This window comes from Mycobacterium sp. NGS26, assembly GCF_059813025.1.
Genome location: NZ_JCALDU010000004.1, coordinates 113563 through 339072 on the forward strand (window position 1 = coordinate 113563; position 225510 = coordinate 339072).

Sequence of the window (225510 nt, forward strand, 5' to 3'; positions counted from 1 at the left end):
ATCGAGTCGGCAAGGCCGGTGGCGAAGGTCAGCAACAGCAAGGCCGCAACGGTGAGCCGCTCCGACACCGGTGAAGTAACGGCCATGGGCTACGGGTGCGGCGTCAGATCCAGTGAGGTGATGGTCGTCATCCTGGTGACCAGCCAGCGCCCGTTGATCCGCTTCATGAACAAGCGGTAGGAGTAGTACTTCATCGACGGGATGTTCTTGGTCAGCGGGCTGGTCGACGTGGTGTTGGTGTACACGATGACGACGGCGTTGGGGTCATCCAGCGACTCGACCGCCGCGCCGGTGACCTGGGTGTTGCTGGTGACCTTGGCCTGCCTGGTGGGCGCGACGATCGAGTCCGCGAATTTGCGGTACTGGGCCTGGAAGTCGCCGCTGAGATAGGCCGCCGCGCGATCGGCCAGGCGATCCATGTTCTCCGGCGTGTAGGTCCACAGCGCCGTGATTGCGTTGGCCGCGGTCCGCGCCACGTTGAGTTTGGTTGCGTCGGCGGCGCGGTCGGTCAGGTAGGGCTGCAGGGTTGCACCCGCGAACGCCGCGGAGCCGACGAAGAGCACCGCCGCGATCGAGATCGCGATGGCCCTGCCCTTTCCGGCGAGCCACCCGATGCGGATGCGCCTCGCCCTGGCCGGCTTCTCGATCTCGGCCGTCTCCTCGGACTCACTCGCCTCTTCTGACGCCTCCTCGGAGGCCGCTTCCGTTGCCGCGGGGGCGGTTTCGTCCTGCGCCGCTTCGTCGGTCAGATCACCTGCAGCAGGTTGCTGATCTTCCACTGCTTCCCTTCCTGCGTTGCGGTTACCGTCCAGCGATTCGTGTTCTCGATGACCTGTTTCTCGTCGGGCGACTTGGAGGTGACCGCGGTTGCCACCATGACGGTGACGCTGCCGTCGTCGTTCCACCGTTCGACGCCGGTGCCGAGCACGGTGCCCGTCGCCGGTTCGGCGCGGGCCACCTGCAGCAGGATCTCGTTCGCCTTGGCCGTGTACTGCTTGGCGAATTCACCGGTGGCCTGGGCCAATACCCGGTCGATGTAGTTGTTGGCGTGAAACGGGTCGATGGAGGTGAACTCCGTCATGAAGCCCGTCACGTAGCTGAGCACCTGGCGGTCCCTCGAGGCCTGGCGCTCCCTGGACTGGTGAGAGATCAGCATCAAGGCGGACACCGTGATCGCCGCCACCATCAGCAGCGCGGCAAAGGTGAGCGCGAGCGGGTATGCCCACGACCGGGATCGCGGGGGCGGCGGATGGGCGACGAGCAGCGCCTCCTCGCCGGGCCGAAACTTGCGGCGGGGACTCATTTTCCGTTCCCCGGCGGCTTCGGTTTGGTCAACACGGTGAGGTCGTCAACGAGCCAATGGTCGTTCCCGGATTTGGCGAAACTGACCCGAACGGTCGCGCTGATGTACCGTTCGCCGGGTGCCGCGCCGCGCCGGCCCTGCATGAACAGCAGCATCGTCGCCCGGTCCGGCGTCGCCGATTCGACGGCGCCGTCGGTCACCCAGTACTCGTTGATGACCGGCTTGCCCTTCTCCACGACGTCCTGCTGTTCGGCCAGCTTGTGCCGATACTTGTGGGTGGCGAGCGATTGGGCGCGGGCGAAGTCGTCGTGCAACGATTTGGGGTCGTACGTCAGCATCTGCGCGACGATCTTCGGTCCCTGCGTCTCGATCTGGGCCCGGGTGTGTTCGGTCGCCCGATCGCGGGAGTACACCACGGCATAGCTGACGTGGGCGCCGTCCAGGCACAGCAGCGCCGCGATCAGCGCCGTCACCGCGGTCCAGTCCCGTATGTTGCGCGGCCGCCCGTCGGTCTCGACGCGCCGCACCTCGGTGCGCAGCAGCATGTCGGCGAACGTGCGGCGGCCCGAATCCCACAGGGGCCACAGCCATCCCACCACCGATGCGGTGTCGAGGAGGTGGGCCAGGTCCCGGAGTAGCAGCCCCCACGCCCCGACGGTCTCGCCGTCGCGGCGCACCACCGCGATCCCGCACAGCGCGCGTCCCAGGCTCCAGCCGGTGACGGTCGGCAGCACCAACCGGTTGACCAACGTCAGCAGGATGGCCAGCCCGCCGACCGAGGCGCACACCCACAACCACACGCTGTCCACCGGCACCGTGAACGACACCAACGCCATCGTCGTCGCCACGGCGGCGCCGGGCAGCACGTCGACGGCGAACGCTCCCACCCGAACATGCCAGGGCGCCAACGCATTCGGCGGTGCCTCCGAAACGGCCGCCGTGGTCTGGATCTGGGTCGTAGTCTCCTCGACCACCACCGTCACTTCGTCACCTGGTCGAGCTTGGAGATCTTCCACTGGCCCTCGGCGGTCGCCATCTTCACCCGCAGCCGGTAGCCGGTCTCGTTGTCCGCCTTGTCGCTGACCACCTTGACGCGCATCGCGACGAGCACATCGACGGAACCGTCTTTGTTGTTGCGCTCGACGGCGGCGCGCACATCGGACACCTGCACGTGGATGTTGGACGCCTGATACGCCTGGACCAGCATGCTCGTATAGAGCAGCGCCTGGGAGCGGAAAGCGTCCGTGCCGCAGTCGATGATCTTCTGCTCGCTGGCGATCATCGCGTTGGTGTCGGGCGCCTGGGTCGCCGAAACGCACTCGACCGCCGCCTTGAGCGCCGCGGCGTTGCTGCGCGCCGTCACTTGGCTTTCGTGGTGGTAACGCAGCGCGAAGTAGCCACCGGCCCCGATGCCGCCGGCGGCCAGGACCAGCACCGCCGCGATGGCGGCCAGCCACCCGCGGCCCATCCGCGACGGCCGCCGTTCCACACCGGTGTCTCCCGCGTCGGCCGCAACCTCGGCCGCAGCCTCGGCTTCACCCGGCTCCTCGGGCTCCGGCGCGGCCTCGGCCGTCGCCTCGGTGCTGGTTTCCTCGGCGCCGGGTTCCACCAACTTCTCGGGCTCCGGCGCGGCCTCGGCGGTCACCTCGGTGGCCACCTCGGTTTCGTCGGCTCCCACGTCGGAGTCCTGGCGGTTCTTCCGCCCTGACCTTCTGGAGAGGCTGCGCAGACGACGAGCAAGCGGCATTCGTGGGGGGTTCAGCCGGCCGGTGCCAGCATCTCCTTCCATCCGTCGTCTCCTGTTTTGGTCGAGTTTTCGACGGACCATTTGACTCCGTCGGGCCCTACCAGTTGACCGCTCTGCGGACTGTATACCGCCGAGGGGGGCCCGCTCGGAGTGTAGACACACGGGTTGGGCTGTTGTCCGTTGCACTGCACGCTACCGCTTCCCGGCCGCGACAGCGGGTCGCTGACCGGTGGGGGTGTCCCCGCCACCCGGTCCGCCGGCGCCGGGTTCATCCCGTTGTTGACCGACGGCGCCGGGATCACCATGCCGGGCCGCACCGACTGGTCGCAGCGCGCCGCAGGCGCGGGGCAGGTCAGGATCTGATTCGGGTCCCCGTACCAGGGGTTGGTTCCCGCCGGAACGTACGGCTTGGGGTCGCGGCACTCGCGCGGCGTGGCTGCCCGCTTGCCGGGGATGTCGATGCACGGGATGTTGCGCGATCCGCGCACCCCGTTGGCCGGCGTTTCCATCGGGATCTTGCAGTAGGTGCCCGACGGCAGCGGCTGCACGCTCGTGTCGGCCGGGGACCGCCACTCCGAGGCCGGGACGAAGCCCGTCAGGCACGGCGGCGGCCAGTTGATCGACAGGGCCAGGTCGAGCGCCGCCTGGTTGGGGAACGGCGCGGCCACCGTCTGCGCGATCGACGCGCCCTGCGGCAGGAACACCAGCACCTGCTCCAGCCCGGTGTGGTAGCGCTTCAGCAGGTCGAACACCACCTCGAGGTTCGCCAGCGTCTGCGGCAGCGAATCCCGGACGTCGTTGAACACGTCGTTGACCTGATCGGCGGTCGGCGCCGCTTGGGACAGAATGCTTTTCACGTGCGAGTCGTTGGCCGCCGACTGCGCGGCCAGCGTGTTCAGGTTGCGCGCCCAACGCTCGATCGCCGCATTCGAGTTGACCTGGCTGTCCAGGATCGGCCCGGAGTTCTGGATGATGTCGTTGACGTTGGTGATGTTGGTCCGGAAGTCACCGACGATCGCCTGGGTGGAGTCCACCAGCCGCTGCAGCGCCGGTCCCAGGCCGCCGACGGATTCCGCCGTCTCGTCGAGCAGCTGGCCGATCTTGTCCTTGGGCAACACCGCGAGCCCTCGGTTCGCGGTGTCCAGCGCCGGCCCGATCTCGGAGGGCACCGTGCCCAACTTGGGCATCGTTTGGCCCGGCGACAGGGACCTGCCGGGGTTCCCGCTCGGCACCAGGTCCAGATACTGCTCACCGACCGCGGACACCGAATGGACGTTCGGCACCGCGTCGACGGGGATGCGGTAGCGACTGTCGATGCTCATCGTCGCTTCGGCGCCCTGCTCGGTGGGCTGCACGTCGGTGACCTTGCCGATGGTGATGCCGCGGTAGGTCACGTTGGCCGTGGGGTACAGCCCGCCCGACGCGGGCAGCTCGGCCTTGAGGGTGTACCGGCCGACCCCCATCAGGCTCGGGATCTGCAGGTAATAGATGCCCAGCACACCAAGCGAGATCACCGTCAGGATCCCGAACAGCACCAGCTGGCGCCGGACGAAGGGAGTCAGCATTGGCTTCTGTCCGCCCTTTCCACCAGCGGTCCGCCGGGCGCGTCATTCGGGTTCGGCGTGTAGCGGACGTCGGGAATCATCGTCTCGGGATCACGCCCGAACGACTGCTCGAGCGCGCGCAACGCGCCCGACAACCCGGTGCCGGTGAGGAATGCGTTGTCGATGGCGCTGTAGGTCAGGTCGAGCGTCAGCGACACGTTCATGTAGTCACCGCGGACCACCTTCGGCACGCTGTCGATGTCGAACGGCTGGGTGAGGATCAGCTTCAGCGCCCCGATCAGCATCGGCGAGGCGCGGCCGAGTTCCCGCAGCGGGCATTGCAGCGATTCCAAATCCTGATGCAGGGGCCCGCGCGCCTCGGACAGGTACTTGTCCGCGGCCTGGCTGAGCCGTCCCACCGAGTCGACGGCGTTGATGAGCAGCTGCTTGGTGTCCGCGAAATGCTTGATCAGCGGGGGGATGTCGGTCAGCACCCGGTCCAGGACGTCCGCGCGGCCACCCACGTAGACCAGCAGCCGGTTGGTGGAGTCGATGGCATGGGTGATGTCGTCGCGCTGCTGGTTGAGCTGGTCGGTGAAGGTGTCCAGCTTGCCGAGGAAAGCCCGGATCTGCTCCCCGCGCCCGTGGAAGATGTTGTAGACCTCGTTCTGCAGCACCTCGAGGTTCGGGATGCCGCCACCGCGCAGGATCAACGCAAAACTGGCCAGCGTCTCCTCTGTCGAGGGGTACGCCGACGAATTCTTCAGCGGAATGGTGTCGCCGTCCTTGAGCAGCTGCGGCGACGGGTTCGGCGGTGCGGCCAGCTCCACGTGCTGCGAACCCAGCAGGGAGGTCTGGCCGATCTTGGCGGTGGCGTTCTTGGGCAGCTTGACGCTCTTGTCCAGACCCAGCGCAAGGGTGGCCACCCAGTTCTTCAGCTTGATCTCTTTGATCGAGCCGACGAGGACGTCGGCCACCATGACCTTGCTGTTGTTGTTGATCGCCAACGTGTCCGGCATCTGCACGTAGACGGTGTAGGACCCCGCCCCGGTTCCGGGACCGCCCGGGATCGCGACGTTGGAGATGCCGCGCCAGCCGCACGAGCTCAGCACCACCGCGGCCACCGCCAGCACCAGCCCCTGCCACGCCCGGTGGCGGATCAGGTGCGCGATCCGTCGCGCGCTCACGCCGCGCATTACTGGCCACCTCCTTCAGCGGGTACCGGCGGGCCGCCGGCGTTGGGTGCCGGCGCCGACACCGGTGCCGGCGTCGGGGCGATCGGGCCGGGGGCTACCCCCGGTCCGGGCGGCGGCGGCGAGATCGGCACCGGCGCCTGCACCCCGATCGGCGGCACTATCGGGTTCTCGTCGTAGGAGTTCGGCGGCCCCGGCGGCGTCTGCAGATTCGATTGAACGGGTTCGATGTTCGGCCCGCCCATGAGCTCGGCCAGCGACTCCGGCGTCATCAGGCCCGCGGTGATCGGCCCCACCTGCTGACCCTGCATGCCCGGGGCGACGATCCAGCCGGTCTGGGTGTTGCGGTGCGACGTGGGTGTGTCCGGCACCCAGATACCGGGGACGGTGGTGTCCTTGTACCCGGGGGGAGGCTGCAGCCGCGGCTCGGAGTAGGCGATCTCCTTGGGCAGCGTCTCCGCGGTGCTGAACAGGTTGATGCCGAACGGCGGGTAGTTGAACTTGATCGCGTCCAGGATCGGCGCCAGATACTGCGCGCACAGCTCGGCGGACTCCTGGTAGCCGAGCCGGCTGCCGGCCTGAATCGAGCTGCAGATGAACTGCATCGGGTTGGCGAAGTTGGTGATCGCGGGAATGGCGACCACCGCGCCGTGCGACGGGTGGTAGATCTGGTTGATGTTGGCCGCGGCCGTCGGAAGGACGTGCAGGGAGGTTTCGATCCCGTTCAGCGAATCCGGTTGCAGCAGCGTGTTCGTCGCGGTGGCCAGGTTGTTGACGTCGGTGGTCAGCACCTCGCGGTTCTTGTCGAGGAACGGCCGCAGGGTGGAGAGCAGGCTGTCGAACTGCTGAGTCGCATTGGCAAGGTCGCTGTCGTTGTGCGCGAGCCGGGTGGTGAGATCCGCCAGGTTCTGGTTCAGCGCCACGAACTGCTGATCGTCCTGATGCAACGCGTTGACGAAGAGCGCGAGGCTGCGCACCACCGCGAAGAAGTCGCCGCGGCCCTCGTTGAGCGCGTTGAGCGCCTGCGACAGGTTGTTCAGCGTCGTGTTGATCTGCTTGCTCTTGCCGGCCAGCCCGTTGGCGAAGGACGTGATGACCTCACCGAACGGCCCCGTCGGCTGCTCCTTGGTCGGGCCGAGCTTGGTGATGATGTTGGTGATGCTGTTGCGCAACTGGTCCCACTCCACCGGGACCTGGGTGCGCTCCTCCGGGATCACCGCGTTGTCGGCGAGCACCGGGCCGCCCTTGTAGACCGGCTCGAGCTGGATGGCCCGCGACGCCACCAGGGTGGGGTTGAGGATCACCGCCGAGGCGTTGGCCGGAACCTTGTACTGGTTCTGGTAGTGGAAGGTCACCTTCATCTTGTCGCCGGTCGGCTCGATCTTGTCGATCGCGCCCACCGGCAGACCCATGATCTGAACCTTGTCGCCCGGGTACAGCGCGTTCGCCGCCGGGAAGTAGGCGACCACGGTGTTGTTGGTCAGCTTCTCGTAAAGCCGGTAGCCGACATAGCCGACGACGAGCGCCAGCACCACCACGAGCGACCCGATGATGACCGTCGTGCGCGACAGCTTGGGTAGCCGCAGGTTGCGGATGTCAAAGACGGTGCTCAATTCTGAGTACCTCCCATGACGCCGCTACCTCCTGCTCCACCGGGGTTGATGAACGGAGCCGGCAGCTGGTCCCCCGGCCCGGGTGGCGCCGGCGGGCCCGGCGGCAGGCCCGGCGCGAACGTCGACGGTGGTGGCGCCGGCCCGGCCGGTGCCAGGTTCTCGGTCCGCGCGCCCGGCGGCGCCTGCGGCGGCAACGGCACCGGGGTGCCCGGAACGTTCGGCGGCGGGTCGCCCGGGCGCCCGGCGATCGGCATGCCCGGCGTCGGCGGCAGCCCGTTGGGGTTCGGCGGGGACGTCTCGACATCGATGGGCGCGGGGAAGCCGACGCCGCCGAACGGGCCGATTGCCGTGCCCGCGCAGGGCAGCGGATTCCACGGCCGCGGCAGGCCCTCGTCCCCGACGGTGATGTTGCCGCCGGGATTCGCCGGGCTGTACGAGCACGGTGACCCGGGCGGGACGGCCGGTCCCGGATGGTCCGGGGTGCCCTCCAGCACCGGCGGGGCCGGCGGCGGTGCGCCGTTGGGGAACCGGGTGCCGTTGGGGTCGGGCCACCGGAAGGACGGCAACGCCGCGCTGCGCCAGAAGTTCTCCGGGTCGAGGCCGCGCTTCTTGAAGGCCGCGTCGACCCACGGCTGAACGATCTGATACAGGGCCAGGTTGTGCAGCACCACCTTGAAGAACGGGCCCGACGCGATGGCCTCGTTCAGCGAGGGCAGGAACATGCCCACCTCGGTGAGGCCCGCGGCCAGGTCGTCCTTGCGCTCGACCAGGATCTGGCTGACCGTGCGCAACTGCTCGAGCACGTGATTGAGGTTCGGGTTGTCGTTGATGAAGCCCTTGACCTGCTCCGAGAACGCGGCGACGTTGGCCAGCAACGCGTTGATGGCCTGGCCGCGCTCGTTGAATGCGGCCAGCAGCGTCTTGGCGTTGACCAGCGCACGGTCGATCTGCTCGCTGCGGTCACCGAGGACGCTGGCCACCTGGTTGGCCTGGGCGAGCAGGTGCTTGACCTCCTCGTCGCGCTTGCCGATCGTGTCGGAGAACTTCGCCACACCTTCCAGCGCGGGGCTCAGGTGCGGGTAGGTCTGGTCAATGGTCTGCGACAGCACATGCAGCGATTCCTTGACGGTGTCGATGTTCCAGCCCTGGGCGGCCTTGGTGACGTCGAAGAACGCGTCGTAGATCTGGTACGGGGTGGTGCTCTGCCCGGCCGGGAGGGTGGCCCCGGGCCGCAATTGCTGGTTGCCGCGCGGCTCGATCTCCATCACCTTGCGGCCGAGGATGGTGTCGGTGCGGATCGCCAGCCGGCTCTCGGTGCCGATCTTGTTGGTGCCGATCGAGAACTTCATCAAGATGTGGTCGCCATCGATCTTGAGGCTCTCGACCTTGCCGACGTCCATGCCGGCGATGCGCACCCGGTCGCCCGTGCTGATGCCGCCGGAGTCGGTGAACTGCCCGTAGTAGGTGGGCCGGGCCATCAGCATCGGGATGTTGGTGAAGCTCTGACCCACGCCGACGACGAGCACCGTGACGATGATGCCCATGAGCCCGATGCGCAGGCGGTTCGGGGGTTCCAGCGTTCTCATTGCGGCGTGCACCTACCCGTCGGCTGCTGGAAGAGCCGGACCGTGCGGATGGGCCCGCCGGGCTGCAGCCCGTTGATCTTCAGCGTGATGTCGCAGGCGTAGAAGTTCACGAAGTCCCCGTAGGACCCGATGGCGCGCCCGATCATGTTCAACCCGTTCGGCACCTTCTTGAGGTAGTCCTGCAGCTGATCCTGCTGGTCGATGAGGGGCTGCTGAACGGCGTCCAGGTAGTTCAGCGTCTTGTGCAGCAGGCCGCGGTCCTCGGCCAGCAGGTCGGCGACGGTGCCGGCGGCGTTGCTGATGTGCGCGGTGCCGGCGGCCAGCGGATCGGCGTGGTTCTTCAGCCCGGTGATCAGCACCTCGAGGTTGTTGATGGTCTGGTCGAATTGCTGGCGATGGCGGACCGTGGTGTCCAGCACGATGTTCAGGTTCTTGATCACCTCGCCGATCGCCTGGTCGCGCTGCCCGAGCTGGTTGGTCAGCTGCGCGGTGTTGTCCAGGATGTCGTTGATGGTGCCGCCCTGGCCCTGGAACACGGTGATCAGCGCCGACGCGATCGTGTTGACCTTCTCCGGGTCCAGCGCCCGGAACAGCGGCTTGAACCCACCGATCAGCGCGTCCAGGTCCAGCGCAGGCGACGTGCGCGACACCGGGATGAATCCGCCCGGCGGCAGGATCCGGTCGGAGCCCTCGCCCTCGCCGCGCTTGAGCTCCAGGTAGCGGTCACCGATCAGGTTGAGGTACCGGATCTGCGCGGTCGTCGACTGGTACAGCGGCACCGAGCGGTCGACGTTGAACTTCACCCGGACCCGCTTGCCGCCGTCGACCAGCTCCACCGAGTCGACCTTGCCGATCTCCACCCCGGAGGCGCGGACGAACTGGCCCTGCCGCAGCCCGCTGATGTTGCTGAACTCCGCCGAGTACGCGCTGGTGCGGTCGAACCGCATCTGACCGAACACCACGATGATCATCGCGGTGAACAGCAGCAGCACCAGCGAGAAGATGCCGAGTCGGACGATGGTACCGGTGATTTTCATGGGTTGATCGTGTTATCCCCTACCTGACGGCCCCACACGAACTCCATCGCATAGGGCGAACCGGTGTCGATGTGGTTGTACGGCGCGATGCTGTTGCCGGTGTCCATCACCAACTCGGGTGCGGGCCAGAGGTCATGGGTGATGTGCTGCCAGCAGCCCGGCGCGCCGCCCGGCCCACCGCGGGCGTTCACCCGCGGCAGGTTTTCCGGCCAGGTGTACGGGTTCGGCGCGCCGCCGACCAGGCCGGCCAGCCCGCCGACCAGGGAGGCGATCAGGACCGTCGCCGACAGTGGGTTCAGCAGTGCGCTCAGCCCCGACAGCGCCTCGGTCTCGGTGTTCAGCGAGTAGCCGTTGCCGCCCAGGAACGTCCGGACCGTGGGTTCGACGTCGTGGTAGTTGCGGATGGTGCAGAACAGCTCGGGGCTGTAGGTGTCCAGCAGCTGGGCGGTGGGCACCAGGTCTTCGGCGCCGCGGGCCAGGTACGGCCCACCCCGCTCGAAGATGTCCGCGCCGGTGTTGCCGAACCCGGCCGCCGACAACAGCGCCTGGTCCAGGTCCTTCTGCTGGGCGTTGATCGAGCGCGACGTGACCACCGCGTTGTTGAGGAAGTCGAACAGGTCCGGCGCGGCGTTGGCATAGGTGTCACCCAGGCCGGCCAGCTGCTGGATGTCGTGGCGGGCCTGCGGCATCTGCGGGTTGACGTCGTCGAGGATCGCGTTGGCGTTGACGATCGACTGCCCGAACCGATCGCCCAACCCGGCCAGCGACTGCGCGGCCGCGCTCAGCGTCAGATTCAGCTTGACCGGATCCACCTTCTGCGCGATGTCGGTGATTGTCTGGAACAGCGTGTTGATCTCCGTGGTCACCGACCGCGCATCGATCACCGTGTGCGACGTGATCCGTTGCGGCGACGGGTTTTTCGGCGTGGTGAACGACACGTACTTCTGGCCGAACACCGTGGTGGCCACGATCTTCGCGTCCACGTTGGCCGGAATCAGCCTCAGATACTTGGGATCGATGTCCAGGACGAACCTGGCCGCGGGCCTGCCGTCCTGCTGCACCTCGGAAATGGTTGCCACTCGGCCGATCTGCACCCCGTTGAGGGTGACCTTCGCCCCCGGGTCCATCACCAAGCCCGCCCGCGAGGACAGCATCGTCACCGGAGTTTTCGCCGTGAAATCCCCCCGGAACTGCTGGTAAACCAACCACAGCACCAGCGCGGCGATCAGGAACACCGCGACACCGACCAACCTGTAGGGCCGGGTCGGCGGCTTGTTCACCTTCACTCGCGGAGTCGTCATGGCGTATCCCGTTGCCTCACACCGTAAAAGCGAAGTTCGGGTTGACGCCGTAAAGCGCCATTTCGGCCAACAGGACGACGACATTCACCGAGACGAGCGAGAAGCGCATCGAGCGGCCGACGGCCTCACCGACGCCGACCGGGCCGCCGCTCGCGTTGTACCCGTAGTAGCAATGGGTGAGCATCACGACCGCCGCCATGATGATGACCTCCCCGAACGACCAGAACACGTCGTTGGGGCGCAGGAATGTGCGGAAGTAGTGATCGTAGGTGCCGGTGGCCTGTCCATACAGCACCGTGGTGACGACCGCCGGAGACAGGAACGACATGATCAGTCCCAGCGAGTACAGCGGGATGATCACCACCAGCCCGGCCAGCATCCGGGTGGACACCAGGTAGGCCACCGAGTCGATGCCCATGACCTCCAGCGCGTCGATCTCCTCGCTGATCCGCATGGCGCCCAGTTCGGCGGTGGCGCCGGCGCCGACAGTGGCCGCCAGCACGACGCCGGAGACGACGGGCGCGACGAGACGCACGTTGATCAGTGCGGCGACGAACCCGAGGAGCGCCTGGATACCGATCTGGCTCAGCGACGCGAAACCCTGGAGGGCGACCAGCGAGCCGGCGGACAGCGTCACGAACGAGATGATCACCGCGGTGCCGCCGACGACCGCCATGGCGCCGGTGCCCATGCCGACCTGGGCGATCAGCCGCAGGATTTCGGTGCGGTAGCGGGTCAGCGCCCACCCCATGCCGCGAGTGCTGGTGACCGTGAACCAGCCCAGCTTCCCGGCTTCTTCGAGCGATCCGGTCGCGGCGCCACCGACTCGACTGATATCGGCGGCCAACCGTGGGAAGCGGGAGCGGAATACTGCGGCTGATGTCATTTCACTGCGCTCGTTCCGAATTTCACACCGATGGTGGTCAGCACCACGTTGACCGCGTACAGCGCGACCACGGCCATCACCACCGTCTCGTTGACCGCGGTGCCCAAACCCTTGGCGCCGCCGCGCACGGTCAGTCCCCGGTAGCAGCCGATCAGGCCGGCGATCAACCCGAACGTCGCCGCCTTGACCGTCGAGATGATCACCTCGGGCAGTCCGGTGATCAGGGTCAGCGTGGCGAGGTAGGCGCCGCCGGACACGTTCTGCAGGTAGACGCCGAAGAGGAACCCGCCGACCAGGCCGACCATGCTCACCAGGCCGTTGAGCATCATCGCGACGGTCGCGCAGGCCAGGACCCGGGGCACCACCAGCCGGTGGATCGGGTCGATGCCCAGCACCTCCATCGCGTCGATCTCCTCGCGGATGGTGCGGGCACCCAGGTCGGCGCAGATGGCCGTGGACGCCGCGCCGGCGACCACCAGCACGGTCACGATCGGGCCGATCTGGGTGACCACGGCGACGCCCGCGCCCGCCCCCGAGATGTCGGCGGCTCCGACCTGGAGCAACAGGATGTTGAAGGTGAAGATGAAGAGCACCGTCACCGGCACCGAGACGGCCATGGTCGGCAGCAGCGCGACCCGCATGATGAACCAGCACTGCAGGACGAACTCGCGCCACTGGAACGGCCACCGGAATACCGCCCTGCCGGTCAGCACGCACATCCGGAAAAAGCCGCCGACGAGCGTCAGGAACGGCGCCACCCGGTCGCGGGCGTAATCGGCCAGCCGTGGTTCGGTCGCCGTCGTCGTCACCGCTGCCCCCTCCCACAGGCACCGCGCGCCTCCCGGCGCCGCGGCGAATCGTGTCGCACGCCTTCTCCTTGCCCAGAACCTCCGTGTGTGACCATCGGCTCCCTACTCGCAAGTAGTAACGGAGACCACAGGAATGTACCCGATGGTCGTGCACGTGTGAACCGACATCTGCACAATTAACCCTTCGTCAATAACGGGCGAACGTTACGGTTTTCCTCGGCCCTCCTCGCCGGTCGTTGAATCGCTTGACGCGGAACGGCTTTCAGCCGCGTTCACGGAGCCGTAGCGCACCCGCAGCTCGGTCTTGAGCACCTTCCCGGCCGGGTTGCGCGGCAGCGCATCGACGATCTCGAGCGCCTTGGGGTGCTTGTAGCGCGCGAGCCGCTCGTTCAGGAACCCGTCCAAGTCGTCCAGCCGGAGCCCGTCGTCGGTGACGGCCGCGACCGCGATCGGCACCTCGCCCCACTTCTCGTGGGCGCGGCCGATGACGGCGACCTCGACGATGCTCGGGTGGGCGGCCAGCGCGTTTTCCACCTCCGCGCAGTAGATGTTCTCGCCGCCGGAGATGATCATGTCCTTCTTGCGGTCCACCACCCAGACGTAGCCCTCGTCGTCCATCCGGACGAGGTCACCGGAGTGGAACCAGCCGCCCGCGAACGCCTCCGCCGTGGCCGCCGGGTTGTTCCAGTAGCCGCTCATCAATGTCGGTGCGCGGTAGACGATTTCGCCCACCTCGCCGACGGGCACATCGTTCATGTTCTCGTCGACGACGCGGGCGGCGACGGTGGGGATCACCTTTCCGACCGACCCGCGCTTACGGATCGCGTCGTCGCCGAGCAGCATGCAGGTGACCGGCGACATCTCGGTCTGGCCGAAGGCGGCCAATATCTGGGTGCCGGGGAACGTCGCCGACATCTCGCGCAGCAGCGCGTCCGGCGCCGGGGCGGCCCCCCACGACATCACCCGCAGCCGCAGATCGCGCGGCCGCGCCTGCTGCTCGGCGCACACCGCCTGCCACTGCGCGGGCACCAGAAAGATGCCGGTGACCTTCTCGGCCTCCAGCACGTCGAGCAGCTGGCCCGGGTCGAACGCGCCGAGCGGGTAGATCACCGTGGGGATGCCGAGCAACATCGACGTCAGCATGTTGCCGATCCCGGCGATGTGGAAAAACGGGACGCCGATGAAACCGACGTCGTTGTTGATGTCGGCGCCGTTGGTGTACAGACCGGTCATCGTCTGGCCGGTCAGGTTCGCGTGGGTCAGCACGGCGCCCTTGGGGCGGCCGGTGGTGCCCGACGTGTACATGATCAGGGCCGGGGAGTCGTTCGGGATGTCCACGGGCTCGTGCGGATCGCCGGTCTCGTTGATCAGGTCCTCGTAGCCGACGACACCGTCGTCGGTCGCGCCGGCGGCGACGACGATCGTGTCCAGCAGCGGCTGGATGTCACGGACCCCGGTGGCCACCGGCGCGAGCACGGGCTCGGTGATCATCACGCGGGCTTCGCAGTCCTCGACCAGGAAGGCGATCTCGGCCGGGGTGAGCCGGAAGTTCAGCGGGACCGCGATGGCCCCGAGCATGTTGGCGGCCAGCACCGACTCCATGAATTCGGTGCGGTTGAGCATCAGGATCATGACCCGGTCGCCGAAGCGGACCCCGCGCCGGCTCAGCCCGTCGGCCAGCGCCGAGACCCGGCGCTGCAGCTCGCCCCACGTCACCGTGTTGCCCAGGAATCGCAGCGCCGTGGCGTTCGGCTGCATCATCGCGTGGCGCTCGAGCTGGTTCACCCAGTTCTGCCGCCGGGCGCGGTACGGCTGCTGCGTGACTTGGGAAGTCTGCGCGAGGTGGCCGGCCAATTGAGCGGTCAACTACTACCTCCCCTTACACTCGCGCACCGCTTGCGCCAGGTTGATATTTGATAAAACATGGTGTTGTGTGGGTCACACTATGGCTTTGACGCCCCCCTGACAAGCCCCTTTTCCAGCCCCTATCGAGTCCCGCCGAACCCCTGAAAGCCCTGACAGCCGCCGTGAACGCACCGATTTCCACGAAGCCGCGGAGCCGGCGGCCACTGCGCAGGGCACAGCTGTCCGACGAAGTCGCGGGTCACTTGCGTGCGGCGATCATGTCCGGCAGGTTGCGCCCGGGAACCTTCATACGCCTGGACGAGACGGCGGCCGAACTCGGGGTCAGCATCACGCCGGTGCGCGAGGCGCTGCTGAAACTGCGCGGCGAGGGCATGGTGCAGCTGGAGCCGCACCGCGGTCACGTCGTATTGCCGCTGACCCGCCAGGACATCCAGGACATCTTCTGGCTGCAGGCCACGATCGCCAGGGAGCTGGCCGCCGCGGCCACCGACCACATCACCGACGGCGAGATCGCCGAGCTCGACCGCATCAACAACGCGCTCGAGGCGGCCGTCGGGTCGAGCGACGCCGAGACCATCGCGGGCATCGAGTTCGCGTTTCACCGGGTCTTCAATCAGGCCAGCGGCCGGATCAAGTTGGCCTGGTTCCTGCTCAACGCCGCGCGCTACATGCCGGTGCTGGTGTACGCGGCCGACCCGCACTGGGGTGTGGCAGCCGTCGACAACCACCGGCAGCTGATCGCGGCGCTGCGCCGGCACGACGCGGCTGCCGTGATCGAGCACACCGTCTGGCAGTTCACCGACGCGGCGCACCGGCTGACCGAGATGCTGGACGGAGCGGGAATCTTCGAGCGGCCGACGGGCTAGTTCTTCCTAGTTCGCCGACAGCTGCTCGGCGCGCTGCTTGAGGTTGTCGGCGAGGTGGTCGAGCACGTTGTTGAGCATGGACTTGACCATCGGCGCGGGCACCGGCATCGACGGCTCGACGTCGATGTCCACCGTCAGCAGGCTCGACGCGCCGATCTCCACCACACTGAACAGCTGCTCCTGCTTGGCGAACAGGTCGCCCTGCTGCATGACGGTCTGAATCTGGTTGTCGCCCGGGTAGTACACGGCCTGGATATAGGTGCCCGCCACGCCCTGCACCTCGGTGTCGAGCCGCAGCTGGCTGGGGCGCCCGTCGTCGTAGCGGGCGAGCACCCACAGGCCCTTGATCTCGTCGTTCCATTCGGGATACGCCTCGAAATCGGCGACGATGGCCATGATCGACGCGGCGTCGGCACCGACCTCGACGGTCTTGCTCAAGACGGGCATGGCCGAAGCATATTGCTTCTATTTACGGGGCTCTGCCGGTGCCACGCGGGCCGTCGACAGCAGCGCGCGGATGGCGTCGGGGATCGGCACCGGCTTGCGGCTCGCCCGGTCGACGTAGACGTGCACCCAGTGCCCCAGGGCGGTGACGGCCTGCGCCTCGTCGGCGGCCAGCTCCTCGGCGGCCCGGAACACGCCGAGCCGATACGTCACGCTGCTGCGGCCGAGGCGGGTGACCGCCAACCCGATGACGAGCCGTTCCGGGAAATGCAGTTCGGAGAAGTAGCGGCAGCCCGACTCGGCGACAATGCCCAGCGACGGGATGGCCAGCGGGTCGACGCCGGCGCTGGTGTTGATCCAGCCGTTGATCGCCGTGTCGAACAGCTGGTAGTACACCGCGTTGTTGAGGTGGCCGAACATGTCGTTGTCGGCCCACCGGGTCAGCACGGGCCACAGCACCGGGAAGTCGTGGCTGGTGAGCCCGTCCGGCGCGGGCGGAACCACTGGGACCGAAGCCATGCTGTCCTGACTACCAGTACCGCATGGCTTGCCGAAACAGGTCCGCCAGAACCGGTTTGTCCATCTCCCGCGGGGCGTTCTGCAACAGCCGCTGCTGCGGGTAGGCGCCCGCGGTCAGGGCCGCGACGTCGTCGTCGGTGTAGCCCACGGCGCCGAGCCCGTTCGGCATGCGCACCGCGCGCATGATGCGGATGAGCTCGCCGGCCAGCGCCTCGCCCGCGTCCTTCGCGTCGGCGCCCCGGGTGTCAGCGCCGAGCAGCCGCGCACCCTGAAGGTGCCGCTCCGGGCTCGCCTCCGCCGTGAAACGGAACGACGACGGCGCGTTGAGGATGACCGCCATGCCGTGCGGCACGAGCGGCTCGTCGGCCGGGTAGCCCGGGGGGCGGTAGTCGCGCACCAGCCCCGCGACCGCGTAGGCCATGCCGTGCGGCACGTGCACGCCGGCGTTGCCGAACGCGATGCCGGCAAGCGTTGCCGCCCACATCATCTGCTCGCGGGCCTCGCCGTCGGAGGCGTCGTCGACGGCGCGCTCCAGGAACCGCCCCAGCAGGCGCAACGCCTCGCGGCAGCCCAGGTCGCTCCACGGGTTGGCGCCCTGACTCATGGGCCGCAGGCTGGGCCGTTCGGGTGCACGCCGTTTGGTGTGGGGCCGCGCGGTGTAGGACTCCAAGGCGTGCGACAGCACGTCGAGCCCCGCCGCGGCGACGACCTCGGCGGGCAGGGTCGCGGTGCAGTCGGGGTCGACGAGTGCCTCCGTGGGACGCAACGCGTGCGAGGCGATCCCCGTCTTGGCCTTCAGCGAGATGAGGTCGAAGATCGCGATGCCGGTGACCTCGCTGCCGGTGCCCGCCGTGGTGGGGCACGCGATGTGCGGCCGCAGCGGGCCGGGCACGGGCTTGCTCTCGCCGATGGGCGCGTTGACGTAGGTCAGCAGGTCGGCGGGATGGGTGGCGTACAGGTTGGCGGCCTTGCACGTGTCGATGACCGAGCCGCCGCCCAGCGACACGTACCCGTCGGGGTCGCACTCGCGGGCGAAGCGGGCCGCGTCCAGAAACGACGCGTCGGTGGGCTCGACATGCACTGCGGTGTAAGCGATTACGTCCAGCCCGGCCGCTGCCAGCGAGTCGCGCGTCTTGGCGAAGATGGGCAGCCCGGCCACGACGGCGTCGGAGAACAACGCCACCCGCCGCAGCCCCAGCGCCCTGGCCCGGTCCCCCGCCTCCGCCAGGCAACCGCGCCCGAACGTCACCCGGGACGCGTCGACGGTGAAGGCTCCGTCGCAGTCCTCGGCGGCGATTGGGACATCGCAGGACGCCATGCTCGCTATCCTGTCAGACGGCGCTCACGACAGGGCGCCCACCAGCGCGTCGCCCTGCAGCTCGAACAGCCGCTGCGAGGCCGACCAGTCCGGCAGCAGCGAATCGAACCCGTGGCAGGCCCGCGGGAACACATGCAGCTCGGCGGACACCCCGGCGCGCAGCAGCGCCATCGCGTAGTCGACCGCCTCGTCGCGGAACGGATCGATCTCCGCGCAGGTGATCAAAGCCGGTGGCAGGCCACGCAATTGGGCCCGGCGTGCGGGCACGGCGGATCCGGCCCCGCCCCGATCGGGGCCCAGGTAGTGGCGCCACATCAGCTCCGCCGCCTCGCCGTCGAAGGCCGGGCTGGTGCGAAACTCCGCCTTCGACGCGGTGGCCCGGTCGTCGAGCACGGGCTGATGCAGCAACTGGAACACGACCGGCGGCCCGCCGGCGACGCCGTGCGCGAGGCACGCGGCCAGGGTGGCGCCGGCGCTGCTGCCCCCGACGGCCACGCGCGCGGGGTCGACGCCGAGTTCCGTCGCATGGGCCGCCACCCAGCGCAGCGCGGCGATCGCGTCGTCGAGCGCGGCCGGGTACGGATGCTCGGGGGCCAACCGGTAGTCGACCGACACCACGGTGCAGCGGCCGCGGCGCGCCAGCTCCACGCACTGCCGGTGATCGGTGTCCAGGTTCCCCAGCGCGAACCCGCCGGCGTGGCAGTAGACCAGCGCCGGCGCCGGATTCGCGTCCGCGCCGCGATAGATGCGCACCGCGACACCGCCCGCGGTGTCGTCGACGATCCGCACGCCTTGGGTGTCGGTGTTATGCGCGGCCTCGCGGCGGCGCTGGTTGAGCTGTTCGCGCGTCAGCTCAATCGAGTCGAGAGCGAAGTCCGTCCGCGCGGCGATCGCGCGCAGCGCGGGATCGAGTCGCTCGAAGCCGTCCATCATCGGCTGTGCCCGTCCAGGGCGGTGACCGCGTCGCCGGGCGCGGCGGTCCCGGCCGGGGGCGCGAAGCTGAAGTCGGCGGGCCGAAACCTGCGCGTCATGGCCCAGAAGCTGCGGGCGCTTCGCGGCCACTGCGTCACCACGCGCCCGTTGGGCGCGCGAAAGTAGTTGCTGCACTGGGTTGTCCACACGGTGCCGGCCATCCAGCGGTCGACCTTGGCGACGAACTCGGCCATCGCGGAGGGCCGCACCGCGATGTAACTCTTTCGCTTGCGCCGCAGGTATTTCAGGGCGCGGACGATGTAGCGGGCCTGGGCCTCCAGCATGAAGATCACGCTGTTGGAGCCGACGTTGGTGTTCGGCCCGTAGAGCATGAAGAAGTTCGGGAACCCGGGCACCGCCATGCCGAGGTATGCGTGCGCCCCGTCGCTCCAGGCCTCCCGCAGCGTCGTCCCGTTCTCCCCGGACACGTCCAGCTGGCCCAGGTAGTCGGCCGCGGCGTAACCGGTGGCGCACACCACGACGTCCACCTCGAGCTCGGTGCCGTCCTCGGTGATCAGGGAGCGCGCCCGCAGGTAGCGCGCCGGGCTGTTCACCACCTCGACGTTGGGCCGGGTCAAGGCGGGCAGGTAGTCCGACGAGAACACCAGCCGCTTGCAGCCCATGGGGTGGTCCGGGGTCAGCTTGCGCCGCAATTCCTCGTCGTCGATGGTCTTTTCGAGCATGCGCAGGGCGAGTTGGGTGAATTCTTCGGTCTTTTCGCTGCCGTGCTCGATCACCGAGATGTTGGATTCGCTGCGCAGCCACAGCCGGGCCCGGTACAGCTTCTTGGCGAACGGCACGTGCTCGAAGGTCCAGCGCTCCCGGCGCGTGTAATCCCGGTCCGGCTTGGGCAATATCCAGGTCGGCGATCGCTGCACCGAATACACCTTGCCGGCGACCCTGGCCAGCTCGGGCACCAGTTGCGAGGCCGTCGACCCCGTCCCAAGCACCGCGACCCGCTTGCCTTCGAGCGGGACCGAGTGGTCCCATCGCGACGAGTGCATCAGCGTCCCGGTGAACGGCTCCTGTTCGACGAGCGCCGGGAGCAGCGGCCGGGTGAACAAGCCGACGGCGGAGACCACGACGTCGAAGTGATGCCGCGCGCCGTCCGCGGCCGTCAGGCACCATCGCCGCGTCTCGTCATCCCAGCTCGCGGAACGAATTTCGGTGCGCAGCCGCAGATGCGGCCGCAGGCCGTACTCGTCGGCGCAGCGCTGGAAGTATGCCAGGATCTCGGGCTGCGGCGACCACAGCCGCGACCAGTGCGGGTTCAGGTCGAACGAGTAGGAGTAGAGGTGCGACTTGACGTCACAGGCCAGGCCGGGATAGGTGTTGATCCGCCAGGTTCCCCCGACGTCGTCCTCGCGGTCGAAGATGGTGAAGTCGTGAAACCCGTTTCGCCGCAACAAGATTCCCAGCGCTATCCCGCCGGGGCCGGCGCCGATGATGCCCACCGAGAGGCCGTCGCTCATCGGATCTGCAGGCATTGCCCACCGTCGACGACCAACTCCGAGCCGGTGATGAACGACGCCTGCTCGGAGACCAGGAACGCGACGGCGTCGGCGATCTCGGCCGGCTGGCCGATCCGGCCGAACGCCGACGACGCGGCCAGCCGCAACTGGGTCGCGTCGTCGAGCATCGGCGTCGCGATGGGCCCGGGGAACACGGCATTGACCCGGATGCCGAGCGGTGCGAGCTCGGCGGCGGCGTTCTGGGTCAGGCCGCGAAGCGCCCACTTCGCGGAGCCATACGCGGCGTGCCGCGGGAAGGGGCGGATCGCGCCGGTGCTGCAGATGTTGACGACGGCCGCGTGCCCGGCCGCGCGCAGCTGCGCCAGCGTCGCCTGAATGCCCAGGAACGCACCCAAACAATTGACGCGCCAGGACTTTTCGAAGCCCTCGACCGTCTCGTCGGCCAGCGATGCCCGGTGCAGAACACCGGCGTTGTTGACCAGTGCGCTCAGCGACCCGAACCGGTCGACGGCGCGTTCGACGGCCGCGTCCCATTGCTCGGGTGAGGTGACGTCGAGCCGGATTGCGATCACCCCGTCGTCGCCCAGCTCGTCGACCGCGCTCGTCAATTCGTCGGACCTGAGATCGCAGGCGGCCACCGAATACCCGTCCGCGCGAAGGCGCTTGGTGACGGCCCAGCCCTGGCCGCCGGCGGCGCCGGTGACCAGGGCGACGCGCTGCGCGGTCATGCCGACGGGACCTCGGGGCTGTCGGCCAGTCCGGCGCTGGTGACGAATCGGCACCGCCGCCGCCGGAACAGCCAGCGCCCGTCCACGCGGACCAGCTCGTCGTCGTAGAGGGCGGGGCGCAGCTGCAGGCTGCCGGCCCGGACGAACAGCACCTGCGAGCGGGCCGACGCGGTGTCGTCGTGGACGTCGACGTGTGAGACGCCGGTCAGGTGCAGCCCGCGCGGCGCGTCCCGAAACATCTTGGCGATGCCGTCGTGCCCGGCGAAAGACCTTCCGTAGACCAGGAATTCGGCGTCGTCGGTGAACAGCCGCACGCACCCGTCAACGTCCCCCGCGTCGAGGGCCAGCGCGTAGCCGGCGATCAGTTCGCGAATGACCCGGTCGTCGGTCACTGTCCGGTCGCCTCGCGTAGGTGCTCCGCCGCGCCGCGCCGCAGCGCCTGCGATTCGGCGGCCAGGGTGATCATCCGGAATCCCAGCTGCGCCATGGCGCGACCCGCCTTGCCCGTGCCGGCATGGATCCCGGTGACCAGCCCGGCGTCGGTCGCGACGCGATGGATTCGCACGATCGCGTCGAGCACGTCGGGATGCCTGGTCGCCCCGACGACGTCGACACCGAGCGAGATCGCCAGATCGGCCGGCCCGACGTAGATTCCGGTCAGGCCCTCGACGGCGCAGATCTCGCTGAGGCCGGACAGCGCGGCGGCGGTCTCGATCATCGCGAACACGCTCACCCGGGATTCGTGCGCGGCCGGGTCGAGGCCCAGCCCGGCGCGCAGCGGGCCGAAGCTGCGGACGCCCGCCGGCGGGTAGCGGGTGGCGGCCACGGCCGCGGCGGCCTGGTCGGCCGACTCGATCATGGCGATGACGACGGCGTCGGCGCCGGCGTCCAGCACCCGCCCGATGGGTGCGGCGTCGGCGTTGGGCAGGCGCACCACGGTGGCAATCGGCACGTGCTCGATGCGCCGCAGGACGCCGGCGATGTCGGCGTCGTCCAGGTACCCGTGCTGGGCATCGAATCCCAGGTAGTCGTAGCCGGCGCCGGCGAATTCCTCCGGCCCGATCAGCGATGGGCCGGTGATCCAGCCGCCCCAGGCCGGGGTTTGGCGGTTGGGGTCGAAGACGCTCATTCGGCGATCGCGATCTTGATGCGCCGCGGATCGGGCCGGCAGGCCAGCTCGAACGCGCCCTGGACGTCTTGGACGTCCTGGACACCGAAGGTGTGGGTGAGGTAGGAGCCGAGCAGCCCGGGGTGGTCCGCGGCGAACTTGCCGGCGAGTTCCAGCACCCGCCGCCGGTCAAGTGTCACACCGGATTTCAGCGTCAGGTTGTTGCGCAGCATGAGTCGCATGCTAATCGGGTAGGCGTCGTCGTCGGCAACGCCGAAGTAGAAGACGGTGCCGCCGGGCGCGGCGGCCTCGATGGCGTGCCCGAGGGTGGCCACCTGGTGACCGACAGCCTCGATGACGACGTCGGCCCGGTCCGCGGGCGCCAGCCGGCCGACCCAGCGGTCGCTGGTGGCGCGCACCGGGTCGTCGACGCCGAATGTCGTTGCGACACTTGCCCGGTCGACGGGGTCGACGCCGGTGACGCGGCGGGCGCCGGCCGCCTTGGCGACATAGGAGAACAGCAGGCCGATCGAGCCCTGACCGATGATCGCGACGTGCCGGCCGGCCAGGTCGGGTATCTGCTCGCAGGCATACAGCACGCACGCCAGCGGTTGCAGGCCGACCGCCTCGGCCGGGGTCAGCGCCGGGTCATACGGCGCCAGCCCGTCGCCGTCGGTGACCACGCGCTCCATCAGGCCGTCGAACCCGGAGGCCCAGCCCACCACCCGGTCGCCGGGGCGATGCTCGGGATGCCGGCTGGCGATCACCTCGCCGGCGACCTCGTGGATCGGGAACCCGTCCTTCTCCGCGGCGCTGGGGCCGTCGTCCCCGGGCAGCCGGCCGCGGGCGCCGCGAAAGGCGGGCAGATCGCTGCCGCACACGCCCGCGGCCAGGAACCGCAGCAGCACCTGGCCGTCGGCCAGGCCGTCGGGGGTCTTGTCGGCGATCGACGTCCGCTCGAACAGGTAGGGAGCGACGATCCGGTAGGACCACACGTCAGACCTCCACCGGGATCTTGTTCCAGCCCCATTGGAAGCTGGACGGCAACCGGGTCGCTGCGTGGGCCTGGATCGCGTAGTCCGGCACCCGGCGGAGCCATTCTTGCAGCAGCACATCGATTTCCAGCCGGGCCAGGTGGTAACCGATGCAGAAGTGCTGGCCGCGACCGAACGCCAGCGAGCGGCGGATGGGCCGGTTCCAGACGAACTCGTCGGGCTGTTCGTACTCCCGCTCGTCGCGGTTGGCCGACGCCAGCAGGGTGATGACCCGCTGGCCGGGCCGGATCGTCTCGCCGTGAATGGTGAAGGGTTTCCGCGCCGTTCGGGCGAACCATTGCGCGGGCGCGCAGAACCGGATCATCTCCTCCCGCGCGATCGGCACGTTGGCGCGTGCGTCGGCGCGCACCGCGGCGAGCTGGTCGGGCCGCCGGGACAGTTCCCACAGCCCGTGCGCGACGATCTTCGGCACGGTCTCGGTCCCACCGATGAAGATGCACAGCATCTGCGTCGCGGCCTCGACGTCGGACAGCGCGCTGCCGTCGGGCAGTCGGTAGCCGAGCAGGCCGTCGACGACGGGCAGCGCGTCGCCGGACGGGTCGCTGCGGCGACGCTGCACGGACGGCACGAGGTATTCCAGATAGTTCGGCCGGGCCTCGGCGACCTCGACCCCGACGCCGGGCTCGGCGAGGCTGCCGGCGTTGACCGTGGCCAGCACCTGCGGCGCGAGATCGGTTGGGATGCCGAGCAGTTCGCACACGATCGAGGCGACCACGACGCCGCCGTAGTCCTGGGTCAGGTCGAACGAACCCCGCGGCAGCAGCAGGTCGAGCCGTTCGTTGGCCAGCGCGCGGATCCGGTCCCGCAGCCCGGCGACGGCCCGGGGCCGCAGCGGCTGGGTGTGGGCGCGACGGATCTCGCCGTACAGGCCGGCGTCGAACACCGCGTGGAACGGCAGCGGATGCAGCGGCGGGTCGGCGACCGGCCCGTCGTTGTGCTCGGCCAACACCGATGCCGCGGGCAGCGTCCCCTCGGAGGCGACGAACGTGCCGTCGTTCACCTCCAGCACCCGCCAGATGTCGTCGAAGCGGGACAGCGCGTAGGTGTCCCACTGCGGCATGTAGTACAGCGGGTGCTCGTCGCGCAGGATTCGGTAGTACGGCAACGGGTTTGCCATCACTTCCGCATCGAACGGATCGTACGAAAAGCTCACTGCAGCGGCGAGGGCGGTAGGGCCTGCAGGATCGAGTCCTCCCAGCCGTCGCGCAGCGCGGGCGCGACGCTCATCCAGGTGACGATCTCGGCGGGCGGGCTGTCCTTCCACGAGGGGTAGTGGTTGGCGAAGCATTCCCAGCCGCCGTCGAGCGCCCAGTAGTGGATGACCTCGTTGTAGCGGAATGTCGTGGTGAACGAGCCCAGCCAGCGCTTGCCCGTGCGCTCCGACCACGGCACGTAGAGCCGCTCCAGCTCGCGGATGTAGTCGTCCTGGCGTCCGGGCTTGGTCTGCATGATCTCCTGAATCACCAGCGGCGCAGCGAAATTGGCCTCGCGCAGCTGGGCCAGCGTCTTGTTGCTGGGTCCGGGGTACATGATCCGCCCCTCCCCCGAGGCGCCGATGTCGGCCAGGAACGCCGACCACTTTCCGGCCGCGGCCTCGTGACTGCCGCCGCGTGCCTGCGCCGCCCCGATCCTGGCGTAGTCGGCGAAGGCGTCGATCTCCCAGATGATCGTCACCTGCGGCCAGTGGCCGTTGTAGGGGGTGGATTCCCAGATCGCGAACAGCCGGGCGCCGAGGTCGGCCATCATCGGCTGGTAGGTGTCGGTGAAGACTTCGGTGAATCGATCGCTGCGTCCGGAGCCGAGCGAGATCGTCTCGTGCAGATACAGCAGCGTATGGCCGTAGTACTTCTTCATGGTCTAGTCGAGCCGCGAACGGGTGTTGCACAGCAGCGGCTCGGTGGGATCGACCGGCGCGCACGGGATCCCGGCCGCCGCGAGGGCGTGGCCCTTGAACGTGCGCGCCGCCGCGCTCAGCACGTGCTGCGCCCTGGTCATCGCGCGATTGACTCCCAGCGGCCACCCGTCGCCCCACAACGCGACTTCGGTCAAGCCGTTGTCCAGCGACTCGAGCACCCGCTCGCGCACCCGTTCATCCGCGGCGAACGCCTCGGCGCCGACGGCCAGGCCCTGGCTCGTCGGGCCCGCCAACTGCGCCCCCAGCTCCGCCGTCGCCACCCCGAGGATCCGCAGCGGCCGCGGGTCGCAGCCGCGCGGCAGCGCCGCGGTCACCTCCCACCCGGCCATCACCCGGTCGTAAAGCCAGCCCCCGGCCGATTGCACGACGTCGGCCCCGCCGGCCGCCACGACGTCCAATCGATAGCGGAGGCACTCGCCGTCCGCTCGGCCCGCCCGCGCGGCGCCGATCCGGCTGCTCTCGCCGATGTATGCAGTGACCATCAATCCGTTCCTCGCCGACTCAACGGACAGCCTTACACTTCGACGTAAATTTGTAAAGGTTCGGTGCCGGCTCAGGGCCGGCGGCGCGCCTCGAGTTCGGCCAGGATCTCGTCGGTGTGCTGGCCGAGTTCCGGTGCCGCGGAACGCGGTGCCCACGGCGTGCCATGGAAATCCGCCGGCGTCGCCACCATCGGCACGCCGGATTGGTCGCCCGGGACGTCGACGATCGCGCCGGCGGCGTGGAACTGCTCGTCGGCGACGACGTCCTCGATGCTGTTGACGGGCGACCAGAAGAAGTCGGGTTCCTTCGCGAAGATCTCGGCCCATTCGTCGAGCGATTTGGTCGCGAAGATCGCGTCCAACTCCGCGATGAGCGCCACCCCGTTGACGGCGCGGGCGCGGGCATCGCCGAATCGGGGATCGTCGAGCCACTCGGGGTGGCCGACGGCGCGGCACAGCGGGGGCCAGTGCCGGTCGCCCTCGAGGCCGACGATCCAGAACCGGCGGCCGTCGCCGGCGGTGTAGTTGTTCATGCACGGGTTGCCCATGGTTTCGCGTTGCCCGATCGCGATCGGCTGGCCGGTCATCAGGTAGGTGTTGATGTCGAAGCTGACGGTGTAGGCGCCCTGGCGGTACAGCGACGTGGTCACCAGCTGGCCGGTTCCGGTGCGTTCGCGGGCGAGCAGCGCCGCGCAGATGGCGGCGGCCAGGGTCATGCCGGCCGAATGGTCCCCCATGCCGCCCCGCTGGAACGGCGGGGTGTCGCCCGGCCGGGTGAGCAGGTGCGCGACGCCGGCGCGCGACCAGAACGCCGCGACGTCGTAGGCGGCGCGCTCGGCGTCGGGCCCGGTTTCGCCGTACCCGGTGATCAGGCCGTACACCAGGCGGGGGTTGTGGGCGGAGACCGGCTCGAAGTCGAGGCCCAGCCGTCGCAGCGCGCCCGGGCGTACGTTGGTCACGAAAACGTCTGCGCCCGCGAGCAATTCGAACGCGGTGTGGTGTCCCGCTTCGGTGGCGAGGTCCAACACGATGCTGCGCTTGGAGCGGTTGTCCATCTCGAACGGCGGGTTGACCCCGAGATCGCAGCCCAGCATCCGGCCGAACATGCGCCCCGGATCACCGCTCGGCGACTCGATCTTGACGACGTCGGCGCCCCAGTCCGCCAGGATGCCGCCGGCGGCCGGCCCGGCCACCCAGACTCCGAGCTCGACGACCTTGATGCCTTCCACCGGTCCCGCCATGGGTTACTTCTTACTCCGTGCCGCCGGAGCCCCTCACAGCGTCCAATTGATTGTGAAATCATGGCGCAGCACCAAGTCGACGAGTATGTCGGTCCGATCCGCGAGCACCCACGACTCTGTCGTCAATGCTTCATGGGAGAAGAACGCGTAATTGGTTGAGGTTTGGGGCGTGGTTCGTGAGCGGTACACGATTGCATCGAGGTCGGGCCACCAGCGTCGAGCGGCGTCGGCCAGCTGCTGACACCTCTTCCAAACCTGGTTCTTCTGCCCGGTGCTGATCTGATCGTCGACGTCAAGGGCGTCAAGGTTTCGCTGGGTCCTGAGGTCCAGGACCCGCAACGGTCGCGCAGCCACGAGCCTGATCAGGTAATGCGACGCGTGATCGGCGGGGACGGTCCGGCCGCTGTCTCGATAGCGTTCGCGGAAGGCGCCCGCACAGGCGGTGGCGGCATAGCGGGTACGAAAACCGCCTGACGCTGGATCGAACCTATAGCGAGGCTCGGCAAATCCGCCCCAATTCCAGTCGGCGGGTTCAGCGCCGTCAACCCGCCAAATTTCGGCGCCCGCGCGAACAATTCGACTGGCAAGGCCGACGGGGCGGTCGAACGGGAGCGAGCCCCGATATCCAGCCGGAAGGCTAGGCACCGACGGCGATCAGCAGCTGCCGCGCAGTCCTTGCGGTCTTCTTGCGACGCAGCGCCTGCGAGATCGACGCACCCGCCAAGTCGTCACGCTTGATGCGCATGATTCGATCGCCCACAACGGGATCGGACGTGAACCGTCCGAGCAGCTCGAGGATTTCGGGTAAATCTGAACGCAATCGATCGGACTCGAACTGCCAGGCCGGGAACCACGTGTTGTTGCCGACGGTCAAGCCAAGGAGTTGGCCGCGCCGGCGAAGCTGGTGGATCGCCTGAGGTGAGTCGTATCCCAGGCGGGATTGGGCGTCTCGCGTCGAGATCGCGCCCTCGAGGAAATCGCTCATCAGACCGCTGCGGCGCTCGTCGTTGAGCTTGCGGGCGGCGACTCGTTCCAGCTGTTCTCTCGGCGCCGTCGGCGCGTCGAGTAGGTCCTCGAGGAGCTCGGCGAAATCGGGATCGCGTCGAGCTCTTTCCTCGACTTGGCTGACAAGCAGGGCGACTGGAGGCATACAGCCATCGTACGTCGGTGCTTACAATTGAAACAATTGTAACAAGCCGCCGGGTTGTGCCGAGCAAGTACGATTGGGGCGATCGCGCGGGAACCTTAGGAGGATCGCCATGAGTCTGGTAGCCGGACGTGGTCCGCTCAGCGGCGATCCCGCCGGGCGGTTCATTCCGCCGCTGCCCGCCGACGTGGTGTACATCGAGCCACATCCGCGGCGCGTGCAGGCCCTACGCAACGGGCGCCCGGTGATCGACACCGAGCGGGCGCTGCTGGTGCACCGGCGCGGTCATCCGCTCAGCTACGTCTTCCCGGTCGACGAGGTCGGCGACCTGGCAGGCGAACCCGAGCCGGAGGCGCCGGGCTTCGTCCACGTGCCGTGGGGCGCCGTGGACACCTGGGTCGAGGAGGGCCGCAAACTCGTTCACTACCCGCCGAATCCGTACCACCGCGTCGACTGCCGACCGACGAAGCGTCGCCTGCGCGTCGCGGTTGCCGGCACCACGCTGGTGGACACGGACGACACGGTGATCCTCTTCGAGACCGCGCTGCCGCCGCGGCTCTACGTCGACCCCGGGCACGTGCGCACCGACCTGCTGCGACGGTCGGAGACCTCGAGCTACTGCAACTACAAGGGCTTTGCGACGTATTGGTCCGTCGGCGCCATCGAAGACGTCGCCTGGAGCTACGAGGATCCGCCCCCGGAAAGCCTTCCCATCAAAGGGTTTTTCAGCTTCGACGACGCCCGCGCCGACGTCGTCGCCGAGCTGCCACCCACCTAGCCCCGCGAAACTGTATTCCACTACGCATCGCCCGAGTAGCGGCGTCGGTAGTTACAGTCTCGCGGAAAGCCTGACAACGTCAGGAGTAGCTCGGGCGCCCGAGCTTGAGCGCGTGCTGGGCGATCATGTTGCGGAACACCTCGAGGGTGCCGCCGTAGATCCCGAGCGGCAGCGCCAGCCGGTAAAGGTGTTCCGCGGCGCCGTCGGAGGCGGAGCCGGGGGCGTCGGCGGGCAGCGCCGACGCCGTTCCCAGGATGTCCATCAAATCGGGGGAGATGTCGCGCATCGTCTGCGCGATCGCGACGCGCCCGAACATCCCGGGCGTGGACAGCGCCGCCTCCATCCGCGCGACGGCCCGCCCGAGCCGATACTTCACCGACTCGTCGTCCACCTGGGCGACGAGCGCCGCGACGGTGTCGACCACCTCGGCCATCAGGTCGCCGTGAGCCGCCATCGCCGCAACGTATTGCAGCCCATGGTCTTCGGGGTCGACCATGCCGTGCTCGGAGTCCAGCGCCGCGCGCATCACCGTCCAGCCGCCGTTGACCTCGCCGATGCGGTAGAGGTCGTCGACGCGAACGTCGCTGTAGTAGACGATGTTGGTGCGGTCGCCGTCCAGGGTGCGGATGGGTTGGATCTCGATGCCCGGCGAGTCGAGCGGCACCAGGAACATGGTCAGGTTCTTGTGTTTGGGGCCCTGCGGGTCGGTGTTGGTGAGCAGGAAGACGTACCGGGCGTTCTGCGCGTTCGACGTGAACATCTTGGAGCCATTGATGATCCAGCTCGATCCCTCGCGCACGGCCCGGGTCTTGCAGGTGGCCACGTCCGAGCCGCCCTCGGGTTCGGTGTAGCCCAGGCACAGCCGGATGTCGCCGGACAGCACGCCGGGCACGACCCTGTCGGCGAGCTCGGGCGCGCCGAATTGCTGCACCAGCCGCGCGACGACCGAGGTGGTGCCCCAGTGGTACCAGGGCGTGTGGGCGCGGGCGATCTCGAGCGCAAAGATGCGCCGGCGCACCGGGCTGAACCCGCCCTCGGACTCCGACTTCCAATCCGCGGCCAGGTATCCGGCTTCGCCCAGCGCCAGATGCACTCGCTCGTCGAAGTTTTCGCCGAGTTCGCGCTGGCGGCGCAGCACGTCGTCGGTGACGTGCTTGGCGATGAATGCCCGGGTCTCGTCGAGGAACGCCTGGTCCTCGGGGCTGAGTTCGACGTGTGAGAAGTCCATCTAGAGCGCGTCGATCACGAGGGTTCGGAAACGCTCGAGGGTGTCGAGCGCGTGCGCCATGCTGTCGCCGGGCAGGCCGACGCTGACCCAGGTCACCCCGATTTTGGCGAGCCTTTCCAGGCCGTCGAGGTAAGCGTCGGCGTTGAATTCGTCGCCGGCCGGGCTGCCGCCATCGAAGTTGGTGAAGGTGATGTCGATCGCGGACCAGTCCCGGCCGGCCGCGTCGCAGCGGCGCCGCAGGTCCTCGATGCCGTCGGTGAGGCGCTGCACCGAATCGATGACGGCGGTGCCGGCCGTCTGCGCCAGCTGTGGCGGGGCCGGGAACGGGCACCACCCGTCGCCGTACTGCGCGACCCGCTGCCGGGACGCCGTGGTGTTACCGCCGATCCAGATCGGCGGGCTGCTGACCGGCCGGGGATGCGCGGTGATGCCGCGCGCGCTGAAATGCCTTCCCTCAAACGAGATGTCGTCGGTGGTCCAGATCGCCCGGATCACCTGCAGCGCCTCCTCGAACAGCTCCGCGCGCTCGTCGTAGCTGACACCCAGCGCCGCGAACTCGCGCTTGAGGTAACCCACGCCGACCGCGAGCGTGAACCGGCCACCGGAGAGCAGATCGAGCGTGGCGCCGGACTTGGCCACCACGAACGGGTTTCGGTAGGGCAGCACCACGATGTTGGGGATCAGCCGCAGCGTCGTCGTCGTCGCCGCCGCGAAACCCAGTGCGACAAAAGGATCCAGCGCGTCGTGCCCACCGGCCTCCAGCCATCGCTGCGACGGCGCCGGATGGTCGGTGAACCCGAAGCCGTGAATCCCCGCCGCCTCGGTGGCCGCCGCCACCTTCCCGATGCCGTCCCCGCTCGCCAGCTCCGGGTTGTACGGATGGCTGTGCATCGGGTGCGTGATGGTGAAGCGCATGGCGGTCAGAATCGCGCGCGCGAGTCGATCGCCGTGTCGCTGGTGCGCAGCGGGCGGATCAGCGCCTCCTGCGCGAACGAGCACAGCAGCTCGCCCTCCTCCGAATGCACGGTGCCGCGCACGTACGACATTCCCGCGCCGACCTGGGTGCTCTCGTGCGTGTACAGCAGCCACCCGTCCCAACGCACCGGCTCGTGGAACGCGACCGAGATGCTCATCGGCGCGGTGGACACCGTCAGGTGCGCCTGGGCGGTGCCGATGCCCGGGTGCGCCCGCATGGTGGTCGAAATGCCAAGGTGCCCGGTGAAATACGCGAGGAGCGCCTTGGCCAGGTCGTCGCGCGTCGGGATCGGGTCGTAGCGCAGCCACGCGTAGAGCTCCGGCGGGCCGACCTCGTCGGGGCTGTTGACGTCGACCACGTCGACCAGGCGCAGTTCGCGGCCGACCATCGGCATCTCGGACACGTTTGCGTCGGCGGGCGCGGCGACGTCGGGCCGCGGCAGGTGGTGACGGATGACGTCGGCGGTCGGGACGTCGGCCAGCACCGTGATGCTCAGGCAGCGCCGGCCGTTCTGATGCACCGCGACCACCGCGGTGGCGGTGGACCGGCCCTCGGCGACGACGTCGAGGACGAGCTCGATGGGCGGGCCGACGGCGACGGCGCGGGAGAACACCGCGTGCGCCGAGCGCACCGACTTGTCCGGAAATCGCTTGGCCACCGCGACGATCGCCTGGGCGAGCACCTGGGTGCCCTCGACCACCTGCCGCTCGTCGCCGACGGCGATGCCGGTGTCGCCGGTGAACCGGTCCTGCCCGTCGGCCCGCACGTCGAACAGGTCCAGCAGGCCCTGCACCGTCCACTCGGTCTGCTGAGATTCCTCGGAAACCTTGCTCAAAGCGCACTCCACCTCTCGCTAGCAGCTCACGGCTCAGCGTGACACTTTGAGTAGGATTTGTAAAGGTGGGCTAACAATGCGCGGGCGCGGCAAATTGACACCGGTACCCGCGGTGCGTGACACTTTTGCGGTGTTTTGTAAAGGCATGGGCGGATGATCCCCGAGCCGGTCGCCAACGGCTTCTGCTTCGGCGAGGGCCCGCGCTGGTTCGAGGGCCTGCTGTGGTTCTCCGACATGCTGGGCGAGGCCGTGCACACGTCGACCATGGGCGGCTCGTTGACCACGCTGCCGCTGCCCGGTCACTCGCCGTCCGGGCTGGGCTTCCGGCCCGACGGGTCGCTGCTGATCGCCTCGACCGAAGACCGCCGGGTGCTGTGCTACGACGGCGAGACCGTCGTGACCATCGCCGATCTGAGCGACATCACCCCGGCCAACCTCGGTGACATGGTCGTCGACGATGCCGGGCGCGCCTACATCGGGTCGCAGGCCTTCTCCGGCGGGGTGATCGTCCGCCTCGACCCCGACGGCGGCGCCGCCGTCGTCGCCAAGGACCTCGACTTCCCCAACGGGATGGTCATCACGCCGGACCGCAAGACGCTGATCGTCGCCGAGTCGGTCGGCCGGCGGTTGACCGCGTTCACCATCGGCGAGGACGGCGCGCTGCACGACCGCCGGACCTTCGCCGACGGCCTCGACGGCCCACCCGACGGCATCGCGCTGGACGCCGACGGCGCGGTGTGGACGTCGATGACGCTGGCCCACCAGTTCGAGCGGGTCACCGAGGGCGGCGCGGTGACCGACCGCATCGACATGGGCGAGCGTGTCGCCATCGCCTGCGCGCTCGGCGGCCCTGAGCGCCGCACGCTGTTCCTGCTGTCGAGCATCGACGCGTATCCCCAGCGCCTGGCCGGCACCCGGCTCTCCCGGCTGGACGCCGTCACGGTGACCACCCCCGGCGCCGGCCTGCCCTGACACCCGAAAGGTGGACGATGACCGACTCCTACTACGAGCTCATCGACCCGGCCGGCGCGCTGGGCGAGAAGTTCGGTGCCACCGACCTGGCGCGCGGCACCTGGTCGGCCGCGATACAGCACGGCGGGCCGGTGTCGGCGCTGCTGGTCCGGGCGCTGGAGCGGTGTGAGCGGCGCGACGACACCCGGCTGTCGCGGGTCGTCATCGACCTGCTGGGCGGGGTGCCGGCGGAGGGCGACCTGTGGGTCACCTCGCGGGTGCTGCGCGGCGGCAAGCAGATCGAGCTGGTCGGCGCCGAGCTGCTGGCCCCCGGCCCCGATGGCGAGCCGCGGCCGGTGGCGCGCGCCAGCGGCTGGCGGTTGCAGCACCACGACACCGAGGCGGTGGCGCATTCCCCGGCGCCCCTGCCCCGGCCCCGGACCGAGGCCCGCAGCCGCGACATGAAGCCGCTGGATTGGGACCGCAACTACGTGCACAGCCTGGACTGGCTGTGGCTCACCGAGCCGTTGTGCGAAGGCCCCGGCGAATCCTGGATCAAGCCGACCGTGGACCTCGTCAAGGGTGAGACCATGACGCCGCTGGAGCGACTGTTCGCGGTGGCCGACTGTGCCAACGGCATCGGCAGCAAGTTGGACATCAGCAAGTGGACGTTCGTCAACACCGACCTGGCCGTGCACGTGTTCCGCGTTCCCGACGGCGACTGGATCGGCATTCGCGCGGAGACCAGCTACGGGCCCGACGGCGTCGGCACGACGGTCGGCACGCTCTTCGACGAGCGGGGCGCGGTCGGCGCCATCCAGCAGGCGGTGCTGGTGCGCCGGCGGCCCAAGCGGTCCTGACCCGGAGCAGAAATCGTGACACCTCGGCAATACTTCGTAAAGTTTGAGATATGACCGTTCCGGCTGCGGCGACCGACGCCGACACCTCGACGCGCCAGCGGATCCTGCTGGCGACCGCCGAGGTGCTCGGCCGCAACGGCAAGACGAAGCTCAGCCTGTCCGAGGTCGCCGCGCAGGCCGGCGTGTCGCGCCCCACGCTGTACCGCTGGTTCGCCTCCAAAGAGGAGCTGCTGTCCGCGTTCTCGCAATACGAGCGGCAGCTGTTCGAAAGCGGTTTGGTCAAGGCCACCGCGGGCCTCAAGGGCGTCGACAAGCTCGACGCCGTGCTGCGCTTCATCGTGGAGTACCAGCATTCGTACTCCGGGGTGCGCATGGTCGACGTCGAACCCGAGCACACCATCGCCCAGTTCTCCCGCGTCATCCCGCAGATGCGCGACGGCCTGCAGCGGCACCTTCCCGGCCCCAACGCCGCCGTCAAGGCGGCGACGGTGATCCGGATCGCCATCTCGCACTACATCGTGCGCAGCGACGACGCCGAGCAATTCCTGGCCCAGCTGCGTCACGCCGTCGGCATCAAGGGCAGCTAGTCCGTTTGCCGCGAGCGTGCGGGTTTGCACACGACACGCCGTGCGTATGCGTACAACTGCGCACGCTCGCGGCGAAGACGGATCAGTCGAAGAGCACCGCGGCGTTGAGGTAGCCGGTCGGGTCCAACGCCGCCTTGACCGTCCGCATCGCGGCGATGTCGGCTGCCTCCCTTGACATTCCGAGGTACGCGCGCTTGCGGCTGCCGACGCCGTGCTCGGAGCTGACGTTGCCGCCGCACTGCGCGATGAGTTCCATCATCGGCCCGTACAGCGCCGCCTCCCGCTCGGCCGGGCAGCGCAGCACATTGAGGTGCAGGTTGCCCTCGCCGATGTGGCCGAACAGCACCGGCAGCGCCTCGCGATCGGTCGCCGCGATCAGCGCGACCGACTCCCGGGCGAAGCCACCAATTGCCGCCAAGGGCAACGAAACGTCGAACTTCAGCGGCGGCCCGTACACGCCGAGCACCTCGGCGAGCGACTCGCGGACCCGCCACAACCGTTGCTGCGCGGCCACATCCACGCCCACCGCCGGCTCGCCGCACATCCGCACGCCGTCGAGCAGGCCGGCGAGCCGATCGGTCTGATCGTGGTCGGCGGCCAGCTCCACCAACAGCAGCCAGTCGCCGTCCACCGGCGCGCCGACCCCGAGGCGCTCGCCGGTCAGCGCGGCGGCGCGGCCGTCGATCAGCTCCAGCGCGGCGATCCCGTCCACGTCCCGAAACGCCCGGCCGGCCTCGACGAGCGGCTCGAGGTCGTCGAACCCGCACACCGCCGTCACCCGGTGCGACGGGGTGGGGTGCAGCTGAAGGTCCAGCGCGGTGATGACGCCGAGGGTGCCCTCGGCGCCGACGAACAGCGCCGGCAGGTCGTAGCCGGTGTTGTCGCGCCGCACCGCGCTGCGCCGGCGCAGCAGCGAGCCGTCGGGCAGCGCCACCTCCAGGCCGACGACCTGCTCGCCCATGTTGCCGTACCGGACCGTGCGCAGCCCGCCGGCGTTCGTCGAGGCCATGCCCCCGACGGTCGCGGTGTCCCGGGCCGCCAGGTCCACGCCAAACACCAAACCCGCTGCGGCAGAGGCGCTTTGGAGCGCGGCCAGGGTGGCGCCGGCGCCGACCGAGACGCGGCGCTCGACCGTGTCGACCTCGCCGACAGCACTCAGCCGCTCGGTGGACAGCAGCACGTCGTCGTGCTCGGGAACGGTTCCGGCCACCAGCGAGGTCCGGCCGCCCTGCACCGTGACGTGCGCCCCGGCGTCGCGGCACACCCGCAGCACCTCGGCGACCTGCTCGGCCGAGCCCGGCCGCACCAGCGCGCTGGCCCGGCCCCGGTAGCGCCCGGTGTGGTCGACGCTGCGGCCGGCCAGGACGTCGGGATCGGTGACGACGTGACTCGATCCGACCGCATCCGCCAGGCCGCGCAGCATGCTCGCGGTTATAGCACCGCCCTACAACTCCTTGTGCGGCACGTCGGTCACCAACCCGCCGTCCATCACGAACTCGCTGCCGGTCGTGTACGACGACTCGTCGCTGGCGAGGAACAGCACGAACGTGGACACCTCCCGCGCCTCGCCGGGGCGGCCCAGCGGCACGGTGACCATGTCCTCGGGCAGCTTCTCGGTCATCGGGGTGCGGATGAAGCCGGGGTGTATCGAGTTGACCCGAATGTTGAACGGCGCCAGCTCCAGCGCCGCCGACTTGGCCAGGCCGCGCACCGCCCATTTCGACGCGACGTAGGGGTGCACGGCCGGCGCGCCGCGCAGCCCCTCGATCGACGACACGTTGATGATCGAGCCGCCCCCGGCCGCGGTCATCGGGTCGACGGCCACCCGCATGCCCAGGAAAGTCCCGGTCAGGTTGACGTCGATGACCTTCTGCCACTTGCCCAGATCGAAATTCCGCAGCTGACCGAGCGCGACGATGCCAGCGTTGTTCACCAGCACGTCGAGCTTGCCGAATTCGCCGGTGGCCGTTGCGACCGCGGCGTCCCACTGGTCGGGCTGGGTGACGTCGAGGTGGACGTAGCGCGCCGACTCGCCGATTTCGTCGGCCAGCGCCTTGCCCTCGTCGTCGAGGATGTCGCCGATCACCACCTTGGCGCCCTCCTCCGCGAGCAGGCGGGCGTGCGACGCGCCCATCCCGCGGGCACCACCACTGATCAGTGCGACTTTGCCGTCTACCCGTCCCACGCGGGTCTCCTTTCGATTCGGTCCAATTTAGGTGGCCACCAAGGTGTTTGGCGCGTACAGGCCCCTGCCGGTCACCAGCGGCAGGTCGAGGGTGGTGCGGATCCCGGGCGGCGCGGCGACCACCGCCGGGATGGCGTTGACGATGCGGCCCGCGGCGCCGGCGATCGCGGCGTGGTTGTGGTCGCCCTTGCGGCTGCTCGGAACGACGTCCACGGCGTACGACGGCTCCCCGGTGATCTCGATGCGATACGAGCCGCCGCCCGAAGCCGGTTGCCGCCACTCGGGTTTCAGGTCGGGGCGCAGCCGGGTGACGTGCTCGATCACGATGGCGGGATGCCCGCCGACCATGCCGCGGATCTCGAACTGCAGCGCGGCCTGCGTGCCCTTGGCGACGTGTCCCACCGCGATGTCGAAGTCTTCCGGCGCCGGCGCGCGCTGATACGACTCGGTGATCTCGTCGACCTCGACGCCGAGGCCGGCCGCCAGCTGACGGATCGCCGCTCCCCAGGCGATGCCCAGCACGCCCGGTTGCAGGAGCATCGGCACCTCGTCCAGGGGCCGGGCGAACCCCATGTAGTGCATGACTTCCCGGCCGTTGTAACCCGCGTAGTCGTGGATCTCCAGGCACCGCACTTGCTCGACGCGCTGACAGGTCCCGAAGAGCGCGAACGGGAGCAGGTCGTTGATGAAACCGGGGTCGACTCCGTTGATGAACAGGCTCGAATTGCCTTGCCGCGCAGCGGCTTCCACAGGCTCGATGTATTTCGCCGGCAGCACGCCCCACGGGTACTGCAGCAGGCCGGGCGAAGACCCGACGAGGTTGACGCCGGCGGCCAGGATGCGCATCACATCCGTCATCGCGTCCGGCATCCGGGTGTCGCCCATGGCGCAGTACACGACGCAGTCGGGGTCGGTCGCCAGGATCTCGTCGAGGCTTCCGACGGCCGCGACGCCCGTGCTGACGCCCCCGTCCAGGCCGACGCCGCACAGTTCTCCGGCGTCCCTGCCCACCTTTTCGGGTGTGGACACGCACACGCCCGTCAGTTCGAACTGAGGATTGGTGATGAGTTCGGCCAACGCCAGGCCCCCGACATTCCCGGTGCCGACGTGCGCGACGCGGATCGCCATCAGAGTCTCCATCCATCAAACCGGTAAGAAGCTGGAAAACCTTTCCAGACACTAGTCCACAGTTCGCGGCGGCATTCGGGCAGGCAGAATGGGCGCCATGACACAGCGCGAGGATGTCCGGTTCGCGTCCGGCGCCGACCGGATCAGCGCGTGGCTCTACCGGCCGGCCGCGGCCCACCCCACGCCGCTGCTGGTGATGGCGCACGGGCTGGGCGCGGTGCGCACCATGCGGCTGGACGCCTACGCCGAGCGGTTCAGCGCGGCCGGCTACGCCTGCCTGGTGTTCGACTACCGCAACTTCGGCGACAGCGGGGGCCGGCCGCGTCAGCTGCTCGACATCGGCATGCAGCTGGCCGACTGGGCCGCGGCCGTGGACTACGCCCGCACCCTGCCCGGCATAGACCCCAACCGAATCGGCCTGTGGGGCACGTCTTTTGGAGGTGGACACGTCATCGCCACGGCGGCCCGGCTGCCGCGCATCGCCGCCGCCGTGGCCCAGTGCCCGTACACCGACGGCATCGCCTCCCTGCGCGCGATCAGCCCGGTGACCGTCGCACGCATCACCGCGCGGGCGATTCGCGACGCCGTCGGGGCCATCGCCGGAAGGCCGCCGGTGATGATCCCCACGGCCGGCAGGCCTGGCGAGGTCGCGTTGATGACCGCACCCGACGCGTACCCGGGCTACCTGCGGCTGATCCCCGAGGGCCAAACCGTGGCCAACGAGGTCGCCGCCCGCATCGGGCTCAAGGTCGCCACCTACCGCCCGGGCCGCCTCGCCGCGAAGGTCCGCTGCCCAATCCTGTTCTGCGTGTGCGAAACCGACTCGGTGGCCCCCGCCGGCGCCACGCTGCGCCATGCCGCGCGGGCCCCGCGCGGTGAGGTCAGGACGTACCCCGAGGGCCACTTCGAGATATACGTCGGCGACGCCTTCGAGCGGGTGGTCGCCGACCAGATCGCCTTCCTCGACAAGCACCTGACTCCCGCAGCACCGACTTAGCCGAAACGGGGGACGCCCCGCGGGGGCCGTCCTATGCTCAGTCTCGAGTCCAGGGGAATGGGGAGATGGCGAGAAGGACGGGGCGATGTCGTACGTAGTCACCACCCCGGAAACGCTGGCGGCCGCGGCCGCGGATGTGGAGAACATCGGTTCGGCAATCAGCACCGCCAGCTCTACCGCGGCTGGGCCGACCACCGGCTTGGTTCCGGCGGCCGAGGACGAGGTGTCGGCGGCCATCGCCAAATTGTTCGGCGCCTACGGCCAGGAGTACCAGGCGGTCGTGTCGCAGGCCACGGCGTTCCACAACGAGTTCACCGAGGCGCTGGCGTCCGCGGGAAATGCCTACCTGGACGCCGAGGCCGCCAACTCGTCCCTGATGATCGGGCCGCCGAACGCGCTGACGGCGGCGGCCGGCACCGGCGGACCCGGCGGGCTCAGCGCGATGATGCCCATGTCGTCGCTGTCATCGATGACGTCGATGTCGAACGCGACGTCGGCGGACCCGCTGATCGCGTTGATCATGGGCGGCACCGGTAACCCGACGCCGAATCCCGGCTACGTGGCAAGCATCTTCAACTCGTTCATCCAGCCGAACCCTGCCTTCGCCGGGGCGATTCCGCAGGGCCTGTTCACCCCCGAGCAGTTCTGGCCGATCACCCCCAATCTCGGCAACCTGACGTTCGGGCAATCGGTCTCGCAGGGCGTGAACCTGCTCAACACCGCGCTCGTCGGCCCCACCGGGGTGCTCACCCAGGGAAACAGCGCCCTGGTCGTCGGCTACTCGCAGAGCGCCACCGTCGCCACCAACGAGATCAGCGCGCTGATGGCGGCGGGCTCGCCGTATCAGGGCGACCTGTCCTTCATGCTGCTCGCGGATCCCAACAACCCCGTCGGCGGCATCCTGGAGCGCTTCCCGGGGTTTTACCTGCCGTTCCTGGACGTGCCGTTCAACGGCGCGACGCCGCCGCTTTCCCCCTACGCGACGAGCATTTTCACGGTCCAGTACGACGGCATCGCCAACGCGCCGCAATACCCGCTGAATTTCGTGTCGGACGCCAATGCCTTCGCGGGCGCCCTGACCTTGCACCACACCTATCCCACGCTGACGGCCGCCCAGCTCGCCAACGCGGTGCAGTTGCCGACGTCGCCGGGTTACACCGGCAGCACCCAGTACTACGAGTTGCTGACGCAGAACCTGCCGCTGCTGCAGCCGCTTCGCGACATCCCGTTCGCCGGCAATCCCCTCGCCGACGTGGTCCAGCCCGATCTGCGGGTGCTCGTCGACCTGGGTTACGGCTCCTACGGGCCCGGCCTGAACTACGCGAACGTACCCACCCCGGCCGGTCTGTTCGAGGTGGTCAACCCGTTCACCACCGGCCCCGACCTGCTCCTCGGGTCCGTGCAGGGGCCCCAGTCGGCGCTGGTGGATCTCGGGCTGCTGCCGCAGTCCGCGCTGCCGACCGCCTACCCGTATCTCCCGTCCATCGATCCGAACCTGAACTTCTTCCTGGGCCAGCCGAGCGTGACGGGGCTGTCGGTGCTCAGCGGCGTCACCGGGGACCTGCTGCACCTGATTCCGCCCATCCACTGACGGCCGGCGGCTCGGTTAGGGCCCGAGCGGAGAGGTGTTGCGGATCGTTTCGTCGCGGATCAGGCCGCGGAGCAGCGCGGTGCTGAATTCGGCGGCGATCTCCTTGGCGCTGCGCCGCCCATGTGGTCGCAGCCAGCGGTAGCTGCCCAGCGTCATCCCGATGTAGCCGAGCGCCACCACGTGCGAGTCGCACTCGAAGAACTCGCCGCTGGCGATCCCGCGGTCGATGAGGCCGTGCACGTGCTCGTAGACCTGCGCCTCCTTCTCGCGGACCTCGGCGACCTGCTCGCTGGTGAACCACTCGGTGATGTAGGGCTGTTCCTGGAAGTACACGGCGGCCCGCTCGGGATTGCTCGCGATGCCGGTGAGCAGCCGGATGGTGTATTGGTAGAGCGCCTCGCGGGCCGTCCAGGACGGGTCATCGTGCACGGCGGCCAGCGTGCCCTCGGCGGCCTGACGGTAGATGTCGAACAGGATCAGCGACTTGCTGGCGTAGTAGTGGTAGACGGTCGCCTTGTTCAGGCCGATCACGTCGGCGACGTCGTCCATCCGGGTGCCGTGGTAGCCGCGGGCGGCGAACAGCTTGGTGGCGACGGCCAGCAACTCCTCGCGGCGGGTCAACCCGTTCTCGGATGGCATCTGTGCTCACTATCGTCATTGCCGGCGGGGCTGGTCGGATGCCGGGCAAGGCTAATTATCAATCAACTGGTTGGACAGTTTAGGCAAATCCCGGGTGTCAGATGGACAGGGATGGGACTAGACTTCAATTTTCGAAGCTGAAGTCGCGACTGGAGGGGTGGCCGATGGATCCGAACCCGGACTACGACATGAGCGACGAGATCGAATTCTTCTTCAGGTACGTCCCATGGGGTCTGCGGGGAGTCGTCGACGGCAACGGATACCCGCCGCCCGCATATCCGCCGGTCTAGAACGGCTAAAGCGCCTTTAACTCCTCGGCGACCTCGGTCACCGACTTCTTCGCGTCGCCGAACAACATCGTCGTCCCCTCGGCATAGAACAGCGGGTTGTCGATGCCCGCGAACCCGGAATTCATCGACCGCTTCAGCACGATCACCGACTTGGCCTTGTCCACGTTGAGGATGGGCATGCCGTAGATCGGGCTGGAGGCCTCGTTGCGGGCCGCCGGGTTGGTGACGTCGTTGGCGCCGATGACGATCGCGACGTCGGTGCGGGCGAACTCGTCGTTGATGTCGTCCATGTCCTTCATCGCGTCGTAGTCGACCTCGGCCTCGGCCAGCAGCACGTTCATGTGCCCGGGCATGCGGCCGGCCACCGGGTGGATCGCGTACTTCACCGGCACGCCCTTCTCCTCCAGCAGCGACGCCATGTCCTTGACGGCGTGCTGGGCCTGCGCGACGGCCAGGCCGTAACCCGGGACCACGATCACCTGGTTGGCGTAGGCCATCTGAATCGCCGCGTCGGACGCCGACGTGGACTTGACGTGCTTGTCGCCGCCGCCGTCGCCGGTGGGAGCCACGCCGCCGCCGCCGAAGCCGCCGGCGACGATCGCGGGGATGGAACGGTTCATCGCCTTGGCCATCAGGTTGGTCAGGATCGAACCCGAGGCGCCGACGATCATGCCCGCCACGATCATCGCGGTGTTGTTCAGCGCCAACCCCGCCGCGGCGGCCGACAGCCCGGTCATCGCGTTGAGCAGCGAGATGACCACCGGCATGTCCGCGCCGCCGATGGGCAACACCACCATCAGGCCCAGCACCCCGGCCGCGGCGAGCAGGCCGATCATCCACCACAGCGACGCCCCGCCGGTGCCGGGATGCGCGTGCACGCCGATCACCACGGCGGCCGCGACGGCCCCGGCCAACAGCAGCACGTTGACCGGTTGCTGGGCCCTGCCGAAGCCGATCGGCGATCCGGAGATGATCTCCTGCAGCTTGCCGAACGCGATGATCGATCCCCAGAACGAGATCGACCCGATAATCGCGGCGAACAGCGACGCCACCACGATGTGCACGGTCGGCGACTCGTGGTGCTGGAAGGCCGAAAAGCCCGATGTCTCAATGAATTCCGACAGCGCGATGAGCGCGACGGTGCCGCCGCCGACACCGTTGAAGAACGCCACCAGCTGCGGCATGGCGGTCATCTTGGTGTAGCGGGCCGGCGGCACGCCCAGCACGACGCCGACCACGAGGCCGGTGACGATCAGCACCCATTGGTCGGTGTGCCGGATCTTGATCAGCGTCGCCGCCACCGCGATGGCCATGCCGACCGCGGCGATGAGGTTGCCGCGCACCGCGGTCTTGGGCCCGGTCAGGCCCATCAGGCCGTAGATGAACAGCGCGAACGAGACGATGTAGAGGCCGATCACCAGGTAGTTCATTTGGCCGCCGGCTCCTCGACCTTTGCCGGGGTCCGCTTCTTGCCCTTGAACATGCCCAGCATCCGGTCGGTGACGATGAAACCGCCGATGACGTTCAGCGTGCCGAACACCACCGCCACGAACAGGATGATCTGCACCGCCAGCGACGGGTGCTCCACCTCGCCGAACACCACCAGCGCGCCCAGCACCACGATCCCGTGGATCGCGTTGGTCCCCGACATCAGCGGCGTGTGCAACGTGTTGGGCACCTTGGAGATCACCGCGAATCCGACGAACCCGGACAGCACCAGGATCGCCACGTTGGCCAATAACTCGTCGTACATCTAGTCGTCCCCTCGGGTCACGCAGGCCGCCGCGACGACCTCGTCGTCGAAGTCCGGTGCCAACTTGCCGTCGGTGATCAGCAGGTCCAGCAGCGCGGTGATGTTCTTGCTGTAGAGCTCGCTGGCGTGCTCGGGCATCGTCGACGGCAGGTTCAGCGGCGAGGCGATGGTGACGTCGTGCTTGACCACCGTCCGTCCCGGTTCGGTGAGCTCGCAGTTGCCGCCGGCCTCCCCGGCGAGGTCCACCACGACGCTGCCGGGCTTCATCGCCTCCACCGCCGCGGCGGTCACCAGGCGCGGCGCGGGCTTGCCGGGGACCAGCGCCGTGGTGATGACGACGTCGAACCCGCTGATCGCCTTCTCCAACGCCTCCTGCTGCTGGGCGCGCTCCTCCTCGGTGAGCTCGCGGGCGTAGCCGCCCTCGCCCGATGCGTCGATCCCCACATCCAGCCATTGCGCGCCCACCGACCGCACCTGGTCGGCCACCTCCGGGCGCACGTCGTAGCCCGACGTGCGCGCCCCCAACCGCTTCGCCGTCGCCAGCGCCTGCAGCCCGGCCACGCCGACGCCGAGCACCAGCACGGTCGCCGGCTTCACCGTCCCCGCGGCCGTCGTCAGCATCGGAAAGAACCGCGTCGACTCCGAGGCCGCCAGCAGCACCGCCTTGTACCCCGCCACGTTGGCCTGCGACGACAGCGCGTCCATCGCCTGGGCCCGCGAGATCCGGGGGATGGCCTCGAGCGCGAACGCCTGCACCCCGGCGCGCTTCAGCGCCCCGATCGAGTTCTCGGCGTTGCGCGGCGCCAGGAAGCCGATCAGGGTCTGCCCGCTGCGCAGCCTGGCGACCTCGTCGGCGCTCGGCGGGGCGACCTTGACCACGACGTCGGCGGCCCACGCGTCGCCGATGCTGGCGCCGGCCTCGGTGTAGAGCTGGTCGGGCAGCAGCGCCCCCTCGCCGGCGCCGGACTCGACCACCACCGCCACGCCGCTGCTCACCAGCGAGGCGACCGCCTTCGGCACCAGCGCGACGCGCCGCTCATCGGGCCCGGACTCGGCCACCACCCCGACCCTGACGGCGTCGGCCTGCGGATCTGTCATGGCACGTACATCTGCTTTCCTTACGTCTTCGGCTTGCCGCAGACACCCTATCGGCCGTCACCACAGCGGGATGTCTTGGCCATGTTCCGACGCCGGCCGGGGCCCGAAGTAGCGCCGCTCGGCCTCGGCGATCGGCACGTCGTTGATGCTGGCCTCCCGGCGCGCCATCAGCCCCGACGGGGCGAACTCCCACAGCTCGTTGCCATAGCTTCGGTACCACTGACCGCCCTCGTCGCGGCACTCGTACTGGAACCGCACCGCGATGCGGTTGTCGTGGAAGTCCCACAGGCACTTGCGCAGCGAGTAGTCGCGCTCACGCCGCCACTTGCGGGTAAGGAACGCCACGATCTCGTCCCGCCCGACGATGTGCTCGCCCCGGTTTCGCCATTCCGAGTCGGGCGTGTAGGCCCGGCTGACCTGCTCGGGGTCGCGGGTGTTCCAGGCGTCCTCGGCGGCCTGGACCTTCTGCCGCGCCGTCTCGCGGGTGAACGGGGGAAGCGGAGGGCGGGATTCGTCTGTCATGGCCCGAAACTTAAACCTCTGCGACGTCCCGCGGCGTGTCGTCGCAGAGGTTTATGTGTCGCGACGGGTCGGACGCCATAACAGGCCCCAAGACGCGTGGCTTATCGTGGCGGACATGGACTTCGCGATGTCGGCCAAAGCGAGCGACTACCACAAGCGGCTGTCCGACTTCATGACCGAGTATGTCTTTCCGGCCGAGGCCGATTACGACAAATACCGCCACGAGGCCGGCCCCGACGACCACACGGTCCCGCCCATCATCGAGGAGCTGAAAATCAAAGCCAAGGCGGCCGGCCTGTGGAACCTGTTCCTGCCGGCCGAGTCGGGCCTGACCAACCTGGACTACGCGCCGCTGGCCGAGCTGACCGGCTGGAGCCTCGAGATCGCGCCCGAGGCGCTCAACTGCGCGGCACCCGACACCGGCAACATGGAGACCCTGCACCTGTTCGCCACCCCCGAGCAGCGCAAGCAGTGGCTGGAGCCGCTGCTGGCCGGCGAGATCCGCAGCGGCTTTTCGATGACCGAGCCGGCGGTCGCCAGCAGCGACGCCCGCAACATCGAGACCTCCATCGTGCGCGACGGCGGCGACTACGTGATCAACGGGCGCAAGTGGTGGACCTCGGGCGCGTCCGACCCGCGCTGCAAGATCCTCATCGTGATGGGCCGGACCAACCCCGACGCCGCCAGCCACCAGCAGCAGTCGATGGTTCTGGTGCCCATCGACACGCCGGGTGTGACGGTGGTCCGCTCCACGACGGTGTTCGGCTACCAGGACCAGCCCGGGCACTGCGAGATCGTCTACGACAACGTGCGGGTGCCGGTCACCAACCTGCTCGGCGAGGAGGGCGGCGGCTTCGCGATCGCCCAGGCGCGGCTGGGGCCGGGCCGCATCCACCACTGCATGCGCGCGCTCGGCGGGGCCGAGCGCGCCCTGGCGCTGATGGTGGACCGCGCGCGCAACCGCATCGCGTTCGGCCGCCCGCTGGCCGACCAGGGGCTCGTCCAGCAGGCAATTGCCAAGTCGCGCAACGAGATCGACCAGGCCAGGCTGCTGTGCGAGAAGGCGGCGTGGACCATCGACCAGCACGGCAACAAGGCCGCCCACCTGCTGGTGTCCCAGATCAAGGCGGTGGCGCCGCAGGTGGCGTGCGACGTGATCGACCGCGCCATCCAGGTGCACGGGGCCGCCGGCGTCAGCGAGGACACGGCGCTGGCCCGGATGTACGCCTGGCACCGGGCGATGCGCATCTTCGACGGCCCCGACGAGGTGCACATGCGGTCCATCGCGCGCGCCGAGCTCGGCCGGGAACAGTCCGCGCTGGCTGCGGCGGTCACGCCCCATGGCTGAGGCCGCGGTGCGAGAACTGCCGGGCGCCTGGAACTTCCGCGACGTCGCCGACTCCACGCCCGCGCTGCGGCCCGGGCGGCTGTTCCGGTCCAGCGAGCTGAGCCGCCTCGACGACGAGGGCCGGGCGACGCTGCGCCGGCTCGGGATCACCGACGTCGCCGACCTGCGCGCGTCCCGTGAGGTCGCCCGGCGCGGGCCGGGGCTGGTTCCCGACGGCGTCGAGGTCCACCTGCTGCCCTTCCCGGACCTGGGCGAGGACGAGGCCGACATCGACGGGCAGGCCCCGCACGAACACGCGTTCCAGCGACTGCTGACCGGCGAGGGCGGCGACGGCCTGTCGGTGGACGAGGCCGCCGCCCGCTACATGACCGACGAATACCGCCAATTCCCAACGCGCAACGGCGCGCAGCGCGCGCTGCACCGCGTCATCACGCTGCTGGCCGCCGGCCGCCCGGTGCTCACGCACTGCTTCGCCGGAAAGGACCGCACCGGCTTCGTGGTCGCCACGGTGCTGGAGGCGATCGGCGTCGACCGCGACACCATCGTGGCCGACTTCCTGCGCAGCAACGACGCGGCACCGCAGCTGCGGGAACGGATCTCCGAGATGATCGCCCAGCGCCAGGACACCGAACTCACCCCGGAGGTGGTGACGTTTACCGAGGCGCGGCTGTCCGACGGGGTCCTCGGCGTGCGCGAGGAGTACCTGGCCGCCGCCCGCCAGGCGATCGACGAGAAGTTCGGATCGCTGGGCGGCTACCTGCGCGACGCGGGCATCTCCGCGGCCGACGTGGACCGGCTGCGCGGCGCGCTGCTCGCCTGAATCGGCCGGCGCCGCAAGGCGTTACAGCTTGAAGCCGGCCTTCTTCGCCGCGGACAGGTCGGTGATCTCGGCCCAGTGCGCGGCGACGTCCTGAACCGACGGCGGCTTGTCGAAGTTGACGCCGTCGTTCTGGAACAGCGCGGCGCGCTGCACCTTGCCGCCACCGACGATGAAAACCGATGCGCTGTCGGCACATTCCTCGGTGCACAGGTAGGCCACCACGGGCGCGACGAAGTCCGGGGTGAGCTTCTCCAGCACCTCGGGCGGCATGATGTCCTGGGTCATCCTGGTGGCCGCGATCGGCGCGACCGCGTTGGCGTTGATGTTGTACTTGGCGCCCTCCAGAGCCAGCGTGTTGATCAGGCCGACCAGGCCGAGCTTGGCCGCGCCGTAGTTGGTCTGGCCGAAGTTGCCGAACAACCCGCTGGTGGACGTCGCGACGACCACCCGGCCGTAGCTCTGCTCACGGAAGTGCGGCCACGCGGCGCGGATCACGTTGTACCCGCCGTACAGGTGCACCTTGAGCACCGCGTCCCAGTTCTCGAACGACATCTTGTGGAAGGTGCCGTCGCGCAGGATCCCGGCGTTGCTCACGACGCCGTCGATCTTGCCGAACTCGTCGAGCGCGGTCTTGATGATGTTCTCGGCGCCCTCGGGCTCGGCGACGCTGTCGTAGTTGGCCGCCGCCCGGCCGCCCGCGTCCTTGATCTCCTGGACCACCTGGTCGGCCATGTTGTGGCCGGCGCCGGTGCCGTCGCGGGCCCCGCCGAGGTCGTTGACGACGACGCTGGCGCCCTCTCGGGCGAGGGTCAGGGCGTATTCGCGGCCCAACCCCCCGCCGGCTCCGGTGACGACGATGACGCGATCCTGCACTCCGGGCATCGGATTCCTCTCAGCTGTGAAAGATGGGGTTTAGCAAGTGATTTGGTGCGACGGGGGTGTCAGAACATCCTGCGGGCCATCTTGAAGGCCCGCTCGGTGTACGGCGGGTAGATGAAGCTGGACAGGTCGGGCCGCGTCGGCTTAGTCAGCACCGACTTGCGGTGGCTGAACTCCTCGAAGCCGTAGCGGCCGTGGTAGGCGCCCATGCCCGACGCGCCGACCCCGCCGAAGGGCAGCTTGGCCGTGGACACCTGGAAGGCGAGGTGGTTGACCAGCATGCCCCCGGCCGGCACCTCCTTGATCACCCGCTCGCGGGTAGCGCGCGTCTTGGTGAACAGGTAGGCCGACAGCGGCTTGGGCCGCGAATTGACGAAACGTATTGCGTCGTCCAGGGATTGGACGGTGATCACCGGCAGCACCGGCCCGAAGATCTCGTTGCGCATCAGCGGCCCGTCCGGATCGGGATCGACCACGACGGTGGGCTGGATGCGCAGGGTCGACGCGTCACAGCCTCCGCCGACGGCGACCTTGCCGTCCCCGCCGGACAGGTAGCCGCTGATCCGGTCGAACTGGCGCTGGTTGACGATCTTCACCCCGTTCGGCTTGTCGGAGGTGAACTTCGTGATGGCGGCGGCGATCTTGTCGACGAGCTCGTCGCGGATCTTCGCGTCGGCCAGGACGTAGTCGGGCGCGACGCACGTCTGCCCGGCGTTGAGCAGTTTCATCCACGCGATCCGCTTGGCCGCGACCTCGATGTCGGCGTCGGCCGCCACGATCACCGGGCTCTTGCCGCCGAGCTCCAGCGTGCACGGGGTCAGGTGCGGCGCCGCGCCCTCGTACACCTTGCGCCCGATCTCGGTGCCGCCGGTGAACAGCACCCGGTCCAGGCCCTGCGCGATGAGCGCCTGGCTGACGGAGCCGTCGCCCTCGATCACGGCGATCGCGTCGGTGTCGAGGTAGCGCGGCACCAGCTCGGCCATCAGGTGCGCCGACGCCGGCGCGATCTCCGAGGGCTTGAGGATGACGGCGTTGCCCGCGGCGATCGCGCCGACCGCCGGGCCGAGCGTCAGGTAGAACGGGTAGTTCCAGGCGCCGATGATCAGCACGGTGCCGTAGGGCTCGTACTCGATCCAGCCGCGGCCGGGCAGCTGCGGCATCTCGAGCAGCTGGTAGCGGCGCCGCGTCCACCTGCGCACCTTCTTGGCCGCATACTTCGCCTCGCCCGCGGTGGTCGCGACGTCGGCGATGAACGCCTCGAACGGGTTGCGGTCCAGGTCGTCGGCGAGCGCGGCGGCGATGGCGGCCTCGTTTTCCTCCATCAGCTTGGCCAGCTGCAGCAGCTGGCGCTTGCGCCACTCGATGTCGCGGGTGCGGCCGGTGGCGAAGGTCTTGCGAAGCCGGTCCACCGTCGCGGCGATCTCGCCGCCTTGAGCTGCCGGGGCCCCGTTGGACTCAGACGTCTTCGGTGTAACCGATTCGGTGGTCATCAGTGTCTTCCTTCCCGGAGGGTGCCCACTGCTCGTCGCGCGAGCGCTCATGGGTGATACCCGCGATCCTAACCATCCGGTTGGGCGGGAAGTAAGGCGCGGCCGTCAGGGCCTGACGGCCGTCACGAAGCTGTTCACGAACGGCCGCGCGGCATTACGACCGCTCGGCGATCACGAAGTCGGAGAACGCGTCCTTGTCGTCGGCCAGCGGGACGTTCTCGATCCAGCGGCCCAGCCGGCGCATCTCGTCGGTCGAGTGCTGCGCGCGGGCGCGCCAGCCGTGTTCGTTCAGCCACTCGGTGACGTCCGCGCGGTGGTCGTCGCGGTACATCAGCTCCCCGACGTCGACGGTCTCCTCGAAGCCGATCTCGTCGGCGACCCTCCGGAACCGCTCGCGCATCTGCTGGCGCCGCTCGTCGGCGTGGTTGGGCGCGGTTTCGGCCGAGACCCGGCTGCCCGGCGCGCTCAGCTCGCCGATCTGGGTGAACAACCGGTCCTGCGCCTCGGCCGGCAGGTACATCAGCAGGCCCTCGGCCAGCCACGCCGTGCGCTGCTTCGGGTCGAAGCCGGCGGCGCGCAGCGCGGCGGGCCAGTCCTGCCGCAGGTCGATGGCCACCTCGCGGCGGTCGGCGGACGGCGCGACGCCGTTTTCGGCCAGGGTCGTCGACTTGTAGTGCAGGACCTGGGGCTGGTCGATCTCGTACACCGTGGTGCCGGCCGGCCAGTCCAGGCGGTAGGCGCGGGAGTCCAGCCCCGACGCCAGGATCACGACCTGTCGGATGCCGTCGGCGACGGCTTGCTTGAAGAAGGTGTCGAAGAAGTTCGTGCGCACCGCCTGGTAGCCGCGCATGTGGTGGAGGTGGGCGGCGGATTCGGCGTCGAGGTTTTCGATCCTGGCCGCGACCTCCGGGTCGAGCATGGCCTCCCACAACACCCCGGCGCCGGAGTTGGTCACCAGGAGCTTGGCGTACGGGTCGCGGATCAGCGCGTCGGGCTGCTCGGTTTCGACGGCCCGGGCGGCGGCCACCATCACGGCGGTGGTGCCGACGCTGGTCTTGATGTCCCAGCTGTCGTCGTGGGTGCGCAGTGAGCTCATCGGGTTGCTCCTTGGTCGGGTCAGGCGGTCGGGTCGCCGAGGCGCGCGCGCAGCAGCGTGCTGCGGACGGCCTCGTCGGCGAGGTCTTCGGGAACCGGGCGGCCCAGGCGGGCCATCTCGTCGTGGTTGTTCACGCTGTGCACCCGCCAGCCGTGGTCGGCCAGCCACGCCGCGGCGTCGGTGCGGTCCGGCTCGTGATAGGTCAGCGCCTGGACGTTGACGTCCAGGCCGAGCCGCTCGCGCATGCGCAGCCACCGCTGCGAGTTGCTGCGCGAATTCATGCCGAACACCTCGACGGCGACCCGGCTGCCCGGCGCGCTGAGCGCGGTGAACATCTCGAACAGCCGGTCCTGGGCGTCGCTGGGCAGATAGGGCAGCAGGCCCTCGGCCAGCCAGGCGGTCGGTTGGGACGGGTCGAATCCGGCGGCGGTCAGGGCCGCCGGCCAGTCGTCGCGCAGGTCCACCGGGACGGGGCGCCGGCTCGCGGTCGGGACCGCGCCGTGCTCCTCGAGGATCCGGGTCTTGTACTCCAGCACCCGGGGCTGGTCGATCTCGTAGACGGCGGTGCCCGCCGGCCAATCCAGCCGGTAGGCGCGCGAGTCCAGCCCGGCGGCCAGGATCACCGCCTGCCGGATCCCGGCGCGTGCGGCGTCGGCGAAGTACTCGTCGAAGAAGTGCGTGCGCACGGCCTGGTAGTCGATGCCGAGCCGGTGGGCGCGCCGCCCGTGCGGATCGTCGTCGAGCCAGGCCAGTTCGGGGTCGGCCAGCCGGGTCCACGCGGGGCCGGCCGAGCACACCAGGACGCGCGCGAAGTCGTCGCGAATCAGCGGGTCGGGTCCGGCCGTCTCCACGGCGCGCGAGGCGGCGACGCCCAGCGCGGTGGCGCCGACCAGTTCGGTGATGGACCAGCTGTCCCCGGTGGTCCGCAACGACGGCGGAAGGGCGGCGTCGACATCAGTCATGGCCACACCATGCTACCGAATAAGTTAGTTAGCCTATACGCTTTGTGCGGGATCTCACTGCCGCTGCGGCCGGGTGCCGGTCAGGTTTGGGGACGCCACAGCGCGCCCTCCAGCAGCTGCCGCAGCACCCCGGTGACGGCCAGCATCTCCCGGTAGCTGCGGACGTAGCCGGAATAGAAGCCGACGCCGCAGAGCACCACGAGCAGGGTCTCGACGACCGCGGGGGCATCGATGTCGGCCGCGAGCTCGCGATGCGCGATCGCGTCGTTGACCACCCGCGTCAGAAACTCGCGGGTCATCCGCACCGCGTCGTTTTCGGTGGTGTTCAGATCCGGATGCCGCTGCGACTCCAGCACGGTGGTGACCAAAAATGCTGACGCGGAAGGGTTTTCGGAGTTCGCTTGCATCGCCGCCGAGATGAACGCGGTCAGCCGCCCCAGCAAGGTGGTCTCGCACTCGGCGCGCCGGATCCCGGCCGCGACGACGAGTTCGTTGGTTTGGTTCACCACTTCCCGATACAGCGCCCGCTTGCTGGAGAAGTAGTGGTTGATGGCCGGCCTGGTCAGATCGGCGCGGACGGCGACGGCCTGAAACGTCGCCCCGTCGTATCCGCGTTCACTGAAGACCAGGCGAGCGGCGTCCACGATTCGCTTGCGGGTTTCGTCAGCCTTTGCTGCGGGCGGACGGCCCGGCCGGCGACTAGCCGTTGGCGCCATTACTGCAGTGTGCCACCACCTCGATGCGGCATTAACGCGTTGGGTGGAATATGGCCGAACTTCCCGGCCTGGTAATCCTGCAGCGCCTCGACCAGCTCCGCGCGCGAGCTCATCACGAACGGGCCGTAGTGGAACACCGGCTCCCGGATGGGCCGCCCGCCCAGGAGCAGCACGTCGAGCGCCGTTGTGCGCGACGACTCCTGGACCGACCGGGCGCGCACGGTGATGCGGTCGCCGGGCCCGAGCACGGCCAGCTGGCCCGAGCGGATCGGGTGGGCGACGGGGCCGACGTATCCGCTGCCGGACAGCACGTAGACCAGCGCGTTGAAATCGCGCCGCCACGGGATGTCGAGCCGGGCTCCCCCTTGAATCGTCGCGTGCGCCAACGTGATCGGGGTGTGGGTGGCGCCCGGTCCGCGGTGGCCGTCGATCTCGCCGGCGATGATGCGCACCAGCGCCCCGCCGTCGCCGGAGGCCAGCAGCGCGGCGTCGCCGCCCTCGATGGCCTGATACCGCGGCGGCGCGAACTTGTCCTTTCTCGGCAGGTTCACCCACAGCTGGACGCCGTGGAACACGCCGCCGCTTTCCACCAGCTCGGCGGGCGGGGTCTCGATGTGCAGGATGCCGGAACCGGCGGTCATCCACTGCGTGGCGCCGTCGGTGATCAGGCCGCCGCCCCCGTGGGAGTCCTGGTGCGCGAACTTCCCGTCGATCATGTAGGTGACCGTTTCGAAGCCGCGGTGCGGGTGCCAGTCGGTGCCCCGGGGCTCCCCGGGCTGGTACTCCACCTCGCCCAGCTGGTCCATGTGCACGAACGGGTCCAGCGCGGCGGCGCTCACCCCGACGAACGCGCGGACGACCGGGAAGCCCTCCCCCTCGTAGCCGCGCGGGCCGGTGGTGATCGATCGGACCGGGCGCTCGGTGTCGACGGGAGCGGGCGCGCCGATCCGGGGCAATGTCAGGGTGTCTGCGGTGACGGCGGGCATGGGTACCTCCTCAATGAGAACTACCCATATAACCGGACCGTGGTCCGGATATTCCGTCCAGCTGGATGGGTTGGCCAGTGTGTTTGCTAGGACTTGGCCCGGGCGGTGCGCGCGGCGTCCCGTTCGGTGGCCGTGCCCTCGTGGGTCAGCTTGCCGCCCGCGCTTTCCAGATGCGCCCGGACGAACCACTGGAACTTCTCCAGGTTTTGCGCCTGGTCGATCAGCAGGTCCTGGGTGACCCGGTCGATATCGTCCGTGTCGTCGATGGCCTGGCGAATGTCCTCGATCACGCCGGTGTAGACCAGGTCCAGTGCGGCCAAATGCGCCTGGACGGTGTCCCTGCCGACGGAATAGTCGTCCCACGAGCGGTCCCGGATGATGGCGGCCGGGGTCCCCTGCGGCGAAGCGCCAAGGGCCGCAATGCGTTCGGCGACGTCGTCGGCGAAACCGCGTACCGCTTCGACCTGCGGGTCGATCATCTCGTGCACGCCGATGAAGTTCGGCCCCACCACGTTCCAGTGAATGTGCTTGAGCGTCAGATGAAGATCGTTGTAGGTGCTCAGCTGCTTCTGCAGCAGTTCGGTGAGCCGAGCCGCCTGTTTGTCGGTCAATCCCGGAATGGTGAACTGAGTCATAGTTTTTTCGGGCTCCCTTCCTTCGGGTTCGCACACGGTACTTGCGCTGAGGGATACCCGACGACCGGGTGGGAAAACACCGGCAGGTCAGAGGGAATGTATTTGCTGCACCGGCAGCCGGGCGCCGCGCCGCGGCTCGTACGCCAGGCCGCTGGCTTCGAGCAGGCGGACCACCCGATGGCGGTGCGGCCGCATCGGCTCCAGCAACTCGAGCATCGCCGCGTCGTCGACCGGGCGGCCCAGCAGCGTCCAGCCGACCATCTTCGGGATGTGATAGTCGCCCACCGAGACGGCATCGGCGTCGCCGAACGCCCGTTGCGCGGTCTCGGAGGCGGTCCACTCGCCGACCCCGGGCAGCGACGTCAGCGCCTGGCGCGCCTGCGCCGGCGGCCGCGAAGGCAGCCGTTCCAGCGCGGCCGCCCGTCGCGCACAGCCCACCACGGTCTGAGCCCGTCGCGGGTCGACGTTGGCGCGGTGAAACTCCCACGACGGCACGTTGCGCCACGCCTCGGCCGACGGCGGCACCCGCATGCCGGGCGGCGCCGGTCCCGGCGCCGGCGTCCCGTACCGCGACACCAGCACCCGCCACGACCGAAACGCGTCGGCACCGGGCACCCGCTGCTCGATGATCGCCGGGACCAGCGCCTCCAACACCCGCCCGGTGCGGCCCAGCCGCAGGTGCGGGACCCGTCGGTGCGCGGCGGCGACCGTCGGGTCGCGCGGCACGAAGTCCGAGGCGTCGTCCTCGGCACCCAGCAGCGCGGGCAGCGCGTCGAGGAACTCCTCGGCGCCGCCGCCCCACGCCTCGCAGCGGACGGCGTTGGCCGCGGCGCGGCTGATCCGCGCCACGACGGGCCCGCTGGGCAGCAGGCTGGTTTGCCAGATCGCGCCGTCGTCGGCGATCCGGAAACACGGATCCAGCGGGCCGCGGCGAAGCGGCGCCAGCGTGTGCCCGAAGCTGACGGTCCCGGCAAACGTCACCGTACGGGCACCGTTCACGCGGACTCCGAACCCGATTGACCGGCCACTATTTTCCAAGACAGTATTGCGATGTGATGACGCCGTTCGACAACCCGCATGCCGAACTGGCCTGGATGTTCCTGCAGAGCGTAAGCGAGGGCGGCGACACGGAGGAGGGTTTCGCGCTGCTGAGCGACGACTTCACCTACTGGAGCATCATCACCCGCGCGTGTTTCGACAAGGAGACGTTCCGGCGGGCCAACGAGCGGCGCAGGCAAATCGTCGAGATCAACATCGACCTGCGGCGCTGCGTCACCGAGGGCGACACGGTGGTCGTCGAGGCGCAGGCCTCGGGAACGTCGAAGGACGGCGTCGAATACGACACCCCGTTCGTCTGCATCTTCGAGACCCGCGACGGGCAGATCGTGTCGATGCGCGAATACAGCGACACCAAGTCGGCCGCCGTGTTCACCGGTTGAGCCCGATTGGGCCCTACCGATCCAAGACGCTGATCTCGGCCTTGTCGGGGTAGAAGGCGACGTGTCCGGCGATCGCCGCGACCGCCGGGTAGGGCTGCTCGTAGGTCCAGATCGCGTCCTGCACGGTGTCGCCGGCCGAGGTGGTCACGCTGTAGTAGCTGGCGTCGCCCTTGAACGGGCAGTGGGTGCTGGTGTCGGTGCGGGTAAGCCGGTCCCGCACCACGTCGCCCAGCGGAATGTATTGCACCGCAGGCAAAGTCGCCTCGCGCAATTCCAGTGCCGCGGTCGTGTCGGCGATCAGCTCGCCGTTGACGCGAACCTGCACCCGGCCCGGAGTCGGCTCGATGGTGATCGGGTGCCCGGCGCTGGGTTCTTTGATTTCCGGGTGGCTCATGCTCGGTCCCTCCTCAAGACGCGGATACGGGTTTCAACACCGGGCCGTGCTCAACGCTTCCCAATCAGGCCGGCCCGAACGCGTAGCGATGGTATTGCGCCATGTTGGCTACCGCGGGGACCAGCGACATGACCCTGCCCATCGCGCGGTATGCGCGCGGCAACCGCAAGAAATTGTCCGATTCGAACCACCGCACCCAGGACAGCAACCGGATCCCGGGGACCGCCTCGAGGATGTCGCCGGGGCCCTCGATGCCCCAGCGCAGCGTCGATCCGGACCGGCGCACCACCGAGTTCATCCACTGCGACCTGATGCCCAGCCGGTTGAAGGCGTCGAACTGCAGCTCGCCGGACCCGAAGCCGTCGACGACCCGCCGCAGCAACGCCACGCCCTCGCGCTCGCTCAGGTACATGGTCAGGCCCTCGCCGATCATCAGCGCGGGCCGGTCGTGGGGAATCTGGGCAAGCCAGGCCGGATCGGTCACCGACGCGGCGACGACGTGGTGGTGCTCCGCGGCGGGGAAAAGCCGGCGGCACAGCGCGGCGACCTCGGGGTGGTCGACGTCGTACCAGTCCACCTGCGGACCCGGTTGAAGCCGGAAATAGCGGGTGTCCAGCCCGCAGCCCAGGTGCAGGACGACGGCACTGGGATGCGCGTCGAGGAATTGGCGCGCCCACGTGTCGAAGTGCGCCGTGCGGGTCGTCACCGACGGTGAATTGCGCGCGGTGATAGCGGTTTTCGCCCAGTCATAGTCGATCCGCTCGACGATCCCCTTGGCGTAGCGATCGCCCAGAATCGGGTTGGGCGCGTCGGCGTCGAGCGCCTTGGCGTACAGCGTCGCCAGCATCGTCTGCGGCGGTCCGTTGAGGTCGACACGAACTCGGTCCACCGGGCCGAGACTATTCAAGATCAATTGGGTTTGAAAAGATCGCGCGCCGCCGCCGGATCGCGCATCGCGGCCCAGAAGCGGGCGGCCTCGCGGATCGATTCCTCGACCGGGCGTGGCTCCCAGCCCAATTCGCGCATCGCCTTGCTGGCGTCGACGTCGGCCTCGGCGCGCATCATCCGCACCGACGTGAGGCTGAGTTCGGAGTCCTTGCCGGTGAGCCGGGCCCGCAGGCTGCCCAGCGCGCCCAGGGCGTAGAGCACCGGAACCGAGATCGAGCGTCGCGGCGGGGCGACGCCGGCCTCGTCGGCGGCGATGCGGATCACCTCCTTCAGCGGGATCATCTTTTCCGAGACGAGGTACCGCTCGCCGATCCGCCCGTATTCGGCGGCCAGGATCATCGCCCTGGCGGCGTCGTCGACTCCGACGACCTCCAGCTGGATGCCGTCCATCGAGAAGGGCAGCTTGCCGAAGACGGCGCCGGCGATGAACGCGCCGTGCGGGGTCCGGCCCCAGTCCCCGCTGCCGTAGGTCGTCGACACGCACATGGCGACGGCGGGCAGGCCGGTCTCGGCCACGTACCGCATCACCAGGTCTTCGGCCTGAACCCGGGACTGCACATACGGCGTCAGCCGACGGGGGTCGACAACGTCGTCCTCGGTCGCCACGTGGCCGTGGCGGCGGCCCACCGTCGCGTAGGTGCTGGTGAAGATGAACCGGCGCAGGCCGCGCTCCTTGGCCGCGACGTCGAGGACGTTGCGCAGCCCTTCGACGTTGGTGCGAAACAGCGGTGCCGGGTCGCGCAGCCACGCGCGGGTGTCGACGACGCAGTAGTACACGTCGTCGGCACCGTCCATCGCCTCGCGCAGCGTTTCAGAGTCGAACACGTCGCCGTGAAAGCGGGTCAGCTCGAGGTCGTCGATGGCGCGAGTGTTGGCGGTCGGGCGCACCATCGCCCGCACCTCGGCGCCCTCGGCGACGAGCTGGCGGGTGACATGCGACCCGAGAAAGCCGTTGGCGCCGATGACCAGCTTGGGCTTGGTACTCGCTTTCGGGCTCATTTGAGCTCCTCGGCTCCTCCGTATTGCTGCATCCACCGCGCCGCGTCCTCGTCGAGCGTGCCGAGGGCCTGCGCCTTGCGGCACCACTTCAACCCGGCCCGCAGGAAGCGCAGCGGGTTGTAGATGTCCTCCTCGCGGCTCCACAGGCCGTCGCCGGCGTAGGTGATGATCGTGATGTTGGTCGCGCCGATGACGCTGCCGTCGCCGGGGTCGCGCATCGGGTTGTCCAGCTCGAGGATCACCCGCCCGGTTGGGTCGTCGATGACCGACCACAGCGTCGGGAACGCGACCATGTGGCTGCCCGGGAACGTCGTCATCGTCCGCTTGATCCACTCGCGCACTTGATCGCGTCCGTGCATGGTGCCCGCCGCGTGTTCGATGTACTCGACGTCCGGCGTGTACTGCTCGGCCCACGCGTCCCAGTCCCGGGTTTCGGCGGCCCGGGCCACGGTCTCCTCGAATTTCCCGAAGGCGGCGGCCAGTTCGTCGCGGGAGAACGTGCTCACGCGGGCCTCTTCGCAGCGTTGCGGCTCATCGGCGGAGTGTAGCCTGGGCTTCGTTGTGGGCGGCTAAGGAGTACAGGCAATGACGAGCACTCGAAGGGCGATCCTGGCCGGCGGCTGCTTCTGGGGAATGCAGGACCTGATCCGCAAGCAGCCCGGTGTGATCTCGACCCGGGTCGGCTACAGCGGCGGCGACACCCCCAACGCGACCTATCGCAATCACGGCACGCACGCCGAGGCGGTCGAGATCATCTACGACCCCGCGGTCACCGATTACCGCGCGCTGCTGGAGTTCTTCTTCCAAATCCACGATCCGACAACGAAAGACAGGCAGGGCAACGACCGGGGGTCCAGCTACCGGTCGGCGATCTTCTACACCGACGAGGAGCAGAAGAGGGTCGCGCTGGATACCATCGCCGACGTCGAGGCGTCCGGCCTGTGGCCCGGCAAGGTGGTGACGGAGGTGAGCCCGGCCGGGGACTTCTGGGAGGCCGAGCCCGAGCACCAGGACTACCTGCAGCGCTACCCCAACGGGTACACCTGTCACTACGTGCGCCCGGGCTGGAAGTTGCCGCGCCGCGCCACCGCCGACCAATAGGCCGATCAATAGGCCGACCGCTCAGCGCCGGCGCACCACGATCCGTCCCCCGTCCTTGGGGGTGTAGGCAACCCCGCGGCAGTGCCACCGCTCGCCCGGTGCCGACGTCGTCTCGATGGTGAAGTGGCGCAACACCGTTCGAAGCACCACGTCCATCTCCATGTTGGCGAACGCGGCGCCCACACAGCGCCTGGCGCCGCCGCCGAACGGAATCCACGCGAACGTCGGCGGCTTGGTTCCGATGTAGCGGTGCGGGTCGAAGCGCTCCGGGTCGGGGAAGACGTCGGGGTCGTCGTGTATCTGCGCGATGCTGACGATCAGCGAATAGCCCCGCGGAATGGTCCATTCGCCGAGCTGGAAAACCGGCGGATAGACCCGGCGGGCGGCGAAGTCGATCACCGTCCTGGCCCGCTGCACCTCCAGGATCGTCGCCTGGCGAAGCTCGTTGCCGCCGCTGTCGGCCTCCTCCACCAGCGCGGCCAGCAGATCCGGGTGCCGGGTGATCCGCTCGAACGCCCAGCCGAGCGTGGCCGCGGTGGTTTCGTGCCCGGCCGCCAGCAGCGTGAGCAGCTCGTCGCCAATGTCCTTGCGCGACATGATCGAACCGTCGTCGTAGGTGCTGCGCAGCATCAGGGCGAGCACGTCGGTCCGGTTCTCGAAGTCCGGGTCCGCCCGTTCGAGGTCGATCAGCTTGTCGATGACGATGTCGTATTGCCGCCGCCATTGCGCCAGCCGACCCCACGGCGTGAACCGGCCATAGGTCCGCGCCGGCTTCGGCAGCGCCGCCATGCGCGAGCCCAGCGTGACCCACGGCGGGATGAGCCGGCGCAGCTCGTCGAGTTCGGCCCCGTCGGCCCCGAACACCGCACGCAGGATGGCGTTCAGCGTGATGCGCATCGTCGACGGCATCGTCGGGAATGGCCGGCCCTCCGGCCAGTCGGCCGTCTCGCGCAGCGTCTCCTCTTCGATGATGGCCTCGTAGTTCTTCATGCTCTTGCCGTGGAACGGCGGCGCGAGCAGCCGTCGCCGGCGGCGGTGATCGTCGCGGTCGAGCGCGAACACCGAGCCGCTGCCGAACAGCCGGCTCAGGTTGGGCTGGATGTTGCCGAGCTCGTCGGGGCTGGTGGTGAAGATCTGCTTGGCCAGCTCGGGCTCGCCGACGATCACGACGCGGCCGAACATCGGCAGGTGGACCGCGAAGACGTTGCCGTAGCGGCGCGCGAGGCGCTTGATCATCCCCCGCCGCGAGGTGGCGAAGAACAGGCCGCTGATGGCCTTCGGGACCGGTACCGACGGGGGCAGCCTGATCGCTGACGGTGGGGCGGTGACCAGTTCACTCAATGATTGCTCCCAACATCTGCCCCGAAACCGGGCTGGTACCACGGTGTACCACGGGTCTTTACGGGTACGGTACTCTCGAGTACCAAGCCTGACAAGGGTCTACAAGGGTCACCGAAAGGGGCGTCGGCGGTGATATCAGCGGTGACAGCCGATGTACTCGGCGACGCTCCGGCCGCGCCGGACCCGTTCCGGCTGCGCCTGCTCGAAGGCCTGGCCGCCTCGATCGACGAGCGCGGCTATCGCGCCAGCACGGTCGCCGACATCGTGCGCAACGCGCGGACCTCCAAGCGCACGTTCTACGACCACTTCGCCGGCAAGGAACAGTGCTTCCTGGAGCTGCTGAGCACCGACATCGAGAAGCTCGGCGAAAGCATTGCGGCCGCGGTCGATCCGGAGGCCGACTGGCACCACCAGATTCGCCAGGCCGTCGAGGCCTACGTCGGATACATCGAGGCGCGCCCGGCCATCACGCTGAGCTGGATTCGCGAGCTCCCGTCGCTGGGCGCCGTCGCCCGCCCCGTGCAGCGCCGCGGGCTGCAGTTGCTGTCCAGCCTGCTGATCGACCTCAGCGCCAGCCCGGGATTCCGGCGGGCCGACCTGCCGCCGTTGACCGCACCGCTGGCCGTAATCCTGCTGGGCGGGCTGCGCGAGTTGACCGCGCTCGCGGTCGAAGACGGCAGGGCCGTCCGGGAGATCGTCGAACCGGCCGTCGACGCGTCCATAGCCCTGCTGGGTCCGCGACACTAGGCTCAAGCGATGCGGCTATCAACTCGAAACCAGCTCAAAGGCACCATCACCGAGGTCGATCTCGGCAACGTGATGGCGATCGTGAAAGTCAAGCTCGACGGCGGCGACCAGATCGTCACGTCCTCGGTCACCAAGGACGCCGCGACGAGCCTCGGCCTGGCGGTGGGCCAGCCGGCGACGGTGTTCATCAAGTCGACGGAGGTCACGATCGGCGTCGAGTGACGCGGGGCGCCACCCCCGGATAGCGCGACACTTAAATCACGCACACGACACGCCGAAAAGTGGTGCCGTAGTTTAAGTTTCGAGGCGAAGGAACGCCCGGATCCGGTCGAGGACCAGCTCGGGTCGCTGCTCGACGATCCAGTGGCCGGCGTCGTCGACCAGCTCGACCTCGAAATCGCTTATGCGCTCGGCATATCCGTCGGTCAGGTCGGCGGTGATCACCGGGTCCCTGGTGCCGGTCAGCCAGCGGACGGGGACGTTCACGCGCGCGTCGTTGTATTCGCCACGCATCCAGCTCCGCATCTCCTTGGTCTGGAACGAGCGATACCAGCGCGAGCCCGCCTCCGCGTGGCCGGGCTGTTGCATGCACTCGAGGTACATGCGGACGTCGTCCTCGGGGAGTGTGAAACCGCCGCCGACCCAGGAGCCCAGGACCCGGAAGAACCGGGAGTCCGGACGACTGATGATCCGCGGGCCGACGACCGGCAACGAGATCGGGATCTGATACCAGAACCGCCAGATGTTGCGGACCGACGACAGGTCGCGCTTCACCCAGGGTGCCACGGTGTTAACGCCGAAAAAGCCCGTCACCCTTTCCGGGTGGCGCAGCATCAAGATGAACGCGACCGGCCCGCCCCAGTCGTGGGCGACGAGCTTGACCGTCGCGACGCCCAACCGGTCCAGGACGCCCACCAGATCGCCGGCCATCTCGCTCTTCAGGTAGGTGCTGCGCGGCGCGGAACTCCAGCCCGCGCCACGCAGGTCGGGGCACAGCACCCGGTAGCCGTCGGCGGCCAGCGGCCCGATCATCTCGTGCCACTCCCACCAGTTCTGTGGGAAGCCGTGGACCAGCATGACTACCGGCCCGTCGGCCGGACCGGCATCCGCGACGTGGATCGTGACACCATCGCCGACGTCGACGTACCTGTGTTCCAACGCGACAGAGCCGTCCAGTTCGGGCATGGTGACCATGCTCAGAAGGTAGCGGACGCGGCTACGCCAGGAAACGCTCGACGTAGGGCGCGAAGCGCGCGGCCAGGTCCTTCTGCGTCAGGCCGAACATCTCGCACGAGGTTTCGATGTTGCCCAGCCGGCCGCGCCGGTGGCCGGAGAGGTAACCCGCGATCGCCGTTCGCGCCTCCTCGCCGAACGGTTCCCCGGCCAGGTCGTAGACCCGCTCGGCGACGCCGAGTTCGTCGGCCATGAAGTCGTCGAAACGGATGTCGATCGAGCGGTCGGGACCGATGGTGTCGCGATCGCGGACGAGCGCGGACAGCATCCGCTCGAGGCGGTCGATCCAGAACCCAGCGATCCGCCGCACCGGCACCGGGGAGCGGTGCATGCGCGCGGAGTAGGTGATCATCGCGATCATCGACAGCGCCACCGGCACCGGGTCGCGGTGCGTGAACACGACGATGCTGTCGGGGAAGACACGATTGAGCACCGGCACCTGCTCGAGGTGCTGGGGCGACTTGAGCAGCCACCGCCGCCCGCCGCGCAGGAACTGCATCGCCTTGAGTTGCCGCGCCAGGTATTCGTAGTGCGGCGTCTGGTCGTGGGCCTGGTAATAGTCCCGCCACCGGGGCACGTCGGCGAGCGTCTCGAAGAGCATCGTGGAGAAGTCGTTGGCCAGCAACTGGATCTCCTCGTGGACGTGGTCGGTGGTCATCTCGTGCATGAGCGCGAAATGCGGCATCACCGTGTTGATCACGCCGACCGCGACGTCCATCCGCGCCCGCCGCGGGTCCGGCTCTTCGCCGTCTTCGGCCGGCAGCGGGAACGGCTCGTTGCTCTCCCAGTAGGGCATGGTGCGGAAGGTGGGCGCCGCGGCCAGCATGTTGTGCAGGTGGGTGGTGCCGGTGCGGGGCAGCCCGGCGATCACCACCGGCGCCCGCAGCTCGATGTCGTCGATCTCGGGATGCCGCTTGAGCAGATCGGTGAACAGCAGCCGGTTCTTGAGCAGCTGCAGCAGCTGGCCGTAGAAGTTGACGACGCCGGCGCCGTGCAGGCCGTCGATGTCGCGCAGCGCGGCGAGGTAGACGTCGAGGCGTTCCCGATAGTCCTGCGGCCCGAAATCGTCCAGGCCGGTGTCGGCGCGGGCCTGCGCGTGCAGCGCGGCGGCGTCCAACGGGCAATTCGGGGCCATCGCGGCCATCATGTCGAGGATCTGCTGGGCCTCCGCGGAGAACCGGGGCTGGGCCAGGTCGTCGAGGCGAACGAGAGCGGCTTCGGTCACGGCGACTTATGTTACTCTGAGTTTCGTAATGGTAGTAGACTTCGGCCGGCCCCGTGACCCGCGCATCGACGGCGCGGTGCTGGCCGCGACGGCCGAGCTGCTCGCCGAGACCGGCTACCCCGGGCTGTTGGTGTCCGCCATCGCCGAGCGGGCCGGCACCAGCAAGCCGGCGATCTACCGGCGCTGGCCGAGCAAGGCGCACCTGGTGCACGAGGCCGTGTTCCCGATCGGCGCCGCGACCGAGATCCCCGACACCGGTTCGCTGCCGGACGACCTGCGCGAAATGGTGCGCCGTGCAATGACTTTCCTGACGACGCCGGCCGCCCGCGCCGCGCTGCCCGGGCTGGTCGGGGAGATGGCGGCCGACCCCACCCTGCATTCGGCGCTGTTGGAGCGGTTCGCCGGCGTCATCGGCGGCGGCCTGGCAGAGCGGCTCGAGGCCGCCGCGGCCGCCGGCGAGGTCCGGGCCGACGTGCCGGCCGCCGAATTGGCCTCCCAACTGACCGAGGCCATCGCCGGCATCACGCTCATGGGCCTGCTCACCCGCGCCACCGAGCTCGACGACAACTGGGTCGACCGCACCACCACGTTGCTCCTGAAAGGAATCAGCGCATGACCGAACACGAGTCGACCGCCGCGTGGCGGGAGCTGCTGGCCACCGTCGACGGGCTTGACCGCTCCTTCCTGGAGGGAGACCGTGCCGTCACCGACGACCGGCACATCGCCGACGGCTACCGCATGCTCGCCACCACGCTCGGGGTGGCGTTCGACACCTACCTGTTCCCCGAGCCCGGTCGCCCGCAGTTCGTGGCGGTCAACACGCCGTTTCGCCGCGACCGCCGGTGGGGCGGCGACAACACCGACGCCTACTACTTCATCTGCCCGGTCGATCCGAACCGGCGTTACCGCATCAGCGGCAACAAGGGTGACAGCGTGTACTTCTCGGTGACCGCCTACAACGAGCCGTCGCCGGGCGCCTGGTCGGACCGGGTGGTGGCCATCGTGCGCGACACCGATCTCGACGTCGACGCGCACGGCAACTTCGCCTTCGAGTTCCCTCCGACGCCCGACGCGGCCGTGCTGATGACCCGCGACTACCAGGCGGATCCGCTGACCGGCCGCCCGGTCACGTGGCAGATCGAGGCGCTCGACGAGCCGGACCCGATACGGCACGGCGACGCGGAGACCGCCGCCCGGCTGCGGGCGGCGGCGGCCTGGTTGCGCACGATGTTCGCCATCGTGCCGCTGCCCGTCGGGTCACGGGCCGGCGACGAGCACGCGCTCGGGCACGAGACCGCCCATGCCGCAAACGAATTCGCCGATCCCTACCAGGTGCCCGACGCCAACTTCGGCTGGTCGGCCCGCGATGCCTGCTATTCCTACGGCAGCTTCGTGCTCGACGAGGACGAGGCCCTGGTCATCACGCACCGGCCGCCGTCGTGCCGGTTCTGGAACCTGGTGGTGTGGAATCAGTTCATGGCCACCTACGGCGCCTCCGACGCGCGTTGCTCCATCAACGGCCACAGCGCGGTGCCCAACGCCGACGGTTCGGTGACGGTCGTCTTGTCCCGCGGTATGACGTCGCATCCGAATTCGCTGACCGCGCTGGGCTATCCGCGCGGCAACCTCGCCTTCCGCTGGTTCCTCGCCGACGGCGTGCCGGCCCGGCCCGAGGTGAAGCTGGTGAAGGCGTCCGAGGCGCCGGCCGCCGCAACCTAACCCGCCGAGCGTGAACCTGTGGCGAAATTTTTGCGAAAAAGCCTCCACCAGTTCACGTTCGGCGAAGGTCGCCCGGGAAGGCCAGCTTGACGATCTTGCGGACGACGGTGCCGAACTGCCGCAGCAGCGGGCCCTTGTTGTACGGGATGCCGTAGCGTTCGCAGATCTCTTGCACCTCGGGCGCGATCTCGGCGTACCGGCGGGCCGGCATGTCCGGGAACAGGTGGTGCTCGATCTGGTGCGACAGGTTGCCGGACATCAGGTGGAACAGCTTGCCCCCGGTCAGGTTCGCAGAGCCCAGCACCTGACGGAAGTACCACATGCCGCGCGACTCGTCCTTGGTCTCCTCGACGGTGAATTCCTGCGTGCCGTCCGGGAAGTGGCCGCAGAAGATGATCATGTACGACCACACGTTGCGCATCAGGTTGGCCGTCAGGTTGCCGGCGAACACGAACGGCGCGAACGGGCCGGCCAGCAGCGGGAAGGCGACGTAGTCCTTCAGCGTCTGCCGGCGCGTCTTCGCCCAGATCTCCCGCAGCACCTCGCGCTTGTCGGCCAGCCGGATCTCGCCGGAGCGGATGCGCTCGGTTTCCAGCTCGTGCAGCGCGACGCCGTACTGGAACAACACCATCAGCAGGAACGCGTACACCGGGTTGCCCAGGAAGTACGGTGTCCAGCGCTGGTCCTCGCTCATGCGCAGGATGCCGTAGCCGATGTCGCGGTCCATCCCCACGATGTTGGTGTGGGTGTGGTGCATGTAGTTGTGCGAGTGCCGCCACTGGTCGGCCGGGCAGGCGGTGTCCCATTCGAACGAGCGCCCGGAGATCGTCGGGTCACGCATCCAGTCGTACTGGCCGTGCATGATGTTGTGCCCGATCTCCATGTTGTCCAGGATCTTCGCGATGCCGAGCATCCCGGTCCCCAGCAGCCAGGCCGGGGGCAGGAACAACAGCACGCGTCCACCCACTTCGAGCGCGCGCTGCGCCTTGATGACCCGGCGGATGTAGTCGGCGTCCTGCTCGCCGAGGTCGGTCATCACGCGTTCCTTGATGGCGTCGAGCTCGCGGCCGAAGGCGTCGGCCTGCTCGGGGGTCAGGGTGATCGTGTTGTGAGTCATGGTTTCCTCCTAGAGGGATAGGTCGACGTCGCCGACGGGGACGGACACGCAGATCTGCACGTCCTCGTCCGGGGCGGTGGAGACGGCGCCCGTGACCAGGTTCCGCACGGTGCCGGCGGTCTTGCGTCGGGTGCAGGTGTGGCAGATGCCCATGCGGCAGCCGTTCTCGGGCGTCAGGCCCGCCGACTCGGCCTGTTCCAGCAGCGAGCGGCCGTCGTCGACGACGTCGATCCCGCTGTCCGCGAACGTGACTCGGCCGCCCGACGGGTTCGCCGGGGCCTCGAACGACGGCGGCACGAAGCTCTCGTGGTGCACGTTGTCGCAGTGTTGCCGCACCTCGTCGAGCAAAGCCGTTGGCCCGCAGGCGAATACGGCGTCCGGCGCGGGCATGGCCGCGGCCAGGTGCTCCGGCCCGAAGCGGCCGGCCAGATCGCCGTCCCGCGATCGGGTGTAGCCGTGCAGCACCCGCACGCCCGGCAGATCATTATGGGCGGCCAGCTCGTCGCGGTAGCACGCCTCGGCGGGATTGCGGGCGTAGTGGATGAACGCGATCTCGCCGCCGCGGGTCTGCGGGTGCCGCTCGGCGACCAGCGTGCGCAGCATCGCCATGACGGGCGTGATGCCGCTGCCGCCGGAGACGAACAGGATGCGTCGCGGTCGTTGCGCCGGCAACACGAAGTCGCCGCCGACGCCGTCCAGGCCGACCACGATGCCGCGACGGGCGCGCTCGTACAGATGCGTCGAGACCAGCCCGCCGTCGTGGTGACCGATCGTCAGCTCGAGGTGCGAGCCGCCCTCGGCGTTGGCGGGTGAATAGCAGCGGGTGTGCCGGCGGCCGTCGATGTCGACGGTCAGGTTGACGTACTGCCCCGCCCTGATGGTGTGCGCGGCCGTGAAGGCCTCGTTCGGGGCGAGGGTGAGGGTGACGCTGCGCGGGGTGGTCCTGCGGACGTCGACGACTTTGGCGCGGGCCTGTCCCAGCGTCCACGTCGGCGCCACCAGCTCGGTGTAGCGGTCGACGCCGTGCGGGCCGGTGAGCAGGTCGACCAGGTCGGAACCCAGGACCCGCTTCTGGAAAGCTTTGACAAAGCCGCGACCGGAGGTCTGAGCGGTTTGAGTGAACATATGTACACCGTGCTGCCGTCGGCCGCAGCTAGTCAAGGGTTTCTAGGCTTCTGTGGTAGGGTTCACAACAGTGAACAGTCGTACTCCTGGCTCACGGTCGCACCGGTCCGGCCGTGAGCGCTCACGCGAAAGCCCCTCGCGCGGAGAGCGCAAGGAGGCGACCCGGCGCGCCATCATCGCGGCCGCACTCAAGCTGCTGCAGGACCGCAGCTTTTCCAGCCTGAGCCTGCGTGAGGTGACCCGCGAGGTCGGCATCGTGCCCGCCGCGTTCTACCGCCATTTCGAGTCGATGGAGGCGCTCGGGCTGGTGCTGATCGACGAGTCGTTTCGCATCCTGCGCGACACGCTGCGCGAGGCGCGGGCGGGCAAGCTCGACCCGAACCGGGTGATCGAATCGTCGGTCGAGATCCTGGTCGCCAGCGTCGCCGAGCGACGCGAGCACTGGCGGTTCATCGGCCGGGAACGCAACAGCGGCCTGTCGGTGCTGCGCTACGCCATCCGCACCGAGATCCGGCTGATCACCTCCGAGCTGGCTACCGACCTGGCGCGCTTCCCCCGGCTGCACGAATGGAGCACCGAGGACCTCAACGTGCTGGCGACGCTGTTCGTCAACGCGATGATCGTCGTCGCCGAGGCGATCGAGGACGCTCAGAGCGCCGAGGCGCTCGAAGACATCCGCCGGCTCGCGGTCAAACAGCTGCGGATGATCGCCGTCGGTATCGCCGGCTGGCGCAGCGGCCCGTGATCGGCGGCCGCTACCGCGGCGCCCGCCACATCGCCCACATCGTCGGGCCGCCGTCGGGCAGCACGATCTCGCCGGTCACCGTGAACCCGAAACGCTCGTAATACGGCACGTTTTCGAGTTTCGTCGACTCGAGATACGCCGGGCAGTGCTCGGCGTCGCAGCGGTCCAGCCGCGACCGCATCAGGACCTGCCCGAAGCCCCGGCCGCGGACCGTCGGGTCGCTTCCGATCACGGCCAGATACCAGTGCGGCTCTTCGGGGTGGACGCGTTTCATCAGTTCCTGGACCGCGCGTCCGCGCATGGAACGCAGCCCGAACACCCGCAGGAACGTCGGTGTCATCGCCAGCTTCCCCCGGCGCGTCTCCAGCCAGTGGTTCGGCGGGTCCCACAGTGCCGCCGCGCCGATCCCCGGGCCGTCGCAGGCCACCTCCACGCCGCCGAGCGCCAGGTGGTGATGGCGGGTCATCGTCGTGAACAACCGGCGCAGGTGCGCGATCCGCGGCTTCTCGTCGGGGAGGAGCCAGACCATCACCGGGTCGTCGTAGAACGCCCGGGCCAGGGTGCGGGACAGCTCGCCGACGTCGGCTCTGCGCGCCGGGCGCGGCTGCGGGCTCACCCCGGCAGACTACGAAACGACGCCGGCCGTCCCGAAACCGGTGTGTCGGGCGGCGCGACGGGTATCCGGAGCCGATGGCTGACATGTCGCGGCGGGCGTTCGGGCGGGTGGCCGCCGGGGCGGGCATGCTCGGAACCACCGGGCTGTCCGGCGGCTGTGGCAAACGGGGCGCCGATCACGGCCAGCCCGCCGCCGGGCCGCCGGCGGGCAAGGGCGTGGGGTTGGTGCTCTCACACGAGCAATTCCGCACCGATCAGCTGGTGGCGCAGGCCCGGGCGGCCGAGGAGGCCGGTTTTCAGTACGTGTGGGCCAGCGACCACATCCAGCCCTGGCAGGACAACGAGGGCCATTCGATGTTCCCCTGGCTGACGCTGGCGTTGGTGGGCGCCAACACCGGCCGCGTCTCCTTCGGCACCGGGGTGACCTGCCCCAGCTACCGCTATCACCCGGCGACTGTGGCGCAAGCCTTCGCCTCGCTGGCGATCCTCTATCCGGGCAGGGTGTTCCTGGGCCTGGGCACCGGCGAGCGGCTCAACGAGCAGGCCGCCACCAACGCGTTCGGCAACTACGCCGAGCGCCACGACCGGCTGGTCGAGGCCATCGGGGTGATCCGCCAGTTGTGGAGCGGTTCACGAATTTCGTTCGCCGGCCGCTACTTTCAGACGAACGCCCTCAAACTCTACGACGTGCCGGCGGCGCCGCCACCGATTTTCGTCGCGGCCGGCGGGCCCAGGAGCGCGAAGCTGGCCGGTCGGTACGGCGACGGCTGGATCACTCAGGCCCGCGACGTCACCAACCCGAAACTGCTCGCCGCGTTCGGCGCCGGCGCGCATGCCGCGGGGCGCGATCCCGGCGGGATGGGTAAGCGCGCCGAGATGTTCGCCGTCGTCGGCGACAGCGCCGCGGCCGGGCGCGCCGCGATGCTGTGGCGGTTCACCGCCGGGGCCGTCGACCAACCCAATCCCGTCGAGATCCAGCGCGCCGCCGAGTCGAACCCGATCGACAAGGTACTGGCGAATTGGACGGTGGGCACCGACCCCGCCACGCACATCAAGGCCGTGCAGGCGGTGCTCGCCACCGGCGCCGTGCCATTCCTGCATTTCGCGCAGGACGACCCGATCAGCGCGATCCAGTTCTACCGCGCCAACGTCCTGCCCAAGCTGCGCTGAGCACGAAAAGTGTTGGCGTGGTTCATATCTGATAGTCAGGAGATGTAGCGGACGATGCTTTCGGCCACACACGCCGGCTTCGGCGACCCGTCGATCTCGACGGTGGTCGACACGATCGCCTGCACGGCGCCGTTGCCGAGGTCGTCGACGCTGACCAGTGAGCTCTGCGCGCGCACCCGGGACCCGACCGGCACCGGTGCGGGGAAGCGAACCTTGTTGAGGCCGTAGTTGATCGCGAGCTTGATGCCGTTGACCGTGTAGGTCTGGTGCTGCAGGCGCGGCAGCAGCGACAACGTCATGAAGCCGTGCGCGATGGTGCCGCCGAACGGGCCCTTGGCCGCCCTCTCCGGGTCGACGTGGATCCATTGGTGGTCGCCCGTCGCATCCGCGAACAGGTTGACGTCCTTCTGAGTGATGGTCACCCAGTCGCTCTGCCCGAGGCTCTCGCCCGCCGCGGCGGCGAGGTCGGCGACTGACTCGAAGGTGCGCATTCGGTGTTCTCCTTCGTCGTGGTACCAAGCAGACTATCCGGCCAGCCGACGCCGCTGAGGGTTTGACCGCGAATCCTTGGCTTTCGGTGTGAATCGTGGGCGGGGAAATCGCCGAAATCCCGCCATGGGTGCACACCGAAAGCCCTGGGCTCACGCTCGATGGCCGGGCGATCACGCCAGGCTCAGGAACAGTTTTTCCAGCTCGTCGGCCGACACGGCCGGCCGGTCCGCCGGCCTGAACTTCGGTCGCCATCATGCCCTTCCTGGCATACCCCACTGGGTATAAGCCAAACCGTAGCAGATACCCCACCGGGTATGGTATTACTGGTTTGGCGGTGTGTGCCTGCCGGCCCACGAAGTGCAGGCCAAATGGCCCTATTGGCGAGAGCGGCGGCGGCTGAAACTCCGTACAGAGACCACGAGCGAAAGGAAACGTCAGTGTCCACGTTTCTGAAGCGGGCTTGGGTGCCGCTCGTCGTCGTGGCGGCGGTCGCGCTGGGCGGTGTGGCCGTCGACCGGCTCCGCGGTGTCTTCGGCTCCGACGCGATCTTCACCGCGACGGGCAGCGGCGCGGCACCGCTCGAGCCCTCGCACATCAAGCGGGTGACCTACGAGGTGTACGGGCCCAGTGGCACGACGGGAAGCGTGAGCTACCTGGACAAGAACGCACAGGCGGAACAGGTGAACTTCACCACCCTGCCGTGGACCGTCACCGTCACGACGACGGCGCCTGCCGTCATCGCGAGCGTGGTGGCCCAGGGCAACAGCGACGGCATCGGGTGCCGCATCAGCGTCAACGGTGAGGTCAAGGATGAGCGGTCCTCGGCCGGGCGCCACGCCCAAACTTCCTGTCTGGTGAAAGCCGGATGAACACCGACGACGACGCCCGTCCGAAATTCATGCGATTCGTCCGCAGGTTCGCGTGGCCGATCATCATCGGATGGCTACTGCTGACCGTGGCCTTGAACGTGCTTGTGCCGCCGATCGAGTCCGTCGCGCGAAACCACGCGGTGACGATGTCGCCCCAAGATGCGCCGGCGATGATCGCCGCCAAACGCATCGGCGCAACCTTCCACGAGTCGGACTCCGACAGCACCGCGATGATCGTCCTGGAGGGCGACGGGCAACTCGGTGACGAGGCGCACCGCTACTACGACGGCCTGGTGCAGATGCTGCGGGCGGACCCCAAGCACGTCCAGCACGTCCAGAACGTGTGGGGCGATCCGCTCACCGCCGCCGGTGTCCAGAGCCGCGACGGGAAGGCCGCCTACGTCCAGCTCAACCTGGCCGGTAACCAGGGCAGCACCCTGGGCAACCAGTCCGTCGACGCGGTGCGCAAGATCGTCGAGAAGTCCGAGCCCCCGCGCGGGCTCAAGGTCTACGTCACCGGCCCGGCCCCCCTGACGACGGACATGAACGAGGCCGCCGACAAGAGCATGTTCAAGATGATGGGCGTCACGGGTGTGGTCATCATGATCATGCTGTTCATCGCCTATCGATCCGTCAGCACCGTGCTTCTGGTCCTCGTCATGGTCGGTTTCGAAATGGGCACGGCGAGAGGGCTTGTCGCGCTGCTCGGAAGCCACCAGCTCCTGGGCTTCTCGACGTTCGTCGTTGCGATGTTGTCCTCGTTGGCGATCGCTGCGGGAACCGATTACGCGATCTTCCTCATCGGCCGCTACCAGGAGGCGCGGCAGGCCGGTCAGGACCGAGAAACGGCCTACTACACCATGTTCCGGGGGACGTCGCACATCATATTGGGCTCGGGGCTGACCATTGCGGGGGCCACGTTCTGCCTCCACTTGGCGCGCCTGTCCTACTTCAAGGCGCTCGGCATTCCGTCCGCCCTGGGCCTGCTCGTCGTCGTCGCGGGAGCCATGACCGCCGCGCCGGCCGTGGTGGCGGTGGCCAGCCGGTTCGGCCTGCTCGACCCGAGACGGATGATCAAGACGCGCGGGTGGCGCCGCGTCGGCACGGCCACCGTGCGCTGGCCGGGCCCGGTTTGCGCGGCCTCGCTGGTGATCGCGATCGTCGGCATCCTGATCATGCCGAGCATGAAGGTCAGCTACAACGACCGCTATTACATACCCGGTGGCCTGCCGTCGAACGTCGGATATGCGGCCGCGGAGCGCCACTTCAGCGCCGCCACAATGAATCCCGACATCCTCATGCTCGAAAGCGACCACGACATGCGGAACAGCGGCGACATGATCATCCTGGACAGGGTTGCCAAGGAGGTCTTCGCCTCGCCCGGAATCGCGATGGTGCAGAGCATCACCCGGCCGCTGGGCGGCCCGATCGAGCACACGTCCATACCGTTCCAGATCAGCGCCCAGTCGATTCCCATCCGGCAGAACCTTCAGTTCATGAGGGACCGCACGGACGACATGCTCAAGATGAGCGACGACCTCGGCGCCATGATCGCCTCGATGCAGCGGATGCAGGGCTTGATCGGCCAGATGAGCGGTGCGACCCATCACATGGTCGGCGATATGCACGAGATGCAAGCCACGCTGGACGAGATGCGCGACCACCTCGCCGACTTTGACGATTTCGCACGGCCGCTCCGCAGCTATCTGTATTGGGAACAACACTGTTTCAACATCCCCGTGTGCTGGGCCACGCGGTCGGTCTTCGAGGCGATCGACGGCGTGGACAAGTTCAGCGAGGACATGAGCACGCTGATCAAGGACGTCGGCAGCGTCGACGCGATACTGCCGCAGCTGCTCGCCGAGTTCCCCCCGATCATCGCCATCGCAAAATCGATGCAGGGCACCCTGCTCACGATGCACAGCAGCTTCTCCGGTCTGGTCACGCAAATGTCGCAGATGACCGACACCGCGAGCGCGATGGGTCAGGCGTTCGACGCCTCCCGCAGTGGCGACTACTTCTATCTGCCCCCGGAAGCGTTCCAGAACCCCGACTTTCAGCGTGGCCTGAAGCTTTTCCTGTCGCCGGACGGTAAGGCCGCGCGCTTCATCATCACCCACGAGGCGGATCCGGCAACCCCGGCGGGCATCTCGGCGGTGATGGGGGAACTGTCCGCCGCGCATCATGCGGTGAAGGGGACGAACCTGACCGCCGCCAAGTTCTACCTCGCCGGGACGGCGGCGATCTATCGCGACATCCAGGCCGGCTCCCATTACGACCTGCTGATCGTGGGACTCGCCGCGATCACGCTGATCTTCGTCGTCATGGTGATCATCACGCGGGCGCTGGTCGCGTCGCTGGTGATCGTCGGCACGGTGCTGCTGTCGCTGGGGGCCGCCTTCGGGCTCTCGGTGTTGGTGTGGCAACACCTGTTCGGTCTGGAATTGAACTGGATCGCACCGGTTTTCGGGTTGATCATCCTGCTGGCCGTCGGATCCGACTACAACCTGTTGCTGGTGTCGCGGTTCCAGGAGGAGGTCGGCGCGGGGCTGCGAACCGGCATCATCCGCTCTATGGGAGAAACCGGCGGCGTCGTCACGGCGGCGGGCCTGGTCTTCGCGTTCACCATGATGTCGATGGTCGCCAGCGACCTGCGCTCGATCGGCCAGGCCGGCAGCACGATCGGTCTCGGCCTGCTGTTCGACACGTTGATCGTGCGCTCGCTGATGACGCCGTCGATCGCGGCGCTGCTCGGGCGGTGGTTCTGGTGGCCGCTGCGGGTGCGGCCGCGGCCGGCGAGCTCCATGCTGCGGCCCTTCGGCCCGCGCCGCCTCGTTCGTTCCCTGCTTCTCGGTGAGGACGGGGATGCGCCGACGCCGACCACCGAACCCCGGAAAGTCATGGCCTCGACGGTGGGTGAGACCGCGGGCGCAAGATGACGGTGTGAGGCTGCTGCTGATCGCCGACACCCACGTCCCGCGGCGCGCCCGCGACCTGCCCGCAAGGGTGTGGGACGAGGTGGCCGGCGCCGACGTCGTCGTGCACGCCGGGGACTGGGTGGCGCCGGAATTGCTCGACGAGCTGGAGACGCGGGCCGTCCGGCTGGTGGCCTGCTGGGGAAACAACGACGGGCCCGCGTTGCGCCGGCGGCTGCCCGAGCGCACCGACGCGGTGCTGGACGGGCTGCGCCTCACCGTGATCCACGAGACGGGCGCCGCGGCGGGCCGGGAGGCGCGCATGTCGCGGCTCTACCCGGACACCGACGTGCTGGTGTTCGGCCACAGCCACATCCCTTGGGACACAACGACACCCACAGGGTTGCGGCTGCTCAATCCCGGCTCCCCCACCGACCGGCGCCGGCAACCGTACTGCAGCTACATGACCGCGCGCGTCGACAACGGCGTGCTCACCGGCGTCACCCTGCATCGCCTGGACAAGTAACGCGATTGCAACGATTTCGGGCCGACATCGAATCGTTAGCCAACCGCGACTTCGAACTGCGGCCGTGACAGCCGGATTGCCCGCCCGCCCTGTGTTTGACTCCCCGAGAACGGATTCGACCGCGCCTTGCGGCAGATGAAAGTTGAGATGGGGTAGGAGCTATGTCGTTCTTCGAGCAAGTGCGGAAGTTGCGTGGCGCAGCGGCGGCCATGCCGCGCCGACTGTCCATCGCGGCTGTGGGGGCCGCCCTGCTGGCCGGTCTGGTCGGTTTCGTCGGCGGCTCGGCGACCGCGGGGGCATTCTCCAAGCCGGGTCTGCCAGTGGAATATCTGGAGGTGCCATCGCCGTCGATGGGCCGCAACATCAAGGTTCAATTCCAGGGCGGCGGCCCGCACGCGGTCTACCTGCTCGACGGCCTGCGCGCCCAGGACGACTACAACGGCTGGGACATCAACACCCCGGCGTTCGAGGAGTACTACCAGTCCGGCCTGTCGGTGATCATGCCCGTCGGCGGCCAGTCCAGTTTCTACAGCAACTGGTACCAGCCGTCGCAGGGCAACGGCCAGAACTACACCTACAAGTGGGAGACGTTCCTGACCCAGGAGATGCCCACCTGGTTGCAGGCGAACAAGCAGGTTTCGCCGTTCAACAACGCGGTGGTGGGCCTGTCGATGTCGGGCGGCTCCGCATTGATCCTGGCCGCGTACTACCCGCAGCAGTTCCCCTACGCGGCGTCGCTGTCGGGCTTCGTCAACCCGTCCGAGGGCTGGTGGCCGACGCTGATCGGGCTGGCGATGACCGACTCGGGCGGCTACAACGCCAACAGCATGTGGGGTCCGTCCACCGACCCGGCGTGGAAGCGCAACGACCCGATGGTGCAGATTCCGCGGCTGGTCGCCAACAACACCCGGATCTGGGTGTACTGCGGCAACGGCACGCCCAGCGACCTCGGTGGCGACAACATGCCGGCGAAGTTCCTGGAGGGCCTCACGCTGCGCACCAACGAAACCTTCCAGAACAACTACGTGGCCGCGGGTGGACGCAACGGCGTGTTCAACTTCCCGGCCAACGGGACGCACTCGTGGCCCTACTGGAATGCCCAGCTGGTCGCGATGAAGCCCGACATCCTGCAGGTGCTCAACGCCGGCAACAACTCGGCCTGACGGCGACCGAACACCCCGAGTCGGCATCGGCAGCAGCGCCCCGGTCAGCGCTGCTGCCGATGCTTTTCATGCGCGGCTAATCCAGCAGGGCCCGCCGATCCTGGTGGAAGTAGGTGTATCCGGTGGTCAACGCGCACACCACCGAGGCGACCACCAACATCAGGGTGCCGTTGACGATCAGGCTGATGGCACCGCCCACGGTCGCGCCCGCGACGAAGCTGGCGAAGAGCAGGAAGTAGCCCAGCCAGTCCGATGCCTTTCCACCGGCGAGGTGGCGTTCGATTCCCTGGCCCATCTTGACCAGCGTGCCGGTCACATAACTCAGCGGAACCGACACCTCGCCGTCCTTGACGAACGACGTGTTCAACGCGCCAATACCGAAGACCACCAACATGATTGGCGCGAAATCGAGAGGGTTGTCCTTCCATCCCTCGTCGATGATGTCGACCACCGTGGCGGCGACCAGGCTGCAGGTCGTCAGCACGGTCGGGCCGTGCGGATGCGCCACCCAGAAATGCCGCCGGCATACCGATGCGACCACCACGCCCGCCACGAAGCACAGCATCAACACGCCGGCGGTGATCGACAGCACCACGTCGCCGCGGAAGTAGCCCAGCACCGCGCGCTGGGCGTTGCCGGTCATGAATGTCACGAAGTAGCCGGCGGAGTGGGTGAACGCGGTCGCGCCGAGCACCCCGGCCAGCCCCGCCAGCACCCACGACAACCGCGCCTCGCTGTCGAAAACCTCGCTCGCCACACCGACATGCTCGCAGAGCGCGCCGGTGCACGCAGCGAGGACGAGGTCAGGCGGTGGTGAGCCGCGCGATGGACCGCAGCGGGATCGGCAGCCACCCGGGCCGGTGCCGCGCCTCGTAGCCGGCCTCGTAGACCGCCTTGTCGAGCTCGTAGGCCGCCAGCAGCAACGCCGAATCCCGCGGGTCCGTGCCCGACCCGGCGGCGTAGCCGTCGCAGAAGGCGGTCCGGTTGCGCTCCACCCATTCGCGGGCGCGGGCGGCCAGCTGCTTGTCCGTGTTTTGAGAGCCCTGGTCCACCAGCTGCCCGTAGGCGGCGTACTCGAACGAACGCAACACCCCGGCCACGTCGCGCAGCGGCGAGTCCGGCGCCCGGCGCTCGTCCAGCGGCTGACCCGGCTCGCCCTCGAAGTCGATCAGCAGCCAGCTCTCCGGGGTGCGCAGCACCTGGCCCAGGTGCAGGTCGCCGTGTATCCGCTGCACGGTGATCGTCTCGCCGGCGAGCTTGGCGAACCGCTCCTCGATCGTGGGCGCGTACTCCTGCAGCTCCGGAACCAGCGCCACGGTCGACGACAGCCGCGCCAGCACGTTGTCCAGCGGGAAGGTCACCTGCGCGGTCCCGAGGCACTCGGCCAGGGTGGCGTGCACGGATGCGACGGCCTCGCCGAGCCGGTTCGACTCGCCGGCGAAGTCGCCGCCGACCTCGTGGGCGTACAGGTCGCCCTCGGCGAACAGGTCCCGGACGCTGGCGGTGGCCATCGCCCAGCCCTCGGCCGCGTTGGACGCGAACTCGGTGACCATGCCCAACGGGCACGTCTGGTCGCCGAACACGTCGGGCGCGTCGATCTCATAGGTGCCCAGCAGCCGGGCCACGTGCGGGTTGCCGGCGCGACCCAGCGCCCGGTTCAGTTCGATGTCGGGGTTGATGCCGCTGCTGACGCGGCGGAACACCTTGAAGATCGCGTCCCGGTCGAAGATCACGCTGGTGTTGCTCTGCTCGGCGTCCGAGACGTGCGGCATGGCCTCGAGCGGCAGTTCGACGCCGGGCTCCTTGACGAAGCGCAGCTGCGCGCCGGATGCGTCGCGCTCGGCCGATGAGTCGATCAGCGACAGCAGAAACCGCGGCGCGTCCTCGTCGTAGAGGGCGTCGAACCCGGTCCGGTCGTCGGCGGCGCCGATGGTGGCCACGGTGCTGTATTCGGACAGCGGCGCGAAGTCCCACCCGACGATCACCTGGTAGCGGTCCGCGGAACCGTTGGAGTAGTGGACGTCGACCAGGACCAGGTCGAGATCCTCCCGGAGCCCGACGACTACCCCGGCCTCGGCGGAGACCAGTTCCCGGTTGCGGCCGGCGTACCAGCGTTGCTGCGGCAGCCACTCGGACCAGGGCAGCTTGTGCGGGGAAGTCATGCGTTCTCCTCGGACGGGGACAGCTGGAACCAATAGAACCCGTGTCCCGGCAGGGTCAGCAGGTAGGGCAGGTGCCCGATGCGTGGGAATTCCACGTGCCCGGTCAGCTCAATCGGGGTGTACCCGCTCCAGTGCTGCAGGCTCAGCTCGATGGGCTGCGGAAAGCGCGACAGGTTGTTGACGCAGAGCACGGTGTCGCCGTCGTCAGCGCCCTGGCGCACGAAGGCCAGCACCGACGGGTTCGACCCGCCCAACTCCTCGAAGATGCCGATGGCGAAGGCGTTGTGCCGGCGCCGCACCGACAGCATGGTGCGGGTGAAGTTGAGCAGCGACGTCGAGGTGTCGCGTTGGGCCTCCACGTTGACGGCCTGGTAGCCGTAGACCGGGTCCTGGCTGGGTGGCAGGTACAGCCGGCCGGGGTTCGCGGTGGAAAAGCCGGCGTTGCGGTCCGGCGTCCACTGCATCGGGGTGCGCACCCCGTCGCGGTCCCCCAGCCAGATCACGTCGCCCATGCCGATCTCGTCGCCGTAGTAGAGGACGGGCGAGCCGGGCAGCGACAGCAGCAGCGCGGTGAACAGCTCGATCTGGTTGCGGTCGTTGTCCAGCAGCGGCGCCAGCCGGCGACGGATCCCGACGTTCGCCTTCATCCGCGGGTCCTTGGCGTACTCGGAGTACATGTAGTCGCGTTCTTCGTCGGTGACCATCTCCAGCGTCAACTCGTCGTGGTTGCGCAGGAAGATCCCCCACTGGGCCAGGTCCGGGATCTCCGGCGTCTGCGCCAGGATCTCCGAGATCGGGAACCGGGATTCCCGGCGGACCGCCATGAAGATGCGAGGCATCAGCGGGAAGTGAAACGCCATGTGGCATTCGTCGCCGCCGGTGCTGGGGTCGCCGAAGTACTCGACCACGTCGGCCGGCCACTGGTTGGCCTCGGCCAGCAGCACCCGGCCGGGAAACTCGTCGTCGACGACCTTGCGGACCCGCTTGAGGAACGCGTGCGTCTCGGGCAGGTTCTCGCAATTGGTGCCCTCCCGCTCGAACAGGTAGGGCACCGCGTCCAGCCGGAACCCGTCGATGCCGAGTCCGAGCCAGAAGCGGATCACGTCGATCATCGCTTCCTGGACGCCCGGGTGGTCGTAGTTCAGGTCCGGCTGGTGGGAGAAGAACCGGTGCCAGTAGAACTGGCGGCGGACCGGGTCGAACGTCCAGTTCGACTCCTCGGTGTCGACGAAGATGATCCGCGCGTCGGTGTAGCGCTCGCTGGTGTCGCTCCACACGTAGTAGTCGCCGTACGGCCCGTCGGGATCGCGGCGCGACTCCTGAAACCACGGGTGCGACTCGGAGGTGTGGTTCATCACCAGGTCGGTGATCACCCGGATCCCCCGCTCGTGGGCCGCGTCCAGCAGGTCGACGAAGTCGTCGACCGTCCCGAATTCGGGCAGCACCTTGTAGAAGTCCCGGATGTCGTAGCCGCCGTCGCGCAGCGGGGAGTCGTAGAACGGCGGCAGCCAGATGCAGTCGATCCCGAGCCACTGCAGGTAGTCCAGGCGGTCGATGAGCCCCCGCAGGTCACCCTGCCCGTCCGCGTCGGCGTCCCGGAAGGCCCGGACCAAGACCTCGTAGAAGACCGCGTGCTTGAACCACGTGGGGTCGGCGGGCAATGCGGCGGCGTTGTCGAAATCCTCGACGTCCGGATGCTCGACCACGCCGCCCTCGACGTGACTGCCCTCCGCGGGATCGTGCTCGACAGCGTCTCGTGCGTCGTTCATCGCTTCCACGATGCCACGTGTACCCGAGGCGCGACTTCGGGAACCACCCGGGCAAACTCGCCGGGCGGCAACCGAATTAGCGAGCCGCCCGGCGATACCCGTGCGCGTGTCAGGCCGGGGGCCCCTCCGCCGCCGTCACGTTCACGGTGCGCTCGCCGACGCCGTTGCTGCGCAGGTGCACGGCGAGGGTGTCGCCCGGGTGATGCGGGACGAGCGCCTCCGTCATCGCGGTGGCCCCGTTGATCGCGACGTTGTCGAGGCCGACGATGACGTCACCCGGCACGATCCCGGCCGCGGCCGCCGGACCGGTCGCGACGACCCGCTCGACCCGCGCGCCGTTGCCGCCGTTGTCCATCACGCCCAGGCCGAGGAAGGCCGTCGGCCCGATGTGCACGGTGTTCGACCCGGCGCCCGACCGGATCTGGTTGGCGACCCCCATCGCGGTGCCGATCGGAATGGCGAACCCCTGGCCCTTGGACATCTTGTAGCTGTCGGTGGCGGCGGTGTTCATGCCGATCACTTGCCCGTTGCCGTTGACCATCGGCCCGCCCGAGTCGCCCGGCCTGATCGGCGCGTCGGCCTGGATCAACCCGCCCAGCGTCTCGTTGGCGCCGGTCAGGGTGTCGGTCGCCGAGACGGTCTGGTTGAGCGCGACGACCTTGCCGGCCACCGCGCTGGGCGTCCCGCCCTGGCCACCGGCGTTGCCCAGCGCGACGATCGGGTCACCGATCGCGACGCCGTCGCCGATGTTGGCGGCGGGCAGGCCGCCCCCGCCGCGCAGCTGCAGGACGGCGACGTCGGCTGTCCGGCTGTAGCCGATCACGTCGACGCCGTAGGTCTGCCCGTTGCCGACGGCGAACGCGCTGATGTCGGTGGCGCCCGAGATCACGTGGTTGTTGGTCAGCACGACGCCGCCCGGATCGATGACGATGCCGGTTCCCGCCCCGACCGCGTTGTTGTAGCCGAACTTGGTGCTGATGTCGACCACCTGCGGCCCGACCTGGCCGACCACCGACGAGGGATCGAGCGGTAGCAGCGGGCTGTCGGCGAACCGGTCGAGCGGCGCGGCGGGCGGGCCGGCGGCCGCGGGCACCGTCACCAGGCCCAGGCCCAGTCCGACCACGGCCAGCACGCTGACCAACCATGACCACCAGACCGAGCGGTGGTGCCCTTTGCTCATCCCGTTACCTCCTGCGTCGCGGTGCGAACCATAATCGGCCCAGGCTCCGGGTCTGGGCGGCCTTGATTAACCCGTATAACCGTAATGCAGGTAGCTATGCGCGCGGTGAGGATCCCGGCGCGGGCGCGATGGGGTGGGCGAGGTGGCGGCTGACGTCGCCGACCATGTCGATCAGGGTCAGGTCGCGATAGCAGAACCGCCACCGGCCGTCGACGCGCTCGAATCGGTCGTGGTAGCGGCCGGTCACGATCGTCTGCGGCGCGGCCCCGTCGGTCTGCTGCAGCACCGTGTAGTAGCTGCGGCAACTGGCGGTGCCAGCTTCCTCGTCCACCTCGACGATCGGGTTGGTGGTGACGTGCTTGGTGCGGGGCGTCCCGTCGGCGTGCAGCACGATCAGCGACTTCCAGATGTCCAGCAGCTGCGCGGCGTCGACGGTCTGCTCGGCGCCCACCCGGATGCGGGCGTGCGCGAAGAGCTCGGCCGCGCCCGCGAGGTCGCCGGCGTCGATGCATTCGGCGTAGCGGTACAGCAGGTTGGTGATCTGGGTTTCCGCCGCCATGCGGTTAACCTAGGCCCCTAGGCTGGCGTGGTGGGCGAATTCGACCCCAAGGCCAGGTTCACGTCATCCCCGGTGGCCCGGCTGGCCACGGTCGCGCCCGACGGCGCGCCGCACCTGGTGCCGGTGGTGTTCGCGCTCGACGACGACGCAAGCGATGCTGAAGTCGTCTACACCGCCGTCGACGCGAAGCCGAAAACGACGCGGCGGCTGCGCCGGCTGGCCAACATCGAAGGCAATCCGCGGGTCAGCCTGCTGGTCGACCACTACGCCGACGACTGGACGCGGCTGTGGTGGGTCCGCGCCGACGGTGTCGCCGCGATCCATTCCGGCGGGGAGGCGATGCGCACCGGGTATCGGCTGCTGCGCGCGAAATACCCTCAGTACCAATCCGTTCCGCTGGACGGTCCCGTCATCGCGGTCACGGTGCGCCGCTGGGCGGGGTGGCACGCCTGACGGGCCGGCCCGATTGTGGTCGGCCCGTGGCCTTGTATTGGGCGGCCGTTGGGGGAAAAGTTGCGTACGCGGCCTGTGGGCCAGAACACACCGAGACACGCCGCGCGGACCTAAGCCCGGAGATAGTCCCCGAGAAGGAGAAAACCATGGCCGACAGAGCAGGCGCTCCCCAGGGCGCGGGAGCGGCTCCGACTGCGGACGGCCCGAGCGCCGTCCGAAACGTGGTTCTGGTGGGGCCGTCGGGGGGCGGCAAGACCACCCTCGTCGAGGCGCTGCTGGTCGCCGGCGGCGTGCTCAACAGGCCGGGTTCGGTCACCGAGGGCACCACGGTCTGCGACTTCGACGAGGCGGAGATCCGGCAGCAGCGCTCGGTGGGCGTCGCGGTGGCATCCCTGTCGCACGACGGGATCAAGGTCAACCTGATCGACACGCCGGGCTACGCGGACTTCGTCGGTGAGCTGCGGGCCGGGCTGCGCGCCGCGGACTGCGCGCTGTTCGTGATCGCCGCCAACGAGGGCGTCGACGAGCCGACCAAGTCGCTCTGGCAGGAATGCAGCCAGGTCGGCATGCCGCGGGCGGTGGTCATCACCAAGCTCGACCACGCCAGGGCGAACTACCAAGAGGCGCTGACCGCCGCGCAGGACGCGTTCGGCGACAAGGTTTTACCGCTTTACCTGCCGACGGGCAACGGACTGATCGGCCTGCTGTCGCAGACGCAGTACGAGTACACCGACGGCACGCGGACGACACGCTCTCCGGATGAGTCGGACGCCGACCGGATCGAGGAAGCGCGCGGCACCCTGATCGAGGGCATCATCGAGGAATCCGAGGACGAGTCGCTGATGGAGCGCTACCTCGGCGGCGAGACGATCGACGAATCGGTACTGATCGACGATCTGGAAAAGGCCGTGGCCCGCGGCTCGTTCTTCCCGGTGATCCCCGTCTGCAGCGGCACCGGCGTCGGCACCCTGGAGCTGCTGGAGATCGCCACCCGCGGCTTCCCGTCCCCGCTGGAACACCCGCTGCCCGAGGTCTTCACCCCCCAGGGCGCTTCGCACACCGCGCTGGCCTGCGACGCGAACGGGCCGTTGCTCGCGGAGGTGGTGAAGACGACGTCGGACCCCTACGTCGGCAGGGTCAGCCTGGTCCGCGTCTTCTCCGGAACCATCAAGCCCGACGCGACGGTTCACGTGTCGGGCCACTTCTCGTCCTTCTTCGGTGGGTCCAACGGGAACAGCAACACCCACCCCGACCACGACGAGGACGAGCGCATCGGGGTCCTGTCGTTCCCGCTGGGCAAGCAGCAGCGCCCGGCGTCGGCCGTGGTGGCCGGTGACATCTGCGCGATCGGCAAGCTCAGCCGCGCCGAGACCGGCGACACGCTCTCGGACAAGTCCGAACCCCTGGTGCTGCGGCCCTGGACCATGCCGGAGCCGCTGCTGCCCATCGCCATTCAGGCGCACGCCAAGGCCGACGAGGACAAGCTGTCCGTCGGGTTGGGCCGGTTGGCCGCCGAGGACCCGGCGCTGCGGATCGAGCAGAACCAGGAGACGCATCAGATCGTGCTCTGGTGCATGGGCGAGGCCCATGCCGGTGTCGTTCTCGACGCGCTGGCCAACCGGTACGGCGTCACGGTGGACACGATCGAGCTGCGGGTGCCGCTGCGGGAAACCTTCGCCGGCAAGGCGAAAGGCCATGGGCGCCACATCAAGCAGTCCGGTGGGCACGGCCAATACGGGGTGTGCGACATCGAGGTGGAACCGCTGCCGGAGGGCTCCGGGTTCGAGTTCGTCGACAAGGTGGTCGGCGGGGCGGTGCCGCGGAATTACATCCCCAGCGTGGAGAAGGGCGTCCGCGCGCAGATGGAGAAGGGGGTGCACGCCGGGTACCCGGTGGTCGACATCCGGGTCACGCTGTACGACGGCAAGGCGCACAGCGTCGACTCGTCGGACTTCGCGTTTCAGGCCGCGGGCGCGCTGGCGCTGCGTGAGGCGGCGGCCGCGACGCGGGTGATCCTGCTCGAGCCGATCGACGAGATCTCGGTGCTGGTGCCCGACGATTACGTCGGCGCGGTGATGGGCGACCTGTCGAGTCGCCGCGGCCGCGTGCTCGGCACCGAGGCCGCCGGGCACGAGCGCACGGTGGTGCGGGCCGAGGTGCCGCAGGTCGAGCTGACCCGGTACGCGATCGACCTGCGCTCCCTGGCGCACGGGGCCGCGTCGTTCACCCGTTCGTTCGTCCGCTACGAACCCATGCCGGAGTCCGCGGCCGCCCGGGTGAAGGCCTCCGCCTGATCGTCATGACGACGGTCAACGGGCTCCCGGCGCACATCCTGCTCAACCATTTCGTCGTGGTGCTGGGCCCGCTGACGGCGATCCTGGCGATCCTGTGCGCGCTGTGGCCCGCGGCGCGGCGACGGCTGATCTGGCTGGTGCTGCTGCTGGCCGTGGTCACCCTGGTGTTGACCCCGCTGACCACCGGCTCGGGAATGTGGTTGCGCGACAAGCTCGGTCCCTCCCCCGCGATCAGCAAGCACCAGGAACTCGGCGAGACGCTGATCTACCTGGTGGCGGCGCTGGCGGCCACCGTGATCGTGCTGGCCGGCGTGCACGTCCGCCAGGCGCGCGGGCGCACGGTGAAGTTCGCGCTGCACGCCGTGCTGGGGCTGCTGGTGATCGCGGCCGCGGTGGCGACGCTGGTGCAGAGCTATCGCGTCGGCGAATCGGGTGCGCGGGCCGCGTGGGGAACCACCGCCTCGGCCGCCTCGGCTCAGGCCCTGCGGCCGAACTGTTCGGCGACGGCGCGGCGGTCCAGCGAACCCTTTGCGGTGTGCGGCAATTCGGCGGCCACCTGAAACTCCGCGGGCACCTCGAACGCCGCCAGCCGCTCGCGGCAGAACACCGCGAGCTCGGCCGGGGTCGGCGCGGCGGGCTCGCGGGGCACGATCACCGCCGCCACGGTCTCCCCGTACATCTTGTCCGGCACGCCGAACACGGCGGCCTCCATGACGCCGGGATGGCCGGCCAGCACGCCCTCCACCCGCTCCGGCGAGATCTTCTCGCCGCCCCGGTTGATCAGTTCCTTGATCCGGCCGCGGATGGTCAATTCGCCCGTCGCCGAAAGGGATCCGAGGTCGCCGGTGCGCAGCCACCCGTCGGTGAAGTTGGCCGCCGTTATCGCCGGGTCGCCGAGGTAGCCGCGCACCACGGTGGGGCCGCGCAGCCAAACCTCCCCGACGGCCTCGGCGGGCAGGGGCCGTCCGTCGGGTCCGCTGATGCGGATTTCGGGCCCCGTCGACCGCCCGACGAGACCCGTTGTCGCCGCGGGGTTTTCGGTGTCATCGATGCCGGTGGTGGCCACCTGGTGCGTCGCCTCGGTCATGCCGAACGCGCACACCACCGGCGCCGAGAACTCCTTGTGCAGCGCCTGCGCCGTTTCCGGGGTGAGCGGGGCACTGCAGCTGCGGATGAATCGCAACGCGGCTCGCCGGCTTGCGGGCCGGCCGGGCTCGGCGCGCTCCAGCAGGATCTGGTGAATCGTCGGGACCGCCGTGTACCAGGTGGCCCCGACGGCGTCGACGTCGTCGGCGAACGTGTGCGCCGAGAAACGCCCCCGCGCGGGCAGCAGCACCGTGCCCCCGGAGGCCAGCGTCGACAGCAGGGCGGCGAGCAGTCCGTGGCCGTGGTACAGCGGCATCACCGCGACGGTCGCGTCCCCCGGGCCGAGCCGGTAGCCGGCGACGATGGCCCGCACCGAGCCGGCGATGTTCCCGCGCGTCCAGGGGACCATCTTCGGCACGCCCGTGGTGCCGCCGGTGAACATGATCATGGCGTCGTCGTCGCGGAGGCCCTGGGGCGTCGAGACGCCGCGCGCCGGCGCCGCGGCCGCGTCCAGGCCGACCTCCGCGGAGTCGTTTCGGGCGGTCACCGCGACCGGCCAGCACCGCAGCGCCGGTTCCGCGTCGTCGCCGGCGCCGCGGCCGTCGTCGACGAGCACCACCCGCACGCCGGCGGCCTCGCACCGGGCGCGCTGCTCGGCGACGGGCAGGGCCGGGTCCAGCGGGACCGCGACGAGGTCCGCCCGCGACGCCGCCAGCAGCCCGACGACGAATTCGGCGTTGCTGGCCGCGCGCAGCGCGACCCTGTCGCCCGCGGCCAGACCGCCCAGCTTCAGCCGCCGGGCCAGGTCGTCAACCAGCCGCATCAGGTCGCGGTAGCCGATCGGTGTCCGGTCGGCGGTGACCACGAGCGCCGGCGCGTCCGGGCGCCGGGACGCGGCGGCCTCGACCAGGTCGGCGACGCGCGGGTCCGCGGATTCGCCGGGCGGTTTCGCCGTGAACTGGTCGGACGTCATCGCCACGCTCCCTCCGCTGTCCCTTGTGCGACCAACGCACCTCATCGCACCATGCCGCGCCGGTTGCCCGTTCGTCCAATACCCAGCCGCGCACGCCGGATAATCGTCGGCTATCGAACGTCTTGGACACCCGCGGGGCCGGTGGACCACAGTGGTGACACGGCACGCGAGAGGAGCCGCCACCATGACCACCGCTTCGGCACGCTTGACCGACGGCTTCCACCTCGTCGTGGACGCCCTCAGGGCCAACGACGTGGACACCGTGTACGGGATCGTCGGCATCCCGATCACCGACCTGGCCCGCACCGCGCAGGCGTCGGGCATCCGCTACATCGGGTTTCGGCACGAGGCCTCGGCGGGCAACGCGGCCGCGGCCGCCGGGTTTCTCACCCAGCGGCCCGGGGTGTGCCTCACGACGTCCGGGCCCGGTTTCCTCAACGGCCTGCCCGCGCTGGCCAACGCCACCACGAACTGCTTCCCGATGATCCAGATCTCGGGGTCCAGCGACCGCGCGGCCGTGGACCTGCAGCGCGGTGACTACCAGGACCTCGACCAGCTCAGCGCCGCAAGGCCTTTCGCGAAGGCGGCGTATCGGATCGGCCGCGTCGAGGACATCGGCCGCGGCGTCGCGCGCGCGATCCGCTCCGCGGTCTCCGGCCGCCCGGGCGGGGTGTACCTCGACATTCCGGGCGAGATCCTGGGCCGGGCCATGGACGCTTCCGCCGCGGCGGACACGATCTGGCGGGTCGTCGACCCCGCACCCCGCCAGCTGCCGGCCCCCGACGCGGTCGACCGCGCCCTCGACGTGCTCGCGGGGGCGCGGCGACCGCTGGTCGTGCTGGGCAAGGGCGCGGCGTACGCGCGGGCCGACGGCGCGATCCGAGAGTTCGTGGAGGCCAGCGGAATCCCGTTCCTGCCGATGTCCATGGCCAAGGGACTGCTGCCCGACTCGCACCCGCAGTCCGCCGCGGCCGCGCGCTCGCTGGCCCTCGCCCGCGCGGACGCGGTGCTGCTGGTCGGGGCGCGGCTCAACTGGCTACTCGGCCAGGGGGATTCGCCGCCCTGGGCGGCCGACGCCAAGTTCGTGCAGGTCGACATCGCGGCATCGGAGTTCGACAGCAACCAGCCGATCGCGGCGCCGCTGGCCGGCGACATCGGGTCGGTGATGGCGGCGCTGCGCGACGGCCTGGCCGCCCGGCCGATCGCCGTGCCCGCGGAGTGGACGGGCGAGCTCGCCGAGCGCCGGGCCGACAACGACGCGAAGATGCGCCGGCGCCTGGCCGAGGAGACGCACCCGATGCGGTTTTACGGCGCGCTCGGCGCCATTCGCGCCGTGCTCCGGGATCAGCCGGATGTCTATGTGGTCAACGAGGGAGCCAACGCGCTCGATTTGGCCCGCAACGTCATCGACATGGAGGTGCCGCGGCACCGGCTCGACACCGGCACCTGGGGCGTGATGGGCATCGGGATGGGCTACGCCATCGCCGCCGCGGTCGAAACCGGCGGGCCCGTCGTCGCGATCGAGGGCGACAGCGCGTTCGGTTTCTCCGGCATGGAAGTCGAGACCATCTGCCGGTACCGGCTCCCGGTGACGGTGGTGATCCTGAACAACGGCGGCGTCTACCGCGGCAGCGAATCGGCCGCCGGCAGCGACCCGGCACCCACCGTGCTGAACGCCGGTGCGCGGCACGAGCTGATCGCGGAGGCGTTCGGCGGCAAGGGATATCACGTCGCCACGCCCGCGCAGCTGCGGTCGGCGCTGGCCGAGGCGCTCGCCTCGGCCGGCCCGTCGGTCATCGACTGCGAACTCGACCCGGCGGCGGGCGTGGAAAGCGGTCACCTGTCGAACCGCAACCCCGCCAGCGCGGCCACACCGCCACCGGTCAACGCCGGCGGGTGATCCCCAGTTGACGGAAGAGCACCGCTAGCAGACCAGCCAATCCAGCGTCTCGGGCAGGGTTCGCACGTCCACCCCGATGGCACGGCATTCCTGGACGCCGCGGTCATACAGGCCGGACATCGCGTCGGAAACCAGCACGATCCGGAAGTCGCGTTCGGACGCCTCGTAGATCGACGTTCGGGGGCAGTTCGGAAAGTTGCACCCGGCGAAAACCAGTGTGTCAACCCGGCTTTCGCGCAGGTGCCGTTCGAGACCGGTGGCGTAGAACGCGCCCCACCGCGACTTGTACATCACGTGTTCGACGGCGCCGATCCGCTGCAAGCCCCCGGCCAGCAGCAATTCATGGTCCAGCTCAACGACTTTGGGCAACAACTCGGGGGCGATCTGCGAGCCGGCGCTGCCGGGCACGGCCATCCGCGCACCCCGCTCCACCGCCTCCCGCCGCACCGCGTCCACGTTGGACCCGTCCGGTCGGTACAGCCGGACGACATGCACGATCGGGAGGCCGCGTCCGCGGAAGGCCGTCGCCAGCTTGGCCATTGCCGGGATCGCCGCGTGCGTGCCGGCAACCGGCATCGCGGCGTCGTGCCCGGGGATGTCCAGGAAATCCCGCTGCACGTCGATCAGCACCAGCGCGGCCGAGCGCGCCATGGGACGCGTGTAGCGATCGTTTGCCGTCATGCCGCTCCCTCGCCGCCCGCCCTCGTGACGGGACCGAACTCAACAGGTAATCGGATCGTTATCGTGACGGCCCGACGGGCCGCCATTGTTTGCTAAAACCCGTAACGGGTAGATCGTCAGTAGAATACCGTTGTGTTGATCGCACCATCTCGAAGGGCGGAGGCCATGCGCCGTACGGTTCGTTATCTGTTCGTTATGGTGGCGATCACGGGCCTTGGCGTGCTGGGCAGCGGCGCCCGCAGCGTCGCCGCGGTCCCGCTGCCCCAACCGATTCCCGCCGTTGCCCAGGTTTTGCCGGCCGACGGCGCGGTGGTGGGCGTGGCGCACCCGGTGGTGGTGACGTTCACCGCGCCCGTCACCGATCGCGTTGCCGCCGAACGGACCATCCGCGTCACCTCGCAGAGTAACGTGCCGGGACACTTCGAATGGGTCGACAACAATGTCGTGCAGTGGGTTCCGAACCGCTACTGGCCCACCCACAGCCACGTCTCGGTGGGGGTGCAGGCGCTGACGACGGGCTTCGACACCGGTGACGCGTTCCTCGGCGTCGCCAGCCTTTCCTCGCACACCTTCACCGTCAGCCGAAACGGCGAGGTGCTCCGCGAGATGCCGGCGTCCATGGGCAAGCCGTCCCGCCCGACGCCGATCGGCAACTTCTCCGCGCTGTCCAAGGAGCGCACGGTGGTAATGGACTCCCGGACCATCGGCATCCCGCTGAGTTCCCCCGACGGATACAAGATCACCGCGTCGTACGCGGTGCGCGTCACGTGGAGCGGTGTCTATGTGCACTCGGCCCCGTGGTCGGTCGACTCGCAGGGCCACGCCAACGTCAGCCACGGGTGCATCAACCTCAGCCCGGACAACGCCGCCTGGTACTTCAACAACGTGAACATCGGCGACCCCATCGAGGTCGTGGCCTGACGGTCGGAGCCGGTGGGGGCTTGCAGCCGCAGCGGGGTTCGATTCGCCTGCGAAGGAGATCGAGATGACGGCTGCGACGGCGCGCGCCGTGCGGTTCGACCGCTACGGGGGCCGTGATGTGTTGTACGTGGCGGACATTGACATGCCGTCGCCGAGACCCGGCGAGGTGGTGGTCGAAGTCCGTGCCGCCGGGATCAATCCCGGCGAGGCGGGCATCCGGGTCGGTGCGCTGCACGAGATGTTCCCCGCCACGTTTCCGTCCGGCGAGGGCAGCGACCTCGCCGGGGTGGTGACCGCGATGGGACCCGGGGTCACCGAGTTCGCGGTCGGCGACGAGGTGCTGGGCTTCAGCCTCCGGCGATCCAGCCACGCCACCCACACGGCCGTTCCCGTCGGTCAGCTGATCCGCAAGCCGCCCCAATTGAGTTGGGAGGTCGCGGGTTCGCTGTACGTGGTGGGGGTGACGGCGTACGCCGCCGTGCGGGCGGTCGCGCCCCAACCGGGGGAAACGGTCGCCGTTTCGGCGGCGGCGGGCGGGGTCGGCAGCCTCGTCGTGCAGCTACTGGTCCTGCGCGGGGCGCGGGTGCTGGGCATCGCGGGGCCCCGCAACGCCGACTGGCTGCGCGCGCACGGCGTCGTCCCGATCCCCTACGGCGACGGCCTGGCCGACCGGCTGCGCGAGGCCGCGCCCGACGGAATCGACGCCTTCATCGACTTGTTCGGCCCGGACTATGTCCAGCTCGCGGTGGACCTGGGCGTGCCGCCCGAACGGATCGACACCATCATCTCGTTCCAGAAGGCGGGCGAGATCGGCGCCAAGACCGAGGGCAGCGCGGAGGCCTCCACACCGGAAGTGCTCGCCGAGATGGCCGACCTGGTCGCCACCCGCGCCATCGAATTCGACATCGCCGCAACCTATCCGCTGGACCGCGTCGCCGACGCGTTCGAGGAACTCGAGCGCCGCCATACCCACGGCAAGATCGTTCTGCTGCCCAACGGTTCGCCGTAGTCGCGCGAATACCGTTCAGGCGATGGCGGTTTGGACGACCTTGACGACGACCAGCGCGACGGCCACCACCAGGTAGCCGCGCAGCGTGAACAGTGCCGCCAGGCGGCTCGGCGACATGGTCGCGCGGGGCAGGACGGCAAGGTTCGGCGTCTGCCAGTTCTCCCGGTCCTGCCGGCGCACCGCGCGCCGTTCGGCGGGGGTGAGCAGCGGCGTGTCGTCGAGCTCGTCGACGTCTTCGGGATCCAGCCCACCCCCGAGCGTCCGCACGACGGCCTCCGCGTCGCGCAGGTCGTTATACCGCCGGCCGGCGACGATCACGGCGGCGCCGCCGGCGATGCCGATCACCGCGCCGACCGCCAGCCCGCCCTCGATGGTGGCGGTGGACAGGCGCGGGAAGAACGTCGTCGCCGTCAGCGCGAGCGACAACAGCACCAGGGACCACACGATGGTCCACGCAATGATGTTCTGCCGCACCGTGTTCACCCACGGCCCCAGCACGGTCCGGTCATTGCAGAGCAAAACCAGGAACACGGTCGCCGAGGGCAGCAGCACGCCGGCGAGCGCCTGCACGCCCTGGGTCACCAGGCCCAGGATGTGGTCCGGGCTGAACGCGACCGCCGCCGACACCGCGAGCAGGAATGCGTAGCCGCCGTAGAACAACGGGGCTTCGCCGATCTTCCAGTGCAGCGAGTGCCGCTTGCCCAGCGCGTCGCCGATGGCGTAGGTGGTGGCCAGCCCGATCGCGTTGGCGCCGATCAGCGATGCGTCCAGCAGGATGATCGCGAACAACACTCCCACCGCGCGGCCGGCGTGCTGGGAAAGCGCGGACGCGACGGCGCCCGCGTCGGTGAAGTGGCCGACGTCGGCGGTGCCGGCCAATCCGAACGCTGCCACCGCCATCAGCACGGTCGACCCGGCCATGACGACGATGATCCCGATGACCAAATCGGCTCGCGCGTAAGGAATCCAGCGTGCCGTGATGCGCTTGTCGACCACGTTGGACTGCTGGAAGAACAACTGCCACGGCGCCACCGTGGTGCCCACGATCGCGACGACCAGCAGCAGCACGGTGGAGTTGAGCCCGCCCGGGAACTGCGGCATCAGCCCGCCGGCGCTCGCCGTCACCGAGGGGTGCACCAGCAGCACCATCGGGACGATCAGGATGTTCACCGCGATCAGCAGGAACATCAGCGCCTCCCAGCGCCGAAACGAGCCCCCGGCCACCACGGCGAACAGCAGCGCGGCGGCGGCCGGGATCGCAACGATCCGCGGGCAGCCCAGGAAGCCCAATGCCAGTGAGACACCGATGAATTCGGTGACGATGGTCAGGGCGTTGAGGATCAGCAGGTCACCGACGCTGAAGGCACCCCAGAACTTGCCGAAGCGCTCGAAGATCAGCCGCGCGTGCCCGACCCGGGTCACCGCGCCGAGCCGCAGCACCATCTCCTGGTTCACGTACAGCACCGGAATCAGCATCGCCAGCGTCCACAGCAGGCCCATCCCGTAGTTCTGCCCGGCCTGCGCGTAGGTCGCGACGCCGCCGGCGTCGTTGTCGCCCACCATCACGATGAGTCCCGGGCCGGTGATGACCATCAGGGTCCGCAGGCGGCGCCAGCGGCCACCGAACGCGCCGGTGCCGTCCCGCCGGATGCGGCCGAACGCGCCGACGATGTCGCCGGTGTGCGCGGAATCCAGCACGGCCGGCCCGGACGCGTTCACGCCGCGCTGCTGGGCCGAGATCGAGGTCATGGGATCACCGGCGGGTGTCGGCACGGTCCGACGGGTGTCCGCCCAGCGAGGCGGTGACCATCGCGATCGGCATCCGTGAGACGTACAGGTTGGCGCGCTCCTGCGGCGTCAGCGCGCGCCCCGCGCACAACCTGCCCATCAGCTGGCGGCCCGCACGCAGCATCGACCGCCCACGCAACCTGGTAACACCGGAAACACGGTGTGCAACAACAAAAGCCATGATCGTCACCTCTTTCGGGTCCGATCGGCTCGTGACATTCAACGGCGCCCGAGCGTGCGTGGCGGCGCGCCATCGACGGCGCGGGGCCCGCGAGTGCTCGTGAAGTTCAGGCGGTGCGAAGAGTGCCGGAACCGGATCGGGACAAGACGGATTTCGGATAGGGACTATCGCCGGGACTCATCTCGCCCTCACCTCCTCACGGCCGGGACACGCACGGGTGCCATCACGTTTCACCTGAACGGAAGAGGCGATGACCGGCGCCAATGACGCCGGTCGCACCCCTCTCGTCGGAGCTTCGGCACTGCACGGCGTATCCGGAAGATCTCCGGAAGCCACTTGGGCTCAACCCTTGAGCCGGGAAGAGCTGTCCTGACCCGGGGCGTCTCTCGACGTTCGGGGTCAGTGGCCTGTATCCATGCAGACGCCTCACCTACCGAGGTGCTTGCCCGTCCATGCTGGCACGCGGTCCGCTGCTCGTCAAACTCATTAGCGGTTTCGTTACGCCGTCGTGGCTACCCTCGAGGACATGGCCACAACATTGCGGGATCCCCGGGTCTCCACCGTGCTCGATCGGATGTACGCCGAATCGAAGAAGCAGATGTCGCTGCTGCGTGAGCGGCGCGACCAGTTCGACCGGCCGATGACGGCCGCGGAACGCGCGGAGGCGATGAGCGAGTTCTACATCCCGGTGACCCCCGAGGCCGGCCGACTGCTTTACGCGCTGGTGCGCGCGACGCGCCCGGCCACGGTGGTCGAGTTCGGCATGTCCTTCGGCGTCTCGGCCATTCACCTTGCGGCGGCGGTGCGCGACAACTGCACCGGGCGGGTGGTGACCACCGAGCTCAGCGGCACGAAGATCGCCGCCGCGAAGAAGACCTTCGCCGAGACTGGACTGGACGACGTCATCACCATCCTCGAGGGGGACGCGCTCAGCACACTGCGGGGCGTGGACGGACCGGTCGGGTTCGTCCTGCTCGACGGTTGGAAGGACCTGTACCTACCGGTGATCAAGCTGCTCGAACCGCGGCTGCCGACGGGCGCGTTGATCGTCGCCGACAACACCAGCGCGGCGGACACCGGGCCCTACCTCGACCTCGTGCGCAATCCCGAAAACGGCTACACCAGCTTCAATTTCGCGGTCCGGGAAAGCGACAGCATGGAAATCAGCTGCCGCACCGACGATTGACGATCACCGCAGGGATTCCTCCAGCCACGGCGTCAGCCACTTCACCCCCTCCGGGGTGAGGTGGACGCCGTCGCTGCGCACCTTGATCCCGTCGACCTTGGCGGTGTAGACGCCGTCCGGGCACAGCTTCTTGTTCAGGTCGAGGATCGCGACGTTGGGATGGTGGGCAACCGTGTTGCGCAGCATGGTGTTCCACTGGTTGACCCGGTCCGGCTGGTCCTCCGGGTACAGCCGGCCATCCGGCTTTTCGCCGCCGCGGCTGTAGGGCACGGTCGCCACCACCACGCGAACCCCGGTGGAGCTCACGATGTTCAGGGCCCGCTCGAGTTCGCCGTTGAGGTACGCGTCGAAGGTCGGATCGCCGATGTGGGTCCACTGTCCCTCGTTGACCCGGTCGACGGTCTCCCAGCGGCCGATGATCAGCAGCGCGACGTCCGGCTGGTCCTGGTTGACCTGGGCCGACCAGCGGGCCGGCCAGCTGTCGCATTCGGGCCGTTGCTCCAGCGTCTGGCCGATGTAGCGGTACGGCGTGCCGCGCACCAGGCTGCAGCCGATGACGGTGTGGTCGCGGAAGGCGAATCCGGGCGTCGGCGGAAGGTAGTGCATCCAGGTCCAGCCGATCGAATCGCCGAACACCGAAACGGTGAACGGCCGGTTGGGATCCCGCGGCCGCGGGTGGCCGGTGCCCGGCGGCGACGGCGAAACCGCCGCGACGGCCGAGACGCCCGGCGGCAGCCCGTTTTCCCGCAGCGCGGGCCCGGTTCCCACCGGGATCAGCAACAGCGTGATCGCGGCGGCGCTGGCCACCGTGGCGGCCGCCAGCGGCAGCAACGGCACCCGCGCCGGGGCCCAGCGCCGGACCGGCTGCTCGATCAGCCACCACGACGCGGCCGCCACGGCCACCGCGGCGGCGCACCGGGCGGCGAACAGCGGCAGCCCGGTCCATCCGGTGCGTTCGCCGTTGAGCGCCAAAAAGATTGGCCAGTGCCACAAGTACACGCCGTAGGAGATGGTGCCCAGCCACACCAGTGGCGGCGCGGCCAGGATGCGCGCGATCACGCCGCGCTGTTCCAGGGCCACCGGGGCGATCACCAACACGGCCGCGACCGCCACCCCGATCAGCAGACCGTGGCGGAATTCACCCACGTCGCCGGTTGCGTAGTGGGTGGCGGCGGCCAGGCCCGCCACCCCGGCGAACGGCAGCAGGCGGGCGACGCGGCGCCCCCACCGGGTCCGGATCATGCACCAGCCGCGGTTCAGCGAGGGCCAATCCCGGACCAGCAGGGCCGCCGCCGCCGAGCCGATCAGCAGCGCCTGCGCGCGGGTGTCGGTGCCGAAATAGACTCGGTCACGCGTGCTGTCGGAGACGAAGACGATGGCGGCCGCGGCGGACGCCAGCGCCCCCAGCGTGGCGATCACGAAGACGGCGAAGCGGACCCCGCCCACGGTCGCCCGCATGAAGTAGCGCCGGGCCCGCGCCGCCAGCAGCACGGTCACCGCGATCAGCAGGACCGGCCAGACGAAGTAGTACTGCTCCTCGACCCCGAGCGACCAGGTGTGCTGCAGGGGCGAGGGCGGGGCGCCCTGCGTGAAGTAGTCGGTCTTTTGGGCCACGAACCGCCAGTTCGCCATCCACAGGAACGCGGCGATCGCGTCGTCCCGCAGCCCGGTGAGGGCCTGGTAGGGCAGGAGTTCGCGGGCGGCGCCCACGGTGAGCACCATCAGCACCAGCGCGGGCAGCAGCCGCCGCGCGCGGCGAATCCAGAAGCCGGTCAGCTCGATACGGCCGCTGCGCCGCAACTCGTCGAGCAACAGCGAGGTGATCAGGAACCCACTGAGGACGAAGAAGACGTCGACGCCGATGAACCCGCCGATCACCCCGGGGATGCCGCCATGCCCGGCGAGCACCAGCGCGACGGCTATCGCACGAAGCCCGTCCAGGGCGGGTATGCCGCCGCGCTGTTCCGGTTGATCCCAAATCGCCAGCCGGCCGGTGCGTCGCACGGGTGCGACCCATCGGGGGCGCCGAGCAGAAGGCGCCGGCGCGGGGTTCGTCCCGCCCGGCTCAGCGCTCGCCTTTAGCGCGCCCTGACCTCGCCCGGCGCCGTAGTTGCTGCCGATACGTCGTTGCCCCTCCTCGTGATCTCAGCAAGCTTAGAGGCGGCGCCGCCCGATCCAGGCGAAGACACGCGAAGACACGCAAGGGTTTTGGCTCACCTACCGGCCAGCAGCTTGGTGGCCAGTTCGCGAAGCTCACCGGCCTTGATCTTGGCGTTGCCGGTGACCGCCACCTCGTCCTCGCGGAAGAACAGCAGATGGCGCGGCACCTTGTAGCTCGCCAGTCGTTGCCGCAGGAAGGCCAGCAGCTGCTCGGTGTCCAGGGCCACGCCGTCGTGCGGCACCACGCAGGAGACGACGACCTCGCCGAGCGTTTGGTGCGGAACACCGACGGTCTGGGCCACCTTGACACCGGGGTGTGCGATCAGGGCCTCGTCGACCTCGCGCGGCGAGACGTTGGCGCCGCCGGTCTTGATGATGTCGGTGAGCCGGCCCTGCCAGTACAGCCGGCCGGCGTCGTCGAGGTAGCCGCCGTCGCCGGTGGGAAAGAAGCCCTCGGCGTCGAGCGTCTCGTCGAGCGGGACGCCGATGTAGCCGAGCATCAGGGTGGGCCCCTTGACGCCGATCTCGCCGGCCTCGCCGCACGCGACGACGCGGCCGGTGAGCGGATCCGTGATCTTCAGCGTCACGCCGGGCAGCGCCACCCCGAAGCTGTCCGCGTGCACCTCGGGCGGGGTGTTGGCGGGGTAACCCGTTGTGATCGTGAATGTTTCGGTGTTGCCGTAGGCGTGGCCCGGCTCGTGCCACTCGCCCGAAACGGTGGGATGGTGCGCGATCGGGGTCTTGTAGTCCGCGAACCGCACGCTGCTCAAATCGACGCTGTCCCAGTTGGGCGCGCCTTCCAGCTGGGCCCACTGGTGGGGCCAGGCGAACGGGAAGTTCACCCGCTCGACGGCGATGAGCTCGAGCGCCTCGGCGGCGTCGAAGGTCGACTGCAGGACCAGGGCCCCGCCGCTGGCCAGCGTCGAGCCGAGCACCATCGCGAAATTGCCGGACCAGAAGAATCCGTTGGCGGTCCAGCCGCGGACGTGATCGTCGGGGGTGAACCCGTACATCCGCCGGAACCGCCACAGCTGGATGCACACCCCGCGATGCGCGCTGAGGATGCCCTTCGGCTTGCTGGTGGAGCCGGACGAGAAGAACAGCACGGCCGCATCGCTGGGCTGTGTCGCCACGGCCGTCGCCTCGACGAGCTCGCCGGGTTCGCCGTCACCGGACGCCAGGAACTCGTCCCAGGTTTCGATGCCCGGCGCGGGCTCGCCGACCGAAACCAGTCGGCGCAGGAACGGGTACTGCGCCGGTTGCAGCCCGGCCAGAATGGCGGCGAAGTCCTTCGACGGCACCCTGCGCTCGAACAGCAGCACCGAAACGGCGGAGGCCCGCAGCAGGTAGTCGAGCTCGGACGGCGTGGCAAACGTGCTGAGCGTGACGGCCACCCCGCCCGCCAGGGACGTACCGAACACGGCGGCAAGCCATTCCGGCCGGTTGGTCATCAACACGCCGACCCGGCCGTCCTTGCCCAGCCCGCACGCGCGCAACGCGCGCGCCACCTGCATCGCGCGCTCCCACAGCTCGGTGTACGTCCAGCGGACCACGCCGGCGGCGGTGCGACACACCAGCGCCTCCCGCTCGCCGTACGCCCGCGTCACCTCGCGCAGGAAACCGGGCAGGGTGAGCGCCCCCAGCCCGGGCTCATCCGCCAGCGGCGGCCCGGTCACTATCGAAAGGCGGTGCGCTGCTTCCGAATCCGTCTCGTCGGCCATGGCTACAACCGTCTACAACGGCAGTTCGACCTCGGCCGTGCAGCCCACCAGCATGTCGCCGTTCTGGTTGGTCAGGCGCAGCTTGACCTGCACGAGGGGCACACCCCAGGTCGATTCCGGTTGCTTGTCGACGACCTCGGCGTCGAAATAGGTCACGTCACCCTCGAAGGCGGGCGCCCGGAAGTCGGCCCTGGAGTGGCGCACCATGCCGTCGTGGCCCGCCCAGTACGCCAGATAGTCGGTGCACCATGCGCCCATCGTCGCGCCGTACCCGTAGGCGCGAGCCATCCCGACCTCGCTGGCCCGGTCGGCGTCGATGTGCCCGCGCGACGGGCCGACGTAGAGCCCGTCGCGCTTGCGCGGGTCGATCTTCGCGTCCTCCTCGTCGAACGCGAAGTCCTTGCCCCAGCCCGGATCCTGATAGACCCACGGATCCTCGATGCCGGGCGGCGCGACCCATCCGAAGGTGCCCCAGATGTTGAACAGGAACGCCCGGTACTCCGTGGTGAAGCTGGCGATGCTGTGCGGACCGATCACCCGGCGCGGCAGCGTGTCGCCGACCTTCACCTCGTCGAAGCGCGGTGACACACCCAAGCGGTTGGACTCCAGCCACTCGCGCCGCAGCCGTTCGACTTCCTCGAGCTCGGTTTGGGTCCAGCGTTTGATGTCACCGAGCTGGTTTTCGAACATCCCGCGCTTGGTCGCCTCCTCGTAGAGGTAGCGGATCGCGGTGGAACGCTCGCGCGCCACCAGGGTGCCGTGCTGGTTGGTGTGGACGGTGTCGCCGCGCGAGAACATCGTCGGGCCGGCGAACTTGGTCTCGGTCACCTTGTAGTCGTGAAACCGCCTCTCCTGGAACAACTTGTCGCCGGGCCGCACAGGGCAGCCGTAGAACCACCATTCCTCCCCACCGAAGATCAAGTGGCTGTTCGGAATGTGGCCCACGCACGCGGGCGCCGCGCCGTGCCCGTAGTCCAGGGCCACCGCGATGGACTGCGGCGCCACGATGCCGCCGAACTTCGAGTCGCGGGCGAACAGCTCGTCCCAGTGCAGCGGGTTGGGGTAGTCCATCGCCATCACCCACCGCCGGATGTCCGACGAGCTGCACGGGTCCCACAGTTGCCCACCGCCGACCGGCTTGCCGACCCGGTGATCGACGTCGGACAAATCGAGCTCGGCCATCAGCGCTCTCCTCAGCGGTTGACGTCGACGACGATGCGGCCGCGCACCGTGCCGTCCATGAGTTCCCCGGCCGCGGGAATCGCCTCGCCCAGCCCGATCTCGCGGGCGATGGAATCCAGCGCACCGGGATCGAGGTCGCGCGCCAGCCGTTGCCAGGCGGCCAGGCGCCGCTCCCTGGGCGCCATCACGCTGTCGATGCCGAGCAGCGAAACGCCGCGCAGGATGAACGGCGCGACCGTCGCCGGGAAGTCCATGCCCTGGGCCAGCCCGCAGGCGGCGACCGCGCCGCCGTACCGCGTCTGCGCGCAGGCATTGACGAGGGTGTGGCTGCCGGCGGTGTCCACCACGCCCGCCCATCGCTCCTTCTGCAACGGCTTGCCGGCCGCGCCGAATTCGGCGCGGTCCAGCACCGTCACGGCGCCGAGTTGCTGCAGGAACTTCTCCTCCGACGACTTTCCGGTCGCCGCGGCGACTTTGAACCCGGCCGCGCTCAGCAACGCGATCGCAACGCTGCCGACGCCGCCCGTCGCCCCGGTCACTAGGATCTCGCCCTGCTCGGGCGAAACCCCGTGTCGCAGCAGGGCATCCACGCACAGGCTGGCCGTGTAGCCGGCGGTGCCGATCGCCATCGCCTGGCGGGTGGTGAACTCCGGCGGCAGGGGGATCAGCCAGTCACCGTTGAGCCGGGCGCGCTGGGCCAGCCCGCCCCAATGCGTCTCGCCGACGCCCCACCCGTTGAGCACCACGCGGTCGCCCTTGCTCCAGTCGGCGTGGCTGCTGTCGGTCACCACGCCGGCCAGATCGATTCCGGGCACCATCGGGAACTTCCGCACCACGGGCGATTTACCCGTAATCGCCAGGCCGTCCTTGTAATTCAGCGTGGAGTACTCGACGTCGATGCCGACGTTCGCGTCGGGCAGCTGCGCCTCGTCCAGCTCGGTGACCCCGACCGTCTGCGCCGCCCCAGTTTCCGAGCCCTTTTCGATCAAAACTGCCGAAAACATCCGTGTCTCATCCCTTCTGGGGCGCATAGCCCAAGGTGCTCTTGACCTCCAAGTACTCGTGGAACCCGGCCTCGCTCCACTCCCTGCCGTTGCCGCTGTGCTTGTAACCGCCGAACGGCGCGTTCAAGTCGAAGGCGTGGTTGATCGTCACCCAGCCGGCGCGGATCTTGCGGGCCACCTCGCGCGCCTTGTCGAGGTCGGCGCCCGAGACGTAGCCGGCCAGGCCGTAATCGGTGTCGTTGGCGATCTCGACGGCCTGATCGATGTCGTCGTAGCCGAGGATGCACAGCACCGGCCCGAAGATCTCCTCGCGCGCGATCGTCATGTCGTTGGTGACGTTCGCGAAGACCGTCGGATTGACGTAGTAGCCCGTGTCCAGCCCCGCCGGCCGGCCCGGGCCACCGGCGACGACGGTCGCGCCCTCGTCGATGCCCTGCTGGATCAGGCGCTGAACCTTCTCGAACTGTGCCCTCGACGCCACCGGCCCGATCGCGGTCTTGTCGTCGGGGCTGCCCACCTTCACCTGCTCGGCGGTCTGGCGCGCGATCGTGATCGCCTCGTCCATGCGCGAATTCGGCACCAGCATGCGCGACGGCGCGTTACAGCTCTGCCCGGAATTCGGCATCATGTTGACCACGCCGGCGCGGACGCTGTCGGCGAAGCCCGCGTCGTCGAGGACGATGTTGGGGCTCTTGCCGCCGAGCTCCTGGGTCACCCGTTTCACCGTCGGGGCGGCGTTCTTGGCCACCTCGATGCCGGCGCGGGTGGATCCGGTGAACGACACCATGTCGATGTCGGGATGGCCCGCCAGGGCCACACCGACGCCGGGGCCGTCGCCGTTGACCAGGTTGTACACGCCGGCCGGCACGCCCGCGGCATCCAGAATCTCGGTGAAGACGTAGGCCGAGAACGGCGCCACCTCAGACGGTTTCAGGATCATGGTGCAGCCCGTCGCCAACGCCGGGTAAACCTTGCACGCGATCTGGTTGAGCGGCCAGTTCCACGGCGTGATCAGCCCGCAGACGCCGATCGGCTCCTTGACGATCAGCGTCTCCCCGTGCTGCTCCTCGAACTGGAAGTTCTTCAGCACGTCGATCGCGGTCATCAGGTGGCCGAGCCCGAGTTGCACCTGCGGGCCGGCGGCCAGCGACGGCGGGGCGCCCATCTCCTCGGTGACCGCGTCGGCGAGATCGCCCGACCGCTTGCCGTATTCGGCAAGGATCGCCTGCAGCAGGTCCAGGCGTTGTTCGCGACTGCTTAGCGACCAGCCGGCGAACGCGCGCCGCGCGGCCTGGACCGCCGCGTCCACGTCGGCGGCCGAGCCGAGGGAGATCTTCCCGGAGACCTGCTCGGTCGCCGGATTCTCGACGTCAAACGTGTTGGGCCGCGCCGGGTCCACCCAGCGCCCGTCAATGTAGAACTTCAGGTATTCGCGCATGACATCACCTTCTCGTTACTGGGTTCCTTCGGCATACCAGGTGCGGAATTCGTCGTACTTGGGCATCTCCTCGGAGTTGGCCTTCGGATCGATGCAGACGTGCACGACGGCCGTCTTGCCGCTCGCGTAGGCTCGTCGGATCGCCGGGCCGATCTCGTCCTCCTTCTCGACGTACTCGCCGTGGCAGCCGAAGCCCTCGGCGACCTTGTCGAGGCGGACGTCCTTGCTCCAATGCACCCCCGGCTGCGGCGACGGCTGGGGGAAGGTGCGCTTGTAAACGCCCACCTCGAGACCCCACTGATGGTCGACACCCACCACGCATACCAGTGGAAGATTTTGCCGTGCAGCGGTTTCCAGCTCGGCGATGTGGAAGAGGAACGCCGAGTCGCTGGTCAGCAGCATCACCGGGCGTTTGCCGCCCTCGGCGACCGATGCGCCGATCGCGTACGGCAGGCCGGTGCCGAGATGGCCGAAGTTCTGATTCCAGATGACGTCGCGCGGTTTGGCTTGTGAGTAGGTCCACTGGAATATGACGGTCGCGCCGCCGTCGCGGACCAAGATGCCGTCCTTCGGAAACGCTTTGGTGGCCTCGACGACGAACCGCGCCGGGTGCACCGGCGTCCGGCCCGTCGGCGCGTTCTCGGCGAGCTGCGCCAGCTCCGCCGCGTCCGACTTGATCCACCGGTCGAGATCGGCCGACGGCGTTCTCGGGGTCTCGCGCAGCGCCTCCACCAGCTGGGGCACCACCCCGCGCAGGTCACCGACCAGGGGGACGTCGATGGGGCGGTTGACGCCGATGGCCGCCGGATCCTGCTCGACCAGAACCCATTTGCGCTTCGCGTCGTTCTGCGCCCAGTGACGGGTCCGGCCGTAGTGGCTGGGCTCGCCGAGCTCCGTGCCCAGCGCGACGCACAGATCGGACTCGACCACCGCCTCCACGGCCGCCGGCGAGAATCCGTAGGCGAAGGTGCGGTCCTCGAGACCGTCGATGAACGACGTGCCGCCGGAGGTTTGGATCACCGGGCAGGCCATGAGGTCGGCCAACTCCTTGACCGCCGCGCCGGTGCGCGACGTGTGGACGCCGTGGCCGACCAACAGGATCGGGCTCTTCGACGCCCGAATCAGCCTCGCCGCCTCGGCCACCTCGCGCTCGCCCGCGGTCTGGTTGACGAGCCGGTACCGGTTGGGCGGCAGCGGATCCGGCACGTCGAGCTCCTCGAGGATCACGTGCGACGGGTACTCGACGTAGGCCGGGCCGGGTGTGCCGGACATGGCCCGGCGGATCGCCTCGTGGATGATCTCGTCGGTCTGGTCGGCGTATTCGATGGAGGCGCTGTACTTCACCGACGGCGCGAACAGCGGCTCCTGCCGGACGAATTGGATGCGACCGCGCCGGACCCGGCGCTCGGTGATGCGGGCCCGCTGACCGCCGAGGAAGATCACCGGTGAATTCTCCACCTTCGCGCATTGAATCGCCCCGGCGATGTTGGCCATGCCCGGGCCCAGCGTGCCGATGCACAGTCCGGGTTTGCCCGTCATCCGCGATGCCGCCTCGGCCATGAAGCCCGCGCTCAGCTCGTGATGCGGCGCGACCACCGACCACCCGCGGGCGTCGGCCTCGGCGAACATGTGCACGAAGTTCGGGTCCGGGATGCCGAACAAGGTGTTCACGCCCTCGGCCTCGAACAGGTCGAGGATGCGCTTGTAGACGGGCACGGCCATGGTCAAAAGTCCCTTCCCTCGCGAGCAGACGCAAAAGCACCCTCTGACAGGGTATTTCGGGTGCTTTTGCTGGGGGCACCTCCCGCTTGCGGGGGACTGCTCGCCCCAATTTCGGCGAGCACTTCCGCGGTGTCGGCGCCCAGCTCCGGCGCCGGGCCCGCGACGCGTCCCGGTGTCCGGGAGAACCAGGTGGGCACGCCCGGGAAGCGCACCGGCCCGTGTGGGGTGTCCACGGTCTCGAACATGCCCACGGCGTTCAGGTGCGGGTCGTCGAACAGCGCGCCGGGCGTGTTCAGCGGTGCGGCCGGTATCTCGAGTTCTCGGAAGAGCGCCAGCCACTCTGCGGTCGAGCGCTGTTTCATCGTCTCGGCGACCAGCCCGTAGACGGTGTCGATCTGGCGTGCGCGCTGTTCCAGCGTCGAATACAGCTCACTGGCCCACGGCGGCCGCACGGCGCCGATGAAGGCCTCCCAGTGCTTGTCGTTGTAGATCAGCGCGGCGATGTGGCCGTCACTGGTGCGATACGGGCGGCGGTTGGGCGCCACGGTGCGCGGATACACCGCCGGCCCCAGCGGCGGGTCGAACAGCGCGCCGTTGGCGTGTTCGACGAGCATGAACGAGGCCATGGTTTCGAACATGGCGACCTCGACCTCCTGGCCCTCACCGGTGCGCTCCCGGTGATACAGCGCCATGGTCGTCGCGTACAGCGCGGTCAGCCCGGCGACCTTGTCGGCCATGATCGTTCCGACGTAGTCGGCCTCGCCGGTGAGTTGCTGTTGCACTGCCGGGAGGCCGCATTCGGCCTGGATGGTGTCGTCGTAGGCGGGCCGGTCGCGGTCGGGTCCGCGGCGCCCGTACCCGTAGCAGTTGGTGTAGACGATCGCCGGGTTGATGGCGGCGACGTCGTCGTAGGCGAAGCCGAGCTTGGCGATCGCCTTGGCGCGCATCGAGTGGACGAACACGTCGGCGGTCTCGACAAGCGCGCGCAGCGCCCGGGCCCCGGCGTCGGTTTGCAGGTCCAGGACGACGCTGCGCTTGCCGCGGTTGACGTTGACGAACACGCCGCTCATCCCCGGCGCGGGACCGACCGAGATGTAGCGGGTGTTATCACCTTGCGGCGGTTCGACTTTGATCACGTCGGCACCCATGTCGGCCATGATCTGCGTGCAGTAGGGCCCCATCACCATCGCGGTGAGGTCGATCACCCGCACGCCGGCCAGCGGCCCCGTTCTCGAGTCAGCCATGCAGCACGCCCCGGCCGCCGGCCCCGGCGAGCGTGGGGGATACGCACGAATTCTCCGCGAATTTCGTGCGTTTCACCCACGGTCGGCGAAGGGATTGAGCGCGAACCGAGCTAGGCATGGCCCGCCCCCTGAGCGGCTTGGGCGGCCATCGAGAAGCTGTATCGGATGTGGTCGCCGTGGCCGTCCGGCACGACGGGGAAGACGACGGGATGAGACGCATCGCGGATCGCGTCGAGATGCCCGCCAACATCCTCGACCGTCCACGCGGGCCGATGCACGCCGGGGCTTTCGGCGATGACCGCCCGCGCCACCCGGCCCGCCAGCGCGATGAACACCTCCCCTGTCACAGAACAGGTTTCGTGCGCGAGCCAGCCCACCGTGGGCGCGACGAGCTCCGGGACCATCGGTGGGTACGCCGAGGTGTCGATGCCGGCGGCCATCCGCGTCACCGCGGCCGGCGCGATCACATTGCATGTCACGCCGTGGGCGGCGCCCTCGAGCGCCGCGACGTCCGACAGCCCGATCACGCCGGCCTTGGCGGCCGCGTAGTTCGCCACGTTGTGGTTGCCGTACAGGCCGCCGATCGAGGACGTCAGCACAATGCGCCCGTACCCGGCGTCGCACATGACCGGAAAGGCGGGCCGCAGCACATGGAACGCGCCGCGCAGATGGACGTCCAGCACCGCGTCGAAGTCCTCGTAGCTCATCTCCGTCAGCGGCGCGTAGCGCACGATTCCGGCGTTGTGGATGAGGATGTCGACGCGCCCGTAGGCGTCGAGCGCCGCGTCGATGATGGCCCTGCCGCCGGCCGCGGTGGCGACCGAGTCGATGCTGGCGACGGCTTGCCCACCGGCGGCGGCGATCTCGCGCGCCACGTCCCGGGCCGGGCCGGGATCGGTGCCGTCGCCGGCGAGGTCTCCCCCCGCGTCGTTGACGACGACCTTCGCGCCCCGGGACGCGAGCAGCAGGGCGTAGGAGCGGCCGAGCCCGCGGCCGGCTCCGGTGACGACCGCCACCCGGCCGTCGAAGTTCAAGGAGTTCAAGTCAGTCATCCCCGAGGACCAGACCGTCGAGGTCGCCGTTGGCGCGCCAGGCCTTGAGCATGTCGTCGAACACGTAGAAGCCCGGCATGTACGGGTCGCCGATGGCCGAGCGGATGCCCTCGCCGCCACCGCCGCCCTCGTTGTTGTAATAGCCGGGCGTGCAGGAGACGGCGAATTCCGTGGCGTCCACGGAGGTTTCGCGGATCGTCTTGACCCAGTTGTCCTGGGCCTGCTGGCTGGGCTCGACGGTGGTCGCGCCGCGCGCCATCGCCTCGGAGATGATGTAGGCGATGTGTTCGGTCTGCTGCTCGAGCATTGCGGTGGTGTTCCCCGCGACGCCGCCCTGGATGAAGCCGGTGAAGAACTGGTTGGGGAAGCCGCGGCTGGTCATGCCGTGCAGCGACTTGTAGCTGTCGCGCCAGTGATCGAACAGCGACAGGCCGTCGCGGCCCTCGATCGCGTCGATCGCGTAGCGGCGGCTGATGTCGGTGGTGATCTCGAAACCGCTGGCGAAGATGACGCAGTCGACCTCGTACTCGACGCCGCCCGCGACGATCCCGTTCTCGGTGAGCCGTTCCACGCCTTTGGATTCCGACACGTCGACCAGCGTGACGTTCGGGCGGTTGAACGTGGGCAGGTATTCGTCGTTGCTGCACGGCCGTTTGCACATGAACCGGTAGTACGGTTTGAGCGCCTCGGCGGTCTCCGGGTCCTCGACGAGGTCCGCGACCCGCCGCCGCAGCCGCTCCATGACCTTGTAGTCCTCCTCCTCGCGGATGGCCATGATCTGCTCGATGGTCAGCGACGTGGGATCGTCGAACGCCGCGATCCGCGCGGTCAGGTTGCGCCCGAGCTCCGTCCAGAAGTCGCACACCAGATCGGGCTCGTCGAACACCGCCCCCTCCCCCAACGGCGACCAGCGGTGGAAGTTGCGCTTGCGGTCCTCCTGCCAGCCGGGCCGCAGCGACGCCACCCACCGCGGGTCGGTGGGCTCGTTGCCCCGCACGTCCACCGAGGACGGCGTGCGCTGAAACACGAAGAGGTGCTTGGCGTCCCGGCCCAGGTGCGGGACGAGCTGCACGCCCGTCGCGCCGGTGCCGACGAGCGCGACGCGCTTGTCGTGCAGCTTGTGCAGCCCGCCGTTGGCGTCCCCGCCGGTGTAGTCGTAGTCCCAGCGGGCGGAGTGGAACATGTGTCCCTTGAAGTCCTTGATGCCGGGGATGCCGGGGAGCTTCGGCCGGTTGAACGAGCCCTGCGCCATCACCACGAACCGGGCGCGGATGTCGTCGCCGCGATTGGTGGTCAACCGCCAGAGCTTGATCGTCTCGTCCCAGCGCACCGTGCGAACCTGGGTGGACAGGATGGCGCCGTCGTAGAGCCCGAAGTGCTTCGCGATGCGACGGCAGTGCTCGTAGATCTCGGCGCCGTCGGCGAACTTCTTCGACGGCATGAAATTGAGCTCTTCGAGCATCGGTATGTAGCAGTAGGCGTCGTTGTCGCACTGGATTCCGGGGAAACGATTCCAGTACCAGACGCCGCCGAAGTCCCCGCCCATCTCGATAATGTGCACGTCGTCGACGCCCGCCTTCTTCAGGTACGCGCCCGCCAGCAGGCCGGCGATGCCGCCGCCGAGGACCGCCACGTCGATGTTCTCGTCGATCGGCGCGCGCGGCGCCACGGGCGTGTGGGGATCGACCTCGTAAAGGTCTGCGAACTCGTCCTTGAGTTCCAGGTACTGCTTCGAGCCCTCCGGGCGCAGCCGCTTGTCGCGCTCGAACAGGTACTTTTCCCGCAGCGCTTCGATGTCGATGCCGTCGGGCGTCTGCGTGGGTCCGCACGTTTCGAACATGGTCATCTGTCTGTGAGCTCCTGCGGTTCGCCGGTACCCATGTACTTCGACAATTGGTAATGCAGATTGACGGTGCTGCGTTCGCGGTAGGGGTTGGGCTTGGTGCCGGGGAAGCCAAGGGATTTCATCCCTTGCTGCACGGCGGCCATGTTCGAGAAGTCCTGCGGCAGGACCGAGCGCCACCGGGGGTCGCCGACCGGGGTATGCTCCCACTCCGTCCGGGGCTCTTGGCTTTTCGGGAACAGCTCGAACACCGACACCTCGAAGATGCACTTGTCGGGGTTGTAGCTGGGGTGGGGCCGCGCGCTGTAGCACAGCGCGCTGGTCAGGCCCTGCCCGATCTGGAAGTTCGGAAAGATCTGCCAGGCGGTGCCGGCCTGGCCGAGGATGTCCGACGGAATGGTCGGCCAGATGACGCCGCGGGCCTCGTCGTCACGGCGCGCCGACGCGAGCCAGTGCTCCAGGACCTTGTCGGCCGGTGTGCCCTCGGGCAATTCGTCGACCAGTCGCTTGGCGGCGTTCACGAGGGTCTGGGTGGTGGTGGCGTTGGTCTCCTCCATCGTGTACACCTGCATCTCCGCGGTCGACACGCGCGGGTCGGCGCCGGTGCCGAGGCGGATCTTGGACTTGGTGGCCTCCATGTCTTCCGGGGCGTCGTAGCCGATGTTGCTGTGCTTGCCCTGCGCCTTCGCCCAGCCCTTGAACTCGCCGAACTTGTTGAACTCCGGATGCGTCGTATACACGTGGTAGGTCTCGTTGAAGGCCTCCATCGCGACCTTCCAGTTGCAGTCGAATTCCAGCCACTTGCGCCACTTGTAGCGCATGTTCTCCAGCCCGAACGGGTCGAGGATCTTCGCGGCGGGGAACAGGTAGTCGGCCAGCGGCTCGCAGTCGGGGTCCATGTTGATCCACAGCCAGCCGCCCCAGGTGTCGACCTTGACCGGCCGCAGGTGGGTGTTGTCCGGTGTCAGCGCCTCGCGCCAATCCTGTTGCTCGCGAATGTGAATGCACGCCCCGTCCAGGCCGTAGGTCCAGCCGTGGAACCCGCAGACGAACGACTTGCGGGTGCGCCCGCACGCGTTCTTCGCGCCCTCGGGGGTGTCGATCAGCCGGCGGCCGCGGTGCATGCAGACGTTGTGGTGTGCCCTGAATTCGCTTGCGCCGGTGCGGACCACGATGATCGAGTCGTCCAGGATGTCGTAGGTCAGGTAACTGCCCACCTCGGGCAGCTCCTCGACGCGGCCGACCTGCTGCCAGACCTTCCGCCACAGCCGGTCCCGCTCGGCGCGGGCATACTCCTCGCTGATGTAGGCCTCCACGCCGATGGTCATCGGCTTCGAAAGCTCTTCGGCCGCTTGGACTTCGGTGTCGGTCATCACATCCTCCTGATGGCAGCGCGGAAGGATTCGTCCTTGAGAAACAGCGAGGTGTTGTCGGCGCCGAGGTGGCTCCATCTGAGGTCGAGGCCGCCGTCGACGAGCAGCGTCTGGCCGGTGACGTAGCTCGACAACTCCGAGAGCAGGAAAAGGATGGCGCCGGCCTGTTCCTCGGGACGTCCGCGCCGGCCCATCGCGATCGCCCGCCGGTCCCGGTCCGGGTCCTCGTCGACGTAGGCGCGGGAGGCGGCGGTCTCGGTGACGCCCGGCGCCACGGCGTTCACCCGGATTCCGGCCAGCGCCAGCTCGAGCGCCATGGTGCGGGTCATCGCCGTGATCGCGGACTTGGCGGTGCCGTAGGCGATGTGAAACGGCGCGGTGTTCATGCCGCTGATCGAGGAGATCGACACGATCGACCCGGGCAGCTCGGCCGCGACCAGTTCGGCCGCCACCGCGCGGCTCATGAAGAACGCCGTCTCGAGATTGTCGGTGAAGATCTTGCGCCAGTCGTCGCGCGTCACCCGGGTCGACGGCATCCACGTGGACGGGTCGGCCCCGCCGGCGACGTTGACCAGGCCGTAGAGGCTGCCGTTGGCGCGCCGGGCCTGCTCGATCACCGCGGCGATGCCCTCGTCGGTCGACGCGTCGGCCGCCACCGGCACGACCGCGAGGCCCTGCCGCGCCAGCGGGACGACGTGCTCGTCGAGGTTCTCCTTCGACCGGCTGACCGCGATCACCGTGGCACCCGCGCGGGCCGTCATCGCCGTGACGGTCGTGCCGATGCCGCCGCCGCCGGCGCCGGAGACCACCACGATGCGACCGTCGAGCCCGAGGAGATCTTCCATGACCTGCTTTCCCCTGGCATTTTTGTCCGGACAATATATTGGGTTCTGCCCCTTGGAGAACACTATTCCCATCGGTGAAGACGCCTGTCAAGGGCGGTGCCGATTCCCCGTCGGCTATTGTCTGGACTAGCAGGGCTTGATAACGTCCAGCCCCAACTGGGCACTTCCGGCTAGCGGGAAGGATCTCGGCGAGACATGTCCAATTCGCAGGCCGTGTCCTCGCGGACGTCGCGGTACGCGGTGGATCATCCGGTCGACGTCGCGCCGGGCTGGCGACTCGAGCGGGTCACCGCCCCGAGCCGCCTGTTCGGCGCCAACGGTCTGCGCACCGGCCCGGACGGTCGCGTCTACATCGCCCAGGTGACCGGCAGTCAGATCAGCGCGCTGGACCCCCGCACCGGGCAACTGGTCACCGTGAGCGCCAAGGGCGGCGCGATCGTGGCGCCCGACGACGTCGCCTTCGACGCGAGCGGCAACCTCTACGCGACCGAGGTGATGGACGGCCGGGTCAGCGCGCTGGACAGCGCGGGCCGAACCCGGGTGCTGCGCGACGATGTCCCGTCGGCCAACGGCATCACCGTTCATCGGGGCCGCTTGTTCATCGGCGAATGCCGCGAGGGCGGGCGCCTGCTGGAGCTCGATCTGGGCGGCGGGCCGTCGCGGGTGCTGCTGGAGAACGTGCCCTCGCCGAATGCGATGGAGGTCGGCCCGGACGGCCTGCTGTACTTCCCGGTGATGGGCGCCAACGAGATCTGGCGCATCGATCCCGACGGCGGCGAACCACAGTGCGTCGCAAGCGATCTCGGCGTGCCCGACTCGGTGAAGTTCGACGCGCGGGGCCACATCGTGTCGACCCAGGTGGCCAGCGGACAGGTGCTGCGCATCGATCCGCGCGGCGGCGAACGGCGGGTGCTGGCCCAACTGAGTCCGGGCCTGGACAACTGCGCGTTCGTCGGCGAGAAGGTGCTGGTGTCCAACTTCACCGGGGAGATCACCGAGATATCGCCCGACGGCACGACGCGAACGGTGCTGCCCGGCGGGCTGAACTGGCCGCTGGATCTGGCCGTGGGTCACGACGGGCAGCTCTACATCGCCGACGGCACCTACTTCTATGCCGCCGGACCCGACGGGTCGCTGCGGACCGTGGGGATGTTGTTCAGCCCCGGCTATCCCGGATTCCTGCGCGGCGTCGCGCCGAGCGGGCCCGGCGAATTCGTGGTGACGACCTCGGGCGGCCAGGTCGCCCGCTACCGCCCGGCGGCGAGCGAAAGCGAGGTGCTGGCAGACGGTTTCGACCAGCTGTACGGTGTCGCGCTCGGTGCCGGCGGCGTGGTCGTCGCCGAACTGGGCACCGGCCGGCTGCTGTCGGTACGGTCGGGTGGCCTCGACGTGTTGGCCAGCGGCCTGCGCGACCCGGTCGGCGTCGCGATCGACGCGGACGGGGCGTGCCTGGTGGCGGAGGCCGGCGCCGGAACCGTCGTTCGGGTCGACGGGTCGAGGACCGACACCGTCGTCGCCGATCTGCAACGCCCGCAAGGCATCCTGCTACGCGACCGGGTGCTCTACATCGTCGACGCCGGCGCCAAGGAGCTGATCGCCGTCGACCTGGACACCAACGTGCGCAGCACCATCGCGTCCGGCCTGCCGGTCGGCCCGCCACCGGGGGTGGTGCCCAAGCCGCTGAAGGGGATGCCGCCGTTCTCCGGGCCCCAGGGCCCCTTCGCCGGCATCGCCGCCGCGCCCGACGGGACGCTCTACGTCTCGGCCGACGGCGACGGCAGCGTCCTGGCCGTGCGCCGGTCACGGGACGGCCGCTGATGACCCAGGCCGTCTCCAGCGAGCACCGCTACCTGCAGATCGCGCGCACGCTGCGCAAGGAGATCGTCGACGGCGTCTATCCCGTGGGCTCGCGGCTGCCGACCGAACACCAGTTGTGCGAGCGGTTCGCGGTCAGCCGCTACACCGTTCGCGAGGCGCTGCGGCGGCTGCGCGAGGACAACCTCGTCGCGTCGCGACCCCGGGCGGGCACCCGCGTGGTTCCCCGGCCGGCGTCCAGTTCCTATGCGCAGGACGTGATGTCGATCGACGACCTGCTCGCGTTCGCGGCCGGCGCGCAGCTCAACATCGAGTCCAGCGCGATGGTGACGGTCGACGACGAGCTCGCCGCCCGGACCGGCCTGCAGGCCGGCACACAGTGGCTGTCCGTGTGCGGCTACCGGCAACCCGACGGCGCGCCGGTGCCGCTGTGCCGAACGGAGTACTACATCAGCCGCACGTTCGCCGCCGTCGGCAGGCTGCTGCAGCGCCACGCCGGCCCGATCTTTCCGTTGATCGAGGACCTGTTCGGCGTGACCATCGCCGAACTGCATCAGGAGATCGCCGCGGTGCTGCTCTCCCCCGAACTCGCCGACGGGCTCGGGGCCGAGCCCGGGACGGCCGCCCTGCAGATGCGGCGCACCTACAAGACCTCCGACGGTGAGGTCGCCCAGGTTACGATCAACACTCACCTGTCGTCGAGCTTTCGGTATGCGATGACCATGCGCCGCGTGAATGATTAGGCCGAGCGCCGCGGAGGCCTACCGGCGCGGGCTCTTTGTGCACACCACGCTGGCCGATGCGCTGCGCGCGGCGGCGGAGACGTCGCCGCGGCGAACCGTGTTGGTGGACAACGGCACTCGGCTGGACTGCGCCACGCTGTACACCCGGGCCGACCGGCTGGCGTCCGCCCTGCTGGCGCGGATGGCGCCCGGCAGCGTCGTGTCGTTCATGCTGCCGAACTGGCACGAGGCCGCCGTCGTCTACCTGGCGGCGACGCTGGCCGGGATGGTGGTGAACCCGATCCTGCCGTCGCTGCGCGACCACGACCTGCGCTTCATCCTCGAGGACGCGCAAACCGCGATGATCTTCGTCCCGCACCGATTCGGCGGACACGATTTCGCGGCGATGCTCGACCGGGTGACCGCGGCGATGGCCTCCGCACCGGAGGTGGTGGTGCTGCGCGGCGCTGAAACCGGCGGTCCGCACACGCCGTATGCGGCGCTGTTCGAGGATTCGGGCGCGTCGACGCCGCCGCCGCTGGATCCCGACTCCGTGCGGATGGTCCTGTACACCTCCGGCACCACGGGCCGCCCCAAAGGCGTTCTGCACAGCCACAATTCGCTGCACGCGTTGATCTGCCAGATCCGCGACCACTGGGCCGTCGACCCGGGCGACACGTTTCTCGTCCCGTCGCCGATCGCCCACATCGGGGGCTCGATCTACGCGTTCGAATGCCCGCTGCTGCTGGGCACCACAGCGGTGCTCATGGACCGGTGGGACCCCGCCGCGGCGGTGGCCCTGATAAACAGCGAGCGGTGCACCCACATGGCCGGCGCGACGCCGTTCCTGCAGCAGCTGCTCTCCGCCGCCGAGCGCGCCGGAACCCGGCTGCCCGATCTCAAGGTGTTCATTTGCGGCGGCGCCGCCGTCTCGCCCTCGCTGATCCGCCGCGCCGCAGGGTATTTCGACCGGGCGGTCGTCACCCGGGTGTACGGCTGCACGGAGGTGCCCGTCTCGACCATCGGCGCACCGGGGCGAGACGAGGCCGACCGCGCCGCGGACACCGACGGGCGGCCCGGCATCGCGGAGATCAAGCTCGTCACGCACGAGGCCGCCCCGGCCGGCGACGGTGAGATCCGCGTGCGCGGCCCGCAGATGCTGCTGGGTTACCGGCATCCCGAGCACGACGCCGACGCGTTTGACGCCGAGGGGTTTTTCCGCACCGGGGATCTCGGGCGCTGGGTCGAATACCAGCAGGACCGGTACCTCGTCGTGACCGGCAGGGCCAAGGACGTCATCATCCGCAGCGGCGAGAACATCTCGGCGAAGGAGGTCGAGGACCTGCTCGCCGAGCATCCCGGCATCGCCGAGATCGCGGTCGTCGGGCTGCCGGACGAGCGCACCGGGGAGCGGGCCTGCGCGGTGATCGTGCCCGCGGGCGCGGCGAGACCGGACGTCGCGAGCCTGCTCGCTTTCCTGACCGCGAAGGGGGTCGCGAAGTTCAAGGCGCCGGAACAGGTGGTCATCTGGGACGCGCTGCCGAAGAACGACGCGGGGAAGATACTCAAGCATCGGATCCGGGCGGCTCTGATGCAGGCGTCGACACAGACACAGGATGGGTGAGATGCAGGTCGCAATCGTCACGGGAGCAAGCAGCGGCATCGGCCTCGGGTGTGCGACGAAACTCGCCGGGATGGGCATGGCGATCGTCGGCACGGGCCGCGACCGGGACCGGCTGGCCGAGTTGGAAAGGGCCGTCGGGGATCCGGATCGCGTCGCGACGGTCGCCGCCGACTTGACCCACGACGACGCGCCGCGACGCATCGTGGACGCGGCGGTCACTCGGTGGGGTCACGTCGACTTCCTGATCAACAACGCCGGGGTGGGCAGCCCCAAGCCGCTACACGAAACCGACGACGAGACGCTGGACTACTTCCTGGGCTTGATGCTGCGCGCCCCGTTCCGGCTCGCCCGAGAGGCGCTGCCGCACATGGGGCCCGGGTCGGCGATCATCAACCTCACGTCGACGTTCGCGGTCGTCGGCGGGCTGCGCGGCGGCGCGTACTCCGCGGCCAAGGGCGGGCTGACCGCGCTGACCACCCACATCGCCTGCCAGTACGGGGCGTCGGGCATCCGCTGCAACGCCGTCGCGCCCGGCGTGACGCTGACGCCGATGGTCGAGAAACGCTTGCAGGACGAGCGATTCCGCAAGATGAACACCGAGATGACGCCGCATCAGCGGTTGGGCACCATCGACGACGTCGCCAGCACCGTCGCGTTCCTGTGCTCGCCGGGGGGCAGTTTCATCAACGGCCAAACGATCGTCGTCGACGGCGGATGGAGTTCGACGAAGTATCTGTCGGAGTCCGCGTTGAATTCGGAGTGGGTCAAGCGGTGAATTGACGCATCCCGCTCAAGCGGATTCGAAGTGGCGACGGATGCCGCCCAGCATCGCGATGTGCGCCTTGACCGCCTCTCGGGTGGTCACCGCGGCCAGCGGCCGCGGCGCCGCGATCCGGATTCGCTCGGTGACCCGGGTGCCGCCGCCGGCCGGCTCGAAGCTCACCGTGCCCCGCAGGCGCACCCCGGGGGACTGGTCGGCCTCGGTCAACACGTCGCCGACGGCGGGCACCTGCAGCCGCGCGCGATAGGTGGTCCGGATGACGAACGGCCCCAACGGGATTCGGTCGACCACGCGATAGCTTTGCCGGTAACCGTCGGGGGTTTCGATGCGGGACAGCGCTTCCACGGACACGATCAGCGGATGCACCAGCTTGATGTTGTTCAGGTCCACGTAGAAGTCGCGGACCCGATCGGGCGGCGCGGGCACGTCTTCGGTCATCGTCCGCTCGGCGTGGGCGGTCCACCAGCTCATGGGAGACAACCTAGCCCGGCGCGGCTTACCGTAGACGCCATGGGCAACGCAGTTGAGATCGGCACCGGCGTGGTGGAGCGCTACCTGGACTGCCTGGCGGCCCACGACTGGGATGGGCTGGCCGACACCATCGCCGACGAGGGCCTGACCCGGGAGGGCCCGTTCTGCGACCGCGTCGACGGCAAGGCGCACTACGTGGCCTACCTGCGCAAGGTCTGCACCAACCTGCAGGGCCATCGGTTGCAGGTCCAGCGGGTCTCGCGTGTGGACGGCCGGCTGTCCTTCGCCGAACTGAGCGAGACGTTCGTGATCGACGGCGTCGCCACCACCTGGCCGGAATGCATCCTGTTCGAGCAGGGAGACGACGGTTTGATCGCCCGCGTGAGCGTGTTCTTCAAGCAGCCCGGGGCCGACACGCCCTGACGCCCGGCGGGAGAACTATTCCCTGATCCGCGGAGTTGACCTAACGTGTCATGGATGGAGGAGAACGGAACCCCGGAGTCAGTGCCCGTCGAGAGATTGCACTCGGGCGACCCGATCACCGATTGCGGCCAGCGGTACATCGTCCTCGAATCGAAGACTCTCGGCGACAGCTGCGTAGTTCTCGAGCTCGAGTCCAGGGTGGACCACCAGCTGCAGGTCATCGAGAAGTCCTTCCCGGCCGGCTATCAGGTGGACAGGGCAAACCACCGGATCTTGTAAAGCGAAATCTTCGCAAGCCCAATAGTGCGCGAGTAGCCGTTGGACGGCTACCGCGCACTCTTGCTTTGGGCGGCCGTATGTCGTTGGGACCGTTGGGATCCGGCGCCGACTACGCCACCAGGTTGGAGTCGGACAGGTCCCGCTTGAGGATCTCGACGGCCTGCTCCATGTAGGCGTTGCCCTCTTGGACGAAGGTCCCGCCGCGGCTCAACTCGTTGACGTCATAGTCCTGCACGCCGGTGATGCAGTAGTGCAGGCCGGTGTCGTAGTCACTGATCGCCTGCTGCAGCGGGACATTCAGCGCGGGATCCGGCGAAGGCATTTTCCGCTGCAACTCCGCGTTGGCGGCGTAGGCGTCGCGGCAGCCCGCGCCGACGCCCGCGATGTCCTTGTTCTCCGCCGCGACGCTGACTCGCTGGAAGGCGCCCCGGAGCTCCTGGATCGGCTCCAGCGTGCCGGCCAGCCACGCCCGCAACTGGACGTCCATCGGCGGCGGGGTAGGTGTGAGTGTGACGGTGCTGGGCGGCGGCGGCGCGGCTACGACGCCGGTTGTGGGAGAACTCGACCCCGACGACGGCCGCGGCGGCGTGTTGTCAAATGACAAGCCGGCCGCGGACAAGGCCAGAATTCCACTCGCGACCAGGGCCACAAGGGGTCCCGGACGTCGGTACCAGGGCCGCCTGGGAGGTTGTCCGGGCCACGGCATGGCCGGCGGGTAGGGCGGGTAAGGCCGGTAGGACGGGTAACCGGGGTTGCCGGCCGGCGGTTGATTGATGAGTGTGGCCATGGTGATGCTCCCCCCTCGATATTTAGGTACTTGATGTGGCCGACTCCGATGTTCGCCGGGGAGACGGCCGCGAACGAGAGGAATACGGCCCGCGTGGGAGTGGCCTACGTGGATTGCAGGGCCGGCCGAAAGTCAACGCGCCATGGGGCTTTATGCCCCATGCATCGATGACGCGCGTCGTTCACCGCGTTTGGATTGCCCCAAAGTAGGTAAGCCCGCCACAGTCATCGCCGCCATCCCACGGCGCGCCGTCGAGGCGATATGTGGACAGGCCCTCGAGACGCCAGGAGTATAGGCGCGGTAGAGGTGATCGAAGGGTGACCAGATGAGGATTCCGGGTGTAGCCAGCGTCGTCGCTGGCGTCACCGGCGGTGCGGCCCAGGTGGTGCGGGCCGGCGTGTCGACCGCGGCCGACGCCGCGGGCACCGTGCAGATGCTGGCCACCCCGGTGGTGGAGCTGGCCGGCCCGGTGGTGCACTCGGTAACCAGTTCGGCGGGCCGGGCGTTCGGATTGAACGGTTCCCCCAACGGTTCCCCGAACGGCGTCACCCCGCCCGTGCGCTGGCGCAGCGGGTCGCGGGTGCACCTGGACCTGGATCCGCTGCTGCCCTTTCCCCGCTGGCACGAATACGCGGCGGTGGTCGAGGAGCCGGTTCGCAGGATTGCGGGCGTGGCCAAGGCCCATGTCGAGGGGTCGCTGGGCCGGTTGGTGCTCGAGCTCTCCGACGAGGCCGACCACGACGCCGTCCTCGACGAGGTGCGGGAAACGGTTTCCGCCATCGCCGCCGACATCGCCTCGTCGGGGCCGGGCTCGGCGCCCCGTTCCGCGCCGTTCGCCGACCCGGGCAACCCGCTGGCGATCCTTGTGCCGCTCACAGCCGCGGCGATGGACGTGGTCGCGGTGGGTGCCGCGGTCACCGGCTGGGTCACCCGCCTGCCCGCCGCGCCGCAGACCACCCGGGCCGCCGCGGCCCTGATCAACCATCAGCCGCGCATGGTGTCGATCCTGGAGTCGCGGCTGGGCCGGGTGGGCGCCGACATCGCGCTCGCCGCGACGACGGCGGCGGCCAACGGGCTGACCCAGGCGGTCGGAACCCCGCTGCTCGATCTGACGCAACGCACCCTTCAGCTCTCCGAGGCGACGGCTCACCGCCGCGTGTGGCGGGACCGCGAACCCCACCTCGCCTCGCCCGAGCGGCCCCAGGCCCCGGTGGTGCCCGTCATCTCGTCGGCGGGCGCCAAGTCGCAGGCGCCGCGGCACAGCTGGGCCGCAGCGGCGGCCGGCGAGGCGTCGCACGTCGTGGTCGGCGGGTCCATCGACGCCGCGATCGACACCGCGAAGGGCTCGATGGCCGGCCCGGTGGAAAGCTACGTCGATTCCGCGGCGAACGGCTCGCTGATCGCCGCCGCGAGCGCGCTGGTGGCCGGCGGCGGCACCGAGGACGCGGCCGGCGCGATCGAGGCCGGGGTGCCGAGGGCGGCGCACATGGGCCGGCAGGCGTTCGCGGCGGTGCTGGGTCGCGGCCTGGCCAACTCCGGTCAGCTGGTCCTCGATCCGGGCGCGCTGCGGCGCCTGGACCGGGTCAAGGTGGTGGTCATCGACGGCGCCGCGCTGCGCGGCGACCACCGCGCGGTCCTGCACTCCCGCGGGGATGCGCCCGGCTGGGACGACGACCGGGTCTACGAGGTCGCCGACGCGCTGCTGCATGGCGAGGAGGCACCCGAGCCCGACCCCGACGAGTTGCCGGCGACCGGCGCGCGGCTGAGATGGGTTCCGGTGCAAGGCCCGTCGGCCACCCCGGCCCAGGGCCGCGAGAGCGCCGAGCTGATCGTCGACGGCGAATGCGTGGGCAGCGTCGACGTCGGCTGGGAGGTGGACCCCTACGCGATCCCGTTGTTTCAGACCGCGAACCGGACCGGCGCCCGGGTGGTCTTGCGCCACGTTGCCGGCACCGAGGACCTGACCGCCAGCGTCGGCGCGACGCATCCGCCCGGCACGCCGCTGCTGAATCTGGTGCGCGAGCTGCGGGCGGATCGGGGACCGGTGCTGCTGATCACCGCGCTGCACCGCGATTTTGCGTCGACCGACACGCTGGCCGCCCTGGCGATCGCCGATGTCGGTGTGGCCCTTGATGATCCGCGCGCCGCCACGGCGTGGACCGCGGACATCATCACGGGCACCGACCTGGCCGACGCGGTGCGCATCCTGTCGGCGATCCCGGTGGCCCGGTCGGCCAGCGAATCGGCCGTGCACCTCGCCCAGGGCGGCACGACGCTGGCCGGGCTGCTGCTGGTCACCGGCGAGCAGGACAGGACCGCCAACCCGGTCACCTTTCGCCGCTGGCTCAATCCGGTCAACGCGGCCGCGGCGACGGCGTTGCTGGCCGGGACCTTCTCGGCCGGCCGGGTGCTGCGGCTACCCGATCCCACCCCGCAGCCGCTAACCGCCTGGCACGCGCTGGACCCCGAGATCGTCTATTCGCGGCTGGCCGGCGGCGCGCGGCCGTTGGCGGTCGAGCCGGGCACGCCGTCGTGGCGGCGCCGCCTCGACGACCTGTCCTACAGCCCCGCGCTGGCGCCGCTGCGCGGACCGCTGAGCAGCGTGGCGCGGCTGGCCGCCGCCACGCGTGCCGAGCTGGCCGACCCGCTGACCCCGATCCTGGCCGTCGGGGCGGCCGCGTCCGCGATCGTCGGCAGCAACATCGACGCGCTCCTGGTCGCCGGGGTGATGACCGTCAACGCGATAACCGGTGGGGCGCAACGGTTACGGGCCGAGGCGGCCGCCGCCGAGCTGTTCGCCGAGCAGGACCAGCTGGTGCGCCGGGTGGTCGTCCCGGCGGTCGCGACGACGCGCCGACGGTTGGAGGCGGCCCGGCACGCCACCCGCACGGCCACGGTGTCGGCCAAGTCGCTGCGGCCCGGCGACGTCATCGACCTGGCCGCGCCGGAGGTGGTGCCCGCCGACGCGCGCCTGCTGATGGCCGAGGACCTCGAGGTCGACGAGTCGCTGCTCACCGGCGAGTCGCTGCCGGTGGACAAGCAGGTGGACCCGGTCGCCGTCAACGATCCCGACCGGGCCAGCATGCTGTTCGAGGGCAGCACGATCGTCGCGGGACACGCCCGGGCGATCGTCGTGGCCACCGGGGTGGGCACCGCGGCGCACCGCGCGATCTCGGCGGTCGCCGACGTCGAGACGTCGGCCGGCGTCCAGGCCCGGCTGCGGGAGCTCACCAGCAAGGTCCTGCCGCTGACGCTGACCGGTGGCGCCGCGGTGACCGCCCTGGCGTTGCTGCGGCGCGCGTCGCTGCGGCAGGCCGTGGCCGACGGCGTCGCGATCGCGGTGGCCGCGGTCCCGGAGGGCCTGCCGTTGGTGGCCACCCTGTCCCAGCTCGCCGCCGCCCAGCGGCTGACGGCGCGCGGAGCGCTGGTGCGGGCCCCCCGCACCATCGAGGCGCTGGGCCGGGTCGACACCATATGTTTCGACAAGACGGGCACCCTCACCGAGAACCGGCTGCGCGTCGTGTGCGCGGTACCGGAAGCGGCCGATCCGCGGGATCCCTTCCCCGACAACACCGATCCGCGGTCCGTGAGCGTGCTCAAGGCGGCGGCGTGGGCCTCCACGCAACCCCACGACGGGCAGGGACACGCGCACGCCACCGACGAGGCCATCCTCACCGCCGCGAGTTCGCTGCCCGGCCAAGGCGATTCGGAGTGGACGGTGCTCGCCGAGGTGCCGTTCGAGTCCAGTCGCGGCTTCGCGGCCGCGATAGGCACGCTCAACACAAACGGGTCGTCGCCGATCCTGATGCTCAAGGGCGCTCCCGAGGTGATCCTGCCGCGCTGCCGGTTCGCCGATCCGGACGGAGACCGCGAGCACGCGGAATCGTTGGTGCGCAGCCTCGCCGAGCGGGGTTTGCGAGTGCTGGCGGTGGCGCGGCGCGGCTGGGACAACGGGACCACCGACGACGAGGAGACCGACGCGGATGCCGTCGACGCCGCCGCCGTCGACCTGGAGCTGCTCGGCTATGTGGGTTTGGCGGACACCGCGCGGGCGTCGGCGCGCCCGCTGATCGAAGAGCTGGAGGACCTCGACCGCAACGTGGTGCTGATAACCGGCGATCATCCCGTCACCGCACGCGCGATCGCCCATCAATTGGGCATGCCCGCCGACGCGCGGGTGGTGACCGGCGCCGAGCTCGCCGGCCTGGACGAGGATGCGTGCGCCAAGCTCGTCGCCGACGTCCAGGTGTTCGCCCGGGTCAGCCCCGAACAGAAGGTGCAGATCGTTGCCGCGCTGCAGCGCTGCGGCCGGGTGACCGCGATGGTCGGCGACGGCGCCAACGACGCCGCCGCGATCCGGATGGCCGACGTGGGCATCGGGGTGAGCGGTCGCGGCTCGTCGGCCGCCCGCGGGGCCGCCGATATCGTGCTGACCGACGAGGATCTGGGCGTGCTGCTCGACGCGCTGGTCGAGGGGCGCAGCATGTGGGCCGGCGTTCGTGACGCGGTGACGATCCTGGTCGGCGGCAACGTCGGCGAGGTGCTGTTCACAATCATCGGGACGGCGCTCGGTCAGGGCCGGGCCCCGGTGGGCACCCGTCAGCTGCTGCTGGTGAACCTGCTCACCGACATGTTCCCCGCGCTGGCGGTGGCGGTCACGTCGCAATACGTCGAGCCCGACGAGGCCGAGTACGCGACCGACGAGGAGGCCGAGGAGGCCCGGCGCCAGCACCGCCGCCTGGTGCTGACCGGGCGCACCCCCTCCCTGGACGCTCCCCTGATGCGGCAGATCGTCACCCGGGGCGCCGTCACGGCCGCCGGGGCGACGGCCGCCTGGGCCATCGGGCGCTGGACGCCCGGCAGCGAACGCCGCACGGCGACAATGGGATTGACGGCGCTGGTGACCACGCAGCTGGCGCAGACCCTGCTCACGCGGCGGCACAGCCCGCTGGTGGTGGCCACGGCGCTGGGCAGCGCGGGCGTGCTGGTCGGCATCGTGCAGACCCCGGTCATCAGCCAGTTCTTCGGCTGCACGCCGCTGGGTCCGGTCGCCTGGACGGGCGTGCTGGGCGCCACGGGCGGGGCCACCGCGATCTCGGCGCTGGCACCCAACTGGCTGGCCAAGACCGTCGGCGTCGCCGAGGAGGACGAGGAGGACGAGGAGGGCGAGGAGGACGGCGAGTAAATGTCGCGCCGTCCGGGTGGCTAACTGGACAGCTGGCTGCGCACGACCTTGCCGGCGGGATTGCGCGGAATGCTGTCGACGACGTGGATGTCGCGGGGCTGCTCGAAGCGAGAGACCTTGCCCTTCAAGTACTCCCGCAACCCCGCCTCGTCGATGTCGCGCTGCGGGCGCGGAACCACGAACGCGGCCAGCCGCCGGCCGAACTGCTCGTCGTCGACGCCGATGACCGCGTTCTCGGCGACGTCGGGATGGTCGGCGAGCGCGTTTTCCAGCGCGCGCGGATAGACGTTCTCACCGCCGGAGACGATCATGTCGTCCTCGCGGCCGACGATGTACAGCCGGCCCGAATTGTCGAGGTAGCCCATGTCACCCGTGCTGGTCATGCCGTCGATGACGGCCTTGGCGCCGCCACCGGTGTAGCCTTTGGCACCCAGTTCGCCCCCGACGAAGATGCGCCCGGTCACGCGCGGCCCCACCGGCCTGCCGTTCCTGTCGAAGATGCGCACCGGGCACCCCGCCACCGGGCGCCCCACGGTTTCCGGGGCGTTGCGCAGCTCGGTCGGGGTGGCCAGGGCGCCGATGCCGACCTCGGTGGAACCGTAGCCGTTGTAGAGGACGTCGCCGTAGGCGTCCATGAACCGGCGCGCCAGGCCGGGGTCGAGCCGGTCGCCGCTGGATATCACGACTCGCAAGGACGGCAACGGGTTTCGCGCCCGCACCCGCTCCGGCAGATCGAGGATGCGCGCCAGCATGATCGGGACCACGCTCATCGCGTCGGCGCGCTGCAGCGACGCCCGCGCCAGGGTGGCCTCGGCGTCGAAGCGCCGGTGGGTCAGCACGGTGCCGCCCAGGCTCACGGTGATCATCAGCATGCCGAACCCCAGCCCGTGAAACATCGGCACCGCCACCGCCATTCGCGTCCCGACCCGCAGCCCGGTGCGCTCGAGCAGCGTCATGCCGACGCCTACGCCCAGCCTCATCTTCGGGACCCGCGGGACGCCCCGCGGCACACCGGTGGTGCCCGAGGTCAGCAGAACCAGTCGGCCCGAGCCGACGACCTTGGGCCTGGGCTCGCCGGGCCGCGCTTCGACGGCCGCCGGGTCGATCGCGTTGATGGATTCGTCGGCGCGGTGTATTTGATCGGTAAATTCGTTGTCGCAGAACATCGTTGCGATCCGGTGTGCGCTGAGCGCGCCGGCCAGCGCGTCGGTGCGAAACTCGGTGTTCACCAGGACCACGTCGGCGCCGGCTAGGGCCGCGGCGAAGGCCGACGCCACGAAGTTGCGTCCGTTGCGGCACATGACCCCGACGGCCTGGCCCGATCCGACACCCGCGCGAGCGAGCTCGCGCGCCAGCGCCTCGGTCTTCGACTGCAGCTCGCGGTAGGTGACGGCGCCGTCGTCGTCGATCATCGCGGTGCGCCGCGGCCACCGGGCCGCCGCGACGGCGAGCAGGGTGTAAAGGTTCGTGCCGCCGCGGTACACCTCGCGGGCCAGGCGCAGCACGCCGACGGGTGCGGGCGGGCTCAGCAGCCCCGACGATGCCAGCGCCCGCGCCGTCGTGGCGACCACGCTGTCGGTCACGAGGCGTCCTCCCGGTCGCCGGAATCGGCGAAGAACCGGCGGTGCCAGATCCTCGCGGCGCGCTCGGCGGGCCCGGCCAGCAGCACCGAGGCCAGCTCGGCCGGTCGTAGCCAGGGCGGTTCGTTGCTGCGGGGCCGGTCGATGATGGCCTTGGCGATCGCGTCGGCGGCCTGATCCGCGGACAGGCCGGGCAGCCTGCCCAGGATCGGGGTGGGCGCGATCATCCGGGTGCGCACCAGCGCGAAGTAGACCGACGTCACGTCGACGCCGTCCGCGTGCAATTCCGGCGCCACGCTGCGCAGCCACCGATCGAACGCCCCCTTGGACGCCTGGTAGGCGCCCCATTGCGGCCCGGGCACGACGCGCACGCCGACGCTGGACACGTTCACGATGTGGCCGCCGCCGTGTTCGCGCATCGCCGGCAGCAGCCCGAGCAGCAGCCAGATCGGCCCCAGGTAGTTGATGTCGATCGTGCGCTGGAAGTCGTGCGGCCGGTCGTACTGCTGGTGCAGCGACCGGCGCAACGACTTGCCCGCGTTGCTCACCACGATGTCGAGGGGGCCGTGGTCCTCGGTGACCTGCTTGGTCAGCGCGGTCACGGCGGCCTCGTCGGTGAGGTCGGTCGGGTAGGCGACGGCGCGGCCGCCGCCGGCGTTGATCGCGGCCGCCAGGTCGTCGAGCCGTTCCGCGGACCGCGCGACGACCAGCACCTTCGCCCCCGCCGCGGCCAGCCGGCGCGCCGTCGCCTCGCCGATTCCATAGGACGCGCCGGTCACCAGCACGGTCTTGCCGCACACGGCGGCGCGCAGCCTGTCGGGATCCGATATCCGCGCCGGGTTGGCCAACCGGTCGGTGGCCGTCTTCAGGGCCTCTGCTACTACGTTCACCTTCACCGCATTCACCGAAATGGCAAGTCCTGGTGGCGCTGCCGTCCCACCCCACTCGACTCGTAACCTACAGCTACCAGACCGCGTCCACAGCCCAAACGGTAGGCCGGTCAAGGCTCGTTCTCAGCGCGTCCTCGTCAACCGCCGGCGCGCTCGAGTGCGGCCATCATCGCCTCGTTGAGGGCGGGGTAAACCTGGTCGTAAACACCGTCGCGCTCGGCGAACCGGAACGGCCTGACACGCTCCACGATGATCTCGTCGGCATCCGGTTGCGTCTGCAACAGGCTCATCGTCTCGGCGATGTACTCATCCAACGGCATCGCCCTGGGGTCCTCTGAGTCGAATCCCCGCCCGCGCTGCAGCCCCGTCCGCACGTGCGGCGGAACGATTTCTATCACCTGAACCGACGTCCCGCGGAGCTGAAAACGCAGCGACTGGGTGTAGGAATGCAGCGCCGCCTTGGTGGCGCAGTAGGTCGGGGTGAGCGCGCTGGGCACAAATGCCAGGCCCGACGATACGTTGACGATCGCCGCGCGCGGTTTTTTCAGCAGCGACGGCAGCAGCGCCGAGGTCAGCCGGATCGGGCCCAGCAGGTTGACTGCGACGGTCAGCTCCGCCGTTCCGGGGCCACTGGAAGTGAGGTCCTCAACGCGCTGAATGGCGGCGTTGTTGACCAGGACGTTGAGTTCCGGATAGCCGTCGGTCAGCTCGATGGCGAAGCGCCTGATATCGGCGGCATCGCCTTGATCCAGCGCCAGAACCCGCATGCCGGGGTTCGCCTCGGCGACCTCCCGCAATGCCTCACGGCGTCGCCCCGCGATAATCACCCGATTGCCGAGCTTGTGCAATGACTCGGCCAAGCCGCGCCCGATCCCGGTGCCACCTCCGGTGACCAGCACCGTGTTGTCTGTCAGCTGCATCACCGCACCTCCGTCGTCGTCCGAACCGCAACAACTCTGGCAGGTGTTGGCGGCGGGCAGCAATCCCCGGAGTTCGGCGGCCGCGTCAGGCTTCGACGGGGCGACGGTTGTGCAGCTTGCGCGGGTCGACACCCGCCCGGCGCCACGCCGCCGCCGCCCAGGGCAGGTAGATGAGCGCGACCGGCAGTCGGTTGACGAGCGGGTTCAGCGCGCGCATGACCGCCGCGAACCGCTGAAATCGCTTCTCCCGCTTCTCATCCCACGCCAGATCGCACACCGCGCGCATCTGCGGCGGCAGGGTGCCCACCAGCACGAGGCGGGTGTAGACGTTGATCGGCGCGGACAGGATCCTCCAGACCGGCCCGGGAATCCAGCGCGGCCCCGGGATGCCCTTCCTGATGTAGCCGGTGCCGTACAGCACGGTCTTGTGCGGGACGAATCGCTCCAGCATGTCGTCCCAATAGGCGACGAACTCGTCGTAGGTCTGCGGCTGGCCGCGGTCGCTGACCCCGTACAGGCCGTACCAGACCTTGCCCTCGTCGAAGATCCGCTCCTTCTCCGCCCGCGACAGCCGCCGGATGAAGGTGTCGGTGATGTAGATGACCTGGTCGACGAACGTGGCGTGGGCCCAATAGAACAACTCGGGGTTCAGCGCGTGATACCTCGAGCCGTCGCTGATGGTGCCCTTGATCGGCTTGTGGAAGTCGCGCACCTTGCGGCCCCACTCGTGCGGCTCGTCGGAGTAGACGGTCTTCATCAGCGGCGGCGCCGTGCGCTTGGCGCGGCCCAACGTGTCGCTGAACACCACCGAGTGATCGAGCACGCCCTGGGCGAGCTGCTCGATGCAGTTCTCCACACCGGCGGTGCGCTGGAACCCGAAGAATTGCGTGCGGTGATCGCCGTAGAACTTCCAGATCAACGAGTCGGGCCCCAGGCGCGGCGTTGCGTCGGCGACCTCGTCGTCCACCGGCATGGGCACCGCCTCGCGCACCCCGATGTCGAAGTCCCGTTGTGCCGTCACCTCAACCTCCTCGCCCCCACGCATACCCCCGTTGTGAATCACAGAAACAAATGCGTATCTTTGTGTCAAGATAGCATCCATGCAGAACGGCAGCCCCGACGGCAACCTCGCCGAGAAGACCGACCTCGAGCGCACCATCCTGGACACCGCGCGCGCCGTCTTCGAGACCTACGGCGTGCGGCGCGCGAACATCGAGGACGTCGCCGCCCGCGCCGGGGTCAGCCGCAGCACCGTTTACCGGCGATTCCCGACCAAGGACGTGTTGTTCGCGCACGTGGTGCGCCGCGAGGCCGAGCTGTTCTTCGCCACGCTCGACGAGGCCACCGCGGGCTGCGACCCGCGGCAGGCCGTGATCGAGGCGTTCGCGCTCGGGGTGCGCCTGGTCGGAGACTCGCCGCTGTATTCGCGGATCGTCGAAAGCGAACCCGAGCTGTTGGGCATGTTCTCCCGGTCGCATGCGTTTCCGATCGGCCAATTCGCCGACGGGATCGCCCGCACCCTGCGGCGCTGCGGCAGCCGGATCCCCGATCCGGACCTGGCCAACATCGCCGACATCCTGCTGCGCGTTGCGCTGGGCATCATCGTGTTCCCCACCGACCGGCTCGACACGTCCGATCCCGCGGCCGTGCGGGAGTACGGCGCCCGCTACCTGGTGCCGATCCTCGGCGGTTGACGCTTGGCTCCGGGTTGTCGGGGGCCTGGATTAGCCTTTAGCTCGTGCCTGGGTTTTCAGGGACACCGCGAACCCGATACGCCAGCTGCGGCGACACGGACATCGCCTACCAGGTGTTCGGCGATGGGCCGATCGACCTGGTGCTGCTGCCCGGGCCGTCGATCCCGATCGACTCGGTCGACGCCGAGCCGTCGATGTACCGCTTCCACCGCCGGCTGGCGTCCTTCGCCCGGGTGATCCGGCTCGACCAGCGCGGGATCGGGCTGTCGTCGCGGGTGCCGTCGGTCGACATGATCGGGCCCGAATTCTGGGCCAGGGACGTCGTCTCGGTCATGGACGCCGTGGGGTGCGAGCGGGCGACGATCGTGGCGCCGGGCTTCACCTCGATGACCGGGCTGGTGCTGGCGGCCGACTACCCGGAACGGGTGAGCAGCCTGGTGATCATCAACGGCGCGGCCCGCACCTTGTACGCCCCCGACTACCCGATCGGCGCCCGGATCGAGGACCTCGACCCGTACACGACGGTCGCGATCGACCCCGATGCCGTCGAGCACGGCTTCGACATGCTCGGCATGATCGCGCCCAGCGTCGCCGGCGACGACGCGTTCCGCGCCTGGTGGGACGCCGCCGGCAACCGCGCGGCGTCCCCGAGCATGGCCCGCGCGATGATCCTGTCCATCCGGCGCTCCGACGTGCGCGACAGGCTGCCGCGCATCGCCGCCCCGACGCTGATCGTGCATCGCGCCGGCTCCGAATTCACCCCGGTCGCGCACGGTCAATACCTCGCCGAGCACATCGCCGAATCGCGCTTCGTCGAGCTACCGGGCGACGACACCCTGTACTGGGTGGGCAACACCGTGCCGATGCTCGACGAGATCGAAGAGTTCATCACCGGCATGCGCGGCGGTTCGGACGCCGAGCGTCTGCTCACGACGATCGTGTTCACCGACATCGTCGGCTCCACCGAGCGCGCCGCGACGCTGGGCGACGGCCGCTGGCGCGACCTGCTGGACAACCACGACACCATCGTGCGTCACGAACTGCAGCGGTTCGGCGGGCGCGAAGTCAACACGGCCGGAGACGGATTCGTCGCGACGTTCAGCAGCCCGAGCGCCGCGCTGGCCTGCGCGGACGAAATCGTCGACGCGGTGCGGGTGCTCGGTATCGAGGTCCGGGTGGGCGTTCACGCCGGTGAGGTGGAGGTGCGCGGCGCCCTGAAGAACGACATCGCCGGCATGGCCGTGCACATCGGTGCGCGGGTGGCGGCGCTGGCCGGGCCCAGCGAGGTGCTGGTGTCCTCGACGGTGCGCGACATCGTCACCGGGTCGCGGCACCGGTTCGCCGACCGCGGCGAGAGCGCGCTCAAGGGCGTGCCGGGCCAGTGGCGGTTGTGCGCCCTGGTGCGCGAGCACGCCGTCGTCAACCGTTAACGAAGCTCGCGTAGGCTGCGATCAATTGTGGCGTACAGCTTGGTGTTTGACCGAAGGGACACCCATGACCGACGTGCACGTCTCGCTGCCTCCCGCGTTGCGCCGGGCGCTGGACCTCCTCGCCGATCCGCCGGCGGACCCCGACGTCAGCAAGGGCTATCTCGATCTGCTCGGCACCGCCGGCGACGACGCCGTCCCGAAAAACACCGGCCCGATTCAGGCGGCCTGGGCATCGCCGATCGGGTCGATGCTCTACGACAACGTCCAGGCCCTTACCCGCCGGCTGTTCAGCGCCTGGCAACACCCGGTCGAGTGGCTCGACATCCCGCCCGGCGGCACCGCACTGGACGTGGGCTCCGGTCCGGGCAACGTCACGTCGTCGCTGGCGCGCGCCGCTGGCCCGGGCGGGCTGGCGCTGGGCGTCGACATCTCCGAGCCGATGCTTGCGCGGGCGGTCCGCAACGAGGCGGGCCCGCGGGTCGGGTTCATCCGGGCCGACGCGCAGCGACTTCCACTGCGCGACAACACCGTTGACGCGGTGGTCTCGCTGGCGGTGCTGCAGCTGATCCCGAACCCGGCGGCCGCCCTCGCCGAGATGGCGCGGGTGCTGCGGCCCGGCGGGCGGCTGGCCATCATGGTCCCCACGGCCGGGCGCGCGGCCCGGCTGTGGCAGATGTTGCCCAACGCGGGGGCGCACGCGTTCGGTGACGACGAGATCGCGGACATCCTGGAAGACAACGGATTCGCCAGCGTGCGGGTCAACACGCTCGGCACGGTGCAGTGGGTGCGCGGCAAGAACGGCTGAGCCTCAGCCGCGCTTCATGGCGGGGTGGCCGCGAGACAGCAACGGCAACAACAGCTCTGGTGGCGCGACCCGGAAAAGGGCCGACGCGACCCGGTTGACGCGACCGGGGACGACGACGGCCTTGCCCGCGGCCAGACCGTCGATCCCGGCCTGGGCCACCCGCTCGGCGGGAATCCACATGATCCGGGGCAGGGCGGCCTCGGCTTCCTCCTTGGAGAAGCCCGCCGCCTCGCCGAACCCGGTGTCCACCGGTCCCGGACACAGCGCGGTGGCGCTGACGCCGGTCCCGCGCAGTTCGCCGCGCAGGCTGTGGGTGTAGGACAACACGAACGCCTTGGCGGCGCCGTAGGCCGCCTGGCCGGGCAGCGGGCCGAACGCGGCGATCGACGCCACGTTCAGCACGGCCCCTTGCCCACGGTCGACCATCCCGGGCAGGAACCTGCTGCAGAGGTCGACCACCGCGGCCACGTCGACCTCGACGAGGTTGATCTCTTGCTCCGGAACGGATTTCGCGACCAGCCCCAGGGTCGACAGTCCCGCGTTGTTGATCAGGATGTCCGGGGTCAGGCCGAGCGCCGCGACCCGGTCGGGCAGGCCGGCCCGCGCGGAGCGGTCGGACAGGTCGGCGGGCAGCGGGTGCGCCTGCGGGCCCAGCCGCCCGGCGAGCTCTTCGAGTCGGCCCGCGCTGCGGGCCACCAGCACGACCTGGTACCCGCGCCGCGCGAGTATCTCCGCGAAGTGCTCGCCGATGCCCGAGGAGGCGCCGGTGACGATGGCGGCGCGGCCGTTTCGCGGCGGTGGAAGGGCCATGGCTTACCCCGCGGCCTGGGCCAGCATGGCGAGCTTGTCCATCGATTCGCGCAGCATCTCGGGCGTCGTCGACCGGGCCCTCTCCAGCCGGCTCTGGTCGGTCAGCGCGGTCCAGTCGTAGGTGTGGGTCACGTTGGTGAGGGTGGCGTTGATCGGCTCGAGCTCCCAGCGCCACAGGTGGCCGGGCGGCCGCTTCCCGGGTTCCGCTGGGCACCAAGCGATCTTGCTGCCCTCGATGAATTCCACGACGTGGTTCTCCCGCACGGCGCCGTTGGTCAGGGTCGTCTTGAACACGTCGCCGACCTGGCGGACGCGCTGACCCGGGGCCGCGGAGGCCAGGTTGTCGTTGCCGTCCCAGCGCGGCTGGCTGGACGGCTCGGCGATCAGCTCGAAAATCCGCTCCGCGCTGGCAGAGATCGCGCGGGTGGCTTTGACGATGGTTTCGGGTTCGGTGTCGGCCATGGGGCAATCCAAACACGTCGGCCGCGACCCGTCAGCAGCGTTCGGCACCCCGGCGCATCAGGCGCAATTCCGTCGGGCGCGGCTTGCTTCTGCGCACGGCCTGCAGCGCGTCGCAGGCCCGCGCCTTGATCGGGGCGACGACGTCGCGGTTGGCGGGGCCCTGGTTGATCCGGGCCGGCGGTGTTGCCACGATTTCGATCCTTCGCTTGTTCGGCCGGTGGGCCGACTCATCGCATTTCATCGCGTCTCCCTTACCAATGTGCCGCGCGTTGATGAACGTCGCGAAAAGCGGTGCTGTGGTGTCGCGCACAACCGCGGCCGGTGCGGGGTCCCGTCACACGTCCGGCTGGCCCTTGGGGCCGCTTTTGAACCGGCGCAGAAAGCCGAGCAGTCGATGCGCCGGCACCGGTTTCGGCCAGTCGTCGGCCCGGAAATACGCGTCCGACCCGCCGTCGACGAAAATGACGCTGCCGCAAAGGAAGTCGGCGGAGTCCGACAACATGAAGCACATCCAGTCGGCCATGTGCCGGGCGTCGCCGAACCCGCCGACGGGAATCGGGAACGACCGAACCGCCTTGGCCTCGGTGGGATTCGACAGCTGCTCGGCCAGCAGCGGTGTCATGATGGCCCCGGGCGCGATCGCGTTCAGGCGCACGCCCTCACCCGCCCACTCCGGCAGCACCGCATGCCGCCGAACCCAGCGGCTGACGGCGATTTTCGACGCGGCGTACATCATGGTCGGCGCGGCCCTACCGAACAGCCTGACCGAGCGCACCGCCCTGTCGGCATCGTGGGCAAGCAACGCCCGGACGGTTCGGCCGGGGACCGCGGGGACCGTCGTCGTGGAGTTGCTGGCGACGACGACGGCCTTGGCGTGTTCGGCTCTCGCCAGCGCCGGTCGCCAGGCGGCGAGCAGCTCGACCACGCCCAGGTAGTTCACCTGGGCGATCTGGCGCGGACGATCCGGGCCCGGGCCCGGGCCCAGGCCGGCGGCCAGCACCGCGCCATCGAGCCGGCCCGCCGAAGCGGCCAGGACGGCGTCGGCGGCCGCTCGTCGCCCGTGCGGCGTCGACAGGTCCGCGGTGACGTCGGCGTCCTTGATGTCGACGCCGATCACGGTGTGGCCCTCGCCGCGCAGCCGGTCTGCGGTCTCACGGCCCATCCCGGACGCCGATCCGGTGATCGCATAGGTACCCATCCAGGTCTCCACTCCTCGGCCGCTTCCGGCGAAATGTAGGTTGACTATATGACTGACGAAGCGCTCGCCACCGACTTCGCCCGGCTCGAATCGGTGTACGGGCCGCTGGCCGAATCGATCCGCAGGCTCATCGAGGTCAGCATCCGCACCGAAGCCGACCCGCGGGCGGTGGCAGTGGCGAAGGCCCGGATCGACAGTGCCGCAGACGAATTGAGCGCCTCGCTACGGCCGGGACCCTTCGGCGTGCAGCTGACGCCGGACGGCGAGACCATAGCGTGGGGCAACGTCGTGGTCGGCGTGCGCAACCCGGTGGCACCGCCGCTGGTCGTCCACCACGACCCGGACGGGCTGGTGTGGTCCGAGTTCGTCCTGGGGGCCGCGTACGAGGGCCCGCCGGACCACGTCCACGGCGGGGTGTGCGCGCTGGTGCTCGATCACGTGCTGGGCGCCACGGCCCACCAGCCCGGACGGCCCGCCTACACGGGCACCCTCACCCTGCGCTACCGGCGCCGGACACCACTCGGCCGACCGTTGCGCGCCCAGGCGCGGGTCGAGCGCACCGAGGGCGTCAAGACGTTCGCCGTCGGCCACCTCGCCGACGAGGGCGGCATCACGGTCGAAGCCGAGGGCGTGTTCATTCACCCGAAGCGGTAGCGGCGCGTTCGACATCGAGGAGTTGCTCACCGCGGCGCTCCTCGTCGTAGGCCTTGCGCCCGCCGCGCAGGCCGAAAAGCCGCTTCGAGATCAGCAGGTAGATCACGGCGGCCATGTTGATGGTGAAGGTGACCGCGCGAGTCATCGTGATGCCCTTGGCCAGGTCGTGGATCTCCAGCGGCAGGAAGACCGAGGTGGCTATCACCGCGAAGTACTCGCCCCAGCGCTTCAGCAACCACAGGCCGACGCCCTCGACGACCTCCAGCAGCGCGTAGCCGGCCAGCATCAGGGTCAGCAGGGCCAGGGTGGACGGCTTGGTGGCCAGCGCCTTTTCCAGTTCGTGCACGATCGTCATCTGATCGACCTTGAACCCGGCCGCCCGGAAGATCGGCAGGTCGCGGTCGAGGGTGGCCTGGATGGCGCCCCGAGCGCCGCGAAACTTCCAAACCGCATAGGCCGCGAGCGCGATCACCACCGCGCGGAACAAGCGTTCCACCGCGAGGGTGCGGATGATGATGGCCTGCCGTAAAGCCTTGCCGCGCATGATCATCGGCGCATCCTCGGCGCGCCCGCGCGCGTGTGGCGCGCCGACTGTGAATTCACCGCAACGCAGGCAGCGCCACACCTCACCCAGCCCGGTGGTACCGCTCAGCCGGCCGGCCAGCGCCTCCTCCTCGGGCGCGTACGTGACGTGCCCCGCGAGCGCACAGGTCACCAGCTCCCACCGATTGATGCCGCCGTCTTTGCGCATGGCCGATCATTCAATGCGGGCGGTGAGCCGCGCAAGGGGGCGGTGCGCCGCCCTACCCCGCGCGATTCGCCGCCTCGGCCCGCGGCCGGGATTCGCTGATGGCCGCGGTTTCGTCGGTGAGCCTCTTGCCGATGACGCCGATCTGCCGCGCGCTGAGGGGACACAGCGGGTGCACCGCGACCATCAGGGCGACCCGGCCGCGATGGTCGAAAACCGGTGCGGCGATGGTCACCACGGGCTGCTTGCGTCGACCCGGATTGTCGTCGGAGAGAAAGCCGATGGTGGTGAACTCGACGAGCAACTGGTCCAGGATGTGGCGCACCGGGGTCGGCATCTCGTTGCTGTCCAGCGTGCCGACCACCTGGACGGCTTGCGCCAGCGCGGGCGTGGTCCAGTCGACGTCGAAGCCCCGCTTGCGGGTGTGCTCCAGCACGCGTTCCAGCCGCCGCGCGCGATCGGCGTTGCTGCCGGCACCCCGGCGGATCCACGCGCGCTGTTCCTCGTCGGTGTCCCAGGCGGCGAGCGCCACCCCGAACGGCGGCGCATACGGGATCCGGTCACCGGGTATGCCCGACGGCTGGGTGGCGGGATCGCCCTCGAAGGCCGTGACCACGAGCGAATCGCCGAAGCGCTCGACCACCGAACCGGCGTAGCCGACCTCACCGGAGAGCCGCAGCGCCGCCGAACGCGCGGCGTGGGCCAGCGGGCGGGCGGTGTCCATCCGCGCGGCCACCACGGCGAGCGCAGGGCCCAGGCTGAACGTCTTGGTGATCGGGTCGCGGCTGGCCCAACCGCGGTCGCACAGCGTCTTGAGGATCGCGTGCGCCGTCGCCTGGGTGAGGTCGAGCTCGCGCGCGACGTCGGAGAACCGCAACCGCGCGCTCGGCGACCGCGCCAGCAGCTCGACGACGTCGAGTACCCGGGCGGTCGGTGCCGACGGCGATCCGCGGATGTCTTGACTCCTTCACGAAAGGATTCCTACAGTCATACCGAACATTCGAGATTCTATATCGATTATTCGAGAAGTTTAAGGCTGACGATTGCGCGCTGTGGTGTTGCGGGACGGCCGGCTGCAGGTCCGTGAGACGCCGGACCCCAAGCCCGGCCCGGGCGAGCTGTTACTGCGGACCCTGAGCACCGCGATCTGCGCGTCGGACGTCCATTTCATGGACCATCCGGAGCTGGCTATCGACGACCCGACCGGGCGCTCGCGCTACGACGCGGATCGCGACATCGTGCTGGGCCACGAGTTCGTCGGCGAGGTGATCGCGCACGGGCCCGGCTGCACCGACCAGTTCGACGTCGGCGCGCGGGTGACGGCGATGCCGGTTCGGCTGGTCGACGGCGGCGCGGCCGGCATGCGGATCATCGGCCAGCATCCCGAGGCGCAGGGCAGTTTTGCTGAGCTGCTGGTGGTTTCGGAGCCGGCGGCCAAGCCGGTCGTCGGCGACGTCTCCAGCGACGCCGTCGCGCTGACCGACGCGTTCGCCGTCGGCGAGTTCTACGTCAGGTCCGCGCAGATGCACGACGGCGAGGTCGCCATCGTCGTCGGCGCCGGGGCGATCGGGCTCTCGGCCGTCGCCGCGCTGGCCGCCCGCGGCATCGAGCCGATCATCGTGGCCGACTACAAGTCCGACCGCCGCGAGCTGGCCCGCGATCGCTTCGGCGCGCACGTCGTCGTCGACCCCGCCGACAAGTCACCGTTCGATGCTTTCAGGGACGTCCGCGCCGAACGCGGATTGCCCGGGCCGGCAGTCGTTTTCGAGTGCGTCGGCGCGGCCGGGCTGATCCAGCAGCTCGTCGAATCCGCCGAGATGGCGACCCGGATCTACTGCGCGGGCGGCTGGTATACCGGTGACACCCTGGACATCACCACCGCCACCCGGCAGGGCGTCACAATACAATTCGGCGGCGGCCCCCACCCGCAGGACTGGTACGGAACGCTGGACGCCATCGCGTCCGGGCGACTGGACCCGCTGCCCAGCGTCGGCAAGGTCATCGGCCTCGACGAGGTGCCGGCCGCACTCGACCTCGCCCGCAGGTCCGACGGGCCGCCGCGCATCGTGGTCCACCCCAACGGGGACGTCAAGTGACCGAACGCGAAGACCGCCAGGACATTTCCGAGCTGCTGGTGCGCTACGCCACCGGGATCGACCGGCGCGACTGGGCGCTGTTTCGCACCGTGTTCACCGACGACTGCGAACTCGACTACGGCGAGATCGGCGCGTGGAAAGGGGTCGACGCCGTCGCCGACTTCATGGAGCAGGTGCACGCGCTGGCGGGGCACACGATGCACCGGCTGAGCAATCTGGCCATCACCGTCGACGGCGACCGCGCCGTCGCGCGGACCTACATCGACGGCCTGATCATGGCCTCCGACAACACATCCGGCGTCAACGCGATCGGCTTCTACGACGACGAGATCGTCCGCACCGACGCCGGCTGGCGCATCGCGCGCCGCCGCTACACCCAGGTGCGGCTGACCACGGTGGGGGGCGCCTAGGTGACATTCGCGAGCAAGTACGGACCGTGGGCGCTGGTCGCCGGCGCCTCCGACGGGCTGGGGGCCGCGTTCGCCGCGGGACTCGCCGAGCGCGGCGTCAACGTGGTGCTGCTGGCGCGGCGCCAGGCGGTGCTCGATCGGGTTGCGGCCGAGATCAACTCGCGGACATCCGTCCAAACGCGGACCCTCGCCGTCGATCTCGCCGAACCCTGCGCGGCGTCGGCGATCGCGGCGGCCACCGCCGACCTGGAGATCGGCTTCCTGGTGTACTGCGCGGGTGCCGACCCGAACTTCGAACCGTTCCTTGCCAATCCGATCGAGGCCGCCGAGTCGATGGTGCAACGCAACTGCATGGCGCCGATGCAACTGTGCCACCACTTCGCGCCCGCCATGGTCGAGCGGGGCAGCGGGGGAATCGTCATCTTCGGCTCCGGCGCCGGATTGGCCGGCGGACCGAACATGGTCGCCTACGGCGCGTCCAAGGCATTCGACATGGTCTTCGCCGAGGCGCTGTGGGCCGAGCTGCACGACAAGGGCGTCGACGTGCTCGGCCTCATCCTGGGCAAGACCGACACACCGGCGTTGCGCCAACTCGAATACAGCCGCGGCCTGATCGGCTCGCCCGACGAGTCGCCACCGGACGCCGCCGCCGTGGACGACGTCGTCGCCGACGCCTTCGAGAACCTGACGAACGGGCCCACCCGGCTGGTGGGCGAGGACCTGCGGGCCGCCGCGCAGCTGATGGCGTCGCTGACCCGCAAGCAGGTCGTCGAGCTCTTCACCCAGGCCGCCGCCGCCGCGATGGGCCCCGGGTAGCGGTGCGCGCCGGAACCCCGGGCTCCGGCGCTGCGTCCTAGTGGATATCGGCGTCGAGCTACCGGTGCCCGGCGCGGGCGCGGCGGGCCGTCGGCCGTCGGGACACCGCACGGGGCCGCCGCGGGGCCGCCGCAAAACCGCACCACAACACCCCGAGCAGGTTTGCCAAAATTTAAGATCAGCGCGGCCGAACTTTTTAGATTGCGCTGCTGGCCAGCAAAGACAGGCAGCCGGCCGGCGTCGCCTTGCCGGTCTGCGACGTTGCTGGCGTGGATGGCCGTCGGGTAGTTTTGGAAAGCAGTTCGCCCGGCCCGCGAGCCGAAGTAACAGCGATGATCGGCACCCCCGGACCGAAGGATGACATGCTCGCAACATCGGCTGCCCAGACCGCGACGGCGTCGCGCTCGCCGCGCCGCACTCTGGCCCGCTCGGCGCTCATCACCGCGATATTCATCATTCCGGCCGTCGTGGTGCGCATCGTCGGCCTGCGCCCGGATCCCGTTGCCGCCCTGCTGATCTTCGGGGCCGCGGTCGTCGCCGCCAGCTTCCTGCTGGCGTGGGCGGCCGAGGCCGCGCAGATCGATGTGTCCGGCGGGCTGGCGATCGCGATCCTGGCGCTGATCGCGGTGCTGCCCGAGTACGCCGTCGACCTGTACTACGCGTACGTGTCCGGCCACAATCCGGACTACACCCAGTACGCCGCGGCCAACATGACCGGATCCAACCGGCTGCTGATGGGCCTGGGCTGGCCGGTGGTGGTGTTGGTCGGCATCGCCGTGGCGCGCAAGAGCGGCGCGGGCAGGCCCGGCGGTGTGCGGCTGCAGCCGGCCAATCGCGTCGAGCTCGGGTTCCTGCTCGTCGCCGGCGTGGTCGCGTTCGCGATACCGGCGATCGGCCAAATCCATTTCGCGCTCGGGTTGGCGCTGCTGGCCTGGTTCGGCTTCTACCTCTACAAGGTCAGCCACGGCGAGGTGGAGGAGCCCGAGCTGATCGGCACCGCGGCCGCGCTCGGGGAGCTGTCCGACCGTGCTCGGCGGATCGCCGTCGTCGGCCTCTTCGTGGCGTCCGGCGCGGTGATCCTGTTGTGCGCCAAACCGTTCGCCGACAACCTGGTCGCGGCGGGCACCGAGTTGGGCGTGGACCGGTTCCTGCTGGTCCAGTGGCTCGCCCCGTTGGCCTCCGAGGCCCCCGAGTTCATCATCGCGACCATCTTCGCCGCGCGCGGCAAGGGCACGGCGGCCATCGCCACGCTGATCTCGTCCAAGGTCAACCAGTGGACGCTGCTGATCGGGTCCCTGCCGGTGTCGCACCTGCTGGGAGGCGGCGGCTTCGCCCTGGAGCTCGACTCCCGCCAGATCGAGGAGGTGCTCCTCACCGCCACCCAGACCCTGATGGGCGTCGCGCTGATCCTGGGGCTGCGCTTCCGTCGGGCCGCGGCGTGGGCGCTGCTGGGGCTGTTCATCGTCCAGTTCCCGCTCACCTCGACCTACGGGCGCCTGCTGCTCTGCGGCGCCTACACCGCGGTGGCCGTTGCGGGCCTGATCGTCAACCGCCGCCACCTGGCCGCCACCGTTCGGGCGCCGTTCGTCGGGACGGCCATCCGCCACGGTGGTCACCCCCACCATTTGGAGGGTTCCGGACTCCCGACCTAGCACGCGCGATCGGCTTGTATAGCATCGCGAGCTGTGGCCCGAGAAGTGTTGACCGTCATCGGCGTGGGCGGCATGGGCCAGGCGATCGCGCGGCGCCTCGGCGCCGGCAGGACCGTGCTGCTCGCCGACTACGACGAGGGGACGCTGGCGTCGGTGGCCGAATCGCTGGCCGCCGACGGCCATTCCGTCGAAAGCCGTCGCGTCGATGTCGCCTCACCGGAATCGGTGCACGGCCTCGCCGAATACGCGGCGTCACTGGGCAGCGTCACGCAGGTGGCGCACACCGCCGGGCTGTCCCCGTCGCAGGCCCCGGCCGACGCGATCCTGGCCGTCGACCTGCTCGGCGTGGCACTGGTTCTCGACGAGTTCGGTGAGGTCGTGGCGCCGGGCGGCGCGGGTGTGGTGATCGCCAGCATGGCCGGGCACATGTTTCCGCCGGTGACCGCCGACCAGGAACGCGCCCTGGCCCACTCGCCGGCCGGCGAACTGCTGCAGCTGGACTTCATCCGCGGGATCACTGACCCGAACATGGCCTATCCAATCGCCAAGCAGGCCAACCACATTCGGGTTCGCGCCGCCAGCGCCTACTGGGGCCGGCGGGGCGCGCGCATCAATTCGATCAGCCCCGGCATCATCTCGACACCGATGGGGCAGCAGGAGCTCGCCTCCCCGGTCGGCGACGGCATGCGGGCGATGATCGCCATGTCCGCGACCGGCCGGCTCGGGACTCCCGAGGACATCGCCGCGGCCACCGCGTTCCTGCTCGGCCCCGACGCCTCCTTCATCACCGGCACCGACCTGCTCGTCGACGGCGGGGTCATCGCGGCGATCAAGTCGGCCAGCGCCGGGTAGCGTCTTGCCGCCGACCCGCTGAGCGTGTGGCCTACGCACGAATTTGGGGCAGTTTCCCTACCTAGGAGCCACGCTCGGCGAATAGGGTGAGGCCGATGAGATCAACGAGGCCTACGCCGGCCTAGCCGCCGGCGAGCTGATCCGCCGCGTCGTCGACTGCGGTCTCGACCAGTACCGCGGCGCCGGCCGCGCCCGTGCGGTGCAGCCAGTCCCGCGGCCGCAGCCGCCAGGTCCGGCGGGCGTACTCCAGCTCCGTGTACGGCCATTGCGTGACGATGCGCCCGGTGGGCGACCGGAAATAGCTGTCGCACTGGGTCCAGATGGTGCGCGCGAGGTCGGCGGAAAGCCGGTCGTTGTACCGCCTTTCGGCCTCGGGCCGCACGTCGACGTATCCGCCGCGACGCGCCACCCTGCTCACCGCGCTGGCCACCAGCCGCGCGCCGGCCTCCAGGATGTAGACGATCGAGTTGCCGCCCTGGTTGGTGTTGGGGCCGTAGAGCATGAAGAAGTTCGGGAATCCGGCGACGGCCACGCCCAGGTAGGCGCTGGGGTCGGGTCCCCAGCGCTCGTGCAGGCGACGGCCCCCCGCCCCGATCACGTCGATGCCCGAAAGATAGCGCGACGTCTCGAATCCGGTGGCCAGCACGATCGCGTCGACGTCGACGGCGTCGCCCGCCGCGGTGACGACCGACGTGGCGGTGATGCGGTCGATCGGGTCGGTGACGAGCTCGACGTTGTCCTGCTGCAGCGCGCGGTAGTATTCGTCGCCCAGCAGCACCCGCTTGCAGCGGAACGGGTAGCCCGGGGTCAGCGCGCGGCGCAGCCGCTCGTCGCCCACGGTGCGCTCCAGAAACGATGTCGCGACGTGCGAACGGGCGGCCACGATCGGGTCATCGGCGAAGGTTGCGGTGTTGTCGTGCTGGAACTTCCAGATCTGCCAGCGGGCGCGTCGCATCGCCAGGGGGTTGCGCCGAAAACGCGCCAATTCGGTTGCGCTGTAGGGGCGGTCGTCCTTGGGCACCATCCACGGCGGTGTGCGCTGGAAGACCGTCAGCCGGTCGGCGACCTTGGCCAGCTCGGGAACGACCTGCACTCCGCTGGCGCCGGTGCCGATCACCGCGACCCTCTTGCCGGTCAGGTCGACGCCGTGATCCCACTGCGCGGTGTGCATCAGCGCGCCGTCGAAGTCGGCCACGCCGGCGATGTCGGGAAGCCTGGCCGAGCCGAACAGGCCGACCGCGCAGACCACCACGTCGGCGGACAGCGTCGCGGCCAGCCCGGCGCGCTGCAGCTCACAGTCCCAGCGCCAGGTGTCCGCGTTCCAGCGCACCGCGCGCACCCGGGTGTCGAGCATGAGGTGACGACGCAGGTCGAAGTCGTCGGCCACGGTCTCCAGGTAGGCCAGGATCTCCGGCTGCCGGGCGTAGGTGCGGCTCCAGGATTTGTTGGGCGCGAACGAAAATGAGTACAGGTGGCTCTGGATGTCGCAGGCCGCGCCGGGATAGGTGTTGCGGCGCCAGGTCCCCCCGACACCGTCGTCGGCCTCGATGATGATCAGGTCGTCGATGCCGGCCCGGCGCAGGGCCACCGCCGTGGCGAGGCCGCCGAAGCCCGCGCCGACGATCGCGACCCTCGGTGGGCGCCGGCGCCGGGTCGCCGCCCGCATCCGGCCGACGAGGTAGCGCCGGCGGCGCGTCACGGCGCGCCCCCCGGGCCGCGGATCTCGAACCCGTCCAAATCCCCCGCGGCGCGCCACTTCTCCAAGAGGTCGGCGTACTCGGTGGGCGCGCCGAAGAAGAAGCTGCCCTGCCGCGTCTTGGCGTCCGCCTTGCCCTCCCGGTTGTAATAGCCGGGGGTGCACGTCTTGGCGCGCTCGGCGCTCGCGACCGACCGGGCGACAACGGTGTCGACCCAGGCGGCCTCGGCGCTCGCCGACGCCTCGACCTCGGCGGCCCCGTGCTCCAGCGCCCACGCGATGATCCACGCGACGTGGGTTGCCTGCACGTCGAGCAGGTACGGGAAGTTCACGGTGAGCCCCGCCTGGGCGATGCTCTCGATGAAGCAGTTCGGGAAACCGTTGGCGCACAGACCCTGGAAGGTGCGGACGCCGTCGGCCCAGCGTTGGGTCAGGGTGACGCCGTCGCGGCCGATCAGCTCGAACCCGGTGCGACGGCAGTAGTCGGTGCCCACCTCGAAGCCGGTGGCGAAGATGAGGCAGTCGAGGTCGTACGCCGCCCCGTCGACGACGACGCAGGACTCGGTGATGCGTTCCACCCCGCGGCCGCGGGTGTCCACCAGCGTGACGTTGTCGCGGTTGAACGTCTGCAGGTACTCGTCGTGGAAGCAGGGCCGCTTGCAGAAGTAGCCGTACCAGGGTTTGAGCGCCTCGGCGGTGGCGGGGTCGGCCACGATGTCGTCGACCCGCGCCCGGATCTCCTCCATCTTGGCGAAGTCGGCGATCTCGATGTCGCGGCTCCGCTGCTCCGGGCTGCCGGCCCCGTCGGCGTCGTGGCGCATCACCGGGAGCTTGCGGGTGATGCTCGTCCACGCGTCGGCGACGAGATCCTCGGGTGCCTGCCCGCCGGCGGTCAGGATCTGGAAGTTCTGTATCCGCTCCCGTTGCCAGCCCGGCCGTAATGCGCTGGCCCACAGTGGATCCGTGGGCCGATTGGCCCGCACGTCCACCGACGAGGGCGTGCGCTGGAAGACGTAGAGCCGCCCGGCCGCCGCGGCCAGGTGCGGCACACACTGGATCGCGGTCGCACCCGTGCCGATGATCCCGACGCGCTTGCCGGCCAGGTTCTCCAGCTTCGCGCCCGTGTACTCGTAGTCCCACCTGCTGGTGTGGAAGGTCTTGCCGCCAAACGCGCCGATCCCCGGGATGCCGGGCAGCTTGGGCTTCGCCTGATATCCGTTGGCCATCGAGACGAACCTGGCTCGCATCTCGTCGCCCCGGTTGGTGCGGATGACCCAGCGCGAACTTGCGGCGTCCCAACGGATCTCGTGCACGTCGGTCTGCAGGCAGGCGTCGCGGTACAGGTCGTAGTGCTCGGCGATGCGCCGGCAGTGCGCGAAGATCTCGGCTCCCCTGGCGTATTTCTCCGTCGGGACGTAGCCGAGCTCCTCCAGCAGCGGCATGTACACGTAGGACTCGACGTCGCAGGCGATCCCGGGATAACGGTTCCAGTACCAGGTGCCGCCCACGTCGGCCGCCCTGTCGATCAACCGCACGCTTTCGACGCCGAGCTGGCGCAGCCGCGCGCCCGTCAGCAGCCCGCCGAAACCCGCGCCGACGATGGCCACATCGACCTGGTCGCGCAGCGGGTCGCGCGCGAAAGTGCCGTCGGCCCAAGGGTCTTCACCGAACCGGGCGAACTCGCCCGCGATCTCCACGTACTGGGCGATCCCGTCCGGGCGTATTCGCCGGGCCCGCTCCTCGGCGTACTTGCGTCGCAGCGCATCGACGTCGAACGCGCACCCAAGGGTCTCGGTCAAGGTCTCGACTCCGCTCTACGTGGACCCGACTCTATAATCAATCGCTTGATCATATCAAGCGGATCGTCACGCCCCGCCGAACAGCGCGCCCCTGACCAGCACCTTGGCCGAACTCAGGGCGGCCTGGTACTCGTCGGCGGGCAGGGTGGCGGCCAGCTCGGTCAGGCCGTAGACGAGCGCGTAGATCGCCTCCACGGTGGCTCGCGGATCGCCGGCGAGCTCACCGCGCCGCCGCGCGTCCTCGACGACGCCCTCGATGATCTCCCGGAACGTCGCGAACCCCTCCGCGTCCCGCCCGTCGGCGCCCACCACGTTTTCCGCCCGGATCGCGAATTCGAATGCGGCGAGGTCGGGGTACTCGCGCATCAACTGGCCGCATTCGTCGAGCACCGCTTCGATTCGGTCGACGACGTCACCCGGGCCTTCGGCGGCCCGGCGCAGCCGGGGCATGAACGCGTCGGCCCGCGCCGAGATCGTCGCCTTGATCAATTCCGACTTGTTCGGAAAGTAGTTGTACAGGCTCGCGCTCGACACGTTCGCCACGCGGGCGATCTCACGGATCGTGGCCTTCGCGTGCCCCACCTCGGCCACGCATCTCATGGTCGCGGCGATGATGCGCCGACGGGTTTCCTCACCACTGGCGCCGACGGGGCGGCCCAGCTGCGTTCGGGTCGTGGTGGGTCGGGTCCTGGCTGATATGTGGTCGAATATATGCGACCAATCAAGGAGTTCCGGCATCCGCGGAGGTGCATGACCGCCACGCCGTCGCAGCTCGGGCGTCCGGTGGGGGCGGACGCCGAGCGGACTCGTCGACGCATCATCACCGCGGCGATGCGCTGCGTGGCCCAGGCCGGTTATGCGCAGGCGACGATCCGCGAGATCGCCCGCGCCGCCGACATGACCAGCGGCAGCCTGTATCACTACTTTCCGAACAAGTCCGAACTGATCAAGGCGACCGGCGAGCAGATCGAGGACGTCGTGTCGCCCCGGCTGCGCGCCGCCGCCGCACGGTGCGACGGCGCCGTCGACCGGCTCGATGCGGTGCTGGACGAGTCGCAGAGATTGATACACGACTATCCCGACCTGGCCGCGTTCCTGCGGGCGATGCGCGCCCAGGGCGACGCCCAGTCGCGGCGCGGCGGCCCGAATTACCCGGGTTCCAAGGCGCTTCACGACGTCGTCACCGAGATCGTCGAGAATGCCGGCGCGCGTGGCGAGCTGGCCCCCGGTCTCGGCGCGGCGGCCACGGTGGAGGCCATCTGCGCGCTGGCGCGCGGGCTGTCGGAGCGGGCGGGCACCGTGGCGCCGAAGACCCACGACGCCGCGGTGGACGCGGCGAAAAAACTCATCCGGGGAACGCTTTTCAAGCGCTGACCCGGCGGATCCCCGCGGAACTACTTCGCGGCGTAGCGGTCGCGCAGGTTGGCCAGCGTCTTCTCGATGCCGGCCGCGTTGGCCTTCCGGAAGCCCATCCGTTCGTAATACTTCAGCTTGTTCTTGAGCGCACCGGCGTCGCGATAGTCGAACGTCTCGGTGACCTGGGTCAGGGTCGGGGACAGCGCCTCGAATTCCCAACGCCAGCGGTGCCCGAGCGGATGACGCCACTCGACCACCTCGTTCGGCTTGAGTTCGGTCACCGTGCTGGTGATGCGGTAGGGCAGGCCGTACATCTTCATCTTCGTCGAAAACTTGGACCCCACAACCATTTGCGGCGGCACCTCGATGTTGTCGCGCACGGTGCCGGAGCCGTCGAGCTCGTGGTGGCGGCGAGGGTCGGCGGCCAGCGCGTAGAGATCGGCGGCCGGCGCGGCGACCTCAACCCTGCGGCTCACCTGTCGCGGTCCCCGGTCAACAACCGTGACGGTCATGATGTCTCCTTCCGACTGTTCGCCAGCGCCATGTCGAGGCTACGCTTCGGCGAGTCGCCCCATCACAGCTGGTGACGGCGCGCAGCGAGGAAGGGGACCGAAAGGACCGATGAGCCAGCCACTCTCGGGGCGGGTCGCGCTGATCACCGGGGCCGCGCGAGGACAGGGCCGGGCGCACGCGGCGCGGCTGAGCGCCGAGGGCGCCGACGTCGTCGCGCTCGACATCGCGGGGCCCTTGCCGCCGAGCGTTCCCTACGATTCGGCGACGCCCGAAGACCTGGCCGAAACGGCGCGGTTGGTGACCGCCAACGGCAGGCGGGCCATCACCGCCGTCGTCGACATCCGCGACGCCGACGGCCTCGCCGCCGCCGTCGACGACGCGGTCGGCGAGCTGGGCCGTCTCGACGTCGTCGTCGCCAACGCCGGCATCTGCAGCCCGGCGCCCTGGGACCGGATCACCCCCGACGCCTTCCGCGACACCATCGACACGAACGTGACCGGGACGTGGAACACGGTGATGGCTTGCGCCCGGCACATCATCGCCGGCGGCCGCGGCGGTTCGATCATCCTCATCGGCTCGGCCGCCGGCATCAAGATGGAGCCGTTCATGGTGCACTACGTGGTGAGCAAACACGCCGTGACCGGGATGGCGCGCGCGTTCGCCGCCGAACTCGGCCGCCACAACATCCGCGTCAACAGCCTGCACCCCGGGGCCGTCGCCACCCCCATGGGCGACGACCGGATGCGCGAGGCGATCCGATCCGCCGGCGACAGCTACCCATACCTGCGGGGCCTGAACAGGCCGCTGCTGCCCGAGGGCACCGCCCAGCCGGAGGACGTCGCCGACGCCGTCGCCTGGCTGGCCTCCGACCAATCCCGATTCGTCACCGGCACCCAGGTCTCGGTCGACATGGGCATTTCCTACTGCTGAGCGCTGCTGAGCGCTGCCGAGCGCACGATCCCCGCCGCCGACCCGCGCCACCGACCAGGCACACTGGCGGTCGGGGGTATTGAGGAAGGAACGACGTGACCGTCAGCGAGTACCGGGTGCGCGGAATGAGTTGCGGTCACTGCGAGGCCGCCGTCCACGAGGAGGTCAGCCGGATCCCGGGCGTCGCCGGCGTCGACGTGAACGCGCAAACCGGCAGGCTCGTCGTCACCAGCGCGGCGCCTATCGATGCGCGCGCGGTGCTCGGCGCCGTCGAGGAGGCCGGCTACGAGGCGGTGCCGGTCGCGTGAGAACCGCGTCCGGCACCGGGGCACGCGACGTCGAGCTGGACATCGCCGGAATGACCTGCGCCTCGTGCGCGATGCGCATCGAGAAGAAGTTGAACAGGCTCGACGGCGTCACCGCGAGCGTCAACTACGCGACCGAGAAGGCAACCGTCACCGTCCCCGCCGGCTACGACCCGCGGGCGCTGATCGCCGAGGTCGAGAAGACCGGCTACGCCGCGGCCCTGCCGCACCCGGAACCGGCCACCGAGCCACCGGGTGACGAGCGTGAGCTGGCCTCGCTTCGCGCCCGCCTGATCGTCGCGACCGCGCTCGCCGTCCCGGTGATCGCCATGGCGATGATCCCCGCCCTGCAATTCCGCTACTGGCAATGGGCGTCCCTGGCGCTGGCCGCGCCCGTCGTCGCCTGGGCCGGCCGGCCCTTCCACCAGGCCGCCTGCGCCAACCTCAAGCACCCGACGATGGACACCCTCGTCTCGATCGGGACGCTGTCGGCGTTCGGCTGGTCGCTGTACGCCCTGCTGCTGGGCACGGCCGGGGAGCCGGGCATGCGACACGGCTTCGCGCTGACCGTCACGCGCGGCGACGGCGCCGGCAACGTCTACTTCGAGGTGGCCGCGGGCGTGACCCTGTTCGTGCTGGCCGGCCGCTATTTCGAGAGGCGCTCCAAGCGGCGCGCGGGGGCCGCGCTGCGCGCCCTGCTCGAGCTCGGCGCCAAGGACGTCGCGGTGCTGCGCGACGGAACCGAGAGCCGCATTCCCGTCGGCCGGCTCGCGGTGGGCGACGTCTTCGTCGTCCGCCCCGGCGAGAAGATCGCCACCGACGGGATCGTCGTCTCCGGCTCCTCGGCGGTGGACGCCTCGATGCTCACCGGCGAGTCCGTCCCCGTCGAGGTGGGCGAGGGCGACACCGTCACCGGCGCCACCGTGAACGCCGGCGGCCGCCTCGTCGTGCGCGCCACCCGGGTCGGCGACGACACCCAGCTGGCGCAGATGGCCAGGCTCGTCGAGGCCGCCCAATCGGGCAAGGCCGACGTCCAGCGGCTCGCCGACCAGATCTCCGGCGTGTTCGTCCCGCTCGTCATCGCGATCGCCGCGGTCACCCTGGCCGCGTGGCTCGTCGCCGGATTCGGGCTGAGCGCGGCGCTGACGGCCGCCGTCGCGGTGCTCATCATCGCCTGCCCGTGCGCGCTGGGGCTGGCGACCCCGACCGCGCTGCTGGTCGGAACCGGCCGCGCCGCCCAGCTCGGCATCCTGATCAAGGGGCCGGAGACGCTGGAGTCCACCCGCAGGGTCGACACGATCGTGCTCGACAAGACCGGCACGGTGACCGCGGGCGAGATGGCCCTCGTCGACGTGATCGCCGCACCCGACACCGACCGGGACGCGCTGCTGGCCTACGCCGGCGCCCTGGAAGACGCCTCCGAGCATCCGATCGCACGGGCGATCGCCGACGGCGCACGGGCGGAACTCGGCCCGCTGCCCGAGCCCGAAGGCTTCACCGCGGTGCAGGGCACGGGCGTCCGGGGCGTGGTCGACGGCCACGCCGTGGTCGTCGGGCGGGAGAGCCTGCTGGCCGATTGGGCCCAGCGGCTCGACGCGGCGCTGTCGGCGGCGAAGGCCCAAGCCGAGGCCGAGGGCAACACCGCAGTCGCGATCGGCTGGGACGGCCGGGCCCGCGGCATCCTGGTGGTCGCCGACACCGTCAAACCCACCAGCGCCGAGGCGGTCCGGCAGTTCAACCGCCTGGGCCTGACGCCGGTGCTGCTGACCGGCGACAACCGGGCGGTGGCCGAACGCATCGCCGCAGAGGTCGGCATCGCCCACGTCATCGCCGACACCATGCCCGCCGACAAGGTCGCGGCCGTCAATCGCTTGCAGGCCGAGGGCAGGGTGGTCGCCATGGTCGGCGACGGCGTCAACGACGCGGCCGCCCTGGCCGCCGCCGATCTGGGGCTGGCGATGGGCACCGGCACGGACGTGGCGATCGAGGCCGCCGACCTCACCCTGGTTCGCGGCGATCTGCGCGTCGCCGCGGACGCGATCCGGCTCTCCCGCCGCACGCTGGCCACCATCAAGGCCAACCTGTTCTGGGCGTTCGGCTACAACGTCGCCGCCATCCCGCTGGCCGCGCTCGGACTGCTCAATCCGATGTTCGCGGGCGCCGCGATGGCGTTCTCCAGCGCCTTCGTCGTCGGCAACAGCCTGCGGCTGCGCCGCTTCGCAACCGCGATCAGCGGCCCCGATGTGGGATAGTTGGTGTCCTCAGCCTCCGGATTCAGCGAAGGTCGCGAACTGTTGAGCCACTTCTTCGAGCAGCTGTCCTTGCTGCACGGCTGGTTCCCCCTAGCGGTGCAGGCGATCACGCTGCTCGTGGCCGTCGCCGCGATCGGGTTGCGCCGGCGCCGGTGGCGTGGCTGGCCGTTGCCGGTGGCGCTGGGTGTCGCGGCCGCGGCGACGGGGCTGTCGTACTGGTACATCACGTCGCTGGGGGTGGCCGGGGACCCGGCGCCCCTGTCGCTGTGGCTGTGGGTGGCGATGAGCGGGCTCGCGGTCGCGGCGCTCGTGCTGGGTTGGCCGGGCGCCCGCTGGTGGCGGCGCGGGCTGGCGGTGCTCGCGGTCCCGCTGTGCGCGTTGTGCGCGGCCCTGGCCGTCAACGGCTGGGTGGGCTACTTCCCCACCGTGTTCGCGGCGTGGAATCAGCTGACGTCCGGGCCCCTGCCCGACCAGATCGATCGACTGCGGGTCACCGAGATGCAGGTCGCGGGGACCAGGCCGGACAAGGGCGTCGTCGTGCCGGTGAACATCAGCGCCGACGCGTCGCACTTCTCCCACCGCGAAGAGCTGGTGTATCTGCCGCCGGCCTGGTTCAACAGCAACCCGCCGCCCCGGCTGCCGACGGTGATGATGATCAGCTCGGCGTTCAACACCCCCGCCGACTGGCTGCGCCCGGGCGGCGCCTTCACCGCCATCGACGACTTCGCCGCCCACCACCACGGCTTCTCCCCGGTGCTGGTGTTCGTCGACCCCACCGGCTCGTTCGACAACGACACCGAGTGCGTCAACGGCGCCCGGGGCAACGCCGCCGATCACCTGACGAAGGACGTCGTGCCGTTCATGGTCTCCAACTTCGGGGTGAGCGCCGACCGGGCCAACTGGGGCGTCGCCGGGTGGTCGATGGGCGGCACCTGCGCGGTGGACCTGGCCGTCATGCACCCGGAGCTGTTCAGCGCGTTCCTCGACATCGCCGGGGACCGCAGCCCGAGCATCGGGTCGAAGGACCTGACCGTCGCCAAGCTGTTCGGCGGCGACGTCGCCGCCTGGGCCCGCTACGACCCCATCACCGTCATGAACAAGCACGGGCGCTACACCGGGGTGTCGGGGTGGTTCGACATCCCGGCGTCCTCGGACGCGCAGAACCTCGCCGAGGCGACCAATCCCGGCCTCATCGCCGCGCGCACCGACCCCTCCGCCAACCCCGAGGGCCAGGACGCCGCCGCCAAGGCCCTGTGCGACGCCGCCTCCGCCAACGGCATCACCTGCGCTGTGGTGACCCAGCCCGGCAGGCATGACTGGCCGTTCGCCGCCCAGGCGTTCGCCTCGGCGCTGCCCTGGCTGGCCTCGACGCTGGGGACGCCGGGCGTCGAGCCCGTGCAGCTACCGCAACGCGGCAGCGGGGAACCGCACTGACCGCCCCCAATTCACAGCTGACGCTCCCGGCCCGATTCGGGCATATCGGTGCTGGCAGTGGTACGGTTCGCTGCTGTGGTGACAGTGCAGCTCGACAAGACCGGCGTTCGGCGCGCCGGCTTGCCCGTCACGCCCTCCACCGCAAACCACCCGCTAAGAATCGGGTCGGGTTCCCTGCTGCCGAAGCTGCGCGGCCGCGGGACCGAGACCATGCCATGTTCGAGATGAATCGCCGTCGTTTCCTGGGGTCGCTCGCCGCGGCCACGGTCGCCGGTGTGGGCGCGGCCCGGCTGGTGGTCGACCCGCAACCGCGGACGTTCGCCCAGGCGCCCGCGGCGTCCGCGGCCACGTCGGGTCCGACCGCCCCGGCGGCCCTGTTGCCGCCCCCGCCGCCCAGCGCCCGCATCCCGCTGCCCGGCGGCGGAGCGCTGATGAGGATTCCCGGCGACGGCGACCTGCTCGCGCTGACCCTCGACGACGGGGTCAACAGCGAGGTCGTCCGCGCCTACACGCAGCTCGCCAAGGACACCGGCGCGCGGATGACCTTCTTCGTCAACGGCGTGTACGACTCGTGGACCGAGAACGCGGCCATGCTGCGGCCGCTGGTGGATTCGGGGCAGATACAACTCGGCAACCACACCTGGTCGCACCCGGATCTGACGACGCTGCCGCCGGCCAAGATCGCCGAACAGCTCACCCGCAACGACGATTTCCTGAAGCAGACCTACGGCGTCGGCGCGAAGCCGTACTTCCGGCCGCCCTACGCGAAGCGCAACGCCACCGTCGACGGCATCGCGTCCGACCTCGGCTACACCGTTCCGACCCTGTGGTCGGGTTCGTTATCGGATTCCACGCTGATCACCGAGGAATACATCCTGAAGATGGCCGATCAGTACTTCACGCCGCAGTCGATCGTGATCGGTCACCTCAACCACCTGCCGGTCACGCACGTCTACCCGCAGCTGATCGACATCATCAAGGACCGAAACCTGCGCACCGTCACGCTCAACGACGTATTCCTGCGGACGCCTTAGCGATTCGCGCCGGGCGCCTAGTGCGCCGGCACGATGTTCTGATTGATGTGGAAGACGTTGGCCGGATCGTATTGCGCCTTGATCTCGCGCAGCCGCTGATAATTCGGGCCATAGGTCGCGCGCACCCGGTCTTGCCCCTCGTCCATCATGAAGTTGACGTAAGCCGCCCCGGCCGAGTACGGGCGGGTGGCCTCCCAGTAGTCCTTCGTCCAGCGCTTCAGCACCTCCGCATTCGCCGGGTCGGGATCGACCCCGGCGATCACCTGTGAGAAGTTGACATCCCGGTGGGCCCAAGCGGTTTCGGTTTGACCGACGCGATGGACCGCGCCGTCGACCGGGTACAGGTGCATCGTGGAGTGCATGGTCGGCAGCTCCTCGGTGAAGCGGGCGTGGGCCTCGACCGCGTTGTCGGGCACCGTCCGGATGAGGTGTCCACGCCAATACCATTGCAGCCCTTTGGGATACAACGCGTCGAAGGTTGATTGCAGCGCGGGGTACGGGGCCGGGCCTATGCCGTCGAAGGCCGGCTCCATCTGCCGGATGGGCGCGAAGACCTCGTCGGCACGCGCGGGATCGCCTGTGTAGCACCACATCACGGCGCAGGCCTTGCGTAGGTGGAACGCCTCGGGGAACGGCGGCGCCGGCGGGACGGTCATGGTGGCGAAGAACCCGTAGAGGTCGTCGTCCTGCGCGGGCAGGAAATCCCGGTACCACCGGAGTATGTCGGCCGTGCACGATGACGGCCACGCCGTCGGGCCGCAGATCACCGTGTGCACGGGGTGCAGGCGGAACGTGAACGCGGTGACCACGCCGAAGTTTCCGCCGCCGCCGCGCAGCGCCCAGAACAGGTCGCGGTGCTCCGATTCCGACGCCGTCACCGTCCGGCCGTCGGCCAGCACGACCTCGGCCTGCAGGAGGTTGTCGATGGTCAGCCCGTGCTTGCGGGTCAGGTAGCCGTGGCCGCCGCCCAGGGTGAGCCCGCCGACGCCCGTGCTGGAGATGATGCCCGACGGCGTCGCCAGACCGTGCGCGTGCGTCGCGCCGTCCACCTGCGCCCACGTCGCACCGCCCTGGACGCGTACCGTGCGCCGGTCGGCGTCGACGTCGACGCGGTTCATCGGTGACAGGTCGATGACGAGGCCGCCGTCCACGGAACCGAAACCGGGGCCGTTGTGACCGCCGCCGCGGACGGCGACCGCGAGGTTGGACGTCCGCGCGAATTCGAGCGCGCCGGCGACGTCGGCGGCCGAGCCGCACCGCACGATCACCGCCGGGCGCTTGTCGATCATGCCGTTGTGCAGCGCCCTGGCCTCGTCGTAGCCGGCGTCGCCGGGCAGGATGACCCCGGACCCGAATCGGCCGTGCAGTTCGTCGGTCGCGGTTGTCAGGCTCATGGCCCGCACCTCCTTGTTGCCTCGTTATGCCGCGACGCTACGGGGCCAGAAGGCCGTGCGTCATGACCACAACGAAGCATTTCCGAGGCATCCAACGATAGTCAGAACTGACTATCGACCAGCCAATACGGCGCGGTTACCTTGATTTCATGGCGCAGTGGGTGCCGCCGCCGCTTCCGGCGGAACTGGTGGCGCGTCGCCGCGGCCCGCTGGTGGGTCGCGACGCGGAACTCGCCGCGTTCGAGCGGGCCTGGGAGCGGGTCGAGGCCGGCAGCCGCCAGGCGGTGTTCATCGGCGGTGAACCCGGGGCCGGTAAGACGCGCCTGGCCGCCGAGGTGGCCGGAACGCTGGCCGACCACGGCGTTGCGGTGCTGGTCGGCAGCTCGACGGCCGACGAGGACGTCCCGTACGCACCGTTCGCCGAGGCGCTCGATCGCCTGCTGGCCGTGGCCCCGCCCGGGTCGATGGCGGATCCGCTGGCCGATGCGGGGCCGCTGCTGCGGCGACTGTCGACCCAGGTCGACCGGCATCTGCCCGACGCCGACCCGGCGATGGACGTCGGGTCGCCCCGGCAGGCCCTTTTCGACGCCCTGACCGGGTTCCTGCGCCGCCTGGCCGTCGACCGCCCGATCGCGCTGATCCTCGACGACCTGCATTGGGCGCAGCTGCCGACCCTCGCAATGCTCGAACGCGTCCTGATCGGCTGCGCCGACGTCCGCCTGCTGGTGGTGGCCACGTTCCGCACGACCGCACCGGATCGCTCCGACGAGCTGACCACCCGGCTGGCCGAACTGCACCGCTTCGACGGCGTCCGGCGCCTGGATCTCGCCGGGCTGGACACCGAGGCGATCGCCGAGTTCGTCGGCCGCACCCAGCAGCTGGCGCCCGCCTCGGCCCGCACGGCCGCCGCCCTGCTGCGCGACAAGACCGGCGGCAATCCGTTCTTCCTGACCGAACTGGTCAACGACCTCGAGATGCGGGGCGGGCTGGCCACGCTGAGCGTGCAGCAGACCGTGCCCGCGTCGATCGGCGACGCCATCGCCCGCCGGCTCGCCGGCCTGGGCGCCGGCGTCCGCGGGGTGATCGAGCAGGCGGCGGTGCTGGGCGAGACGTTCGACCTGCCCGCGCTGATCGCCGCCAGCGAAACCGATCTCGCCGCGACGCTGGCGGCGGTCGATGCGGCCGAGGGCGTCGGGCTGATCCGGCCCGTCCGCGACTCCGACGGCGAGTTCGCGTTCGTGCACGCGCTCACCCGCGAGGCCGTGGTCGGCGGGATGGCCGCGTCGCGGCTGCGGATCATGCACGCGCGGGCCGCCGAGGCGCTCGAGGGCCGCGCCGACCCGTCGGTCGTGCCGCGCCTGGCGAACCACTACCTGCGGGCGCACGTGCTGGGCTACCACGAGCAGGCGTTGCGATACGCGCACCAGGCGGCCCGGATGGCCGAACAGAGCCTGGCCTATGAGGACGCGGCGCGGTGGTTCGAACGGGCGGCGTCGCTGCCCGAGCTGAGCCGGGCGGATCGGGCGAGGCTGGACCTCGACGCGGCCGCCAACCACGTGCGTGCCGGCGACTACGCCCGGTCGCGGGCGATCTACGAACGCCTCAGCGCGATGGACGACCCGCTGATCCGGCTGGGGGCGGCCGTCGGCTACGAGGAAGCGAATTGGCGACGCGGCCAGTCGGATTCGACGGCGGCCGACCTGCTGGCGTCGGCGCTGGAATCCTGCGGGCTGACCACCGACGACCCCCGCTACGTGCAGGCGCTGGGCAGCTTCGGCCGGGCCCTGGCCTTCGCCGGCGAGGCGGCGCGCGCCCGCGAGGTCGGCAACAGTGCGATCGACCGCGCGCGGGCCGCCGACGATCCGGCGGTGCTGATGCACACGCTCAAGGCCAGCCTGTGGCACGGGCTCACCCCGGAGCTGTGCGAAATCCAGGCGGAGCGTTCGGCCGAGGTGTCCCGCATGGCGTTGGCGCGCCGCGACTACGAGGTGCTGGGGGCCTCTTCGCACTTCCGCGCCATGGTCAGCTATCTGGCCGGCCGGCCCGACGACCTGGCGGCGTCGACGGCGGACATGCGGCGGGCGGGCCGAGCGGTCGGGCAGCCCGTCTTCGGCTTCGTCGGCGCGTGCGTCGAACAAGCTCTGGCCTACCTGCGCGGCGACTTCGCCGCCGCCGAACGGTGGGCCGACATCGCCTTGCGCACAGGCGATTTGTTCGACGCGGAGGACACCGAGGGCAGCAACGGGGTCCAGATGTTCATGATCCGGCGCGAAACCTCGGACCTGAAGCGATTCGCCGGATTCGTCGACGGCAGCGAGACATTCGCCGGCCGGTGGGTGCCGGGCCTGCTCGCGCTGTACACCGAGCTCGGCTGCGAAGCCGGCATGACCCGCGCGCTCAATCACCTGCTGAACCGAAAACTCGGCGACCGCACCGACGAGGCGCAGTGGCCGATGGAGCTGGTGTTCATGGTCGAGGCGGCGCTGGAGCTGGGCAACCGCGAGGCGCTGCACGCGCTGCGCCCCTACCTGTCCCGCTACGCCGGCAAGAACCTGGTCGCCGGCCAGTTCGTCGCGCTGTTCGGCAGCGCCGACCGATACCTGGCCAGGATCGCCGCCCTCGGCGGCGACACCGCCGCGGCCGAACGGCATTTCGGCGCGGCACTCGAGATGGACCGGCGGATGGGCGCGGTGGTTCATGTCAGCGAGACGCTGGCCCGGTACGCGTTGTTCGCGGCGTCGTGCGGCCGCACCGAGGAAGCGCGGCGCCTGGCCGACGAGGCCCGCGCCATCGCCGCGCCGCTCGGCCAGAACCGGGTCGTCGATCTGGTGGATTCGTTGCTGACGATCGGTCCGGACGGCCTGACGGACCGCGAGGTCGAGGTGCTGCGGCTGCTCGCCGAGGGGTTGAGCAATCGGGCGATCGGCGAGCGGCTTTACATCAGCACCAACACGGCCGCCAACCACGTGCGCAACATCCTGATCAAGACGGGCGCGGCGAACCGCACGCAGGCGGCGATGTATGCCGCCGATCACGAGCTGCTCGGGTGACGGTGGTCAGATGGCGGACAACCCGCCGTCGGGCATGATGCGATCGCCCATCTCGACGATGACGTCGGCCGGGAGGCCGGCCCGCGCGGCCGCGGTTCGGATGGCCTCGGGCGACGGCGCCTCGTACAGGCAGTAGGTCTTGCGCTTGTCCGCGGACAGAAACGAGTACATCCACCGGACACCTTCGTCGTCGTTGATCCGGTTGATGCCGTCGGCAACCTCGAGGCTGGGTTCCATTTCCTCGGCGAAGTTGCGCTCGACCATGAAGATGGGCACGGCGGGCTCCTGTCATCGTCTTGGGTCGAACCTACGCCCCGCGGAGTCGTCGGTCTCGCTGGACAGCAACATCAGTAAGGTCTCCCGCAATTCCCCCAATCGCTGCCGCCCCACGGCCTTCTCCCATCGCGTCTCCAGATCGATTGCGTTCGACCGCATCACGCGCAGCGCCTGCCGGCCGCGCGGCGTCAGCTCGATGAGTCGTGCCCGCGCGTCCAGCGGATCGGGCACTCGAGTGACGTAGCCGTGTCGCTCCAGCCCCGCTATTGCCTGGGCCACCGCCTGCCGGCTCACCCTCAGCCGGTCGGCCAGGTCCGACGCGTGCAGCCCGCCGGTCGCCAGCGGCACGAGCGCGACCGCCTGCGCCGGGCGGATCCCGTCGAGACCGGCCGCGGCGAATGCGGCCCGCAAGTGCGGGGCCCCGGACGCGGCCACCAGGTTTACCAGCGCCGGAACGGTGGGCTCCCACTGGGAATCCGCAACGCGCCGCATGGTCCTAGAGTCTGCCACCCGGGAGCAATTGACAAGCTACTTGTCAAATGTGCGCGCGGCTGCCACGATGGGGCCATGCGATCTCGATGCGCCCGCATGCTCGGCGTGTGCCTGCTCCCGACTCTGGTTGTGCTGCTCGGCGGTTGCCTCGGCGGCGGGCACGCGCTGGGAACTCCTGGGGCACAGTCGATTCCGGTGGGCCAGTCCACTCAGACCCTCGAATGGGGCGGTGTGAGCCGGACCTTTCACCTCTACCGGCCGCAGGGACCGACCGACGCGGTGCCGCTGGTCGTGATGCTGCACGGCGGCTTCGGCAACGGCGCACAGGCCGAGCGTTCCTATCACTGGGACGCCGAGGCCGACGGTGGGCATTTCCTGGTCGCCTACCCCGACGGCCTGAACCGCGCCTGGAATGCCGGCACCTGCTGCGGCGAGCCCCAGCGCGACAACGTCGACGACGTCGGGTTCGTCACCGCCATGGTCGCCGCCATCGAGCGGGAGATCCCCATCGATCGCGGGCGCGTCTACGTCACGGGCATGTCGAACGGGGCCATGATGGCCCTGCGGCTGGGCTGCCAGACCGACACCTTCGCCGCGATCGCTCCCGTCGCCGGCACGCTGCTGACCGACTGCTCCCGCGCGCGGCCGACGTCCGTGCTGCAGATCCACGGCACCGCCGACGACCGGGTCCCCTACAACGGCGGGCCCGGTAAAGCGTTCGCGGCCAACGGAAATCCGCGCGTCGACGGTCCGTCGGTCGAGTCGGTCAACGCCACCTGGCGCGTCATCGACGCGTGCGGGCCCCCGGATTCGAGCACCGCCGCGGGCGTGACGACGCAGACCGCCGGCTGCGCCGACGGGCGAACCGTTGAGTTGATCTCGGTGGCCGGCGCCGGGCATCAATGGCCCGGCGGGGAGCCCAGCCCGCTCGCGGAACGGGTCGCCGGCATCCCGGCGCCGTCGACGGCGCTCGACGCCACCGACACCATCTGGCAGTTCTTCGCCCGCAACCACCGCTGACTTCGCCTCTTGCCGCGAGCGTGCGTGGCGGTACGCCGACACGCCGCGTCGGCTGTCATTCTGCGCACGCTCGCGGTGGAATCTGATCTCTAAAAAGTTAGAGAAACTCCCTTCCCCTCGGGCACGCGCGTTGTTACCTTTTTGTGATGCGTCGGGTTGGGGGAGTCCTCGCTGTCCTGCTGGCAATCGGATTCGCGTGCGGCGGCACGGGAATCGCACGGGCCGACGGCGGCGACGAGCCGCGGTACGCCGAGTTCTACACCCCGCCGGATCCGCTGCCCCCGGGCCGGCCCGGTGACCTGATCCGCACCGAGCCGTCCCGGCTGGTGCTGGAGCCCTCGGGACAGCTCGGCGCGATCATGGCCACCGGCACCCGAATCATGTACCGCAGCAACGACACCCACGGAAATCCGATCGCCGTCACGGGAACCTACTTCGAGCCCTACAACGCATGGCCGGGCAACGGGCCGCGGCCGTTGATCAGCTACGCGCCCGGCACCCAGGGCCAGGGCAACCAGTGCGCCCCGTCGCGAATGTTCAACCAGGGCATCCACTATTCGGGTGGCTGGGACATCATGTTCAACTACGAGGAGCTGTTCGTCGCCACGATGGTCGCCCGCGGCTTCGCGATCGTGATGACCGACTACGAGGGCCTGGGCACCCCCTCGATGCACACCTACGTGGGCCGCGTCGCCGAGGGGCAGGCGGTGCTCGACGCCGCCCGCGCCGCCATGCGGCTGCCGGGAACGTCGCTCGATCCGCATGGGCCCGTGGCGTTTTGGGGGTACTCGCAGGGCGGCGGCGCGGTCGCGTCGGCGGCCGAACTGGCGCCGTCCTACGCCCCCGATCTCCATATCGTGGGCACCTACGCCGGCGCGCCGGTGGCCGACCTGAAGGAACTGTTGCCCTACGCCGACGGCAGCGCGCTGGTCGGTGTGGTGGGCTATGCGATCAACGGCGCCATCGCCACCTACCCCGAGCACGCCGACGAGATCCGCTCCAAGCTCACGCCGCGGGGTTTGGCCATGCTCGAATCGGCCTCGCGCCAGTGCGTCGGGCAAACGCTGATCGATTTCATGTTTCGCCACCTGCAGCCGTACTTCAACGAAAACGTCTGGCAGGTCATCAACGAGGAACCGTTCAGCAGCATGTTGGATGAGCAGCACGTCGGACGTTACAAACCCAACGCGCCGGTGCTGATCGACAGCAATCGCTACGACCCGCTGGTGCCCTGGACCGCGGCCAATCAGCTCGGCCGCGACTGGTGCGCCCAGGGCGCCGACGTCGAATTCCGCACCAACGAGGAACCGCCATTCCTCAACAAGCTCGTCATCAACCACGCCCTGCCGATGCTCGTCGACGGCGAACCGGCCATGCAATGGATCGCGGCCCGCTTCAACGGGGAACCAACCACACCCAACTGCGGCCAGTTCTAGACTGGACGCATTGCTGCACGCAGGAAGCGCAACGCGCCCGAGCGGCGCCGACAGCTCGCCGACGCCGCGATCGAGCTACTGGGCACCAACGGGATCCACGGCGTCAGCCACCCCAAGGTCGACGAGCGCGCTGGGGTGCCGGACGGCACCACGTCGTTCTACTTCCGGACCCGAAAAGCGCTGCTGCACGCGGTCGCAACCCGGTTGAACGAACTCGACGTCGCGGATCTGTCAGTGCTGACCGAGCTCGCCGGGGACCGGCCCATCGAGTTCGCCGGCACCGCGGGCCTGGCCCGCGTCGTCATGTATGTGGCGACCGAACCCTGGCTCACCCGCGCCAAGGCGCGCTACGAGTTGGTGTTGCTGGCCAGCCGTGACCCGGAACTGGCGGCGACCCTCAACGAGTCCGCGGAGGGCCTCTACGCACTGGCGCGCGACGTCGTCGCGCACTGGCATCCCGCGGACAGCACGCCGGACCCGGCGCTGATCGAGGATCAGGCGACCGCCACCATGATGTTCATCAACGGGGTGATGATGACGTTCGTCGCGGGCCGGCCGGCGGTCGACGGTACCGAACAGCTGGACCGGCTCATCCGGGGCGTGATCGCGGGGGTCGCGCAGGTCCGCCACTGAGGTGCCGCTCGTCCAGCATCGCGTCGATGAGCCGGTGCAGCACCTCCCCGGTCTCCCTGCGGGCGCGCTTCGGGTCGTCGGCCGTCGCGATGACCATGGCCGCCTCGTCGAGCGCGCCGATCAGTATGTGGGCTAGCGGCCGCATCGGCTGGGCCGCCAGCTGGCCCGCGCGGACGGCCTCGGTGAGCAGCTGTTCGGTCATGCCCAGGCTGTACCGCTGGGCGACGTCGCGGAAGGCGGGCCAGCCCAGCACGCTGGGTGCGTCGAGCAGGATCAGCTGACGCACCTCCGGGTCGCCGGACACGTCGAGCCAGGCATCGACCGCGGCCCGGATCGCGTCCGCGGGGGTGCTCGCACCCGACTCGGCCACCAGCGTGGCCATCCGGGCCATCACGTCCTGCTCCACGGCCTCCACGACCTCGCCGAAAAGCGTTGCCTTGTCCGCGAATTGGTGGTACATCGCGCCCCGGGTGACGCCCGCGGCCGTGGCGATCTCGGGCGTGCCCACGTCCGCGTAGCCGCGTCGGCCCCACAGCGTGCGGGCAGCCGAGATCAGCGCCTCGCGGGTCGCCGCGGAGCGCTCCTCCTGAGTGCGCCTCTTGATTTCCATACAGCCTGTTGGTAACTTACGAACAGACAGTCTGTTTGTAAATACCAATCCTTCCAGCTAGGAGCCATTCATGCCGACGATCGACACTAGTGCCGGAACCATCCATTACGAAGCAACCGGACCCGAGGACGGCCGGCCCGTCGTGTTCGTGCACGGGTACATGATGGGCGGCGACCTGTGGCGCCAGGTCGGCAAGCGGCTCGGCGCCCGCGGCCTGCGCTGCATCGCCCCCACCTGGCCGCTGGGCGCGCACCCGCAACCGCTGCGCCCGGGGGCCGATCGAACCATCACCGGGGTGGCCGACATCGTCGCCGAGGCGCTGACGGCCCTCGAGCTCGAGGACGTGGTGCTGGTCGGCAACGACACCGGCGGCGTGGTCACCCAACTCGTCGCGGTGCACCACCCCGAGCGGCTGGGCGCGCTGGTGCTCACGAGTTGCGATGCGTTCGAACACTTTCCGCCGCCGATCCTCAAGCCGGTGATCATGGCGGCCAAGTCCAAGGCGACGTTCAAGGCCGTCGCCCAGGCCATGCGGCTGCCCGCGGCCCGCAAGCGCGCGTTCGACGGCCTGGCGCACCGCAACATCGACGCGCTCACCGAGGCCTGGGTGCGCCCGGGGCTCTCGGATCCGGCCGTCGCCGAAGACCTGCGCCAGTTCACCCTCTCGCTGCGCACCGAGGTCACCACCGGCGTCGCCGCGCGGCTGCCCGAGTTCGACAAGCCCACGCTGATCGCCTGGTCGGCCGACGACGTGTTCTTCGAGCTCGCCGACGGCGAACGGCTCGCCGCGACCATCCCGAACGCCCGCCTCGAGGTGATCGAGGGGGCGCGAACGTTCTCGATGGTGGACCAGCCCGACCGGCTGGCCGACCTGCTGTCGTCGATCGCCGTGCGCACCTAACGTCTCCCGAGGCGTCGGCTAGCGTTGCCGCCATGCCAGACGCGACATCACCCCTGCAAGGACGCCGGATCCTGGTCACCGGCGGGGCCTCCGGGATCGGCGCGTCCGCCGTCGGGGTCCTCACCGAGGCGGGCGCCGCCGTCGCCGCCACCTATCACCAAACTCCGCCACCGGAGGGTCTCGCGGCCGCTTGGTTGCAGTGCGATGTGCGGGACGCCGACGCGGTCTCGGCGATGGTGCGACAGGCCGTGGAAAGCCTCGGCGGACTCGACGTGTTGGTGAACGCGGCGGGGCTGTGGCAGGCCGGGGTGCCGGGATACATCGGCGCCGACGAGATCTCGTTCCTGTTGGACACCAACGTGAAAGCGACCATCCTCACCAATCAGGCCGCGTACGCGGTGATGAAGGATCAGGATCCCAAGGGCGGCCGGATCATCAACTTCGGCTCCTCCGAAGCCGTTATGGGCAGCCCGATCTCGGCCGTCTACGCCGCGACCAAGGGAGCGGTGCAGGCGTGGACGCGCTCGGCCGCCAAGGCCTGGGCGGCCGACAATGTCACCGTCAACGCGCTGGCGCCCGCGGTGCAGACGGCCGGGGCCGACCGCTTGCGCGAATTCCTTGGCCCGGAGGCCGCCGCGCTGATCGACCAGCAGATGAAGATGATGATTCCGCTCGGCGGCACGCTGGGCGAGCCCGCGCGCGACGTCGGTCCGATGCTGGTTTTTCTGGCCGGCCCCGGGTCGGGCTTCATCACCGGGCAGCTGCTCGCGGTCGACGGCGGCCTGATGATGGTGGGCGGCTGATTGGCGGGCGGGCCGCTACGATAAGACGGACCGTCTCGTCTCGTAAGTGAAGGTGGACCGCCCGGATGGCCGACGACACGATGCAAGCGCTGCTGCGGAAGCGGCTGTCGGATTCCTCGGTCGCCGTCAAACACCGCGATCTGCAATGGAGTTGGGCGCAGTACCTGACGAAGTCGGCGGCGCGCGCCGCGGCCCTGATCGGCGCCGCCGACCCGGGACGGCCGATGCACGTCGGCGCCCTGCTGGGAAACACGCCCGAGATGCTGGCGCAGATGGCGGCGGCCGGGCTCGGGGGGTACGTGCTGTGCGGCCTGAACACCACGCGGCGCGGCGAGGCGCTGGCCGCCGACATTCGGCGGGCGGACTGCCAATTCGTGGTGACCGACGCCGAGCATCGGCCGCTGCTGGACGGTTTGGACCTCGCGGGAATGCGGGTCTTCGACACCTCGGCGCCGCAGTGGGAGGAATTCGTCGGCGGCGCCGGCGGGCTGGTCCCCCATCGTGAAGGCACCGCGACGGACGCGTTCATGATGATCTTCACGTCGGGAACCAGTGGAAACCCCAAGGCGGTGCCGGTATCCCACCTGATGGCCGCCATCGCCGGCCTCAGCCTCACCGAACGCTTCGCGCTCACCGCGCGGGACACCTGCTACGTGTCCATGCCGCTGTTTCACTCCAACGCGGTGGTCGCCGGATGGGCGCCTGGGGTGGTGTCCGGCGCCGCGATCGTGCCGGCGAAGTTCTCCGCGCGCAACTTCCTCGGCGACATCCGCCGCTACGGGGCCACGTACATGAACTACGTCGGCAAGCCGCTGGCCTACATCCTGGCCACGCCCGAACGCGACGACGACGCCGACAACCCGCTGCGGGTGGCCTTCGGCAACGAGGCGAATGACAAAGACATCGAGGAGTTCTCGCGCCGCTTCGGCGTCAAGGTCGAGGACGGATTCGGCTCGACGGAGAACGCCGTCATCGTGATTCGCGAGCCCGGCACGCCGAGGGGCTCGATCGGACGGGGGGCCGAGGGGGTCGCGGTGTACAACAGCGAGACCCTCGCCGAATGCGCCGTGGCGCGCTTCGACGAGCACGGGGCGCTGGCCAACGCCGACGAGGCGGTGGGCGAGTTGGTCAACACGGCCGGATCCGGATTTTTCACCGGCTACTACAACGACCCGGAGGCCAACGCCGAGCGGCTGCGCCACGGCATGTACTGGTCCGGGGACCTGGCCTACCGCGACGCCGACGGCTGGATCTACCTCGCCGGCCGCACCGCCGACTGGATGCGCGTGGACGGCGAGAACATGGCCGCCGCGCCGATCGAGCGAATCCTGTTGCGGCACAGCGCCATCAACCGCGCCGCGGTGTATGCCGTGCCGGACCCCCGGGTCGGCGACCAGGTGATGGCGGCGATCGTGCTCAACGAGGGCCAGACCCTCGATCCCGGCGAATTCGAGGCGTTTCTCGGCGCGCAGCCCGACCTGTCCCCCAAGGCCCGGCCGCGATTCGTCCGCCTGGCCAACGACCTGCCCAGCACCGCCACCCACAAGGTGCTCAAGCGCGGGCTGATCGACCAGGGAACGGCCGTGCCCGAGGGCGAAACGCTTTGGGAGCGCGAACCGCGCGGCACCGCCTACCGGGCCGTGTCGGACACGCCTAGTCCTTCGGTGCGCGACGGCGGATCTGCCCCTTCGACCGCCGCACCCGCCTGACCGGGTCTCGGGTTGTCCCGCCGGCGATCTCGTCGCGCAGCTGGGAGATGTTGGAGATCTCCGCGTACAGGCCGCGGATCGCGTAGTCCAGGACGGCGAAGGAGAAGCGCTGGTCCGGATCGTCGATGATGCCGAGTTCGCGGGATCGCTGGCGCGACCACAGCGCCTCGTCGAGGCGGGCCCGCGTCGCCTCGAGATGCCGCTCCAACGCGTCGATTACGTGGTCGGGATCCCCGCCGCGGGCGAGCCACGTCTTGAGGATCACGGGATGCTTGATGACGACCCGGTCCTCGCCGGGAAAGTGCTGGATCCACCGGCGCAGCGCGTCGAGCCCGGCCTCGGTCGTCGCATACAACGTGATGGCGCGCTTGCCGGACCGGGCGCCGGTCTCGCTGACCATGCCGCGCGATAGCAACCGGTTCAGCTCGCGCCGCACGTGGCTCACCGACGGCGACCAATAGAAGTGGCCGACCGACAGTTCGGCGCGCATCTTGATCTCGCCGGCGGTGAGCTGCTCGTCGTTGGCCGCCAACACGCCGAGGACCAGGTAGGCGGTGACCGGTAGGCCGTTGCTGGTGCGCGCGGGACTCATTGCGGCCCTGCGAAATACGGCAGGGTCACGTCCGGGCCGACGGCATGGAATTGCACCCGCACGCGCATGCCGACGGCCAGGTCTTCCGGCGCCACGCCGACGATGTTCGTCAGCATCTGGTAGCCCTCGTCCAGCGTGACGATCGCCGGCGCGTAGGGCGGTTGGAACTCGGCCGTGACCGGACGGTGGACCACCGTCCAGCTGTAGATCTCGCCGACGCCGCCGCTGCGTTCCCACCGCAATTCGTGCGAAAGGCATTGGCGGCAATGCTCGCTCGGCGGGAAGTTCGGCGCGCCGCAGGCCTCGCAGCGTTGATAACGCAGCTCCCCCGACCGGCAGCCCTGCCAGAACGGGGCGCTGACCGGGCTGCTGGCGTGCGGCACCGGGCCGGCCTGCGGTCGCAACGGGTTCGGAGAATTCATCGCGGTTCGTCTCCCAGGATCAGCACCGTGGTGAACAGCGCGCCCGCTCCGCCGTTGCTGCACAACGCGATATGCGCGTCGGGCACCTGGAGGTTGCCCGCCTGACCCCGCAGCTGCTGGACGGCCCGGATGGCCCGCTGCATCATCTGCGGATTGGAGCCCGCGTGGCTGAACGACATGGTTCCCCCGTCGGTGGTGACCGGGTGGCTGCCGCCGATGGCGATGTGGCCGTCGGCGACGAACGGTCCGCCCTCGCCCTCGCCGCAGAACCCGAACGCCTCGAGCTGGCGGATGATTTCGAACGAGAACGGGTCGTAGAGCTCCAGCACGTCCACGTCGCCGGGTCGAAGCCCCGCGTGGTTGAATGCGCGCTCGGCCGCGCGCCGGCCGACGACGCCATTGACGTAGTGGCCGTGATCGCCTTGCCGGCCAACGAGATCCCATGCGGGCGGGTGCTGATACGACGGGCCGTGGAAGTCGGCGCCGCTGCCCAGCACGTGGATCGGCCGCGCGGCGACGTCCACCTTGTTGATGTTCGCGACGACCAGTGCGCACCCGCCCTCGGAGGTGGTGGCGCAATCGAGCAGATGAAACGGATCGGCGATGGGGCGCGACGCGGTGATGTCGTCCGGGGTGAACGGGCCGCGCTGGTAGTAAACGGCTTCGGGGTTTTGCGATCCGTTGTTGCGGATGGTAGCCGCCACGATGGAGAGTTGCTCGCGCGTCGTCCCGTAGACGTGCATGTGGCGCCGGGCGATGAGCGCGAACTCGGCGGCGGTGAACATCCCCCAGGGCGCGACGAATTCGTTCTCGGGCCGGGTCCATGGCGCCGTGGCTTCGTGGTCGCGGTACTCGCCGGCCTGGGCGGCGACGAGCACCACGACGTCGGCCATGCCGTGCTCGATAGCGGTGGCCGCCTCGGTGATCATGCCGACCCCGAAGCCCAGCCCCTGCCAGGCCGGGCCGAGGCGCAGGTCGTAGATCAGCGCGGTGGACAGCGGGCCGGCGCTGATTCCGTCGACGTCGTCGAGGCTCAGGCCCGCGTCGTCGAGCGCGCCCCGAATTGCCTTGAGCGCCAGGGTGCGCGAGGTCTCGCCCTCCAGGCGGCGACCCTGCCGGGTGTTGTGCACACCGACGACGGCGGCGGTGCTAGTTTTCATCCGCGACCACCCCGAGGTAGGTGCCCACGACGTCGTATCGCCGCCCGTCGCGCACGATGGACCCGATCGTCCTCGTCCGCGCCTCGGCGCGCGCCGGGTCGGCCTGCTCGACGACGTCGATTCGCACGTCGACCGGCCGCGCGGTCTGCGGGTCGGTGATCTCCACGACCATGGCGACCGCGCGCTCGCGCTCGTCCCACTCGACGCTGGTGATCCGGTGCCGGGCGGTCAGTTCCATCACCACGGAGTCCCGGCGCACCAGGAAGCGCACCGGCGCGCACGGCTCGCCGGCCCGCGGCGGCACGCACAGCGTGACGGCCATCTCACAAGCCCGCCGGCCGTGCGCTGGTTGCCCCGGACTCGCGCAGCTCGGACAGCTCCCGTTCGCCGTGCCCCAGCACGCTCATCAGGACCTCGCGGGTGTGCTGGCCGTACAGCGGCGGCGGCCGGCGAAGCCAGCGGCGTGGCTTTCCGACGAAGGCGAACGGCATTCCTGTGCACAGGAACGAGCCCGCAACCGGGTGGTCGACCGTTTCCCAGAACCCCCGGGCCAGCAGCTGCGCATCGCTCAGCAGCGCCGCCGGCGGCGTGACCGGGGCCGCGGCCACCCCGAGGGCGCGCAGCGCGCCGACCGCGTCGGGCACCGGGCGCCGCGCGGTCCACTCCGAGATCAGCTTGTCGATTTCGTCGGCCCGCGCTCGCCACTCGGTCTCGGCCGGCCCCAGTCCCGCCTGGTCGAGGAGTTTCGCCAGCGCCACCCGGGCATTGTCGTCGGTCGCGGCGAGCGCGACCCAGTCGTCGTCACCCTTGCAGCGGTACACGCCTTGGGGACTGGCGCCGGGTCCGCGATTCCCGTTGCGCCGCAGCTCGATTCCGTTGCGCGAGTATTCCACCATCATTTCGGCGGCGACGTTGAGCGCGGACTCCACCATGGTGGACTCGACATGCATGCCGGTGCCGTCGCGGTCGCGGATGACCAGCGCCGCGATCGCGGCGAAGGCCGCGTGCAGCCCCGCGATCGGGTCGCACACCCCGCGCGGAATCACCGGCGGCCCGTCGGCGTGTCCGGTCATCCAGGCCATGCCCGTCGCCTGCTCCATGGTCTGCGCGAAGCCGACCCGGTCGCGCCACGGGCCGTCGAGGCCGAACGCCGGCATCCGGACCATGACCGCGCGCGGGTTGGCGGCGCGCACCGCATCCCACTCGAGGGCGAAGTTTTTCATCACCCGCGGCGAGAAGTTCTCGATGACGAGGTCGCTGGCGGCGATGAGCTCGAGGGCGATGGACCGTCCCGCGTCGGTGCCGAGCTCGGCGCTGACGCCGCGCTTGTTGTTGTTGCTGCACAAGAAGACCGGGCCCCACTCCCACCACTGGTCCCAGTCCGGGGGGCGGCCGGCGGAGAACCGCATGCCGTCGGGCCGGCGGACGCCCTCGAGCTTGATCACGTCGGCGCCCAGGGCGCCGAGGAATTGGGTGGCGACGGGGCCGGCCCAGAACGCGGTGAAGTCGGTTACCCGTATGCCGGACAACGGAAGTGCGTCGGCGTCGGCGCAAGGGGGCCGCTCGGGTCGGGGCGGCCAGTGCACGCGGCCGTTGTCGGCCCCCAGTTCCGGTGGCCGCCCCGGCGCCCGGGTGGCGATGGCGTCGCTGCGATACGGCACCCGCGGCTGCAGCACCCCGAGCTCCGATTCCACGAAGACCCCGCGGTCGACGAAGTGGTCGATGCCGGGCAGCGTGGCCGGGGTTCCGATGGGGGCCACCGGAATTCGGAATGCCACCGCGAGGTCGATGATCTCCTGCGTGCTGCGGGATTCCGTCCATTTCGTGACCATGCCCAGGAACTCGTCGCGGCGCCGAACCCGTCCGGCGAAGGACGCCAGGTCCGCGTCGTCGATCAGGTCGGCCCGGTCGATCATCGTCAGGAAATCCTGGAACTGCTGCGCCGTGATGGTGCAAAAGCCCACCATCCCGTCGGCGGTGGGGACGATCGACGGGAGCTCCAGGCTGCGTTGGTGCAGCAGGGAATCCGCGCCCAGCACGCTGGCCGACATGGCGGGCAGGCCGCCCATCGCGATGACCATCGCCTCGTAGGTCGAGACGTCGACGACCCGCCCCCCGCCGCCGCGGGCGGCATGCCGGGCCGTGGCGGCGGCGACCGGCGCGGCGAACGACCCGGCCAGCCACTCGCCGAGGCGGCCGCCCGCCTGCACGGGCTCGTCGCCCGGCCAGCCGCGGCTGGCCGTGGAGCCGCACAGCGCCTGCAGGATGAACTCGTTGGCGACGACGCGGTCGTCGACGTAGGGTCCCGTCAGCCCGAACGAGGTCACGGCGACCACGACCGCCGACGGGCCGGTGTGGGCCGTGATGTCGTCGAGCGCCCAGTCGTCGGTGAGGTCGGTGAGCACGATGTCGGCGCCGGCCAGCAGCGCCGCGGTCTCGGCCGCACCGCGGCGGACCACCGACCTCTTGCCCGCCGCCAGGTAACCGAACAACGCGCCGGGTGGGCCACCCGCCGACCAGTTGCGCATCGAATCGCCTTGCGGGGACTCGATCTTCACGACGTCGGCGCCGGCGTCGGTGAACATCTTCCCGCAGTACGACACCGCGATCCCGTTGGACAGCTCCAGCACGCGCCAGCCGGCGAACGACGCCCGGGCCGGCACGCTCACCTGCCCAGCGTCGTGGCGCGGCCCGCGATACCGGAAGCCTCGGCCGTCGCCAGCGGCTCCCCCTGTGCCTGCAGGGCGAACTGCGTCATCCGGGTCCACGTGTCGAGGTCACGCTGGCTGGCCTTGTGGCCGACGTGCGTGACGACGTCCACGTCGGTGGCCTGAGCACGCAGGTGACCGGCCGTCGCGTGTTCCCTGGGAATGTGCCGGAACGGGTCGAACGAGTATGCGGCCATGGCGTTTTCGTGGGTGATCTTGTTGATGACGGCGTCGTCCAGGTGGCCCATCGTCTCCATCACGTCTTCGGGCGCGAACGGCCAATTACTGTCGGAGTGCGGGAAGTCGGACTCCCAGCACAGCATGTCCTCGTTGAACCACTCCATGTTCTTCACCCCGACCTTGTCGCTGATGAAGCAGGTGTAGAAGTGTCGCCGGAACACGTCGGCGGGCCCGCTGTAGCCCGGCGGGAACTTCGCCAGCGTCCAGCCCGAGTGCCGGTTGTAGACATGTTCGGCGCGCCAGAGGAAATACGGTATCCAGCCGACGTCGCCCTCGGTGAGCGAGAACTTGATCTCCGGGAAGTCGGCGTAGAACTCCGCCCAGATCAGCTCGGTGAAGGTGAACATGCTCATCATCGACGACGCCGTCATCATGACGCTGGGCGGGGCGTCGCTCGACACCTGCGGCGAACGCGACGCGGAGCCGACGTGGGTGCACAGCACAGAGTTGTTCTCGCACACGGCCTCGAACAACGGGTACCAGTACCTGGTGTGAATGCTGGGCATCTCCAGGGCCTCCGGATTCTCGGAGAACGTCACCGCGTGGCAGCCCTTGTCCGCGAGCCGTTTCACCTCCTTGGCCGCTTCGGCCACGTCGAAAAGCGGAAGGATGCCGCAGGGGATGAAGCGCCCCGGATACGCGCCGCACCATTCGTCGATGTGCCAGTCGTTGTAGGCCTTGATCATCACCAGGTTGACGTCCCGGTCGGGTCCCTGGTTGAGCACCTGACCCGAAAACCCGGTGAAATTGGGGAAGTTCAGGCCCGCCAGCTGCCCGCCGGCGTTCATGTCGCGGATCCGCTCGTCGACGTTGAAGCAGCCCGGCCGCATCTCGTCGTAGCTGGTGGCGTCGACGTTGTACATCTCGCGGGGTTTGCCCGCCACCGCATTGAGGCCCATGTTCCGTCCGCGAACGTCGCCGTAGTACCACTGCTGGACGCCGTCGGGCTCGAGGACCACCCGCGGGGCGCGGTCCTTGTACTTCGGCGGAACGTGCGCGTCGAACATGTCCGCCGGCTCGGCGATGTGGTCGTCCACGCTGATCAGGATCAGGTCGTCCTTGTTCATGCCGCACTCCTAAGCCGAGATGTGACTAGTAGACAATGGTGGCCGTCACAGTGTCAACGGTGGCGACACCTGCCCTCTCGGCGCTAAGTGGCTGCGTCACAATGCCAAACACCACAGTTTTTGCATGCTTGCGGCCCGATGCACTTGCCCCGGATACGGACTATTAGTCCTCATTGCTTGTCCTGCGGGATGGCGGGTCGCGCGCTGCCCGCGGGATCGCGTGCCACCATGAGGCATGGTCGGGCCCGGAAGGTGATGCGTTGACTGAGAAGGTTGTGCGGCCCACCACCGCCGATGTGGCCCGACTGGCCGGCGTGTCGACCGCGACCGTCAGCTACGTCCTGAACGACGCCGAGGGCCGCAGAATCTCCGCGCCGACCCGCGAGGCGGTGTACCGCGCCGCGGAGCTCCTTGGTTATCGGCCCAACCTCGCCGCGCGCAACCTCGCCCGCGGCAAGGGCGGCGTGGTGCTGTACGTGGTGCCGCACGTGGCGGTGGGTGACATGCCCATGCAGGCCGGCAGCCGCATGACCACGGAACTGGCCCACCAGGGCCTGCTTCAGGTGCAGATCTTCGAGGCCGAGGACGATCAGCATGTCGTCGACGCGATCGCGAGCCTCGACCCGGTCGCGGTCACGAGCCTGTTCCCGCTCAGCGACGCCGCCGTCGCCGCGGTCCGGTCGGCCGGCATACCGCACATCGAGATCGGAACCCTTCCCGCGCTTGGGGATCCGCACCTGTCGGTCGGCGAGCTGCGGGTCGACCACCTCGTCTCGCGCGGCCACCGGCAGATCGCCTTCGCCTACACGGGAATCGCCAAATGGCGCCCGCTGGGCGACTTCTGGTTCGAGGGCGTCGAGCGCGCGGCGCGGCTGCGTGGCCTTCCCCCCATCCGGGTTGGCGAGGTCACACTCGAGAATGCCGCCGACGTGGTGACCGGCTGGGTGCAAGGCGGCGTGACAGCCGTGTGCGCACAGAGCGACGACATAGCCTGCCTCGTCCTCTACGGCATTCATAAGGCGCGGCTGCGCTGTCCGGACGACCTCGCCGTGATCGGCGTCGACGCCAGCCCGATGGGTGTGGTGAGCACGCCGCCGTTGACCACGGTCGAGTTCAACCCCCGCGCGCTCGCCGACGCCGCGGTCGCCGCCATCTTCGAACGGCTGAGCCTCCCGGCCGCGCCGTCGAGTGAGCCGACCGAGATTTCGCGGCTGATCGTGCGCTCGTCGACCTGACGCCCCTAGGCCCGCCCTGGACATCGAGTGGTTAAGCGCATAACCTCGGCGTGATGATCCGTGCAATTAGGCGTAGGAGGAATGGCCGTGTCGGTGCAGGCTGTGCTGGACGAAATCCGGGAGCGACCGGGCACCGGTGAGGTGATCGCGGTTGTCGATCCCGCGACCGAAGAGCAGGTCACCGAGTTCAAGGATTGCGGGCCCGAAGCCGTCGACGACGCGGTCGCGCGCGCGAAGGCGTCCTTCGAGTCGGGCGTCTGGCGGGACAAGCCGCCCAGCGAGCGGGCCAAGATTCTGTGGCGGGTGGGCGAGCTGATCGATCAGAACGCGGAGCTGCTGGCCGAGCTCGAGTCGCTCAACGCGGGCATGACCCCGCTGCAGGCGCAGGGTACGGTCACCGTCGGCTCGGAGTTCTTCCGCTACTACGCCGGCTGGTGCACCAAGATCGAGGGCATCGCGGCCGACGTGCACACCGGCGGCCTCACCGGCATCGACTCGCATCAGCACGCCTACACCCTCAAGGAGCCGTACGGCGTGGTGGGGCTGATATTTCCTTGGAACGGACCGGTTTTCAACTTCTGCTGCAAGCTCGCGCCGGCGCTCGCGGCGGGCTGCAGCAGCGTCGTCAAGCCCGCCGAGGAGACCCCGCTGTCGGCCCTGGTGCTGGACAACATCCTGCACGAGGCCGGGGTGCCCGACGGGGTGGCGAACCTGCTGCTGGGCTACGGGCACACCGCGGGCGCCGCGATCACCGCGCACCCCGACGTCGAGAAGGTCGCGTTCACCGGGTCCACCGAGGTCGGCCGCGAGATCGTGCACGCCGCCGGGGCGAGCAACCTGAAGAAGGTCACGCTCGAGCTCGGCGGGAAGTCGCCGGTCGTCGTCTTCGACGACGCCGACCTGTCGAAGGCCGTCCCGATGGCGGCGTTCGGCACCTTCATCCACTCCGGCCAGGCGTGCGTGTGCGGATCGCGGATCTTCGTGCAGCGCGGCATCTTCGACCAGTTCGTCGAGCAGCTGGCGAACGTCGCGAACGGGCTGCCGCAGGGCGGCCCCAAGGACGAGGGCAGCCTGATCGGCCCGCTGATCAGCCAGAAGCAGCTCACCCGCGTGCTGGGTTACCTGGACCAGGGCAAGGCCGACGGCGTGCAGATCGTCACGGGCGGGGAACGGGTGGACCGCAAGGGCTACTTCGTTCGCCCGACCGTTCTCACCAACGTCGCAACTACCAGCCGGCTGTTCCAGGAGGAGATCTTCGGGCCCGTGGTCGCGGTCATCCCGTTCGACGACGAGGACGAGGCGGTCGCATTGGCCAACGACAGCACCTACGGGCTGGCCGCCACGGCCTGGACCCGCGACCTCGGCCGGGCACACCGAATTGCCAAGCGGCTCAAGGCCGGAACCGTGGGCCTGAACTGCCAGATGCAGTTCGACCACTCCATGCCCTTCGGCGGGTACAAGCAATCCGGTTGGGGCTACGAGTCGGGCAAGGCGGGCCTGGAGACCTACCTGCAGACGAAGATCGTCTGGGCGCAGATGTAATTCACGCAATTCACTTGCCGAGCGTCCTCAAAATGCCGGCTTTCACGGCGTGTCGGCGTACATATGAGCGCGCTCGCGGGTCTAAAAGTCGGCCGGTTCGTAGCGCAGCATGGTGACATCGTGTTCCGGATAGTCGAAGAACACCGGCCGCACCCGCATCCCGATCCTCAGGTCGGCCGGGTCGACGTTCACCATCTCGGTGGAAAACCTTGGTCCCTCGTCCCATTCCACGATGGCGAGCAGCTGCGGAACGGCGTCGGCGAAGTGCGGGCTGACGGGCCGGTGCGCGACGGTGTAGGAGTACAGCGTTCCCATGCCCGAGATCTCTCGCCATTCCAGGTCGTCCGCCAGCGTGCGGGGCGCGCGCACCCGCGGGTAGAACACATAGCTCTGCGACGACGGCGAGTACTGGATGACGATGCGGTGCTGCGCCAGCGCATCCCAAAACGGCGCCGTGGTGGGCGTTTTGACGGGCATCGGGCGTTCGAATTTCATCGTCAGTCCCCCTGCAGGATGAGCGTGGTCTGCTCGGACAGGATGCCGCCGTTGCCGGACACGAAGGCGCGGTTGCAATCGGCGACCTGGGCCGCGCCCGCGCGACCCATGATCTGGCGGGTGGCGTCGCAGACGTGATGCATTCCGCCGGCCAACCCGGCCTGGCCGAAGCCGAGTTGGCCGCCGGCGGTGTTGAGCGGGAAGTCGCCGCGGAAGGTCAGGTCGTGGTTGGCGATGAACTCCAGGCCCTTGCCCTTCTCGCAGAAACCCGCGTCCTCCAGCGACAGCATCACGGTGATGGTGTAGCAGTCGTAGATCGACACCATGTCCATCTGGTCCCGGGTCAGGCCGGTCATGGCGAACGCGGTATCGGCGGCGGCGGCAATCGGCGTATTCAGCAGATCCTCGGCGTACGTCGGCGTCTTGAACGGGACGTGTTCACCGAATCCCTTGATCCACACCGGACGATGGCGGGCCCGCCGCGCGACGTCGGCGTTGGCGACGACCACCGCGGCCCCACCGACGCAGGGCATGACGATCTCCAGCATGTGCAGCGGGTCGGCGATGACGGGACTGGCCAAGACGTCGTCGACGGTGAGCGGCTTGTCCTTCCAGATGGCGCCCTCGGTGTGGTTGGCGTTGACCCGCTGATCGACCACGATCTTGGCCATCGCCCGCTCGTCGTAGCCGTAGACCGCGGCGTAGCGCTGAGCCACCTGGCCGTAGGGCCCGTTCTGGCCGAGGTTGCCATACGGGATCTCGAATTCGGCCTGCGGGGAACCGTATTGGTTGCTCGACGAGCCGAAGAACATCGCGTCGATGATCGGCCTGGGCTTCTTCTTGGACGACGGCGTGATGTACCGCGCGGGCAGCGCGCACAGGACGGCGTCGCAGATGCCGAGTTCGATCACGGCGGCCGCGCGCCACACCATGGCGGCGGCGCTGGCCCCGCCGAGGTCGACCAGCTCGGCGAATCGTGCTCCTATTCCCAGGTACTCGGCGATCGTGGACGGAACGAAGATCTCCGATTCGGCCAGGTGCGAGGCGGCGATGCCGTTGACGACCCCGGCCGGCAGCCCCGCGTCATCGAGCGCGGCGGCGCCCAGTTCCGCCCACTGCTCGAGGACGAACGGCGCCGGTGAGGCCTTGTTGAGCCGTTCGGGCGGCAGCTCGACGTACCCGACGATCGCCGCCTCTCCGCGTAATCCCATGTGGCGTCCTCACTTACGTGGCAGGCCCAGGATCATCTGGGCGATGATGTTCAGCTGGATCTCCCGGGTTCCGCCGCCGATCAGCTCGGCGGGCAGGTGCAGGTAGGGCTGCACGACGGCGGGTTCCGAGTCGGCGACCATCGCCGTCCGCCCGGTCAGCTGCAGGGTGGCCCGGAAGGTGCGCCGCAGCAGGACGTTCATCGCCACCTTGGCGATGCTGGATGCCGGGCCGGATGCCTGGCCGTCGAGCAGCCGGATGGTTTCCCGCACGCCGAGGGCCTTGATGGCGTTGGCATATGCGTCGAGTTCGCCGAGCTCCCGCAGCGCGTCGGCGCGATCGGCTCCGGGTTGCGCCGCCAGCGCCCGCAGCGCGGCGGCCCTGTCGAACTTGACGTAGCCGCTGATGGCCGAGCGCTCCTCGGCCATGGTGGCGATGGCGAGGTTCCAGCCGTCGGTCGGGTCGCCGAGCAGCATGTCGTCGGGCACGAACACGTCGTTGAGGAAGACCTCGTTGAAATGCGCGTGGCCGGTGGCCGTCTTGATGGGCTGGATTTCTATTCCGGGCGAACGCATGTCGAGGATGAAGTAGCCGATGCCGCGGTGCTTGCTCGCCGCCGGATCGGTGCGCGCGAGCAGCGCACCAAGATCGGCGTACTGTGCCAACGACGTCCAGATCTTGTGACCGTTGATCCGCCAGCCGCCGTCCACCTTGGTCGCCCTGGTGGCCAGCGACGCGAGGTCGGAGCCGGCGCCCGGCTCGCTGAACAGCTGGCACCAATGAATATCGCCGCGTTGGGTCGGGGGGATCAGCCGCTCCTGCAGCTCTCGTGGCGCGGCCGCCAGCACCGCGGGCAGGATCCACTCCGCGATGTTCAGCGACGGCCGGACCAGCCCGGGTCGCTTGGCGAACTCTTCGTCGATAATGAGCTGTTTCAACGGGTCCGCGCCGACGCCCCAGGGCGCCGGCCAGTGCGGCACGATCAGGCCGGCGTCGGCGAGCAGCGCGCGTTGCGGCCCGGAGGCCTGGTCCGCGTAGTCGCCGTGCGGCGCGGGCGTGTCGTTGCGCAGTTGCATTGCGGCATCGAGCGTTTCGGCGACCCAGGCCCGGAATTCGGCCTCCGCGTCGCCGAGGTTGACCGACATGTCACGCTGCTGCGTGCACGTCAGCTCCCCGAGACGGCGGGCCCACCGATTCGCGGGCCCGATCGACGCGGCCAGGCTGGTGGCCCGCCGCCAGTACAGGTGCAGGTCGTGTTCCCAGGTGAAGCCGATGGCGCCGAACATCGTGAGCGCGTCGAGCACCAGCTCCGGCACCGGCGAGATCGCGATCATGGCGGCACCCGCGGCCGCGAGCCGGTGCTGATCGAGCGATTCGTCGGCGGCGCGCACCGCGTCCCAGGCCGCCGCGGTGGCCAATTCGCTGTTGACCAGAAGCATCGCCGCGTGGTGTTGCAGCGCCTGGAACGTTCCGATCACCTTGCCGAACTGCTCGCGGGTGCGCAGGTGTGCGGTGACCACCTCGACGCACCACTGCGCGATGCCCGCGGTGGTGGCGGCGACCAGTCCCAGCACGACGCACGCGGCGCGATCGGCGTCGATGCCGGTGAGGACGTCGCCCGCCTGATACTCGGCCAGCCGCAGGATCCCGGCATCGGCGACCAGATCGGTGCCGTCGACGGATTCGACTGTCGCCGTTGACTTTCCGGTGTCGACCGGCACCCACACCACGTCGCCGTCCCCGGTGCGGGCGCCGACCAGGATGACCCGCGCCGCACACGCGCCCATGGTGAAACCCGAGGCTCCGCTGACCGCCCAGCCCGGGCCGTCGGCGCGCGCCAGAAAGTCACCATCGTCGAGAAGGACGACGGCCGCGGGCGCACCGGATGCGAGGTCGCGCAGCAGTGATTCGGCGGCCGGCGTGGGATCCGCCAGCAGCGCGACCGCGCCCGTCGTCACGGTGGGCAACAGCGGTCCGGGCAGCAGCGCCTTGCCCGCCGACTCCAGGACGCACGCGGCGTCGATCATCCGTCCGCCCTGGCCGCCGAGGCTCTCCGGCAGGTGAACCGCGTGGAAGCCGTTGCCGACCAACGCATCCCACCATCCGGGGAGCTTGCCGGCCCCCAGCGCGTCGAACTCGTCGCGTGTCGAGGAGATCGGGGCGTGCCGGCCGGCGAACCGCCCGACGGCCTCGCCGAGGTCCTGCTGCTCCGGGGACAACGCAAGCGTCATGATCGCGGCCGAGATGTGGCGAACGCGGGCTTCGGCCGCACGGACTGCTATCCTTCCCTCTTACAAGACGAACCGTCTCGTCTTGTGGGACATTACGGTGCGGGTCAGGATATGTAAAGCGAGGATCATCACATGCCAAGCGATCCCGCCCCGCGGCGCCGCAGCGAGAGGTCGCGCACGGCGATCGTCACCGCCACGCGAGAACTGCTGCTGGAGCGCGGATTCGACGGTCTGACGATCGAGGCGGTCGCGGCGCGCGCCGGCGTGGGAAAGCAGACGATCTACCGCTGGTGGCCCAGCCGTCCGGCGCTCGTCGCCGACGTCATGCTCGAGGACGCCGACAGGATCCTCGCCTCGGTGGACCACACCGGCGACCTGGCCGGGGACCTGGTGGGCTGGGTGCGCAAACTCGCCGCGAGCCTGACGACGGAGCGCGGCTCGGCGATGCTGCGGACGCTGACCGCCGCCGGCATGGAGCACGAGGAGACCGCGGTCAAGCTGCGCGCCGGGTTCTCCTCGCCGCTCCACGAAAGCGTCCGGAGCCGGCTTGTCGCCGACGACATCGACGAGGTGACCGCCGACTCCGCCGCCGACGCGATCGTCGGCGGCGTGGTGTATCCGATCCTGTCTGGCGCACAACGATATTCGCGGCGGCGGGCCGAGCTGACGACCCGGATCATCGTCGACGCCCTGACCCGCCGGCGCGAATCGGCAGCGCGAGCCGAGGACATGGTCTAGGCATGAGGTCATGACGCACAAGACGCTCGAGGCGTGCCAGTTTTTCCAGCAGATGCTCGCCGACGTCACCAAGGTGGTGACCCAGGACGCCGAATCCGAGCGAGAGCTTCTCGAGGGACTGCGGGTCGTGGCCCGGGTGTCGTCGCTGTGCTCGCAACTGTCCGTCGAGGCCGACCCCGACCGGCCGGCGTTCTTCGACATGTGCTCGGACAACCGGATGATCGGCGGCCCCAACCCCGACGGCAACTACTACCTGGCGATGATCCGCGGCGACCGGCGCTACCGGATCACCGGAACCCGGGGCACCAGCGCCTACCTCGGATTCCAGATCCTGGCCGGAACGGGGCTAACGCCGCGCCGGATGTCCAACTACGTCAGCGACACCGACCTGCCCGCAAGCGAATTCGCGTTCGTCCTGTCCGCGGACGAACCCGCCGATCTCGCCGGCGCGCGGTGGGTGCACATCCCCGACGACGCGTCGTCGGTCGTGGTCCGGGAGTATCTCGGCGATCGCGGCTCCGAGGAACTGGCCACCCTGAAGATCGAGGCCCTCGACCCCGGCCCGCTCGCGCCGCTCACCGACGACGAACTCGCCGAGCAGTTCACGGCGATGGCGTGGACGCTGATGAAGCTCGTCACGCTGCACCGCACCATCAAGCCCGAGCTGCTGCAGCGCCCCAACACGCTGCTGACGGCCGAGGCCGCCGACCTGGGCGCGGCCGACACCAACCCCGGACAACCTGTACATGATGGGGACGTTCCGGCTCGACCCCGGCGAGGCGCTGGTGCTCGACATCGCGCCGCCCGACACCAGGTACTGGAACGTCACGCTGGAAAGCATCTGGCACGAATGCCTGGAGCCGCGCCGCCGGCACAGCTCGGTGACCAACCGCGGGGTGCGGCCGGACGCCGACGGGCGCGTGCGCATCGCGATCTCGGCGGAGGACCTCGGCTTCGGCCACTGGCTCGACACCGGCGGGCGACGGCGCGGGTTCGTGGTGCTGCGCTGGCTCGACAACCCCAACCCGCCCGACGTCACGGTGTCGGTGCGCCGGCGTGGGGAGCCGGCGTGACACTGCGGGAACGCTTCGACCCGGACCGCCTCATCGCCGCCGCCTGCGACGAAGCCGGCAGCGACGACTTCGGCGACAGCCTTGGCCTCACGGGCTGGCGACCCGGGCTGGACCGGCTGACCGACGGCCTGGTCGACGAGGCGCGGCTGTCGGCCATCGGTGTTGAGATCGCCCACCTCGACATCATGCGCGCCCTGAAGAACCGGCTCGGCATCATCGATTGGCGCAAGCAACATCCCGAAATCGCAAGCGAGCCAATAACTTCGCCGATCTTCATCGTCGGCCAACCCCGCACCGGGACCACGATCCTCTACGACCTGCTCGCCCAGGACCCCCACCTGCGGGCGCCGCTGACCTGGGAGGTCGACGCGCCCTGCCCGGTGCCGCGGCCCGAGACCTACCACGACGACCCGCGCATCGCGCAGACGCAGGCCAGCATCGAGCTCTCGGAACAGATCATCCCCGGTTTCCTGGCGCTGCACCCAATGGGCGCGCTCGTCGGGCAGGAGTGCGTCCGCATCACCGCCAGCGAGTTCACCAGCATGATCTACTCGGTGCAGTACCGGCTGCCGAGCTACTATCGCTGGCTGCTCTACGAGGCCGACCACGCCGGCGCCTATCGCTTCCACCGAATCTTCCTGCAGCACCTGCAGTCTGGGGTGCCCGGTCAGTGGCTGCTGAAGTCGCCGGCGCACCTGTGGCAGCTCGACAAGCTGCTGGCCGAATATCCCGACGCGCTGATCGTGCAGACCCACCGCGATCCCCTCAACGTCATCTCGTCGATCGCCGCGCTGACCCACCACCTGCGCCGGATGGGCAGCGACGAGTCGAACATCGCCGAGTGCGCGGCCCAGTCCTACGAGGAGATCGTCGTCGGCCTCGACCGCGCGATGGCGTTGCGGGACAGCGGCGACGTGCCCGCCGGGCGGGTGATCGACGTGCAGTACGCCGAGTTCGTCGACGACCCGTGGACCACGATCAAGGACATCTACGCCAAGCTCGGTCGCGAACTGCGGCCCGAAGCGGAACGGCGGATGCGCGACTTCTTGGCCGCTCACCCCGGCGACGGCGGGCGCGGCCGCTACACCTGGTCGGACACCGGCCTGAACGCCGACGAGGTGCGGGAACGGGTGCGCGCCTACCAGGACCGCTACGGGGTGCCGACCGAGCAGCTGCGGTAATCAGTCGTCCACGAGCTGCGGTTGCGCGATGATCTCGCTTACGCCCGAGACGCCGAGCCGCTCCCGGAACGCCTGCGCGGTATAGCCGACGGCGGTGGCGTCGGTTCGGGCACGCACCGTCGCCGAGCGCGGCATGTGAAACAGCACGCCGATTTCGCCGAAGTAGTCGCCGGGCCCGGCCACCTTGACCAATTCCTCACCGCCATCGGCCAATTCGCGCACGATCTCGAATTCGCCCTCGGACACCACATAGATCAGGTCGCCCATCGTGCATTGCTCGAACAACACCTCGCCGGCCTTCAGCGCAACGGTTTCCGGGAGCCGGTTCGTCGACGCCAGTGCGGGTGCCAGCTCGACGACGTGATCGGCCATCGGCAGTATCCGGCTGTCGTGGGTCGCGACCACCACCACACGCTCGCCCGCCGCGAGCGAGCGGATCAACCGCAGCACCTCCTCCACCTGGATGAAGTCGAGGTGCGCGGTCGGCTCGTCGGCGAGGATCAACGGCGGATCCAGCGCGATCGCGCGGGCGACCGCGACCCGCTGCTGCTGCCCGCCGCTGAGGTCTCCCGGCCGGTGTTTCACCCGGTCCGCAAGGTTGACCCGCGACAGCAGCTCCTCGGCACGCCGACGCGAGGCCGCGCGCGACATCCCGGCCGCGCGCAGCGGAATCATCACGTTCTCGAGGGCGGTCAGGCTGGGCACCAGGTTGAACGCCTGAAAAACGATGCCCACCGTGTCGCGCCGGTACCTCGCCAGCGCGCGCGGGTCGAGCGTGGTGACGTCGATGCCGTCGAACTTGATCACCCCGCTCTTCGGCCGCAGGATGCCGCCGAGGCAAGACAGCAATGTGGTCTTCCCGCAGCCGCTGGGGCCGAGCAGGATCACCAGCGATCCGGCGGCCACGTCGAGGCCCAGGCCGTTGATGGGGCGCAGCGCATACCCACCACTGGAGTACTCGACGACGAGGTCTTGAATGCTCAGATCGCCCACGGTCATGGACCCCCGAACGCCAACGCGGGATCGACCGCCACCGCGCGTCGCAGTCCCGCGGCACTTGCCAGCAGACCGATCGCGACCGCGATCACCGGCAGCGCCAGGTAGGCGCGCAGGGGGACCACGACGATCATCGGGAACACCGGTGCCAGCACCTGCGCAAGGACGGCGCCCAACGCGGCCGCGAGCAGCGCGACGACCACCGCCTGCAGCGCCAGGCCCGCCAGGATCGACCGGGTGGGCACGCCGATCGCCTTGAACACCGCGAAGTCGCGCAGCCGCTCAAGCGCCGACAGGTAGACCAACGATCCGACGATGAGGACCGCCACAATCCACAGCAGGAACGCGATGATCGTGATCGCCCCCGACGCGACCTTCAACGGACGCATCAGGTCGGTGACACCGGCGGATCGATCCACGGCCTGGTAGCCGTCGGGCAGCTGCCGGGGCGCGCCGATGATCCCGATCGACGTGATCACCGGCTGCCCGTTGTAGGCCAGCTTTTGCAGGCCCTCGGTCGTCAGGAAGATGCACGGCGTCTTCGCCAGCGCGGTCGCGTTGGGCACGATGCCGACGATCCGCAAGGTGTGCGCACCGACCTGCAGATCCTCGCCGATGTGCCGGCCCAGCGTGCTCGACACCGCGACCTCGTCAGGCGTCTCCGGCGCCCGACCCTCCGAAACCCGCGGCATGCCGGGTCCGTGTGAGGGCGCACCGAAGGCCGAGGAGTTTCGCGCCGAGTTGCCTTCCCGGATCGGCTGCGCCGCGGTCGCCAGCGGGGACGCCGCCTGCACACCGGGCGAGGCGGCCACCCGGGCCAGGTCGACTTCGGCGAACGGCGTCGAACCGAGAAACGGGCCGGCCGCGCCGGTCTTGACCACGAAGCCGACGACGCCCATGGCGTCGACGGTGCGCTGGGCCTCGACCCGGAAGCCGTTCGCGAGTCCGGTCAGAACCAGCGTCATCGCGAACACCAGGCCGGTGCTGACGATCGCGATCACCAGGCGCCGCCGTCGCCATTGCATGTCGCGCAAGGCCGCGAACAGCATGACTGAGACCGTACCGCCGCCCACCCCGTCGTGGGCAGGGTTTATCGGCGATTTTCAGCCGGCGACCGACGCGTCGTAGATCGACTGGATCGACTTGTCCAGCGTCGCGTTGAACTGCTCGTCGGTCTGGTCGACGGTCAGGCCCTCGGTCAGCGCGCGGCTGAAGCTGGCGATGAGCCCGGTGTTCTGCGCGAGCAGCTTGTTGGCCTCGTCCCGCGAGTAGCCGCCGGACAGCGCCACCACCCGCATCACCTTCGGGTGTTCGATCAGCGGGCGGTAATGGTTGACCTCGCTGGGCAGGCTGAGCTTGAGCATCACCCGCTGCCCCTGGGGCACGGTTTCGAGTTGCTTGGTGATCTCGTCGCGCAGGATGTCCTCAGCCTGGGCCTTGTCCGCGATCGAGATGGTGACCTCGGGTTCGATGATCGGCACCAGGCCGTGCGACAGCACCCGGTGGGCCACCTCGAACTGCTGGGCCACCACCGCGGCGATGCCCTCGACGTTGGCGCCGCCGATCACCGATCGCTCCTTGGTGCCGAAAACGCCCTTGCCGACGGCCCGCTCCAGCAGCTCGTCCAGGCCGGGTATCGGCTTCATCAGCTGCACCTCGTCGGACGCCTCGGCAAGCCCCTTGTCGATCTTGAGGATGGGCACCACGCCCTTGGTCTCCCACAGATAGGTGGTCGACGGCACCCCCTCGATGTCACGGTCCATGGTCTGCTCGAACAGGATCGCCGCCAGCACCCGGTCACCGGTGAACGCCGGGGAGGTGATGATCCGCGAACGCATCTGGTGGATGAGGTCGAACATCTCTTTCTCGGAGGAATAGGCGTCCTCTCCGATGCCGTACAGGCGCAGCGCCTTGGGCGTCGAGCCGCCGCTCTGGTCGAGCGCCGCGATGAATCCCTTGCCCGACGTCATCCGGTCTGCTTGCTTCTCGTTCGGCATGGAATTCTCCACTCCCTTGTGGTCTTCGCACCCCTTTCGTGCCGGTGCGCAATCAGGCTCGAATCGGTGTCGATCATATTCGGCATTGGTACCGGGCGCTGTTGCGGTCCGGGCGTTCGGTTATTTTCGACTGACGGCGCGTTACGCCCAGCCAGAACGGATCGACATGAAAAACGCTGTGGGGCAGGCCTTTGCCGTCATCGGCCTGGCCGCCCACCTGGGGCGCGGGGCGGGACGGGTGGCCGCCGACGCGGTGGCGGGGAACCGGGTGGGACTGCCCCGCACCGTCGAAGGCATCGACGCCGCGGTTCTGTCCAAGGTCATGGGGACCACCGTCAGGTCGGTGCGCGTCCTTGGCAGCGACGCGGGGACGTCGTCGCGGGCCCGGCTTGTGCTCACCGGAAAGGACGTGCCCGAGTCGGTGTTCGTCAAGCTCGCGGCGCAGACCGCAGCGACCCGCCTGATGGGTGAGCTCGGCCGGCTCGGGCACACCGAGGTGCGCTTCTACAGCCAGCTCGCGCCGCAACTCACCGGCGTGCCCGCCGCCTACGGCGCGGCCTTCGACCCCTGGACCGGCCGGTACCTGCTGGTCCTGGAGGACCTCCCACCCGAGACGTGCCAATTCCCCGACACATTGCATCCCCTGTCCCCCGACCAGGCCGGGCTCATCGTCCAACTACTGGCCCGGTTGCACGCCACCTTCTGGGACCGCCTCCCGCGCGACGGGCGCGGCCCGCTGGGGTGGCTCTACACGCCGTCGGGCGATGTCACATCGCTGCTGACCGGCTCGCTGATGCGCGCCTCGATCAAGCGCCTCGCCGATCGCACCACCATCCCCGTCGAGAACGGCCGCTACATCGCCGACAACTACCGCGCCGTCGCCGCGCTGATCGACGCTCCCCCGCACACCGTCATGCACGGCGACGCCCATCCGGGCAACATGTACTTTCACGGCGGCAAGGCGGGGCTGCTGGACTGGCAGGCGGTGCGGCGCGGACACCCCTCCCGCGAACTGGCCTACACCCTGATCACCAGCCTGACCCCGGAGGACCGCCGCGCGACTCAGCGCGACCTGCTCGAGGACTACCGGCGCGCGCTCGTCGCCGCCGGCGGCCCCGACCTGGATCGCGACGACCTGTGGCTGCGGTACCGCCAGGGCGCGCTGTACGCCTACGTCGCCGCCCTGATCACCGCCGGAATGGGGGGAATGCAGGTCGAAGCGATCGCCATGGAGGGCCTGCGGCGCGGCGTCGCGGCGCTCGACGACCTGGAAACCATCGCGGCGCTGAAGGCCGCGGGGTAGCCGCGCGAAATTCGGCTCAACCTATTGCCATCGGCGCCGGAGGAGTTACGCTACTATGCGTAGCGAAATCCCCCGCGCGTTCGACGCCGACAGCGGCGGCAAGGAGAGTCTCATGTTCGACCTGAAGATCACCGGTGGCACCGTCGTCGACGGGACGGGCGGGGAGCGCTTTCGCGCCGACGTCGGCATCAAGGACGGCGTCATCGTCGACGTCGTCCGCCTTCCGGATCGACAGGGCGCCGACGGCGGCGGCCTGGCGACGGCCGAGGCCGCCGAGACCATCGACGCGACGGGCCATGTGGTGGCCCCCGGCTTCGTCGACATCCACACCCACTACGACGGGCAGGTGAGCTGGGACAGCCTGCTGGAGCCGTCGAGCGGCCACGGCGTCACGACGATTGTGACCGGCAACTGCGGCGTCGGCTTCGCGCCGGTGCGGCCCGGCAGCGAGCAGTGGCTGATCGAGCTGATGGAGGGCGTCGAGGACATCCCCGGCACCGCGCTCACCGAGGGCATCACCTGGGGCTGGGAGACCTATCCCGAATACCTCGACGCGGTCGGCAAGCAGAAGTTCGCCATCGACGTGGGCAGCCAGGTCGCCCACGGCGCCATCCGCGCCTACGCGATGGGTGAGCGGGGCGCCCGCAACGAGCCGGCCACCCCCGACGACATCGAGGCGATGGGCCGGCTGGTTCGGGAGGCCATCGAAGCCGGCGCGCTCGGATTCTCCACGTCGCGCACGATGGGCCACCGCGCGATGGACGGCGAGCCAGTACCCGGCACCTTCGCCGCCGAGGAAGAGCTGTTCGGGCTGGGCCGCGCGATGGCGGCCGGCGGCCAGGCGGTGTTCGAGCTCGCCCCGCAGGGGGCAGCGGGCGAGGACATCGTCGCCCCCAAGAAGGAGCTGGACTGGATGCGGCGGCTGGGCGCGGAGATCGACCGGCCGGTGTCCTTCGCCCTCATCCAGGTGGACGCCGATCCGAACCTGTGGCGCGAGATGCTCGACCTCTCCGCGGCCGCGCACGCGGAGGGCGCCCGCCTACACCCGCAGATCGCGGCGCGCCCGTTCGGCATGATGATCGGCTTCCAGGGCCACCACGGTTTCAGCCACCGGCCCACCTACCGCCGCCTGGCGGCCAAGCTCGGCCGCGAGGAGCTTGCGCAGCGCCTGGCCGACCCCGCGGTCAAGGCCGCGATCCTGGCCGAGGACGACCTGCCCGCCGACCCGACGCTGTTGTTCGACGGGATGTTCGCCCTCGTGCAGAACTCCCTGCACCGCCTCTTCGCGCTCGGCGACCCGCCCGACTACGAGCCCACGCCCGACCGCACCGTCGCCGCCATCGCCAAGGCCCGCGGCGAGGACCCGCTGTCGACGCTCTACGACCTGATGCTGGAAGCGGACGCGACCAACATGCTGATGCTGCCGCTGTTCAACTACGCCGACGGCAACTGCGACGCGATCCGGGAGATGATGCTGCATCCCGCCGGGGTGCTGGGGCTGTCCGACGGCGGCGCGCACTGCGGGATGATCTGCGACGCCTCCTACCCGACGTTCCTGCTGACGCACTGGGCGCGCGATCGCAGCCGCGGCGAGAAGCTGGGGTTGGAATACGTGATCCGCAAGCAATCCCGCGATACCGCACACCTTTTCGGCCTCACCGACCGCGGCACGATCGAGCGCGGCAAGAAGGCAGACATCAACGTGATCGACATGGACGCGCTGCGGCTGCATCCCGCGGCGATGGCGTTCGACCTGCCCGCCGGCGGGCACCGGATCCTGCAGGGCGCAAGCGGGTACGCGGCCACGATCGTCAGCGGGACGGTGACCCGGCGGTACGACGTCGACACCGGTGCTCGCCCCGGCCGGCTGGTGCGGGGGGCGCGCTAAGGTCCCGGCCATGAATCACTCGCTGGCCGCGGGCAATCCGGCCCGCACCCGTGACGAGGACGCGATCGGCACCCCGCCGCCGAGCCCGACCCTGGTGCCGGTCGAGCGCTACTATTCTCCGGCGTTCGCCGCGCTCGAGATCGAGCGGATGTGGCCGAGGGTGTGGCAGGTCGCCTGCATGCTCGACCACGTCGCCGAGCCGGGCGACTATTTCGAGTACCGCTGCGGCCCGTACGGGGTGCTGATCGTCCGCGGCGACGACGGCGCGCTGCGCGCCTTCCAGAACGCGTGTCGCCATCGCGGCAACTCGGTCTGCGTCGGCTCGGGTTCCGGGCTGCGCGAGCTCAAGTGCGGCTATCACGGCTGGACCTGGGACCTGGCCGGCGCGCTCAAGCGGGTGCCCAACCGCAAGGGCTTCGGCGCGCTGCGCATGTCGGACTTCCCGTTGCTGCCCGTCCGGGTCGACACCTGGGAGGGCCTCGTCTTCGTCAACCTCGACCTCGACGCGATGCCGCTGCTCGAATACCTGGAGTCGATGCCCGACGACATCGCCTGGTGCAACCTGGGCGACTTCCGCTGCTATGCCACGCTGACCGTCGAGGTCGAGGCCAACTGGAAGACCATCGCCGACGGCTTCAGCGAGACCTACCACATCCAGACGCTGCATCCCGAGTTGCTGCGCTGTGTCGACGACATCCATGCGCCGCAGCAGATCTGGGGTCACACCGGCAAGTCCGACCAGCCCTACGGTGTGCAGAGCCCCCGCTTCGACGGCGCGCTGAGCGACGAAGAGGTTTGGGACGCCTACGTTTACACGCAGGGCGCGCTGATGGGCGTGGCCGAGGGAACACCCTTTCCCGCCGAGGAACTGCGGCCCGGGCAGACCGTGCAGGACCTGATCGCCGACCGAACCCGGGCGTTCGCGGCCACCCGCGGGGTCGATCTCGGCTGGGCCGACACCGACCGGATCACCCGGCTGCACCAGTACAACGTGTTCCCGAACATGACGCTGCTGGCCAACGCCGACCACCTGACCGTGATGTGCTCGCGCCCCGGGCCCGACCCCGACCACGGCGAGTTCGTCATGTTCTTGATGACGCGGTTGCCGCCGGGCGCGGCGCGCAACAAGCCGACGGACGTCCGCATGAGCGCCGGCGAGGCCGAACCCGGCCTGGTGCTCACCCAGGACATCCGCGTGCTGCCGGGCCTGCAGCGCGGCATGCACCAGCCCGGTTTCACCCACCTGGTGCTCTCCGGCGAGGAGCGGCGCGTGATCAACACGCATCGCAACCTCGAGCGCTACCTCGACCTGCCCGAGTCCGAGCGGATGCGCGGGGGCGGCGCGCTGTAGCGCTCCCGTGCCTGGCCACCCGGGCCGCGACACTGCAATGACGCACACGACACGCCGATGCGCGTGTGCGTGGATTCAGTCTCGACGGAGGCCCCCGGCGAGAGGACGTCCGCGCACGACGAATCGCCGCCAACGAATTTGGCGCGGAGCCTTCGCAATGGCCCCCAACCGAATTAGACTCCCGGCTTGTGGCGACCCCGTCGAGCCCGTGTGGTGGCGAATGGGGTCGCCTGTCGCATCGGCTGGAGATGCAATACCAGATTGTCGGCCGCAGGGGTGCGCGGCGGCTGTGCAAGCGCTTCGAACAGGTGGGCGTCAGGACCCAGCCGGACCGGCTTCAGCAGATGCTCGCCGGCCTTCCCGGCGCGGACGACGAGGTGACCGACGTCAGGTTCGCGTTGATCGCCTCACAGATAAACCGTGAAGCGCGGAGCGCGAAGCTGAGGCGCCTGCAACGCCGCGGCACCCGCTCACTGCTGTTCGCGGGGTTGCTTCTGATCGTCCTGAACTTCCTTTTTTGCGTTGCCTACGTGTTGCTGAACCTGGCCCAGCAGGCCACGCCGTTGTGAAAGGTCAACCCCCGCACTAGGCCGGGGCGCTCCCGTCGCCGGACAGCGCGAGCAAAAGTCGCGTCCCGCCCAGCGGGCTGGCATGCAGAGACGCTGTGCCGCCATGCAATTCGGCCTGCTGGGCGACCAACGCCAGGCCCAGCCCGGACCCTGAGCGCGAGGCCGTCGACCCCCGGGAGAAGCGTTCGAAGACCCTGGCGCGCTCGCCTTCGGGAATGCCGGTGCCGTTGTCGTCGACGGCGATTTCCACGCCGTCGCCGGAACTTGTTACGGTGAGCTGGATTTCGGTGGCGCTGCCGTGCTTGACGGCGTTGGCGATGGCGTTGTCGATCACCAGCCGCAGGCCCGTGGGCAGGCCCACCATCAGCACCGTCGGCGACGGCACCAGCGACACCTGCACGCCCGGGTAGATGCGCAGCGCGTCGTGCGCGGCGCGGTCCAGCAGCTCGGTGATGTCGAACGGGACGAAGTCGTCGACGGTGGTGAGCTCGCCCTGGGCGAGTCGTTCCAGCGCGGTCAGGGTGGCTTCGATCCGGCTCTGGGTGCGGATGACGTCGTTCATCACCTCTTTGCGCTGCTCGGCGCCCAGCTCCAGGGTCGACAGCACCTCCAGGTTGGTGCGCATGGCCGTCAGCGGGGTGCGCAGCTCGTGGGAGGCGACGGCGGCGAAATCGCGCGCCGACTCCAGCGCCGCCTTGGTGCGCTGCTGCTCGTTGCCGATGCGGGCCAGCATGCCCTCGACCGCTTCGGCGATCTCCACGGCCTCGCGCACGCCGCGGACCTGGACCTCGTCCGGGCTGGACTGCGCGTTGATGGCGCGGGCCTGCTGGGCCAGCAGCAGGAACGGGTTGACCATGATCAACGAGATCACCCAGCCGACGAGGATCGTGCCCCCGATGACGCCGGAACAGATCAACAACACCCGCAGGTGCAGTTCGTTGATCCGGTGCTGGGCCTCGGCTAGCGGCGCCGCCAGCGCGATCGACGCCGGGCCCGCGGTGAAGGTGCGGACGCGGTATTGCACGCCGTCGATGGTGGTGTTGGCGTAGCCGTTCGCCAGTTTGGGCAGCACGATATTGCCCGGCACCGAGACGGTGGTGTCCCCGACGCGCACGGTGCGCACCAGGTTGCCGTCCGGCATGGGCCGATCGGGGTTGGTGAGCTGCGCGCGGTTGAGCAGCGAATTGATGTCGCCGAGGCTGCTGACCGAGTCCAGGCGACGGTCGAGCTGACTGTACTGATCGTTGGTGACGCCGATCCAGACCCAGAGGCCCAGCAGGACGACGAGGGCGATCACCGACACCGCGGCGACGATCACGATGGTGCGCAGCGACAGCACCCGCATCGGGAGCCGTATATGACGAAACACGTGAATATCAGGCTCCATGTATCACGCTCGAAGCGCCCGGGTCGATGTCGTGGACGATCCTAGCCAGCCCGGCCGCCCATCCGGCGTGTAGGTGCGCCCATCCGGGCGGTTGTTTGCAAAGGCGCGTTCCGACAGTAGAGTTGCGGCTCTATGCAATCGTCTATGCATTCTCGAGTCTCGCCCGAATAGGCCGGGGGCACATGGATATTCAACGGGTCGCCGATCAGATGGAGATCATCGCGCTGCTCAACACCTACGCGCGCGCGGTCGATGAAAGGGATTGGGCCACCTACCGATCGGTGTTCACCGACGACGCGCATATCGACTACTCCTCTGCCGGCGAGAACGTTTGGTTCGTCACCGCGCCGCAGTCGTCGCCGGCGGCGGGCGGCGGCCATGGCTGACACCACGGCGGGCGCCGCACTCTTCGACTTGGCCGGGCGCGTCGCCGTCGTCACCGGCGGCGCCAAGGGCATCGGCGCGGGAATCGCGGAGGTGCTGGCCGAGGCCGGCGCGACCGTGGTGGTCGCCGACTCCGATCTCGACGGCGCGAAGGCTCACGTCGACGCCCTGATCGGCGCCGGCCACCGTGCGGTGCCCGTGGGCGTCGACGTTGCCGACGAGGACTCGGTGATCGCGGCCGGCGCGGCGATCGCGGCCGAGGTGGGCGCCCCCTGGCTGCTGGTGAACAACGCGGCGCTGCAGCATCGCGAGCTGTTGCTGGAGGCGAGCGCCTCGCACTGGGACGCGATCCATACCGTCAACGCCCGCGGCGCGTTCCTGATGACGCGGGAGATCGCCGGGCAGATGGTCGCCGCCGGACGGGGCGGGCGGATCGTGAACATCGCCTCCAACGCCTTGCGTGGCGGCCTCATCAAGGGCCTCGCCGCGTACACCACCTCAAAGGGCGCCATGCTCGAGCTGAGTCACGTGAGCGCCTTCGAGCTCGCCGAACACCAGATCACGGTGAACACGATCCTTCCCGGCGCCGTCATCACCCCCGGGGCCATCAACGCCACCGGGCCACTCACCGCCGGGCCGGCGACCAGGCCGACGCCGTTCGGCTTCCAGGAGCCGCGCGAGATCGGCGCTGCGGTCGTGTTTTTCGCCTCGGACGCGGCCCGGGCGATCACCAACCAGGCACTGGCCATCGACGGCGGCTTCTCGGTCAGCTAACGGCGGCGCCGGACCGGACCGCCGGGGCGATTTGGCCTCGGCGATGGTGAGTGAGTACTCTCTCACCATGTCCACGGGACGTGACCGGCTGCTCGCCGAGGCGCTGCAGCTGTTCGCCGCCAAGGGGTACGCGGCGACCTCGGTGGCCGACATCCAGCGCGCCTCGGGCCTCGCGCCGGGGTCCGGCGCGCTCTACAAGCACTTCGGTTCCAAGCGCGAGCTGCTGGAGGCCGCCGTCGCGCACCGGATCGACGCCATCGTGGCCGCCCGGGAGCAGTACGACGCCGGGCGGTCGGGCAGCGTCGAGGACGCGGTGCGCACGGCGGGCCGGCTGATCTGGAACAACCTGCGCGAAAGCGAGGAGCTGCTCAAGGTCATGTTGCGCGAGCCCGCCGAGGCCGGCGATCTCGAGCAGAAAACATGGCAGGTCATCACCGACAACGCCTATCAGCGCTTCGCCGACGAACTGGCGGCGTCCAATCGCTCCGGGCGCACCAGCATCCCCGACCCGGAGGCCGCCGCGGCCGTGGCCATCGGGTCGCTTTCCTACGCCGCGACGCTGCAGGCGCTGACCGGACGCTCGCCCGGAAACATCGACGACGACCGGTATTTCGAGGCCTGGGTCAACCAGACGGTCGCCGTCCTGGCGCAATACACGAACCGCAAAAACCGTTGACCACAACATATTTCAGGAGCAAGCAGTGACGTTCTCACTACAACTGAGCGACGACGTTATCGAGGTCCGCGACTGGGTGCACAAGTTCGCCAGCGAGGTCATCCGGCCTGCCGCGGCCGAATGGGACGAGCGCGAGGAAACCCCGTGGCCCGTGATCCAGGAGGCCGCGAAGGTGGGCCTGTACTCGCCCGATTTCTTCGCGCAGCAGGCGGCCGAGCCGACCGGGCTGGGCTTCCTGACCGCGTTCGAGGAGATGTTCTGGGGCGACGCCGGTATCGCGCTGTCCATCATGGGCACCGGCCTGGCCGCGGCGGCCTTGGCGGGCAACGGAACTCCCGAACAGCTGGGCCGCTGGCTTCCCGAGATGTTCGGCACCGCCGACGATCCCAAGCTCGGCGCGTTCTGCTCCTCGGAGCCGGACGCGGGCTCCGACGTCGGCGCCATCCGGACCCGCGCGCACTACGACGAGCCGGCCGGGGAGTGGGTCCTCAACGGCACCAAGACGTGGGCGACCAACGGTGGCATAGCCAACGTGCACATCGTGGTGGCGTCGGTCTATCCGGAACTGGGCACCCGCGGCCAGGCCACGTTCGTCGTCCCGCCGGGCACCCAGGGGCTGTCCCAGGGGCAGAAATTCAAGAAGCACGGGATCCGCGCCTCGCACACCGCCGAGGTGGTGCTCGACAACGTGCGCCTGCCCGAGGACGCGATCCTCGGCGGCCGGGAGAAGTTCGAGGCGCGGATCGCCCGGGTCAAATCCGGCGCCTCCGCCGGTGGCCAGGCGGCGCTGAAGACCTTCGAGCGCACCCGTCCCACGGTCGGTGCGATGGCGATCGGTGTGGCCCGGGCCGCCTACGAGTACGCCCTCGAATACGCCTGCCAGCGCGAGCAATTCGGTCGCAAGATCGGTGAGTTCCAGGCGGTGGCGTTCAAGCTCGCGGACATGAGGAGCCGCATCGACGCGGCGCGCCTGCTGGTGTGGCGGGCCGGCTGGATGGCGCGCAACAACCAGAACTTCGACTCGGCGGAGGGCTCGATGGCCAAGCTGGCGGCGAGCGAGACCGCGGTCTATGTCACCGACGAGGCCATGCAGATCCTCGGCGGCAACGGCTACACCCGCGACTACCCGGTGGAGCGGATGCACCGCGACGCGAAGATCTTCACCATTTTCGAGGGGACCAGCGAGATCCAGCGGCTGGTGATCTCGCGAGCGCTGACCGGCCTGCCGATCCGGTGAGGACGCACGCCATGATGGCCGGGTGACCATCGACATCCGGGTCCTCGACGACGAGGGCGACCTCGTCGCCGCGGCCAACCTGTTTCGCACCGCGATGGTCGGCTTCCCACCCCTGCCGAACCTGCAGCCAGGACAGATCGGCAACCTGCTCGAACCCGGCCGCACCGTGGGGGCGTTCGTCGAGGGACAACTCGTCGGCACCGCGGACGCCGCGACGAGCGGCCTGACCCTGCCCGGCGGGGCGATCGTCGGTCACGCCGCCGTGTCACACATCGGGGTGCTGCCGTCGTTCACGCGCAGGGGTGTCGCCACCGCGCTGATGGATCACCAGCTGCGCGACGTCACCGCGCGAGGCGAGGTGGTCGCGACGCTGCGCGCGTCGGAGGCGACGATCTATGAGCGGTACGGCTACGGCGTGGCGAGTTCGTCGCAGACCGTCGAGGTGCACACGGCGCGGGCGGCGCTGCGGCCGGGCGTCGGAGCCGGGGCTCCGGTGCGGTTGCTCGACGCCGCCCAGGCATGGGACGTCCTGCCACACATCTACGCCGTGAACCGTCCGTCGCGGCCGGGAACGATCGACCGGCCTGGGGTGTGGTGGCACATCGCACGGCTGCGCACCGAATCATCCTCGGGTCCCGCGTATGTCGCGGTGTGCGGTGCGCCGGGATCCGAGAAGGGCTTCGCCCGCTACCGCCCCATCGACACCGAGCGGTGGTTCGTCAGCGATCAGCGCACCATCGTGGTCGAGGACTTCTTCGCGCCCACCGCCGACGCGTACCTCGGGCTGCTGCGTTTCCTGCTCGGGCTCGATCTCGTTGACCGCGTGGTGTTCTGGATGCTGCCGGTCGACGACCCGCTGCCCTGGCTGCTCGTCGACCGGCGGGCCGCGCGGATCACCGCGGTGCACGACGAAACGTGGCTGCGTGTCGTCGACGTCCGCGGGGCGCTGCGGGCCCGCCGATACGCCGACGGCGGCGCGGTCATTATCGCGGTCAACGACCCGCTGCTGCAGAACAATTCGGCCACGTTCACCATCGCTGGCGGCGGCGCCGAGCCGGACGGCCGGCCGCCCGAGGTGCACGTCGGCGTCGAGGGGCTCGCCGCGGTCCTGCTCGGCGGCGCCACCTGGCGCGGCCTGACCCTTGGGGGGCTGGCGCACGGCGACCCGGCGGCGATCGCGGCGGCCGACCGGCTGTTCGCGGTAGCCGAGGCGCCGTACGCGGGGTTCTTCTTCTAACGCGCGGGCCGGGCAAAGCTCGCGCGCAGCGATTGGAAGCCTTGCAGCGTGTTGTTCAACATCCGCACCGGTGTGTCGACCCTAATCCGCGCGACCTCGGGGATCATCGCGCGCATCAGCGCGTGCATCTCCATCTTGGAGAGGTGCATCCCGACGCAGGCGTGGGCGCCGAAACCCCATCCGAGATTGGCTCCCTTGCGGTGCAGGGAGAAGACCTCGGGTTGTTCGAATTGGGTTTCGTCCATGTTGGCCGACGCGAAGAGCAGCACGACGCGTTGGCCTCGGCCCAATGGGATGCCGTCAATCTCGGTGTCCTTCTTCAGCATTCGCGTGAAACCACGCACCGGCGAGCCGAGGCGAACGGCCTCGACCGCGGCCGCGGGCACCAGATCGGGGTTGTGCCGAATCTCCTCCCACACGTCGGGGTGGGTGCCCAGGCTCCACAGCAGTTGCGCGGACGCCAGGATCGTCGTGTCCAGGCTCGGCCCGATGAAGTCGATCACCATGGCCTTGGCTTCCGCCGGGCTCAGCGCGCCGGCATGTCCGGCCGCGAGGACCGACTCCGCCCATCCACCGCTCTTGACGCTCTGAGGGCGGATGGTTCGCGCGTAGTGCCAAAAACTCAGCCCCGCCGGCGCCGCCCTCAGGGTCCGGGTGTTGGTGGGACCCAACACGTCGAACCCGCCGCGGCCGTATTTCAGCATCCGGTGGTGGTCGATGTCGACGCCGACCAGATCGGCGACCACCCGGATCGGCAGATACGCGGCGAAGTCGGAGACCCCGTCGAACTCGATGCGGTCACACAGCCGCTCGATGAGTCCCGACGCCTCGCGCTGCAGGATCGGATCGATGGCGCAAAGCGCCTTTGCCGACAGGGATTGCAGCAGGACCCGACGTCGCTTGGCGTGAGCTTCGCCGTCGCTGGCGAGCGTGGTGCCCGCGGTCAGCACGTTGGTCACCGGATTGGCGGCGACCCCGTTGCCGCTGCAAAACGTCTCGTCATCGCTGAGCGCTCGGCGCACGTCGCGATAGCGGCCCATCACCCAAAGGCGGTGCCTCGGCAGCCAGACCACGGTTCCGGCCTGCCGGATGCGGCGATAGGTTTCGGCCGGGTTAAGCAGTGTCTCTCTGCTGTAGAGGTCGATGGACAGGGTCGGAGCCCCCGGCACGGCACCGCGGCGCAGCATGTTCACATTGAACACGTGATCGTCATCGTCGGCGCGGGGATCTGCGGGCTCGCGGCCGCCTACGAACTGTCGCGGCGCGGGGAGCACGCGATCGTGTTCGAGCGCGGTGAACCCTTCGCCGAGCAGTCGGCGGGCCTGGCGCGCATCTTCCGGATCGCGCACCGGCGCCCGGCGCTGTGCGGGCTCGCGATCAGGGCCCGAACGGGTTGGCAGCGCTGGGAGGCCGAACTGGGCGCGGGACGGCTGCTCGGCTCGGAGGGCTTCATATCCGTCGCCGCGCCCGACGAAACCGCCACGGCAATGACCGACGCGGGCGCGGCGTTCTCCCGGATTTCCCGCCGCGAGATCGAGGCGCGCATCCCGTTTCTGGCCGCGCCGTGGGAAACCGGGGTGTTCGACCCGCTCGGCGGCAGCCTGCGCATCCGCCGCGCGCTGGGCGCGGTGGCGCGGCGGGTCACGATTCGCCGGGGCGAGGTCGCGTCGATCGGTGACGACGGCACGGCGGTGCTTGCCGACGGCACGGTGGTGCGGGGCGACGGCGTGCTCGTGTGCGCGGGCGTCCAGACGCCGGCGCTGTTCGGGCCCCTCGGCGTCGAGTTCGCCCCGCACACTTGCTTCACCTACGACGGCGCGAATGCCGTTGGCGCCGCTTGCCTTTTGGCACCCGAGGGTTACGGGTTGCCGCTCGGCAGCACCGGCCGCTGGGCCTTCGGGCAGGAGGTGCCGGACCCGGCGACCGTGCGCGCCCTGTTCCCGTCGCTCTCGCCGGTGGGCCGGGTGGACTGCTTCACGGTTCGCGCCCCGTGGCTCGACTCAGGCGGCGACGGCTGGACCGTCGCGCGGCGCGGTCGCGTCGTCGCGTTCGTCGGGAGCAACCTGATGAAGTTCGGGCCGCTGCTTGGTGAGCTGCTCGCCGAGGCCGCGCTGGGCGACGAGCTGCCCGGCGACCTGACGTTCGCGTAGAACCGTCAGCCGTGGGGGGCCTCGGAGATCTTGGTGTCCGGCTTGCCCACGGTCTGGCAGTACGTCAACGCCGAGAGCCGCGTCGCCGAGATCTCGATGTTGGTCGGATCGGCGCCGCTCTTGTCCTTGAGCATCTTGCTGACTTCGTCGTTCTGCTTCTTCTCGTCCTGCGTGGTGAAGTCCTTGCACTTGGTGTCGCCGCCGGTGTTGATGACCTGCGACGCTGAGCACGCGCCGGACAGCACCGCGGCGACGGCGATCATGGCGGCCGCAATTCGCTTCATCGTTTGCCTTCCCGGATCTCGGTAGTGGTATTTGTACACCAAATCAGCCGATTTCAAACCGGGCCGGGGCCTGCCGCCAGTTCGATCGCCTCCTGCTGAATCCGATCGAACTGGGCACCCATCGCCTCCGACAGCGCCGTCGCGCCGGACAGCGGCCGCACCATCACCATGAAGTCGTCGATGAGACCGTCGTCGTTGAAGTGCAGGAAGTCGCAGCCGGTGATCTTCTTGCCCGCCACCCCAGATATTCCGGTCTCGAACACGAAGGCGTGGTCGCGGCCGTTGGCGTCGTGGATTTCGCGGACGTAGCGAAAGTCCTCGAAGACCCGCAGCACGCCGCGCAGCAGCGCCGCGGTTATCGGCTTGCCGGCGTAGGGCTTGAACGCCACCGGGCTGGTGAACACCACGTCGTCGGCCAGCATCGCCTGGATGGCCGCCTCGTCGTGCTCCTCGACTGCCTTGCGGAAGGGATGCATCGGCCACCTCATGTTGTCGGGACTGCTTGATCGACGCCAGAACATCGGACACCATGGCCGCAGTGGCTGACATCACCGAGTTGATCCTCGCCGACCATAACTGGTTCCGTGAGCAATTCGCCAGGCTGGACGACCTGCAGGAGCGGACGCCGGACAACCACGCCGCGCTCGAGCGGGTATGGCGTCCGCTCGGCGACAAGCTCGACGTGCACGCCTACATCGAGGAGAAGATCTTCTACCCGCAACTGCTCAAGCGGGGCGCCAACGATCCCGAGGGCGAGACGCTCGACGCCATCGGCGACCACAACGACATCCGCGACGGGGTGCGCGACGCCAACGCGGCCCCGGTCGGCACCGAACAGTGGTGGGCGGCGGTCGGCCGCACCCGGGTGGCCAACGACGACCACATGAGCGAGGAGGAGCGCGAGGGCCTGTCGGATTTCCGCCGCCACGCCCCGATCGGCCTGCGCGAGGCGCTCGGCCGCCAATACAGCGAATTCATGGAGCAGCATCCCACCACCGAGGGATTGCCGATCATCGACCGCGACCCCGAACGCTACGTCGAGAAGCTCGAGGAAACGCCGCCGTCCAAACGCACCGACTTTTCGCTCCGCATCGGCAGCCTGAAGGGCCAATGAGCCGTCAGGCGCTACCGACCGCGCCTACCGGCCGCGCCGAGCGTGCAGCTGCTGCGAAATTTGAGCGGATTTTTCGCAATAGCTTCACGCTCGGCGAAAGCTGTCAGCGGCTGGCGGCCGCACGGCTGATCGGTTGCGTTGCAAGGTAGTCCGGCCGCTCGATCGCGCGTTGGGGTACCCGCGGTGCCACGCCGGTAAACCGCGCCGCTTATTCGGGTGTGACATGCGCCTTTTTTGGATAACCGGAGATAGAGGACGACACGGCCGCAGGAAACGAGGACGACGACCATGGAACCGATATCGCCGACGGATGCGCTGTTCCTCATCGGCGAATCGCGCGAACACCCGATGCACGTGGGTTCGCTGCAGCTGTTCGAACCGCCCGTGGACGCGGGGCCGCATTTCGTCCGCGAGTCCTATCAGGCGATGCTCGAGTGCACGGACGTGCAACCGACGTTCCGCAAGCATCCGGCGTTCTTCGGCGGCGTCACCAACCTCGCGTGGTCGTTCGACAAGGACGTCGATCTCGACTACCACCTCCGCCGCTCGGCCCTGCCCGAGCCGGGACAGATCCGCGACCTGCTGGAGCTGGTTTCCCGGTTGCACAGCAGCCTGCTCGACCGGCACCGCCCGCTGTGGGAGGCCCACCTCGTCGAGGGTCTGCAGGACGGCCGGTACGCCGTCTACACCAAGTACCACCACTCCCTGATGGACGGCGTCTCGGCGCTGCGGCTGATGCAGCGCGCCTTGACCGATGACCCCGCCGACGACGAGGTGCGCGTTCCGTGGACCCTCGCCCCACGCAAGAGGAGCGGACCGCGCGAACGGCCCTCGCCGCTCGATCGTGTCGGCCGGACCGCGGCGTCGGCGTTCGCGTTGGCCCCGTCCACGTTGAAGCTCGCGCGCGCCGCCCTGCTCGAACAGCAACTGACCCTTCCGTTCCGGGCGCCGCGCACCATGTTCAACGTCCGCATCGGCGGCGCACGGCGGGTGGCGGCGCAGTCGTGGTCGTTGGACCGCATCAGGGCGGTCAAGTCGGCCGCCGGGGTGACGGTCAACGACGTGGTGCTCGCCATGTCGTCGGGGGCCCTGCGCGGCTACCTCATCGAGCAGGACGCGCTGCCGGATGCCCCGCTGACCGCGATGGTGCCGGTCAACCTGCGCAAGGGCGACGACGACCGCGGCGGCAACATGGTCGGGACCTTTCTGTGCGACCTGGCGACCAACGTCGACGACCCGGCGAAGCGGCTGGAGATCATCAGCACGTCGATCCGCGACACCAAGGAGGTTTTTCAGCAGCTGCCCCCGGTGCAGCAGTTGGCGGTGTCGGCGTTCAACATCGGTGGGCTTTTCCTGGGGCTGATCCCCGGCTATCTCTCGACCGCGTCACCCCCGTTCAACGTCGTCATCTCGAACGTCTCGGCCGGCCCGTCCGGGCCGCTGTACTGGCGCGGCTCGCGCTTGAACGGAAACTATCCGCTGTCGATCCCGCTCGACGGGCAGGCGGTCAACATCACCGTGACCAACAACGCCGACAACCTGGACTTCGGTCTCGTCGGCTGCCGTCGCAGCGTCCCCCACCTGCAACGGCTGCTGGGTCATTTGGACACGTCCCTGAAGGACTTGGAGCGCGCCGTCGGTGTGTGACCATGGATGACGAAATCGACACCACCCCGGCCGCGCGGCCCAAGGACGCCAGGAAGCCGACCCAGGAGCAGCGAGACCGGCAGGGCAAGCTGGAACATCAGCACGACGATCCGGATGCGCCCGGTCTGCATCAGTCCCGGCACGACCTGCCCGACGAGAGCACTCGCTAACGCCCGACGCTGCGCTCCCCGAACCAGGTGGTGAGCGCGTCGGCGAGCCCAAGCCGAGATCCGTCGCCCACCCAGGCGACGTGCCCGTCGGGCCGGATCAGCACGGTGCTGGGCGCGCTGACCGCGCCGAGCGCCGGAAGTTCCCAGCCGCCAACGTATTTCGCGTCGACCAGTCGGACCCGGTCGGCCCATGGTCCGACGTCGACACCGCCGGGCTCACCGACGTTTAGCAGCACCGGGCGGGCCTCGTGCAGCAGGGTGTAAACCCGAATCGGCCCGGTTGCGGTGGCCAGGTCGAGGTCGGGCATGCGGCGCCCGAGCAGCGGGTGTCCCTCACCGAGGTCGTAATGGATGTCCAGTCCGGACATCATCGCGGCGAAGCGCTTGCGCGGCTCCTCCATGCCGAGCAGCTCGGAGGTGGTGCCGCGCAAGGCCTTTGTGCGGTCGTCCGGCCGAAGCAGGGCCATCTGCGCCATCGTGTTGCGCAGCACCCGCGCACCGACCGGGTGCCGTTCGGCATGGTAGGTGTCGAGGAGGCTGTCGGACGACGTCCGCTTGACCACCTGGGCCAGCTTCCATCCCAGGTTCACCGCGTCCTGCACGCCGGTGTTGAGGCCCTGTCCCCCTATCGGGTGGTGCACGTGGGCGGCGTCGCCGGCCAGCAGGATGCGTCCGTCGCGATAGGCCGCGGCCTGCCGCGTCATGTCGGTGAACCTGGAAATCCAACTGGGACTGTGGATTCCGTAGTCGGTACCGTAGACCGCGACGAGTGCCTCGCTGAGATCACGCAGGGTGGGTTCGCCGCCGGACCGCAGGTGCCGCTCGGTCACCATGACCCGAACCGGCCCCCCATCCACGGACTCGCTGAGCGCATGGACGCCGAGGGCGTCGTGTCGGATGCCCCATTGCGGCTCCCGGCCCGGCTCGAAGGCCATTTCGACGCCGGCGAGCAGGTAGCTCGTCGTCGGATCCCAACCCGGGAAGTCGATGCCGGCCGCCTTGCGGGTGAGGCTGCGCCCGCCGTCGCAACCGACGAGATACTCCGCCCGCACGACCTCGCCGCCGGTCAGCTCGACGTCGACGCCGGTGCGGTCTTGCGCGACGTTGGTCGCCTCGCGTCCCCGATAGATGGGCACCGCCAGCTCGCCGACCCAGCCGGCCAGGATGCGCTCGATGTGGTTCTGCCACAACGCGAGACCGTAGGGGTGCCGGGTGGGAAAGTCGCTGATGTCCAGGCGGATTTGGGAGAACCCGGCGACCTGGGCCACCTGTCCCTCCGACAGGAAACGATCGGCGATGCCGCGCTGGTCGAGAACCTCGATGGTGCGCGAGTGCAATCCGCCCGAACGCGAGCCGATGACGTCCTGGTTGGCGCGCCGCTCGACGATCGCGACGTCGACGCCCGCCAATGCCAACTCGCCCGCCAGCATCAGCCCCGTGGGGCCGGCCCCGACGACCACCACCGCATGATTGGACACCCCGGCCTGTCGGCGCATTCGCAACCCCCCGATTCGCTGAGTTCTGGCTTAGGCCAGCGATTTTGCGGCATGACCCCGGTCTTGCCGCAAGCCCCCGGGTCCGCTATATGTTGAAGGTGAGAGGCGAAATACTCGCCGGCCCTCGACCCGTCTTAGAAGACCGCCAGCCAGATCGCGATGTATTGGCAGATCGCCGCGACCGCGGTGAACGCGTGGAACAACTCGTGGTAGCCGAACGTCGTGGGCCAGGGGTCGGGCCAGCGCAGCCCGTAGAAAAGCGCACCGATGCTGTACAGGGCGCCGCCGACGGCCAGCAGCACCGTCGCGGCCACGCCGGCGTTGTGCAGGATCATTCCCGCATACCAGACCGCGACCCAGCCCAGCAGCAGATAGAGCAGCACGCCCAGCCAGCGCGGGGCCGTCGGCCAGAACAACGTCAACACGATTCCGGCCGCCGCGCCACCCCATACGATCGCCAGCACGACGTGGCCGGTGCCGCGCGGCATGTCCAGCCTGGCGAAGGGCGTATAGCTGCCGGCGATGAGCACGAAGATCATCGAGTGATCTAGCCGCCGCATCCAATTCCGCAGCGCCGCCGATTCCCAGTCGACGCGGTGATAGATCGCGCTCACGGCGAACAACGCCACGATCGCCAGGGTGTACGTCAGCGTCGAGTGCCCGGCCCGCTTGGATACGGCGGCCCATGACACGGCCACCAGCGGCAGGCCGGCAATGACGGCCGCGATGGCGCAGTATTGGTGGATCCAGCCCCGCATCCGCGGCTTGCTCAGTCCGGTGTCGTCGCTGGCCAACGGCGGATGGCTCATCGGTCCCCCTCGTGACGGGTTCCTGCCTATATCGTTTCGCCGCGCGATTCGTTACAGCCGACGCGGCAGCAGCCCCGACAGGTCCAGCCCGTCGACCGCCTGCCCGACGCAGACGGCGCGCAGGACGCTGTCGGTGAAGGCCTCGGCGTCCCCCCAGGGCAGGTAGGGCTTGGCGATCAGCAGCGAGGCGACACCGTGCGCCGCGGCCCAGAGCTGCAGGGCGGGTTTGACGGGATCACCTGGCGGAAAGAACTTTTGGTCCATGAGTTCCTGCACGGTTTCGCGGAGGTGGACAAAGGCCGAGCTGATGAGCGTCTCGTCGAAGTCGCTGCCGCGCCGCGGGGGAGCGCCGGTGGCCACCCTATACATCAGCGGTGTCGCGACGGCGAAGCGCACGTAGGTCATGCCCAGGATGTGTAGGCGCTCCAGGGCATTCGAGACGTCGCGTATCGCGTCCTGCATGACCTCGCCGAGCTGGCGGTAATACTTCGCGCAGACGGCGTCCAGGAGTTCGTCCTTGTTGGCGAAGTGCCGATAGAGCGAGGGCGCGGAGATGTTCAGGGCGCGGGTCACCTCCCGCGTGGACGGTGCCTTGATGTCTCCCGACGCGATGATCAGTTCCGTTGCGGTGTCGATGATTTGCTCGCGCAGCTGGCCGCCCGATCCCCTGGGCAGCCGCTGCCGGCGCGGCTCAGGACGCGTAGGCGTTTTGTTCGAGTGGCTCATCGGTGATACCCCATCGTGCGTGCCATCGCGCCAGCGCCGGAGGCGCCCACCAGTTCAGGCGGCCCAGGATCCGCATGAAGGCGGGTACCACCAGCATCCGTATGACGGTGGCGTCCATCAGGATTGCGATGGTCAGTCCGGCTCCGAACATTCTCATGAACGACACCTGCGCGGCGATGAGCGCGCCGAACGAGATCGACATGATCACCGCGGCGGCGGTGATCACGCGACCGGTGCGGGCCACCCCGAGGGCGACCGATTCGTCGTTGTCGGCACGGGTGCGGCCGGAGTTCATCCAGTACTCGCGGATTCGGGACATCAGGAACACCTCGTAGTCCATGGACAGGCCGAAGGCGATGCAGAACATCAGGATGGGCATGTTCGAGGTGATCGTCCCGGTGGGATCGGTGCCCAACGCGCCCAGGTGCCCCTGCTGGAATATCCACACCAGCGCCCCGAACGTGGCCGTGAGGGATAAAAGGTTGAGGGCCAACGCTTTCAGGGGGAGGACCACCGATCCGGTCAGCATGAACAACAGCGCGAAGGTCACGACGGCAATGATGCTCAGCACCCATGGCAGCCGGGACAATATGCCGTTGACGGCATCGCGATCCAGTTGCGCTCCACCGCCGAACAGAGCATCCGTGCCCGCGGGCGCGGGTATCGCGTGCAGCGCGTCGAGCTGACGTTTGGCCCCCGCCGTGTACTGCTGGGCGGTGGTCCGCACGGTGAAAAGCGCCGTGCCGTCGTTGATTCCGGTGGGCGTCAGCGCGGGGCCGGCCTTGTTTCCGTTGACGTGGGCCCCGGTTGGCGCCGAAACGGCCGCGACGCCCTGCACACGCGAGAGAGCAGCGGCGTACCCGTCGAGCTGCTGGCTCCCGGGTCCTTTCACGTGCTCGACGACGATGGAGAGGTTGGTGGCATCGTCGTTGTTGAAGTTGGTGCGCAATTGGTCTCCCACTTGGCGCGCCGACGCCGACGCGGGCAGCGTCCGATCGTCGGGGAAGCCGAGCTTCACGTGAAGAAACGGCGATCCCAGTAGCAGCAGCATCGCGACGATGGCCAGGGCCACCGGAACAGCGTGTGCCATAACGTGTTTGGCGGTCCGGTACCAAAACGTGTCGGTGATCGCCGCGGCGACGGGCTCGGGGCGGCGCAGGATGCGCCGGAAGAACGGCCGGATGTTGAGGGCGTCGATACGATCGCCGAGCAGCGTGATCACCGCGGGAACGATGAACAGCGCGGCCACCGCGCCCATGCCCACGACCGCCACTCCGGCGTAGGCGAACGACCTGAGGAAATACATCGGGAAGAGCACCAGGGAGACGAGCGAGAGGGCCACCGTCAAGGCCGCGAACAAAACCGTCCGTCCCGAGGTGCGCATGGTCAACACCAGCGCATCCTCCCGGGCCATCCCGGCGGCGACCTCTTCGCGATAGCGGTTGATGATCAGCAGCGAATAGTCGATCGCCAACCCGAGCCCCATCGCGACGGTCAGGTTGAGCGAAAAGACCGAGACATCGGTGAAATAGCTCAGGGCGCGCAGTATCGACATCGAGCCCACGATGGAGAACACCCCCACCACCAGCGGAAGCAACGCCGCGTTGAGGCCGCCGAAAATCGCCACCAGCGCAACGAAAGTCACCGGAATGGCGATCGATTCCATCGTCATCAGGTCGCGCTCGGTCTGCTTGTTGATCTGACCGTAAATGGTGGCCATCCCGCCGGCACGCACCGATACACCGTCGCGGTCATGGCCGAGAGTCTTGATCAACCGGGTGGCATGCTTCTGTGCGTCGTTCTCGCCGCCGATCAGCCCGGCGACGATCATCCCCGACTTGCCGTCCTTGCTGAACAACCCCGCCGCAACCGGCGGTGGCGCGTTCCATGCCGAAGCGAGGTTCAGCACCACGCCCGAGCGGCGCAGCTCGCCTTCCAGCTCGCCGGCGACCTTGGTCGTCGCTGGACTTCTCGCGCCCTGGTCGCTGCTGAGCATCAAAACCAGTGACTGTTCGCTGATGCCGAACTTGTCGACGAGAATCCGCGCCACCCGCGCCGATTCCGACGTCGGATCCTGCTGCCCGCCCGCGGCAAGGTGACTCGTGACGGGGAGGCCAAACACGGCGGCAGCAACCGCGACCAGTAACGCCGCTCCCAACACCAGTCGCGGAGCCCCGACCACAAACCGCGTCAAACGTTCCAGCATCAGCATCCCCCACCAATAAGGTAACGACGCTACGTTAGCGACGCTACTGTATACCGTCAAGGGCTCCGCCCCCTGCCGCGTCACATCGACTCGGCCTTGGCGCGGGTTGACCCCGCCGCCTCGGCCGCCTAGATTCAAACCCGAATCGGGTTCGGGTTGAGGAAGGTGGGCCGTGCCGACACAACGAGTGGTTTTCATCGGCGCAGCCGGTGAGATGCGCCGGGTCTGACCACATGGGCAACGCGCACAACCGAATTCAGGCGACCGAAGAGGCGCCTCAACTCAACGCGGACGTCGTCGTCGTCGGGGCGGGGATCTCCGGTCTGACCGCAGCCAGGCGCCTACACGAGGCGGGGGTCAACGTGCTGGTGCTGGAGGCCGGCGAACGCGTCGGAGGGCGCACCGTCAACCTCGACGTCGCTGACGGGGTGATTACCGAAGGCGGCGGTCAAGGGATCGGGCCCGGTCAGGAGCGGATCTCCGCTCTCATCGACGAATTGGGGCTGTCGACGTTCGACACCTACGTCACCGGGCGCAGTATTTACCAGTTCCGGGGACGGCGACGAACCTACCGAGGCAACAATCCCCCGCTGCGGCTTCGATCGAAACTCGATTACGTCCAGCTGCAGGCGCGGTTGGAACGGATGGCGGCGAGCGTGCCGGACGCGACGCCATGGGCTGCGGCCAAGGCGGTCACCTGGGACGGCACCACCTTCGGCCATTGGCTCGACAGGAACGCATTGACGGACGAAGCGCGTTGGCTGCTGACCCTCGCGTTCACCACCATCCTCGGCGAGGACCCGCACAACAGCTCACTGCTTCGCGTTCTCCATGCCATCAGGACGTGCGGCGGCGTCGAGCACATGATGGGCACCACCGGCGGATCCCAGGAATCACGCGTTACCGGCGGCTCCCAACTCGTCTCGTTGCGGATGGCCCGTGATCTCGGCCAGCGGGTGATGCTCGACACGCCGGTATCCGAGGTCGCGCAATCGCACGACGGTGTCGTCGTGAAATCGGCTCGGGCCCAGGTACATTGCCGACGGGTGATCGTCGCCATGGCGCCCGCCGACGCAGAGCGCATCCGCTTCCGCCCTGACCTTCCCGTCCGCCGGGCAACCCTGCAACGCAAGTGGCACAACGGCACCGCGATCAAAGCCTGCGCCGTCTACGACGGGCCGTTTTGGCGGGACCAGGGCCTCAACGGCCAGGCCATCGCCGATCTGCCGACAACGTCGTTCGTCGTCGACAATTCGCCGCCCGACGGCAGCGTCGGCATCCTGCTGACATTCATCGGGACCGCCGGCTCCGGTACGGAACTAGCGTGGAACGACTTCGTCCTCGACAATCCCGAGCAGCGGCGCGAGGCCGTTCTCGCCGACTTCGCGACGCTGTTCGGAACCAAGGCATCTCGGCCCCAACTATTCCTCGAGAAGGACTGGGTGCACGAACCGTGGATCGAGGGCTGCGTGAGTGCACGCGCTCCGGGCCTGCTGACCCAGTGCACCGATGCCGTCAGCGTGCCCATCGGGCGCGTCCATTGGGCGGGTTCCGAGACGTCGACCGATGCCTATGAGGGCTACATGGACGGCGCGGTACGTGCCGGCGAACGGGCCGCCAAGGAGGTGACCGACGCTCTCTACCCGGTCGGAGCGTAGGTCGCCAGATACGCCGTGATCATTCGGCGCGCCTCGGCCATCGTCGCGTCGTCACCGCCCGGCGATCGCCGGAATGCGATGTCAAAGAGGCGGTTTCCGGCTTCGAAAGCCAACCGGATCACGTGCAGAGGCGTGTCGTCGCGGACGAGGCGCCGATCCAGCAGCATCCTCCACACCGACTGCGACTTCTCGTCGTCGAATGCTTGAACCAGTTCGGTCACGGCCTCGTTCCGTCCGGCGAACCACAGCTCGGCACAGTCGGGATGCGTCCGAAAGTATTCCATCAACGGATCGATGATGGCGTTCGTCGCGTCGCCCAAGGTTCGAATCTCCCTGGCTCTCAGCACCTCTGAGACACGCTTGTCCAGTTCATCGAGGTGTGCTCGAATCAGCTCCATCTCGACGTCGTGGCGATCCGAGAAATAGTGGTACATCGACGCGATCGGGATCCCCGCGCGGTCACCGACCGCCTTGAGCGTCGCCGCCGCGTAGCCTTGCTCGCTCAGAATCGCCTTGGCCGCGGTCAGGATGGCGCGCCTGCGTTCGACTCCGCGGCGCTGCACCCGAGACTGTGACGACTCGGCCCGTTCGGCGGTGAGCCGCGCGGCATGGCTCATGGCCGTCCATTAAACTCGAACACAATTCGAAATCGTATCAGCAGAACGTGATATTCCACCGATCTACAGCTCGGCGAAGGCCGGCTCGCCGACGACCTGCGCTCGCTTCTGTGACGGACGCGTCCTTTTGACACTCTGCCACATGACTATATGGTTGGGTTTCATTGCGGTGCAATGACTTCCGGGAGACTTGCGTGGCTTTGCGGGCCGATGCAGATCAGCGTGCAGCCGGGCTGTCGCGTCTGCCCGGGCACCGGGGTGTTGGCCGGCATCCACGGGAACATCGGCGGCTGCCCGAGCGGCTGCGGCGGGCCGAAGTCGATCAGCGGCATCCGCGCCATCGGATCGTCGACCGACAGGCCGTTGATGTTCATCGGCAGACCGGGACCCAGCCCCTCCGGGTGCTCGTCGTGGGCGTCGCCCAGCGGGGGCGGCGGCCCGGTGATCGGCGGCAGGTCGACCGGGACGACGCCGGTCGCATACGCCGCCGCCCAGCCCAGCACGTTCTGGGCGTACGGCATCGAGTTGTTGTAGCGCAGGATCGCGGCCATCACCTGCGCCGGGTCGCGCAGGTTGAGCCCGCCGGCGCACAGGTACCGGGCGGCCGCCAGCGTGGCGTCGAACAGGTTCTGCGGATCGGCCGTGCCGTCGCCCTTGCCGTCCGAGGCGTAGCGCGCCCAGGTGCCGGGCAGGAACTGCATCGGGCCCATCGCGCGGGCGTAGGTGACCCGGTTGCCGACGCTGCTCTGCAGGATGACCTCGTTGCCGGGCAGCGTGCCGTCCAGCGCCGGGCCGTAGATCGGGACGACCGCGGTGCCGCGCGCATCGACCGCTCCGCCGCCCGCGTGGCCGGACTCGATGCGCCCGATCCCCGCGAGCAGGTTCCAGCTGACGCCGCAACCCGGCGCCTCCACCGCCATCTTCTGTTCGGCGCTGCGGTAGGCCGACAGCGCGATCATCGGGATGCCCAGCGCGCCGACCGACACGCTCGGCGGCGGAGCCGAGACAGCAGCCGGCGCGATACGAAAGCTGGTCGGTGCATGCGGGACCGTGATCACTGCCGGGCCCGGCGGGGAGCTCCCTGCGGCGGCAGCAGACGCCACCGGAGAAATTGTCGCGTTAGCACGCAAAGCGGCCGTGGGCGTGTGAATTTGCGGAGCGGCGGCGGCCACGGCGCCAGCGAGTACCACGGGAGTGACCACCGCGACGCTCACGGTCGGCGTCCGTGCCGCGCGAATTGCCCGCTGGCACGCCACCGCGAGGCCGAGGTGGTGCAGCAGCCAAACGACCAGGTGCATATACGATCTGCTCGCCGGGGCGGGTTGCTTAGTGTGGGGTATCAGACGGTGACGTGCCATCTTGGGCCTCCTTCATGCAGCCGCACTCGGTGCTGGCGCAAGCGCCCCCGCTGAGTCGAAATCGACAACGTAGGTCCTTGGTCGCCGTGAGGGCTGTACCCACATACGACACCTGGCCTCTCCCGAAATAGCCTGGGCTGCACGGCTTTGCACCGAATCCCGCCGTCGTTCAGCGCGAGCGCATTCATTGCCTGCTAAGCCATCCTCTCGCCGTTGCCGTGGTGGGCTCGCCCCTGAAGAGCGGACCTTGCCCTCCTCTTGGCTTCAGTAGTAGGTACTAGGCGGAGCTTCTCCGCTCGGTGGTTGGTAGTGCGCCGCCGAGTTCCGAAGCTGCCAAATCTGAGCAGGGCACAACAGATTGACTGCATACGAAACCAAGTAGTTGGCTGCGAATTCGTCGTTAGGGGTCACGTCACTTTTCACGTCACTCATCACTTGGGCGTACGCTCCACCCCGACTGACTTTGTCGCAGATCCCATGGCCGTAACCGATCGCATCGTTGTTGGGAAAGTTGTAGTGCCGCCGCACCGTCACGTTGTAGAGATACTCGATGTCGGGTGCCGGCGCGGCATGCGCGCGGGGGGCTGACATCTGCACGGCCCCGGCGACGGCTGCGGAGAACGCGATCAAGAGGACCACTGACTTCCGGCGCTTCATGGCTGAGTTCCTTGGGCGGGGTTACAGGAAGTAACGCCGTTGACAGATTTTGTGATGGCAACGCCCGTGCGAGCGCCTAATGCGTCGACGAGATAAAACGTTTCGTGCCTAAGAGATCGCACTCTAACCTACTGTGGCGGATAGGCGGGCGGCGGATACACACCCCGCAGGATCCAGGCGAACCAATTTGTGCCGAACTCGAATTCGTCGCTGGCGTCATAGTCCGGGCTGGGATCAATCGGAAGATTCTGCGACCTGTCGCCCGGGGAACTCAGAGGCGATGTTTCCGCTCCACCTCCGGTTGTGTCTGCCAGTCGCTGCGGCTGCCCGTAGACGGCTACCACCACCGTGCGATCGTGACTGTTTTCCGACCACACCCCGATTTGCGTGTTAGCGCAATCTGACATGATCGCAAAATCGGCGGGGTCGTCATACCAGCGGTTGATCAACTCGATACCACTGATCGCGAGAGCGGGGTTGATCGCCACAGTTTCCGCCACTTTTCCCTTATAGCCGGCGGCGTTGGCGCGGTCTTGTGGTGTGGATCCGTCAGATCCGGTGTCGCCGTCGAGGTTTCGGTTGCTGAGCACATCGTGGGTGTGCCGTTGGGCGGCCAGTTGCAGTTGCGGGTTGGTTCTAACGTCGTTGGTGCAGCCGGCCTGATGCTGCATGGTGAAGACATTGGCTACCACACCGTCGTTGAGCCGCTTGTTGTTCGGGACAAGTGTGTTGTTGTCACCATCGGCATATGCGGCGGGCGTGCCCAGTAGGACGCCAGCGACGCCTACCAAGGCGGGCAGGGCGAACGGCCGATACGGCATGTCGATCTCCTCCTTATCAGCCGCCAGCGAGCGGTGGCTGGTAGTGGCTGCTGAGGCTCGCAATTGGCAGATCTGTGCGGGCCCACAGTTCGTGGGTGGCGTCGGTGAAGTTATGGCCGCACGTCGCATTGACCAGATAGGCAGCAACGCCCGCGCGCGAGCGCGGAGTGACCGCCGTTGACGCGAGAACGAATAACCCCGCCCACGCGAAGTCCAAACGCGCTGGCAGCGTGCGAAGCATGCGATCCATTACTCGGTTGCGCATCGTAATGGGCTCAGACCGGGTCGAATTGAGAGATCAGCCATCGACCACCGACCTTGTCGAGGGTGACCCGAACATCGGATGCGGTACTGGTCGGCGCATCTTGGCCCACAATGATGGTCTGGTTCACAGACAGCAGGACCACCGCGTGGTTGGCGGTCGCAGATTTCGACGCAGCAGCCGGAACGGTTGCCACAGCAGAGATCTGCTTTTGCTGTGCTCCTGGGATCACCACGTCGTGGGTCAGCTGGGTGTAAGCGTTCAGGAACGTACCGGTCAGTCGGCCGCGCGCGGCCTCCAGGTCCTTCTGCACGGTGTCGGGCCGGTAGGACAGCAGGGCGATCGTGCTCTCGGTGGCAACCCGCACGGATTCCGTCCGGGCCGCCGCAGCCTCGCGGGCCGAGGCGTCCTGCCACTTCAGAAAGCCCGCGACCGAGGCCAGTATCAGTGCCAGCCCCGGCAGCACACCGTAGGCGATCGTCCGCGACCAACGGACGCGACCCTTCGCAGCGGTCGGACGCCGATCGTAGTTTGCCTCCTCGGCCTCCGCGGACGCTTCGGCCACGGTCGTCTCCTCGTCAGCGGTCACTGTCTGCACCCGCTCGGCAGGTGATTCCTCCGCTGAGTGGGTGTCACCCAGATAGCCGCCGCGGCGCAACTTCGGCCACCTCATGGCACGAACCCGACGTGGGATACTTTGACCTGATCGCCGACCTTCTGCACGGAGATACGCATCCGCCAGGCTCGCGGAACCTGTTCGGATACACCGGCATTCGACGTCTGCACGGATACGGCGACCAGCGCCTGGGCTGCGTCGCCTGTCTCCGACTCCAGGCCGGCCTCCGTAATCGTCCCGACTGTGGTCGCCTTGGCTTGCTTGAGCACCTCGATGAACGGCTGTGACCGCTTGGCGAAGTCGTCGTAGAACTCCCCCGTCGCGCCGTCCAGAATGCGGTGCACATCGGCATCGGCATGCCGCCAGTCGATTGTCGACAAGTTCAGCGCGCCCTGTCTCGCCACTTGGAGGAATTGATTTCGCTGCCCCAGTGCCTGGTGCGACTGATGCACACGAAATCCGAACCATCCCACCAGCACCGCCAACGCAACGACGACGGCCACCCCGAACCGCATCGCCGGCCGCAGCGGCGACGTGGCCTCTCTGGGCCGCACGTCCGGCACACGATCGTCGCCGCCCGCGTCGGACTCAGCCGCAACGTCCTCGATGTCGCCGTCAGCGTCCAAGGGATCCAGGAGGAGATCGACATCGGTCACTACGTGCACATCGTCCTCCCGTCGCGGTCGGTCGGCCCGCGCTATCGCTGTTAGTTGCCCGGCGGCGGGAGCAGCATCGTTTGCCATGTCTTGTCCTTCGGTGCGGTTTGGGCCAGGTCTGATTGGGTGTACTGATGCCCGTCTGGCCCGATATAGGTGCCGGTGGCGGCGTTGTACTCGGCCGCGGGTATCGGCAGCGGCGGGCCGGCAGGCCCGGCAGCCTCCGGAGCAGACCCGGGCGGCAGTTGCGGGATGTCTTGGCCCGACACAGTGGCGTTGGGGTCGCCCTTCCAGTTGTAACCGTCGTTGAGCGGCACATACTGCTCGGCGCTTTCACACAGCTTCACCGTGGGTGCGCTCTTGCCGGGCGCGGTTTCGCATGGGACGTTGCGCGCCCCGCGCACGTCGAGCTGTGAGTCCTTGGGGACCCTGCAATACAGCAGGCCGGCCGGGAGGTCCGGAGCGTCTTCGAACGTGGGATTGCGCCTCTGCTGCGACGGCAGATACCCCGTGGTACACGGGGCCGGCAGATTGAGGTTGAGATTGAGATTGGCGAAAAAGCCCGCGTAGTCCTGCTTGGTGTTCGCGTTGGCCACAATGGCCGCTTGGTGATTCGCGACCAGTTGGGGGAACAGCACCAGGATTTGTTCGATGTCGTTTCGGTAGGTGAGCCCGACCTGACCGACGGTGACCAGGTTGGCCAGCAAAACCGGCAGGGTCGGCTGCAATCGCTCGACCAGTCGCTGGGCCTCCGCGACCGCTGAGCCGCTGTTCTCCACCATGCCGGTGAATGCCTCGTCGTGGGTCTGCAATTCCGTTGTCACCGTGGCCATGTGCGAGGCCCACTGCTGGATTGCGTCAGATGTGTGGGTCTGCGAGTCAAGGACCGGCTGCGATTGGTCTATCAGCGCGAGCAGCGGGTCGAGGTTGTTGCGCGCCTCGATTGCCAGGTCGGATGAGCCTTTGACGAGGCGGGACAGTTCCGGGCCGAGGCCGCCCACGGCGGTATACGACTCGTCGATGACGGTCTTCAGGTTGTCGCGCGGCACCGCCCGCAGAGCAGTGTTGACCGCGGTGAGCAGACCGTTGATGTCGGGCGGCACGGACGCGTTGGCCAGTGCGATTACGTCGCCGTCTTTGAGCGCCGGCGACGTGCCGGTACGCGGCAGCAACTCGACGTACTGCTCGCCGAGCGCGGTTTCGCTATGCACCTCGGCTTTGAGATCGGAGGGAATGTGGATGCCGGATTTCAGCGATAGGACGGCTTCGACGCCCGTGCTGGTCAGCTGGACAGATTGCACCCGGCCTACTTCGCTGCCGCGGTAGGTCACATTGGCCCTGCTGTAGAGCCCGCCAGTGCGCGGCAGCTCCAGTCTCACGGTGTAGCGGCCGACGCCGAACAACATAGCCGGCAACTTGATGACATGCAGAAAGGTGTATGCCGCCGTGACAAGCGTGACCGCGGTGAGGATCGCCAGCTGGAACTTGATTCGTCGGTAGCGCATCTAGGGCCCCTGGTTCCAGCGATACGGAATCGTCAGTGGATTGCCTCGGTTGAATGGGCCACCACCCGTGCATGGGCTGGGGAACTGGCCGATGGTGCGGCCCCACTGGAGCTCCAGCTCGGTCAGATTGCACTGCCACCGGGTGCCGGTGAATAGACCACTGTCGATGCGACTGAGGGTGAGGTCGACGATCATCGTCAGGTTGGCGTAGTCACCGCGTTGAACTTTCTCGAGCGTGTCGTTTGCGTAAGGAAAGGTGGTCAGGAGGCTGAGCGATCGCGTCATGCTGGGGCCGGCATTGGCGAACGACTCCAACACCGGGCCCATTGCCCGCAGTTCTTTGACCAGGTTCTCTTTGGTACGGCGGACCGTATCGACGGTCAGGGCGCTGAATTTGCTCAATTCACTGGACGCATCGGCGAGGTTCTCCCGCTCGTCGTTGAGCACCGCGAGCGCGTCGGGGATGGTCTTGATGGCCCGGTCCAGGACCGGCTGCTGCGCGGCGAACTTTCCGACGAGGTTGTTCAGGCTGTCGGTGGCGGAGATGATGTCACGGGTCTGGTCGTTGAGGTTGCCGGTGAACGTGTCCAGCTGCTTCATCAGGCTTCGCAGGTCTTGCTCACGGCCCCGGAACGCCGTGCTGAACGCCTCGGTGATGTCCTGTATTTGGCCCAGCCCGCCGCCATTGAGTACCAGTGAGAGCGCCGCCAGTGTCTGCTCGGTGCGCGGATACGCACCCGTGCGTGACAAGGGGATAAGAGAGCCGTCATGAAGCTCGCCCTGCGGGGGGCCGTCGGCGGGGGGCGCCAGCTCGATGTGTAGCGAACCTAGCAGGCTGGTTTGGCCGAGTTTGGCGGTCGAATTGGCGGGCAGGTGGACGTCGCCGTTGAGGCGCATCGTCAGCAACGCATGCCAGCCCTGGCGCTCGATCTTCGTCACAGTGCCGACCGTCACGTCGTGGACACGCACCCGCGAGTTCGTTTGAAGGTTGTCGACATCGGGCAGCTGCGCCTGAATCACGAACGAAGCCGGTCCGCGCCCCTGCGTTCCGGGCAGCGGTAGCGAGTTCAATCCACGCCAGCTGCAACCCGTTATCCCGGCAACAACAATGATCGTCATCAGGCTTGGTCCCACCAGGCCCCGCCTGCTGAGCCTCATGAGCCACCTCCGGGGGGGATCATCATGCCGGGTAGGCCGGCAGCGGGGTTGGTGGACACCGCCGCCGCGGCCGGTGCTCCGGGCGTTGCGGGCGGCGGTGGTTCGGCCGGAGGAGTTGCGGCGGCCGGCGGCGATTCGGGAACCGGGGGCACGTAGTCGGGCCGCATCCAGTCCTCGCTGTAGGTGACTTCGTTAGGCCTGGCCTGCGCTCCGACGAAGAGGTTCATCCCCAGCGGGGGGAAGTTGTATTGGCGGTTCTTGACGATCGGCGCCAGGTATTGGACGCAGAGCTTCGCGGCTTGCTCACCGCCCAAGCGGGAAGCGGCCTGCACCGCGCCGCAGAGGAAGGCGATCGGATTGGCGAAGTTGTTGACGGCCAACACTCCACTGAGGCCACCATTGGCCGGCTTGAAGATGTTGACGAAATCGGAAGCGGCGTGGGGCGTGATGTGCAGCGTCTGTTTGATGTCGTCGAGGCTGTCGACCAGCGCCTTGGTGATCGATGCCAATTTGTCTGACGTGGTACCGATCGCTTCGCGGTTCTCGGCCGCGAACCCTCGCACATCCGCAACGACCGCGTTGAGGTCTTCGACCGCCTGTCCGACCTTGTCGGGGCCGTCGGCGAGCAGCCCCGAAACCGCGGCCAGGTTGTGGTTGAGCTGCTCGAGCAGATCGGTGCTGTCGTGCAGCGCTGACACCAGGATTGACAGGTTCCTGAACGTGCCGAATATGTCCTTGCTGTGATCGCCGAGCGCGGACACCGCCTGCGACAGCTTGATGATGGTGTCGCGGATACTGACGCCCTGCCCGCGCAAATTGTTGGCGGCGGTGTTGATAAGCGCACCGAGCGTGCTCACGCCGCCCGGCTGGGTGGGCCGTAGCAATTCAGTCAGCCGCTCAAGCTGCCCCCGCAGGTCGTCCCACTCGACCGGCACCACCGTGTGGGCCTGTGCGATGACCGCGCCGTTCTGCATCGCCGGTCCGCCGGTGTAGGGCGGCGTCAGCTGGATAGCCCGACCCGTCACCAACTGCGGTGACAGGATCGCCGCCATAGCATTGGCGGGAACTTTGTATTTGCGATTGAACCAGAAGGTGATCTTGGCCCGCTGGGGCTGCGGTTCGATCTTTTCGATTCTGCCCACGCGCACGCCCCGGATGAGCACATCGTCACCGGGAAAGACGCCGGTACTGTTCTCAAAGTAGGCGACAACCGTTGTTCGGGCGGTCTGATCGGTGGCGCGCAGCGCGACGAACAGGCCCGCGACGAGCACGAGCACGAGCCCGACCGCGACGGCGATGCGCGGGTGCGTCCGCAGCCGGGTTCTCACGGTTGACCTCCCGGCGGCGCGGGGCGCCCCGCCTCGCCCGGTGCCGGCACGTACACCGGCGACGGCGTCGGCTCGGGTGTGGACCGCAACCCGGGTGGTGCCACGGCGGGCGGTCCGGGCGGCGGCCCGCCGGGCGGCGGTGCCGGCGGCTCAGGCCGGTATGGGTAACGGCCCGGAGATTGTGGTGGCAAGTTGGGGTCGCGGTTGCCGGTGATCGCGTCGGGCAGATTCAGCCGCGGTTCACCGCCCTGGCCAGTCCGCGGGTACGGCAGCGGTAGCGGCGGGGTCGCAGGCTGACCAGTTTGCGGATCCGTCAGCTGCGACGGCAGCAACGTGGCCGGATCCAGTCCCAAATCGGAAAATGCGGCGTCGACGAACGGTTGGACGAACTGGCCCGGCAGCAGGTTCGCGATATATACCTTGAAAAATGGCCCCCCGGAGATAGTTTCACCAAGCTGCAAGATGTAGCGGTTGAGACCGGGAATGGCCTGCTGCAGCCGCTCCTTACGGTTGTCGATGATCGCCAGAACCCCGTTTAGCTTGTCTAGGGCCGGCTGCAGCTGTTGTCGATTCTCCGCGATGAATCCCTTCAGTTGCCGCGATACGGCGGAGACATTGGTCCAGATCTGGTCCAGCGCCGCGCTTTGCGTCCGCAGCTGCGCCATCAGGGCGTTGGTGTCCTTCACGAGGCTCACCACTTGGTCGCTGCGCTTGGCAAGCACTCCTGTCGCCTTGGACGCGTTGTCGAGCAGGTGACGTAGTTGGGCGTCGTGCTCGTTAAGCGTTTGCGCGAACCGTGCCAGTCCTTGCACCGCGTTCCGCAGGTCTGGCGGCGTAGTGGAGAAGGTTTGGGCGAGGGTGGCCAGCGAGTCGGACAGCTGGCTGGTGTTCAACCCGCTGATCGTGGTGGCCAAGTCACCGAGGGCTTCGGGCAGCTGGTAAGGAGACACTGTCCGGTCGATCGGGATGGCGCCGGTGAGCCGTCCGTCACCGCGGGGCGTCACGTCGAGCACCTTGGTGCCCAGAAGGCTTCTCGTTTTGATCGCAGCAGCGGTGCGGTCGCCGACACGGATGTGCTTATCCACCTTGAACGTGACCAGCACCCCCTCTCCGTCGAGTTCGATGCCCGACACCTTTCCCACCGGATAACCGGAGACCTCGACGACGGCGCCGTCCAGCAGCCCGCCGGCATCGGCGAAATACGCTGAGTAGCTTGTGTTCTGGTTGATGAAGGGCAGGTTCTGGTACTGCAGTGCGGCCATGGTGATCGCGACGACTGCTGCGGAGCCGACGATGCCGATGAGCAAGGGGTTGCGTTCAGAGAACGATTTCATTTCGGCGTGCACCGCCCCGTGCTCTGACCGGCCACCTTCACATACACCGGCTGGCCCCCTTTGCCGTTGACCTTGAGGACGATTTCGCACAAGTAGAAGCTGAAGTAATCGCCGTAGATCCCCTGGCGGCTCATCGCCCGGTACTTGTCCGGCAGCGTGTTGAGCAAGTTGTCGAGATAGTCGCGGTCGGCGACCGCGATGCCCGCAGCGCGGTCGGTCTGGTCGACCACTTTTTTGAACGGCTCTCGAGCCTGTGACAGCAGGTCGGCGATCGAACCGGCAGCAGCGTTGGTGTAGGCCACCGCATTTGAGACGTCGGTTTTGCGTTCGGCGAACCTGTGAATGAGCTCCGACAACGACGTCACCGCCTTGTCGAGCTGGTCGCTCTGGCCGCCCAACGACCCCAGCACCACGTTGAGGTTGTCGATGACCTGTCCGATCAGCAGATCGCGGTCAGCCAACGTGTTGGTTACCGCCGCCGCTTGGTCCAGGAATGAGCTGATCGTCGGGCCCTGTCCCTGAAACGCCTGTATCAGCTGTCCGCTCAGCGCGTTTACTTGTTCCGGATTCAGTGCGCGAAATAGCGGCCGGAACCCGCCAATCAGCGCATCCAAATCCAGTGCAGGCTCGGTATGGGACAGCGGAATCGTCTGACCGGGCTGAAGCGTCTTGACTCCTCCGGCGCCTTCGGTGAGGGCTAAGTAGCGGCCGCCGAACGGATTGTCGTAGCGGATCACCGCTCGGGTCCCCTCGGTCAGAACGACAGTGTCGTCGGCGGAAAACTCGACGCGCACCGTCGCGTCCGAATTGACCCAGATTCCCTGGATTTTCCCGATCTCCACCCCGGCGATCCGCACCATGTTGCCCTTCTTCAGGCCGGAAACATTGGCGAACTCGGCGTTGTAAACCTTCCCCTCACCGAACCGGAACTGTCCGTAGATCGTCAGCAGCGCGAACGTGACCAGCAGACAGACCGTCAGGAAGATCCCCACGCGCCAGGCGGCGCCTCTCAGGTTGTTCCGCACGCGTTGTTCTCCTGGGTTGGCAGATCGTTGGCGGTCAGTGCGATCACGGCAAGCCGGGTTGGGCCGGCGGCCCACCGGGGCCTGCCGACAGCGGAGGGGGTTGGGGTGCCGGCGGCACACCAGGCCACAGCGGCACCCCGCCAGGGCCGTACAACGCCGCGCCGTACGGCGGTGCCCCTGGGTAAAAGATCGGACCGGGGGCCGGCCCGGGAAGACACGGGCGGATGCTGGGCGGCTTCGGCACCGCGCGGGTCACCGGCAAGTAGTCCGCCCAGCAGGGATGCCCGATGCCGGGGTTGGGCCGAATATCGACCCCGGTTCCCCAACCGGTATTGGTGACGAGCTGGCGCACCGGAAAGTTCTTCGTCACGTCCGGCAGCGATCCGCATCCCGGCCTGCCGCCGGGTCCACCTTTGGCCGCGACGATGGGCAGGTTGTCCGGATACATATAGGGGTCATCGCCCAGCGCTAGTCCGAAGTCGAGTTGGATCGACCTGCCGTCAGCGCCGCCCCACGCCGAATAGCCCCCGTGGTCGAGGTACCACTTGGCACCCTGCAAAAAGCAGGTGTACTCAGGGTTGTACTTGAGCAACAGGTCGGTCGTCGGCTCGAGTGCGTTGACTGATCCGACGAAGTTGTCCCTGCTGGTACCCAGCAGGGTGGTCCCCGCTTTAGAGAAGCCGATTACGTTGAGCAGCAAGGAATCCAGGGCTTTCGCATGGTTCACGACGGTGGCGCTGGTGGTGCTGCCGGCATTGAGGACCGTCAGGATGTCCCGCGCGGCCGCGTCATAGGTGTCGCTGAAGTTCGTCAAGGAACGCCAGTCCTGGCGGATGATGTCTCGGCGCGCGTTAAGGGCCTGCAACACCTCGTTGAGATCGGTTGTGGCCTTGCCGATTCGCTCGCCTTGCCCGCGCACACCCTCGGCCATGGCGGTCAGCACCGCGTTGAGCTTGCCCGGGTCGACCATGTTGAGCAGATCGACGACGTTCTCGAAGACCGTGTTGACCTCTGTGCTGACATTCTTCGAATGCAGAACCGCGCCAGCGGCCAACCGAGCAGCACTGGGATGCTGCGGATACACAAGGTCGACGAACTTGGCGCCGAATGCGGTGGTGGCCTTGATCTCTGCCTGGACGTTAGCCGGGATGTAGCGGATCTGATCTGGGTCGATCTCCAGCTTCAAGCTGGCCCCGTTGGTGCCGCCGCCGATCTGGCCGACCCGTCCCACCTGGACGCCGCGCAGCTCCACCTTGGCCCCAGGATCCAGCACCAGCCCCATTCGATCCGACGTCAGCGTCACCGGCACATAGGAGCTGACTACGCCCGTGAAGGCCGCCGTGGTCGCGAACAAGAACATGCCGATCAAGGCAAAAAGGATCAGCGTCCACCACGCGGAGTGGACACGGTGTTTTCCTCGCCCGTCGTTCATCGCGCTAGCCGGTGAAGTGGATGTTGCCGGACTGGCCATAGACGGCGAGGGTGAGGAGAACGAGCGCGAAGCCCACGATCACCATCGCGCTGCGCACCGCCCGGCCCACGGCCTCGCCAACCCCGGCCGGTCCGCCGGTGGCGTTGAATCCGTAGCAGGTGTGGAACAGCATGATGATCACCGTGAGGGCCAACGAGTTGAAAAATGACCAGATCACATCGGCGGGATCGAGGAACGTGTTGAAGTAGTGGTCGTACACGCCGGGCTCCTGGTCGTAGAAGACAGTGGTCGAGACACGAGCCGCGAAAAAAGCCATCAGGGTAGACACGCAGAACAGCGGAAGCGCCACGAACACCCCGGCTATGACCCGGGTAGACGCGAGGTAGCCGATGCTGCGGATACCGATCGCCTCGAGCGCGTCGATCTCCTCATTGATGCGCATCGCTCCCAGCTGGGCAGTGGCGCCGGCGCCGATGGTTGCCGAGAGGGCCACCGCGACGGTTGCCGGGACTATGAAACGGATGTTGACCAATCCGCCGGCCAACCCGGTCAGGGCTTCCACACCGATCGACGCGAATTGGTTGTATCCCTGCACCCCGACAAGGGAACCCGTCGCTAGCATTATCATCGCGAAGACCCCGACGGCTCCGCCGATTACCGCGAGCGCGCCGGCACCCAATCCCATTTCCGCAATCAATCGCAGCAGTTCGCGCCGGTAGCGCATAAAAGCGTTGGGAATCAAAGCGAGCGTCGCCGCATAGAATCGCGTCTGGGATCCGATCCGATTCCAACCGTAAATCACATTGGTTATAGCTCGCTGCGACCACGGAAATTGTTCGCCCGCGGCGGCAATCGACAGTGTCTGTGTCATGAATTCACCTCACGACACAGTGAACTGGATACCGACGGCGGTGGAGACGAGGTTAATCGCGAATAACACGACGAAGGAGAATACGACGGTCTCGTTGACGGCGTTACCGACAGCGGCGGGACCACCGCCGACCGTGATTCCCTTATAGCAGCCGATCAGGCCGGCCGCCAGCCCGAATAATGTCGCCTTGATTAACGAAACGACGACATCGCCGACGCCGGTGAGCAACGTCAAATGGTCGACAAAACCACCCGGCGAAACGTGCTCGACATACACGGAGAAAACGAACGAGCCGACGAGTCCGGCCATGATCACCGCACCACCCAGTGCCAAGGACACCGTGGTAATTGCCAGCACCCGAGGAACCACCAGCGACCGGATAGGATCGACGCCCATCACCCGTAAAGCGTCGAGTTCCTCCCGGATTGTCCGCGATCCCAGATCGGCGCAGACGGCGGTGGCGGCCGCGCCGGATATCACCAACACCGTAGCGACCGGGCCTACCTGACTCACAATGGCGGTCGAGGCACCCGTCCCGGAGTAATCCACGGCACCGATTTCCATCAATACGACATTGATGGTGAACGTCAAGAGCACCCCGTACGGGATTACCATCACCAGCGCCGGCAGGGTCGTTACTCGCGCCACGAACCATGTCTGCAGAACGTATTCACGCCACGCAAACGGAGGCCGGAACATCATGACAAAGGTATCCAGCGACATCGCCATGAAGCCGCCGAATGTACGCAACGGCTTGGTGGCCCCATAAACTGACGTCAGCATATGCGCCCCGACACCGCGGCGGTGAGCGAATTCGATCCGGCCGCCGACCCTGCAGATATGGCCAGCACATCCGCGTCAGATCGTTTATCAGCGGCAGTCATCAGGATCGTATCCCCAATCCGAAGGCGCATAAGGCGGCGTTGACTTGGGACTATGCCAACCCCCGTCCAACGAACACATCCGTTGAACTACCGACCCATTACCGATACACCCGGACGGCCAGTCCTCACCCGACTCGGCCACGATGGCGCTGCAGCTCTGGGCGGGAACCGGCCGGCAGCCGGCTGCGCGGGCTCAGGTCGAGCTTTGGTGAGGAGGTGTTGCACGTGGCGTCGATCGTGCTGCGGGACAGCATCAGCTCGGTTAGCTTCTGGCGGTTGGTCGTCCGCAGGCGACCATGCCCCCGACGCTCAGCTCTCGAGCGGTCAGCAGTGATCACGTGGTCGGGGTCCGCGGGGTGACCGTGCCCCCGATCGGGCTGCCCGGCTCCTCACGTCCGTGTCGCGAGGAGGTCTAAGGCGATGTCGACGATCATGTCTTCTTGGCCGCCCACCAGGCGGCGCCTACCCACCTCCAGCAGCAAGGTGCGGGCGTCGATTCCGTAGTTGCGGGAGGCGTTTTCGGCGTGCCGGAGAAACGATGAATACACACCCGCGTAGCCGAGCGTCAGGGTTTCGCGATCGACTTGGACTGGCCGGTCGCGTAGCGGGCGAACCAGGTCGTCGGCGGCGTCCTGCAGCGCCAGCAGGTCACAGCGGTGCTGCCAGCCCTGCAGCTCGGCCACCGCCACAAAGACTTCGAGGGGGGTGTTGCCGGCTCCCGCGCCCTGGCCGGCCAGCGACGCATCGACGCGGGTCACACCCTGTTGGACGGCCACCATGCTGTTGGCCACCGATAGCGACAGGTTTTCGTGGGCGTGCACCCCGATCTGAGTCTCTGGATTCAACACGTCGCGGTAGGCGCGGACGCGCTCGCTCATACCGTCCATGGTCAGGCGGCCCCCGGAGTCTGTGACATAGACGCAGTGCGCCCCGTAAGACTCCATGAGCTTGGCTTGGGCTGCCAGTTCGGCCGGACCTGCCATGTGGCTCATCATGAGGAAACCCGAGACGTCCATGCCGAGTTCGCGTGCGGTTGCGATGTGCTGCGCTGAGATGTCGGCTTCGGTGCAGTGGGTGGCAATCCGCACCGACCTAACCCCGAGCGAATGTGCGTGCTTTAGTTCGGCAATCGTGCCGATACCGGGCAGTAGCAGCGTGGTCAGCGCCGCGGTGCTGATGGCGTCGGCCGCGGCCTCGATCCACTGCCAATCGGTGTGACTACCGGGCCCGTAGTTCAGTGAACCGCCGGCCAGGCCGTCGCCGTGGGCTACCTCGACGGCATCCACACCAGCCGCGTCCAGGGCAGCCGCGATACGCGCAACATCCGGTGGGCTGATTCGGTGCCGGATCGCGTGCATGCCGTCGCGCAGGGTGACGTCTTGGATGTACAGCGGCGGGTTCATTGGGAAACCTCTGCGGGAGTAGCGTTGCGCTGCCGTTGGGCAATCGACTCTGCAACCTGCAGGGCAGCCGAGGTCATGATGTCGAGGTTCCCCGCGTAGGCGGGTAGGTAGTGCGCTGCGCCTTCGACCTCGAGGTACACCGCCACCCGGGTGCGCGCTGTGCCCACATCGTGGGGTAGCAGGGTGTGGATAGGTTCGTCGGGGGCGATCGCGGTGAACTGCACCTGTTGTTTGAGCCGATATCCGGGAACGTAACCGGACACCCGCTCGACCATCGCATGGATGGAGGCCGTGATGGCGTCGCGGTCGGCGTCGCCGATCAGGCAGAAGACGGTGTCACGCATGATCAGCGGCGGTTCGGCGGGATTGAGAATGATGATCGCCTTACCGCGGGCGGCTCCCCCGACGGATTCGATTGCCTGGGCAGTGGTTTCGGTGAATTCGTCGATGTTGGCCCGAGTTCCCGGCCCGGCGGACCTGGACGCGATCGAAGCCACGATTTCGGCGTAGTGCACCGGGGCGACCGCCGAGACGGCCGCGACCATGGGAATCGTCGCTTGCCCGCCGCAGGTCACCATATTGAAGTTGGTGGCGCCGCTGTCCAGGCAGGCCTGCAAGTTCACCGAGGGAATGACCGGTGGACCCAGCGCGGCGGGCGTCAAATCTATGAGCGTCTTTCCATACGGATCCAACGCGGAAGCGTTTGCCAGATGAGCCCGCGCGGAGGTGGCGTCGCAGACGATACCGACGTCGGGAAAATCCGGCATAGCGATCAGCCCTTCGATACCGTCGTGGGTAGTCGGGACACCCAGCCGTTTGGCGCGGGCAAGCCCCTCGGAGGCGGGATCGATACCAACCATCGCGGCGACCTCGAGGTGCCGGGAGGTCCGCAGCATTTTGATCATCAGATCGGTTCCGATGTTGCCTGATCCGATGATTGCGATTTTCGTTGTGCTCAAGGCTAATCCAATGTTGAGAAGTGGACCGATACGGTGCCCAGCGGTGCGATGTCGGCGCGGATGTGGGCGCCCGCAGCCGCGGTGACCATCGGGCCCAACGCACCGGACAGCACAACCTGACCGGCGCGCAACGGATTTCCGTAGTCCGCGGCCGCACGGGCAAGCCACGCCAGCGCGTTCAGTGGGTCGCCCAGGCAGGCTGTGCCATCACCCTGCGACACCAAGGTGTCGTTAGCGTACATCCGCATGACGGCCCTTCGCGGCTGGAAGTCGTCGAGACGTAACATGCGATGGCCCAACACAAACAGACCGCTGGAGGCGTTGTCGGCGATGGTATCGGCGATGGTGAGGTCCCAGTCGGCGATGCGGCTGTCGACGATCTCGATCGCGCCGACGGCGTAATCGACTGCGGCGCGGATCTGCTCGGGATCGTTTATTTCGCCAGCGAGATCGGCTTTGAGCACGAATGCGATCTCGGCTTCGGCTTTAGGCTGAATCAGCCGATGCGACGGAACAACCGCCTCTCTGGACATATCCATGTCGGCCAGCAGCACCCCGAAGTCGGGTTGGTCGACGCCCAGCTGCTGCTGCACCACCGGTGAGGTCAGACCGATCTTGCGCCCTACGATTACCGCGCCGTCAGCGACGCGGCGGGCGATGAGTTCTTGCTGAACGGCGTAGGCGGCGTCGATGTCATCGGCGCCGATCAGCGCTCGAAGGGGCGCCGTGGGCACCCTGGTCCGGGCGGCCTGCTGCAGCACATCGGCGACGTGGCTGATAGTGCCGTCGGTGATCTGTTCAGTCGGGGTCATCGCAATCCCAGCGCAGCGGAGCTCCCGTACTTCCCTGGCCTTCGGTCATGCAATCCTCTCGGTGCGGTTGGCAACAGGACGCTAGCGCGGCCGGTCTCGATCAATCGATGTCATACTTTGCCGCCGTGACAGTGGATACTGAAGAAATGTGTTCCGCAGAGCGGCACACCGCGCCCGCATCGGCGACGTCGGTGATCCGCAGGATGGCGCAGATCTTCGACGCCTTGGATTCCGCTGGAATCCCGTTGGGGATCCGCGAACTAGCGCGTCACACCCACCTGCCACCCTCCACTGTCGCGCGGCTGGTCAATGACATGGCAGAGGCTGGATTCATCGACCGGCACGCCAAGAAGGTGGGCGTGGGGCTGCGGGTATTCGAGTGGGGCGAACGCGCCAGGGACCTGGAATGGGCACGTCAGGTGGCGATGCCGCTGTTGACCGATCTGCGTGCGGCCACCCATCAAACCATTCACTTGGCGATCCTCGACGGCGTCGACGTGATGTATCTGGAAATACTGCCGAGCCTGACGGCACCCCGGCTGCCGTCGCGTGTCGGGGGGCGACTGCCCGCGCACGCGACCGCTGTCGGTAAGGCATTACTTGCGGCGTCGCCGCCGCACATCATCGACATGCTCGTCGCCACTGGCCTGCCGGCCCTCGGGCCCCGTACGATCCGCCAGCCCGGATTGCTGCGACAACAGCTCACCCGGGCGGCGACCAGTGAGCTGGCCTTTGAACAGGAGGAGTCGGGCCCCGGGATCGTCTGTGTCGCAACGGCTATCCGTGATGCCAATGGCCTACCTGTCGGAGCCATTTCGGCCGCGGGCTGGGCCGGCAAAATGAATCTGCGTCAGGTCGCACCGGCGGTGCAGGCCACCGCTCGCAAAATCGGCCGCGGGGTGCTCGCAACATCACCGGGCCATGCGGTGCGATGAGCAGTGAGATCAAGGAGAGTCATTGTGATTACCGCGTTCGTGATGATCGTCGCCGCTAATGAAGGCCTGACCGAATTGGCTGAGCGACTCGTCGACCTGGATGGCGTGTACGAAGTATATTCGGTCACAGGGGAATTCGACGTCATCGCTGTCGTGCGGGTGGCCGAATTCGATCGAGTGGCAGAGCTGGTCACCGGTGAGATTTCAAAGCTGCCCCATGTGCTCGATACACGAACCTACATCGCCTTTCGGGCGTACTCCCGATTAGACCTCGAAGCGATGTTCTCGATTGGGGCGGACTGAAGAGAGTCACGCGCGGCCGGTGTTGACCACCGCGGTTCCGTCGACGGGGACTCCTACATCACCCCGTTGGGGTTAGGGGCGCTTGACTGCTGTGCGAACCAGCCGGCGATCTGGCTGCGGGAGGTGAAGCCGAATTTGGTGAGGATATGTTGCACGTGGCTGTCGATCGTGCGGCTGGAAAGGACTAGCTCGGCTGCGATCTGGCGATTGGTCATGCCGCGGCTGACCAAGCCCGCGACTTCCAGCTCTCGGGCGGTCAGGGGGCAACCAGCCGAGTCCTCCAACGCATCGGGAGTGTCCGCGATGCCGGTGAGGTCGGCCATTGCCAGGTCGGTGCCCAAGGCGGCTCCCTCGGTGGTCAGCGCGTCGGCGGCCGAGGTACCCAACGCCTCACGCACCCGCTTTTCGGTGGCGGTGTGGCAGTCAGCCAGGTGCTGTCCAAACGCGGCCATCGACGTTCCCAGGCTGTGCCAGATGGTGTGGGCCGCCCCGAGCATCCGCGCGCTTTCGACGAAGCGCCCGTCGGACGCCGCGATCCACGCCAACAGCTCGATCATGTGCGCGATGCCGAGGTGATCGCCGAAATCGCGCTTGAGTCGCAGGCTTTCGCGCGCCAACTCGCCCGCACCGGTGTAGTCGCCGACGGACCATTTGTTGAGCGCCAGCGCCCACAACGCGTAGGACGCCGCCCAGCGCTCCCCGTAGCGAGCGCTCAGGCGCAGTGAACGTTCGCACAGCGCGGCAGCGTGGTCATGTCCTCCGGTGAACAGGCAGACTACGGCCAGCTGAAACAGCATCGACACCACCGCCACGATGTCGCCCCGCTCTTCGTGGCCGGCTAGGGCGCGTTCATAGCACTTCTTGGCCTTGTTCAGGTCCCCACTGAACAGTGCGGCCATGCCGCGCAGCTGAGCCAGGTAGCTGGGTAGGTCAGGGGCGTCGACTACTCCAGCCAGCCGCTCGGCCTCGTCCAGCTGCGCCTCCGCTGCGGCCAGTTCGCCACGCAGCAGCGCAAGGTAGGCGTCGACCCACATCGCTGCGGCATGGGCCGCGCGCGGCTGACGCGGATCGGCGATGGCCAACGCCTGGCCCAGCCAGCGGCGACCCTCTCCCAGGCTCCCGCCGGCGATCCAATACCACTGCAATGCAGCGGCCAGTGCACACGCCTGTTCGCCGCGACCGGACTCGATGCAACGGTCGAAGGCGGCTCGCAGGTTCCCGTAGTCCTCGCGCAGCCGGGCGACCCATGTTGCTTGCTCGGGGCCGCACCACTCGGTGAAGCTCCGTTCGGCGAGACGTCCGAAGTAGTCACCGTGTGTTCGTTGCAGCCGCGTTGAGGCATCGGTGGTCGCCAGCTGGGCACTGCCGTATTCTCGAACGGTTTCCAGCAGCCGGTAGCGCATCTGTTCCCCGCTGCGCTCGGTGATCAGGATCGACTTGCGCACGAGCGCCTCGACAAGGTCGAGCATCTCGTCGGCGGTCAACCCCTCCCCGGCACACACCGCCTCCACGGCCGCCAAACTGAAGCTGCCGGAAAATACCGACAAGCGTGACCATAGAGCCTGTTCCTTCGGCGAGCAGAGTGCGTAGCTCCAGTCGATGAGTGCCTGCAACGTCTGGTGCCGCGGCAGTGCTGCGCTGTTGCCGGCGCTGAGCAGCTGGAACCGGCGGTCCAATCGGTCAAGCACGTCGGCGACCGTCAATGTCCGCAGCCGCGCGGCCGCCAGCTCAATGGCCAACGGGATGCCGTCGAGGCGTTCGCATAGCCGCGCGACCAGAAGGCTGTTCTCGTCGGTGACATGGAAGCCCAGTCCGCTGTCCGATGCGCGGGCACACAGCAGGGCCACCGCGTCGAACTCGTTCAGCGACGACGCGTCCAGACCCGCCGCCGAGTTGGGTGTCGACATCGGCGGCACGGTGAAGATCCGCTCGCCGAGCACGCCGAGCGAATGCCGACTGGTTATGAGGAAACGCACCATCGGGGCGGTGCGCAGGAGCTCGCCGACCAACGTGGCGCAAGCATCGCTGAGGTGTTCGCAGTTGTCCAGAATGACCAGCATGTGTTTGTCGGCTAGAAAATCAGCCAACTGCTCCGACGGCGCCCTGGTGGTGTGCTTGACCACGCCCAGCGCGCTAGCCACCGTATCGGCCAGCAGCGAGGCGTCCTGCAGGACCGCCAATTCGACGAACCAGACGCCATCCCGGAAAGCCCGCCGCGACTCGGCGGCGACCTTCAACGCCATGCGGGTCTTCCCAACGCCCCCGACACCGGTCAAGGTCATCAGCCGCGACTCCGTCAGCAACGCGCGCAGCTCCCGGAGTTCTCGCCGGCGGCCGATGAAGCCGGTGACGTCCGTCGGTAGGTTTCCCTCGCAACGCTTCACTTGTCGCATACTCGAAAACCTCTGTTGCGGCGACGCACGGCCGGTACGACCGTGCAGCTCGTTGTTCGCGGAGTGTACCTGGGACCACGTCGGTGCGTCATGAACAGCAAATCTTCAATTCCGGCGTTGCCGGTTCGGCATTGGCCGCGGCGGCGCGTCAGCTTCGCGTTCAGCCCATACCCGCGGCCGCAGGGATCCAGCGCCGTCGTGGTTGCGCATGGTCCTGGGGGCGTGTGAGTTCGAGGCGTGGCCGGGGTTTGTCGGCGTTGCCGGTGGGCGGCTTGCGACTGCCGCTTTTGAACTGGTCGACCCATTCGCTTCCCGGCCCGGTGTAGTCCTGTTCAGCGGCGGCGTGCAGCGTCCAGTGCGGGTTGTATAGG

General features: G+C 68.8%; 215 protein-coding genes, 3 pseudogenes and 1 riboswitch (2 of these 219 cut by a window edge). Of the genes and pseudogenes, 79 read left to right on the forward strand and 139 right to left on the reverse strand.

Annotated features, from left to right (window positions below; all coding sequences use genetic code 11):
* The 14 genes from AC5Y6X_RS14890 to fadD5 all read right to left on the reverse strand — a co-directional run.
* Window positions 1-86, reverse strand: partial view of a YoaK family protein gene (locus AC5Y6X_RS14890; RefSeq protein ID WP_324675266.1) — the start only. 616 nt of this gene lie to the left of the window's left edge; only the first 86 of its 702 coding nucleotides appear in the window; its start codon is at window positions 84-86; its stop codon lies off the left edge, out of view.
* A 3-nt stretch (window positions 87-89) separates the two neighbouring features.
* Window positions 90-779: an Rv1363c family protein gene (locus AC5Y6X_RS14895; protein WP_324675268.1), complete on the reverse strand. Its 690-nt coding sequence runs from the start codon at window positions 777-779 to the stop codon at window positions 90-92.
* The gene (locus AC5Y6X_RS14900; protein WP_324675270.1) at window positions 746-1303 is read right to left on the reverse strand and encodes an Rv1363c family protein; all 558 of its coding nucleotides are present in this window, start codon (window positions 1301-1303) and stop codon (window positions 746-748) included. The genes AC5Y6X_RS14895 and AC5Y6X_RS14900 overlap by 34 nt, the downstream gene beginning before the upstream one ends.
* Window positions 1300-2286: an RDD family protein gene (locus tag AC5Y6X_RS14905; RefSeq protein WP_420715831.1), complete on the reverse strand. Its 987-nt coding sequence runs from the start codon at window positions 2284-2286 to the stop codon at window positions 1300-1302. Before AC5Y6X_RS14905 ends, AC5Y6X_RS14900 begins: the two co-directional genes overlap by 4 nt.
* Window positions 2283-2981 (reverse strand): Rv1363c family protein, encoded by a 699-nt coding sequence (locus tag AC5Y6X_RS14910; protein ID WP_420715832.1) that lies wholly within the window; start codon window positions 2979-2981, stop codon window positions 2283-2285. The genes AC5Y6X_RS14905 and AC5Y6X_RS14910 overlap by 4 nt, the downstream gene beginning before the upstream one ends.
* A gap of 80 nt (window positions 2982-3061) precedes the next feature.
* A complete protein-coding gene (locus AC5Y6X_RS14915) occupies window positions 3062-4615 on the reverse strand; it encodes a virulence factor Mce family protein (protein ID WP_324675273.1) in 1554 nt (517 codons plus the stop codon).
* A complete protein-coding gene (locus AC5Y6X_RS14920) occupies window positions 4609-5790 on the reverse strand; it encodes a virulence factor Mce family protein (protein WP_324675276.1) in 1182 nt (393 codons plus the stop codon). Before AC5Y6X_RS14920 ends, AC5Y6X_RS14915 begins: the two co-directional genes overlap by 7 nt.
* On the reverse strand, window positions 5790-7400 hold the full coding sequence (locus AC5Y6X_RS14925) for a virulence factor Mce family protein (RefSeq protein WP_324675278.1): 1611 nt from the start codon (window positions 7398-7400) through the stop codon (window positions 5790-5792). Before AC5Y6X_RS14925 ends, AC5Y6X_RS14920 begins: the two co-directional genes overlap by 1 nt.
* Complete coding sequence (locus AC5Y6X_RS14930) at window positions 7397-8986, reverse strand: virulence factor Mce family protein (RefSeq protein WP_324675280.1); 1590 nt, start codon at window positions 8984-8986, stop codon at window positions 7397-7399. Before AC5Y6X_RS14930 ends, AC5Y6X_RS14925 begins: the two co-directional genes overlap by 4 nt.
* A complete protein-coding gene (locus AC5Y6X_RS14935; RefSeq protein ID WP_324675282.1) occupies window positions 8983-10023 on the reverse strand; it encodes a virulence factor Mce family protein in 1041 nt (346 codons plus the stop codon). The genes AC5Y6X_RS14930 and AC5Y6X_RS14935 overlap by 4 nt, the downstream gene beginning before the upstream one ends.
* Entirely contained in the window at window positions 10020-11324 is a 1305-nt protein-coding gene (locus AC5Y6X_RS14940; protein WP_324675284.1) for an MCE family protein, read from the reverse strand. The genes AC5Y6X_RS14935 and AC5Y6X_RS14940 overlap by 4 nt, the downstream gene beginning before the upstream one ends.
* Before the next feature lie 16 nt (window positions 11325-11340).
* Window positions 11341-12210 carry an ABC transporter permease gene (locus AC5Y6X_RS14945; protein ID WP_324675286.1) on the reverse strand — a complete coding sequence of 290 codons (870 nt, stop codon included), beginning with the start codon at window positions 12208-12210 and terminating at the stop codon, window positions 11341-11343.
* Window positions 12207-12929, reverse strand: a complete 723-nt coding sequence (locus AC5Y6X_RS14950) for an MlaE family ABC transporter permease (RefSeq protein ID WP_420715846.1) — start codon at window positions 12927-12929, stop codon at window positions 12207-12209. The genes AC5Y6X_RS14945 and AC5Y6X_RS14950 overlap by 4 nt, the downstream gene beginning before the upstream one ends.
* A 294-nt stretch (window positions 12930-13223) precedes the next feature.
* Window positions 13224-14885 (reverse strand): fatty-acid--CoA ligase FadD5, encoded by a 1662-nt coding sequence (fadD5, locus tag AC5Y6X_RS14955; protein WP_324675290.1) that lies wholly within the window; start codon window positions 14883-14885, stop codon window positions 13224-13226.
* Window positions 14886-15046: 161 nt separating this feature from the next.
* On the opposite strand from fadD5, the gene AC5Y6X_RS14960 reads away from it, so the two are divergent.
* Complete coding sequence (locus tag AC5Y6X_RS14960) at window positions 15047-15751, forward strand: GntR family transcriptional regulator (protein WP_499987185.1); 705 nt, start codon at window positions 15047-15049, stop codon at window positions 15749-15751.
* A gap of 6 nt (window positions 15752-15757) precedes the next feature.
* On the opposite strand, the gene AC5Y6X_RS14965 is transcribed toward AC5Y6X_RS14960, so the two are convergent.
* The 15 genes from AC5Y6X_RS14965 to AC5Y6X_RS15035 form a co-directional block, all read right to left on the reverse strand.
* Window positions 15758-16198 carry an SRPBCC family protein gene (locus AC5Y6X_RS14965; RefSeq protein WP_324675294.1) on the reverse strand — a complete coding sequence of 147 codons (441 nt, stop codon included), beginning with the start codon at window positions 16196-16198 and terminating at the stop codon, window positions 15758-15760.
* 18 nt (window positions 16199-16216) lie between these two features.
* On the reverse strand, window positions 16217-16714 hold the full coding sequence (locus AC5Y6X_RS14970) for an acyl-CoA thioesterase (RefSeq protein ID WP_499987187.1): 498 nt from the start codon (window positions 16712-16714) through the stop codon (window positions 16217-16219).
* Between the two features lie 10 nt (window positions 16715-16724).
* Window positions 16725-18032 (reverse strand): hydroxyacid-oxoacid transhydrogenase, encoded by a 1308-nt coding sequence (locus tag AC5Y6X_RS14975; RefSeq protein WP_499987188.1) that lies wholly within the window; start codon window positions 18030-18032, stop codon window positions 16725-16727.
* A 24-nt stretch (window positions 18033-18056) separates the two neighbouring features.
* On the reverse strand, window positions 18057-18965 hold the full coding sequence (locus AC5Y6X_RS14980; protein ID WP_499987190.1) for an alpha/beta hydrolase: 909 nt from the start codon (window positions 18963-18965) through the stop codon (window positions 18057-18059).
* A complete protein-coding gene (locus AC5Y6X_RS14985; RefSeq protein ID WP_499987192.1) occupies window positions 18962-20491 on the reverse strand; it encodes a flavin-containing monooxygenase in 1530 nt (509 codons plus the stop codon). The genes AC5Y6X_RS14980 and AC5Y6X_RS14985 overlap by 4 nt, the downstream gene beginning before the upstream one ends.
* Complete coding sequence (locus AC5Y6X_RS14990) at window positions 20473-21204, reverse strand: SDR family NAD(P)-dependent oxidoreductase (RefSeq protein WP_499987193.1); 732 nt, start codon at window positions 21202-21204, stop codon at window positions 20473-20475. The genes AC5Y6X_RS14985 and AC5Y6X_RS14990 overlap by 19 nt, the downstream gene beginning before the upstream one ends.
* Window positions 21201-21596, reverse strand: coding sequence for a nuclear transport factor 2 family protein (locus tag AC5Y6X_RS14995; protein ID WP_499987195.1), 396 nt, complete (start codon window positions 21594-21596; stop codon window positions 21201-21203). The genes AC5Y6X_RS14990 and AC5Y6X_RS14995 overlap by 4 nt, the downstream gene beginning before the upstream one ends.
* Window positions 21593-22333: an HpcH/HpaI aldolase family protein gene (locus AC5Y6X_RS15000; protein ID WP_499987197.1), complete on the reverse strand. Its 741-nt coding sequence runs from the start codon at window positions 22331-22333 to the stop codon at window positions 21593-21595. The genes AC5Y6X_RS14995 and AC5Y6X_RS15000 overlap by 4 nt, the downstream gene beginning before the upstream one ends.
* The gene (locus tag AC5Y6X_RS15005; RefSeq protein ID WP_499987199.1) at window positions 22330-23307 is read right to left on the reverse strand and encodes a zinc-binding dehydrogenase; all 978 of its coding nucleotides are present in this window, start codon (window positions 23305-23307) and stop codon (window positions 22330-22332) included. The genes AC5Y6X_RS15000 and AC5Y6X_RS15005 overlap by 4 nt, the downstream gene beginning before the upstream one ends.
* 1 nt (window position 23308) lies before the next feature.
* On the reverse strand, window positions 23309-24520 hold the full coding sequence (locus AC5Y6X_RS15010) for a cytochrome P450 (RefSeq protein WP_499987200.1): 1212 nt from the start codon (window positions 24518-24520) through the stop codon (window positions 23309-23311).
* The gene (locus AC5Y6X_RS15015; protein WP_499987204.1) at window positions 24517-25221 is read right to left on the reverse strand and encodes an NIPSNAP family protein; all 705 of its coding nucleotides are present in this window, start codon (window positions 25219-25221) and stop codon (window positions 24517-24519) included. Before AC5Y6X_RS15015 ends, AC5Y6X_RS15010 begins: the two co-directional genes overlap by 4 nt.
* Before the next feature lie 3 nt (window positions 25222-25224).
* Window positions 25225-25764 carry a hypothetical protein gene (locus AC5Y6X_RS15020; RefSeq protein WP_499987206.1) on the reverse strand — a complete coding sequence of 180 codons (540 nt, stop codon included), beginning with the start codon at window positions 25762-25764 and terminating at the stop codon, window positions 25225-25227.
* A 71-nt stretch (window positions 25765-25835) separates the two neighbouring features.
* A complete protein-coding gene (locus AC5Y6X_RS15025) occupies window positions 25836-27005 on the reverse strand; it encodes a CaiB/BaiF CoA transferase family protein (protein ID WP_499987207.1) in 1170 nt (389 codons plus the stop codon).
* 33 nt (window positions 27006-27038) lie between these two features.
* Entirely contained in the window at window positions 27039-27650 is a 612-nt protein-coding gene (locus tag AC5Y6X_RS15030; protein ID WP_499987208.1) for an RES family NAD+ phosphorylase, read from the reverse strand.
* On the reverse strand, window positions 27643-28155 hold the full coding sequence (locus AC5Y6X_RS15035; protein WP_499987210.1) for a hypothetical protein: 513 nt from the start codon (window positions 28153-28155) through the stop codon (window positions 27643-27645). The genes AC5Y6X_RS15030 and AC5Y6X_RS15035 overlap by 8 nt, the downstream gene beginning before the upstream one ends.
* A 109-nt stretch (window positions 28156-28264) precedes the next feature.
* On the opposite strand from AC5Y6X_RS15035, the gene AC5Y6X_RS15040 reads away from it, so the two are divergent.
* Window positions 28265-28930 carry a DUF427 domain-containing protein gene (locus AC5Y6X_RS15040; RefSeq protein ID WP_499987211.1) on the forward strand — a complete coding sequence of 222 codons (666 nt, stop codon included), beginning with the start codon at window positions 28265-28267 and terminating at the stop codon, window positions 28928-28930.
* 79 nt (window positions 28931-29009) lie between these two features.
* Here the strand turns inward: AC5Y6X_RS15040 and AC5Y6X_RS15045 are convergent, their stop codons facing one another.
* The 3 genes from AC5Y6X_RS15045 to AC5Y6X_RS15055 are packed head-to-tail and all read right to left on the reverse strand — an operon-like array spanning window position 29010 to window position 31981.
* Window positions 29010-30158, reverse strand: a complete 1149-nt coding sequence (locus AC5Y6X_RS15045) for an acyl-CoA dehydrogenase family protein (protein ID WP_499987213.1) — start codon at window positions 30156-30158, stop codon at window positions 29010-29012.
* Complete coding sequence (locus AC5Y6X_RS15050; protein WP_499987215.1) at window positions 30159-31073, reverse strand: LLM class F420-dependent oxidoreductase; 915 nt, start codon at window positions 31071-31073, stop codon at window positions 30159-30161. It lies immediately after the preceding gene.
* Between the two features lie 5 nt (window positions 31074-31078).
* Complete coding sequence (locus AC5Y6X_RS15055) at window positions 31079-31981, reverse strand: acyl-CoA thioesterase (RefSeq protein WP_499987217.1); 903 nt, start codon at window positions 31979-31981, stop codon at window positions 31079-31081.
* Window positions 31982-32122: 141 nt separating this feature from the next.
* On the opposite strand from AC5Y6X_RS15055, the gene AC5Y6X_RS15060 reads away from it, so the two are divergent.
* Genes AC5Y6X_RS15060 through AC5Y6X_RS15070 form a run of 3 tightly spaced genes read left to right on the forward strand, consistent with a single transcriptional unit; the run spans window position 32123 to window position 34367 of the window.
* Complete coding sequence (locus tag AC5Y6X_RS15060) at window positions 32123-32941, forward strand: SMP-30/gluconolactonase/LRE family protein (protein WP_499987218.1); 819 nt, start codon at window positions 32123-32125, stop codon at window positions 32939-32941.
* A gap of 17 nt (window positions 32942-32958) precedes the next feature.
* Entirely contained in the window at window positions 32959-33780 is an 822-nt protein-coding gene (locus tag AC5Y6X_RS15065; RefSeq protein ID WP_499987220.1) for a thioesterase family protein, read from the forward strand.
* Window positions 33781-33830: 50 nt separating this feature from the next.
* Window positions 33831-34367: a TetR/AcrR family transcriptional regulator gene (locus tag AC5Y6X_RS15070; RefSeq protein ID WP_324675334.1), complete on the forward strand. Its 537-nt coding sequence runs from the start codon at window positions 33831-33833 to the stop codon at window positions 34365-34367.
* An 82-nt stretch (window positions 34368-34449) separates the two neighbouring features.
* Here AC5Y6X_RS15070 and AC5Y6X_RS15075 read toward each other — a convergent pair whose 3' ends face one another.
* The 3 genes from AC5Y6X_RS15075 to AC5Y6X_RS15085 are packed head-to-tail and all read right to left on the reverse strand — an operon-like array spanning window position 34450 to window position 37680.
* Window positions 34450-35790, reverse strand: coding sequence for an FAD-binding oxidoreductase (locus tag AC5Y6X_RS15075; protein WP_499987222.1), 1341 nt, complete (start codon window positions 35788-35790; stop codon window positions 34450-34452).
* Between the two features lie 21 nt (window positions 35791-35811).
* Window positions 35812-36552, reverse strand: a complete 741-nt coding sequence (locus tag AC5Y6X_RS15080; protein ID WP_499987223.1) for a glucose 1-dehydrogenase — start codon at window positions 36550-36552, stop codon at window positions 35812-35814.
* Between the two features lie 27 nt (window positions 36553-36579).
* Window positions 36580-37680, reverse strand: a complete 1101-nt coding sequence (locus tag AC5Y6X_RS15085) for an NAD(P)H-dependent amine dehydrogenase family protein (protein WP_499987702.1) — start codon at window positions 37678-37680, stop codon at window positions 36580-36582.
* A 97-nt stretch (window positions 37681-37777) separates the two neighbouring features.
* On the opposite strand from AC5Y6X_RS15085, the gene AC5Y6X_RS15090 reads away from it, so the two are divergent.
* Window positions 37778-38677: an alpha/beta hydrolase gene (locus AC5Y6X_RS15090; RefSeq protein WP_499987225.1), complete on the forward strand. Its 900-nt coding sequence runs from the start codon at window positions 37778-37780 to the stop codon at window positions 38675-38677.
* A gap of 85 nt (window positions 38678-38762) precedes the next feature.
* Window positions 38763-40268, forward strand: coding sequence for a PE family protein (locus AC5Y6X_RS15095; RefSeq protein ID WP_499987226.1), 1506 nt, complete (start codon window positions 38763-38765; stop codon window positions 40266-40268).
* A 15-nt stretch (window positions 40269-40283) separates the two neighbouring features.
* On the opposite strand, the gene AC5Y6X_RS15100 is transcribed toward AC5Y6X_RS15095, so the two are convergent.
* Window positions 40284-40907, reverse strand: a complete 624-nt coding sequence (locus AC5Y6X_RS15100) for a TetR/AcrR family transcriptional regulator (RefSeq protein WP_324675346.1) — start codon at window positions 40905-40907, stop codon at window positions 40284-40286.
* Between the two features lie 164 nt (window positions 40908-41071).
* Here AC5Y6X_RS15100 and AC5Y6X_RS15105 point away from each other — a divergent pair, with 164 nt between their 5' ends.
* On the forward strand, window positions 41072-41197 hold the full coding sequence (locus tag AC5Y6X_RS15105) for a hypothetical protein (protein WP_156746919.1): 126 nt from the start codon (window positions 41072-41074) through the stop codon (window positions 41195-41197).
* Between the two features lie 5 nt (window positions 41198-41202).
* On the opposite strand, the gene AC5Y6X_RS15110 is transcribed toward AC5Y6X_RS15105, so the two are convergent.
* Genes AC5Y6X_RS15110 through AC5Y6X_RS15125 form a run of 4 tightly spaced genes read right to left on the reverse strand, consistent with a single transcriptional unit; the run spans window position 41203 to window position 44570 of the window.
* The gene (locus tag AC5Y6X_RS15110) at window positions 41203-42627 is read right to left on the reverse strand and encodes an NAD(P)(+) transhydrogenase (Re/Si-specific) subunit beta (protein ID WP_499987228.1); all 1425 of its coding nucleotides are present in this window, start codon (window positions 42625-42627) and stop codon (window positions 41203-41205) included.
* Window positions 42624-42950: an NAD(P) transhydrogenase subunit alpha part 2 gene (locus AC5Y6X_RS15115; RefSeq protein WP_324675351.1), complete on the reverse strand. Its 327-nt coding sequence runs from the start codon at window positions 42948-42950 to the stop codon at window positions 42624-42626. The genes AC5Y6X_RS15110 and AC5Y6X_RS15115 overlap by 4 nt, the downstream gene beginning before the upstream one ends.
* Complete coding sequence (locus tag AC5Y6X_RS15120; RefSeq protein WP_499987229.1) at window positions 42951-44048, reverse strand: Re/Si-specific NAD(P)(+) transhydrogenase subunit alpha; 1098 nt, start codon at window positions 44046-44048, stop codon at window positions 42951-42953.
* A gap of 57 nt (window positions 44049-44105) precedes the next feature.
* The gene (locus AC5Y6X_RS15125; protein ID WP_499987231.1) at window positions 44106-44570 is read right to left on the reverse strand and encodes a nuclear transport factor 2 family protein; all 465 of its coding nucleotides are present in this window, start codon (window positions 44568-44570) and stop codon (window positions 44106-44108) included.
* 127 nt (window positions 44571-44697) lie between these two features.
* Here AC5Y6X_RS15125 and AC5Y6X_RS15130 point away from each other — a divergent pair, with 127 nt between their 5' ends.
* Both AC5Y6X_RS15130 and AC5Y6X_RS15135 read left to right on the forward strand, forming a co-directional pair.
* Entirely contained in the window at window positions 44698-45918 is a 1221-nt protein-coding gene (locus AC5Y6X_RS15130) for an acyl-CoA dehydrogenase family protein (RefSeq protein WP_324675921.1), read from the forward strand.
* Complete coding sequence (locus AC5Y6X_RS15135) at window positions 45911-46738, forward strand: tyrosine-protein phosphatase (RefSeq protein ID WP_499987233.1); 828 nt, start codon at window positions 45911-45913, stop codon at window positions 46736-46738. The genes AC5Y6X_RS15130 and AC5Y6X_RS15135 overlap by 8 nt, the downstream gene beginning before the upstream one ends.
* 21 nt (window positions 46739-46759) lie before the next feature.
* On the opposite strand, the gene AC5Y6X_RS15140 is transcribed toward AC5Y6X_RS15135, so the two are convergent.
* From AC5Y6X_RS15140 to AC5Y6X_RS15175, 8 genes are all read right to left on the reverse strand, one after another.
* A complete protein-coding gene (locus AC5Y6X_RS15140) occupies window positions 46760-47620 on the reverse strand; it encodes an SDR family oxidoreductase (protein ID WP_499987234.1) in 861 nt (286 codons plus the stop codon).
* A 59-nt stretch (window positions 47621-47679) separates the two neighbouring features.
* Window positions 47680-49110, reverse strand: coding sequence for an aldehyde dehydrogenase family protein (locus AC5Y6X_RS15145; RefSeq protein ID WP_499987704.1), 1431 nt, complete (start codon window positions 49108-49110; stop codon window positions 47680-47682).
* Window positions 49111-49261: 151 nt separating this feature from the next.
* Window positions 49262-50203: a class I SAM-dependent methyltransferase gene (locus AC5Y6X_RS15150; RefSeq protein ID WP_499987235.1), complete on the reverse strand. Its 942-nt coding sequence runs from the start codon at window positions 50201-50203 to the stop codon at window positions 49262-49264.
* Window positions 50204-50223: 20 nt separating this feature from the next.
* On the reverse strand, window positions 50224-51165 hold the full coding sequence (locus tag AC5Y6X_RS15155; protein ID WP_324675362.1) for a class I SAM-dependent methyltransferase: 942 nt from the start codon (window positions 51163-51165) through the stop codon (window positions 50224-50226).
* A gap of 80 nt (window positions 51166-51245) precedes the next feature.
* The gene (locus tag AC5Y6X_RS15160; RefSeq protein ID WP_324675363.1) at window positions 51246-51881 is read right to left on the reverse strand and encodes a TetR/AcrR family transcriptional regulator; all 636 of its coding nucleotides are present in this window, start codon (window positions 51879-51881) and stop codon (window positions 51246-51248) included.
* Window positions 51881-52867, reverse strand: a complete 987-nt coding sequence (locus AC5Y6X_RS15165; protein ID WP_324675365.1) for a pirin family protein — start codon at window positions 52865-52867, stop codon at window positions 51881-51883. Before AC5Y6X_RS15165 ends, AC5Y6X_RS15160 begins: the two co-directional genes overlap by 1 nt.
* Before the next feature lie 86 nt (window positions 52868-52953).
* Window positions 52954-53502 carry a DNA starvation/stationary phase protection protein Dps gene (dps, locus tag AC5Y6X_RS15170; RefSeq protein WP_324675367.1) on the reverse strand — a complete coding sequence of 183 codons (549 nt, stop codon included), beginning with the start codon at window positions 53500-53502 and terminating at the stop codon, window positions 52954-52956.
* A gap of 87 nt (window positions 53503-53589) precedes the next feature.
* Entirely contained in the window at window positions 53590-54501 is a 912-nt protein-coding gene (locus AC5Y6X_RS15175; protein ID WP_324675369.1) for a DNA-3-methyladenine glycosylase family protein, read from the reverse strand.
* Between the two features lie 56 nt (window positions 54502-54557).
* On the opposite strand from AC5Y6X_RS15175, the gene AC5Y6X_RS15180 reads away from it, so the two are divergent.
* A complete protein-coding gene (locus tag AC5Y6X_RS15180) occupies window positions 54558-54941 on the forward strand; it encodes a nuclear transport factor 2 family protein (RefSeq protein WP_324675925.1) in 384 nt (127 codons plus the stop codon).
* A gap of 13 nt (window positions 54942-54954) precedes the next feature.
* Here the strand turns inward: AC5Y6X_RS15180 and AC5Y6X_RS15185 are convergent, their stop codons facing one another.
* The 4 genes from AC5Y6X_RS15185 to AC5Y6X_RS15200 all read right to left on the reverse strand — a co-directional run bounded on the left by AC5Y6X_RS15185 (window position 54955) and on the right by AC5Y6X_RS15200 (window position 57788).
* Window positions 54955-55335 (reverse strand): DUF427 domain-containing protein, encoded by a 381-nt coding sequence (locus AC5Y6X_RS15185; RefSeq protein WP_324675371.1) that lies wholly within the window; start codon window positions 55333-55335, stop codon window positions 54955-54957.
* 64 nt (window positions 55336-55399) lie between these two features.
* Window positions 55400-56182 (reverse strand): class I SAM-dependent methyltransferase, encoded by a 783-nt coding sequence (locus AC5Y6X_RS15190; RefSeq protein ID WP_324675927.1) that lies wholly within the window; start codon window positions 56180-56182, stop codon window positions 55400-55402.
* Between the two features lie 62 nt (window positions 56183-56244).
* Window positions 56245-57282, reverse strand: a complete 1038-nt coding sequence (locus AC5Y6X_RS15195) for an NAD-dependent epimerase/dehydratase family protein (protein ID WP_324675373.1) — start codon at window positions 57280-57282, stop codon at window positions 56245-56247.
* Window positions 57279-57788, reverse strand: a complete 510-nt coding sequence (locus AC5Y6X_RS15200; protein ID WP_324675375.1) for a nuclear transport factor 2 family protein — start codon at window positions 57786-57788, stop codon at window positions 57279-57281. Before AC5Y6X_RS15200 ends, AC5Y6X_RS15195 begins: the two co-directional genes overlap by 4 nt.
* 79 nt (window positions 57789-57867) lie before the next feature.
* Here AC5Y6X_RS15200 and msrA point away from each other — a divergent pair, with 79 nt between their 5' ends.
* A complete protein-coding gene (gene msrA, locus AC5Y6X_RS15205) occupies window positions 57868-58383 on the forward strand; it encodes a peptide-methionine (S)-S-oxide reductase MsrA (protein ID WP_324675377.1) in 516 nt (171 codons plus the stop codon).
* Between the two features lie 21 nt (window positions 58384-58404).
* Here msrA and AC5Y6X_RS15210 read toward each other — a convergent pair whose 3' ends face one another.
* Complete coding sequence (locus tag AC5Y6X_RS15210) at window positions 58405-59724, reverse strand: cytochrome P450 (RefSeq protein ID WP_324675379.1); 1320 nt, start codon at window positions 59722-59724, stop codon at window positions 58405-58407.
* Between the two features lie 141 nt (window positions 59725-59865).
* On the opposite strand from AC5Y6X_RS15210, the gene AC5Y6X_RS15215 reads away from it, so the two are divergent.
* Both AC5Y6X_RS15215 and AC5Y6X_RS15220 read left to right on the forward strand, forming a co-directional pair.
* On the forward strand, window positions 59866-60471 hold the full coding sequence (locus AC5Y6X_RS15215) for a TetR/AcrR family transcriptional regulator (RefSeq protein ID WP_324675381.1): 606 nt from the start codon (window positions 59866-59868) through the stop codon (window positions 60469-60471).
* Between the two features lie 9 nt (window positions 60472-60480).
* Entirely contained in the window at window positions 60481-60693 is a 213-nt protein-coding gene (locus AC5Y6X_RS15220) for a TOBE domain-containing protein (RefSeq protein ID WP_324675383.1), read from the forward strand.
* Between the two features lie 72 nt (window positions 60694-60765).
* On the opposite strand, the gene AC5Y6X_RS15225 is transcribed toward AC5Y6X_RS15220, so the two are convergent.
* Together AC5Y6X_RS15225 and AC5Y6X_RS15230 are read right to left on the reverse strand one after the other, a co-directional pair.
* Window positions 60766-61665 (reverse strand): alpha/beta fold hydrolase, encoded by a 900-nt coding sequence (locus AC5Y6X_RS15225; protein WP_324675385.1) that lies wholly within the window; start codon window positions 61663-61665, stop codon window positions 60766-60768.
* Window positions 61666-61687: 22 nt separating this feature from the next.
* Window positions 61688-62851, reverse strand: coding sequence for a sulfotransferase family protein (locus AC5Y6X_RS15230; RefSeq protein ID WP_499987706.1), 1164 nt, complete (start codon window positions 62849-62851; stop codon window positions 61688-61690).
* Between the two features lie 106 nt (window positions 62852-62957).
* Here AC5Y6X_RS15230 and AC5Y6X_RS15235 point away from each other — a divergent pair, with 106 nt between their 5' ends.
* Together AC5Y6X_RS15235 and AC5Y6X_RS15240 are read left to right on the forward strand one after the other, a co-directional pair.
* Window positions 62958-63545 (forward strand): TetR/AcrR family transcriptional regulator, encoded by a 588-nt coding sequence (locus AC5Y6X_RS15235; protein ID WP_499987239.1) that lies wholly within the window; start codon window positions 62958-62960, stop codon window positions 63543-63545.
* On the forward strand, window positions 63542-64648 hold the full coding sequence (locus AC5Y6X_RS15240) for a DUF1214 domain-containing protein (protein ID WP_499987241.1): 1107 nt from the start codon (window positions 63542-63544) through the stop codon (window positions 64646-64648). The genes AC5Y6X_RS15235 and AC5Y6X_RS15240 overlap by 4 nt, the downstream gene beginning before the upstream one ends.
* A gap of 52 nt (window positions 64649-64700) precedes the next feature.
* Here the strand turns inward: AC5Y6X_RS15240 and AC5Y6X_RS15245 are convergent, their stop codons facing one another.
* Complete coding sequence (locus tag AC5Y6X_RS15245) at window positions 64701-65765, reverse strand: fatty acid desaturase family protein (protein ID WP_499987242.1); 1065 nt, start codon at window positions 65763-65765, stop codon at window positions 64701-64703.
* A 9-nt stretch (window positions 65766-65774) separates the two neighbouring features.
* On the reverse strand, window positions 65775-66890 hold the full coding sequence (locus AC5Y6X_RS15250; RefSeq protein WP_499987244.1) for a ferredoxin reductase: 1116 nt from the start codon (window positions 66888-66890) through the stop codon (window positions 65775-65777).
* Between the two features lie 70 nt (window positions 66891-66960).
* Here AC5Y6X_RS15250 and AC5Y6X_RS15255 point away from each other — a divergent pair, with 70 nt between their 5' ends.
* The gene (locus AC5Y6X_RS15255) at window positions 66961-67635 is read left to right on the forward strand and encodes a TetR family transcriptional regulator (protein ID WP_324675397.1); all 675 of its coding nucleotides are present in this window, start codon (window positions 66961-66963) and stop codon (window positions 67633-67635) included.
* Window positions 67636-67645: 10 nt separating this feature from the next.
* On the opposite strand, the gene AC5Y6X_RS15260 is transcribed toward AC5Y6X_RS15255, so the two are convergent.
* Window positions 67646-68251, reverse strand: coding sequence for a GNAT family N-acetyltransferase (locus AC5Y6X_RS15260; RefSeq protein WP_499987246.1), 606 nt, complete (start codon window positions 68249-68251; stop codon window positions 67646-67648).
* 74 nt (window positions 68252-68325) lie between these two features.
* Here AC5Y6X_RS15260 and AC5Y6X_RS15265 point away from each other — a divergent pair, with 74 nt between their 5' ends.
* Window positions 68326-69420, forward strand: coding sequence for a F420-dependent hydroxymycolic acid dehydrogenase (locus AC5Y6X_RS15265; RefSeq protein WP_499987248.1), 1095 nt, complete (start codon window positions 68326-68328; stop codon window positions 69418-69420).
* Window positions 69421-69455: 35 nt separating this feature from the next.
* On the opposite strand, the gene AC5Y6X_RS15270 is transcribed toward AC5Y6X_RS15265, so the two are convergent.
* A complete protein-coding gene (locus AC5Y6X_RS15270) occupies window positions 69456-69911 on the reverse strand; it encodes a MaoC family dehydratase (RefSeq protein WP_499987250.1) in 456 nt (151 codons plus the stop codon).
* Between the two features lie 438 nt (window positions 69912-70349).
* Between AC5Y6X_RS15270 and AC5Y6X_RS15275 the strand changes: the two genes are divergently transcribed.
* The 4 genes from AC5Y6X_RS15275 (at window position 70350) to ag85C (ending at window position 75385) form a co-directional block, all read left to right on the forward strand.
* The gene (locus AC5Y6X_RS15275) at window positions 70350-70781 is read left to right on the forward strand and encodes an MmpS family transport accessory protein (protein ID WP_499987252.1); all 432 of its coding nucleotides are present in this window, start codon (window positions 70350-70352) and stop codon (window positions 70779-70781) included.
* Entirely contained in the window at window positions 70778-73720 is a 2943-nt protein-coding gene (locus AC5Y6X_RS15280) for an MMPL/RND family transporter (protein ID WP_499987254.1), read from the forward strand. The genes AC5Y6X_RS15275 and AC5Y6X_RS15280 overlap by 4 nt, the downstream gene beginning before the upstream one ends.
* A gap of 4 nt (window positions 73721-73724) precedes the next feature.
* Entirely contained in the window at window positions 73725-74222 is a 498-nt protein-coding gene (locus tag AC5Y6X_RS15285; protein WP_499987259.1) for a metallophosphoesterase family protein, read from the forward strand.
* Between the two features lie 161 nt (window positions 74223-74383).
* Window positions 74384-75385: a diacylglycerol acyltransferase/mycolyltransferase Ag85C gene (ag85C, locus tag AC5Y6X_RS15290; protein WP_499987261.1), complete on the forward strand. Its 1002-nt coding sequence runs from the start codon at window positions 74384-74386 to the stop codon at window positions 75383-75385.
* 76 nt (window positions 75386-75461) lie between these two features.
* Here ag85C and AC5Y6X_RS15295 read toward each other — a convergent pair whose 3' ends face one another.
* From AC5Y6X_RS15295 to AC5Y6X_RS15315, 5 genes are all read right to left on the reverse strand, one after another.
* Window positions 75462-76142, reverse strand: coding sequence for a YoaK family protein (locus AC5Y6X_RS15295; RefSeq protein WP_499987262.1), 681 nt, complete (start codon window positions 76140-76142; stop codon window positions 75462-75464).
* A gap of 46 nt (window positions 76143-76188) precedes the next feature.
* Entirely contained in the window at window positions 76189-77547 is a 1359-nt protein-coding gene (locus AC5Y6X_RS15300) for a maltokinase N-terminal cap-like domain-containing protein (RefSeq protein WP_499987264.1), read from the reverse strand.
* Window positions 77544-79316, reverse strand: coding sequence for a maltose alpha-D-glucosyltransferase (gene treS / locus AC5Y6X_RS15305; protein WP_499987266.1), 1773 nt, complete (start codon window positions 79314-79316; stop codon window positions 77544-77546). Before treS ends, AC5Y6X_RS15300 begins: the two co-directional genes overlap by 4 nt.
* Window positions 79317-79425: 109 nt before the next feature.
* Window positions 79426-80496, reverse strand: coding sequence for a S1C family serine protease (locus AC5Y6X_RS15310; protein WP_499987268.1), 1071 nt, complete (start codon window positions 80494-80496; stop codon window positions 79426-79428).
* Between the two features lie 94 nt (window positions 80497-80590).
* Window positions 80591-81055, reverse strand: coding sequence for a nuclear transport factor 2 family protein (locus AC5Y6X_RS15315; RefSeq protein ID WP_499987270.1), 465 nt, complete (start codon window positions 81053-81055; stop codon window positions 80591-80593).
* A 30-nt stretch (window positions 81056-81085) separates the two neighbouring features.
* Here AC5Y6X_RS15315 and AC5Y6X_RS15320 point away from each other — a divergent pair, with 30 nt between their 5' ends.
* From AC5Y6X_RS15320 to AC5Y6X_RS15330, 3 genes are all read left to right on the forward strand, one after another.
* Window positions 81086-81508, forward strand: a complete 423-nt coding sequence (locus AC5Y6X_RS15320; RefSeq protein ID WP_499987272.1) for a TIGR03668 family PPOX class F420-dependent oxidoreductase — start codon at window positions 81086-81088, stop codon at window positions 81506-81508.
* Window positions 81509-81654: 146 nt separating this feature from the next.
* Window positions 81655-83802: an elongation factor G-like protein EF-G2 gene (locus AC5Y6X_RS15325; RefSeq protein WP_499987275.1), complete on the forward strand. Its 2148-nt coding sequence runs from the start codon at window positions 81655-81657 to the stop codon at window positions 83800-83802.
* A 5-nt stretch (window positions 83803-83807) separates the two neighbouring features.
* Window positions 83808-84362 (forward strand): DUF2231 domain-containing protein, encoded by a 555-nt coding sequence (locus AC5Y6X_RS15330; protein WP_499987277.1) that lies wholly within the window; start codon window positions 83808-83810, stop codon window positions 84360-84362.
* On the opposite strand, the gene AC5Y6X_RS15335 is transcribed toward AC5Y6X_RS15330, so the two are convergent.
* Window positions 84278-85861: a FadD7 family fatty acid--CoA ligase gene (locus AC5Y6X_RS15335; RefSeq protein WP_324675429.1), complete on the reverse strand. Its 1584-nt coding sequence runs from the start codon at window positions 85859-85861 to the stop codon at window positions 84278-84280. The genes AC5Y6X_RS15330 and AC5Y6X_RS15335 overlap by 85 nt on opposite strands.
* 184 nt (window positions 85862-86045) lie before the next feature.
* On the opposite strand from AC5Y6X_RS15335, the gene oxc reads away from it, so the two are divergent.
* Complete coding sequence (gene oxc / locus AC5Y6X_RS15340) at window positions 86046-87761, forward strand: oxalyl-CoA decarboxylase (protein ID WP_324675432.1); 1716 nt, start codon at window positions 86046-86048, stop codon at window positions 87759-87761.
* 24 nt (window positions 87762-87785) lie between these two features.
* Here the strand turns inward: oxc and AC5Y6X_RS15345 are convergent, their stop codons facing one another.
* Window positions 87786-88442 carry a cysteine hydrolase family protein gene (locus tag AC5Y6X_RS15345; protein WP_324675433.1) on the reverse strand — a complete coding sequence of 219 codons (657 nt, stop codon included), beginning with the start codon at window positions 88440-88442 and terminating at the stop codon, window positions 87786-87788.
* Between the two features lie 165 nt (window positions 88443-88607).
* Between AC5Y6X_RS15345 and AC5Y6X_RS15350 the strand changes: the two genes are divergently transcribed.
* Both AC5Y6X_RS15350 and AC5Y6X_RS15355 read left to right on the forward strand, forming a co-directional pair.
* Window positions 88608-89363: a L,D-transpeptidase gene (locus AC5Y6X_RS15350; protein WP_499987279.1), complete on the forward strand. Its 756-nt coding sequence runs from the start codon at window positions 88608-88610 to the stop codon at window positions 89361-89363.
* Window positions 89364-89427: 64 nt separating this feature from the next.
* Window positions 89428-90372 (forward strand): NADP-dependent oxidoreductase, encoded by a 945-nt coding sequence (locus AC5Y6X_RS15355; protein WP_499987280.1) that lies wholly within the window; start codon window positions 89428-89430, stop codon window positions 90370-90372.
* 15 nt (window positions 90373-90387) lie between these two features.
* Here the strand turns inward: AC5Y6X_RS15355 and AC5Y6X_RS15360 are convergent, their stop codons facing one another.
* Both AC5Y6X_RS15360 and AC5Y6X_RS15365 read right to left on the reverse strand, forming a co-directional pair.
* A complete protein-coding gene (locus AC5Y6X_RS15360) occupies window positions 90388-92121 on the reverse strand; it encodes an NRAMP family divalent metal transporter (RefSeq protein WP_499987282.1) in 1734 nt (577 codons plus the stop codon).
* Between the two features lie 4 nt (window positions 92122-92125).
* Complete coding sequence (locus AC5Y6X_RS15365) at window positions 92126-92341, reverse strand: hypothetical protein (protein ID WP_499987746.1); 216 nt, start codon at window positions 92339-92341, stop codon at window positions 92126-92128.
* A 272-nt stretch (window positions 92342-92613) separates the two neighbouring features.
* Window positions 92614-92786: riboswitch (M-box (ykoK) riboswitch) on the reverse strand.
* An 81-nt stretch (window positions 92787-92867) separates the two neighbouring features.
* Between AC5Y6X_RS15365 and AC5Y6X_RS15370 the strand changes: the two genes are divergently transcribed.
* Window positions 92868-93527: an O-methyltransferase gene (locus AC5Y6X_RS15370; protein WP_499987284.1), complete on the forward strand. Its 660-nt coding sequence runs from the start codon at window positions 92868-92870 to the stop codon at window positions 93525-93527.
* 3 nt (window positions 93528-93530) lie between these two features.
* On the opposite strand, the gene AC5Y6X_RS15375 is transcribed toward AC5Y6X_RS15370, so the two are convergent.
* The 11 genes from AC5Y6X_RS15375 to AC5Y6X_RS15425 form a co-directional block, all read right to left on the reverse strand.
* Window positions 93531-95531: an acyltransferase family protein gene (locus tag AC5Y6X_RS15375; protein WP_499987286.1), complete on the reverse strand. Its 2001-nt coding sequence runs from the start codon at window positions 95529-95531 to the stop codon at window positions 93531-93533.
* 209 nt (window positions 95532-95740) lie between these two features.
* Window positions 95741-97408: a class I adenylate-forming enzyme family protein gene (locus AC5Y6X_RS15380; protein WP_499987288.1), complete on the reverse strand. Its 1668-nt coding sequence runs from the start codon at window positions 97406-97408 to the stop codon at window positions 95741-95743.
* Between the two features lie 12 nt (window positions 97409-97420).
* Entirely contained in the window at window positions 97421-98590 is a 1170-nt protein-coding gene (locus tag AC5Y6X_RS15385) for an FAS1-like dehydratase domain-containing protein (protein WP_499987290.1), read from the reverse strand.
* Between the two features lie 11 nt (window positions 98591-98601).
* Complete coding sequence (acuI, locus tag AC5Y6X_RS15390; RefSeq protein ID WP_499987293.1) at window positions 98602-99594, reverse strand: acrylyl-CoA reductase (NADPH); 993 nt, start codon at window positions 99592-99594, stop codon at window positions 98602-98604.
* A gap of 7 nt (window positions 99595-99601) precedes the next feature.
* On the reverse strand, window positions 99602-101032 hold the full coding sequence (locus tag AC5Y6X_RS15395) for an aldehyde dehydrogenase family protein (protein WP_499987294.1): 1431 nt from the start codon (window positions 101030-101032) through the stop codon (window positions 99602-99604).
* Between the two features lie 15 nt (window positions 101033-101047).
* Window positions 101048-102754: a thiamine pyrophosphate-binding protein gene (locus AC5Y6X_RS15400; RefSeq protein ID WP_499987296.1), complete on the reverse strand. Its 1707-nt coding sequence runs from the start codon at window positions 102752-102754 to the stop codon at window positions 101048-101050.
* Window positions 102755-102756: 2 nt separating this feature from the next.
* Complete coding sequence (locus AC5Y6X_RS15405) at window positions 102757-103974, reverse strand: CaiB/BaiF CoA transferase family protein (RefSeq protein ID WP_499987707.1); 1218 nt, start codon at window positions 103972-103974, stop codon at window positions 102757-102759.
* Between the two features lie 134 nt (window positions 103975-104108).
* On the reverse strand, window positions 104109-105041 hold the full coding sequence (locus AC5Y6X_RS15410) for an SDR family NAD(P)-dependent oxidoreductase (RefSeq protein WP_499987298.1): 933 nt from the start codon (window positions 105039-105041) through the stop codon (window positions 104109-104111).
* Between the two features lies 1 nt (window position 105042).
* On the reverse strand, window positions 105043-106896 hold the full coding sequence (locus tag AC5Y6X_RS15415) for a flavin-containing monooxygenase (RefSeq protein ID WP_499987300.1): 1854 nt from the start codon (window positions 106894-106896) through the stop codon (window positions 105043-105045).
* Window positions 106893-108266 (reverse strand): aromatic ring-hydroxylating oxygenase subunit alpha, encoded by a 1374-nt coding sequence (locus AC5Y6X_RS15420; protein WP_499987301.1) that lies wholly within the window; start codon window positions 108264-108266, stop codon window positions 106893-106895. The genes AC5Y6X_RS15415 and AC5Y6X_RS15420 overlap by 4 nt, the downstream gene beginning before the upstream one ends.
* The gene (locus AC5Y6X_RS15425) at window positions 108266-109111 is read right to left on the reverse strand and encodes an SDR family NAD(P)-dependent oxidoreductase (protein ID WP_499987303.1); all 846 of its coding nucleotides are present in this window, start codon (window positions 109109-109111) and stop codon (window positions 108266-108268) included. The genes AC5Y6X_RS15420 and AC5Y6X_RS15425 overlap by 1 nt, the downstream gene beginning before the upstream one ends.
* Window positions 109112-109306: 195 nt before the next feature.
* Between AC5Y6X_RS15425 and AC5Y6X_RS15430 the strand changes: the two genes are divergently transcribed.
* Genes AC5Y6X_RS15430 through AC5Y6X_RS15445 form a run of 4 tightly spaced genes read left to right on the forward strand, consistent with a single transcriptional unit; the run spans window position 109307 to window position 114047 of the window.
* Window positions 109307-110929 carry an SMP-30/gluconolactonase/LRE family protein gene (locus AC5Y6X_RS15430; protein WP_499987305.1) on the forward strand — a complete coding sequence of 541 codons (1623 nt, stop codon included), beginning with the start codon at window positions 109307-109309 and terminating at the stop codon, window positions 110927-110929.
* Window positions 110929-111669 (forward strand): GntR family transcriptional regulator, encoded by a 741-nt coding sequence (locus tag AC5Y6X_RS15435; RefSeq protein WP_499987307.1) that lies wholly within the window; start codon window positions 110929-110931, stop codon window positions 111667-111669. Before AC5Y6X_RS15430 ends, AC5Y6X_RS15435 begins: the two co-directional genes overlap by 1 nt.
* Entirely contained in the window at window positions 111662-113272 is a 1611-nt protein-coding gene (locus AC5Y6X_RS15440; RefSeq protein ID WP_499987308.1) for an AMP-binding protein, read from the forward strand. The genes AC5Y6X_RS15435 and AC5Y6X_RS15440 overlap by 8 nt, the downstream gene beginning before the upstream one ends.
* Window positions 113265-114047 carry an SDR family NAD(P)-dependent oxidoreductase gene (locus AC5Y6X_RS15445; protein ID WP_499987310.1) on the forward strand — a complete coding sequence of 261 codons (783 nt, stop codon included), beginning with the start codon at window positions 113265-113267 and terminating at the stop codon, window positions 114045-114047. The genes AC5Y6X_RS15440 and AC5Y6X_RS15445 overlap by 8 nt, the downstream gene beginning before the upstream one ends.
* A 15-nt stretch (window positions 114048-114062) precedes the next feature.
* Here the strand turns inward: AC5Y6X_RS15445 and AC5Y6X_RS15450 are convergent, their stop codons facing one another.
* Window positions 114063-114524, reverse strand: a complete 462-nt coding sequence (locus AC5Y6X_RS15450; protein WP_499987311.1) for an SRPBCC family protein — start codon at window positions 114522-114524, stop codon at window positions 114063-114065.
* Between the two features lie 39 nt (window positions 114525-114563).
* Between AC5Y6X_RS15450 and AC5Y6X_RS15455 the strand changes: the two genes are divergently transcribed.
* Together AC5Y6X_RS15455 and AC5Y6X_RS15460 are read left to right on the forward strand one after the other, a co-directional pair.
* The gene (locus tag AC5Y6X_RS15455) at window positions 114564-114947 is read left to right on the forward strand and encodes a nuclear transport factor 2 family protein (protein WP_499987314.1); all 384 of its coding nucleotides are present in this window, start codon (window positions 114564-114566) and stop codon (window positions 114945-114947) included.
* A 54-nt stretch (window positions 114948-115001) separates the two neighbouring features.
* Window positions 115002-115226 carry a hypothetical protein gene (locus AC5Y6X_RS15460; protein WP_324675470.1) on the forward strand — a complete coding sequence of 75 codons (225 nt, stop codon included), beginning with the start codon at window positions 115002-115004 and terminating at the stop codon, window positions 115224-115226.
* A 109-nt stretch (window positions 115227-115335) separates the two neighbouring features.
* Here the strand turns inward: AC5Y6X_RS15460 and AC5Y6X_RS15465 are convergent, their stop codons facing one another.
* A complete protein-coding gene (locus AC5Y6X_RS15465) occupies window positions 115336-115713 on the reverse strand; it encodes a hypothetical protein (RefSeq protein WP_499987315.1) in 378 nt (125 codons plus the stop codon).
* 625 nt (window positions 115714-116338) lie between these two features.
* Here AC5Y6X_RS15465 and AC5Y6X_RS15470 point away from each other — a divergent pair.
* Entirely contained in the window at window positions 116339-121198 is a 4860-nt protein-coding gene (locus tag AC5Y6X_RS15470) for a cation-translocating P-type ATPase (protein WP_499987317.1), read from the forward strand.
* Window positions 121199-121218: 20 nt separating this feature from the next.
* Here AC5Y6X_RS15470 and AC5Y6X_RS15475 read toward each other — a convergent pair whose 3' ends face one another.
* The 4 genes from AC5Y6X_RS15475 to AC5Y6X_RS15490 form a co-directional block, all read right to left on the reverse strand.
* A complete protein-coding gene (locus tag AC5Y6X_RS15475; RefSeq protein WP_499987319.1) occupies window positions 121219-122781 on the reverse strand; it encodes an AMP-binding protein in 1563 nt (520 codons plus the stop codon).
* Complete coding sequence (locus AC5Y6X_RS15480) at window positions 122778-123668, reverse strand: SDR family NAD(P)-dependent oxidoreductase (RefSeq protein ID WP_499987320.1); 891 nt, start codon at window positions 123666-123668, stop codon at window positions 122778-122780. Before AC5Y6X_RS15480 ends, AC5Y6X_RS15475 begins: the two co-directional genes overlap by 4 nt.
* Window positions 123669-123805: 137 nt before the next feature.
* The gene (locus AC5Y6X_RS15485) at window positions 123806-124588 is read right to left on the reverse strand and encodes an SDR family oxidoreductase (RefSeq protein WP_499987709.1); all 783 of its coding nucleotides are present in this window, start codon (window positions 124586-124588) and stop codon (window positions 123806-123808) included.
* 85 nt (window positions 124589-124673) lie between these two features.
* A complete protein-coding gene (locus AC5Y6X_RS15490) occupies window positions 124674-125633 on the reverse strand; it encodes an oxygenase MpaB family protein (protein ID WP_499987322.1) in 960 nt (319 codons plus the stop codon).
* A gap of 55 nt (window positions 125634-125688) precedes the next feature.
* Between AC5Y6X_RS15490 and AC5Y6X_RS15495 the strand changes: the two genes are divergently transcribed.
* The 3 genes from AC5Y6X_RS15495 (at window position 125689) to AC5Y6X_RS15505 (ending at window position 128517) form a co-directional block, all read left to right on the forward strand.
* Window positions 125689-126282, forward strand: coding sequence for a TetR/AcrR family transcriptional regulator (locus AC5Y6X_RS15495; protein WP_499987324.1), 594 nt, complete (start codon window positions 125689-125691; stop codon window positions 126280-126282).
* 44 nt (window positions 126283-126326) lie between these two features.
* The gene (gene lipJ / locus AC5Y6X_RS15500; protein ID WP_499987326.1) at window positions 126327-127712 is read left to right on the forward strand and encodes a bifunctional lipase/adenylate cyclase LipJ; all 1386 of its coding nucleotides are present in this window, start codon (window positions 126327-126329) and stop codon (window positions 127710-127712) included.
* Window positions 127713-127776: 64 nt separating this feature from the next.
* Window positions 127777-128517, forward strand: a complete 741-nt coding sequence (locus tag AC5Y6X_RS15505) for a class I SAM-dependent methyltransferase (protein ID WP_499987327.1) — start codon at window positions 127777-127779, stop codon at window positions 128515-128517.
* Window positions 128518-128520: 3 nt separating this feature from the next.
* Here the strand turns inward: AC5Y6X_RS15505 and AC5Y6X_RS15510 are convergent, their stop codons facing one another.
* The 4 genes from AC5Y6X_RS15510 to AC5Y6X_RS15525 all read right to left on the reverse strand — a co-directional run bounded on the left by AC5Y6X_RS15510 (window position 128521) and on the right by AC5Y6X_RS15525 (window position 130987).
* Entirely contained in the window at window positions 128521-129327 is an 807-nt protein-coding gene (locus tag AC5Y6X_RS15510; RefSeq protein ID WP_499987329.1) for an SDR family NAD(P)-dependent oxidoreductase, read from the reverse strand.
* Between the two features lie 3 nt (window positions 129328-129330).
* Complete coding sequence (locus AC5Y6X_RS15515) at window positions 129331-129789, reverse strand: SRPBCC family protein (RefSeq protein ID WP_499987331.1); 459 nt, start codon at window positions 129787-129789, stop codon at window positions 129331-129333.
* Window positions 129790-129820: 31 nt separating this feature from the next.
* A complete protein-coding gene (locus tag AC5Y6X_RS15520) occupies window positions 129821-129979 on the reverse strand; it encodes a hypothetical protein (RefSeq protein WP_499987333.1) in 159 nt (52 codons plus the stop codon).
* Window positions 129980-130123: 144 nt separating this feature from the next.
* The gene (locus tag AC5Y6X_RS15525; RefSeq protein ID WP_499987335.1) at window positions 130124-130987 is read right to left on the reverse strand and encodes an SDR family oxidoreductase; all 864 of its coding nucleotides are present in this window, start codon (window positions 130985-130987) and stop codon (window positions 130124-130126) included.
* Between the two features lie 48 nt (window positions 130988-131035).
* Between AC5Y6X_RS15525 and AC5Y6X_RS15530 the strand changes: the two genes are divergently transcribed.
* Complete coding sequence (locus AC5Y6X_RS15530) at window positions 131036-131641, forward strand: PaaI family thioesterase (protein ID WP_499987336.1); 606 nt, start codon at window positions 131036-131038, stop codon at window positions 131639-131641.
* Here the strand turns inward: AC5Y6X_RS15530 and AC5Y6X_RS15535 are convergent.
* Both AC5Y6X_RS15535 and AC5Y6X_RS15540 read right to left on the reverse strand, forming a co-directional pair.
* Window positions 131622-132392 carry a DUF2127 domain-containing protein gene (locus AC5Y6X_RS15535; protein WP_499987337.1) on the reverse strand — a complete coding sequence of 257 codons (771 nt, stop codon included), beginning with the start codon at window positions 132390-132392 and terminating at the stop codon, window positions 131622-131624. The genes AC5Y6X_RS15530 and AC5Y6X_RS15535 overlap by 20 nt on opposite strands.
* A 52-nt stretch (window positions 132393-132444) precedes the next feature.
* The gene (locus AC5Y6X_RS15540; RefSeq protein ID WP_499987711.1) at window positions 132445-133344 is read right to left on the reverse strand and encodes an IclR family transcriptional regulator; all 900 of its coding nucleotides are present in this window, start codon (window positions 133342-133344) and stop codon (window positions 132445-132447) included.
* A 97-nt stretch (window positions 133345-133441) separates the two neighbouring features.
* On the opposite strand from AC5Y6X_RS15540, the gene AC5Y6X_RS15545 reads away from it, so the two are divergent.
* The 5 genes from AC5Y6X_RS15545 (at window position 133442) to AC5Y6X_RS15565 (ending at window position 138215) form a co-directional block, all read left to right on the forward strand.
* A complete protein-coding gene (locus tag AC5Y6X_RS15545; RefSeq protein ID WP_499987712.1) occupies window positions 133442-134485 on the forward strand; it encodes a zinc-binding dehydrogenase in 1044 nt (347 codons plus the stop codon).
* Window positions 134482-134895 (forward strand): nuclear transport factor 2 family protein, encoded by a 414-nt coding sequence (locus tag AC5Y6X_RS15550; RefSeq protein WP_499987338.1) that lies wholly within the window; start codon window positions 134482-134484, stop codon window positions 134893-134895. Before AC5Y6X_RS15545 ends, AC5Y6X_RS15550 begins: the two co-directional genes overlap by 4 nt.
* The gene (locus tag AC5Y6X_RS15555) at window positions 134896-135711 is read left to right on the forward strand and encodes an SDR family NAD(P)-dependent oxidoreductase (protein ID WP_499987339.1); all 816 of its coding nucleotides are present in this window, start codon (window positions 134896-134898) and stop codon (window positions 135709-135711) included.
* 362 nt (window positions 135712-136073) lie between these two features.
* Window positions 136074-137363: a calcium:cation antiporter family protein gene (locus AC5Y6X_RS15560; RefSeq protein ID WP_499987340.1), complete on the forward strand. Its 1290-nt coding sequence runs from the start codon at window positions 136074-136076 to the stop codon at window positions 137361-137363.
* Between the two features lie 33 nt (window positions 137364-137396).
* Window positions 137397-138215: an SDR family oxidoreductase gene (locus AC5Y6X_RS15565; protein ID WP_499987341.1), complete on the forward strand. Its 819-nt coding sequence runs from the start codon at window positions 137397-137399 to the stop codon at window positions 138213-138215.
* A gap of 121 nt (window positions 138216-138336) precedes the next feature.
* On the opposite strand, the gene AC5Y6X_RS15570 is transcribed toward AC5Y6X_RS15565, so the two are convergent.
* From AC5Y6X_RS15570 to AC5Y6X_RS15580, 3 genes are all read right to left on the reverse strand, one after another.
* Window positions 138337-139881 (reverse strand): flavin-containing monooxygenase, encoded by a 1545-nt coding sequence (locus tag AC5Y6X_RS15570; protein WP_499987714.1) that lies wholly within the window; start codon window positions 139879-139881, stop codon window positions 138337-138339.
* Between the two features lie 29 nt (window positions 139882-139910).
* Entirely contained in the window at window positions 139911-141710 is a 1800-nt protein-coding gene (locus AC5Y6X_RS15575) for a flavin-containing monooxygenase (protein ID WP_499987342.1), read from the reverse strand.
* Window positions 141711-141776: 66 nt separating this feature from the next.
* A complete protein-coding gene (locus tag AC5Y6X_RS15580; RefSeq protein WP_499987343.1) occupies window positions 141777-142448 on the reverse strand; it encodes a TetR/AcrR family transcriptional regulator in 672 nt (223 codons plus the stop codon).
* A gap of 12 nt (window positions 142449-142460) precedes the next feature.
* Here AC5Y6X_RS15580 and AC5Y6X_RS15585 point away from each other — a divergent pair, with 12 nt between their 5' ends.
* Window positions 142461-143084, forward strand: coding sequence for a TetR/AcrR family transcriptional regulator (locus AC5Y6X_RS15585; protein ID WP_499987344.1), 624 nt, complete (start codon window positions 142461-142463; stop codon window positions 143082-143084).
* Window positions 143085-143104: 20 nt separating this feature from the next.
* Here AC5Y6X_RS15585 and AC5Y6X_RS15590 read toward each other — a convergent pair whose 3' ends face one another.
* The gene (locus AC5Y6X_RS15590; protein WP_499987345.1) at window positions 143105-143578 is read right to left on the reverse strand and encodes an SRPBCC family protein; all 474 of its coding nucleotides are present in this window, start codon (window positions 143576-143578) and stop codon (window positions 143105-143107) included.
* Window positions 143579-143687: 109 nt separating this feature from the next.
* Between AC5Y6X_RS15590 and AC5Y6X_RS15595 the strand changes: the two genes are divergently transcribed.
* The 5 genes from AC5Y6X_RS15595 to AC5Y6X_RS15615 all read left to right on the forward strand — a co-directional run bounded on the left by AC5Y6X_RS15595 (window position 143688) and on the right by AC5Y6X_RS15615 (window position 149534).
* A complete protein-coding gene (locus AC5Y6X_RS15595) occupies window positions 143688-144509 on the forward strand; it encodes a mycofactocin-coupled SDR family oxidoreductase (protein WP_499987347.1) in 822 nt (273 codons plus the stop codon).
* A 125-nt stretch (window positions 144510-144634) separates the two neighbouring features.
* Window positions 144635-144817 (forward strand): heavy-metal-associated domain-containing protein, encoded by a 183-nt coding sequence (locus AC5Y6X_RS15600; protein WP_499987716.1) that lies wholly within the window; start codon window positions 144635-144637, stop codon window positions 144815-144817.
* The gene (locus AC5Y6X_RS15605; RefSeq protein WP_499987351.1) at window positions 144814-147066 is read left to right on the forward strand and encodes a heavy metal translocating P-type ATPase; all 2253 of its coding nucleotides are present in this window, start codon (window positions 144814-144816) and stop codon (window positions 147064-147066) included. Before AC5Y6X_RS15600 ends, AC5Y6X_RS15605 begins: the two co-directional genes overlap by 4 nt.
* Window positions 147067-147108: 42 nt before the next feature.
* Window positions 147109-148500 carry an alpha/beta hydrolase gene (locus AC5Y6X_RS15610; RefSeq protein ID WP_499987718.1) on the forward strand — a complete coding sequence of 464 codons (1392 nt, stop codon included), beginning with the start codon at window positions 147109-147111 and terminating at the stop codon, window positions 148498-148500.
* A gap of 224 nt (window positions 148501-148724) precedes the next feature.
* The gene (locus AC5Y6X_RS15615; RefSeq protein WP_499987354.1) at window positions 148725-149534 is read left to right on the forward strand and encodes a polysaccharide deacetylase family protein; all 810 of its coding nucleotides are present in this window, start codon (window positions 148725-148727) and stop codon (window positions 149532-149534) included.
* 17 nt (window positions 149535-149551) lie between these two features.
* Here AC5Y6X_RS15615 and AC5Y6X_RS15620 read toward each other — a convergent pair whose 3' ends face one another.
* A complete protein-coding gene (locus AC5Y6X_RS15620) occupies window positions 149552-150928 on the reverse strand; it encodes an FAD-binding oxidoreductase (RefSeq protein ID WP_499987358.1) in 1377 nt (458 codons plus the stop codon).
* 149 nt (window positions 150929-151077) lie between these two features.
* Here AC5Y6X_RS15620 and AC5Y6X_RS15625 point away from each other — a divergent pair, with 149 nt between their 5' ends.
* A complete protein-coding gene (locus AC5Y6X_RS15625; RefSeq protein ID WP_499987360.1) occupies window positions 151078-153978 on the forward strand; it encodes a helix-turn-helix transcriptional regulator in 2901 nt (966 codons plus the stop codon).
* 6 nt (window positions 153979-153984) lie between these two features.
* Here the strand turns inward: AC5Y6X_RS15625 and AC5Y6X_RS15630 are convergent, their stop codons facing one another.
* Both AC5Y6X_RS15630 and AC5Y6X_RS15635 read right to left on the reverse strand, forming a co-directional pair.
* Window positions 153985-154254 (reverse strand): DUF4242 domain-containing protein, encoded by a 270-nt coding sequence (locus AC5Y6X_RS15630; RefSeq protein WP_324675533.1) that lies wholly within the window; start codon window positions 154252-154254, stop codon window positions 153985-153987.
* Between the two features lie 12 nt (window positions 154255-154266).
* Window positions 154267-154746, reverse strand: coding sequence for a MarR family winged helix-turn-helix transcriptional regulator (locus AC5Y6X_RS15635; RefSeq protein ID WP_499987362.1), 480 nt, complete (start codon window positions 154744-154746; stop codon window positions 154267-154269).
* Window positions 154747-154821: 75 nt separating this feature from the next.
* Between AC5Y6X_RS15635 and AC5Y6X_RS15640 the strand changes: the two genes are divergently transcribed.
* From AC5Y6X_RS15640 to AC5Y6X_RS15650, 3 genes are all read left to right on the forward strand, one after another.
* On the forward strand, window positions 154822-155766 hold the full coding sequence (locus tag AC5Y6X_RS15640) for an extracellular catalytic domain type 1 short-chain-length polyhydroxyalkanoate depolymerase (protein ID WP_499987364.1): 945 nt from the start codon (window positions 154822-154824) through the stop codon (window positions 155764-155766).
* Between the two features lie 146 nt (window positions 155767-155912).
* Window positions 155913-157202 carry a lipase family protein gene (locus AC5Y6X_RS15645; RefSeq protein WP_499987366.1) on the forward strand — a complete coding sequence of 430 codons (1290 nt, stop codon included), beginning with the start codon at window positions 155913-155915 and terminating at the stop codon, window positions 157200-157202.
* Between the two features lie 69 nt (window positions 157203-157271).
* On the forward strand, window positions 157272-157835 hold the full coding sequence (locus AC5Y6X_RS15650) for a TetR/AcrR family transcriptional regulator (RefSeq protein WP_324675939.1): 564 nt from the start codon (window positions 157272-157274) through the stop codon (window positions 157833-157835).
* Here the strand turns inward: AC5Y6X_RS15650 and AC5Y6X_RS15655 are convergent.
* Window positions 157792-158445 (reverse strand): TetR/AcrR family transcriptional regulator, encoded by a 654-nt coding sequence (locus tag AC5Y6X_RS15655; RefSeq protein WP_324675540.1) that lies wholly within the window; start codon window positions 158443-158445, stop codon window positions 157792-157794. The genes AC5Y6X_RS15650 and AC5Y6X_RS15655 overlap by 44 nt on opposite strands.
* A gap of 70 nt (window positions 158446-158515) precedes the next feature.
* On the opposite strand from AC5Y6X_RS15655, the gene AC5Y6X_RS15660 reads away from it, so the two are divergent.
* The 3 genes from AC5Y6X_RS15660 (at window position 158516) to fadD1 (ending at window position 161858) form a co-directional block, all read left to right on the forward strand.
* Window positions 158516-159346: an alpha/beta fold hydrolase gene (locus tag AC5Y6X_RS15660; RefSeq protein WP_324675542.1), complete on the forward strand. Its 831-nt coding sequence runs from the start codon at window positions 158516-158518 to the stop codon at window positions 159344-159346.
* A gap of 32 nt (window positions 159347-159378) precedes the next feature.
* The gene (locus AC5Y6X_RS15665; RefSeq protein WP_499987370.1) at window positions 159379-160149 is read left to right on the forward strand and encodes an SDR family NAD(P)-dependent oxidoreductase; all 771 of its coding nucleotides are present in this window, start codon (window positions 159379-159381) and stop codon (window positions 160147-160149) included.
* Between the two features lie 65 nt (window positions 160150-160214).
* Complete coding sequence (gene fadD1, locus AC5Y6X_RS15670) at window positions 160215-161858, forward strand: fatty-acid--CoA ligase FadD1 (RefSeq protein ID WP_499987372.1); 1644 nt, start codon at window positions 160215-160217, stop codon at window positions 161856-161858.
* Here fadD1 and AC5Y6X_RS15675 read toward each other — a convergent pair.
* From AC5Y6X_RS15675 to AC5Y6X_RS15700, 6 genes are read right to left on the reverse strand one after another with little or no spacing between them, the layout of a single operon-like run.
* A complete protein-coding gene (locus AC5Y6X_RS15675) occupies window positions 161803-162450 on the reverse strand; it encodes a PadR family transcriptional regulator (protein ID WP_499987373.1) in 648 nt (215 codons plus the stop codon). The two genes, fadD1 and AC5Y6X_RS15675, sit on opposite strands and share 56 nt — an antisense overlap.
* On the reverse strand, window positions 162447-162872 hold the full coding sequence (locus AC5Y6X_RS15680) for a Zn-ribbon domain-containing OB-fold protein (protein ID WP_499987375.1): 426 nt from the start codon (window positions 162870-162872) through the stop codon (window positions 162447-162449). Before AC5Y6X_RS15680 ends, AC5Y6X_RS15675 begins: the two co-directional genes overlap by 4 nt.
* The gene (locus AC5Y6X_RS15685) at window positions 162869-164032 is read right to left on the reverse strand and encodes a thiolase family protein (protein WP_499987377.1); all 1164 of its coding nucleotides are present in this window, start codon (window positions 164030-164032) and stop codon (window positions 162869-162871) included. Before AC5Y6X_RS15685 ends, AC5Y6X_RS15680 begins: the two co-directional genes overlap by 4 nt.
* The gene (locus AC5Y6X_RS15690; RefSeq protein WP_499987379.1) at window positions 164022-164354 is read right to left on the reverse strand and encodes a hypothetical protein; all 333 of its coding nucleotides are present in this window, start codon (window positions 164352-164354) and stop codon (window positions 164022-164024) included. Before AC5Y6X_RS15690 ends, AC5Y6X_RS15685 begins: the two co-directional genes overlap by 11 nt.
* A gap of 1 nt (window position 164355) precedes the next feature.
* Window positions 164356-166695 carry a CaiB/BaiF CoA-transferase family protein gene (locus AC5Y6X_RS15695; protein ID WP_499987720.1) on the reverse strand — a complete coding sequence of 780 codons (2340 nt, stop codon included), beginning with the start codon at window positions 166693-166695 and terminating at the stop codon, window positions 164356-164358.
* A 2-nt stretch (window positions 166696-166697) separates the two neighbouring features.
* Window positions 166698-168047, reverse strand: coding sequence for an amidohydrolase family protein (locus tag AC5Y6X_RS15700; protein ID WP_499987381.1), 1350 nt, complete (start codon window positions 168045-168047; stop codon window positions 166698-166700).
* Window positions 168048-168307: 260 nt separating this feature from the next.
* On the opposite strand from AC5Y6X_RS15700, the gene AC5Y6X_RS15705 reads away from it, so the two are divergent.
* Together AC5Y6X_RS15705 and AC5Y6X_RS15710 are read left to right on the forward strand one after the other, a co-directional pair.
* Window positions 168308-169282 (forward strand): LacI family DNA-binding transcriptional regulator, encoded by a 975-nt coding sequence (locus AC5Y6X_RS15705; protein WP_499987384.1) that lies wholly within the window; start codon window positions 168308-168310, stop codon window positions 169280-169282.
* Window positions 169283-169369: 87 nt separating this feature from the next.
* Window positions 169370-170824 carry an aldehyde dehydrogenase family protein gene (locus tag AC5Y6X_RS15710; RefSeq protein WP_499987386.1) on the forward strand — a complete coding sequence of 485 codons (1455 nt, stop codon included), beginning with the start codon at window positions 169370-169372 and terminating at the stop codon, window positions 170822-170824.
* Between the two features lie 81 nt (window positions 170825-170905).
* On the opposite strand, the gene AC5Y6X_RS15715 is transcribed toward AC5Y6X_RS15710, so the two are convergent.
* From AC5Y6X_RS15715 to AC5Y6X_RS15725, 3 genes are read right to left on the reverse strand one after another with little or no spacing between them, the layout of a single operon-like run.
* Window positions 170906-171319 carry a Zn-ribbon domain-containing OB-fold protein gene (locus tag AC5Y6X_RS15715; RefSeq protein WP_499987387.1) on the reverse strand — a complete coding sequence of 138 codons (414 nt, stop codon included), beginning with the start codon at window positions 171317-171319 and terminating at the stop codon, window positions 170906-170908.
* Between the two features lie 2 nt (window positions 171320-171321).
* Window positions 171322-172530 (reverse strand): thiolase family protein, encoded by a 1209-nt coding sequence (locus AC5Y6X_RS15720; RefSeq protein WP_324675562.1) that lies wholly within the window; start codon window positions 172528-172530, stop codon window positions 171322-171324.
* Between the two features lie 9 nt (window positions 172531-172539).
* Window positions 172540-174759 carry an acyl-CoA dehydrogenase family protein gene (locus AC5Y6X_RS15725; RefSeq protein WP_499987389.1) on the reverse strand — a complete coding sequence of 740 codons (2220 nt, stop codon included), beginning with the start codon at window positions 174757-174759 and terminating at the stop codon, window positions 172540-172542.
* Window positions 174760-174891: 132 nt separating this feature from the next.
* Here AC5Y6X_RS15725 and AC5Y6X_RS15730 point away from each other — a divergent pair, with 132 nt between their 5' ends.
* From AC5Y6X_RS15730 to AC5Y6X_RS15740, 3 genes and pseudogenes are all read left to right on the forward strand, one after another.
* A complete protein-coding gene (locus AC5Y6X_RS15730; RefSeq protein ID WP_499987390.1) occupies window positions 174892-175497 on the forward strand; it encodes a TetR/AcrR family transcriptional regulator in 606 nt (201 codons plus the stop codon).
* Between the two features lie 10 nt (window positions 175498-175507).
* A pseudogene (locus AC5Y6X_RS15735) lies at window positions 175508-176570 on the forward strand (DUF1214 domain-containing protein).
* Window positions 176567-177751: a sulfotransferase family protein gene (locus AC5Y6X_RS15740; protein ID WP_499987392.1), complete on the forward strand. Its 1185-nt coding sequence runs from the start codon at window positions 176567-176569 to the stop codon at window positions 177749-177751. The pseudogene AC5Y6X_RS15735 and the gene AC5Y6X_RS15740 overlap by 4 nt, the downstream one beginning before the upstream one ends.
* Here AC5Y6X_RS15740 and AC5Y6X_RS15745 read toward each other — a convergent pair whose 3' ends face one another.
* From AC5Y6X_RS15745 to AC5Y6X_RS15755, 3 genes are read right to left on the reverse strand one after another with little or no spacing between them, the layout of a single operon-like run.
* Complete coding sequence (locus tag AC5Y6X_RS15745) at window positions 177752-178744, reverse strand: ABC transporter ATP-binding protein (RefSeq protein ID WP_499987722.1); 993 nt, start codon at window positions 178742-178744, stop codon at window positions 177752-177754.
* Between the two features lie 2 nt (window positions 178745-178746).
* Entirely contained in the window at window positions 178747-179796 is a 1050-nt protein-coding gene (locus AC5Y6X_RS15750; RefSeq protein WP_499987393.1) for an ABC transporter permease, read from the reverse strand.
* A 54-nt stretch (window positions 179797-179850) separates the two neighbouring features.
* Entirely contained in the window at window positions 179851-180744 is an 894-nt protein-coding gene (locus AC5Y6X_RS15755) for a fructose bisphosphate aldolase (RefSeq protein WP_499987395.1), read from the reverse strand.
* Between the two features lie 166 nt (window positions 180745-180910).
* On the opposite strand from AC5Y6X_RS15755, the gene AC5Y6X_RS15760 reads away from it, so the two are divergent.
* The 4 genes from AC5Y6X_RS15760 (at window position 180911) to AC5Y6X_RS15775 (ending at window position 185855) form a co-directional block, all read left to right on the forward strand.
* Complete coding sequence (locus tag AC5Y6X_RS15760; protein ID WP_499987396.1) at window positions 180911-182047, forward strand: phosphotransferase; 1137 nt, start codon at window positions 180911-180913, stop codon at window positions 182045-182047.
* A gap of 112 nt (window positions 182048-182159) precedes the next feature.
* Window positions 182160-183935 (forward strand): N-acyl-D-amino-acid deacylase family protein, encoded by a 1776-nt coding sequence (locus tag AC5Y6X_RS15765; RefSeq protein WP_499987724.1) that lies wholly within the window; start codon window positions 182160-182162, stop codon window positions 183933-183935.
* 10 nt (window positions 183936-183945) lie between these two features.
* Complete coding sequence (locus tag AC5Y6X_RS15770) at window positions 183946-185286, forward strand: aromatic ring-hydroxylating oxygenase subunit alpha (RefSeq protein WP_499987399.1); 1341 nt, start codon at window positions 183946-183948, stop codon at window positions 185284-185286.
* 188 nt (window positions 185287-185474) lie between these two features.
* The gene (locus tag AC5Y6X_RS15775; protein ID WP_499987401.1) at window positions 185475-185855 is read left to right on the forward strand and encodes a hypothetical protein; all 381 of its coding nucleotides are present in this window, start codon (window positions 185475-185477) and stop codon (window positions 185853-185855) included.
* Window positions 185856-185871: 16 nt separating this feature from the next.
* On the opposite strand, the gene AC5Y6X_RS15780 is transcribed toward AC5Y6X_RS15775, so the two are convergent.
* Window positions 185872-187200, reverse strand: coding sequence for a sensor histidine kinase (locus AC5Y6X_RS15780; RefSeq protein WP_499987403.1), 1329 nt, complete (start codon window positions 187198-187200; stop codon window positions 185872-185874).
* A gap of 224 nt (window positions 187201-187424) precedes the next feature.
* On the opposite strand from AC5Y6X_RS15780, the pseudogene AC5Y6X_RS15785 reads away from it, so the two are divergent.
* The 5 genes and pseudogenes from AC5Y6X_RS15785 to AC5Y6X_RS15805 all read left to right on the forward strand — a co-directional run.
* Window positions 187425-187565: pseudogene (locus tag AC5Y6X_RS15785) on the forward strand (nuclear transport factor 2 family protein); the annotation flags it as partial.
* A 55-nt stretch (window positions 187566-187620) separates the two neighbouring features.
* Window positions 187621-188400 carry an SDR family NAD(P)-dependent oxidoreductase gene (locus tag AC5Y6X_RS15790; protein ID WP_499987405.1) on the forward strand — a complete coding sequence of 260 codons (780 nt, stop codon included), beginning with the start codon at window positions 187621-187623 and terminating at the stop codon, window positions 188398-188400.
* Between the two features lie 67 nt (window positions 188401-188467).
* Window positions 188468-189076: a TetR/AcrR family transcriptional regulator gene (locus AC5Y6X_RS15795; protein ID WP_499987407.1), complete on the forward strand. Its 609-nt coding sequence runs from the start codon at window positions 188468-188470 to the stop codon at window positions 189074-189076.
* Window positions 189077-189101: 25 nt separating this feature from the next.
* The gene (locus AC5Y6X_RS15800) at window positions 189102-190313 is read left to right on the forward strand and encodes an acyl-CoA dehydrogenase family protein (RefSeq protein ID WP_499987409.1); all 1212 of its coding nucleotides are present in this window, start codon (window positions 189102-189104) and stop codon (window positions 190311-190313) included.
* A gap of 22 nt (window positions 190314-190335) precedes the next feature.
* Window positions 190336-191550 (forward strand): GNAT family N-acetyltransferase, encoded by a 1215-nt coding sequence (locus tag AC5Y6X_RS15805; RefSeq protein WP_499987410.1) that lies wholly within the window; start codon window positions 190336-190338, stop codon window positions 191548-191550.
* Here AC5Y6X_RS15805 and AC5Y6X_RS15810 read toward each other — a convergent pair.
* A complete protein-coding gene (locus AC5Y6X_RS15810; protein WP_499987411.1) occupies window positions 191547-192737 on the reverse strand; it encodes a cytochrome P450 in 1191 nt (396 codons plus the stop codon). The genes AC5Y6X_RS15805 and AC5Y6X_RS15810 overlap by 4 nt on opposite strands.
* 15 nt (window positions 192738-192752) lie before the next feature.
* Between AC5Y6X_RS15810 and AC5Y6X_RS15815 the strand changes: the two genes are divergently transcribed.
* Window positions 192753-193700, forward strand: coding sequence for an NAD(P)/FAD-dependent oxidoreductase (locus AC5Y6X_RS15815; protein ID WP_499987412.1), 948 nt, complete (start codon window positions 192753-192755; stop codon window positions 193698-193700).
* A 5-nt stretch (window positions 193701-193705) separates the two neighbouring features.
* On the opposite strand, the gene AC5Y6X_RS15820 is transcribed toward AC5Y6X_RS15815, so the two are convergent.
* Window positions 193706-193984, reverse strand: coding sequence for a hypothetical protein (locus tag AC5Y6X_RS15820; RefSeq protein ID WP_324675595.1), 279 nt, complete (start codon window positions 193982-193984; stop codon window positions 193706-193708).
* A gap of 53 nt (window positions 193985-194037) precedes the next feature.
* Window positions 194038-194460 (reverse strand): nuclear transport factor 2 family protein, encoded by a 423-nt coding sequence (locus AC5Y6X_RS15825; protein ID WP_499987726.1) that lies wholly within the window; start codon window positions 194458-194460, stop codon window positions 194038-194040.
* A gap of 62 nt (window positions 194461-194522) precedes the next feature.
* Here AC5Y6X_RS15825 and AC5Y6X_RS15830 point away from each other — a divergent pair, with 62 nt between their 5' ends.
* From AC5Y6X_RS15830 to AC5Y6X_RS15840, 3 genes are all read left to right on the forward strand, one after another.
* Window positions 194523-195098, forward strand: a complete 576-nt coding sequence (locus AC5Y6X_RS15830; RefSeq protein WP_499987414.1) for a hemerythrin domain-containing protein — start codon at window positions 194523-194525, stop codon at window positions 195096-195098.
* 288 nt (window positions 195099-195386) lie between these two features.
* A complete protein-coding gene (locus tag AC5Y6X_RS15835; RefSeq protein WP_499987416.1) occupies window positions 195387-196745 on the forward strand; it encodes a WS/DGAT/MGAT family O-acyltransferase in 1359 nt (452 codons plus the stop codon).
* Window positions 196746-196747: 2 nt separating this feature from the next.
* Window positions 196748-196915 carry a hypothetical protein gene (locus AC5Y6X_RS15840; RefSeq protein ID WP_324675603.1) on the forward strand — a complete coding sequence of 56 codons (168 nt, stop codon included), beginning with the start codon at window positions 196748-196750 and terminating at the stop codon, window positions 196913-196915.
* On the opposite strand, the gene AC5Y6X_RS15845 is transcribed toward AC5Y6X_RS15840, so the two are convergent.
* From AC5Y6X_RS15845 to AC5Y6X_RS15860, 4 genes are all read right to left on the reverse strand, one after another.
* On the reverse strand, window positions 196912-198393 hold the full coding sequence (locus tag AC5Y6X_RS15845; protein ID WP_499987728.1) for an FAD-dependent monooxygenase: 1482 nt from the start codon (window positions 198391-198393) through the stop codon (window positions 196912-196914). The genes AC5Y6X_RS15840 and AC5Y6X_RS15845 overlap by 4 nt on opposite strands.
* 152 nt (window positions 198394-198545) lie before the next feature.
* On the reverse strand, window positions 198546-199220 hold the full coding sequence (trhA, locus tag AC5Y6X_RS15850) for a PAQR family membrane homeostasis protein TrhA (RefSeq protein ID WP_499987418.1): 675 nt from the start codon (window positions 199218-199220) through the stop codon (window positions 198546-198548).
* Between the two features lie 51 nt (window positions 199221-199271).
* On the reverse strand, window positions 199272-199946 hold the full coding sequence (locus tag AC5Y6X_RS15855; protein WP_499987420.1) for a TetR/AcrR family transcriptional regulator: 675 nt from the start codon (window positions 199944-199946) through the stop codon (window positions 199272-199274).
* Entirely contained in the window at window positions 199912-202152 is a 2241-nt protein-coding gene (locus AC5Y6X_RS15860) for an MMPL family transporter (RefSeq protein ID WP_499987422.1), read from the reverse strand. Before AC5Y6X_RS15860 ends, AC5Y6X_RS15855 begins: the two co-directional genes overlap by 35 nt.
* A gap of 233 nt (window positions 202153-202385) precedes the next feature.
* Here AC5Y6X_RS15860 and AC5Y6X_RS15865 point away from each other — a divergent pair, with 233 nt between their 5' ends.
* On the forward strand, window positions 202386-203810 hold the full coding sequence (locus tag AC5Y6X_RS15865; protein ID WP_499987424.1) for a flavin monoamine oxidase family protein: 1425 nt from the start codon (window positions 202386-202388) through the stop codon (window positions 203808-203810).
* Here the strand turns inward: AC5Y6X_RS15865 and AC5Y6X_RS15870 are convergent.
* The 18 genes and pseudogenes from AC5Y6X_RS15870 to AC5Y6X_RS15955 all read right to left on the reverse strand — a co-directional run bounded on the left by AC5Y6X_RS15870 (window position 203792) and on the right by AC5Y6X_RS15955 (window position 221508).
* Window positions 203792-204427, reverse strand: coding sequence for a TetR/AcrR family transcriptional regulator (locus AC5Y6X_RS15870; RefSeq protein WP_499987426.1), 636 nt, complete (start codon window positions 204425-204427; stop codon window positions 203792-203794). The two genes, AC5Y6X_RS15865 and AC5Y6X_RS15870, sit on opposite strands and share 19 nt — an antisense overlap.
* A gap of 167 nt (window positions 204428-204594) precedes the next feature.
* Window positions 204595-205725 (reverse strand): annotated as a pseudogene (locus AC5Y6X_RS15875) (lytic transglycosylase domain-containing protein); the annotation flags it as partial.
* Between the two features lie 324 nt (window positions 205726-206049).
* Window positions 206050-206376: a DUF732 domain-containing protein gene (locus tag AC5Y6X_RS15880; protein WP_499987730.1), complete on the reverse strand. Its 327-nt coding sequence runs from the start codon at window positions 206374-206376 to the stop codon at window positions 206050-206052.
* A gap of 194 nt (window positions 206377-206570) precedes the next feature.
* On the reverse strand, window positions 206571-207263 hold the full coding sequence (locus AC5Y6X_RS15885; RefSeq protein ID WP_499987428.1) for a CAP domain-containing protein: 693 nt from the start codon (window positions 207261-207263) through the stop codon (window positions 206571-206573).
* A 16-nt stretch (window positions 207264-207279) separates the two neighbouring features.
* The gene (locus AC5Y6X_RS15890) at window positions 207280-207513 is read right to left on the reverse strand and encodes a hypothetical protein (RefSeq protein ID WP_499987430.1); all 234 of its coding nucleotides are present in this window, start codon (window positions 207511-207513) and stop codon (window positions 207280-207282) included.
* A 25-nt stretch (window positions 207514-207538) separates the two neighbouring features.
* Window positions 207539-208003: an Rv1363c family protein gene (locus AC5Y6X_RS15895; RefSeq protein WP_499987731.1), complete on the reverse strand. Its 465-nt coding sequence runs from the start codon at window positions 208001-208003 to the stop codon at window positions 207539-207541.
* A 191-nt stretch (window positions 208004-208194) separates the two neighbouring features.
* Window positions 208195-208797: an Rv1363c family protein gene (locus AC5Y6X_RS15900; protein ID WP_499987432.1), complete on the reverse strand. Its 603-nt coding sequence runs from the start codon at window positions 208795-208797 to the stop codon at window positions 208195-208197.
* 50 nt (window positions 208798-208847) lie between these two features.
* Window positions 208848-210302, reverse strand: coding sequence for an MCE family protein (locus AC5Y6X_RS15905; protein WP_499987434.1), 1455 nt, complete (start codon window positions 210300-210302; stop codon window positions 208848-208850).
* Window positions 210303-211421, reverse strand: a complete 1119-nt coding sequence (locus tag AC5Y6X_RS15910) for a virulence factor Mce family protein (RefSeq protein ID WP_499987436.1) — start codon at window positions 211419-211421, stop codon at window positions 210303-210305.
* Between the two features lie 35 nt (window positions 211422-211456).
* On the reverse strand, window positions 211457-212788 hold the full coding sequence (locus AC5Y6X_RS15915) for a virulence factor Mce family protein (RefSeq protein WP_499987438.1): 1332 nt from the start codon (window positions 212786-212788) through the stop codon (window positions 211457-211459).
* On the reverse strand, window positions 212785-214122 hold the full coding sequence (locus tag AC5Y6X_RS15920) for an MCE family protein (protein WP_499987732.1): 1338 nt from the start codon (window positions 214120-214122) through the stop codon (window positions 212785-212787). The genes AC5Y6X_RS15915 and AC5Y6X_RS15920 overlap by 4 nt, the downstream gene beginning before the upstream one ends.
* Window positions 214119-215147, reverse strand: a complete 1029-nt coding sequence (locus AC5Y6X_RS15925; RefSeq protein WP_499987440.1) for a virulence factor Mce family protein — start codon at window positions 215145-215147, stop codon at window positions 214119-214121. The genes AC5Y6X_RS15920 and AC5Y6X_RS15925 overlap by 4 nt, the downstream gene beginning before the upstream one ends.
* Window positions 215148-215190: 43 nt before the next feature.
* Window positions 215191-216579: an MCE family protein gene (locus AC5Y6X_RS15930; protein WP_499987442.1), complete on the reverse strand. Its 1389-nt coding sequence runs from the start codon at window positions 216577-216579 to the stop codon at window positions 215191-215193.
* Window positions 216580-216583: 4 nt separating this feature from the next.
* Window positions 216584-217438 carry an MlaE family ABC transporter permease gene (locus AC5Y6X_RS15935; protein WP_324675955.1) on the reverse strand — a complete coding sequence of 285 codons (855 nt, stop codon included), beginning with the start codon at window positions 217436-217438 and terminating at the stop codon, window positions 216584-216586.
* A gap of 21 nt (window positions 217439-217459) precedes the next feature.
* On the reverse strand, window positions 217460-218233 hold the full coding sequence (locus AC5Y6X_RS15940; RefSeq protein ID WP_324675624.1) for an MlaE family ABC transporter permease: 774 nt from the start codon (window positions 218231-218233) through the stop codon (window positions 217460-217462).
* A gap of 490 nt (window positions 218234-218723) precedes the next feature.
* The gene (gene dmpG / locus AC5Y6X_RS15945) at window positions 218724-219737 is read right to left on the reverse strand and encodes a 4-hydroxy-2-oxovalerate aldolase (protein ID WP_499987444.1); all 1014 of its coding nucleotides are present in this window, start codon (window positions 219735-219737) and stop codon (window positions 218724-218726) included.
* On the reverse strand, window positions 219734-220696 hold the full coding sequence (locus AC5Y6X_RS15950; protein ID WP_499987446.1) for an acetaldehyde dehydrogenase (acetylating): 963 nt from the start codon (window positions 220694-220696) through the stop codon (window positions 219734-219736). The genes dmpG and AC5Y6X_RS15950 overlap by 4 nt, the downstream gene beginning before the upstream one ends.
* A gap of 2 nt (window positions 220697-220698) precedes the next feature.
* Window positions 220699-221508 (reverse strand): 2-keto-4-pentenoate hydratase, encoded by an 810-nt coding sequence (locus tag AC5Y6X_RS15955; protein ID WP_499987447.1) that lies wholly within the window; start codon window positions 221506-221508, stop codon window positions 220699-220701.
* A gap of 125 nt (window positions 221509-221633) precedes the next feature.
* Between AC5Y6X_RS15955 and AC5Y6X_RS15960 the strand changes: the two genes are divergently transcribed.
* The gene (locus AC5Y6X_RS15960; protein ID WP_499987449.1) at window positions 221634-222443 is read left to right on the forward strand and encodes an IclR family transcriptional regulator; all 810 of its coding nucleotides are present in this window, start codon (window positions 221634-221636) and stop codon (window positions 222441-222443) included.
* Window positions 222444-222467: 24 nt separating this feature from the next.
* Window positions 222468-222746: an Lrp/AsnC family transcriptional regulator gene (locus tag AC5Y6X_RS15965; protein ID WP_324675633.1), complete on the forward strand. Its 279-nt coding sequence runs from the start codon at window positions 222468-222470 to the stop codon at window positions 222744-222746.
* 53 nt (window positions 222747-222799) lie between these two features.
* Here the strand turns inward: AC5Y6X_RS15965 and AC5Y6X_RS15970 are convergent, their stop codons facing one another.
* Complete coding sequence (locus tag AC5Y6X_RS15970; protein WP_499987451.1) at window positions 222800-225139, reverse strand: ATP-binding protein; 2340 nt, start codon at window positions 225137-225139, stop codon at window positions 222800-222802.
* 160 nt (window positions 225140-225299) lie between these two features.
* Window positions 225300-225510, reverse strand: the final stretch of a protein-coding gene (locus tag AC5Y6X_RS15975; protein ID WP_499987453.1) for a bifunctional salicylyl-CoA 5-hydroxylase/oxidoreductase. Its footprint extends 2264 nt past the window's final position; 211 of the gene's 2475 nt are visible here — the last part of the coding sequence; its start codon lies beyond the right edge, outside the window; its stop codon occupies window positions 225300-225302.

Excerpts from the sequence above, each read along its gene's own strand:
- AC5Y6X_RS14900 (WP_324675270.1), bottom strand. The coding sequence starts at position 1,303 with ATGAGTCCCCGCCGCAAGTTTCGGCCCGGCGAGGAGGCGCTGCTCGTC.
- AC5Y6X_RS14915 (WP_324675273.1), bottom strand. The coding sequence starts at position 4,615 with ATGCTGACTCCCTTCGTCCGGCGCCAGCTGGTGCTGTTCGGGATCCTG.
- AC5Y6X_RS14920 (WP_324675276.1), bottom strand. The coding sequence starts at position 5,790 with ATGCGCGGCGTGAGCGCGCGACGGATCGCGCACCTGATCCGCCACCGG.
- AC5Y6X_RS14930 (WP_324675280.1), bottom strand. The coding sequence starts at position 8,986 with ATGAGAACGCTGGAACCCCCGAACCGCCTGCGCATCGGGCTCATGGGC.
- AC5Y6X_RS14935 (WP_324675282.1), bottom strand. The coding sequence starts at position 10,023 with ATGAAAATCACCGGTACCATCGTCCGACTCGGCATCTTCTCGCTGGTG.
- AC5Y6X_RS14940 (WP_324675284.1), bottom strand. The coding sequence starts at position 11,324 with ATGACGACTCCGCGAGTGAAGGTGAACAAGCCGCCGACCCGGCCCTAC.
- AC5Y6X_RS14945 (WP_324675286.1), bottom strand. The coding sequence starts at position 12,210 with ATGACATCAGCCGCAGTATTCCGCTCCCGCTTCCCACGGTTGGCCGCC.
- AC5Y6X_RS14950 (WP_420715846.1), bottom strand. The coding sequence starts at position 12,929 with ATGTGCGTGCTGACCGGCAGGGCGGTATTCCGGTGGCCGTTCCAGTGG.
- AC5Y6X_RS14965 (WP_324675294.1), bottom strand. The coding sequence starts at position 16,198 with ATGCCCGTCTTGAGCAAGACCGTCGAGGTCGGTGCCGACGCCGCGTCG.
- AC5Y6X_RS14970 (WP_499987187.1), bottom strand. The coding sequence starts at position 16,714 with ATGGCTTCGGTCCCAGTGGTTCCGCCCGCGCCGGACGGGCTCACCAGC.
- AC5Y6X_RS14975 (WP_499987188.1), bottom strand. The coding sequence starts at position 18,032 with ATGGCGTCCTGCGATGTCCCAATCGCCGCCGAGGACTGCGACGGAGCC.
- AC5Y6X_RS14980 (WP_499987190.1), bottom strand. The coding sequence starts at position 18,965 with ATGATGGACGGCTTCGAGCGACTCGATCCCGCGCTGCGCGCGATCGCC.
- AC5Y6X_RS14985 (WP_499987192.1), bottom strand. The coding sequence starts at position 20,491 with ATGCCTGCAGATCCGATGAGCGACGGCCTCTCGGTGGGCATCATCGGC.
- AC5Y6X_RS14990 (WP_499987193.1), bottom strand. The coding sequence starts at position 21,204 with ATGACCGCGCAGCGCGTCGCCCTGGTCACCGGCGCCGCCGGCGGCCAG.
- AC5Y6X_RS15000 (WP_499987197.1), bottom strand. The coding sequence starts at position 22,333 with ATGAGCGTCTTCGACCCCAACCGCCAAACCCCGGCCTGGGGCGGCTGG.
- AC5Y6X_RS15015 (WP_499987204.1), bottom strand. The coding sequence starts at position 25,221 with ATGAAGAAGTACTACGGCCATACGCTGCTGTATCTGCACGAGACGATC.
- AC5Y6X_RS15020 (WP_499987206.1), bottom strand. The coding sequence starts at position 25,764 with ATGGTCACTGCATACATCGGCGAGAGCAGCCGGATCGGCGCCGCGCGG.
- AC5Y6X_RS15025 (WP_499987207.1), bottom strand. The coding sequence starts at position 27,005 with ATGGCGGGACCGGTGGAAGGCATCAAGGTCGTCGAGCTCGGAGTCTGG.
- AC5Y6X_RS15035 (WP_499987210.1), bottom strand. The coding sequence starts at position 28,155 with ATGCCTCCAGTCGCCCTGCTTGTCAGCCAAGTCGAGGAAAGAGCTCGA.
- AC5Y6X_RS15040 (WP_499987211.1), top strand. The coding sequence starts at position 28,265 with ATGAGTCTGGTAGCCGGACGTGGTCCGCTCAGCGGCGATCCCGCCGGG.
- AC5Y6X_RS15045 (WP_499987213.1), bottom strand. The coding sequence starts at position 30,158 with ATGGACTTCTCACACGTCGAACTCAGCCCCGAGGACCAGGCGTTCCTC.
- AC5Y6X_RS15050 (WP_499987215.1), bottom strand. The coding sequence starts at position 31,073 with ATGCGCTTCACCATCACGCACCCGATGCACAGCCATCCGTACAACCCG.
- AC5Y6X_RS15060 (WP_499987218.1), top strand. The coding sequence starts at position 32,123 with ATGATCCCCGAGCCGGTCGCCAACGGCTTCTGCTTCGGCGAGGGCCCG.
- AC5Y6X_RS15065 (WP_499987220.1), top strand. The coding sequence starts at position 32,959 with ATGACCGACTCCTACTACGAGCTCATCGACCCGGCCGGCGCGCTGGGC.
- AC5Y6X_RS15070 (WP_324675334.1), top strand. The coding sequence starts at position 33,831 with ATGACCGTTCCGGCTGCGGCGACCGACGCCGACACCTCGACGCGCCAG.
- AC5Y6X_RS15075 (WP_499987222.1), bottom strand. The coding sequence starts at position 35,790 with ATGCTGCGCGGCCTGGCGGATGCGGTCGGATCGAGTCACGTCGTCACC.
- AC5Y6X_RS15085 (WP_499987702.1), bottom strand. The coding sequence starts at position 37,680 with ATGGCGATCCGCGTCGCGCACGTCGGCACCGGGAATGTCGGGGGCCTG.
- AC5Y6X_RS15090 (WP_499987225.1), top strand. The coding sequence starts at position 37,778 with ATGACACAGCGCGAGGATGTCCGGTTCGCGTCCGGCGCCGACCGGATC.
- AC5Y6X_RS15095 (WP_499987226.1), top strand. The coding sequence starts at position 38,763 with ATGTCGTACGTAGTCACCACCCCGGAAACGCTGGCGGCCGCGGCCGCG.
- AC5Y6X_RS15100 (WP_324675346.1), bottom strand. The coding sequence starts at position 40,907 with ATGCCATCCGAGAACGGGTTGACCCGCCGCGAGGAGTTGCTGGCCGTC.
- AC5Y6X_RS15105 (WP_156746919.1), top strand. The coding sequence starts at position 41,072 with ATGGATCCGAACCCGGACTACGACATGAGCGACGAGATCGAATTCTTC.
- AC5Y6X_RS15110 (WP_499987228.1), bottom strand. The coding sequence starts at position 42,627 with ATGAACTACCTGGTGATCGGCCTCTACATCGTCTCGTTCGCGCTGTTC.
- AC5Y6X_RS15115 (WP_324675351.1), bottom strand. The coding sequence starts at position 42,950 with ATGTACGACGAGTTATTGGCCAACGTGGCGATCCTGGTGCTGTCCGGG.
- AC5Y6X_RS15120 (WP_499987229.1), bottom strand. The coding sequence starts at position 44,048 with ATGACAGATCCGCAGGCCGACGCCGTCAGGGTCGGGGTGGTGGCCGAG.
- AC5Y6X_RS15125 (WP_499987231.1), bottom strand. The coding sequence starts at position 44,570 with ATGACAGACGAATCCCGCCCTCCGCTTCCCCCGTTCACCCGCGAGACG.
- AC5Y6X_RS15130 (WP_324675921.1), top strand. The coding sequence starts at position 44,698 with ATGTCGGCCAAAGCGAGCGACTACCACAAGCGGCTGTCCGACTTCATG.
- AC5Y6X_RS15135 (WP_499987233.1), top strand. The coding sequence starts at position 45,911 with ATGGCTGAGGCCGCGGTGCGAGAACTGCCGGGCGCCTGGAACTTCCGC.
- AC5Y6X_RS15140 (WP_499987234.1), bottom strand. The coding sequence starts at position 47,620 with ATGCCCGGAGTGCAGGATCGCGTCATCGTCGTCACCGGAGCCGGCGGG.
- AC5Y6X_RS15150 (WP_499987235.1), bottom strand. The coding sequence starts at position 50,203 with ATGAGCTCACTGCGCACCCACGACGACAGCTGGGACATCAAGACCAGC.
- AC5Y6X_RS15155 (WP_324675362.1), bottom strand. The coding sequence starts at position 51,165 with ATGACTGATGTCGACGCCGCCCTTCCGCCGTCGTTGCGGACCACCGGG.
- AC5Y6X_RS15160 (WP_324675363.1), bottom strand. The coding sequence starts at position 51,881 with ATGGCGCCAACGGCTAGTCGCCGGCCGGGCCGTCCGCCCGCAGCAAAG.
- AC5Y6X_RS15165 (WP_324675365.1), bottom strand. The coding sequence starts at position 52,867 with ATGCCCGCCGTCACCGCAGACACCCTGACATTGCCCCGGATCGGCGCG.
- dps (WP_324675367.1), bottom strand. The coding sequence starts at position 53,502 with ATGACTCAGTTCACCATTCCGGGATTGACCGACAAACAGGCGGCTCGG.
- AC5Y6X_RS15180 (WP_324675925.1), top strand. The coding sequence starts at position 54,558 with ATGACGCCGTTCGACAACCCGCATGCCGAACTGGCCTGGATGTTCCTG.
- AC5Y6X_RS15185 (WP_324675371.1), bottom strand. The coding sequence starts at position 55,335 with ATGAGCCACCCGGAAATCAAAGAACCCAGCGCCGGGCACCCGATCACC.
- AC5Y6X_RS15190 (WP_324675927.1), bottom strand. The coding sequence starts at position 56,182 with ATGCTGGCGACGCTGTACGCCAAGGCGCTCGACGCCGACGCGCCCAAC.
- AC5Y6X_RS15195 (WP_324675373.1), bottom strand. The coding sequence starts at position 57,282 with ATGAGCCCGAAAGCGAGTACCAAGCCCAAGCTGGTCATCGGCGCCAAC.
- msrA (WP_324675377.1), top strand. The coding sequence starts at position 57,868 with ATGACGAGCACTCGAAGGGCGATCCTGGCCGGCGGCTGCTTCTGGGGA.
- AC5Y6X_RS15220 (WP_324675383.1), top strand. The coding sequence starts at position 60,481 with ATGCGGCTATCAACTCGAAACCAGCTCAAAGGCACCATCACCGAGGTC.
- AC5Y6X_RS15225 (WP_324675385.1), bottom strand. The coding sequence starts at position 61,665 with ATGGTCACCATGCCCGAACTGGACGGCTCTGTCGCGTTGGAACACAGG.
- AC5Y6X_RS15230 (WP_499987706.1), bottom strand. The coding sequence starts at position 62,851 with ATGATGGCCGCGATGGCCCCGAATTGCCCGTTGGACGCCGCCGCGCTG.
- AC5Y6X_RS15235 (WP_499987239.1), top strand. The coding sequence starts at position 62,958 with ATGGTAGTAGACTTCGGCCGGCCCCGTGACCCGCGCATCGACGGCGCG.
- AC5Y6X_RS15240 (WP_499987241.1), top strand. The coding sequence starts at position 63,542 with ATGACCGAACACGAGTCGACCGCCGCGTGGCGGGAGCTGCTGGCCACC.
- AC5Y6X_RS15245 (WP_499987242.1), bottom strand. The coding sequence starts at position 65,765 with ATGACTCACAACACGATCACCCTGACCCCCGAGCAGGCCGACGCCTTC.
- AC5Y6X_RS15250 (WP_499987244.1), bottom strand. The coding sequence starts at position 66,890 with ATGTTCACTCAAACCGCTCAGACCTCCGGTCGCGGCTTTGTCAAAGCT.
- AC5Y6X_RS15265 (WP_499987248.1), top strand. The coding sequence starts at position 68,326 with ATGGCTGACATGTCGCGGCGGGCGTTCGGGCGGGTGGCCGCCGGGGCG.
- AC5Y6X_RS15270 (WP_499987250.1), bottom strand. The coding sequence starts at position 69,911 with ATGCGCACCTTCGAGTCAGTCGCCGACCTCGCCGCCGCGGCGGGCGAG.
- AC5Y6X_RS15280 (WP_499987254.1), top strand. The coding sequence starts at position 70,778 with ATGAACACCGACGACGACGCCCGTCCGAAATTCATGCGATTCGTCCGC.
- ag85C (WP_499987261.1), top strand. The coding sequence starts at position 74,384 with ATGTCGTTCTTCGAGCAAGTGCGGAAGTTGCGTGGCGCAGCGGCGGCC.
- AC5Y6X_RS15300 (WP_499987264.1), bottom strand. The coding sequence starts at position 77,547 with ATGACTTCCCCGCACAAGCTGCCCTGGTCCGAGTGGCTGCCGCAGCAA.
- treS (WP_499987266.1), bottom strand. The coding sequence starts at position 79,316 with ATGAACGACGCACGAGACGCTGTCGAGCACGATCCCGCGGAGGGCAGT.
- AC5Y6X_RS15310 (WP_499987268.1), bottom strand. The coding sequence starts at position 80,496 with ATGAGCAAAGGGCACCACCGCTCGGTCTGGTGGTCATGGTTGGTCAGC.
- AC5Y6X_RS15315 (WP_499987270.1), bottom strand. The coding sequence starts at position 81,055 with ATGGCGGCGGAAACCCAGATCACCAACCTGCTGTACCGCTACGCCGAA.
- AC5Y6X_RS15325 (WP_499987275.1), top strand. The coding sequence starts at position 81,655 with ATGGCCGACAGAGCAGGCGCTCCCCAGGGCGCGGGAGCGGCTCCGACT.
- AC5Y6X_RS15330 (WP_499987277.1), top strand. The coding sequence starts at position 83,808 with ATGACGACGGTCAACGGGCTCCCGGCGCACATCCTGCTCAACCATTTC.
- AC5Y6X_RS15335 (WP_324675429.1), bottom strand. The coding sequence starts at position 85,861 with ATGACGTCCGACCAGTTCACGGCGAAACCGCCCGGCGAATCCGCGGAC.
- oxc (WP_324675432.1), top strand. The coding sequence starts at position 86,046 with ATGACCACCGCTTCGGCACGCTTGACCGACGGCTTCCACCTCGTCGTG.
- AC5Y6X_RS15345 (WP_324675433.1), bottom strand. The coding sequence starts at position 88,442 with ATGACGGCAAACGATCGCTACACGCGTCCCATGGCGCGCTCGGCCGCG.
- AC5Y6X_RS15350 (WP_499987279.1), top strand. The coding sequence starts at position 88,608 with ATGCGCCGTACGGTTCGTTATCTGTTCGTTATGGTGGCGATCACGGGC.
- AC5Y6X_RS15355 (WP_499987280.1), top strand. The coding sequence starts at position 89,428 with ATGACGGCTGCGACGGCGCGCGCCGTGCGGTTCGACCGCTACGGGGGC.
- AC5Y6X_RS15360 (WP_499987282.1), bottom strand. The coding sequence starts at position 92,121 with ATGACCTCGATCTCGGCCCAGCAGCGCGGCGTGAACGCGTCCGGGCCG.
- AC5Y6X_RS15365 (WP_499987746.1), bottom strand. The coding sequence starts at position 92,341 with ATGGCTTTTGTTGTTGCACACCGTGTTTCCGGTGTTACCAGGTTGCGT.
- AC5Y6X_RS15370 (WP_499987284.1), top strand. The coding sequence starts at position 92,868 with ATGGCCACAACATTGCGGGATCCCCGGGTCTCCACCGTGCTCGATCGG.
- AC5Y6X_RS15380 (WP_499987288.1), bottom strand. The coding sequence starts at position 97,408 with ATGGCCGACGAGACGGATTCGGAAGCAGCGCACCGCCTTTCGATAGTG.
- AC5Y6X_RS15385 (WP_499987290.1), bottom strand. The coding sequence starts at position 98,590 with ATGGCCGAGCTCGATTTGTCCGACGTCGATCACCGGGTCGGCAAGCCG.
- acuI (WP_499987293.1), bottom strand. The coding sequence starts at position 99,594 with ATGTTTTCGGCAGTTTTGATCGAAAAGGGCTCGGAAACTGGGGCGGCG.
- AC5Y6X_RS15395 (WP_499987294.1), bottom strand. The coding sequence starts at position 101,032 with ATGCGCGAATACCTGAAGTTCTACATTGACGGGCGCTGGGTGGACCCG.
- AC5Y6X_RS15400 (WP_499987296.1), bottom strand. The coding sequence starts at position 102,754 with ATGGCCGTGCCCGTCTACAAGCGCATCCTCGACCTGTTCGAGGCCGAG.
- AC5Y6X_RS15415 (WP_499987300.1), bottom strand. The coding sequence starts at position 106,896 with ATGACCATGTTCGAAACGTGCGGACCCACGCAGACGCCCGACGGCATC.
- AC5Y6X_RS15420 (WP_499987301.1), bottom strand. The coding sequence starts at position 108,266 with ATGACCGACACCGAAGTCCAAGCGGCCGAAGAGCTTTCGAAGCCGATG.
- AC5Y6X_RS15425 (WP_499987303.1), bottom strand. The coding sequence starts at position 109,111 with ATGGAAGATCTCCTCGGGCTCGACGGTCGCATCGTGGTGGTCTCCGGC.
- AC5Y6X_RS15430 (WP_499987305.1), top strand. The coding sequence starts at position 109,307 with ATGTCCAATTCGCAGGCCGTGTCCTCGCGGACGTCGCGGTACGCGGTG.
- AC5Y6X_RS15435 (WP_499987307.1), top strand. The coding sequence starts at position 110,929 with ATGACCCAGGCCGTCTCCAGCGAGCACCGCTACCTGCAGATCGCGCGC.
- AC5Y6X_RS15440 (WP_499987308.1), top strand. The coding sequence starts at position 111,662 with ATGATTAGGCCGAGCGCCGCGGAGGCCTACCGGCGCGGGCTCTTTGTG.
- AC5Y6X_RS15445 (WP_499987310.1), top strand. The coding sequence starts at position 113,265 with ATGGGTGAGATGCAGGTCGCAATCGTCACGGGAGCAAGCAGCGGCATC.
- AC5Y6X_RS15450 (WP_499987311.1), bottom strand. The coding sequence starts at position 114,524 with ATGAGCTGGTGGACCGCCCACGCCGAGCGGACGATGACCGAAGACGTG.
- AC5Y6X_RS15455 (WP_499987314.1), top strand. The coding sequence starts at position 114,564 with ATGGGCAACGCAGTTGAGATCGGCACCGGCGTGGTGGAGCGCTACCTG.
- AC5Y6X_RS15460 (WP_324675470.1), top strand. The coding sequence starts at position 115,002 with ATGGAGGAGAACGGAACCCCGGAGTCAGTGCCCGTCGAGAGATTGCAC.
- AC5Y6X_RS15465 (WP_499987315.1), bottom strand. The coding sequence starts at position 115,713 with ATGGACGTCCAGTTGCGGGCGTGGCTGGCCGGCACGCTGGAGCCGATC.
- AC5Y6X_RS15470 (WP_499987317.1), top strand. The coding sequence starts at position 116,339 with ATGAGGATTCCGGGTGTAGCCAGCGTCGTCGCTGGCGTCACCGGCGGT.
- AC5Y6X_RS15485 (WP_499987709.1), bottom strand. The coding sequence starts at position 124,588 with ATGCAGCTGACAGACAACACGGTGCTGGTCACCGGAGGTGGCACCGGG.
- AC5Y6X_RS15490 (WP_499987322.1), bottom strand. The coding sequence starts at position 125,633 with ATGCGTGGGGGCGAGGAGGTTGAGGTGACGGCACAACGGGACTTCGAC.
- AC5Y6X_RS15495 (WP_499987324.1), top strand. The coding sequence starts at position 125,689 with ATGCAGAACGGCAGCCCCGACGGCAACCTCGCCGAGAAGACCGACCTC.
- AC5Y6X_RS15505 (WP_499987327.1), top strand. The coding sequence starts at position 127,777 with ATGACCGACGTGCACGTCTCGCTGCCTCCCGCGTTGCGCCGGGCGCTG.
- AC5Y6X_RS15510 (WP_499987329.1), bottom strand. The coding sequence starts at position 129,327 with ATGGCCCTTCCACCGCCGCGAAACGGCCGCGCCGCCATCGTCACCGGC.
- AC5Y6X_RS15515 (WP_499987331.1), bottom strand. The coding sequence starts at position 129,789 with ATGGCCGACACCGAACCCGAAACCATCGTCAAAGCCACCCGCGCGATC.
- AC5Y6X_RS15525 (WP_499987335.1), bottom strand. The coding sequence starts at position 130,987 with ATGGGTACCTATGCGATCACCGGATCGGCGTCCGGGATGGGCCGTGAG.
- AC5Y6X_RS15530 (WP_499987336.1), top strand. The coding sequence starts at position 131,036 with ATGACTGACGAAGCGCTCGCCACCGACTTCGCCCGGCTCGAATCGGTG.
- AC5Y6X_RS15535 (WP_499987337.1), bottom strand. The coding sequence starts at position 132,392 with ATGCGCAAAGACGGCGGCATCAATCGGTGGGAGCTGGTGACCTGTGCG.
- AC5Y6X_RS15560 (WP_499987340.1), top strand. The coding sequence starts at position 136,074 with ATGCTCGCAACATCGGCTGCCCAGACCGCGACGGCGTCGCGCTCGCCG.
- AC5Y6X_RS15570 (WP_499987714.1), bottom strand. The coding sequence starts at position 139,881 with ATGCGGGCGGCGACCCGGCGCCGGCGCCCACCGAGGGTCGCGATCGTC.
- AC5Y6X_RS15580 (WP_499987343.1), bottom strand. The coding sequence starts at position 142,448 with ATGCCGGAACTCCTTGATTGGTCGCATATATTCGACCACATATCAGCC.
- AC5Y6X_RS15585 (WP_499987344.1), top strand. The coding sequence starts at position 142,461 with ATGACCGCCACGCCGTCGCAGCTCGGGCGTCCGGTGGGGGCGGACGCC.
- AC5Y6X_RS15590 (WP_499987345.1), bottom strand. The coding sequence starts at position 143,578 with ATGACCGTCACGGTTGTTGACCGGGGACCGCGACAGGTGAGCCGCAGG.
- AC5Y6X_RS15595 (WP_499987347.1), top strand. The coding sequence starts at position 143,688 with ATGAGCCAGCCACTCTCGGGGCGGGTCGCGCTGATCACCGGGGCCGCG.
- AC5Y6X_RS15600 (WP_499987716.1), top strand. The coding sequence starts at position 144,635 with ATGAGTTGCGGTCACTGCGAGGCCGCCGTCCACGAGGAGGTCAGCCGG.
- AC5Y6X_RS15615 (WP_499987354.1), top strand. The coding sequence starts at position 148,725 with ATGAATCGCCGTCGTTTCCTGGGGTCGCTCGCCGCGGCCACGGTCGCC.
- AC5Y6X_RS15620 (WP_499987358.1), bottom strand. The coding sequence starts at position 150,928 with ATGAGCCTGACAACCGCGACCGACGAACTGCACGGCCGATTCGGGTCC.
- AC5Y6X_RS15625 (WP_499987360.1), top strand. The coding sequence starts at position 151,078 with ATGGCGCAGTGGGTGCCGCCGCCGCTTCCGGCGGAACTGGTGGCGCGT.
- AC5Y6X_RS15635 (WP_499987362.1), bottom strand. The coding sequence starts at position 154,746 with ATGCGGCGCGTTGCGGATTCCCAGTGGGAGCCCACCGTTCCGGCGCTG.
- AC5Y6X_RS15640 (WP_499987364.1), top strand. The coding sequence starts at position 154,822 with ATGCGATCTCGATGCGCCCGCATGCTCGGCGTGTGCCTGCTCCCGACT.
- AC5Y6X_RS15645 (WP_499987366.1), top strand. The coding sequence starts at position 155,913 with ATGCGTCGGGTTGGGGGAGTCCTCGCTGTCCTGCTGGCAATCGGATTC.
- AC5Y6X_RS15655 (WP_324675540.1), bottom strand. The coding sequence starts at position 158,445 with ATGGAAATCAAGAGGCGCACTCAGGAGGAGCGCTCCGCGGCGACCCGC.
- AC5Y6X_RS15660 (WP_324675542.1), top strand. The coding sequence starts at position 158,516 with ATGCCGACGATCGACACTAGTGCCGGAACCATCCATTACGAAGCAACC.
- AC5Y6X_RS15665 (WP_499987370.1), top strand. The coding sequence starts at position 159,379 with ATGCCAGACGCGACATCACCCCTGCAAGGACGCCGGATCCTGGTCACC.
- fadD1 (WP_499987372.1), top strand. The coding sequence starts at position 160,215 with ATGGCCGACGACACGATGCAAGCGCTGCTGCGGAAGCGGCTGTCGGAT.
- AC5Y6X_RS15675 (WP_499987373.1), bottom strand. The coding sequence starts at position 162,450 with ATGAGTCCCGCGCGCACCAGCAACGGCCTACCGGTCACCGCCTACCTG.
- AC5Y6X_RS15680 (WP_499987375.1), bottom strand. The coding sequence starts at position 162,872 with ATGAATTCTCCGAACCCGTTGCGACCGCAGGCCGGCCCGGTGCCGCAC.
- AC5Y6X_RS15685 (WP_499987377.1), bottom strand. The coding sequence starts at position 164,032 with ATGAAAACTAGCACCGCCGCCGTCGTCGGTGTGCACAACACCCGGCAG.
- AC5Y6X_RS15690 (WP_499987379.1), bottom strand. The coding sequence starts at position 164,354 with ATGGCCGTCACGCTGTGCGTGCCGCCGCGGGCCGGCGAGCCGTGCGCG.
- AC5Y6X_RS15700 (WP_499987381.1), bottom strand. The coding sequence starts at position 168,047 with ATGAACAAGGACGACCTGATCCTGATCAGCGTGGACGACCACATCGCC.
- AC5Y6X_RS15715 (WP_499987387.1), bottom strand. The coding sequence starts at position 171,319 with ATGAAATTCGAACGCCCGATGCCCGTCAAAACGCCCACCACGGCGCCG.
- AC5Y6X_RS15720 (WP_324675562.1), bottom strand. The coding sequence starts at position 172,530 with ATGGGATTACGCGGAGAGGCGGCGATCGTCGGGTACGTCGAGCTGCCG.
- AC5Y6X_RS15725 (WP_499987389.1), bottom strand. The coding sequence starts at position 174,759 with ATGACGCTTGCGTTGTCCCCGGAGCAGCAGGACCTCGGCGAGGCCGTC.
- AC5Y6X_RS15730 (WP_499987390.1), top strand. The coding sequence starts at position 174,892 with ATGCCAAGCGATCCCGCCCCGCGGCGCCGCAGCGAGAGGTCGCGCACG.
- AC5Y6X_RS15750 (WP_499987393.1), bottom strand. The coding sequence starts at position 179,796 with ATGCTGTTCGCGGCCTTGCGCGACATGCAATGGCGACGGCGGCGCCTG.
- AC5Y6X_RS15755 (WP_499987395.1), bottom strand. The coding sequence starts at position 180,744 with ATGCCGAACGAGAAGCAAGCAGACCGGATGACGTCGGGCAAGGGATTC.
- AC5Y6X_RS15760 (WP_499987396.1), top strand. The coding sequence starts at position 180,911 with ATGAAAAACGCTGTGGGGCAGGCCTTTGCCGTCATCGGCCTGGCCGCC.
- AC5Y6X_RS15765 (WP_499987724.1), top strand. The coding sequence starts at position 182,160 with ATGTTCGACCTGAAGATCACCGGTGGCACCGTCGTCGACGGGACGGGC.
- AC5Y6X_RS15770 (WP_499987399.1), top strand. The coding sequence starts at position 183,946 with ATGAATCACTCGCTGGCCGCGGGCAATCCGGCCCGCACCCGTGACGAG.
- AC5Y6X_RS15780 (WP_499987403.1), bottom strand. The coding sequence starts at position 187,200 with ATGCGGGTGCTGTCGCTGCGCACCATCGTGATCGTCGCCGCGGTGTCG.
- AC5Y6X_RS15790 (WP_499987405.1), top strand. The coding sequence starts at position 187,621 with ATGGCTGACACCACGGCGGGCGCCGCACTCTTCGACTTGGCCGGGCGC.
- AC5Y6X_RS15795 (WP_499987407.1), top strand. The coding sequence starts at position 188,468 with ATGTCCACGGGACGTGACCGGCTGCTCGCCGAGGCGCTGCAGCTGTTC.
- AC5Y6X_RS15810 (WP_499987411.1), bottom strand. The coding sequence starts at position 192,737 with ATGCTGCGCCGCGGTGCCGTGCCGGGGGCTCCGACCCTGTCCATCGAC.
- AC5Y6X_RS15820 (WP_324675595.1), bottom strand. The coding sequence starts at position 193,984 with ATGAAGCGAATTGCGGCCGCCATGATCGCCGTCGCCGCGGTGCTGTCC.
- AC5Y6X_RS15825 (WP_499987726.1), bottom strand. The coding sequence starts at position 194,460 with ATGCATCCCTTCCGCAAGGCAGTCGAGGAGCACGACGAGGCGGCCATC.
- AC5Y6X_RS15835 (WP_499987416.1), top strand. The coding sequence starts at position 195,387 with ATGGAACCGATATCGCCGACGGATGCGCTGTTCCTCATCGGCGAATCG.
- AC5Y6X_RS15840 (WP_324675603.1), top strand. The coding sequence starts at position 196,748 with ATGGATGACGAAATCGACACCACCCCGGCCGCGCGGCCCAAGGACGCC.
- trhA (WP_499987418.1), bottom strand. The coding sequence starts at position 199,220 with ATGAGCCATCCGCCGTTGGCCAGCGACGACACCGGACTGAGCAAGCCG.
- AC5Y6X_RS15855 (WP_499987420.1), bottom strand. The coding sequence starts at position 199,946 with ATGAGCCACTCGAACAAAACGCCTACGCGTCCTGAGCCGCGCCGGCAG.
- AC5Y6X_RS15860 (WP_499987422.1), bottom strand. The coding sequence starts at position 202,152 with ATGCTGGAACGTTTGACGCGGTTTGTGGTCGGGGCTCCGCGACTGGTG.
- AC5Y6X_RS15865 (WP_499987424.1), top strand. The coding sequence starts at position 202,386 with ATGGGCAACGCGCACAACCGAATTCAGGCGACCGAAGAGGCGCCTCAA.
- AC5Y6X_RS15870 (WP_499987426.1), bottom strand. The coding sequence starts at position 204,427 with ATGAGCCATGCCGCGCGGCTCACCGCCGAACGGGCCGAGTCGTCACAG.
- AC5Y6X_RS15880 (WP_499987730.1), bottom strand. The coding sequence starts at position 206,376 with ATGTCAGCCCCCCGCGCGCATGCCGCGCCGGCACCCGACATCGAGTAT.
- AC5Y6X_RS15885 (WP_499987428.1), bottom strand. The coding sequence starts at position 207,263 with ATGCCGTATCGGCCGTTCGCCCTGCCCGCCTTGGTAGGCGTCGCTGGC.
- AC5Y6X_RS15890 (WP_499987430.1), bottom strand. The coding sequence starts at position 207,513 with ATGGATCGCATGCTTCGCACGCTGCCAGCGCGTTTGGACTTCGCGTGG.
- AC5Y6X_RS15905 (WP_499987434.1), bottom strand. The coding sequence starts at position 210,302 with ATGCGCTACCGACGAATCAAGTTCCAGCTGGCGATCCTCACCGCGGTC.
- AC5Y6X_RS15910 (WP_499987436.1), bottom strand. The coding sequence starts at position 211,421 with ATGACGATCATTGTTGTTGCCGGGATAACGGGTTGCAGCTGGCGTGGA.
- AC5Y6X_RS15920 (WP_499987732.1), bottom strand. The coding sequence starts at position 214,122 with ATGAAATCGTTCTCTGAACGCAACCCCTTGCTCATCGGCATCGTCGGC.
- AC5Y6X_RS15930 (WP_499987442.1), bottom strand. The coding sequence starts at position 216,579 with ATGAACGACGGGCGAGGAAAACACCGTGTCCACTCCGCGTGGTGGACG.
- AC5Y6X_RS15940 (WP_324675624.1), bottom strand. The coding sequence starts at position 218,233 with ATGCTGACGTCAGTTTATGGGGCCACCAAGCCGTTGCGTACATTCGGC.
- dmpG (WP_499987444.1), bottom strand. The coding sequence starts at position 219,737 with ATGAACCCGCCGCTGTACATCCAAGACGTCACCCTGCGCGACGGCATG.
- AC5Y6X_RS15955 (WP_499987447.1), bottom strand. The coding sequence starts at position 221,508 with ATGACCCCGACTGAACAGATCACCGACGGCACTATCAGCCACGTCGCC.
- AC5Y6X_RS15970 (WP_499987451.1), bottom strand. The coding sequence starts at position 225,139 with ATGCGACAAGTGAAGCGTTGCGAGGGAAACCTACCGACGGACGTCACC.